This window comes from Streptomyces sp. NPDC048001, from assembly GCF_043203115.1.
Lineage (GTDB): Bacteria > Actinomycetota > Actinomycetes > Streptomycetales > Streptomycetaceae > Streptomyces > Streptomyces sanyensis.
Genome location: NZ_JBIDBN010000003.1, coordinates 18,799 through 248,324, shown reverse-complemented (window position 1 = coordinate 248,324; position 229,526 = coordinate 18,799). Strand labels below are relative to the sequence as shown.

The 229,526-nt window shown below is 75.6% G+C and carries 192 protein-coding genes and 4 pseudogenes; 111 read left to right on the top strand and 85 right to left on the bottom strand.

The window, feature by feature from the left end:
- The first annotated feature begins 266 nt into the window (after window positions 1–266).
- The 3 genes from ACGF15_RS07665 to ACGF15_RS07655 all read left to right on the top strand — a co-directional run bounded on the left by ACGF15_RS07665 (window position 267) and on the right by ACGF15_RS07655 (window position 3,363).
- Window positions 267–998: a class I SAM-dependent methyltransferase gene (locus ACGF15_RS07665; protein ID WP_345615342.1), complete on the top strand. Its 732-nt coding sequence runs from the start codon at window positions 267–269 to the stop codon at window positions 996–998.
- A 334-nt stretch (window positions 999–1,332) separates the two neighbouring features.
- A complete protein-coding gene (locus ACGF15_RS07660) occupies window positions 1,333–2,235 on the top strand; it encodes an endonuclease/exonuclease/phosphatase family protein (protein ID WP_392797161.1) in 903 nt (300 codons plus the stop codon).
- Between the two features lie 108 nt (window positions 2,236–2,343).
- Entirely contained in the window at window positions 2,344–3,363 is a 1,020-nt protein-coding gene (locus ACGF15_RS07655) for a lytic polysaccharide monooxygenase (protein WP_392797160.1), read from the top strand.
- Window positions 3,364–3,437: 74 nt separating this feature from the next.
- On the opposite strand, the gene ACGF15_RS07650 is transcribed toward ACGF15_RS07655, so the two are convergent.
- Together ACGF15_RS07650 and ACGF15_RS07645 are read right to left on the bottom strand one after the other, a co-directional pair.
- Complete coding sequence (locus tag ACGF15_RS07650; protein ID WP_392797158.1) at window positions 3,438–4,718, bottom strand: hypothetical protein; 1,281 nt, start codon at window positions 4,716–4,718, stop codon at window positions 3,438–3,440.
- On the bottom strand, window positions 4,715–6,403 hold the full coding sequence (locus tag ACGF15_RS07645) for a serine/threonine-protein kinase (protein ID WP_362615182.1): 1,689 nt from the start codon (window positions 6,401–6,403) through the stop codon (window positions 4,715–4,717). Before ACGF15_RS07645 ends, ACGF15_RS07650 begins: the two co-directional genes overlap by 4 nt.
- 253 nt (window positions 6,404–6,656) lie before the next feature.
- Here ACGF15_RS07645 and ACGF15_RS07640 point away from each other — a divergent pair, with 253 nt between their 5' ends.
- Window positions 6,657–7,805, top strand: coding sequence for a S1 family peptidase (locus tag ACGF15_RS07640; protein ID WP_362615180.1), 1,149 nt, complete (start codon window positions 6,657–6,659; stop codon window positions 7,803–7,805).
- 73 nt (window positions 7,806–7,878) lie between these two features.
- On the opposite strand, the gene ACGF15_RS07635 is transcribed toward ACGF15_RS07640, so the two are convergent.
- Window positions 7,879–9,513, bottom strand: coding sequence for an FAD-dependent monooxygenase (locus ACGF15_RS07635; protein WP_392797155.1), 1,635 nt, complete (start codon window positions 9,511–9,513; stop codon window positions 7,879–7,881).
- 182 nt (window positions 9,514–9,695) lie between these two features.
- On the opposite strand from ACGF15_RS07635, the gene ACGF15_RS07630 reads away from it, so the two are divergent.
- The 5 genes from ACGF15_RS07630 (at window position 9,696) to ACGF15_RS07610 (ending at window position 14,502) form a co-directional block, all read left to right on the top strand.
- Entirely contained in the window at window positions 9,696–10,082 is a 387-nt protein-coding gene (locus ACGF15_RS07630; RefSeq protein WP_345615335.1) for a VOC family protein, read from the top strand.
- A complete protein-coding gene (locus ACGF15_RS07625; protein WP_392797153.1) occupies window positions 10,079–10,714 on the top strand; it encodes a TetR/AcrR family transcriptional regulator in 636 nt (211 codons plus the stop codon). The genes ACGF15_RS07630 and ACGF15_RS07625 overlap by 4 nt, the downstream gene beginning before the upstream one ends.
- Window positions 10,715–10,849: 135 nt before the next feature.
- Window positions 10,850–11,032, top strand: coding sequence for a hypothetical protein (locus ACGF15_RS07620; RefSeq protein WP_345615332.1), 183 nt, complete (start codon window positions 10,850–10,852; stop codon window positions 11,030–11,032).
- A 138-nt stretch (window positions 11,033–11,170) separates the two neighbouring features.
- Complete coding sequence (locus tag ACGF15_RS07615; RefSeq protein ID WP_392797152.1) at window positions 11,171–13,453, top strand: MMPL family transporter; 2,283 nt, start codon at window positions 11,171–11,173, stop codon at window positions 13,451–13,453.
- A gap of 311 nt (window positions 13,454–13,764) precedes the next feature.
- Window positions 13,765–14,502: an SDR family NAD(P)-dependent oxidoreductase gene (locus ACGF15_RS07610; RefSeq protein WP_392797151.1), complete on the top strand. Its 738-nt coding sequence runs from the start codon at window positions 13,765–13,767 to the stop codon at window positions 14,500–14,502.
- Window positions 14,503–14,560: 58 nt separating this feature from the next.
- On the opposite strand, the gene ACGF15_RS07605 is transcribed toward ACGF15_RS07610, so the two are convergent.
- A complete protein-coding gene (locus ACGF15_RS07605; protein WP_345615329.1) occupies window positions 14,561–15,256 on the bottom strand; it encodes a class E sortase in 696 nt (231 codons plus the stop codon).
- A 196-nt stretch (window positions 15,257–15,452) separates the two neighbouring features.
- Window positions 15,453–16,013: an ATP-binding protein gene (locus tag ACGF15_RS07600; protein WP_392797150.1), complete on the bottom strand. Its 561-nt coding sequence runs from the start codon at window positions 16,011–16,013 to the stop codon at window positions 15,453–15,455.
- 136 nt (window positions 16,014–16,149) lie between these two features.
- On the opposite strand from ACGF15_RS07600, the gene ACGF15_RS07595 reads away from it, so the two are divergent.
- The gene (locus ACGF15_RS07595; protein ID WP_362615736.1) at window positions 16,150–16,392 is read left to right on the top strand and encodes a DUF397 domain-containing protein; all 243 of its coding nucleotides are present in this window, start codon (window positions 16,150–16,152) and stop codon (window positions 16,390–16,392) included.
- Between the two features lie 92 nt (window positions 16,393–16,484).
- Window positions 16,485–17,390 (top strand): helix-turn-helix domain-containing protein, encoded by a 906-nt coding sequence (locus tag ACGF15_RS07590; protein WP_392797149.1) that lies wholly within the window; start codon window positions 16,485–16,487, stop codon window positions 17,388–17,390.
- Between the two features lie 111 nt (window positions 17,391–17,501).
- Here the strand turns inward: ACGF15_RS07590 and ACGF15_RS07585 are convergent, their stop codons facing one another.
- On the bottom strand, window positions 17,502–18,314 hold the full coding sequence (locus ACGF15_RS07585; protein ID WP_345615325.1) for an SAM-dependent methyltransferase: 813 nt from the start codon (window positions 18,312–18,314) through the stop codon (window positions 17,502–17,504).
- 202 nt (window positions 18,315–18,516) lie between these two features.
- Window positions 18,517–18,966 (bottom strand): hypothetical protein, encoded by a 450-nt coding sequence (locus tag ACGF15_RS07580; RefSeq protein WP_392797148.1) that lies wholly within the window; start codon window positions 18,964–18,966, stop codon window positions 18,517–18,519.
- 247 nt (window positions 18,967–19,213) lie between these two features.
- Between ACGF15_RS07580 and ACGF15_RS07575 the strand changes: the two genes are divergently transcribed.
- The 3 genes from ACGF15_RS07575 (at window position 19,214) to ACGF15_RS07565 (ending at window position 24,919) form a co-directional block, all read left to right on the top strand.
- Window positions 19,214–19,372 carry a hypothetical protein gene (locus ACGF15_RS07575; RefSeq protein WP_256523572.1) on the top strand — a complete coding sequence of 53 codons (159 nt, stop codon included), beginning with the start codon at window positions 19,214–19,216 and terminating at the stop codon, window positions 19,370–19,372.
- Window positions 19,373–19,649: 277 nt separating this feature from the next.
- On the top strand, window positions 19,650–24,119 hold the full coding sequence (locus ACGF15_RS07570; RefSeq protein ID WP_345615323.1) for an aminotransferase class I/II-fold pyridoxal phosphate-dependent enzyme: 4,470 nt from the start codon (window positions 19,650–19,652) through the stop codon (window positions 24,117–24,119).
- On the top strand, window positions 24,116–24,919 hold the full coding sequence (locus ACGF15_RS07565) for a class I SAM-dependent methyltransferase (RefSeq protein WP_362613767.1): 804 nt from the start codon (window positions 24,116–24,118) through the stop codon (window positions 24,917–24,919). Before ACGF15_RS07570 ends, ACGF15_RS07565 begins: the two co-directional genes overlap by 4 nt.
- Before the next feature lie 370 nt (window positions 24,920–25,289).
- Here ACGF15_RS07565 and ACGF15_RS07560 read toward each other — a convergent pair whose 3' ends face one another.
- Entirely contained in the window at window positions 25,290–26,411 is a 1,122-nt protein-coding gene (locus ACGF15_RS07560) for a glycosyltransferase (RefSeq protein ID WP_392797147.1), read from the bottom strand.
- 780 nt (window positions 26,412–27,191) lie between these two features.
- Here ACGF15_RS07560 and ACGF15_RS07555 point away from each other — a divergent pair.
- From ACGF15_RS07555 to ACGF15_RS07540, 4 genes are all read left to right on the top strand, one after another.
- Window positions 27,192–29,006 (top strand): glycoside hydrolase family 15 protein, encoded by a 1,815-nt coding sequence (locus tag ACGF15_RS07555; protein ID WP_362613761.1) that lies wholly within the window; start codon window positions 27,192–27,194, stop codon window positions 29,004–29,006.
- Window positions 29,007–29,070: 64 nt separating this feature from the next.
- Complete coding sequence (locus ACGF15_RS07550) at window positions 29,071–30,054, top strand: DUF3048 domain-containing protein (protein ID WP_345615319.1); 984 nt, start codon at window positions 29,071–29,073, stop codon at window positions 30,052–30,054.
- A gap of 126 nt (window positions 30,055–30,180) precedes the next feature.
- The gene (locus tag ACGF15_RS07545; protein ID WP_392797146.1) at window positions 30,181–31,473 is read left to right on the top strand and encodes a PP2C family protein-serine/threonine phosphatase; all 1,293 of its coding nucleotides are present in this window, start codon (window positions 30,181–30,183) and stop codon (window positions 31,471–31,473) included.
- 237 nt (window positions 31,474–31,710) lie between these two features.
- Entirely contained in the window at window positions 31,711–33,138 is a 1,428-nt protein-coding gene (locus tag ACGF15_RS07540; protein WP_345615317.1) for a cytochrome P450, read from the top strand.
- A gap of 44 nt (window positions 33,139–33,182) precedes the next feature.
- Here ACGF15_RS07540 and ACGF15_RS07535 read toward each other — a convergent pair whose 3' ends face one another.
- Window positions 33,183–34,424: a cytochrome P450 gene (locus ACGF15_RS07535; protein ID WP_392797145.1), complete on the bottom strand. Its 1,242-nt coding sequence runs from the start codon at window positions 34,422–34,424 to the stop codon at window positions 33,183–33,185.
- A gap of 339 nt (window positions 34,425–34,763) precedes the next feature.
- Between ACGF15_RS07535 and ACGF15_RS07530 the strand changes: the two genes are divergently transcribed.
- Both ACGF15_RS07530 and ACGF15_RS07525 read left to right on the top strand, forming a co-directional pair.
- Entirely contained in the window at window positions 34,764–36,143 is a 1,380-nt protein-coding gene (locus ACGF15_RS07530; RefSeq protein ID WP_345615315.1) for an NAD(P)/FAD-dependent oxidoreductase, read from the top strand.
- A gap of 326 nt (window positions 36,144–36,469) precedes the next feature.
- On the top strand, window positions 36,470–36,676 hold the full coding sequence (locus tag ACGF15_RS07525; protein ID WP_345615314.1) for a hypothetical protein: 207 nt from the start codon (window positions 36,470–36,472) through the stop codon (window positions 36,674–36,676).
- A gap of 49 nt (window positions 36,677–36,725) precedes the next feature.
- Here the strand turns inward: ACGF15_RS07525 and ACGF15_RS07520 are convergent, their stop codons facing one another.
- Window positions 36,726–37,565, bottom strand: a complete 840-nt coding sequence (locus tag ACGF15_RS07520; protein ID WP_362615730.1) for a methyltransferase domain-containing protein — start codon at window positions 37,563–37,565, stop codon at window positions 36,726–36,728.
- 237 nt (window positions 37,566–37,802) lie between these two features.
- Here ACGF15_RS07520 and ACGF15_RS07515 point away from each other — a divergent pair, with 237 nt between their 5' ends.
- Window positions 37,803–38,774: an aldo/keto reductase gene (locus ACGF15_RS07515; RefSeq protein WP_345615312.1), complete on the top strand. Its 972-nt coding sequence runs from the start codon at window positions 37,803–37,805 to the stop codon at window positions 38,772–38,774.
- A 294-nt stretch (window positions 38,775–39,068) separates the two neighbouring features.
- On the opposite strand, the gene ACGF15_RS07510 is transcribed toward ACGF15_RS07515, so the two are convergent.
- From ACGF15_RS07510 to ACGF15_RS07480, 7 genes are all read right to left on the bottom strand, one after another.
- On the bottom strand, window positions 39,069–39,365 hold the full coding sequence (locus tag ACGF15_RS07510) for a hypothetical protein (protein WP_345615310.1): 297 nt from the start codon (window positions 39,363–39,365) through the stop codon (window positions 39,069–39,071).
- Window positions 39,362–39,946 (bottom strand): RNA polymerase sigma factor, encoded by a 585-nt coding sequence (locus ACGF15_RS07505; RefSeq protein ID WP_345615309.1) that lies wholly within the window; start codon window positions 39,944–39,946, stop codon window positions 39,362–39,364. The genes ACGF15_RS07510 and ACGF15_RS07505 overlap by 4 nt, the downstream gene beginning before the upstream one ends.
- 722 nt (window positions 39,947–40,668) lie before the next feature.
- Window positions 40,669–41,025 (bottom strand): PRC-barrel domain-containing protein, encoded by a 357-nt coding sequence (locus tag ACGF15_RS07500; RefSeq protein WP_345615308.1) that lies wholly within the window; start codon window positions 41,023–41,025, stop codon window positions 40,669–40,671.
- Window positions 41,026–41,247: 222 nt separating this feature from the next.
- Window positions 41,248–42,621: a cryptochrome/photolyase family protein gene (locus ACGF15_RS07495; protein WP_392797144.1), complete on the bottom strand. Its 1,374-nt coding sequence runs from the start codon at window positions 42,619–42,621 to the stop codon at window positions 41,248–41,250.
- A 169-nt stretch (window positions 42,622–42,790) separates the two neighbouring features.
- Window positions 42,791–43,645 (bottom strand): NAD(P)-dependent oxidoreductase, encoded by an 855-nt coding sequence (locus ACGF15_RS07490; RefSeq protein ID WP_345615306.1) that lies wholly within the window; start codon window positions 43,643–43,645, stop codon window positions 42,791–42,793.
- 277 nt (window positions 43,646–43,922) lie between these two features.
- Window positions 43,923–44,642: a DeoR/GlpR family DNA-binding transcription regulator gene (locus ACGF15_RS07485; protein WP_392797143.1), complete on the bottom strand. Its 720-nt coding sequence runs from the start codon at window positions 44,640–44,642 to the stop codon at window positions 43,923–43,925.
- Window positions 44,643–45,008: 366 nt separating this feature from the next.
- The gene (locus ACGF15_RS07480; RefSeq protein ID WP_392797142.1) at window positions 45,009–46,979 is read right to left on the bottom strand and encodes a SpoIIE family protein phosphatase; all 1,971 of its coding nucleotides are present in this window, start codon (window positions 46,977–46,979) and stop codon (window positions 45,009–45,011) included.
- Between the two features lie 282 nt (window positions 46,980–47,261).
- Here ACGF15_RS07480 and ACGF15_RS07475 point away from each other — a divergent pair, with 282 nt between their 5' ends.
- Window positions 47,262–49,376: a SpoIIE family protein phosphatase gene (locus ACGF15_RS07475; protein ID WP_392797141.1), complete on the top strand. Its 2,115-nt coding sequence runs from the start codon at window positions 47,262–47,264 to the stop codon at window positions 49,374–49,376.
- Between the two features lie 46 nt (window positions 49,377–49,422).
- On the opposite strand, the gene ACGF15_RS07470 is transcribed toward ACGF15_RS07475, so the two are convergent.
- The 3 genes from ACGF15_RS07470 to ACGF15_RS07460 all read right to left on the bottom strand — a co-directional run bounded on the left by ACGF15_RS07470 (window position 49,423) and on the right by ACGF15_RS07460 (window position 52,445).
- Window positions 49,423–50,949 carry an MFS transporter gene (locus ACGF15_RS07470; RefSeq protein WP_392797140.1) on the bottom strand — a complete coding sequence of 509 codons (1,527 nt, stop codon included), beginning with the start codon at window positions 50,947–50,949 and terminating at the stop codon, window positions 49,423–49,425.
- A 336-nt stretch (window positions 50,950–51,285) separates the two neighbouring features.
- Entirely contained in the window at window positions 51,286–51,486 is a 201-nt protein-coding gene (locus ACGF15_RS07465) for a cold shock domain-containing protein (RefSeq protein WP_345615301.1), read from the bottom strand.
- A gap of 338 nt (window positions 51,487–51,824) precedes the next feature.
- The gene (locus ACGF15_RS07460; protein ID WP_345615300.1) at window positions 51,825–52,445 is read right to left on the bottom strand and encodes a histidine phosphatase family protein; all 621 of its coding nucleotides are present in this window, start codon (window positions 52,443–52,445) and stop codon (window positions 51,825–51,827) included.
- A gap of 171 nt (window positions 52,446–52,616) precedes the next feature.
- Here ACGF15_RS07460 and ACGF15_RS07455 point away from each other — a divergent pair, with 171 nt between their 5' ends.
- Window positions 52,617–53,321: a ribonuclease H gene (locus ACGF15_RS07455; RefSeq protein WP_345615299.1), complete on the top strand. Its 705-nt coding sequence runs from the start codon at window positions 52,617–52,619 to the stop codon at window positions 53,319–53,321.
- 176 nt (window positions 53,322–53,497) lie between these two features.
- Here ACGF15_RS07455 and ACGF15_RS07450 read toward each other — a convergent pair whose 3' ends face one another.
- From ACGF15_RS07450 to ACGF15_RS07440, 3 genes are all read right to left on the bottom strand, one after another.
- Window positions 53,498–54,325, bottom strand: coding sequence for a tyrosinase family protein (locus ACGF15_RS07450; RefSeq protein WP_362611233.1), 828 nt, complete (start codon window positions 54,323–54,325; stop codon window positions 53,498–53,500).
- A 20-nt stretch (window positions 54,326–54,345) separates the two neighbouring features.
- A complete protein-coding gene (locus ACGF15_RS07445; protein WP_345615297.1) occupies window positions 54,346–54,753 on the bottom strand; it encodes a tyrosinase cofactor in 408 nt (135 codons plus the stop codon).
- Window positions 54,754–55,153: 400 nt separating this feature from the next.
- Window positions 55,154–55,537 (bottom strand): winged helix-turn-helix transcriptional regulator, encoded by a 384-nt coding sequence (locus tag ACGF15_RS07440; RefSeq protein WP_392797139.1) that lies wholly within the window; start codon window positions 55,535–55,537, stop codon window positions 55,154–55,156.
- Between the two features lie 112 nt (window positions 55,538–55,649).
- On the opposite strand from ACGF15_RS07440, the gene ACGF15_RS07435 reads away from it, so the two are divergent.
- Window positions 55,650–56,057 (top strand): RidA family protein, encoded by a 408-nt coding sequence (locus ACGF15_RS07435; protein WP_345615295.1) that lies wholly within the window; start codon window positions 55,650–55,652, stop codon window positions 56,055–56,057.
- A 176-nt stretch (window positions 56,058–56,233) separates the two neighbouring features.
- On the opposite strand, the gene ACGF15_RS07430 is transcribed toward ACGF15_RS07435, so the two are convergent.
- The 5 genes from ACGF15_RS07430 to ACGF15_RS07410 form a co-directional block, all read right to left on the bottom strand.
- Entirely contained in the window at window positions 56,234–56,905 is a 672-nt protein-coding gene (locus ACGF15_RS07430) for a PH domain-containing protein (RefSeq protein ID WP_392797138.1), read from the bottom strand.
- 107 nt (window positions 56,906–57,012) lie between these two features.
- Window positions 57,013–57,372 (bottom strand): DUF6204 family protein, encoded by a 360-nt coding sequence (locus ACGF15_RS07425; RefSeq protein ID WP_345615293.1) that lies wholly within the window; start codon window positions 57,370–57,372, stop codon window positions 57,013–57,015.
- A 119-nt stretch (window positions 57,373–57,491) separates the two neighbouring features.
- Window positions 57,492–58,637 carry a DUF6596 domain-containing protein gene (locus ACGF15_RS07420; RefSeq protein ID WP_362611222.1) on the bottom strand — a complete coding sequence of 382 codons (1,146 nt, stop codon included), beginning with the start codon at window positions 58,635–58,637 and terminating at the stop codon, window positions 57,492–57,494.
- A 9-nt stretch (window positions 58,638–58,646) separates the two neighbouring features.
- Window positions 58,647–59,054, bottom strand: a complete 408-nt coding sequence (locus ACGF15_RS07415; RefSeq protein WP_345615291.1) for a YciI family protein — start codon at window positions 59,052–59,054, stop codon at window positions 58,647–58,649.
- A gap of 168 nt (window positions 59,055–59,222) precedes the next feature.
- Window positions 59,223–60,776: a sigma-70 family RNA polymerase sigma factor gene (locus ACGF15_RS07410; RefSeq protein ID WP_392797137.1), complete on the bottom strand. Its 1,554-nt coding sequence runs from the start codon at window positions 60,774–60,776 to the stop codon at window positions 59,223–59,225.
- 312 nt (window positions 60,777–61,088) lie between these two features.
- Here ACGF15_RS07410 and ACGF15_RS07405 point away from each other — a divergent pair, with 312 nt between their 5' ends.
- The 4 genes from ACGF15_RS07405 to ACGF15_RS07390 all read left to right on the top strand — a co-directional run bounded on the left by ACGF15_RS07405 (window position 61,089) and on the right by ACGF15_RS07390 (window position 64,561).
- Window positions 61,089–61,991, top strand: coding sequence for a CAP domain-containing protein (locus ACGF15_RS07405; protein ID WP_392797136.1), 903 nt, complete (start codon window positions 61,089–61,091; stop codon window positions 61,989–61,991).
- A 534-nt stretch (window positions 61,992–62,525) separates the two neighbouring features.
- Window positions 62,526–63,221: an adenosylcobinamide amidohydrolase gene (locus ACGF15_RS07400; RefSeq protein WP_392797135.1), complete on the top strand. Its 696-nt coding sequence runs from the start codon at window positions 62,526–62,528 to the stop codon at window positions 63,219–63,221.
- 71 nt (window positions 63,222–63,292) lie between these two features.
- Window positions 63,293–63,814 (top strand): potassium channel family protein, encoded by a 522-nt coding sequence (locus tag ACGF15_RS07395; protein ID WP_376428468.1) that lies wholly within the window; start codon window positions 63,293–63,295, stop codon window positions 63,812–63,814.
- Window positions 63,815–64,369: 555 nt separating this feature from the next.
- On the top strand, window positions 64,370–64,561 hold the full coding sequence (locus ACGF15_RS07390) for a hypothetical protein (protein ID WP_345615288.1): 192 nt from the start codon (window positions 64,370–64,372) through the stop codon (window positions 64,559–64,561).
- Between the two features lie 22 nt (window positions 64,562–64,583).
- Here ACGF15_RS07390 and ACGF15_RS07385 read toward each other — a convergent pair whose 3' ends face one another.
- Window positions 64,584–64,976, bottom strand: a complete 393-nt coding sequence (locus tag ACGF15_RS07385; protein WP_392797134.1) for a DUF5997 family protein — start codon at window positions 64,974–64,976, stop codon at window positions 64,584–64,586.
- Between the two features lie 62 nt (window positions 64,977–65,038).
- On the opposite strand from ACGF15_RS07385, the gene ACGF15_RS07380 reads away from it, so the two are divergent.
- A complete protein-coding gene (locus tag ACGF15_RS07380; RefSeq protein ID WP_392797133.1) occupies window positions 65,039–65,830 on the top strand; it encodes a LysR family substrate-binding domain-containing protein in 792 nt (263 codons plus the stop codon).
- Window positions 65,831–65,994: 164 nt separating this feature from the next.
- Window positions 65,995–66,633: a CBS domain-containing protein gene (locus ACGF15_RS07375; RefSeq protein ID WP_345615285.1), complete on the top strand. Its 639-nt coding sequence runs from the start codon at window positions 65,995–65,997 to the stop codon at window positions 66,631–66,633.
- Between the two features lie 54 nt (window positions 66,634–66,687).
- Here the strand turns inward: ACGF15_RS07375 and ACGF15_RS07370 are convergent, their stop codons facing one another.
- The gene (locus ACGF15_RS07370) at window positions 66,688–67,599 is read right to left on the bottom strand and encodes a universal stress protein (RefSeq protein WP_345615284.1); all 912 of its coding nucleotides are present in this window, start codon (window positions 67,597–67,599) and stop codon (window positions 66,688–66,690) included.
- 154 nt (window positions 67,600–67,753) lie between these two features.
- Here ACGF15_RS07370 and ACGF15_RS07365 point away from each other — a divergent pair, with 154 nt between their 5' ends.
- Window positions 67,754–68,743, top strand: a complete 990-nt coding sequence (locus ACGF15_RS07365) for an Acg family FMN-binding oxidoreductase (protein WP_345615283.1) — start codon at window positions 67,754–67,756, stop codon at window positions 68,741–68,743.
- Between the two features lie 161 nt (window positions 68,744–68,904).
- On the opposite strand, the gene ACGF15_RS07360 is transcribed toward ACGF15_RS07365, so the two are convergent.
- From ACGF15_RS07360 to ACGF15_RS07350, 3 genes are all read right to left on the bottom strand, one after another.
- Window positions 68,905–69,600, bottom strand: coding sequence for a CBS domain-containing protein (locus ACGF15_RS07360; protein WP_392797132.1), 696 nt, complete (start codon window positions 69,598–69,600; stop codon window positions 68,905–68,907).
- Window positions 69,601–69,808: 208 nt separating this feature from the next.
- Complete coding sequence (locus tag ACGF15_RS07355) at window positions 69,809–71,560, bottom strand: GAF domain-containing protein (RefSeq protein WP_345615281.1); 1,752 nt, start codon at window positions 71,558–71,560, stop codon at window positions 69,809–69,811.
- A 225-nt stretch (window positions 71,561–71,785) separates the two neighbouring features.
- A complete protein-coding gene (locus ACGF15_RS07350; protein ID WP_345615280.1) occupies window positions 71,786–72,697 on the bottom strand; it encodes a universal stress protein in 912 nt (303 codons plus the stop codon).
- A gap of 228 nt (window positions 72,698–72,925) precedes the next feature.
- Between ACGF15_RS07350 and ACGF15_RS07345 the strand changes: the two genes are divergently transcribed.
- Together ACGF15_RS07345 and ACGF15_RS07340 are read left to right on the top strand one after the other, a co-directional pair.
- On the top strand, window positions 72,926–73,618 hold the full coding sequence (locus tag ACGF15_RS07345) for a response regulator transcription factor (protein ID WP_345615279.1): 693 nt from the start codon (window positions 72,926–72,928) through the stop codon (window positions 73,616–73,618).
- Window positions 73,619–73,769: 151 nt separating this feature from the next.
- Complete coding sequence (locus ACGF15_RS07340) at window positions 73,770–74,153, top strand: SH3 domain-containing protein (RefSeq protein WP_362615561.1); 384 nt, start codon at window positions 73,770–73,772, stop codon at window positions 74,151–74,153.
- A gap of 49 nt (window positions 74,154–74,202) precedes the next feature.
- Here the strand turns inward: ACGF15_RS07340 and ACGF15_RS07335 are convergent, their stop codons facing one another.
- Together ACGF15_RS07335 and ACGF15_RS07330 are read right to left on the bottom strand one after the other, a co-directional pair.
- The gene (locus tag ACGF15_RS07335; RefSeq protein WP_345615277.1) at window positions 74,203–75,681 is read right to left on the bottom strand and encodes a glutamate-cysteine ligase family protein; all 1,479 of its coding nucleotides are present in this window, start codon (window positions 75,679–75,681) and stop codon (window positions 74,203–74,205) included.
- Window positions 75,682–75,850: 169 nt separating this feature from the next.
- Window positions 75,851–76,366, bottom strand: a complete 516-nt coding sequence (locus ACGF15_RS07330) for a DinB family protein (protein ID WP_392797131.1) — start codon at window positions 76,364–76,366, stop codon at window positions 75,851–75,853.
- Window positions 76,367–76,948: 582 nt separating this feature from the next.
- On the opposite strand from ACGF15_RS07330, the gene tgmA reads away from it, so the two are divergent.
- Together tgmA and tgmB are read left to right on the top strand one after the other, a co-directional pair.
- Window positions 76,949–77,140, top strand: a complete 192-nt coding sequence (tgmA, locus tag ACGF15_RS07325) for a putative ATP-grasp-modified RiPP (protein WP_345615275.1) — start codon at window positions 76,949–76,951, stop codon at window positions 77,138–77,140.
- A 96-nt stretch (window positions 77,141–77,236) separates the two neighbouring features.
- Complete coding sequence (gene tgmB / locus ACGF15_RS07320; protein ID WP_345615274.1) at window positions 77,237–78,169, top strand: ATP-grasp ribosomal peptide maturase; 933 nt, start codon at window positions 77,237–77,239, stop codon at window positions 78,167–78,169.
- Between the two features lie 80 nt (window positions 78,170–78,249).
- On the opposite strand, the gene ACGF15_RS07315 is transcribed toward tgmB, so the two are convergent.
- Complete coding sequence (locus ACGF15_RS07315) at window positions 78,250–78,648, bottom strand: DUF1992 domain-containing protein (RefSeq protein ID WP_345615273.1); 399 nt, start codon at window positions 78,646–78,648, stop codon at window positions 78,250–78,252.
- A gap of 67 nt (window positions 78,649–78,715) precedes the next feature.
- Window positions 78,716–80,758, bottom strand: coding sequence for a neutral/alkaline ceramidase (locus tag ACGF15_RS07310; RefSeq protein ID WP_345615272.1), 2,043 nt, complete (start codon window positions 80,756–80,758; stop codon window positions 78,716–78,718).
- A 187-nt stretch (window positions 80,759–80,945) separates the two neighbouring features.
- On the opposite strand from ACGF15_RS07310, the gene ACGF15_RS07305 reads away from it, so the two are divergent.
- Window positions 80,946–82,115 (top strand): AraC family transcriptional regulator, encoded by a 1,170-nt coding sequence (locus tag ACGF15_RS07305; protein ID WP_392797130.1) that lies wholly within the window; start codon window positions 80,946–80,948, stop codon window positions 82,113–82,115.
- Here the strand turns inward: ACGF15_RS07305 and ACGF15_RS07300 are convergent.
- Complete coding sequence (locus tag ACGF15_RS07300; RefSeq protein WP_392797129.1) at window positions 82,069–82,722, bottom strand: beta-glucanase; 654 nt, start codon at window positions 82,720–82,722, stop codon at window positions 82,069–82,071. The two genes, ACGF15_RS07305 and ACGF15_RS07300, sit on opposite strands and share 47 nt — an antisense overlap.
- A gap of 382 nt (window positions 82,723–83,104) precedes the next feature.
- The gene (locus ACGF15_RS07295) at window positions 83,105–84,520 is read right to left on the bottom strand and encodes an FAD-dependent oxidoreductase (RefSeq protein ID WP_392797128.1); all 1,416 of its coding nucleotides are present in this window, start codon (window positions 84,518–84,520) and stop codon (window positions 83,105–83,107) included.
- A 307-nt stretch (window positions 84,521–84,827) separates the two neighbouring features.
- Between ACGF15_RS07295 and ACGF15_RS07290 the strand changes: the two genes are divergently transcribed.
- From ACGF15_RS07290 to ACGF15_RS07280, 3 genes are all read left to right on the top strand, one after another.
- On the top strand, window positions 84,828–85,664 hold the full coding sequence (locus ACGF15_RS07290) for a PP2C family protein-serine/threonine phosphatase (protein WP_362614462.1): 837 nt from the start codon (window positions 84,828–84,830) through the stop codon (window positions 85,662–85,664).
- Between the two features lie 113 nt (window positions 85,665–85,777).
- On the top strand, window positions 85,778–86,794 hold the full coding sequence (locus ACGF15_RS07285) for an MASE1 domain-containing protein (protein WP_345615267.1): 1,017 nt from the start codon (window positions 85,778–85,780) through the stop codon (window positions 86,792–86,794).
- 500 nt (window positions 86,795–87,294) lie between these two features.
- On the top strand, window positions 87,295–88,827 hold the full coding sequence (locus ACGF15_RS07280) for a SulP family inorganic anion transporter (protein WP_345615266.1): 1,533 nt from the start codon (window positions 87,295–87,297) through the stop codon (window positions 88,825–88,827).
- Between the two features lie 33 nt (window positions 88,828–88,860).
- Here ACGF15_RS07280 and ACGF15_RS07275 read toward each other — a convergent pair whose 3' ends face one another.
- Window positions 88,861–89,421, bottom strand: coding sequence for a hypothetical protein (locus ACGF15_RS07275; RefSeq protein ID WP_345615265.1), 561 nt, complete (start codon window positions 89,419–89,421; stop codon window positions 88,861–88,863).
- A 168-nt stretch (window positions 89,422–89,589) separates the two neighbouring features.
- Between ACGF15_RS07275 and ACGF15_RS07270 the strand changes: the two genes are divergently transcribed.
- Complete coding sequence (locus ACGF15_RS07270; protein ID WP_345615264.1) at window positions 89,590–89,865, top strand: hypothetical protein; 276 nt, start codon at window positions 89,590–89,592, stop codon at window positions 89,863–89,865.
- A 72-nt stretch (window positions 89,866–89,937) separates the two neighbouring features.
- On the opposite strand, the gene ACGF15_RS07265 is transcribed toward ACGF15_RS07270, so the two are convergent.
- From ACGF15_RS07265 to ACGF15_RS07245, 5 genes are all read right to left on the bottom strand, one after another.
- On the bottom strand, window positions 89,938–90,432 hold the full coding sequence (locus tag ACGF15_RS07265) for a peptidylprolyl isomerase (RefSeq protein WP_345615263.1): 495 nt from the start codon (window positions 90,430–90,432) through the stop codon (window positions 89,938–89,940).
- 137 nt (window positions 90,433–90,569) lie between these two features.
- A complete protein-coding gene (locus tag ACGF15_RS07260) occupies window positions 90,570–95,075 on the bottom strand; it encodes an AAA family ATPase (RefSeq protein ID WP_392797127.1) in 4,506 nt (1,501 codons plus the stop codon).
- Window positions 95,072–96,202 carry an effector-associated domain EAD1-containing protein gene (locus ACGF15_RS07255; RefSeq protein ID WP_345615261.1) on the bottom strand — a complete coding sequence of 377 codons (1,131 nt, stop codon included), beginning with the start codon at window positions 96,200–96,202 and terminating at the stop codon, window positions 95,072–95,074. The genes ACGF15_RS07260 and ACGF15_RS07255 overlap by 4 nt, the downstream gene beginning before the upstream one ends.
- Before the next feature lie 4 nt (window positions 96,203–96,206).
- Window positions 96,207–97,295, bottom strand: coding sequence for a trypsin-like peptidase domain-containing protein (locus tag ACGF15_RS07250; RefSeq protein ID WP_392797126.1), 1,089 nt, complete (start codon window positions 97,293–97,295; stop codon window positions 96,207–96,209).
- Window positions 97,296–97,523: 228 nt separating this feature from the next.
- Window positions 97,524–98,936, bottom strand: coding sequence for an MFS transporter (locus tag ACGF15_RS07245; RefSeq protein WP_392797125.1), 1,413 nt, complete (start codon window positions 98,934–98,936; stop codon window positions 97,524–97,526).
- Between the two features lie 309 nt (window positions 98,937–99,245).
- Here ACGF15_RS07245 and ACGF15_RS07240 point away from each other — a divergent pair, with 309 nt between their 5' ends.
- The 3 genes from ACGF15_RS07240 to ACGF15_RS07230 all read left to right on the top strand — a co-directional run bounded on the left by ACGF15_RS07240 (window position 99,246) and on the right by ACGF15_RS07230 (window position 105,180).
- Window positions 99,246–100,073, top strand: coding sequence for a hypothetical protein (locus ACGF15_RS07240; protein ID WP_392797124.1), 828 nt, complete (start codon window positions 99,246–99,248; stop codon window positions 100,071–100,073).
- Window positions 100,074–100,199: 126 nt separating this feature from the next.
- Window positions 100,200–102,305 carry a SpoIIE family protein phosphatase gene (locus tag ACGF15_RS07235; RefSeq protein ID WP_345615257.1) on the top strand — a complete coding sequence of 702 codons (2,106 nt, stop codon included), beginning with the start codon at window positions 100,200–100,202 and terminating at the stop codon, window positions 102,303–102,305.
- Window positions 102,306–102,765: 460 nt separating this feature from the next.
- Window positions 102,766–105,180 (top strand): SpoIIE family protein phosphatase, encoded by a 2,415-nt coding sequence (locus tag ACGF15_RS07230; RefSeq protein ID WP_376428371.1) that lies wholly within the window; start codon window positions 102,766–102,768, stop codon window positions 105,178–105,180.
- 27 nt (window positions 105,181–105,207) lie between these two features.
- Here ACGF15_RS07230 and ACGF15_RS07225 read toward each other — a convergent pair whose 3' ends face one another.
- The 3 genes from ACGF15_RS07225 to ACGF15_RS07215 all read right to left on the bottom strand — a co-directional run bounded on the left by ACGF15_RS07225 (window position 105,208) and on the right by ACGF15_RS07215 (window position 107,847).
- On the bottom strand, window positions 105,208–106,197 hold the full coding sequence (locus ACGF15_RS07225; RefSeq protein ID WP_345615256.1) for an NAD-dependent epimerase/dehydratase family protein: 990 nt from the start codon (window positions 106,195–106,197) through the stop codon (window positions 105,208–105,210).
- 111 nt (window positions 106,198–106,308) lie between these two features.
- Window positions 106,309–106,854 (bottom strand): hemerythrin domain-containing protein, encoded by a 546-nt coding sequence (locus ACGF15_RS07220; RefSeq protein ID WP_392797123.1) that lies wholly within the window; start codon window positions 106,852–106,854, stop codon window positions 106,309–106,311.
- Window positions 106,855–107,046: 192 nt separating this feature from the next.
- Window positions 107,047–107,847 (bottom strand): VOC family protein, encoded by an 801-nt coding sequence (locus ACGF15_RS07215; RefSeq protein ID WP_345615254.1) that lies wholly within the window; start codon window positions 107,845–107,847, stop codon window positions 107,047–107,049.
- A gap of 173 nt (window positions 107,848–108,020) precedes the next feature.
- On the opposite strand from ACGF15_RS07215, the gene ACGF15_RS07210 reads away from it, so the two are divergent.
- The 18 genes from ACGF15_RS07210 (at window position 108,021) to ACGF15_RS07125 (ending at window position 125,945) form a co-directional block, all read left to right on the top strand.
- Window positions 108,021–108,611, top strand: a complete 591-nt coding sequence (locus tag ACGF15_RS07210) for an RBBP9/YdeN family alpha/beta hydrolase (RefSeq protein WP_392797122.1) — start codon at window positions 108,021–108,023, stop codon at window positions 108,609–108,611.
- 379 nt (window positions 108,612–108,990) lie between these two features.
- Window positions 108,991–110,676 carry an enoyl-CoA hydratase-related protein gene (locus ACGF15_RS07205; protein WP_392797121.1) on the top strand — a complete coding sequence of 562 codons (1,686 nt, stop codon included), beginning with the start codon at window positions 108,991–108,993 and terminating at the stop codon, window positions 110,674–110,676.
- A 60-nt stretch (window positions 110,677–110,736) separates the two neighbouring features.
- Window positions 110,737–111,819: a hydrogenase expression protein HypE gene (locus ACGF15_RS07200; protein ID WP_345615251.1), complete on the top strand. Its 1,083-nt coding sequence runs from the start codon at window positions 110,737–110,739 to the stop codon at window positions 111,817–111,819.
- Between the two features lie 65 nt (window positions 111,820–111,884).
- Complete coding sequence (locus ACGF15_RS07195; protein ID WP_345615250.1) at window positions 111,885–113,669, top strand: nickel-dependent hydrogenase large subunit; 1,785 nt, start codon at window positions 111,885–111,887, stop codon at window positions 113,667–113,669.
- A complete protein-coding gene (locus ACGF15_RS07190; RefSeq protein ID WP_345615249.1) occupies window positions 113,666–114,250 on the top strand; it encodes a hypothetical protein in 585 nt (194 codons plus the stop codon). The genes ACGF15_RS07195 and ACGF15_RS07190 overlap by 4 nt, the downstream gene beginning before the upstream one ends.
- Complete coding sequence (locus ACGF15_RS07185; protein WP_345615248.1) at window positions 114,247–114,912, top strand: DUF5947 family protein; 666 nt, start codon at window positions 114,247–114,249, stop codon at window positions 114,910–114,912. Before ACGF15_RS07190 ends, ACGF15_RS07185 begins: the two co-directional genes overlap by 4 nt.
- The gene (locus ACGF15_RS07180) at window positions 114,909–115,601 is read left to right on the top strand and encodes a DUF6084 family protein (RefSeq protein WP_345615247.1); all 693 of its coding nucleotides are present in this window, start codon (window positions 114,909–114,911) and stop codon (window positions 115,599–115,601) included. The genes ACGF15_RS07185 and ACGF15_RS07180 overlap by 4 nt, the downstream gene beginning before the upstream one ends.
- Entirely contained in the window at window positions 115,598–117,019 is a 1,422-nt protein-coding gene (locus ACGF15_RS07175; protein WP_345615246.1) for a hypothetical protein, read from the top strand. Before ACGF15_RS07180 ends, ACGF15_RS07175 begins: the two co-directional genes overlap by 4 nt.
- A complete protein-coding gene (locus ACGF15_RS07170) occupies window positions 117,016–117,543 on the top strand; it encodes a hydrogenase maturation protease (RefSeq protein WP_345615245.1) in 528 nt (175 codons plus the stop codon). The genes ACGF15_RS07175 and ACGF15_RS07170 overlap by 4 nt, the downstream gene beginning before the upstream one ends.
- 9 nt (window positions 117,544–117,552) lie before the next feature.
- Window positions 117,553–117,657, top strand: coding sequence for a DUF6893 family small protein (locus ACGF15_RS07165; RefSeq protein ID WP_376428538.1), 105 nt, complete (start codon window positions 117,553–117,555; stop codon window positions 117,655–117,657).
- A gap of 160 nt (window positions 117,658–117,817) precedes the next feature.
- Window positions 117,818–118,210, top strand: coding sequence for a hydrogenase maturation nickel metallochaperone HypA (locus ACGF15_RS07160; RefSeq protein WP_345615244.1), 393 nt, complete (start codon window positions 117,818–117,820; stop codon window positions 118,208–118,210).
- Window positions 118,211–118,213: 3 nt separating this feature from the next.
- A complete protein-coding gene (gene hypB, locus ACGF15_RS07155) occupies window positions 118,214–119,005 on the top strand; it encodes a hydrogenase nickel incorporation protein HypB (RefSeq protein WP_362615351.1) in 792 nt (263 codons plus the stop codon).
- Window positions 119,002–121,395 (top strand): carbamoyltransferase HypF, encoded by a 2,394-nt coding sequence (hypF, locus tag ACGF15_RS07150; protein ID WP_392797120.1) that lies wholly within the window; start codon window positions 119,002–119,004, stop codon window positions 121,393–121,395. Before hypB ends, hypF begins: the two co-directional genes overlap by 4 nt.
- 36 nt (window positions 121,396–121,431) lie before the next feature.
- Window positions 121,432–121,761, top strand: coding sequence for a HypC/HybG/HupF family hydrogenase formation chaperone (locus tag ACGF15_RS07145; protein ID WP_392797119.1), 330 nt, complete (start codon window positions 121,432–121,434; stop codon window positions 121,759–121,761).
- The gene (hypD, locus tag ACGF15_RS07140; protein WP_362615355.1) at window positions 121,758–122,888 is read left to right on the top strand and encodes a hydrogenase formation protein HypD; all 1,131 of its coding nucleotides are present in this window, start codon (window positions 121,758–121,760) and stop codon (window positions 122,886–122,888) included. The genes ACGF15_RS07145 and hypD overlap by 4 nt, the downstream gene beginning before the upstream one ends.
- Before the next feature lie 133 nt (window positions 122,889–123,021).
- Complete coding sequence (gene hypE / locus ACGF15_RS07135; RefSeq protein WP_392797354.1) at window positions 123,022–124,011, top strand: hydrogenase expression/formation protein HypE; 990 nt, start codon at window positions 123,022–123,024, stop codon at window positions 124,009–124,011.
- 83 nt (window positions 124,012–124,094) lie between these two features.
- The gene (locus ACGF15_RS07130; protein ID WP_392797118.1) at window positions 124,095–125,174 is read left to right on the top strand and encodes a MerR family transcriptional regulator; all 1,080 of its coding nucleotides are present in this window, start codon (window positions 124,095–124,097) and stop codon (window positions 125,172–125,174) included.
- Window positions 125,175–125,345: 171 nt separating this feature from the next.
- Complete coding sequence (locus ACGF15_RS07125) at window positions 125,346–125,945, top strand: fasciclin domain-containing protein (RefSeq protein WP_362615357.1); 600 nt, start codon at window positions 125,346–125,348, stop codon at window positions 125,943–125,945.
- Window positions 125,946–126,128: 183 nt separating this feature from the next.
- Here ACGF15_RS07125 and ACGF15_RS07120 read toward each other — a convergent pair whose 3' ends face one another.
- Complete coding sequence (locus ACGF15_RS07120) at window positions 126,129–126,857, bottom strand: sigma-70 family RNA polymerase sigma factor (RefSeq protein WP_345615236.1); 729 nt, start codon at window positions 126,855–126,857, stop codon at window positions 126,129–126,131.
- A 235-nt stretch (window positions 126,858–127,092) separates the two neighbouring features.
- Here ACGF15_RS07120 and ACGF15_RS07115 point away from each other — a divergent pair, with 235 nt between their 5' ends.
- On the top strand, window positions 127,093–127,272 hold the full coding sequence (locus ACGF15_RS07115) for a DUF6480 family protein (RefSeq protein WP_345615235.1): 180 nt from the start codon (window positions 127,093–127,095) through the stop codon (window positions 127,270–127,272).
- A 410-nt stretch (window positions 127,273–127,682) separates the two neighbouring features.
- Entirely contained in the window at window positions 127,683–128,444 is a 762-nt protein-coding gene (locus tag ACGF15_RS07110; protein ID WP_392797117.1) for an anti-sigma factor, read from the top strand.
- Window positions 128,445–128,521: 77 nt separating this feature from the next.
- Here the strand turns inward: ACGF15_RS07110 and ACGF15_RS07105 are convergent, their stop codons facing one another.
- The 3 genes from ACGF15_RS07105 to ACGF15_RS07095 form a co-directional block, all read right to left on the bottom strand.
- Entirely contained in the window at window positions 128,522–130,675 is a 2,154-nt protein-coding gene (locus ACGF15_RS07105) for an MMPL family transporter (protein ID WP_392797116.1), read from the bottom strand.
- A 158-nt stretch (window positions 130,676–130,833) separates the two neighbouring features.
- Window positions 130,834–131,325, bottom strand: a complete 492-nt coding sequence (locus ACGF15_RS07100) for a MarR family winged helix-turn-helix transcriptional regulator (RefSeq protein ID WP_345615232.1) — start codon at window positions 131,323–131,325, stop codon at window positions 130,834–130,836.
- 123 nt (window positions 131,326–131,448) lie between these two features.
- A complete protein-coding gene (locus ACGF15_RS07095; RefSeq protein WP_392797115.1) occupies window positions 131,449–131,763 on the bottom strand; it encodes a UBP-type zinc finger domain-containing protein in 315 nt (104 codons plus the stop codon).
- A 276-nt stretch (window positions 131,764–132,039) separates the two neighbouring features.
- Between ACGF15_RS07095 and ACGF15_RS07090 the strand changes: the two genes are divergently transcribed.
- Complete coding sequence (locus tag ACGF15_RS07090) at window positions 132,040–133,293, top strand: NAD(P)/FAD-dependent oxidoreductase (RefSeq protein WP_392797114.1); 1,254 nt, start codon at window positions 132,040–132,042, stop codon at window positions 133,291–133,293.
- A 120-nt stretch (window positions 133,294–133,413) separates the two neighbouring features.
- The gene (locus tag ACGF15_RS07085; RefSeq protein WP_345615229.1) at window positions 133,414–134,130 is read left to right on the top strand and encodes an SDR family NAD(P)-dependent oxidoreductase; all 717 of its coding nucleotides are present in this window, start codon (window positions 133,414–133,416) and stop codon (window positions 134,128–134,130) included.
- A gap of 30 nt (window positions 134,131–134,160) precedes the next feature.
- Here the strand turns inward: ACGF15_RS07085 and ACGF15_RS07080 are convergent, their stop codons facing one another.
- From ACGF15_RS07080 to ACGF15_RS07070, 3 genes are all read right to left on the bottom strand, one after another.
- Window positions 134,161–135,675 (bottom strand): cryptochrome/photolyase family protein, encoded by a 1,515-nt coding sequence (locus tag ACGF15_RS07080; RefSeq protein ID WP_362614652.1) that lies wholly within the window; start codon window positions 135,673–135,675, stop codon window positions 134,161–134,163.
- Entirely contained in the window at window positions 135,672–137,240 is a 1,569-nt protein-coding gene (locus ACGF15_RS07075; protein WP_392797113.1) for an SDR family oxidoreductase, read from the bottom strand. The genes ACGF15_RS07080 and ACGF15_RS07075 overlap by 4 nt, the downstream gene beginning before the upstream one ends.
- 191 nt (window positions 137,241–137,431) lie before the next feature.
- Entirely contained in the window at window positions 137,432–138,322 is an 891-nt protein-coding gene (locus tag ACGF15_RS07070) for an oxygenase MpaB family protein (protein ID WP_345615226.1), read from the bottom strand.
- Between the two features lie 270 nt (window positions 138,323–138,592).
- Here ACGF15_RS07070 and ACGF15_RS07065 point away from each other — a divergent pair, with 270 nt between their 5' ends.
- The 3 genes from ACGF15_RS07065 to ACGF15_RS07055 all read left to right on the top strand — a co-directional run bounded on the left by ACGF15_RS07065 (window position 138,593) and on the right by ACGF15_RS07055 (window position 140,557).
- On the top strand, window positions 138,593–139,018 hold the full coding sequence (locus ACGF15_RS07065; RefSeq protein WP_392797353.1) for a VOC family protein: 426 nt from the start codon (window positions 138,593–138,595) through the stop codon (window positions 139,016–139,018).
- A 144-nt stretch (window positions 139,019–139,162) separates the two neighbouring features.
- A complete protein-coding gene (locus tag ACGF15_RS07060) occupies window positions 139,163–139,555 on the top strand; it encodes an STAS domain-containing protein (protein WP_392797112.1) in 393 nt (130 codons plus the stop codon).
- Between the two features lie 381 nt (window positions 139,556–139,936).
- Window positions 139,937–140,557: an L-threonylcarbamoyladenylate synthase gene (locus ACGF15_RS07055; protein ID WP_345615223.1), complete on the top strand. Its 621-nt coding sequence runs from the start codon at window positions 139,937–139,939 to the stop codon at window positions 140,555–140,557.
- Between the two features lie 69 nt (window positions 140,558–140,626).
- Here ACGF15_RS07055 and ACGF15_RS07050 read toward each other — a convergent pair whose 3' ends face one another.
- The gene (locus ACGF15_RS07050) at window positions 140,627–143,320 is read right to left on the bottom strand and encodes a SpoIIE family protein phosphatase (protein ID WP_392797111.1); all 2,694 of its coding nucleotides are present in this window, start codon (window positions 143,318–143,320) and stop codon (window positions 140,627–140,629) included.
- 557 nt (window positions 143,321–143,877) lie between these two features.
- Between ACGF15_RS07050 and ctaD the strand changes: the two genes are divergently transcribed.
- Window positions 143,878–145,623, top strand: a complete 1,746-nt coding sequence (gene ctaD / locus ACGF15_RS07045; protein ID WP_392797110.1) for a cytochrome c oxidase subunit I — start codon at window positions 143,878–143,880, stop codon at window positions 145,621–145,623.
- Here ctaD and ACGF15_RS07040 read toward each other — a convergent pair.
- Both ACGF15_RS07040 and ACGF15_RS07035 read right to left on the bottom strand, forming a co-directional pair.
- Window positions 145,541–147,799, bottom strand: a complete 2,259-nt coding sequence (locus ACGF15_RS07040; RefSeq protein ID WP_392797109.1) for an FUSC family protein — start codon at window positions 147,797–147,799, stop codon at window positions 145,541–145,543. The genes ctaD and ACGF15_RS07040 overlap by 83 nt on opposite strands.
- Before the next feature lie 179 nt (window positions 147,800–147,978).
- A complete protein-coding gene (locus ACGF15_RS07035) occupies window positions 147,979–149,208 on the bottom strand; it encodes a saccharopine dehydrogenase C-terminal domain-containing protein (RefSeq protein ID WP_345615807.1) in 1,230 nt (409 codons plus the stop codon).
- A 122-nt stretch (window positions 149,209–149,330) separates the two neighbouring features.
- Here ACGF15_RS07035 and ACGF15_RS07030 point away from each other — a divergent pair, with 122 nt between their 5' ends.
- The gene (locus ACGF15_RS07030; protein WP_345615806.1) at window positions 149,331–150,056 is read left to right on the top strand and encodes a TetR/AcrR family transcriptional regulator; all 726 of its coding nucleotides are present in this window, start codon (window positions 149,331–149,333) and stop codon (window positions 150,054–150,056) included.
- Between the two features lie 11 nt (window positions 150,057–150,067).
- On the opposite strand, the gene ACGF15_RS07025 is transcribed toward ACGF15_RS07030, so the two are convergent.
- Window positions 150,068–151,654: a molybdopterin-dependent oxidoreductase gene (locus ACGF15_RS07025; protein WP_362615324.1), complete on the bottom strand. Its 1,587-nt coding sequence runs from the start codon at window positions 151,652–151,654 to the stop codon at window positions 150,068–150,070.
- A gap of 238 nt (window positions 151,655–151,892) precedes the next feature.
- Here ACGF15_RS07025 and ACGF15_RS07020 point away from each other — a divergent pair, with 238 nt between their 5' ends.
- The 3 genes from ACGF15_RS07020 (at window position 151,893) to ACGF15_RS07010 (ending at window position 154,794) form a co-directional block, all read left to right on the top strand.
- A complete protein-coding gene (locus tag ACGF15_RS07020) occupies window positions 151,893–152,462 on the top strand; it encodes a DUF4383 domain-containing protein (RefSeq protein WP_345615804.1) in 570 nt (189 codons plus the stop codon).
- Between the two features lie 115 nt (window positions 152,463–152,577).
- Window positions 152,578–154,476: a hypothetical protein gene (locus ACGF15_RS07015; RefSeq protein ID WP_392797108.1), complete on the top strand. Its 1,899-nt coding sequence runs from the start codon at window positions 152,578–152,580 to the stop codon at window positions 154,474–154,476.
- 147 nt (window positions 154,477–154,623) lie between these two features.
- Window positions 154,624–154,794 carry a hydrophobic protein gene (locus ACGF15_RS07010; protein WP_256523470.1) on the top strand — a complete coding sequence of 57 codons (171 nt, stop codon included), beginning with the start codon at window positions 154,624–154,626 and terminating at the stop codon, window positions 154,792–154,794.
- A gap of 238 nt (window positions 154,795–155,032) precedes the next feature.
- Here the strand turns inward: ACGF15_RS07010 and ACGF15_RS07005 are convergent, their stop codons facing one another.
- On the bottom strand, window positions 155,033–155,206 hold the full coding sequence (locus ACGF15_RS07005; RefSeq protein ID WP_345615802.1) for a CsbD family protein: 174 nt from the start codon (window positions 155,204–155,206) through the stop codon (window positions 155,033–155,035).
- A 205-nt stretch (window positions 155,207–155,411) separates the two neighbouring features.
- Here ACGF15_RS07005 and ACGF15_RS07000 point away from each other — a divergent pair, with 205 nt between their 5' ends.
- The 7 genes from ACGF15_RS07000 (at window position 155,412) to ACGF15_RS06970 (ending at window position 161,696) form a co-directional block, all read left to right on the top strand.
- Complete coding sequence (locus ACGF15_RS07000) at window positions 155,412–155,717, top strand: hypothetical protein (protein ID WP_392797107.1); 306 nt, start codon at window positions 155,412–155,414, stop codon at window positions 155,715–155,717.
- An 88-nt stretch (window positions 155,718–155,805) separates the two neighbouring features.
- Window positions 155,806–156,279, top strand: coding sequence for a carboxymuconolactone decarboxylase family protein (locus tag ACGF15_RS06995; RefSeq protein WP_345615801.1), 474 nt, complete (start codon window positions 155,806–155,808; stop codon window positions 156,277–156,279).
- A gap of 132 nt (window positions 156,280–156,411) precedes the next feature.
- Window positions 156,412–157,053, top strand: coding sequence for a TetR/AcrR family transcriptional regulator (locus ACGF15_RS06990; RefSeq protein ID WP_392797106.1), 642 nt, complete (start codon window positions 156,412–156,414; stop codon window positions 157,051–157,053).
- Complete coding sequence (locus tag ACGF15_RS06985) at window positions 157,050–158,231, top strand: FAD-dependent oxidoreductase (RefSeq protein WP_392797105.1); 1,182 nt, start codon at window positions 157,050–157,052, stop codon at window positions 158,229–158,231. Before ACGF15_RS06990 ends, ACGF15_RS06985 begins: the two co-directional genes overlap by 4 nt.
- Before the next feature lie 136 nt (window positions 158,232–158,367).
- Window positions 158,368–158,931, top strand: a complete 564-nt coding sequence (locus ACGF15_RS06980; protein WP_392797104.1) for a TetR/AcrR family transcriptional regulator — start codon at window positions 158,368–158,370, stop codon at window positions 158,929–158,931.
- 43 nt (window positions 158,932–158,974) lie between these two features.
- Window positions 158,975–160,012: an NAD-dependent epimerase/dehydratase family protein gene (locus ACGF15_RS06975; RefSeq protein WP_345615797.1), complete on the top strand. Its 1,038-nt coding sequence runs from the start codon at window positions 158,975–158,977 to the stop codon at window positions 160,010–160,012.
- Between the two features lie 193 nt (window positions 160,013–160,205).
- A complete protein-coding gene (locus ACGF15_RS06970; protein ID WP_392797103.1) occupies window positions 160,206–161,696 on the top strand; it encodes an FAD-dependent monooxygenase in 1,491 nt (496 codons plus the stop codon).
- Window positions 161,697–161,723: 27 nt separating this feature from the next.
- Here ACGF15_RS06970 and ACGF15_RS06965 read toward each other — a convergent pair whose 3' ends face one another.
- The gene (locus tag ACGF15_RS06965; RefSeq protein ID WP_362614277.1) at window positions 161,724–162,413 is read right to left on the bottom strand and encodes a ScbR family autoregulator-binding transcription factor; all 690 of its coding nucleotides are present in this window, start codon (window positions 162,411–162,413) and stop codon (window positions 161,724–161,726) included.
- A gap of 98 nt (window positions 162,414–162,511) precedes the next feature.
- Between ACGF15_RS06965 and ACGF15_RS06960 the strand changes: the two genes are divergently transcribed.
- Window positions 162,512–163,405, top strand: a complete 894-nt coding sequence (locus ACGF15_RS06960) for an NAD(P)H-binding protein (protein ID WP_362614274.1) — start codon at window positions 162,512–162,514, stop codon at window positions 163,403–163,405.
- A gap of 302 nt (window positions 163,406–163,707) precedes the next feature.
- Complete coding sequence (locus ACGF15_RS06955) at window positions 163,708–164,160, top strand: SRPBCC family protein (protein WP_345615793.1); 453 nt, start codon at window positions 163,708–163,710, stop codon at window positions 164,158–164,160.
- A 64-nt stretch (window positions 164,161–164,224) separates the two neighbouring features.
- On the opposite strand, the gene ACGF15_RS06950 is transcribed toward ACGF15_RS06955, so the two are convergent.
- Window positions 164,225–164,959: an alpha/beta hydrolase gene (locus ACGF15_RS06950; protein ID WP_362614270.1), complete on the bottom strand. Its 735-nt coding sequence runs from the start codon at window positions 164,957–164,959 to the stop codon at window positions 164,225–164,227.
- A gap of 318 nt (window positions 164,960–165,277) precedes the next feature.
- Here ACGF15_RS06950 and ACGF15_RS06945 point away from each other — a divergent pair, with 318 nt between their 5' ends.
- The 5 genes from ACGF15_RS06945 (at window position 165,278) to ACGF15_RS06925 (ending at window position 172,098) form a co-directional block, all read left to right on the top strand.
- Entirely contained in the window at window positions 165,278–166,015 is a 738-nt protein-coding gene (locus ACGF15_RS06945; protein WP_345615791.1) for a response regulator transcription factor, read from the top strand.
- On the top strand, window positions 166,012–167,595 hold the full coding sequence (locus tag ACGF15_RS06940; RefSeq protein WP_392797102.1) for a sensor histidine kinase: 1,584 nt from the start codon (window positions 166,012–166,014) through the stop codon (window positions 167,593–167,595). The genes ACGF15_RS06945 and ACGF15_RS06940 overlap by 4 nt, the downstream gene beginning before the upstream one ends.
- A 255-nt stretch (window positions 167,596–167,850) precedes the next feature.
- A complete protein-coding gene (locus tag ACGF15_RS06935; protein WP_392797101.1) occupies window positions 167,851–169,191 on the top strand; it encodes a glycosyltransferase in 1,341 nt (446 codons plus the stop codon).
- On the top strand, window positions 169,188–171,449 hold the full coding sequence (locus tag ACGF15_RS06930) for a glycosyltransferase family 39 protein (RefSeq protein WP_392797100.1): 2,262 nt from the start codon (window positions 169,188–169,190) through the stop codon (window positions 171,447–171,449). The genes ACGF15_RS06935 and ACGF15_RS06930 overlap by 4 nt, the downstream gene beginning before the upstream one ends.
- 283 nt (window positions 171,450–171,732) lie before the next feature.
- Complete coding sequence (locus tag ACGF15_RS06925; protein WP_345615787.1) at window positions 171,733–172,098, top strand: hypothetical protein; 366 nt, start codon at window positions 171,733–171,735, stop codon at window positions 172,096–172,098.
- A 37-nt stretch (window positions 172,099–172,135) separates the two neighbouring features.
- Here ACGF15_RS06925 and ACGF15_RS06920 read toward each other — a convergent pair whose 3' ends face one another.
- Entirely contained in the window at window positions 172,136–173,095 is a 960-nt protein-coding gene (locus ACGF15_RS06920) for an alpha/beta hydrolase family protein (protein WP_392797099.1), read from the bottom strand.
- 165 nt (window positions 173,096–173,260) lie between these two features.
- Between ACGF15_RS06920 and ACGF15_RS06915 the strand changes: the two genes are divergently transcribed.
- The 8 genes from ACGF15_RS06915 (at window position 173,261) to ACGF15_RS06880 (ending at window position 182,215) form a co-directional block, all read left to right on the top strand.
- Entirely contained in the window at window positions 173,261–173,872 is a 612-nt protein-coding gene (locus ACGF15_RS06915) for a TetR/AcrR family transcriptional regulator (protein ID WP_392797098.1), read from the top strand.
- Window positions 173,873–173,960: 88 nt separating this feature from the next.
- Entirely contained in the window at window positions 173,961–174,914 is a 954-nt protein-coding gene (locus ACGF15_RS06910) for a hypothetical protein (protein ID WP_362614105.1), read from the top strand.
- Between the two features lie 2 nt (window positions 174,915–174,916).
- Complete coding sequence (locus ACGF15_RS06905) at window positions 174,917–175,273, top strand: GntR family transcriptional regulator (protein WP_345615782.1); 357 nt, start codon at window positions 174,917–174,919, stop codon at window positions 175,271–175,273.
- A gap of 491 nt (window positions 175,274–175,764) precedes the next feature.
- On the top strand, window positions 175,765–177,255 hold the full coding sequence (locus ACGF15_RS06900; protein WP_392797097.1) for a DUF4331 domain-containing protein: 1,491 nt from the start codon (window positions 175,765–175,767) through the stop codon (window positions 177,253–177,255).
- A 147-nt stretch (window positions 177,256–177,402) separates the two neighbouring features.
- Complete coding sequence (locus ACGF15_RS06895) at window positions 177,403–178,791, top strand: tetratricopeptide repeat protein (RefSeq protein WP_362614109.1); 1,389 nt, start codon at window positions 177,403–177,405, stop codon at window positions 178,789–178,791.
- Window positions 178,788–180,470: a nickel transporter gene (locus ACGF15_RS06890; protein ID WP_392797096.1), complete on the top strand. Its 1,683-nt coding sequence runs from the start codon at window positions 178,788–178,790 to the stop codon at window positions 180,468–180,470. The genes ACGF15_RS06895 and ACGF15_RS06890 overlap by 4 nt, the downstream gene beginning before the upstream one ends.
- 233 nt (window positions 180,471–180,703) lie before the next feature.
- Window positions 180,704–181,603, top strand: coding sequence for a universal stress protein (locus ACGF15_RS06885; RefSeq protein WP_345615780.1), 900 nt, complete (start codon window positions 180,704–180,706; stop codon window positions 181,601–181,603).
- Between the two features lie 201 nt (window positions 181,604–181,804).
- The gene (locus ACGF15_RS06880; protein ID WP_392797095.1) at window positions 181,805–182,215 is read left to right on the top strand and encodes a hypothetical protein; all 411 of its coding nucleotides are present in this window, start codon (window positions 181,805–181,807) and stop codon (window positions 182,213–182,215) included.
- Window positions 182,216–182,671: 456 nt separating this feature from the next.
- On the opposite strand, the gene ACGF15_RS06875 is transcribed toward ACGF15_RS06880, so the two are convergent.
- Complete coding sequence (locus ACGF15_RS06875) at window positions 182,672–183,199, bottom strand: hypothetical protein (protein ID WP_392797094.1); 528 nt, start codon at window positions 183,197–183,199, stop codon at window positions 182,672–182,674.
- Between the two features lie 519 nt (window positions 183,200–183,718).
- On the opposite strand from ACGF15_RS06875, the gene ACGF15_RS06870 reads away from it, so the two are divergent.
- Both ACGF15_RS06870 and ACGF15_RS06865 read left to right on the top strand, forming a co-directional pair.
- Complete coding sequence (locus ACGF15_RS06870; protein ID WP_392797093.1) at window positions 183,719–185,113, top strand: globin domain-containing protein; 1,395 nt, start codon at window positions 183,719–183,721, stop codon at window positions 185,111–185,113.
- Window positions 185,114–185,308: 195 nt separating this feature from the next.
- Entirely contained in the window at window positions 185,309–185,728 is a 420-nt protein-coding gene (locus ACGF15_RS06865) for a hypothetical protein (protein WP_345615776.1), read from the top strand.
- Between the two features lie 294 nt (window positions 185,729–186,022).
- Here the strand turns inward: ACGF15_RS06865 and ACGF15_RS06860 are convergent, their stop codons facing one another.
- Both ACGF15_RS06860 and ACGF15_RS06855 read right to left on the bottom strand, forming a co-directional pair.
- Window positions 186,023–186,694 carry an alpha/beta fold hydrolase gene (locus tag ACGF15_RS06860; protein WP_345615775.1) on the bottom strand — a complete coding sequence of 224 codons (672 nt, stop codon included), beginning with the start codon at window positions 186,692–186,694 and terminating at the stop codon, window positions 186,023–186,025.
- Window positions 186,695–187,362: 668 nt separating this feature from the next.
- On the bottom strand, window positions 187,363–187,959 hold the full coding sequence (locus ACGF15_RS06855; protein WP_362613390.1) for a GNAT family N-acetyltransferase: 597 nt from the start codon (window positions 187,957–187,959) through the stop codon (window positions 187,363–187,365).
- A 489-nt stretch (window positions 187,960–188,448) separates the two neighbouring features.
- Between ACGF15_RS06855 and ACGF15_RS06850 the strand changes: the two genes are divergently transcribed.
- Window positions 188,449–189,108 (top strand): NADPH-dependent F420 reductase, encoded by a 660-nt coding sequence (locus ACGF15_RS06850; RefSeq protein ID WP_392797092.1) that lies wholly within the window; start codon window positions 188,449–188,451, stop codon window positions 189,106–189,108.
- A gap of 452 nt (window positions 189,109–189,560) precedes the next feature.
- On the opposite strand, the gene ACGF15_RS06845 is transcribed toward ACGF15_RS06850, so the two are convergent.
- Entirely contained in the window at window positions 189,561–190,478 is a 918-nt protein-coding gene (locus ACGF15_RS06845; RefSeq protein ID WP_392797351.1) for an EamA family transporter, read from the bottom strand.
- Window positions 190,479–190,740: 262 nt separating this feature from the next.
- Here ACGF15_RS06845 and ACGF15_RS06840 point away from each other — a divergent pair, with 262 nt between their 5' ends.
- Entirely contained in the window at window positions 190,741–191,643 is a 903-nt protein-coding gene (locus ACGF15_RS06840) for a LysR family transcriptional regulator (protein ID WP_345615771.1), read from the top strand.
- A gap of 295 nt (window positions 191,644–191,938) precedes the next feature.
- On the top strand, window positions 191,939–193,591 hold the full coding sequence (locus ACGF15_RS06835) for an alkaline phosphatase D family protein (protein ID WP_392797091.1): 1,653 nt from the start codon (window positions 191,939–191,941) through the stop codon (window positions 193,589–193,591).
- A gap of 453 nt (window positions 193,592–194,044) precedes the next feature.
- On the opposite strand, the gene ACGF15_RS06830 is transcribed toward ACGF15_RS06835, so the two are convergent.
- The 3 genes from ACGF15_RS06830 to ACGF15_RS06820 all read right to left on the bottom strand — a co-directional run bounded on the left by ACGF15_RS06830 (window position 194,045) and on the right by ACGF15_RS06820 (window position 198,053).
- Entirely contained in the window at window positions 194,045–194,686 is a 642-nt protein-coding gene (locus tag ACGF15_RS06830) for a cyclase (RefSeq protein ID WP_392797090.1), read from the bottom strand.
- 472 nt (window positions 194,687–195,158) lie between these two features.
- On the bottom strand, window positions 195,159–196,301 hold the full coding sequence (locus ACGF15_RS06825) for a serine hydrolase domain-containing protein (protein ID WP_392797089.1): 1,143 nt from the start codon (window positions 196,299–196,301) through the stop codon (window positions 195,159–195,161).
- A 198-nt stretch (window positions 196,302–196,499) separates the two neighbouring features.
- Complete coding sequence (locus ACGF15_RS06820) at window positions 196,500–198,053, bottom strand: MFS transporter (protein WP_392797088.1); 1,554 nt, start codon at window positions 198,051–198,053, stop codon at window positions 196,500–196,502.
- 590 nt (window positions 198,054–198,643) lie between these two features.
- On the opposite strand from ACGF15_RS06820, the gene ACGF15_RS06815 reads away from it, so the two are divergent.
- Both ACGF15_RS06815 and ACGF15_RS06810 read left to right on the top strand, forming a co-directional pair.
- A complete protein-coding gene (locus ACGF15_RS06815) occupies window positions 198,644–199,177 on the top strand; it encodes a 2'-5' RNA ligase family protein (RefSeq protein ID WP_392797087.1) in 534 nt (177 codons plus the stop codon).
- Between the two features lie 2,377 nt (window positions 199,178–201,554).
- Complete coding sequence (locus ACGF15_RS06810) at window positions 201,555–202,832, top strand: protein-glutamine gamma-glutamyltransferase (protein ID WP_345615765.1); 1,278 nt, start codon at window positions 201,555–201,557, stop codon at window positions 202,830–202,832.
- Window positions 202,833–203,293: 461 nt separating this feature from the next.
- Here ACGF15_RS06810 and ACGF15_RS06805 read toward each other — a convergent pair whose 3' ends face one another.
- Window positions 203,294–203,827 carry a sortase gene (locus ACGF15_RS06805; protein WP_362609970.1) on the bottom strand — a complete coding sequence of 178 codons (534 nt, stop codon included), beginning with the start codon at window positions 203,825–203,827 and terminating at the stop codon, window positions 203,294–203,296.
- Between the two features lie 786 nt (window positions 203,828–204,613).
- On the opposite strand from ACGF15_RS06805, the gene ACGF15_RS06800 reads away from it, so the two are divergent.
- Window positions 204,614–205,729, top strand: a complete 1,116-nt coding sequence (locus ACGF15_RS06800; RefSeq protein ID WP_345615762.1) for a substrate-binding domain-containing protein — start codon at window positions 204,614–204,616, stop codon at window positions 205,727–205,729.
- A gap of 1,140 nt (window positions 205,730–206,869) precedes the next feature.
- Window positions 206,870–208,486 (top strand): alanine/glycine:cation symporter family protein, encoded by a 1,617-nt coding sequence (locus tag ACGF15_RS06795; RefSeq protein WP_392797086.1) that lies wholly within the window; start codon window positions 206,870–206,872, stop codon window positions 208,484–208,486.
- A 109-nt stretch (window positions 208,487–208,595) separates the two neighbouring features.
- Here the strand turns inward: ACGF15_RS06795 and ACGF15_RS06790 are convergent, their stop codons facing one another.
- Window positions 208,596–210,245, bottom strand: coding sequence for a helix-turn-helix domain-containing protein (locus ACGF15_RS06790; RefSeq protein ID WP_345615760.1), 1,650 nt, complete (start codon window positions 210,243–210,245; stop codon window positions 208,596–208,598).
- Window positions 210,246–210,564: 319 nt separating this feature from the next.
- Here ACGF15_RS06790 and ACGF15_RS06785 point away from each other — a divergent pair, with 319 nt between their 5' ends.
- The 4 genes and pseudogenes from ACGF15_RS06785 to ACGF15_RS06770 form a co-directional block, all read left to right on the top strand.
- Window positions 210,565–212,046 carry an NAD-binding protein gene (locus ACGF15_RS06785; protein ID WP_392797085.1) on the top strand — a complete coding sequence of 494 codons (1,482 nt, stop codon included), beginning with the start codon at window positions 210,565–210,567 and terminating at the stop codon, window positions 212,044–212,046.
- 512 nt (window positions 212,047–212,558) lie between these two features.
- Entirely contained in the window at window positions 212,559–212,738 is a 180-nt protein-coding gene (locus ACGF15_RS06780) for a hypothetical protein (protein ID WP_392797084.1), read from the top strand.
- Between the two features lie 132 nt (window positions 212,739–212,870).
- Entirely contained in the window at window positions 212,871–213,224 is a 354-nt protein-coding gene (locus ACGF15_RS06775) for a hypothetical protein (protein ID WP_392797083.1), read from the top strand.
- 47 nt (window positions 213,225–213,271) lie between these two features.
- A pseudogene (locus ACGF15_RS06770) lies at window positions 213,272–213,579 on the top strand (transposase family protein); the annotation flags it as partial.
- Here the strand turns inward: ACGF15_RS06770 and ACGF15_RS06765 are convergent.
- Entirely contained in the window at window positions 213,578–213,727 is a 150-nt protein-coding gene (locus ACGF15_RS06765) for a hypothetical protein (RefSeq protein ID WP_392797365.1), read from the bottom strand. The pseudogene ACGF15_RS06770 and the gene ACGF15_RS06765 overlap by 2 nt on opposite strands.
- Between ACGF15_RS06765 and ACGF15_RS06760 the strand changes: the two are divergent.
- Window positions 213,693–213,961, top strand: a pseudogene (locus ACGF15_RS06760) (hypothetical protein); the annotation flags it as partial. The gene ACGF15_RS06765 and the pseudogene ACGF15_RS06760 sit on opposite strands and share 35 nt — an antisense overlap.
- A 25-nt stretch (window positions 213,962–213,986) precedes the next feature.
- Window positions 213,987–214,214: pseudogene (locus ACGF15_RS06755) on the top strand (transposase family protein); the annotation flags it as partial.
- Between the two features lie 13 nt (window positions 214,215–214,227).
- On the opposite strand, the gene ACGF15_RS06750 reads toward ACGF15_RS06755, so the two are convergent.
- From ACGF15_RS06750 to ACGF15_RS06700, 11 genes and pseudogenes are all read right to left on the bottom strand, one after another.
- Entirely contained in the window at window positions 214,228–215,820 is a 1,593-nt protein-coding gene (locus tag ACGF15_RS06750; RefSeq protein WP_392797082.1) for a ricin-type beta-trefoil lectin domain protein, read from the bottom strand.
- Window positions 215,821–216,193: 373 nt separating this feature from the next.
- A pseudogene (locus tag ACGF15_RS06745) lies at window positions 216,194–216,559 on the bottom strand (ATP-binding protein); the annotation flags it as partial.
- A gap of 224 nt (window positions 216,560–216,783) precedes the next feature.
- Window positions 216,784–218,067: a hypothetical protein gene (locus tag ACGF15_RS06740; protein WP_392797349.1), complete on the bottom strand. Its 1,284-nt coding sequence runs from the start codon at window positions 218,065–218,067 to the stop codon at window positions 216,784–216,786.
- A 5-nt stretch (window positions 218,068–218,072) separates the two neighbouring features.
- A complete protein-coding gene (locus tag ACGF15_RS06735) occupies window positions 218,073–218,885 on the bottom strand; it encodes a hypothetical protein (protein ID WP_345615747.1) in 813 nt (270 codons plus the stop codon).
- Entirely contained in the window at window positions 218,882–220,927 is a 2,046-nt protein-coding gene (locus ACGF15_RS06730) for a right-handed parallel beta-helix repeat-containing protein (RefSeq protein WP_392797081.1), read from the bottom strand. The genes ACGF15_RS06735 and ACGF15_RS06730 overlap by 4 nt, the downstream gene beginning before the upstream one ends.
- Window positions 220,928–221,491: 564 nt before the next feature.
- On the bottom strand, window positions 221,492–223,012 hold the full coding sequence (locus ACGF15_RS06725; protein WP_392797080.1) for a ricin-type beta-trefoil lectin domain protein: 1,521 nt from the start codon (window positions 223,010–223,012) through the stop codon (window positions 221,492–221,494).
- 321 nt (window positions 223,013–223,333) lie between these two features.
- Window positions 223,334–223,807: an MFS transporter gene (locus ACGF15_RS06720; RefSeq protein WP_392797079.1), complete on the bottom strand. Its 474-nt coding sequence runs from the start codon at window positions 223,805–223,807 to the stop codon at window positions 223,334–223,336.
- Window positions 223,717–224,145, bottom strand: a complete 429-nt coding sequence (locus ACGF15_RS06715) for a hypothetical protein (RefSeq protein ID WP_392797078.1) — start codon at window positions 224,143–224,145, stop codon at window positions 223,717–223,719. Before ACGF15_RS06715 ends, ACGF15_RS06720 begins: the two co-directional genes overlap by 91 nt.
- A gap of 27 nt (window positions 224,146–224,172) precedes the next feature.
- On the bottom strand, window positions 224,173–224,352 hold the full coding sequence (locus ACGF15_RS06710) for a phosphotransferase (protein ID WP_392797347.1): 180 nt from the start codon (window positions 224,350–224,352) through the stop codon (window positions 224,173–224,175).
- A gap of 90 nt (window positions 224,353–224,442) precedes the next feature.
- Window positions 224,443–224,958, bottom strand: a complete 516-nt coding sequence (locus ACGF15_RS06705; RefSeq protein WP_392797077.1) for a phosphotransferase — start codon at window positions 224,956–224,958, stop codon at window positions 224,443–224,445.
- 371 nt (window positions 224,959–225,329) lie between these two features.
- Window positions 225,330–225,527, bottom strand: a complete 198-nt coding sequence (locus ACGF15_RS06700) for a hypothetical protein (RefSeq protein ID WP_392797076.1) — start codon at window positions 225,525–225,527, stop codon at window positions 225,330–225,332.
- 126 nt (window positions 225,528–225,653) lie between these two features.
- Between ACGF15_RS06700 and ACGF15_RS06695 the strand changes: the two genes are divergently transcribed.
- Window positions 225,654–228,281: a helix-turn-helix domain-containing protein gene (locus tag ACGF15_RS06695; RefSeq protein ID WP_392797075.1), complete on the top strand. Its 2,628-nt coding sequence runs from the start codon at window positions 225,654–225,656 to the stop codon at window positions 228,279–228,281.
- Window positions 228,282–228,704: 423 nt separating this feature from the next.
- On the opposite strand, the gene ACGF15_RS06690 is transcribed toward ACGF15_RS06695, so the two are convergent.
- Window positions 228,705–229,526 (bottom strand): WD40 repeat domain-containing protein (locus ACGF15_RS06690; RefSeq protein ID WP_392797074.1); only part of this gene is annotated, 822 nt, incomplete at its 5' end.

The window sequence follows — 229,526 nt, the reverse complement described above, 5'->3', positions numbered from 1 at the left end:
GTCGAATGCTAGGAAGCCGCGGGCCCCGCGGACCAGCGCGGCCCCGGCCATTGGCGGCCCGCGCGGAGGCCGGTGAATGGCCGGGAACCGAGGGTGCGCCACCCCGCGGCCCGGCCCGGCACGCCCCCGGGCCCGCCCGGCCGCTCCCGGCCGCTCCCGGCCCCGAGGGCGGCTCGGCAGTGCGGGGCGGGGCGGCTCGGCAGTGCGGTGCGCGGGTTCGGCGTATGCCGGTCCCCCGGGGACCGCGTGCCCTTAGGCTTGCGGTGATGTTCTCTCCCCAGGGACCCACGGTGCGGGAACTCGCCGTGCAGGCCCTCTCCTCGACCCGGCGCGGATACGACCTGCTCGCGCCCTCCTTCGACGCCACCCCCTTCCGCACGCCCGACAGGATCCTGGCCGCCGTCGCCGCGGAGCTGGGCCCGCGGGGGCCCTTCGGCGCCGGTCTCGACGTGTGCTGCGGCACGGGAGCGGGTCTCGCGGTGCTGTCCCCGTTGTGCCGGGAGCGGGTGACCGGCGTCGACTTCAGCGCCGGGATGCTGGCCCGCGCGCGGCAGGCGGCCGCCCGCGCACCGGGCGGCGGCCCCGCCGTCGACTGGGTGCAGGCCGATGCCCGGGCCCTGCCGTTCCGCGGCGGCTACGACCTCGCCGTGAGCTTCGGCGCCTTCGGCCACTTCCTGCCCGCCGAGCGCCCCGCGCTGTTCTCCTCGGTGCACGCGGCACTGCGGCCCGGGGGCTGCTTCGCCTTCCCCGTCACCGCCCCTCCGCGCCCCGGGTCGCGGGGCTACTGGAGCCTGCTCGGCTTCGACGCCGCGATGCGCGTCCGCAACACCCTCCGGCGTCCGCCGTTCGTGATGTACTACCGGACCTTCCCGCTCTCGGGCGTCCTCGCGGACCTCCGGCGGTGCGGATTCGCGGTGGAGTCGGTGCCGCTCACCCCCCTGGGGACCCTCCCGGGCGGCGCCCCGAGGGCCCGCCTGCTCCTCGCCCGGCGCCCTTGAGCGGCCCGCCCGCGCGGCTGCGGGCTTCCGGCGCCGGGCCCGCAGGGCCGCAGCGGCGCGCCCCCGTGTGCCGCCGCGCCCCGCGGCGTCTGGCAGGATCGCGGGAGGCGATCCCGACGGGGTGAGGGGCGCGGACGAGGGGGCGGGGCTCATGGGTGACGCGGCGGCCGGGGGCGCCGGTGCGCGCAGCGCCGGGGCGCCCCGGGCGGGCGGTGCGCCCGCGACCGCCGCCGACCCCCCGGGGCCGGCCGCCCCCGGCCCGCGACGGGGCCTTCGCGTGCCGCGGGCCCGGATGCCGCGGACCGGCTCCGCCCGCGGGCGGCGGCGCGGCGCGGTGACCGCCGGCTGCGCCGTGCTCACCGCCGTGCTCCTCGTCCTCCCCGGTGCGGTCCCCAACGCCGGCCCCCGGGCCGGCAGTCTGCTGGAGACCTTCCTGCCCTGGCTGGGCGCGCCCGCCCTCCTGCTGGCGGCCGCCGCCCTGCTGCGCCGCGCGCCGGCGGCACTGGCCGCCTCCGCGCTGCCCCTCGCGGCCTGGCTCGTGCTCTTCGGCCCGATGCTCCTGCCCGCCGGCCCGGGTGGCCACGACCTGACCGCGGTCCAGCACAACGTGAGCGACGAGAACGCCGACCCCGCCGGGACCGCCCGGGCCCTGCTGCGGGCCGCACCCGAGCTCATCGCCCTGCAGGAGCTGACCCCCGGGGCCCTGCCCGCCTACCGCGAGGTGCTGGAGCCCCGCTACCCCCACCATGCGGTGGTGGGCAGCGTCGGTCTGTGGTCGGTCCATCCGCTGCAGGACGCACGCCGCGTGGAGATCAGGCCTCGGGGGTTCGACCCGGCGTGGAACCGCGGCCTGCGGGCGACCCTGCGCGCCCCCTCCGGCGACCTCGCCGTCTATGTGGCCCACCTGCCGTCGATGCGCCTCGGCGTGCCCGAGGGGCTCAGGTCCGGGCCCCGCGACGAGGCCGCGGCCCTGCTGGGCGGGGTGCTCGCGAAGGACGGCGCGGAGCGCACCCTCCTCCTCGGCGACCTCAACGGCACCGTCGACGACCGGGGGCTGGCCCCCGTCACCTCCCGGCTGGGCGTGCACGGGCCCGGCTTCGCGTTCAGCTGGCCCGCGTCGCTGCCCGTGGCCCGCATCGACCACGTCCTCGCCCGGGGCGCCGACGTCGTGCGGATCGACCCGCTGCCCGCCACCGGCAGCGACCATCTGCCCGTCGTCGCCCGGATCCGCCTCTGACGGGGCGTCCGCCCGTCCCGGGGCGGGGCGGTCCCGGAGGCGGCGCCGGCTGAACACCGGGGCGCCGCCGTCCGTACTGAGCGGCGATCCCCGCCCCAGGAGGCCGCCGTGAACCAGCACCGCGCACCCTCGCCCGCCGCGACCGCCGTGTCCGCCGCGCTCGCCGTGCCCTTCCTGCTGCTCGCCCCGGCGGCGGCTCCCGCCGCCGCCCACGGCGCCCCGACCGACCCGGTCAGCAGGGCCGCCGCCTGCGGCGCCGGGAGCGCCGAACTCCGCGCAACCGCCGCGTGCCGTGCGGCCGCCGCCGCGAGCCCCGGGGGCGCCCTCGGGCCGTGGGACGACCTCCGGGTGGCGGGCGTGGCCGGCCGCGACCGGAGCCTGATCCCGGACGGGCGCCTGTGCAGCGCCGGTCTCGGGCGCTACCGCGGGCTGGACCTCGCGCGGGCCGACTGGCCCGCCACGCTCCTGCGGCAGGGGGCCGCGGTCACGATGACCTACCGCGCCACCATCGCCCACCGGGGGACCTTCACCGTGTACGCCACACGCCAGGGACGGGACCCCGCGGCCCCGCTCACCTGGGGCGCGCTCTCGCCCCGCCCGCTCGCCACGGTCACCGACCCGCCCCTGCGCGACGGCCGCTACCGCATCCGCTTCCGGCTCCCCGAGAACCTGACGGGACGTCATGTCCTGTACACCGTCTGGCGCAACACGGACACCCCGGACACCTACTACTCCTGCTCCGACGTGGTGCTCAGGCCGGGAAGCGGAGAGCCCTCCACGCTCCCGGTGCCCTCCGGCGAGGGCGAGGGCGAGGACGGGGGCGGGGGCGGGGGCGCCCAGGAGCCACCCGGCGCGGGGCCCTCGGCCCACGAGCCGCCCCCGCCCTCCGACCCGGACGGCGCCGCCGGCGAACCCGGCGGCGCGGAGCCCTCCGCCGGAGCAGGCGGCGACGCGCCGGCCGGGCCCCCGCAGGCCGGGGCGCAGCCCGCCCCGCCGCGCACCGCGCCGACGGCCCTGGAACGACTCGCCGACGACAAGGCCGTCGGCATCCTCGCCGGAGGCGTGGCCGGCGTCCTCGCCCTCGCCTCGCTCTGTGGGGCCGTACTGCTGCGCCGCCGCGCCGTCTGAGGGCCCGTCGCCGGACGGCCCGTCGTCCGACGGCCGCGCGGGCCCGGCGGGCGCCTCGTGGGGCGCGCCGGTGCTCAGGGGCAGCGGTACACGAACCCGGCCGCGGCGGTGTGGAGCCCCGGCGACTCGATCCTCAGCTCGGCACGGGCGGGCAGGGTGCCCCGGCCCCGGAACGTCCACAGCAGGTGCAGCCGCACCTCGTCGCGGCCCCGCTCCACCCGCTCCTCGAGCCGGCCGGAGGACGACCCGTCGCTGCGCACCCACCGGTAGGCGAGGGTCCCCGGGCGGCCGTTGGTGCGCACCACGGCCACCACGTCCGCGGTCTCCCCGCACCCGGGCCCGGCTTCGGGCGCCTGCACGGACACCGAGCGGACGGCCACGGTGGGCAGGCGCTGCCAGGCGAGGAAGGCGAGCACCGCGAGAAGGACGCCCCCGGCGAGGGCGTACCGCCGAAGGGCCCGCCCGCGGACCGGGACGGGCGCCGGACCGGGGGTGGGGCCGTGCCAGACCGCGGCGGCCGTCGCGGGGCCCCGTCCGTCCATCACCGCGGTCACGCCCGGGCCGAAGCGCAGCACCTCCCCGTCCACACGGTCGGGCTCGGCCCCACCCGGTGCCGTGGGGCCGGGCGCGGGGACCGTCGCGCCGGGCTCCGGCGAAGGGCCCGGCGGACGCGGATCGCGCCGTGTGGTGCCGGTCCCGTCGGCGGACGGTCCCTCGAACCAGTGGCTGCCGAGCGCGGTGGCGCTGTAGCCCTCCGGCTCCGCCTCCGGGGCCGCGCCGTGCGCCGGAGCGCCCGACCCGGCCGCACTGCCGGGGGGCGCGCTCCCCGCGTCGGCCGGGGGAGCGGCCCCGCCGGTCAGGCGTACGGTGCCCGGCTCGGCCGGCGCCGCCCCGGCCGGGCGCCGCAGCCGCACCGTCCCGGACCCGGCGGGCGGCGGTGGGGCCGCGCCGTCGAGCCGGACGGTGTCCTCGCCCGGGCCCTGCGCACGCGCGGTGCCGCCGCCTGCGCCCTCCGGCGGCAGGGCCCCCTCGGGTCCTCCGGCCGCTGCGGCCTCCTCCTGCCGGACGGTCCCGTCCTCGGGGCGGGCGGTGGCGCCGGGCAGGGCCCCCGGCCCCTTGCCGAGCCGCACCGTCCCGGACCCGGCGGGCGGCGGTGGGGCCGCGCCGTCGAGCCGGACGGTGTCCTCGCCCGGGTCCTGCGCACGCGCGGTGCCGCCGCCGGTGCCGCCCGTCCGCCCGTCCTGCCGGTCGCGGTCCTCGGGACCGCGGCCGGGCCCGTCGGCGGCCCCTCCTCCGTCGCCGCCGAGGTGCACCGTCTCGTCCTCCCCGCCGCGCGGGGCTCCGGGCGTGCTCATCCGACCGGGCACCCCCGCCGCGCCATGATCTGCTGGAGGCCGCCGCCCTGCCCGGCCGCGGGATCCGTCGAGGCCGTGACGCCCCAGTAGCACCCCTTGCCCAGGAAGGTGTGCGCCACCTCCACCGTGTAGCGCGAGGCCCCGCTGCGCGTGAGGGACTGCGTCCCCTCGGGCACGCCCGGCGTGCCCTTCTCGAAGGAGCTGGACCAGGCGACGCCGATCGTCACCGGGCCCGTCCCCTCGGTCACCACCTCCACGACGGCGGCAGCCGTGCTCGATCCCGTCTGACGCAGCGAGGTCACGGTCACCGAGACCACCCGCACGTCGTCGGGGGCCGGGCGGGTGGGCGCCGGGGGCTCGGGCGACGGCTCGGGCGGGGCGGCCGTCGTCGGCGGCGCGCTCGGAGTCCCGGTCGCGGGACCGCTCGGGGACGGGGGCGGTGGCGGGGTGGGCCATGCCGGGGAAGGGGAGGGAGCCACCAGCGAGGGCAGCGGGGAGACGCTGCCGCCCACGCTCGGCGACGGGCTCGGCGTGCCCTCGGGCCCCGAGGACGCGGGCGCCGGGGGAGCGGAGGGCGCCGCCCCGGGCGCCGGCGGAGCCGCGCTGGTGGTCGCCAGGACCTCGGCCGCGGCCCGGGGGCGGTCCGCGGCCGCCTGGGGGGAGAGGGCGAGGGCCGCCACCACGGCCGCGGCGACCGCCGCCGCCACCCCGGCCAGCACCCGGCGCAGGCCGGGCGTCAGCCAGCCGCCGGCGCCCGGCGCCGGGCCCGCCGGAGCGAGGGCCGTGGTCGCCGCGTCGGCCACGCCCGCCGGGCCGCCCGCCGAGGGGAGCAGCAGCGGCAGCAGCGCGGTGAGCGCGGCGAGCCGCCGCTGGCCGCGCTCCTCCCAGTCCGGTCCGTAGGCCGCTGCCGCGGCCTCCTCCAGCTCCGCGACGAAGGCCGCGGCGTGCGCGGGCCGGTCCTGCGGGGACTTCGCCAGGCCGCGTCCCAGGAGCGGACGGACGGGCTCCGGGGCCTCCTGGAGCGGGACCGGGCCCTCGATGTGCTGGAGCGCCAGCTCGGCGAAGTTCTCTCCGCGGTAGGGCTTGCGGCCGGTCAGGCACTCGAAGAACACCGCGGTGGCCGCGTAGACGTCGGTCGCGGGGGAGGCCGTGCCGCCCTGCCACTGCTCGGGCGCCATGTACGAGGGCGTGCCGGCCACACCGGGCGTGGTGCCGCTGCGCGCGGCGATGCCGAAGTCCACGAGCTTGGAGGTGCCGTCGGCGGCGACCAGGACGTTCTCCGGCTTGTAGTCGCGGTGCACCACGCCCTGCCCGTGGGCCGCGGCCAGCCCCAGCAGGGACCCCTTGAGCACGGTGAGCGCGGCCTCGGGGCCGGTCGCCCCCTCCTGCGCCAGCAGGGCGCGCAGGGCGATGCCGTCGACGAGCTCCATCACGATGGCGGCGCCCGCAGGCGCCTCCACGTACTCGTAGAGCCGGGCGACATGGGGCGAGTCCAGGGCGCCCAGCAGCCGGGCCTCGGCCCGGAACTCGCGGACGAACCCGGAGTCCTGGCGCAGCCGCTCCCCGAGGTACTTCACCGCGACCGGGACGCCGGTCGCCTCATGGACCGCGAGCACCACACGCCCGCCCGCCCCGGCGCCCAGGTCCCGGGAGTGCGTGTACCCCGGCACCGCCCACTCGTTCATCGCGTCACCCCCGCACAGGAGTCTCGCCGCACCGTGCGGCCTCGCACCGGTCGGTGCACCCTCCCGGAGAGGGACACCGCCCACAGTGCGGCTGGTTCCCGCCACGCCCGGGACGGTGCGTCCGAATCCTATCGATTGGCATGGACCTGAAGTGCACGGTCGGCTACGCTCCGCCCCAGGTGCTTCCTGAGAGCGCTCTCAGTACGTGTCCGTTCCGCCCCCACCCTGCAGGAACAACCGAAAGGCCGACACCGTGAGACGCACAACAGCCCTGCGCGCGGGCCTGTCCGCGCTGCTCGTACTGGCCTCCTGGGCAGCCGTCGCCGGTCCCGCCGCCGCCTCCTCGCCGGAGCCGTCCCCCGCCCCCGGCGCCTTCTCCGCCGGTCTCCTCGACGCCATGGAGCGCGATCTCCGGCTCGCCCCGGGCAGTGCACGGGACCGCCTGGCGGCGGAGCGGGCCGCGGCGGCCGTCGAGCCCGCCGCCCGCCGCGCCGCCGGGGCCTCCTACGGCGGCGCGTGGTTCGACGAGCGCACCGGCCGCCTGACGGTGGCCGTCACGGACGCCTCGCGCGTCCCGGCCGTCCGTGCCGCCGGTGCGGACGCGCGGATCACCGGCCGCACCGCCCGCAGCCTCGACGCGGCCAAGGCCGAGATCGACGCCCTCCCGGCGCCGAAGGGCGTGAGCAGCTGGCACGTCGATCCGCGGGCCGGCCGGGTGGTGGTGAACGTGGTCGCCTCCCGGAAGGCCGACAACGATGTCCTCGCCTTCCTGGCGCGGGCGCGCGAGGCCGGTCCGGTGCGGGTGGCGGAGGTGGGCGCGGCGCCTCGGCCCTTCGCCGCCGGCACCGTGGGCGGCGACCCCTACTACACCGGCAACGTCCGCTGCTCCATCGGCTTCTCGGTGCACGGGGGCTTCGTCACCGCGGGCCACTGCGGCAGCCCCGGTGCGGCGGTGCGCGGCTGGGACGGCTCCCACATCGGCACCTTCCAGGGCTCGTCCTTCCCCGGGAACGACTACGCCTGGGTGAGCGTCGGCAGCGGCTGGTGGACGGTCCCGGTCGTGCTGGGCTGGGGCACGGTCCCCGACCAGCTGGTCCGCGGGTCCGCCGAGGCACCCGTCGGCGCCTCCGTCTGCCGCTCCGGCTCCACCACCCGCTGGCACTGCGGCCGCGTCCTCGCCAGGAACGAGACCGTCAACTACAGCCAGGGCGCCGTGCACCAGATGACCAGGACGAGCGTCTGCGCCGAGCCGGGCGACTCAGGCGGCTCCTTCATCAGCGGCGACCAGGCGCAGGGCGTGACCTCCGGCGGCTGGGGCAACTGCCGCACCGGCGGGGAGACCTGGCACCAGCCGGTGGGCGAGATCCTGGCCCGCTACGGGCTGCGCCTCCACACCGCCTGACCGCCGCCGGACCCCCGCCGCCGTACGGAGGCCCGCCCCCGCACGGGCGGGCCTCCCGGTGGGCGCCGAGGGGTCAGGGGCGCAGGATCCGGGCGAAGTACTTCTCGCACCGCTCCGTACCGCCGGGGCCGAAGCGCAGCCCCAGATAGCCGTCCGGGCGGATCAGGAAGCCGGTCGGCGCCCGGACCGCGTACACCCGCCGGAACTCCCCTGCCGTGTCCGCCCACACCGGGAAGGGGGGCGTTCCGCCCGGGGGCCGGGGCCCGGCGGTCACCGCGCGGACTCCCGCCCCGCCGCGGGTCGCGCGCCGCACCGCGGCGACCGCCCCGGCGAAGTCCGCGAGGGCGTCCGCGGCCGGCGCGTACAGCAGGAGCACATGGCCCGCCGTGTCGCGCAGCAGGTCGAACAGCCGCACCGGATAGGCGGCGATCGCACCGGCCAGCCCGCCGCAGTCGGGCGCGCGGTCACCGGAACGGGGGCCGGCGGACTCCCCGGGTGTCTCCCCGGGTGCTCCCGTGACGGGGCCGCCGCGGTAGCCGACGAGCAGCTGCGCCTCCCGCAGCAGCAGCCGCGCCGGGTCCTCCGGGTCGCTCTGCACGCCGCCGCCCGCGGCATGCCGCACGGTGCGGCCGACCACCTCCGCGCCGACCGGCCGGCGCTCGGCGTCATAGCTGTCCAGCAGCCCCGGGTGCGCGGTGCCCGAGACCGCGAGTGCCAGCTTCCAGGCCAGGTTCACCGCGTCCTGGATGCCGGTGTTCATCCCCTGCGCCCCGGTGGGCGGATGGATGTGGGCCGCGTCCCCCGCCACGAAGACCCGGCCGCTGCCGTAGCGGTCCACGATCCGGTGGCTGATGCGGAACACCGACGACCAGCGCAGCCGCGCGGCGGTCGCCGGACCGGGCGCCAGCCGGTCCAGCACGGCCTGCACATGGTGCAGTCCGGGCACCGCGCCGCCGCCCAGGCCGTGGACGACGGCCCCTGCCTCCCGGTCCGGCCGGGTGCGCAGCTCGGGGGCCGCCGCCATCGACAGGCGGTAGCGGGAGCGGCCGGGCAGCGGGATGCCGACGAGCACGTCCTCGGCGCCGCCGGCGTCGTGGGCGAGGACCCGCACGCCGTATCCCGGGGGCATGTCCCAGTCGACCTCGACGTCGGCGAGCATGTACTCCTCGGGGAGCGCCCCGCCCTCGAAGGCGAGCCCGAGGCCCTTGCGGACCGCGCTGTGCGCGCCGTCGCAGCCGACGAGGAAGCGGGACCTGACCTCCTCGCCGTCGCCCGAGGGCAGCACGAGCCTGCTCCACACCCCTCCCTCGTCCTGGCTGAACGACACCAGCTCCGTGCCCCGTTCGACCCGGGTCCCGAGACGCCGCAGGTGCTCGTCCAGGATCCGCTCCGTCTCGTTCTGCGGGAGCGCGGCGAATCCGTAGGGGACCTCGGGCGGCAGCACCAGCTCCATGCGGACGGGGTCGGCACCGTCCACACAGGCGATCTGGCCGCGCAGGGGAACCGCCGCGTCCAGCGCGTCCCGCGCCACACCGGCGCGGTCCCAGAGCTCCAGGGTCCGGGGCTGGACGCCGACGGCCCTGGCGTAGGGGAGGCGGGCGGGGAGCCGGTCGACCACCCGGCAGGTGACCCCCTGCCGCCTGAGCTCCAGGGCGGCGGTCAGCCCGACCGGGCCGGCGCCGGCCACCAGGACGTCGACGTGCGCCATGGTGCCTCCCGTCTCGGGCCCGGCTGCCCGCCCGGCGGTCCCCGTGCACGTCCCATGGTCGCGCCGCCGCCGCGGGCGGGCGAGTCCGGCGCGGTCCCGGGCGCGCTTGCCCGCGTACCGCGGCCCCGCATAGGATTCCGGTCCGGAACGGAACGTAATACTGCGAGGCAGGGGAGGCCGCCGTGCGCGTCAGGGACTTCGACCATCTGGTGCTGAACGTCGAGGACGTGGAGAGGTCGCTGGCCTTCTACTGCGGTCCGCTCGGGCTGGAGCCGGAGCGGGTGGAGGAGTGGCGGGCGGGCTCCGCGCCGTTCCCCTCGGTCCGGATCAGCCCGACGGCGATCATCGACCTGGTGCAGCGGCCCCGCGGCGGGTCCAACGTCGACCACATCTGCCTCGTCGTCGACCCCCTCGACTGGCAGGAGGTCCTGGACTCGGGCCGGTTCACGGTCCTGGAGGGGCCCGTCACCCGCTTCGGCGCCCGCGGGGACGCCCGCTCCGTCTACGTGCGCGACCCCGACGGCAACACCGTCGAACTGCGCTACTACCCGCAGGACGCGGCGGCGTGAGCCCGGCCGCGGCCGGGCGCCCGCGCGATCCCGCGATCGACGCCGCGGTCCTGTCCGCGACCCTCGCCGTGCTGCGGGAGCGCGGCTACCCGGGCTTCACCCTGGAGGCGGTGGCCGCGCGGGCCGGGACCACCAAGCCGACCGTGCGCCGCCGCTGGCCGAACCGCCAGAGCCTCGTGGTGGAGGCCCTGGCCTCCGCCCTGGCCGTCCCCCCGGTGCCCGACACCGGGTGCACGCGGTGCGACCTCGCCCGGAGCGTCCGGCTGCTCGCCGAGTCCCTCCACCACCGCCTCCCGCCCGGCGTCCTCGCCCCGCTGCTCGCCGACTGCGCGCACGACGCCGCACTGCACCGCAGGCTGGTGGAGTCGGTGGTGGCCCCCGGCCTGCAGGCGGCGGAGGCGGCCGTGCGGCGGGCGGTGGACCGGGGCGACCTGCGGCCGGACACCGACCCCCGCATGCTGGTCGACCTGCTCGCCTCCACCGTCTACCAGCGGGCCCTGCTGGGCGGCGGCCCGCAGGAGCCGCGGTCCGCGGGGCCGCTGGTCGACCTCGTCCTGCGCGGCGCCGCCGTGGACTACGAGCGGCTGGTACGCGTCAGCGAGACACCCCCGGCCCTGCGCCACCTCCACTGACCCCCGCCCCACCGGACCCGGCCCCCGCCCCACCGCGGCGGCCCGGGTTACTGTCCGTATTGCTCTGATATGCGCATGGTGTTCCGCCGTGCAAGGCTGAGTCCGCCCCGATCGACCAGCTCGAAGGAGAGAGCGATGGGTATCAAGGACCAGTTCCAGGACAAGGCCGAGCAGCTCAAGGCCGAGGCCCAGAAGCGCATGGGCGAGGGCAGGGAGCGCGGCCGCGAGTCCCGCGAGCCCGGCCGGCAGGAGCGCGGCCGCCCGGAGCGCGAGCCGCGCCAGGAGATGCTGGACGAGGACCGGGACCGCCGGAGCTGATCCGGGCCCGTCCGGGGCGGGGCGCACCCACGGGCGCGCCCCGCCCCGTCGGACGGGAGCACAGCCCGCCCCGGCCGGCCCCCCGGCCGTGACGCCGTCCCGCCCCACCGGCCCCCCACCCCCAACGGGAGCAGCCGTATGCCGTCGCAGGCACCACCCCCTCCCGCCCCGCCGGACCACCCGCACCGCACGGGGCTGCTGCGCCGCACCGGCGAGTGGTGCGCCCGCCACGCGGTCGTCGTCCTCGTGCTGTGGGTCGCGGCCCTCGCCGCGGCCCAGGGCCTGGACCGGGCGTTCGGCGGCAGCTACTCGGACAACTTCGCCCTGCCCGGCACGCAGTCGCAGGAAGGGCTCGACGTGCTGCGCGCCCACGAGCCCGCCGCCGGCGGCTACAGCGCCCAGATCGTCCTCAACGACCAGGACAAGCCGCTGACCGACAGCGCCTCCCCGATCACGGAGTCCGTCGGCGACCTGGAGAAGCTGCCCCACGTACTGGCCGTCCAGGACCCGCTGCCGCCGCCCGGCTCCCAGCCGCCCTCGCAGCCCGCGGGCACCCCCGACGTCGGCCCGCTCTCCACGGACGGCAAGACCGCCTACATCACCATCCGCTTCGACACCCAGCCCTCCACCCTCGGCAGCTCCTACCTCGACGGAGTGGACGAGGCCGTGGCGCCGATGCGCTCGGCGGGGGTGACGGTCGAGTACGGCGGCACCCTCGGTGAACTGGCCCGCCCCCAGCCCGACGACCGCCTCAGCGAGGCCATCGGCTTCGGCGTGGCGATCCTGGTGCTGCTCATCGGCTTCGGCAGCGTGATCGCCGCCGTCCTGCCCCTCCTCTCCGCGCTCGTGGCGGTGGTGTGCGGACTGGGCCTGCTGGGCCTGCTCGCCGCGGCGACCACCTTCGCCACCGTGTCGCCCACCCTCGCCACCATGATCGGACTCGGCGTCGGCATCGACTACGCCCTGTTCCTGATCACCCGGCACCGCCAGAACCTGATGCACGGCATGGACCCGGTGACCGCCGCCGGCACGGCCGCGGCCACCAGCGGGCGCGCCGTCCTCGTCTCCGGCACCACCGTCGTGATCGCCCTGTCCGGCCTGTGGGTCTCGGGCCTCGCCTTCATCGGCAAGCTCGGCCTGGCCGCGGCCGTGACCGTGGTGACCGCCGTCCTCGGCGCGCTCACCCTCGTCCCCGCCCTGCTGGGGCTGATGGGCCGCACCCTCGACCGCTACCACGTGCGCAAGCCGGTCGCGGAGACCGACGCGGGTCCCGGCGAGCAGGCGACCGGCACCTGGCACCGCTACGCCCAGCGCGTGGAGCGCCGCCCCTGGTGGTACCTCGGGGGCGGGATCGCGGTGCTCGCGGTGCTGGCGATCCCGCTGTTCTCCATCCAGCTCGGCCACATCGGCGACGGCGCCGACCCCAAGTCCTTCACCGACCGGCGGGCCTACGACCTCATGTCCGACGCCTTCGGGCCCGGCTCCAACGGCCCGCTGACCCTGGTCGTCGACCAGACCGACGTGCCCGCCTCGGACCGCTCGGAGCTGGCCACCAAGCTCCAGGACGCCCTGAAGGACGTGCCGGACGCCCTCACCATCACCACGCCCCGGCCCACCTCCGACCAGGACGTGCTGATCGCGACCGCCTACTCCGTCGCCGCGCCCCAGGACGAGCGCACCACGCAGCTGACCAACCACCTCTCCGACGACGTGCTGCCGGGCGCCGTCGAGGGCACGGCGGCCAGCACCTACGTCACCGGCACCACGGCCGCGCAGGTCGACTTCCTGGACATCGTCTCCAGCCGGCTGCCCCTGATCATCGCCGTCGTCGTCGGGCTGGCCTTCCTGGTCATCCTGACCGTCTTCCGCGGGGTGCTGGTGGCCGTGAAGGCCGCCGTGCTGAACGTGCTCTCCATCGCCGCTTCCTACGGCGTCCTGGTGGCCGTCTTCCAATGGGGCTGGGGCGGCCCCGCGCTGGGGGTGTCGGGCAAGGTGCCCATCGAGAGCTATGTGCCGATGATGATGTTCGCCATCGTCTTCGGGCTCAGCATGGACTACGAGATCTTCCTGCTCTCCCGGGTCCACGAGGCCTGGCTGCGCACCGGCGAGGCGAAGGCCAGCGTGGCCCACGCGCTGGAGATCACGGCCCGGGTGATCACCTGCGCGGCACTGATCATGGTGAGCGTCTTCGCCGCCTTCCTGATCAGCGACAACATCGTGGTCAAGATGCTGGGTCTGGGGCTGGCGGCGAGCGTGCTCATCGACGCCACCGTGGTCCGGCTGCTGCTGGTGCCCGCCGCCATGACCTTGCTCGGCAAGTCCGCATGGTGGACGCCGCGCTGGCTGGACCGGATCCTGCCCCATGTCGATCCCGAGGGCGACGCCACCGCCGGGGCCGCGCGCCCCGGCTCGCGCCCCTGACCGGACCGCGGCGGCGAGGGGGCCTCGACGCCGGCGCGTCGGCCCGGACGGGCGCGCGCCCCGTGCCGCCGTCGCCGGCTGCCTCGTGCCCCTCGCGGTGCGGTGGCGGCCGGCCCCGCAGCCCGTGCCGCACCGCGAGGGGCACGAGGCCGTACGATCCCCCCGATGCGCCGATCCCGTACGACGGCCACGCGGGCCGGGTGTCCTGCGCTCCCCGGCCACCGGCGGCCACCACCGCCGGACCGGCCGTCCGCAGAGCACGGCACCGGAGCACGGCGTACGCGACCGGGAGCGAACCAGGAGGAGGGGCAGTGGCGGGACGTGAGCGGCGGCTGACCGTGGTGACCGGGGGCAGCCGGGGGATCGGAGCCGCGGTCTGCGCGCGTCTGGCGGCCGGGGGGCACGACCTGGTCGTCGGCTACCGCAGCGACCGCGGGGCGGCCCGGCGGGTCGAGGCGGCCGTCGCCGCCGCGGGCGGCCGCGCGCTGGCCGTCTGCGTCGACACCGCCGACGAGCGGGCGGTGGACGCCCTGTTCGACCGGGCCGCCGGACTCGGCACCGTGACCGGCCTGGTGAACAACGCCGGGGTGCCCGGCCCCCTCGGGCCGCTCGCCGGGGCGGACGCCGAGGGCATGCGCCGGGCGCTGGAGGTCAACGTCCTCGGATACCTGCTCTGCGCCCGCCGTGCCGTACGGGACATGACCGCCGCGGGCGGCGGTGCCATCGTGAACGTCTCCTCCGCGGCCGCCACCCTGGGCAGCCCGGGCGAGTACGTCCACTACGCGGCGGCCAAGGCGGCGGTCGACACCCTGACCGTCGGCCTCGCCAAGGAGGTCGCCGCCGACGGGATCAGGGTCAACTGCGTGGCCCCCGGCACCGTCCGTACCGACTTCCACGAGGACCCGGACCGGCCCGAGAGGGTGGCGAGGGCCATCCCCCTCGGCCGCGCCGGCCGACCGGACGAGATCTCGGGGGCCGTGGCCTGGCTCCTCTCCGAGGAGGCGTCCTTCACGACGGGCGCGGTCCTCCGGGTCGCCGGGGGCATGTGAGGGCCTCCCGCCGGGAGGGGGCGGCGGCGGGTCACGGGCCGCCGGCCGGTCGGCCGGATCAGCGCGTGGCGCGCAGCACGCCCACCTTGTCGATGCGGTGCTCGGGGTTGCCCCGGTCGTCGCGCCAGTAGTTGCCCGCGGCGTCGTCCTCCGGCGTCGCGCAGGTCGACAGGGTGATCATCGCCCGGGTGGGGCGCTCACCGGGATGCCCGGGGACCGCGGCCCGCTGCTCGGCGAGCGAGCGCTCGGACCGGAACGAGGTCCACCGGGTCTCGGTGATCTCGTACTCGTACACGCGGTTCCCGTCGGACACCCGCACCAGGTCGCCCGCCTCCAGCGCGGGCAGCTCGCGCAGCGGACCGCCCGCCGAGAGGCGGTGCGCGGTCACCAGGTAGTTGCCGACCTGCCCGGGACCCACACCGCCGTCCGGTCCGTAGGGGCTGGCCGCGACCCCGCGGTTCTGTATCCGGGTGCCGGGCCAGTCGTCGGTGGTCCCCTCGTACGGCACGACCCGCAGGTCCTCCAGGCCGATCGCGGGTACGGACAGCAGCGCCGTGCGGGTGCGCGCGTCCTCGGGGGAGGGCGACGGCTCCGAGGGCGCCTCGCGCACGGCCGCGGGAGCGGCCACGGAGGCCGGGACCGCGGGGCGGTCGGAACCCGAGGGGGGAGCGGAGGGCGCGGCGCAGCCCGCGGCGAGCGCGGCGGACGCGCAGACTCCGGCCAGCACGGCGGTGACGGGGCGCAGCGGTCTCATGGGCATCCGGATCCGGGCCGGGGACGGGGCGGGCGCCCTCGGGGCGGGCGCCGGGAGCGGTCCCCGGAATCGGACCGGAGATCGATCAGGTGTTCCATCGTATCGGACATCACCGGCTTTTCCAGGGGGAAAGCTCCCGAAGCGGCCGGGGTCGGTCCGCTGCCGTCCGGGCGTGCTGCGGCCGTGCCGGGGCGGCTCACGCCCCCGTCCGGGGGAGCGGCAGCGAGGCCCAGACCGTCTTGCCGTGGGGGGCGGTCGGGCACCAGGACCAGGCCTCGCTGAGTGCGCCGATCAGGGCGAGCCCGCGGCCGCCCGTCGCGCACTCGCCCGCCTCGCGCGGCCGGGGCGGTGCGGGGCTGGGGTCCGCCACCGCGCACACCAGGTGCCCCGGGTGCCGGAACAGGCCCAGCCACACGGGGAAGTCCGTCGCGGCCGCGTCCGTGCCCAGTCCGTGGCGGACGGCGTTCGAGACGAGTTCGGTGACGACCAGTTCCATGTCCGCGCCGAGCGCCGTCAGCGACCAGGCGTCGAGGGTGTCGGCGACGAACCGCCGGGCCTGCCCCGCGTTGCGGGGGTGGCCGGAGAGGCCGCAGGCGGCGAAGCCTCCCGGCAGCTCCCGGCCTCCCGCGCCGCATCCGGGCCGGTGGGAGCAGAGCGGGGAGGGCCGCTGCGGCGGTGGTGCGGGCGCCGGGGCGTGCGGAGGTGCCCCGGTGGCGGGGGTGCCGTAGGGGCGGCGGTTCTGCCGATGGATCGTCACGGGTCATGTCTCCCTGCAGGATTCGCTGTTCGACAGCCGGCGCGGGACGAGTATTGTCGAGGCGTGTTCCGCGATGCAATTGCATCTGGGATTGCAGTGGCGGATTCGCGTAACCGGAGTACGAGCGAGCGAGGGGATGGCGCGAGTGGAGTTCACCAACGGAATGCCGGCCGGGGAACTGACCGGTGCTGCATGGATCAAGAGCAGTCACAGCAACGCCACCGGCAACTGCGTGGAGCTGGCGACGCTCCCCGACGGCCGGATCGCGGTGCGCAACTCCCGCGACCCCGAGGGGCCGGCCCTGGTCTATACGCGCGAGGAGGTCGCCGCGTTCGTGGCCGGTGCGAGAGACGGCGAGTTCGACTCCGTCGTCGGCTGAAAGCCGTCCGGGTCAGGGCCCATCGGCCCTTGGTGCCCGGTGCACCGGGCTGGGATACTGACTGCTTCCCGTAGTCTCCGCAGGAGCGTGCGATGGCAGCCGCCGACCCGAGCCCGTCGTTGTTCGTCCGGCCGCTGGGGGCGGTCGAGGGCAACCCGACCGCCCTGAAGCTCATCCTGGGCGGGAAGCTGCGCGAACTGCGGTCGGCGGCGGGGCTGGACCCGGCCGACGTCGACGTCAAGCTCGGCTTCTCGCGGTCCAAGACGAGCCGCATCGAACTCGGCCGCCACGGCTGCAAGCCCTCCGACGCCCTCGCCCTGCTGGAGCTGTACGGGGTCGAGGAGGAGGAGCGGGTCGCCGAGTTCATGCGGCTGGTGGCCGCCTCCCGCCGACCGGACTGGTGGCGGTCCTTCAACGACGGGCTCTCCGACTTCTTCACGCCGCTGGTCGCGCTGGAGGGTGCTGCCGCCACCATCCGCACCTACGAGCCGTTCTACGTTCCCGGACTGCTCCAGACGCCCGAGTACACCCAGGCCGTCATCCGCTCGGGCCCGGGACGGCTGCTGGACCACGAGATCCGGCGCCGCGTCGAGCTGCGGCAGCAGCGGCAGCGCCAGTTGGACCTGCCGGACGCCCCGCGGCTGTGGGCGGTGGTCGACGAGTCCGTGCTGATGCGGTCGGTCGGCGGGGAGCAGGTGATGCGCGATCAGCTCCACCATCTGATCGCCATGATGAAGCGCCCGCGGGTGACCCTCCAGATCGCCCCGCTGGACGTCACGGCCTCCGTGGGGGTGGGCACCGGCGTCAGCTATCTCCGCTTCGCCCTGGGCGACCTCAGGGACGCCGTGTACATCGAGCACCTCACGGACAGCACCTTCACGCAGAAGCCCGCCACCGTCGAGCAGTACCGCGACATGCTCGACCGCCTCGGCGCCTGCGCGCTCACGCCGAAGGAGACCGGGGCCCGGCTGCGGGCGAGCCTGGAGGCCCTCGGCTGAGTCCGGGCCGGACCGCTGCCGGGCCCCCGGCCGGGCGCGGTCCCCGGCGGCGGTGCGGCCCGGCGCGCACCCTGCCGGGTGACCGCCGGGCCGCACCGCCGGACCGCGGGTTCAGGACAGCCGGGCGACCCCACCCCACTCGATCCACTCGTCCGTCTGCTGCACCGGCGCGAGTTCGGTGTCCGGCCGCCAGGTGGAGACCTCCACCAGTCCCGGCTCCAGGATCTGCAGGCCGTCGAAGAAGCGCGTGACCTCGTGCTCCTCGCGGACCCGGCCCCAGTTGCCCCCGGTCGCCTGCGCCATGAAGTCCGTGACGAAGGTCCGGATCTCCGCGCGGTCGCTGACCAGCTGGCACACGACCAGGAAACTGCCCGGGGCGAGGCGCTCCGCCACCCGGCGCACCAGCGCGGCGGGGTCGTCCTCGTCGGGGATGCAGTGCAGTACGGACACGAACAGCGCGGCCACCGGCTGGTCGAAGTCGATCAGGCGGCGCGTCTCCTCGTGGCCGAAGATGCCGTCCGTGTCGCGCATGTCCGCCTGGATCACGGTCGTGCGGTCGTTCTCGTCGAGCAGCGCCCGGCCGTGTGCCAGGACGATGGGGTCGTTGTCGACGTAGACCACCCGCGAGGACGGGTCCACGGCCTGGGCCACCTGGTGCACGTTGTCCTGGGTCGGCAGCCCGGAGCCGTGGTCGACGAACTGGCGGATGCCGTACTCGCTGGCGAGCAGCCGCACCACGCGGCGCAGGAAGCTGCGGTTGTTCAGGGCCAGCACCTTGGTGCTGGGCACCTGCTTCAGCAGTTCCGCGCAGGCCTCGCGGTCCGACTGGTAGTTGTCGTCGCCCCCCAGGAAGTAGTCGTACATGCGTGCCACGCTCGGCACCTTGGTGTCGATGGCGTCCGGGCGCCACGACTCGCGTCCCATCGGTTCTCACCCGCGTCCGTGGAGATCAGGCTGTGGGAGCCACATGCTAGGGACGCGGGGTCGCGGGAAACAGATGATCTGCTGAACGCCCGGGGCCGCCCCGTATGTTTCGGCCACCATCTGTCCGGTTCGCGGTGGACTCCTGCGTCCGTCGGCCGGGCCGCCCGATCCGGTCAGGCCGTCCCCGGGTTCGGCCCGGGGGTCAGCCGGCCACCCGGACGTCGAGTTCCACGCAGGTCTCCAGCGTGTTCTCGTCGCCGGTCACGTACAGGCGCAGTACGAAGCCCGACCCCGCCAGGTCCGCGCGGGGCGTCACCCGCTGGCGCACGGTGTAGGTGCGTCCCGCCTCCACCGCCCCGGCCGCGTCCCGGGTCAGCGCCGTCTCGCCGAAGGCGCCCCGCGCCCGGAGGTGCAGCTGCGTCGCCCCGTGGGAGCGGGCCGGGCGGAAGTCGAGGGCGAACTCCGACGGGCGTCCCGCGGGCAGGGTCACGGCCCCGCGGGCCGTCCGCCCGTCGAGGCGCAGGGCGGCGGTCTCGCCGATCCCCCCGCACCGGACGGGGTCGGCGGAGGGGGTCGCGTGGGCGGGAAGGGCGCCGGTCAGGGCCCCGAGGGCGACGGCGCAGGCGGCGAGGGAACGGGTGATCCTTTTCACGCCCGCCCCAACGACGTGCCCCGTGCCCGGTCACCCCGGCCGGGCCGGAACGGGCCCCTTCTGTACCCGTCCGGCCTCATTTCGCCACCCGCCCGGAGCATGACCGGAGGTGGACGGTGTGCGTACCGGAAAGTGGGCCGCCGGGCATCCGGCCGTCACCGACCCCGTACACTCGCCCCTGCCTCCGGCACCGGAGTGCCGTTCCCGGACCCCGGACGGACCGCGCAATCGAACGAAGGGACTAATCGTGAGCTCCGCAGACAGGGCTGACGCACCGATCTACCACGGCCTCGTCGAGGAGCGGGGCGACGTCCCCGCCGACGTCCGCCGCACCGCGGAGGAGACCCTGCGCGAGGTGGGCCGCACGCTGGACTTCGACCTCCAGGGCGCCGGCGCGCTGCGGTAGCCCCCTCACCCGCCCCGGCCCGGCCGCACCCCGCCGGGCCCGGCGGATGCGCCCCCGCCGGTACGCGCGCCGATCCCCTCGCCTTGACCGCCCCGGCCAGGCGGCGCAGAGTGTGTAGACAAAGGTCCCCCAACGCGACGAACCCGGGCATCTCGGGACGTATCGGCAGGGCACTGTGCAACACACCCCATCTGGCGCCAAGCTGTCCGGACCCGGCCCCCCGGGCCGTCCCGGAAGCCCGGCCGCACGCGCACAGGCTGCGCTGAGCCGCCGGATCATGCTCGTCTACGTCCTGTGCCTCGTCCCGCCGACCGTGGTCTACCTGACCGTACCGGCGCGCCACACCTCCTCCTGGGCCGTGATCGGCCTCGCGGGCGTCGCCGCGATCCTCGTCGGCGTCCACGTCCACCGGCCCGCCCGCCGCTGGCCCTGGCTGCTCCTCGCCGCCGCGAACCTCACCTTCACCGCGGGCGACACGGCCTACAACCTGCTGGAAGGCTTCTTCGGCCAGGTCAACCCCTTCCCCTCGGTCGCGGACGTCTTCTACCTCGCCACCTACCCGCTCTTCGCCGCGGGCATCTTCGGGTTCATCCGCTGCCGGTGCGTCTCCAGGGACCTCGACAGCCTCCTCGACGCCCTGCTGCTCACCAGCGGTCTGGCGCTGCTGTCCTGGGTGCACCTGATCCACCCCCTGGTCGCGGACGAATCCCTGGTCAGCTGGGAGGAGCAGGCGATCTCCATCGCCTACCCGCTCGGCGACGTGCTGATCCTCGCCATGCTGGTGCGCCTGCTCACCCTCGGCGGGATGCGCGACCGCTCCGTGCAGCTGCTCACCCTCGGCACGGTGGGCATCCTCACCTCCGACGTCCTCTACGGGCTCGGCCAGCTCGCCGGCACCTGGCAGGTGGGCACCTACCTGGACCTCGGCTGGGTGGTGTTCTTCACCGCCTGGGGACTCGCCGCCCTCCACCCGTCCATGGTCCGCCTCACCGAACCGGTGCCCCAGCGGGCACCGGGCATCGCCCGCCGGCGGCTGGCCGTGCTCGCGGGCGCCGCACTCGTGGCCCCGGCGATGCTGCTGTTCCAGTCGCTGCGCGGCAACGGCCGGGACACGGCGGTCACCGCCGTCTTCTCCGCGGCCATGTTCCTGCTCGTCCTCGCACGGCTGTGGGGCCTGGTCGTCGAGCACCGCAAGGCCGTCACCCGGGAGCGGAGCCTGCGGCTGGCCGCCGCCGAACTCGTCGGCGCGGTGACCCCGGAGGACGTCGCACGGGCGGTGCGGACCGCGGTGACCGCCCTGTTCACCGCGCCCGTGCCCCATGCGGTGCTCCTGCTCGTGGACATCGCCGGGCGGCTGCGGCCCGTCCCCGCCGCCGGCGACGACTGGGCCTGGCGCAGCCCCCGGGCCGCCGAGGAGGCCGAGGGCGACGACACGGCCCCCGCGGGCAGCGCCGAGCTCCTGGACGCCGGGACGCGGCTGGTCGCCACCGCCGACCTGGGCGCCGACATCGCAGCGGCCGTCGCCCCCAGCACCACCGGCCTGCTGTCCCCCCTCGTCGTCACCGCGCCCCAGGGCGAGAGCAGCCCCCGCGGGGCCGTCCTCCTCGCCGGACCGGCCGACACGGTCGCCGAGCTGTCCGAGGCGGTGACCACCCTCGCCTCGCAGGCCGCCCTCGCACTGGAGCGCGTCGGCCTCAGCGAGGAGATCAACCGGCGCAACAGCGAGGCGTACTTCCGCACCCTGGTGCACAACACCTCCGACGTGATCCTGATCCTCGACGGCGACGACACCGTCCGCTACGCCAGCCCCTCCGCCGACGACATGTTCGGCCGGAGCGACCTCACCGGAACCCCGATCGCGCTGCTCGTCGACGCCCGCGACGGCCCCCGCGCCCTGCGCACCCTCGCCCGCGTGCGGCAGTCCGAGGCCCCCGACGTCCACGACGACTGGCGGGTCCTGCGCTCCGGCCGGGCCGCCGTGGACGTCGAGGTCCGGTGCAGCAACCTCGTCCACGAGCAGACCGTCCACGGCATCGTGGTCACCCTCCGCGACGTGACCGAGCAGCGGCAGCTGGAGCGGGAGCTGACCCACCGCGCCTTCCACGACGCGCTCACCGGACTGCCCAACCGGCTCCTGCTGGTCGAACGCATCGAGCGGGCCCTGCTGCGCGGCCGCCGGGACTCCACGCTGACCTGCGTCCTCTTCGTCGACCTCGACGACTTCAAGGTCGTCAACGACATGATGGGCCACTCCGTGGGCGACGAACTCCTCACGGCCGTCGCCCAGCGCCTCACGGGCGCGCTGCGGGTCAGCGACACCGCCGCCCGTCTCGGCGGCGACGAGTTCGCCGTCCTGATGGAGGGCGCCAAGGAGCCCCACGACGCCGAGGTCCTGGCCGCCCAGGTCGTCCAGGCCCTCGGCCTGCCCTTCCGGCTCGGCAGCGGGTCGCACAGCATCTCCGCCTGCGTGGGCGTCGCCACCGCCCGCGACGGCACCCAGGCCGACGAACTGCTGCGCCACGCCGACCTGGCGCTGTACTCGGCCAAGACCGCGGGCAAGCGCCAGTGGCGGCGCTACCGCCCCGACCTGCACAGCGGCATGGTCGAGCGCCACGAGCTCCAGGCCGGACTGGACACCGCCCTCAGCGAGGAGTCCTTCGCCCTGCGCTACCAGCCCATCGTCGAACTCGCCGGAGGCAGCGTCGCCGGATTCGAGGCCCTCGTGCGCTGGCCGCACCGCCGGCGCGGCCTCGTGCCCCCCGCCCAGTTCATCTCCCTCGCCGAGGAGACCGGGCACATCACCCCGCTCGGCGCCTGGGTGCTGGAGCGCGCCGCGACCGAGGTCGGCCGCTGGCAGCGGGCCCGCCCCGGCAGCGCCCCCCTCAACCTCAACGTCAACGTCTCGCCGCGGCAGTTCGTCGACCCGGGCTTCGTCGACCTGGTCCGGCGGGTGCTCGACACCTCGGGACTGGCGCCGGGCTCCCTCGTCCTCGAACTCACCGAGTCGGTGCTGGTGCGCAACGAGCAGATCCGCGCCGCCATGCGCCTGCTGAAGAGCCTCGGCGTCTCCATCGCCATCGACGACTTCGGCACCGGCTTCTCCTCCCTCAGCTACCTGCGCGAGTTCCCCATCGACGTGCTCAAGGTCGACAAGTCGTTCATCGACGACATCGTCACCGACGGGCAGCAGGTGGCCCTCGTGGAGGGCATCGTCCGCATCGCCGACGTCCTCGGCCTCCAGGTCATCGCCGAGGGCATCGAGAACGGCGGCCAGCGCGACCTGCTCTCGGCCATGGGCTGCCGCTTCGGCCAGGGCTTCCTGTTCGCCCACCCCATGGCCGCCCCCGAGGCCCAGCGCTTCGTGGACGCCGGGCACACCTGGCAGTCCCCGCGCGTGGCGGACCGCCAGCGGGTCCGCCGCCCCGCCGAACGGGGGAGCGGCCGCAGCGAGCAGCGCTGGCGCGACCTCGCCCGCCTCCAGAAGACCAGCCGCATGTGCGACGCCGTGATCGACGAGGTGCAGGGGCGCCGGATCCGCAGCGAGGGACAGTGGCTGGTGGACTTCGCCTCCTGCAACTACCTCGGGCTCGACCTGGACCCGGAGGTCATGGACGCCGTGGAGCCGCAGATCCGCCGCTGGGGGACCCACCCCAGCTGGTCCCGGCTGATCGGCAACCCGCGCCTCTACCCCGAGATCGAGGAGCGGCTCTCCGGCCTGCTCGGCGCCCCCGACACCCTGCTGCTGCCGACCATCACCCTCATCCACGCCTCCGTCATCCCCGTGCTCGCGGGCCGCGGCCAGGTCTTCGTCGACGCCCGCGCCCACCGCACGATGTACGACGGCTGCCTGGTGGCCCGCGGGCAGGGCGCCTCCGTGCTCCGCTTCCACGCCGAGCAGCCCGGGGAACTGCGCCAGCTGCTCTCCGAGGCGCCCACCGGCGTCCCCCTCCTGGTCTGCGTGGACGGTGTCAACAGCATGACCGGCAACCTCACCGACGTGCCCGCCCTCGCGGCGGTCTGCCGCGAGCGCGACGCCCTGCTGTACGTCGACGACGCCCACGGCTTCGGGGTCATCGGGGAGCGCGGGGCGGCCGAGAGCTCCCCCTACGGCCTGCGCGGCAACGGCATCGTGCGCCACCTCGGGGAGAGCTACGAGGGCATCGTGCTGGTGGCGGGCTTCTCCAAGGCGTACTCCTCGCTGCTCGCCTTCCTCACCGCCCCGCCCTCCCTCAAGGCCCACCTCAAGGTCGCCGCCGCGCCCTACCTGTACTCGGGCCCCTCGCCCACCGCCTCGCTCGCCACCGTCCTGGCCGGGCTGGAGGTCAACGACCGGCGCGGCGACGACATCAGGGCCGACCTCTACCGCAAGACCCGGCGGGTCCTGGACCACGTCCGCGGCCTCGGTCTCGCCACCCCCAACACCGACGGGCTGCCCATCATCGAGATCCCGCTCGCCGACGGGGAGGACCTGGACGCCGTCGGCGACTTCCTGTGGCACCGGGGCATCTACGTGACCCTCGCCGCCTACCCGCTCGTCCCCCACGGGCAGGTCGGCTTCCGGATCCAGATGACGGCCCTCAACACCGACGAGGAGATCGACGAGCTCAACGACGTGCTCACCGCCCTCGCCGAGCGCTTCCCCCTGGTCGAGGCCGCCGCCGGGCCCTCCGCAGCGCCCGCCGCCTCCGAGCGCCGCGATCCGCCGCCGCCCGGCCCGGTGCCCGCGGCCGAGGGGCGCACCCCGTGACGGCCCCGCCCGCACCCGGCGAGCCCCCGGTCCGCCGTCCGCGGGCGCCCCGGGAACGCGCGCCCCGGTTCAACGCGGACGCCGACTGGGACGCCTGGCCGGTGGACGCCTACCTCCGCGAGAACTACCGGGAGCTGCACCCCTGCGACGCGGCCGTCATCCGCCACCACGCGGCCGTCTACCGCGGCATCGCCCCCGGCTCGGTCGCCTCCGCCGTGGAGTGCGGGACCGGGCCCAACCTCTACCCCCTGATGGCCGCCGCGGCGGCCTGCCGCAGGATCGACGCCCTGGAGCCGGGCGCCGGCAACCGCGCCTACCTGCGCCGCCAGCTGGCGCACGGGCCCGACCCCGCCTGGCAGCCGTTCTACGACCTGTGCCGCAGCCTCGACCCCGCCCTGCCCCCCGCCCTCGCCACGGCCCTGTCCCGGGTCCGCGTGGTCCCCGGAGCCCTCGGCGGCCTTCCCGAGCGCCGCTACGGCCTCGCCTCCATGACCTTCGTCGCCGAGAGCGTCACCACCAGCGCGGCGGAGTTCGCCGAGCTGTGCCGCGCCTTCGCCCGGGCCGTCCGCCCGGGCGGACGGCTCCTGGCCGCCTTCATGGCCGGGATGCCCAGCTACCGCATCGCCGACGGGCCCCTGTGGCCCGCCCTCCCCGTCGGCGAGGACGCGCTGCGGGCCGTGTTCGCCCCGCTCACCGCCTCCCTGCGCATCACCAGGGTGGCCAAGGACCCCACCCTGCCGGAGTACGGCGACACCGGCATGCTGCTGCTCAGCGCCACCCGCCCCGGCCCGGGGGCCTGACGAGCGGCCCGACCGGGGCCTGTCGCCGGGGCGCCGCTCCCGCTCCGGACGCCGTCCCTCCAGAAAGGCCGCCATCCGACGCTCAGGCTTCAACGGCACCGTGAGGTCGGCGTCGGCACGGTCGAACGGCCGCGGTATCCGCGTGTACGACTCGCGACCGAAGCGGCACGGGGCCAGGGCCGTGTACACGGCCCTGGCCCCGGCGGAGGGCCCCGGTGCCGCCCGGCCCGGTCGTGCCCGGCCGCCGTCGCATGCGACCGGCTCGGCCGTGCTCCCCTTCGCCGGGATCCCGATCGGCGCGCTCCGGCCCGGGTCCCGTCCCACGCGGGGCGGCGGCCGCCAGGGCTCGGCACGCACCCGCACCGGCCCGTCAGGCCCCCTGCCCCCCGCCGACCAGCAGTTCGCGGTAGAGGTCCGCGTACGCCTCGGCCGCGCGCTCGGGCGCGAAGCGCTCCTCCACCACGGCCCGCCCCCGCTCCGCGAGGTGCTCCCACCACCAGGGGCGGTCCAGCAGCTCGCGCAGCAGGTGCCCGGTGCGGTGCGGGTCCGCGACGGGGCCGCGCAGCACGGTGTCGTGCAGTGCGGCGAACTGCGGCAGGTCGCTGAGGATCACGGGCCGCCCGGTGGCCAGCGCCTGGAGCACCGGCGCCGGGACGTCCGCCCGGCCCACCAGGGCCCGCGGCACGTACAGCAGCACGTCGGCGGCGGCCAGCAGCCCGGGCATGTCGCTGATGCGGCGCAGCACCTCCATGTCGAGCAGCCCCTCGCGCGCGGCGATCGCACGCAGGGCGTCCTCGTCCGGGCGTCCGGCGTGCCCGCCGCCCCCCTGGCCGTTCGCCACCAGCACCAGCTGGAACCGCGCCCCCGCCCGGGCCGCCACCCCGGCCGCCAGCAGGGCCTCCTCCGCGCCTCCGTCGCCCAGTGCCAGCACCATCGGAGGGGTGCGCCGCGCCCTCGGTCTCGGCGGCCAGGGGCCGAGCCGGAGGACCGGGCCGACCACGTCCACCGGCCCGAAGCCGGCCGCGGCCAGCACCTGGGCCGTCGCCCCGGACATGGCCACCGTCCGCCCGAGCGGGCGCGCTCCCCACAGGTGCGCGGGATCGACCACCGACGGCACGGTGTGCAGCACCGGGCGCCGGGCGGCGAGGCGGGGCCACAGCCGCGAGAAGGTGGCGAAGCCGCTGCCCACCGGGATCACCGCGTGCACCAGGTCCACACGGTGCGAGGCCGCGGCCCCCACGGCCGCGACCTGCGCCCACAGGGGCCGCGACAGCGGCCGTCCGCGGGTCACGACGGGCAGGGCCCGCCCCCCGGCGGCCCGCCCCGGCGCGGACGTCCCGCTCGTGCCCCACCAGCGCCGCAGCCACAGGTACTCCGCGTACGGCATGGCGCGCACCAGGCCCCGCGCCAGGTCCGAGGCGGGGCCCTCCGGCCCGTCCAGGGGCTCGCCCGTCAGGATCAGGACGCGCGGCACGCGCGGATCAGCGGCCATGGCCCGCCCCCTCGGCCCGCCGCGCGGGGCAGGGGTGGCGCGGGGGAGCGGGCCGCCGGGGAGCGGGTGCCCCGCCCGCGCCGTGCGCACCGCGCCCCGAAGGCCGTACGCCCGGGAGGGCGTCGCGCCCGCCGCCAGGCCCTCCGCCGCCGTCGGAGTCCTCCCGGCCCCGGGCACCGGGGGAGCGGGCCGCCAGGGAGCGGCTGCGCCGCCGACGGGGAGCCGCACACCGGCGGCGGACCCGGGGCAGGGGAGCGGCGACCGCGCGCGCGACGCGGTCGGACGCCCGGCGCGCGGGGTGCGCGGCGCGTGCCGGGCGTCCGGGGGCCCCGCCCGGAGCAGGAGCGGACGGAGCCGGGGAGGCAGGCCAGTCCGTCACCCGGCGGAGCGGGTGCGGTGCGGGGGACAGCGCACGGCGGCCGGCCTGCTGACGTCTCACGGGCACCACTCCCGTCGCGGCGCGCCGCCGCGGTGGCCGGTCGGTCCGGCGACCGGGCGCACGACCCGGAGGCCGCCTCGTCCGAAAGGACGGCCTTAGCACAGGATAGCCACTCAGTCAATGAAATGTCCTCCCCGCGGGCGAGCGGGCGAGCGGGCGAGCGGGCGGACGGCGAACGGCGGCCGCGGCGACGGTCCGCGGGCCCGGCGGCCCCACGGGGCACGGGGCCTCTCGTCCCGGGCCGGGGATCCGGGCGAAAGCCCGCCCGGATCCGCCCGGCGCGCCCGCGGCCCGGGCGTCCGCGAAGGGCCCCCCGCACCGGTGCGGACTAGACTCTCGCTATGGCCGGGCGAATCGAGGACTACGCCCTGATCGGTGACCGCGAGACGGCCGCCCTCGTCGGCAGGGACGGCGCCATCGACTGGATGTGCGCCCCCCGCTTCGACTCACCCGCCTGCTTCGCCGCGCTCCTCGGCGACGCCGGCAACGGCAGCTGGTGGATCGGGCCGGCCGACCACCGCCCCGGCAACCGCCGCGCGTACCGCGGCGACTCCCTCGTCCTCGACACCGTCTGGGAGACGGCGAAGGGCGCGGTCAGGCTCACCGACTTCATGCCCTCCCGGGGCTCCGGGCCCCTCGTGGTGCGGATCGCCGAGGGGCTGTCCGGCCGCGTCGAGATGGGCACGGAGCTGCGCCTGCGCTTCGACAGCGGCCGGGTGGTCCCGTGGACCTGGACGGCCGACGCCCGCACCGTCGCCGCCGTCGCGGGCCCCGACTCGGCCTATCTGCGCCATCCCCCCGGCCTGAGCGTGCAGGCCGCCAAGCAGTGCGTCTCCTCCCGCTTCACGCTGCCCGCAGGGGAGCGCCTCGCGTTCGTCCTCGGCTGGAGCCCCTCCCATCTCGGCCCCGACCTGGGCGCGGACCCCGACGCCTCGCTCGCCCGCACCCTGGAGCACTGGCGGGCCTTCGCCGCCAACTGCCGCTACCAGGGCCCGTTCCGGGAGGCCGTGATGCGCTCCCTGATCACCCTCAAGGCCCTGACCTACGCCCCCACCGGCGGCATCGTGGCCGCCGTCACCAGCTCCCTGCCCGAGGCGGTGGGGGAGGGCCGCAACTGGGACTACCGGTACTGCTGGCTGCGCGACTCCGCCCTCACCCTCTCCTGCCTGCTGCGCAGCGGCTACCGGGAGGAGGCGGTGGCCTGGAAGGACTGGCTGCTGCGCGCGATCGCCGGCGAACCCGCCGACCTCCAGCCGGTCTACGGGGTCGGCGGCCAGCGCCGCCTCCCCGAGAGCACGGCCGACTGGCTCTCCGGCTACGAGGGCTCGGTGCCGGTGCGCTTCGGCAACGCGGCCGTCGGCCAGCTCCAGCTGGACGTCTACGGCGAGGTCGTCAACACGGTCTACTCGGCGATGCGGGCCGAGGTGCCCATCGGCCGCCCCGTCTGGTCGCTGCTCGCCTCCTTCATGGAGTACCTGGAGAAGCACTGGACCGAGCCCGACGCCGGGTTCTGGGAGGTCCGGGGCCCGCGCCGCCACTTCGTCCACTCCAAGGTGATGTCCTGGGTGGCCGCCGACCGCGCGCTGCGCATGGCGCGCGTCGCGGGGCTGCGCGGCCACACCGACCGGTGGCGGGCCATGCGCCGGGAGATCCGCGCCGAGGTGTGCCGCCTGGGCTGGGACGACGAGCGGTCCACCTTCGTCCAGGCCTACGGCTCCCGCGCCGTCGACGCGTCGGCCCTGCTCCTGCCCCGCCTGGGCTTCCTGCGCGCCGACGACCCCCGGCTGCTCGGCACGGTCGAGGCGGTCCGCCTGCTGGAGCGGGACGGGTTCCTCCGCCGCTACGCACCGGGAGCCGACGGCGTCCGGGGGGTGGACGGGCTGCCGGGCGACGAGGGCACCTTCCTGGCCTGCTCGCTGTGGTTCGCCGACGCCCTGGCCCTCACCGGCCGCCACCACGAGGCACGCGAGGTGTTCGAACGCGTGCTGGACGTCCGCAACGACGTGGGCCTGCTCTCCGAGGAGTGGGATCCGGCGGAGCACCGCCAACTCGGCAACACCCCCCAGGCGTTCAGCCATGTCGCGCTCGTGAACGCGGCCTTCGCCCTGCACGGCACCCGGGGGCCCGCCCGGCGCCCCGCGCGGCCCGGCGGCTGAGCCGCCCGGCCCGCCGGGGCCGGCCACCACCGACACCCCGCACCTCCGACCGACGGGAGCGCCCATGGAAGCACGGAGCAGGACACGACCGCGCCGCCGCGCCAGGGCGGCCGCCGCCTGCGCGGCCGGGCTCCTCCTCGCCGGCCTCACCGGGTGCACCGGCACCGCGCCCGACCCCGGCGCGCCCTCGGCCTCGCAGGGGACCTCCCACTTCACCGGCCTGGCCGCTCCCAACGGCCCCGTCCTCGCGGTGAAGATCGACAATGTGCGTCCCGCCCGCCCCCACACCGGTCTGGACGCCGCGGACCTCGTCTACGTCGAGCAGGTCGAGGCGGGGCTGACGCGCCTCCTCGCCGTCTACTCCTCGCGGCTCCCGCCGAGCATCGGCCCGGTCCGCAGCGCCCGCGAGTCCGACCTCGAACTCCTGCGCCAGTTCGGCCGCCCCGCCCTGGCCTACTCGGGTGCCCGCTCCGCGCTCCTGCCCGTGATCGAGGCCGCCCCGATCGCCGCCGTGACCCCCGCCGACGCCCCGGGGGCCTACGTCCGCGCGGACGACCGCCCCGCCCCGCACAACCTCTACCTCCGCCCCCGCCAGGCCCTCGACGCCGCGGAGCGGGTCGACGACGCCCGCGACATCGGGCTGCGCTTCGGCCCGCCGACGGGCACCGGCCGCGCCTCGCCCGAGCACACGGTGCGCTACCCGGCCGCCCGCTACACCTTCACCTGGTCGCCCGACCGCGGCGGCTGGCAGATCGCCATGGACGGCACCGCGGCGGCCACCGCGGACGGCACGGTCCTCGCCCCTGCCACGGTCGTGGTCCAGTACACCGAGATCCGGCCCTCGCGTTTCGCCGACCGCTCCGGCAGCACCACGCCGTACACCGAGACGGTCGGATCGGGCCGGGCCCTGGTGCTGCGCGACGGACGGGCCTTCGACGCGCGGTGGGAGCGTCCCACCGCCGAGGCCGGGACGCGGTTCACGACCCCCTCGGGCGAGCCGGCCGACTTCGCGCGCGGCCAGGTGTGGATCCTGCTCGCCCCCCGGTGACGCAGGCCGCCCGCCCCCGCCCCGCGGCGCCGGTTCCCGCACGGCCGACCGGGCCGTCCCGCCGTGCGGAACCGGCCGTGATGTGATGGCGTGGGGGCGGCGCGGGCGGTGGACGGAGGTGGCCGGGTGGCCCTGTTCCGCAAGGACCTCGGCGGCCGGGTGGCCCGGTTGCGCACCGGCGTCGGCGCTCGCACGAACCGGTTGCGCCGCGGCGGCGCCGACCATCGGCCGGGGCCCGCGGACCGGGCCGTCGACGCCTTCGGCTCCGCCCTCGACGAGCAGACCGTCGCCGAGGAACTCGCCGCCTTCGCCTGCCCCGGGCACTGCGACTCGGCCGCCGTCCACCTGCTGACCGGCGAGCGCGCCGACGGGCCGGACGCGCCCCTGCGACGCGTCGCCGAGCGGGGCGCGGCAGCCCACCTGGCCCTCCACACCGAGGCCGCCGCCCGCTTCCTGGCCGCCCCCGGCGGGCCGCACCGCGCGAGGGCCGCCACCCTGCGCTCCGGCGGCACCCAGGTCACCTGCCTGGCCGAGCCCCTGACGGCCCGCGGCCAGGTCCGCGGCGTCCTCACGGCCGTCCGCCAGGGGCGTTCCTTCACCCGGGAGCAGACCGCCGCACTGCACCACGCGGCCCGGCTCGCGGCCCTCCTCCTCGGCCACGCCCGGGCCCACGCCTCGACCCGCGACACCGCCCTGGACCTGCAGCGGGCGCTGCTGGCCGAACCGGGGCGCCCGCACCCCAACCTGGACATCGCCACCCGCTACCTGCCCGCCGGCGGCGGGGCGCTGGTGGGCGGCGACTGGTTCGAGACGGTGCGCCTGCACTACGGACGCACCCTGCTGGTCGTCGGGGACGTCATGGGGCACGGACTGGACGCCGCCGTGGACATGAACGCCTACCGCTCCGCGCTGCGCCATGTCGCGGCGGCCGACCTCCCGCCGCACCGCGTGCTGCGCCAGCTCGACACCATGGCCGCCCGCTCCCCCGAGCGGCGCCCGGCCACCTGCCTGCTGGTGCGCGTCGACCCGGCCCGGGGGACCGCGGCCTTCGCCAGCGCGGGGCACCTGCCGCCGGTGCTGTTCGCCGCCGACGGCCGGGCCGAACTCGTCGCGGTGCCCGTCGGCCCGCCCCTGGGCACCGGCATCGGCGGGTACGAGGTGCTCACCCGCGCCGTGGCCGGGGCCGAGACCCTGCTGCTGTTCACCGACGGACTGGTGGAGCGGCGCGGCGTGGACATCGACGCCTCGCTCGCCCACCTCTCCGGCCGCTGGCTGCCACCGGGCACCGGGGCGGAGGCGCTGCTGGACGCCGTGGTCGACCGCTGCGGGGCCACCCGGGCGGAGGACGACGTCGCCGTGCTCGCCGCCCGGGTCCGCGACCGTCCGGCCGGCGGGGACAGGGCGCCGGCCGGCGGCTGAGCCCGCGGGCCGGGCCGCCTGGGACCCGATGCCGGGGCGGGGCGCCGGCCCCGCCCCGCCCGCCCCCGGCCCGGCGGCCGTCCGGCCCAAGTCGGGCCCCGGCGAACGCGGTTGAACGCGGGGCGTGTGCGAGCGGCGACGCCGGGCGTGGGTATGCTGCGGGCGCGGTGAGCGGGTCCCGGAGGGCGGGTCGCGGGTCCCTTCGCTTCCTTCCCCGCCGATTCACTGGAGGCTTTGGTGTCCACTTCATTCCCCGACGCAACGGGTACGCCGGGCTCCGTCCCCCCGCCGGGCTGCCCCGCCCACGCCCACGGCCCCGCGGGCACGGGCACCCGCCGCCTGTTCGGCCCGGAGGCGGACTCCCCCTACGCCCTGTACGAGGTGCTGCGCCGCGAGCACGGCCCGGTCGCACCCGTCCTGCTGCCCGGCGACGTACCCGCCTGGTTCGTGCTCGGCCACCGCGAGAACCTCGAAGTCATGCGGTCGCCCTCGCAGTTCTCCTGCGACTCGCGCATATGGAACGTGCAACTCCAGGCGGACTCCCCGCTGCTGCCGATCACCGCGTGGCAGCCGCTGCTCGTCTTCGCCGACGGCGAGGAGCACGCGCGCCTGCGGGCCGCCGTCCGCGACAGCCTCGCCCGCTTCAACCGGCACGGCATCCGCCGCTACGTGGTGCGCTACACCCACCAGCTGATCGACGCCTTCGCCGGCAACGGCCGCGCCGACCTCGTCGCGGAGTTCGCCGAGCGGCTGCCCGTGCTGGTGCTGGCCCGCCAGTTCGGTGTGCCCGAGCAGGACGCCCTCCCCCTCGGGGCCGCCGTCCGCGACATGGTCAAGGGCACCGAGACGGCCGTGCAGAGCAACCAGTTCGTGGTCTCCGTCATGGCCGACCTGGTACGCCGCAAGAAGGAGGAGCCGGGCGACGACTTCACCAGCTGGCTCATCGCCCACGAGTCCGCACTCACGGACGACGAGGTCATGGAGCACCTGCGCCACGCGATGGTGGCGGCCAACGAGAACACCACCAACCTGATCGCCAACACCCTGCGGATGATCCTCACCGACCGCCGCTTCAGGGCGAGCCTGTCCGGCGGCTCGATGACCCTGCCCGACGCCCTCGACCAGGTCATGTGGGACGCCCCGCCGCTGGCCGTCGGCGCCTGCCGCTGGGCCACCGGCGCCACCCGCCTCGGCGACCAGCAGATCAAGCCCGGGGACCTGGTGCTGCTGGGCCTGGCCGCGGGCAACGTCGACCCGGAGATCCGCCCGGACCTCGCCGCGCCCGTGCACGGCAACCGCTCCCACCTGGCCTTCAGCAGCGGGCCGCACGAGTGCCCCGGCCAGGACATCGGCCGCGCCATCGCCGACACCGGCATCGACACCCTGCTCGCCCGGCTCCCCGACCTCCGCCTCGCGGTCCCCGAGACCGAGCTGCACGTGACCGCGTCGCTCGTCTCCAGCCGGCTGAACAACCTGCCGGCCGCCTTCACCCCCCGCCGCCCCGCGCGCGACACCGACACCGGGGCGGTCCCCGTCGCCCAGGTCCCCGTCGCCTCCGCCGGGCGCCCGCTGCCCGCGGCCGCGCCCGCCCCGGCCCCGGTGCCCGCCGCCGCGGCGGCCGGCACCGAGCGGGCCTCCTGGTGGGAGCGGCTCGTGCGCCGCTGACCGCCGGACGCGGCGGCGGGCCGTCCCCGCCGCCGCGGCGCGGCTCAGCCCGCCGGGACGGCCCCGTCCGCGCCCCGCCCGGCCAGGTGCACCGGCAGCGTCCGGAAGCCCTGCAGCGCGATGGACGACAGCCGCTGCGCCCCCGGAGCGGCCGCAAGCTCCGGCCAGCGGCCGAACAGGGTCCGCAGGGCCACCTCCGTCTCCAGCCGCGCCAGTCGGGCCCCCAGGCAGTAGTGCGCACCGAAGCCGAACGCGGCGTGGTCGCGGACCGTGGACCGGGTGTGGTCGAACCGCTCCGGGTCCTCGTGGCGGCCCGGGTCCCGGCCCGCGGCGAAGAGGCTGGCGATCACCGGCTCGCCCCGGGCCACCCGCACCCCGGCGATCTCCGTGTCCCGCAGGGCGTAGCGCATCAGCGCGTGGGGGACGGGCGAGGAGAAGCGCAGCCCCTCGTCCGCCGCCGCCGCCCATCTGCCCGGATCCTCGGACTCCAGCAGCCGGGCGAGCGCCTGCCGGTCCTCCAGCAGCGCGTGGACGGTGTTGGTGATGCCGTTGATCGTCGTCTCGTGCCCCGCGATCAGGACCAGGAACAGCGTCTCGACCAGCTCCTGCTCCGTGAGCCGGTCCTCCTCGTCGCGCGCCTGGATCAGCGCCGTGGTCAGATCCTCGCCCGGCGCCGCCCGCTTCGCGGCCACCAGGGTGCCCAGCGAGGCGTGGATGTCCGCCACCGCCGTGCGGATGTCGCCCGCCGCCCCCGGCGTCACCAGCCGCTCGAAGCGGTCCCGCAGCTCCGCCACCGCGGAGTCCGGGACGCCGAGCACCTCGCAGATCACCCGCACCGGCAGCGGATAGGCGAACTGCTCCCGCAGGTCCAGCGTCCTCGCGCCGGAGGCCTCCGCGGCGTCCAGCAGCTCCTCCGCGATCGCCTCGATCCGCGGACGCAGCGCCTCGATCGGCGCCCGGGTGAACGCCGCGCTCGCCAGACTCCGCAGCCGCCGGTGCTCCGCACCCCCCTGATGGAGCATCGCCGCCCCGCGGACCAGTGCGATCAGCTCCCAGTCGTCCGGTATCCGGCCCTCGGCCAGATCGGGCCAGTGCGCGGCGTCCTTGGTCAGGTCCTCGTGGCCCATCACCCGCTGCGCGGTGCCCAGATCGGTCGCCGTCCACGCCGCCACCCCGCCCGGCAGCTCCACCGCCACCAGCGGGCCCAGCTGGCGCAACTCCCTTGCCTGCGCCGCCGGATCGGCTTCGGGATCCAGCACGAAGAGGGTGCGCTGCTTCAGTTCCACAAACACTCCACAGGTGAGACACGGTCGGTCCCGGGCAGCCTAATCCGGCCACACGGGCGATCACAGAGGGCGAGGGACCCGGCGGCCGGTGAGGTCTCCGCCCGGGGCATGACACCGCCTCGTCGCGGGCACCCGCAGGCCACGGACACGCGCGCCGCCCACCGCGCGCTGCGGCGCACCTCTCGCCGCTGCGCAGGCAGGGATCGGCCTGCTGGCGGAGAATCGTCGTGGCGCGGCCCGTCCCCGGGGCCCGTCCGGCGACGGGACCACCCGCCGGAGCCGGGGAGGTCACCGCGGCCGGCGCGGAGAACCGACCGTCGCAGAAGGGACGGAAAGACCGTGGCACGACCGAAGATCCTTGTGGTGGGCGCCGGCTTCGCCGGGGTCGAGTGCGTACGCCGACTGGAACGCGAGCTCTCGGCATCCGAAGCGGAGATCGTGCTGGTCACGCCGTTCTCGTACCAGCTGTACCTGCCACTGCTGCCCCAGGTCGCGGCCGGGGTCCTCACCCCCCAGTCGGTGGCCCTCTCGCTGCGCCGCAGCCGCCGCCACCGCACCCGCATCATCCCCGGCGGCGCGATCGGCGTGGACACCGCGGCGAAGGTGTGCGTGATCCGCGACATCACCGGCGACACCGTCGCCCAGCGCTACGACTTCCTGGTGCTGGCGCCCGGCAGCGTCACCCGCACCTTCGACATCCCCGGGCTCGCGGAGCAGGGGCGGGGGATGAAGACCCTGGCCGAGGCGGTGTACATCCGCGACCACGTCATCGCCCAGCTCGATCTGGCCGATGCCAGCCACGACGAGGCCGAGCGCGCCTCCCGCCTCCAGTTCGTCGTCGTCGGCGGCGGCTACGCGGGCACCGAGACGGCCGCCTGCCTCCAGCGCCTGACGGCCGGTGCCGTCAGGCGCTACCCGCGGCTCGACCCCGGGGAGATCACCTGGCACCTGGTGGACATCGCACCGCGGCTCATGCCCGAACTGGGGGAGCGGCTCGGGGACGTGGCGCTCGGCATCCTGCGCCGCCGCGGGATCCAGGTGTCCCTCGGTGTCTCCGTGGCCGAGGCCGGGCCGGAGAAGGTCACGCTCACCGACGGCCGGGTGCTGCCGTGCCGCACGCTCATCTGGACCGCGGGCGTGGCCGCCAGCCCGCTCGTCGCCACCCTGGGGACCGAGACCGCCAGGGGCCGCCTGGTGGTGCGGCCCGACCTCACCGTCCCCGGGGTGGGCGGGGTGTTCGCGCTGGGCGACGCGGCCGCCGTGCCGGACCTCGCCAAGGGCGGGGACGCCGTCTGCCCGCCCACGGCCCAGCACGCGAGCCGCCAGGGCCGCAGGGCCGCGGCCAACGTCGTCGCCGTCCTGCGGGGGGCCCCGCTGCGCCCCTACACCCACAAGGACCTCGGGCTCGTGGTCGACCTCGGGGGCAAGGACGCGGTCTCCAAGCCCCTCGGCATCGAACTGCGGGGGCTGCCGGCCCAGGCGGTCGCCCGCGGCTACCACTGGAGCGCACTGCGGACCAACGTCGCCAAGATCCGTGTGATGACCAACTGGCTCCTCAACGCGGTCGCGGGCGACGACTTCGTGCGCACCGGCTTCCTGGCCCGCAGGCCGGCCACGCTGCGGGACGCCGAGTTCGTCGACGCCTATCTGACGCCCGAGCAGGTCCGGGAGCACACCGCCTCGCTGCGGGCCGGTCTCGACGGACCGCCCACCGGATGACCCGGACCCCGGCCGCGCGCCCGGCGCGGTGGCGCGAACCGCCGCGCGCGGGGCACGCCCGCCGGGGCGGGGCCGGGCCGTGAAGGGGCGTGCGGAGTGCTCCGCCGCGGCACCCCGGGTGCGGCGGCGGAGCACGGCGTGCGCGGGGGCGCCCGCGCACGCCCGCCGGGCCGCCGGGCCTCCCCGGCCGCCCCGTCCGCAACACCGGGGGCGGGCCGCGGTGCCGCGCCGCACACGGCACGGCCGTCCGCTCCCGTGCCCCGGTCGGCGTGAACTTCCTCGTCCCCACCCGTGTCCCCCCGCACCTCTCGCCAGTTGAACGGGGCATGAAGAAGCGCAGCCTCCTCGCCGTCATGTCCCTCGCCACCGGTGCGGTGATCGCCGCCGTCAGCCCGCCGCCCGCCGCCCAGACCGGCTCCCTGGACGAGGCCCGTCACACGGGGGACACCCTCAGCCGCGTGGACGACGCCACGGGTGACATCGAGGAGACCGTGCACACGGCCGTGCACGCCGCCACCGACCGCCTCGCCTGAGCACGCCTCCCGCAGCGCACGGGCGCTCCGGGCCGGGGCCGGCCGGGGCTCACCCCGTCCGGCGCCCCACGGCCAGCAGGTACTCCCAGTCCATCGCCCCGGACCCCGAAGGGTCCCCGTGGTGGCGTGCGAGGTCCGCCAGTTCGCGGTCGAGGGCGGCCGTGCGGCCGGGGTCGTCGGCGACACCCCGGTAGACCGCGATCGCCGGGCCGTAGCGGGTGGCGAAGTAGTCCCGGAAGGCCTCGGGGGTGGCGAAACTCTCCACCCGCAGCATCTCCCTGCGCATGCCGAGTTCGGAGACGCCCTCGCCGAGCAGTTCCCGGACATACGCCTCGTCACCCCACAGCGGAGGGGGCTGCGCGCCCGGCGGGGGCGTGGGGGCATAGGGCTTCATCACCGCGAACATCCGTCCGATGAACCCCTGCGGCGTCCAGTTGATCAGCCCGATCGTCCCGCCGGGGCGGCAGACCCTCAGCAGCTCCGCGGCGGTCGCCTCGTGGTGCGGCGCGAACATGACCCCGACGCACGACATGACCGTGTCGAAGGCCGCGTCGGGAAACGGGAGCTGCTCGGCGTCGGCCTCCCGCCAGTCCAGCCGCACCCCGCTCTCCTCGGCCGCCTGCCGCCCCCTCTCCAGCAGTGCGGGGGTGAGGTCGGTGGCCACGACCTCGGCCCCGGCCAGGGCAGCCGGGATCGCGGCGTTCCCCGCACCGGCCGCCACGTCCAGCACCCGCTGGCCCGCGCCGATCCCGCAGGCGTCGACCAGCCTGCGGCCCAGCGCGGGGATCAGCTCGGAGGCCAGCGCGGCGTAGTCCCCGAGCGCCCACATCGCGCGGTGTCTGCTCTTCAGGGCACGGTCGGCCTCGGCCGCGCCGATCGCCTCGGTCATCGGGACTCCTTCGGGACACCCCGCCCCGCGGCGGCCCGGCGGGCCGCCGCGGGGCGGGGTTCGTGCGGATGGTCCGTCCCGCCCCTCCCCACCAGGGTAGGAGCCGTGCGCACGGCCCCCAACAGGGGCCACGCAGCGCTCACGCCCCACCACGCACCGCCTCCGCCGTGCCCGGCAGGCGCCCCCGGCCCGTAGGGTGGCCGCGATGCGGCGGACAGGACGGTCAGGAGAGCGGACGTGACGGACGGCGGGGCACCGCGGAGGGCGGACGGAGGCGGGGAGCGCCTGGTCTACGGGTGCATGGGGCTCGGCGGCAGCTGGGGACCGGAGCCCTACGGCGCGGACGACGTCGCCGTGGCGGAGGCGGCCGTCGAGGCCGCCCTGGAGATCGGCGTCACCACCTTCGACCACGCCGACATCTACCGGCACGGCAAGTCCGAGGCCGTGTTCGGGGAGGTGCTCGCCCGCGCCCCGGGGCTGCGGGACCGGCTCACGCTCCAGACCAAGTGCGGCATCCGCCTCGCGGACGGGGGGCGTCCGGGCGTCTACGACCTGCGCGGGCGGACCATCGCCCACCGTGTCGAGGAGAGCCTGGCGCGGCTGCGCACCGATCACGTCGACGTCCTGCTGCTGCACCGGCCCGACCCCCTCGCCGACCCGGACGACGTCGCCGAGGCCCTTGCGGGTCTGCACCGGCAGGGGCTGGTGAGGCGGTTCGGCGTCTCCAACATGTCCGCCGCCCAGATCGAGTCGCTGCGCTCACGTCTGGACCTCCCGCTCACGGTCAACCAGCTGGAGCTGAGCCTGCACCGGCGGGACTGGCTGGAGGCCGGGGTGCTCGTGAACACGCCCGCCGCCACGGCGCTCGGCTTCCCGCCGGGGACGCTGGAGTACTGCCGGGACAGCGGTGTGCGGCTGCAGGCCTGGGGAGCCCTCGCCCAGGGCCGCTACACGGGAGGGGAGTCGACACCCGAGGAGGCGGCGACGGCACGGCTCGTCGCCGAACTCGCCCGCGCCAAGGGCACGACGCCCGAGACGGTGCTGCTGTGGTGGCTGCAGCGGCACCCGGCGGGTATCGCCCCGGTGGTGGGCAGCACCCGCCCGGAGCGCATCAGGGCCTGCGCCGACGCCCTCGGGCGCGGGCCGGAACTCGACCACGAGGAGTGGTACGCGATCTGGCTGAGCGCCCGGGGCGGGCCGCTGCCCTGACCGCCGGGGAGCCGTTCGCCGGAGCGGGCGCTGGTCCCGTGTGCGGACGAGGAGCCGCCGATCCGGGCGCCGGACCGGTCCCGGCCGGTGCCGCCGATGCGGCCCGGGGAACCCGAGCGGGCGGGCCACGACGACGTCCGCGCCGGCACCACCACGCTGTTCGCGGCCTTCGACGCGGCCACCGGCACGGTGACCGGGACCCCGCACCGCCGGCACCGCGCCGAGGAGTGCGGGAAGCTCCTGACCAAGCCCGACGGGGAGCTCCCCGCCGGACTCCGGGCCCATCTGGCCACCCTAGGACCGGGCCGCCGCCAGCCAGCCGATCACACGGTCCACCGCGCCGAAGTCGAGCCGTGCGATGTCCGCCACCGCCGCGTGGTCGGCCGGGGTGAGCCGCACCCCTGCCGCGTCCAGGGCGCAGTGCAGCAGGACCCGGTGCACCTCGGCCGGTGCCAGCGTCCGGCCCGGACCCGGGGCGGGCCCGGGCACCGTGAGGGGCAGCGGCGGCGTCCCGCCGCCCTCCTCCCGTACGGAGTCCCCGCCCCCGCTGCCCGGGAGCCGTCGCCCGCCCGGCGGCTGACGCCACCTCATGCCGGTCCGTCCGGGCCGAGGACCACGTGCAGCCGCTGCAGCGCCCTGCGCCGGAGGGCCTTGACCGCCCCCGGGCTCCGCCCGCCCAGCGCCTGCCCGATCCGGTCGTTGGGCCATCCGCCCCAGTACTGCAGGAGCAGCACCGTGCGGTGACGCTGCGGCAGCGAGGCCACCGCGATCCGCACCGGCTCGCGGGCGAGCCCGCCGAGGGCGCTCTCCTCCGCCGAGGCGGCGGTGGCACAGGAGAACGCCCTGCTGTCCGCGACCAGCACCTCCCGGCGCACCCGCGACGAGCGGTAGTGGTCGATGACGAGGTTGCGGGCGATGGCGCAGAACCAGGCCCCGATGTCGGCTCCGCCGGGGGAGTAGCGTCCGATCGCGCCGAGCGCCCGCACGAAGGTGTCGCTGGTGAGGTCCTCGGCGAGATGGGTGTCGTGCACCCGGGAGCGCACGAAGCCCAGGACCTCCTGGCGGTAGGCACCGTACAGCGCGGCGAACGCCTCCTCGTCGCCCTCCCGCGCGTGCTGGACGGCCGATGCGGGCGCTGACCGGGGCGTTCTTCGGATAACCTGCTGGTTCAAGGCCTTCCCCAATTCTGGTTGCGGGGCGGTCGAGAAGGGGTCGCCGGGTCGCATCCGGCGGCCCCGCTTCGGTGCCCGGGTCTCCGGGACACCCGACCGGTGGGGTGTCGGCAGGGGCCGGCCCGGCGTCCGATCCGCTGTCCGCCGGGGGCCGGGGCTTCGGAGGCCCCGGCCATGCGCCGCCCCTGCCTGACTGCGGACCAAATTGTCTGAATCTCATGGCCTATGCCCCGGGAAAGCGTCATTCGTTATCCGATGGATACTTTGGGTCCGGCGTACGCCCGGCGCACCCGCTGTTCGTCGACAGGGGTACGGAGTCCTTCGCACCGCCGCGCGGCGGACGGCCCGGCGCGACCGCAGGGGCGTCGCGCCGGGACGGCCCCGATCCGGGGAACTCCCCGATCCACGACGCCGTGGTGCGGTCCTGGCGGGCTGCCCCGGCCCGTACCGGGTGCCCGACCCCTGCCCCCGCCCGTACCGGGTGCCCGACCCGCCGGTACGGCCCCCGGGAGGAGCGGGTCCGCCGCGGCGCCCGCGTGCGCCCCGCGCACGGCAGCCCGTTCCCGCGCCCCTGAAGGGTGAGGCGGGGGCGCGGGTGTCCGGCCAGGGGCGGGTGACGGTCCGCCACCACCAGGGCGGCCGGTGCCCGCACGGGCGATGCCGCCCGCGGCCGGAGGGCCGGGGGCGGCATCGTCGGGGTGCGGCCGGGGCCGTACCCCCCGTCAGCGACGGGCCAGCTGGCGCTCCCCGCTCGGGCCCGGCTCGTACGGCAGCCCGTAGTGGGTGAAGACCGCCTCCTCGTCCTGTGCGGGCAGGACGTCGTCGGTGCCCATGCTCGGGGCGTCCTTGACCTGGTTCTTGGAGTACGCGACCCGGATGTACCCCGGGCCGGCGACGGCGTCGAGCAGCGGCACGAAGGTCAGGCGGCGCCGGGTGGGCAACCCCATGGCCACGGTGATCACGGTCGGTTCGTCACTCCTGGTGTCGACGTAGACGGCCTCCAAGGTGCCGATCTTCTTGCCCTCCTCGTCCACGACCTCCTGGTTGCGCCACTCGCGGATGTCAGCGCTTCGGACCACGGTCTCTCTCCTTGCCCTCGCCGCCGCACCCGGGCCGGGGCTGCCGACCGGGAAGGGCGCGGATGCCCGCGCAGCGGGCCTGGACTCCCATCGTGCCCGCACTGTCCGGCGACGCGCGCGCTGTAGGCACCTGTGCGGAGTGCTCCGGGGGCGGCGGGGCCGGCACGCTGCGGGGGACGGCGGCGCCCCGCGCCGCGGCGCCCGCCGGGCCGACCGGGCGGGTCAGCCGGTGCCGCGGGCCTGCCGGAAGCGGGCCAGGCCGTCCTCCAGCGCCACCACGGGGTCGGGGTAGTCCAGCCTCCCCCGCACGTCGCTGGGCAGGCGCCACGGCGTGTGCACCGCGCTCCCCTCGACCTCCGCGAGCTCCGGCACCCAGCGGCGGACGTACTCCCCCCGCGGGTCGTACCGGCGGGCCTGCGCCAGCGGGTTCAGCACCCGGTTCGGGCGGGTGTCCGTCCCGGTCCCGGCCACCCACTGCCAGTTCAGCTGGTTGTTCGCCACGTCCCCGTCCACCAGGTGGTCGAGGAAGTGGCGCGCCCCGATGCGCCAGTCCACGTACAGGGTCTTGGCGAGGAAGGACGCGGCGAGCAGCCTTCCCCGGTTGTGCATCCACCCCTCGTGCAGCAGCTGCCGCATCGCCGCGTCGACCACCGGGTAGCCGGTGCGGCCCTCCTTCCAGGCGCTGATCTCGTCCGCCGCCTCCCGCTCGCCGCGCCATCGGTCCCGGCGGTCCCGGTAGTCCGCGGACGACGCCGCCGGCCGGGCGGCGAGCACCTGGTGGTGGAAGTCGCGCCAGCACAGCTGCCGTACGAAGGCGTCCGCCCCCGCGCCCCCGTGCTCCCGGGCCCGGTGCACCAGCTCGCCGACGGAGACCGCGCCGAAGTGGAGGAAGGGCGACAGCCGCGAGGTCGCGTCCCCGGGCAGGTCGTCGTGGCGGTCCTCGTAGGCGTCGAGGTCCCGCCGCTTCCAGGTGAGGAAGCGCTCCCGGCCCTCGCTCTCCCCGCCGGCCGGCACCCCCGGGGCGACCCCCTCCACCGCCTTCCGGGCGGGCACCTCCTCGGAGGCGGTGGACGCGGGGACCCGCACGCGGCGAGGGGCCCCCAGCGGTGCCCGCAGCCTCTCGCGCGACCAGCGCCGGAAGTACGGGGTGAACACGGCGAAATGGTCGGACCCCGCGGGCAGCACGGCCCCCGGCGGCACGGCCGTCACCGAGCCTTCGTGCACCCGCAGTTCCGCCCCCGCCCCCGCCGTCGCCGCCCGCAGCCGCTCCTCGCGGTGCACCGCGTAGGCGCTGACCCCGGCGGCCATGTGCACCTCGCGCGCGCCGGTCTCCGACACGACCCGCGCCACCTCCCGGGGCGTATCGCCCGAACGGACGACCAGGCGGCCACCGCGCTCCCGCAACCCCGCGTCCAGGTCGGTGAGGCAGTCGGCGAGGAACGCCGCCCGGTTGGGTGCACCGAAGCCCGCGGCCTCGATGCCCCGGTCCCGGACGAACAGCGGGACGACGTCGTCGGCGGCGTCCAGCGCGGCCCTCAGCACGGGGTTGTCCCGCACCCTCAGATCGGAGGTGAACAGGACGATCGCGACGCTCATGGCGCGGCTCCTCGGCAAGCGGGGTGGGGGCGGTACACGGTGGGTTCGGCGCCCGCCGCCCGATCGGATGCGCCGGGGCGGCCCGCCGCACCCCCCCCGCCCGGCGCGTGCGCGGGCGAGCCGCGCGGGGGCGCTTCCCCCGGGAGGGCCCGGCCCGGGCCGGGTGCCGTCAGTACGCGGTGGACACGGCCGCCATGTCGGCCGAGGCGTAGCCCTGCTCCGACGCCGCGGCGAAGCGCGCGCGCACCGCGTCGAGGAGGGTGCTGTCGGTATGCGAACCGTCCATGGCCTCCTTGACCAGGTCGAGGTCCTTGAGCAGGGTGGCGATCCCGAAGGACGGCGTCCAGTCCTCGTTGATCATCGCCTCCCCCTTGAGCCGCACATAGGGGGCGTCGACCGCGGATCCCGCGACCGCGTCCAGGAAGTCCTGCGGCTCCAGGCCGAGCCGCCTGGCCAGGGCGAGCGACTGCGCGACCCCGCTCACCAGGGTCGCGGCCCAGGCGTTGGCCGCGAGCTTCAGACGGCTGGCCGCCCCGTAGGCCTCGCCCGCCCACTGGGTGCGGGTCCCGATGGCCGCGAGCACCGGCGCCACGGCCTCGCGCAGCTCCGACGGGCCCGACACGAGGACCGTCAGCTCGCCCTGCTCGGCCGGGCCGCGGGTGCCGAGCACCGGAGCGTCCAGCGTCCGCAGCCCGTGCCGCGAGGCGAGTTCGGCGAGCCTCCGGGCGCCGTCGACCCCCACCGTCGTGCACTGGAGCCACACCGCGTCCCCGGCGACGGCATCCGCGCAGGCCGACATCACGGCCGCCACGGACTCCGCGTCGAAGAGCGTCGTGACCACGGTCCCGGCGCCCGCCACGGCCTGCCCGGGTGTCGCGGCGACGAGGGCGCCTTCCCCGGCCAGCGGACGGGCCCGCTCGGCGCTGCGGTTCCACACCGCGACGTCGAGTCCGGCCCGCAGCAGGCTGCGGGCCATGCCGCTGCCCATCATGCCGGTTCCGAGGACGGCCACGCGTGGGGTCATGGTGGAGGCAACTCCCGTCGGGGATCGGCGAAGTGCGCACCGCGAAGGGGCCCGGCGCGCGCCGTGGGCCCCGACACGTCGTCGGACGCCGGGTCAGACTACGGGCTGTCCCGCCGTAGACCGTGGATCAGCGCGCGGCGGCGGGACGCGGTGCCACCGGGCCTCCTCGACGGTCGTTCCCGTACCCGGTGCACGGTCCACGGTGGCCGCCCGGCCGCGTGCGCCCGCCGGGGAGCACGGGACGGGCCGTGCCCGCCCCCGTGTCCGCCGAGGCGGATCAGGCCCGCACCACCCGCGGCCCGAGCGCCGCGTACCGCCGGGCCTCGGACACGGGTAGCCCGGTGTCCGTGACGACCGCCTCCAGGTCCGCCACCTCGCCGAAGCGGCACAGCCGCACCACCCCGAACACGGCGTGCGCCCCGACGAGGATCCGCCGCCCGGCGCTGCGCAGCGCCTGCGCCCGCACCTCGCCCACCGCGGGATCGGCCGTGGTCAGCCCGAAGTCGCAGGAGACGCCGTCGGCCCCGACAAAGGCCAGGTCCACGGCGACGCCCGCCAGCATCCGCACCGTCCAGGCGTCCGCGGCCGCCGTGCCGGGGGCCCGGACCCGGCCCCCGAGCAGCAGTACGGTGGTGTGCGCGGCCCCGGCCAGCAGCGCCGCCACCGAAGGCGAGGCGGTCACCACCGTCAGCGCCCGGTCCTGCGGCAGCGCCTCGGCCACCAGGCAGGCCACCGGGCCCTCGTCGACGAACACGGTCTCCGACACGCCCAGCAGCCGCGCGGCGGCCAGGGCGATCCGCGGCGCCTGCGGCGGCGCGGGCGGGCCCTGCCACGGGGGAGGCCCCGCGGCAGGGCCCGCCCGCGCCACGGCGCCCCCGTGGGTGCGCCGCACCAGACCGTCGTCCTCCAGGGCCTTCAGGTCGCGCCGCACCGTCTCGCGGGACACGCCGAAGAGCCCGGCCAGCACGTCGACCCGCACCAGCCCCTCCCGTCGCACCGCCGCCAGGACGGCCCGGCGGCGCTCCCCGGCCCCGGCGGGCCGGGCCGCGCGGCCGTCACCCGCCTGACCCGGGAGGCGCCCGGTGCCGGGGAGCGGCCGCTCCCCGCCCCTCACGGGCCCACCCGGCGCGCGGCGGTGGACGCGGCCCTGGCCGTCTCCCTCCGGGTCCCGGCGGTGTGCCGGAGCCCCGGGACAGGCACGGCGGGACCGGGGCGGGGGCGGGGGCGCCCGTGGTGCCGGGCTCGGCTCAGGTGCATCGGCGGCGTGCCCCCGTCGCGGTCGCAGGGAAGGTCGGGCACCGCCACCCTCCCCCCGCCCGCGCCCGGCTACGCGCCCGGTCACCCGCGGCGGTGACTCGTCGGATCATGCGCCCGCAGAGGCCCGCCCGGGCCGGGGCTCCCTCCCGCGCCCCGGCGCGGAGCCGCCGCGGCGCACGGCCAGCAGGGCCACGTCGTCGATCCGGTCCGGGGCCTCGCGCCCCGCCAGGAAGTCCACCAGGGCGTCCAGGTCCTCGCCGCGACCGCGGGCCCCGGCACGCCACCGGCGCAGGTCCTCCGCCATGCCGCGCACGCAGGTGTCGATGTCGGCGTCGCGCCGCTCGACCAGGCCGTCGGTGAACAGCAGCAGGACGTCCCGGCCGCCCAGCACGTCCGCGGTCGTCGGATACACCGCCCCCGGGTCCACACCGAGCGGCAGGCCCCCGTCGAGCCGCAGTTCCTCCACCGCCCCCGGCCCCACCCGCACCGGGTGCGGGTGCCCGGCTCGCGCCCCGCGCAGCACTCCGCCGGCGGGGGAGAGCACCAGGTAGGCGCAGGTGGCGAAGCGGTCCGTGTCCAGGTCGCAGAGCACCCGGTTGACCTGCCCCAGCACCGCGCCCGGAGCCAGACCCGGCTCCGCGCAGGCGCGCAGCGCCACCCGCAGCCGGCCCATCACCGCCGAGGCGTGGGCGTCGTGCCCCTGGACGTCCCCGATCACCAGGGCCGCGGTGCCGTCCCCGAGGGCCGGCGCGTCGTACCAGTCGCCGCCGATCTGCATCCCCTGCTGGAGGTCGGTCGCCCGCTGGAGTTGCGTGTCGAACAGCCGTGCCCGCTCCAGGCTCTGCGCGAGGATGACCGCCACGGCCGTGTAGAAGGTGCGCTCCTCCGCGCCGAAGCGGCGGGGCCCGGCGAAGGGGATCAGACAGGCCCCGGGGGCCCGGTCCACCGGACCGAGTGAGAGCACCGCCCACGCCCGCGGCGGCAGCGCCCCCGCGGCGGCCGCGCCCCAGGGGCCCGACAGGTCCTCGACGAACAGCGGCCGCTCCCGGACGGCCGCCCCGGCCATCGCCTCGTGCGCCGCGGCGCGCAGCCGACGCGGCCCGGGCGCGACACGGCTCCCTCCCACGATCTGCAGCCGACCGCCCTCCACCACTCCCAGGACCAGGTTCTCCGCCCCCAGCGCCGGGCGCGCCAGATCCGTCATTACCCGTGTCACGTCCGCGACCGTCACCGCCCGCGACAGGGCCCGGGTCAGCGTGTGGAGGAACGCGTCCCGCGCCCCGCCCGTGCGCGGCGCCGCCTCCGGCGCGCCGTCCCCGTCCCCGGACTCGTACACCAGCCCCAGGGCACGCACCGGGCGCCCCCGCTCGTCCGGCACCACCCGCCCGAGCTCCGTCAGGCGGTGCACACTGCCGTCCCCGTGCACCACGCGGTAGCCGATCCGGTAGGCACCGGCGGCTCCGTCCGCGCGCACCGTCCCCGCCGCCGAGGCGGTGACCTCGGCGATCGCGCCCTGGACCGGGGGCACGTCGTCCGGGTGCAGACGCCGGAAGAACGTCTCCCCGCTCCCGTCGAAGGCGCCGGGGTCCACCCCGAAGACGGTGCAGGTCCGCTCGTCCCGGTACACGTCGTCCGCCGTCAGGTCCCAGGCGAAGACACCCGCCCGCGCCGCCTCCATCGCGTCCGCCGGCGGCCCCCGCACGGAGTGCGCCCGCAGGGCGGGCGCGCAGCAGTCCGCCACCAGGTCCAGCCCGCCGCCCCCGCGGCCCGGGGGGCCGGAGGGGTGCGCGGCCGTCCCGCGGGCGGTCCCGCCCGGGACGGCCTCGACGGCGAGCGCACCGAGCCGCTCACCCCCCGACTCCAGCGGGACCAGCAGCACCGAGCGCCCCCCGTACCCGGCGACCGCGCGCCGCCCGCCGCGGACCACCGCCCGCACCTCGGCCTCCGGCACCTCGGCGCCGTGCTCCGCGTCGCCTCCGGCCCGGTACGCGTCGAGGGCGTCGCCGCGCCGCACATAGAGCGTCTTGCGCCCGGGCGGCACCGCCCGGGCGCCCGCGGCGGCCAGCGCCTCGAGCACGGCGCCCGGGCTCTCGCAGCGGACCAGCCGCGCGAGCAGCGCGGCCCCCTCGGCCCCTCGGCCCCCTCGGCCATGAGGCGGACACCTTCCGGGACGGCGACGGCGGTGCGGACCACGGACCGCCGTCCGGCGCGCGGAACACCGCCTCCTCGACATGGCCAGACGCACCCGGGCCTGCGCGGCCACGGCCGGGTGGCGCCCGGTGCCCCCACGTCCGAACCTGGAGGCACCGGGACGCGTCCGCCGCGCGCGCCCGGCCCGCGTCGGGAAGGCGGTACGACGGTGGAGGAGCCCGCTGCGAGGCACCGGCCGGGACCGGCCCCCGAGGCCCGGGACCGTCCGCTGCCGCTCCACGGGAACGGGGAGGACCCCCTCGGAGAGGCGGTCATGGACGCCCTGTTCGCGCAGGCCGCGGTGGCCGTCTACGCCCTCGACCGCGAACTGCGCATCGAGCGCGTGGGCCCCCTCGGCGGCCTGCCCCGGGGGCTGCCGGTCCTCGGCCGCGCCCTCGGCGACGTCTACCGGCTCGATCCGCCGGACGACGCGGACGCGATCGTCTCCCGGACCCTGAGCACCCGGCGGCCGTCCCGGCTGAGGGTCACGGGGCACGCGGCCGGGACCGAGTCCCGCCGCATCTACGAACTCGCCGTCCACCCCGTCGGGCCGCTTGGGCGGGAGCCCGCCGGGGTGCTCGCCATGGTCGCGGACGTCACCGAGCGCCAGCGCGCCGCCGCCCGCGCCGCCTCGCTCGACGCCGTCCGCGCGCGCGTCGGGCAGTCCCTGGACCTGGCCACCACCTGCGAGGACCTGGTGAAGGCCGTCGTCCCCGCCTTCGCGGACATCGCCGTGGTGGAGATCATCGACGAGATGCTGCGCGGAGCCGACCTGCCCCTCGGCCCCTTCGGCCAGGGCACACCGCTGCGCCGCACGGCCTTCCTCGGCCCGGAGGGCGGCAGCGGACCGGCGCACCCCGTCGGCGACGTCCGCAGCCTGCCGCACCCCACGCCCTACACCCAGGCCCTGGGCGACCTGCGGCCCCGCCTGGTGCGCATCCCGCCCGACACCGCATGGCTCGCGGCCGACCCCGACCGGGCCCGGGCCATCCGCGACTACGGGGCGCACTCCCTCCTCGTCGTGCCGCTCGCGCTGCGCGGCACCGCGCTCGGCCTGATCAGCCTCTACCGCTGCAAGGGCTCCGAGCCCTACCGGTCCGACGACCTGTCCTTCGCCACGGCGCTCGCCGCGCACACCGCGCTCAGCGTCGACAACGCGCGCCGCTACGAACGCGAGCACTCCATCGCCTCCACCGTGCAGCGCCGCATGCTGCCCCCCGACGGCCAGCTCCGCTCCCTCGTCGCCGTCGAGACCGCCCATGTCTACCTCCCCGGACGCAACAGCGGCTGCTGGTTCGACGTCATCCCCCTCTCCGGGGCCCGCACCGCCCTCACCGTCGGACGCGTCACCGGCAACGGCATCCAGACCGCTGCCGCCATGGGGCAGCTGCGCACCGCCGCACGCACCCTGGCCTCGCTCGACCTCGAACCCGACGAACTGCTCGCCCGGCTCCACGACACGGCCTCCACCCTGGCCCGGGAGCGGGCCGCGCACCCCGCGGGCGACACCCGCCCCCAGCCCCTGACGGCCTCCTGCGTCTACGCCATCTACGACCCGCTCACCCGCCGGTGCACCCTGGCCGGGGCCGGCGGGATCACCCCTGCGGTGCTGGCACCCGACGGACGGGGCGCGGTCCTCGACGTGCCCCACGGCCCGCCCCTGGCCTCCGCGACAGCCGACACCTCCCCCTACGGCACCCGCACCGTCGAACTCGAACCCGGCTCCCTGATCGCGCTGTACACGGGGGAACCCGGTCTCCTGTCCGGCGCCGGGAGCCGCCCCCTCGACGAGGTCCTCACCCCGACCGACCGCCCCCTGCACGAACTGTGCGACGCCGTCGTCTACAACACGGTCGCCACCACCCACGGCACCGTGCTGCTCCTCGCACGCACCGGTGCGGTCGCCGCGAGCGACCAGGGGACCTGGGAACTCGACCACGGGGACCGGGCGCCCGCCGCGGCGCGCGGGCTGCTGCGCCGCCAGGCGGCCTCCTGGGGGCTCCCCCCGGAGGTCACCGACGCCGCCGAACTGCTCGTCAGCGAACTCGTCACCAACGCCGTCCGCTACGGGGCGCCACCGGTCACCCTGAGGCTGCTGCACACCTCCTCCCTCACCTGCGAGGTCCACGACGGCAGCCAGGTCACGCCCCACCTGCGCCATGCGCGCACCGTCGACGAGGGCGGCCGCGGGCTGTTCATCGTCTCCCGGCTCGCCGCCCACTGGGGGACCCGCTACGCCCCCGAGGGCAAGACCATCTGGGCCGAGATCGACATCCCGCCCTGACCGGGTACCGGGCCGGCACCGGGGCCGTGCCCCGTGCCGGTGCACCTCAGGTGCTGTGCTCGCACGGCCCGTCCGCGGAGGCGGCGGCCTCCCGCTCCGCCGGGCGGGCGGCCCGGCTCCGCCCCGCCACCACGTCCGCCAGCGCGATGGCCAGCGCCGCGACGACGAACGCCACCGACACCAGCAGACCCGCGTCGTACGCCGCCGCCCAGGCGCCGCCGTCGAGCCGCCCGAAGAACACCGCGCCCACCGCCGCGATCCCGATGGCCGATCCCACCCGCTGCGCGGTCTGGAGCGTGCCGCCGGCACTGCCCGCATGGGCCACCGGCACCTCGGCCAGCGTCAGGGCCTGGTTCGGCGAGATCACCAGCCCGCTGCCCAGCCCCGCCAGCAGCAGCGGTCCGGCCATGGCCCAGCCCACCCCCCGGCCCGGCACCAGGTGGACCGCGAGCGCCGTCCCGGCCAGGCCCACGGCCACCAGCGCCAGGCCGGTGGCGATCAGCGGCCTGCCGAACCGGCTCACCAGCCTGCCGCCCACCGTCGCCGACACCCCGGACGCCAGCGCGAACGGCGTCAGCGCCGCCCCTGCCAGCAGAGCGGTGTACCCCAGGCCGCTCTGGAGGTAGAGCGTCGACACGAAGAAGATCGACGTGAACCCGGCGAAGTAGAACAGGATCAGCAGGCATCCCAGCCAGTAGCCGCGCACCCGGAACAGGGACAGCTTGACCACCGGCTCGCCTCCGCGACCCGCCCAGAACCGCTCCCAGGCCGTGAAGGCGCCGAGGACCAGCACCGAGGCACCGAGCAGCAGCCACCGCCAGGGCCCCGGCCACACCTGCGACTCCACGAAGGGCAGCAGCAGCGTCAGCACCCCGGCCCCCAGCAGCAGTACGCCCACCGGGTCCAGCCGGCGCAGCGCCAGCCGGCCCGCCGTGGGCGTGTCGGGCAGCAGCCGGGCCGCGAGCACCAGGCAGACCGCACCGATCGGCAGGTTCACATAGAACACCCAGCGCCAGCCGTGCTCCGCACCGGCGAGGTGGATCAGCAGCCCTCCCAGCAGCGGGCCCACGCCCGTGGACACGGCCACGACGGTGCCGAACATCCCGAAGGCCCGGCCCCGTTCGGGCCCGGTGAACAACTGCTGGATCAGCGCCGAGATCTGAGGCGTCACCAGCCCGCCCGCGAACCCCTGGAGGGCGCGGGCCACCACCAGCCAGGTACCGGAGGTGGCGGCACCGCAGGCGGCCGAGGCGAGCGTGAACAGGGCGAGTCCCACCATGAACACCGCCCGTCTGCCGCGGGCGTCGCCGAGCCTCCCGGCGGGCACCAGCATCAGCCCGAAGGCCAGGGCGTAGCCGGACAGGACCCACTGGAGCGCCGCCTCCGAGGCGTCGAGCCCCTCGCGAATCGACGGGAGCGCCACATTGACGATGGAGACGTCCAGGAGGGTCATGAACCCGGCGAGCAGGCAGACCGCGAGCGCTCCCCAGCGCCGCGGGGAGTCGGCCGCCGGTCCGGCGCCCTCGTGCCCCGGGCCGTCCGCCGGGGGCCCCTCGGGGGAAGGGGACGTCACAGCCACCACCTTTCCGCCGCGACTGCGCCGCGGACCACCGCGGCCCGGCCTGCTGCGCGGCCCGTGCAACGGACACTGTGTCAGCTCGCCGCCCCGGTGGGCCTCCACCGTCCGCGTGTTCCCCCGACGTGCCCCGGACGCGGGCACCGCGCCGCACGGACGCGTCCCGCCGGCCCCTCCGGGCTCCCGGCGCCGCCCCGTCCGGACCACTGGAGGAACGCCTCCTCGCATCGGGCGCACAGAGGTCCCGGCCCCGAAGGCGCCGTGGCCCCTGGCCTGCGGGGCCGGGGCCGGGGCGGAAGGGGCGCCGGCTTCGGCCCCTTCCGCCGCCAGGGGTCAGCCGCGGACGATGTTCTCCGCCTGGGGGCCCTTCGGGCCCTGCGCCACCTCGAAGGTGACCGCCTCGCCCTCGGTGAGCTCGCGGTAGCCGTTGCCGGAGATGTTGCTGTAGTGGGCGAAGACGTCCGGCCCGCCCGTCTGGGCGATGAAGCCGTACCCCTTCTCGGCGTCGAACCACTTCACGGTGCCGCTGGCCATACTGCCGTCCTTCGTTCTCGCCGGGGACCCCGGCCGGGATGGTGGCGGGCCGCGCCTTGCGTGGCGGGCCCCGGATCGTTCTACCCTGCCCGGCCCCCGTTCCCCGCTGTACGCGCCCGACGGGGCGTCCACGTCCCCTCGAAGAACGCCGCCCGGCGGGCGGGCCGGCCCCCCGCCCCCCGACGCCGCGGGCGGGCTGCCGCCGGCCCCGAAGGGCGTGCGGGGGCGCCCGGCGACCGGACGTGCGGCGTGCGCCACCCGGGTGCGGGGGCTGCCGCCGGACCGCACCGCAGGCCGGTGGCGACCGCAGCCCCCGGTGCGCGTCCCGGGCACCGGGCTCAGACGTGCAGCTCCGGCGGGAGACCGGTCCAGCGCAGGGCACCGGGAAGGTGGCCCGTGTCGTTGTACAGCAGTACCGAGGCCGGCCGGCCGGGCGCGTAGCGGATGACGGTCAGCGCCGCGTTGGCGTGGTTCAGGCCGATCCATCGCCACGGAGGGGCGTCCATCGCCTCGCGGACCAGCCAGGCGATCAGGAAGGCGTGGGTGACCACCAGTTCGTGGCGCGGTGCGTCCCCCGGGACCGGTCCGGTGAACCGGGCGACGGCCTCCCGGGCCAGCCGCGGCCCGGGCTCCCGTTCCTGCGGGGGGAACAGCGCCAGGCGTTCCAGGACGGAGTCCGCGAGGGACTCCGGGAGCTCCCGCCGCTCGGGGACGTACGGCAGGTAGTCGCCGGCGGCCTCGGACACGGACACGGGCACACCGTCCAGTTCCTCGGCGATCAGCCGGGCCGTCCGCGCGGCCCGGGGGAGGGGGCCGTGGTGGACTGCCGCGAGCGGGACGCCGCGGAGCCGCCGCCCCAGGAGCCTCGCCTGCCGTTCGCCGTCGGCCGTGAGGCGGGACTCGTCCTCGCAGGCCTGCCCGTGCCGGGCGAGATACAGGTGGCGCGCCGCCGTGGTCATCGTCAGCCTCCGTGATCGTCTCCTGCTGCAGGACGCCCCCGCCCCGGCGCCCGGTTCCTCGAAAGATCCGCCCGGCCCCGACACGGCACCCGCGGCCGGGCCGCCGCGGTGCCGGGCCCGCGGGACCGGCCCGATTGCCGGTCCGCGCGGCCGCCGTGGCAGCATCGCGGCATGGTCGAGCGAGTGATTGCCGCGTGTGACGGGGCGTCGAAGGGCAACCCGGGTCCCGCGGCATGGGCGTGGGTGGTGTCGGGAGACGACGGACGGGTCGAGAGCTGGCGGGCGGGTCCCCTGGGCCGGGCCACGAACAACGTGGCCGAGCTGACCGCGCTGCGGGAGCTGCTGGAGGCCACGGACGACGCGCAGCCGCTGGAGGTGCGGATGGACTCCCAGTACGCGATGAAGGCCGTCACGACCTGGCTTCCCGGCTGGAGGCGGAAGGGGTGGCGGACCGCCTCCGGTTCGCCCGTCGCCAACCGCGATCTGGTCGTGGCGATCGACGGGCTTCTGACGGGCCGTGACGTGCGGTTCGTCCATGTACCGGCGCATCAGGTGGACGGGGACCCGCTGAACGCGGCTGCCGATGCCGCCGCCAGCCAGGTGGCGCGGACCCAGGAGGCGGCGGGCTCCGCGCAGGGCTCCGCCCTTCCCGCGCCCGAGCCGGTCCCCGCCCGGCAGCCCTCCCGTCCGGGATCCGGGCGCGGCCCGGCCCGTGGCGGGGAGCGGCGGTCCGGCGGGGCTTCGGGCGCCTCGGTGAAGGCCAGGTTCCCGGGGCGCTGCCGCTGCGGCCGCTCCTACGCCAAGGGCGAGACCATCACCAGGAACGGCGACGGCTGGGGCCACCCCGCGTGCGGCCGCGCCGAGGCGGCCGGCTGAGTTCCGCTGGGAGGGCGGTGCCGCGGCCCCTCCCCGGGACCCCCGTCCCTCTTGCCGCGCCCGCCGCGCGGGGCGCACCGTCCCCCTCCGCACGGTGCGCCCCGCCTGCGCCGCCCGCCGTGCGGGCGGCGGGCGGCGGGCGGCGTCCCTGGGGCCCGCCGGGGCGCGGGCCGGGCTCAGGCCGCGGTGTCGTAGGTGTAGTGCGCGGTGTGGTCGAGCATGTCGGCCGGGGTGACGTCTCCCCAGGGCCGCATGGTCTCGTGCAGGTCCACGACGTTCGGCGTGCCGCCCTCGGGCAGGTAGCGGGAGCGGGGGTGGCGTGCCTGCCAGTCGGCCCACAGCTTGTCGACATAGGCGTGGTGGAGCCAGAACACCGGGTCGTTCGGCGAGGCACCGGTGGCCATGTGGCCCCCGACCCAGACGTGCACCCGGTTGTGCAGGTTGACGCCGCGCCAGCCTTCGAGGTGGTTGCGGAAGCCGTCGGAGGCGCTGTTCCACGGAGGCATGTCGTAGGTCTCCATGGCCAGGACCGACTCCACCTCGGCCCGGGTGGGCAGCTGGCGGCCGCCGGAGCCCAGGGTGCGGCGCAGGAAGTCGCGCCCGTCCACACGGACGGATATGTCCCAGTTGCCGTCGGACGCCGCGAACGGGCCGTCGGTGACCCGGCCGTCGCGGCTGCGCCCCGTGCCCCCGAGGAAGTCGCTCGCCCACAGGGACGCGGCCGGGGTGCGGTCGACGGTCCAGTCCCAGTAGGGCAGGGCGACGGAGGGGTCCACCGACTGGAGTGCGCGCTCGAACTCCAGCAGGAAGCGCCGGTGCCACGGCAGGAACGACGGCGAGCGGTGCCCGACGCGTTCGCCGTGGTCGGTGTCCCGCATGATGAAGTCGTTGTGCGTGGTGACGAAGGCGTCGTAGCGGCCGCTGCTCTTCAGCTCCAGGAGCGCGCCGGTGAACGCGCGCTTCTCCGCCGAGGACAGCTCCGCCTGGTTCTTGCGGACGGTCATGGTGTGGTTCGCCTTCCGGCTCAGACGTGGTCGAAGGGGACGAGGTGGGCGCCCTGGAGCTCCCGCACCGCGGCGCGGGCCGCGGCGTGCGGGCTGGCGACGGGCTCGTAGTGGGTGATCACGCTGATCCAGGTGCCGTCGGCGTTGCGCATGACGTGGAGCTCCTCCCCGTCGACGCGGACCGTCCAGCCGGCTCCGTGGTGGCCGCCGTGGCCGGTGTGGCCGCCGGAGGCGGGCGCGCCCTGGATGCGGCGCCCGAGGTAGACCTCGTCGAACGCCTTCGGGTCGCGGTGGTCCTGCGCCGGGTGCCCGGTGGCGGCGGGGCGGCGGTCGGCCGCCGGGGCGGCGCCGACGAGCGCGACGCCGGCGGTGCCGACGGCTGCTCCCACGGCGGCGCCGAGTGCCTGGCGGCGGGTGATGCGGGACACGAGAGATTCCCCCCAAGTGGCTGCGATTGCGGCGGCGGTGTGGTCGGCACCGCCGGCACCAGGTCTACCGGCGTGAGGCCGCCGATCGGAAACAGCCGCGAAAGGTTGGGTCACTCAACGGACAACTCAGCGCAGAACGTACGGGGTTGAACAAAGTCGATCTTGCTCCGAGGGGTTGGCCGCCGCCCGTGGAGCCGGATATTCCGCCGTCGAAGCGATTTCCTGCGGTAAATCCTTCAGTCGAGGGCTGTTCGGTGCGCCCTACTTCACGTCGTGAACATGTCCGGAACATATGCCATCGCGCTCGGGCGCGAGGGCGGAGCCCGGTGCCGAAAACCATCGCCCGCCCCCGGTGTCCGCCCTCCCGTCCTGCGCCGCGTCCCCGCCCGCCGCGCGGGTCTCAGCCGTCGAAGCGGCCGCGGGCGGTCTCGATGTGGTCCAGGTGCCGCTGGGTCCAGGCGCACATCCCGTCCACCGTCGCCCGCAGGGCCCGCCCCGGTTCGGTGAGGGTGTACTCCACGCGCGGCGGCACGGTGGGGTGCACCCGGCGGTCGACGAGGCCGTTGCGCTCCAGCATGCGCAGGTTCTGGGTCAGCATCTTGTGGCTGATCCCCTCGACCTCGCCGCGCAGCTCGGTGAAGCGCAGGGTGCGCTCCCCCACCGCCTCGATGATCAGCAGGGCCCACTTGTTGGCGATGTCCGAGAAGATCTCCCGGGCCAGCGAGTCCGCCCGGGTCAGATCTCCCTTTCCGTCGGATCCGTCGCTGAGCTGCTTGGTCACCATGAGGTTCCCCCGTCACCAGAAAGTGCGTTCTTCCATGTCAGCGCACACTCTCCTACGGTTTCCCAGTAACCACAAGAGACCATTGGTCTCCTGAGACGAGGAGAAGCGCAGCATGGCCGTCACCCTGGTGAACCCCGAGGCACTGCCCGCGGTCGACCCCTACCGGCAGGTGTCCGTCGCGACCGGATCCCGGCTGGTCTTCGTCGCCGGGCAGGTTTCCTGGGACGCGCAGGGCACCACGATCGGTGCGGGCGACCTCGCCCGCCAGGTCGAGCAGTGCTACCTGAACGTCGCCGCCGCCCTCGACGCCGTCGGCGGCTCCTTCGGTGACGTGGCGAAGCTGACCGTCCACGTCGTCGACTGGACACCCGACAAGATGCCCTTGCTCATGGAGGGGATCTCCCGTGCGTCCGCGGTGCTGGGAACGCTCCCCGTGCCGCCTGCCACCCTGCTCGGCGCGGCGGCGCTGGACGTCCCCGAACACCTGGTCGAGGTCGAAGCCGTCGCCGTCCTCGACTGAACCCCGCCGGGCGGGGCCGCGCGTCCTCCGACGGGGCGGCCAGCCCCGCCCGGCGTTCCCCCGCCCCGGGGCGCGGCCCGGGGAAGCGCCGCCGCGGACCGGCGCAGGTCGGGCGGCCGGTGTCCGGGCCCCGGCGCGAACCCCCGCGGACGCCGAGCGCATCCGCGGCCGGGCGCTCAGAGCCCCCGGCCCCCCGCGCGGCGGGCGCGCCGGTAGGACAGCGCAGCCCCCGTCCCGAACGCCGCCGGAACTCCGAGGCCCATCACGGCCCAGGGCGTCAGCACCCCCGCGACGGGCGCCGGAACGGCCCCGAAGAGGGGGAGCAGCATCAGCACGGCCAGCGGGACGAAGGACAGCATCGCCGACGCCACCCCGACCGCCACGGCCGACCGCAGTGACTCACCGTGCGCGATACGGCGCGCCACGCCCGCCTCCCGGGTCCAGGTGTCACCGCGCCGCTCCCGCCACACACGGCGCAGGAACGCGATCTCGCGGTCCAGGTCCACTCGTGCGTCGTCCACGTACCGCAACGCCACCCGCCTGCCGCGCGGGCCGTAGGCGTGCGACACCCGCAGCGGGGCCCGGCGCTGCGTCCCGGCGGCGGGGTTGGCCTCCGTCCGGATGTCCTGCACCTCCGACCAGGGCAGGCGGCTGACGCGGAGGAAGCCCCGCACCCGCAGCCCGTCGGCGTCGGCCACCGTCGCAGCCCGCGCGGCCCCCGCGGCGAACCAGGCGCAGAGCCCGCCGAGGACCAGCGCGACCAGCCACTGAACCCAGCCCGCGACATCCGGCGCCGCCCACACGGGCAAGCCCGCGCCGACCGCCGCGAGGACCGCGGCGACCACCACGGGGGCGGTCCGCCCCGCCCCCGCCCGGTACTCCCGGGGCAGTCCTGCGGGGCTCCTCCGCCCGTCTGGTGCCGCCGCCGGGGGCGGGTGCTGCCCCGCGCCCGGCATCAGCCGGTCCGCCGGGTCGCCTCACGGCGCTGCCGCTTGCCCAGCGGGGCCAGGGACAGGTCCTCGGCGCTGCTCCGGAGGTTCCTGAAACCGTAGCCGCGCCCGGTCAGCCAGGCCCTGGCCGCCTCCTCGGCGCGCTCGGTGGCCGTCAGAATGTCCTCTTCCTCCTCTCCCGTGTCACGGAAGCGGAAGGTGAACGCCGCCCGCGCCGCCAGGTCGTAGCTCAGGTGCCCCTCGGGAGTGAAGGCCGCGCGCAGGACGTCGTGCTCCTCGGCACGGGCCAGGAGCTCGGCCCGCTGCTCGGCGCTGAGCCCGTCGAAGACACCGCGGACGGTGATGCGGAAGGTACGCGTACTCATGGCGCGACCCTAGCCAGCGCCGCCCGCACGCTTCCACCGCGTTTTCCGGCGGCTCCGCCCCCGGCCCGCCGACGGCCCGCCGACGGCCCGCCGACGGCCCCGGGGTGCGGCCCGGGGCGTCAGGGGCGTCGGCGGGCGTTGAGCCGGGCGGCCCGGCGCATCAGGTGGTCGCGCTCGGCGAGGCTGCCCGCCTTGTGCGCCGCCTCCGCGTACAGGCGGGCCGCCGTGCTCGGATCACCGGCGCGCTCGTGCAGATAGGCGGCCGCCGCCGTGTGGCGGGGCAGCGCCGCGTCCAGTGCGTCGAGCTCCGCGAGCCCGGCACGGGGCCCGTCCGCCTCGCCGACCGCCACGGCCCGGTTCAGCCGCACCACCGGACTGCCCGTCAGGCGCACCAGTTCGTCGTACCACTCGACGATCTGCACCCAGTCGGTCTCCTGCGCGGACGGGGCGTCGGCGTGCAGCGCCGCGATCGCTGCCTGCGCCTGGAACTCGCCCAGCCGGTCCCTCGCCAGGGCCGTCTGGAGGATGGTGACGCCCTCGGCGATCGCGCGGGTGTCCCACCGCCCGCGGTCCTGCTCGGCGAGCGGCACCAGGCTGCCGTCGGACGCGGTCCGCGCGGCGCGCCGGGCGTGGTGGAGCAGCATCAGGGCGAGCAGCCCCGCCACCTCGGGGTGGTCGACCGCGGCGGCGAGCCGACGGGTGAGCCGGACGGCCTCGGCTGCCAGGTCCACGTCCCCGCCGTAGCCCTCGTTGAAGACCAGGTAGAGCACCCGCAGCACCGTGGCCACATCACCGGGCCGGTCCCAGCGCACCCCGGACACGGTGCGCTTCGCCCGGCTGATGCGCTGCGCCATCGTGGCCTCCGGCACCAGGTAGGCGTCGGCGATCTGCCGGGTGGTGAGCCCCCCGACGGCACGCAGCGTCAGCGCGACGGCGGATGCGGGCGACAGCCGGGGGTGGGCGCACAGGAAGTACAGCCGGAGGGTGTCGTCCACCGCCGTCGCGGGCCCCGGCGGCGGCTCGGACCCGACGCGGTCCTCCCGCCGCCGCCGGGCGGAATCCGCCCGAGCGGCGTCGAGGAACCGCCGCCAGGCCACGGTGAGCAGCCAGCCCTTGGGGTCCCGCGGAGGATCGGCGGGCCAGACGCGGACCGCTTCGGCCAGGGCCTCCTGCACCGCGTCCTCCGCCGCGGCGAAGTCAGCCCCGCGGCGGACGAGGGCGCCGGTCACGCCGGGGATCAGAGTGCGCAGCAGCGCCTCGTCCACAGGGGCGCCTCACTCACTGACGGTGGGCGGCGCGGTCAGGAACGGGCGCACCTCGAGCCACTCGTGGATCGGCCTGCCGCCCGCCCCCGGTGCGGCCGACAGCTCCCCGGCCAGCTCCAGCGCACGTTCGTAGCCGTCGACGTCGATCACCATCCACCCTGCGACGAGGTCCTTGGTCTCCGGGAACGGGCCGTCGGTGAGGGGCGGGCGCCCCTCGCCGTCGTAGCGCACGAACGTGCCCTCGGGGGCCAGCGCCTGGCCGTCGACGAACTCGCCGGTCTCGCGCAGCCGGGCCGCGAAGTCGTTCATGTACTGCACGTGCGCCGTGATCTCCTGCGGCGTCCACCGGTCCATCGGCACGTCGTTGACCGCCGGGGGAGCGCCTCGGTAGTGCTTGAGCAGCAGGTACTTCGCCATGGTGGCTCTCCTCGGTGCTGGTACGGCCCATTGTGGCCGCGTTCACCCCGGGGACGGAGCCGACCGCGGGTTCTCGACACCCGTGCGCCGGCGGCTCTCCCCCGACCGGCCCCTCCGGGCGCGGGCGGGCCCCGCCCGGAGCCGGCGGCGCACCTCCGTCCGGGACCGCTACGCGGGTCCGGCCAGGGTCTGCACCCACACCAGGCCCTGCGGACCGGGCACGGCCGCCACCCCCATGTCCCGGTAGCGGCAGCCGAGCATGTTCTCCTCGTGGATCGAGCCGTCCATCCAGTCCTCCACCACCGTGGCCGCGTCCCGCGGGCCCCGGTGCAGGTTCTCCGCCCACGGCCCCACGTCGTACCCCGCCTTCGCGATCCGGGTGTCGGCGTGCCCGCCCTCCGGGCTCTCGTGCTCGAAGTAGCCGCGGTCCACCATGTCGCGCGCGTGCGCGCGGGCCGCGGCCGTCAGCCGCTCGTCCAGCCGCACCGGGGCGCAGCCGGCCGCGGCCCGGTGGGCGTTGACCAGCTCGGCCACCTGGCTCGCCATGCTCGGCCGTGCGGCACCGGGGGAGGGGGAGCGCGCCGGGCCCGCCTCGGCGGCCGACGGGGAGGGCGACGGCGACGGGGGCGGCGAGGACGGCACCGCAGGCGAAGGGGCCGGCGGAGCGGACCGCGCCGCGGGCGGTGCCTGCTGCGGAGCCGGTGCGGGCGCCGGTGGGGCCGCCCCGGGCCACAGCAGTGCCAGGGCCAGCGCACCGGCCACCGCCCCGCCCGCGGCCGAGGCCGCGGGCACCTTCCACCGCGCCCCCTCCCGCACCGCGCCGGCCGGGGGTCCGCCCGCGGTGGCGCCGCCCGGTGCACCGTGCCCGGCGGCGGGGTCCGCGGTCGCGGGGGCCCGGACGGATGCCGCGGCGGCACCGGCGACCGCGGTGTCCGTCGCCCCCGGGAGCGCGGCGAACCCGGCCAGGGGGACGACCAGGGCCAGACCGGCCAGCAGACCCTCCGCCGGGACCAGCCCGCGGCGGTGGTCCTCGCACACGCCGCACTCCCGGGCATGGCGGGCGACCCGCTTGCGCCAGACCGAGGACGGACGGCCGTCCCACTCCGCCATGAGCGCGGCCAGCGCACCGCACGCCGGGCGCGCCGCCAGCGCGCGGACCACCAGACGGCCCGTCTCCAGCTGGGCCTTCATCCGCTGCACCCGCACCGCCGCATGGCGGTCGGAGACCCCCAGCGCCTCCGCGAGCTCCGCGCGGGTCAGCCGCCCCGAGGCCTCCTGCCACCACAGGGACAGCAGCTCCCGGTCGTCCTCGTCGAGCCACCGGGTGGCCTCGGCGACCTCACGGCGCTGGCCGGACAGCCCCAGCCGCAGGATGGTCAGGTCGACGAAGTCGCCCGCGGGGTCCGGATGCTCCGCCAGCCGCTCGAGCGGGGCGGGGGCGGTCTGCCGCCGGTCCGTCCAGCGCCGCCGTATCTGGTTCATCGCTATCGCGACCAGCCACGACCGGAACCGTGAGGGATCCCGCAGCCCGGCGAGCCCGTCGAGCGCCCGGAACATGGTGTCCTGCACCACGTCGTCCACGTCGGCGTGGCCGTCCAGGGCGCGTCCCACGATGTTGTAGACGAGCGGCAGGTAGTCGGCGGCGAGCAGCTCGCGTGCCCGGCCGTCACCTGCGCGTGCCGCGCCCACCAGCTCCCGGGTGTGCTCGCTGTCCGTGTGCATAGCCGTCCTGCCCGTCGTTCGGTACGTCCTGTCGTCGGGAGACCCGGCGGCGCGCCGCCGACAACAGAAAAAGAGCCGGCGCCGGCAACGGAAACGCAGCCGGACCCTACGCAACACCGCACGGAAACGGAACTCCCGCCTCTTCCGGCCGTCCCCCGCACCCGCCGCCACGCCCGCGCCGCACCCGTGCGCGCCCGCCCGGGCCCGTGCACCGCCGCCTCGTCGGAAAAACCGTTGTCCGGCCGCAGCCGTGCGGTCTCCGAAACGGCCGGGCACCGTGCCCGGCGGGTTCGTACCACCACGGAGCAAGGCATGCAGATGCACGACGAACGACCCACCACCAGCGGCGAGGCCGCGCGCGAGGTGCCCCGCCGCCACCGCCGGGGCAGGCGCCGCCGCCCCGCGGCGGCGGGAGCGAGGACGGCCGCGGCCCTCACCGCCGCGGCGGTGGCGGCCCTGGCGGCCGGGGCCGTCGTGCTCACCGACGGGGACGACGCCACGGCGGACACGGCCGCCTCGGCCCCCGCCACCACGGCCGTCGCCGCCGGCCCCGGGGACCGGGTGCCGCTGTCCCGGACCACCGGCCCGTCCGCCACCCCGTCCCCGTCCGCGACCGTGTCGCCCTCGCCCTCGGCCTCGGCCTCCCCGGCCCCGTCCGCCTCCCGGACCGCCGCCGCGGCCCCCACTCCCACCCCCACCCCGACCCGCAGCCGCACCGCGACCGCGCGTGCCCAGAAACCCTCCCCGGCACGGACCGCCTCCCCGAAGGACGGCCCGGTCGGCCCCGACCCCACGCTGCCCGGCCCCCGGACGACGACGCAGAGCACCAGCGAGGCGGAGGCGATGTCGCTCAGGCTGCTCAACGCCGAGCGCGCCACGGTCGGCCTGCCGCCCCTGAAACTGCGCACGGACCTGAGCGAGTTCGCCCGCGGATGGGCCCGGCACATGAGCACCTCGGGTTTCGGCCACTCCGACTCCTCGGACACCGACCACCTGCTCACCGGCGGCCGCACCTGGATAGGCGAGAACATCGTCTGGTGGAGCGACGAGTCGATGACCGCGCAGGAGGCGGCCGAGAAGTTCCAGTCCATGTGGCGCCACAGCCCCGGCCACTACAAGGGGCAGACCAGCACCTCGTTCACCGAGGTCGGCGTCGGTATCTACCGCGACGGCTCCGGCTGGTGGGGCGTGCACAACTTCTCCGACGCCCGCTGACCCGCACCGGCGCCCCTCGCCGCGGAACACGGCCCCCGGCCGCGCGCACCCGCGCGGCCGGGGGCGCCCCGCTGCCGCTGCGGCCCGACGCCGGTGCACGGCAGGGCCCGCAGGACGCCGAAGCCCCCAAGGCCGCGCCCGCGGCGGAGGAGACCCCGGCCGCCCGGGTGCGTCCGGTGGGCACCCGCTCGACCCGCCCGATGCCGCGGCTGCCCACCCGGCGCGTCCGCCGGGCACGGGTGCCGGAGACCACCGAGGACACCGCCGGCTCCACGGCAGGCACGGACACCCCCGGCGCCCCGGCGTCCCCCGCACCGCCCGATGCCTTGCCGGTGCATCTTCCGCTCGCGGACCGCACCGCTCCGTCAGCCGCTCCGTCAGCCGCCCCCGCCGGTACCGGGACCCGCCGCGGGTGCCCCCTGCGCCGCCGTCCGCGGCCCCGGCCCGGAAGGGGCCCGGGCCGGACGTCCCGCACCGCGTGACGCCCCCGTAGGATCGGCCGGCCCCGCAGCCCCGCAGCAAGGAGACCCGACGGTGACCACCGCCGCCGCACCGCTACCCCGCTCCGCCACCGGCCTCCTGCCGGTGCGGAGCCTGGCCCGTGTCGAGGGCGGCGAGCGGCTGCACGCGCTGCTGTGGCGGGCGGGCCCCGGCTGGCGGATGATCAGCAGCGCCGTTCTCGGCGGAGGCATCGGTGAACGGGCCTGGGTCCTCAACGCCCAGGTCTCCCACGGATACCGCCGCACCGACCCCGATCGCCATCTGGGGGAACTGGCCCTCGCCGCCGGCCTGCACGGGCAGGGCGTCGCCCTGATGACGGCCGCCGACGTCACCCGGCACGGCCACGCCCACGACGAGGGCGCCGAGGCCGTCGCCACCGCCGGCATCAGCGTCCGGGGATGGGCGGCCTCACCCCGGCCGGGCGCAGCCGCCCCGGCTGCGCCCGGCACGATCAACGTGGTCGCGGCGCTCCCCGTGGCACTGAGCGACGCCGCGCTCGTCAACGCGGTCGCCACCGCCACCGAGGCCAAGGTGCAGGCGCTGCTGGAGGCGGGCCACGACTGCTCCGGCACCCCCACCGACGCGGTGTGCATCGCGGCGCGCACGCCCCGCCCCGGCGCGGAACTGCACGCCTTCGGGGGGCCCCGCTCCCTGTGGGGCGCCCGCCTCGCCAGGGCCGTCCACCGCGCCGTCGGCGACGCCGCCCCGGCGCGTGACCGCCCCGCGTGACCGGCCCGGGCCCGGGCGGTGCGGGGCGTGTCCCCGCCCGGTGCGGCCGCGCCGACGGTACGCTCCCCGCGGTGTCCCTGTCCGTGCTCCCGGAGGGCGCACTCGTGCCGCAGCCGTTCCTCGTACTCCTCCTCGGCCGCCTCTTCGGCAGCCGGTGGTGGCGCGCTTTCCATGTGCGGGCCGCCCTGCTTGTCACGCTCGTGACGACGGTCGTCCTGCTGACCGGCTCGGTGCTCATGGTGGCCGCCGAGCAGGGCGCCCCGGGCGCCACCATCACCTCCTTCCCGCGGGCCGTGTGGTGGTCGGTGGAGACGGCCACGACCGTCGGGTACGGCGACATGTACCCGGTCACCCCGTGGGGCCGGGTCATCGCGGCGGCCGTGATGCTGGCGGGGATCACGGCCTTCGGCGTGATCACCGCCACGCTCGCCACCTGGTTCGTGGGCAGGGCGCAGCGGGAGGCCCGGGCCATGGGCGCCGCGGTGCGCCGCCGCGCCGAGGAGGGCGAGGCCGCCGTGCACGAGCAGATCAGGGCCCTGCACCAGCGCTTCGACCGGATCGAGGAACTGCTGGCCGACCGCAGCGGCGGCTGACGGGCGGTCGGGAGCCGGCCCCCGCCGCACCGGGCGGCCCCGGCGGCGGATCCGCGGGCTCCGTGCGCGACGGCAGCGGATCCGCGGGCTCCGTGCGCGGCGGGGGCGGATCCGCGGGCTGTATGCGACGGAGGCGAGTCCGCCGACGCCGGGGCGGGCGGAGCACCGCGGGGAGCGCTGCGGGCGAGCGGAGTGCAGCCGGTGGCACCGCCGTACGCGGCGCTCCCGCCCGAGCCCGGCCTCCTCGTCCTGACGGCCCGTTGCCGGAGGACGGACGAACGCGGCGCCCACGGCGCGCCCGGTGGCCGCCGCCGGGCGGTTCCCGACACGCCCGGACGCGGGCGCACGGCGGAGCCGAAGGGGCTCCGCGGGGCGGGCGCCGGCCACGGAACCGCCGATGACCTGGCCTCTCTCGCCCGCCGACGGGGCCTGCCCGGCTGCCGACGTGCCCGTCACCCGGACAGCGGACAGCCGGAGTGCGGGCGCGGCACGGCGACTGCGCCAGACTTGCCGCCGCACGCCGCACCTCGGCGTGCGGGGCGAAGGAGGTTGGCGATGGTGGTCTCGATCTCGCTGGTGCTGCTGCTGGCGGTCCTCGCGGCGATCTTCCTGCGCAACGGGCTGAAGTTCTCCCACGCGCTGGTCTGCGCCCTGTTCGGGTTCCTGGTCGCGGGCACCGGCATGGCGCCGACGATCCAGGACGGCCTCACGGCGACCGCCCAGGTCGTCGCGGGCCTCCACCCCTGAGGCCCTCCCGCCCGGGCGGGGTTCAGGAGCCGGCGGCGGCGCGCTCCGCGTCGCGGGCCCTGAGGCGGGCGCCCTCCTTGCGGACCTCCGCCTGGGTGGCCCGCTCCCGGCGCAGCCACTCGGGGAACTCCTGCCTCAGCGCGTCGATCTGCTCGGTGGTGAGTGGCTCGGTGATCCCGCCGCGGGCCAGCCCGGCGATGGAGACCCCCAGTCGCGCGGCGACCACCTGGCGCGGGTGGGGCCCGTTGCGGCGCAGCTCCGTGAGCCAGGCGGGCGGATCGGTCTGCAGCGCGTTCAACTCGGCACGCGAGACGGAGCCCTCCCGGAACGAGGCGGGGGTCGCCTCCAGGTACACCCCCAGCTTCTTCGCCGCGGTGGCGGGCTTCATGGTCTGGGTGCTCGGTCGCGCAGTCATACGGACAGCCTAAGGCCCCCGCCGCGGCCCCCGGCCCGTGAGCGGCCCGGTAGCCTGATGAGGTGACTGGCTCGGACGTGTCCTCCCCCTCGCCCTTCCGGCTCGCCTACGTTCCCGGAGTGGTCCCGGCCAAGTGGGTGCGCATCTGGAACGAGCGGCGCCCCGGCGTCCCCCTCGTCCTCGTGCCGACGGCCGCCGCGGACGCCGAGGAGCTGCTGCGCGCGGGCGGGGCCGACGCGGGCCTGCTCCGCCTGCCGGTGGACCGGGACGTCCTCAGCGCCATCCCGCTCTACACCGAGACCACCGTCGTGATCGTGCCCAAGGACCACGTGGCCACGGCCGTCGCGGAACTCGCCGCGGAGGACCTGGCCGACGAACTCGTGCTGCACCCGCTGGACGACACCCTCGGCTGGGAGCAGCCGCCGGGCCGCCCCGCGATCGAACGCCCCGCGACCACCGGGGACGCCGTCCAACTCGTCGCCGCCGGGGTGGGCGTGCTGGTCGCCCCGCAGTCGCTCGCCCGCCTCCACCACCGCAGGGACCTGACCTACCGGCCCGTGAGCGGTGTGCCGCAGTCGGGCGTGGCCCTGTCCTGGCCGCAGGAGGCCACCACCGACCTGGTGGAGGAGTTCATCGGCATCGTCCGGGGCCGCACCGTCAACAGCACCCGCGGCCGCCCCCGCCCGGAGGCGGACACCGGGCGGGACACCGACGGCAGGCGAGGCGGCGGGTCCGCCCCCGCCCGCACGGGCAGGACCGCCGCCGGGCGCGGCGGATCGGGCGGACGCGGCGGGGCCGGGGGCGCCGGCAGGCGGGGGACGGGGCGCGGCGGCCGGCCCCGGCGCCGCTCCTGACCCGGCCGGGCCCTCGGCCGCTCACACGGCAGGGCCGGTCGGCCCCGTCCCGGGCCGCAACGGACCCTCCCCCTTCCCGGACGGCCCGCCGACACTGGGAACTGCCGCGCAGGCCGCGCGCCGGGGCGCCCGCCCCGTCGGCCCGAAACGAGGAGGCGGCTCGCATGCCCAGGTCACCGCATACCGTCAGCGACGTGATGACCCACACGGCCGTCGCCGTCGGACGCCAGGCCCCCTACCGGGACATCGTCCGGCTGATGGGGGAGTGGAAGGTGAGTGCGCTGCCCGTGCTGGAGGGCGAGGGGCGGGTGATCGGCGTCGTCTCGGAGGCCGACCTGCTGGCCAAGGAGGAGAGCCGCACCAGGGCGTGGCCGGGCGAACCGGAGCCCGACCCGGTGCCCAAGGCCGACGCCCTCTACGCGGAGGAGCTGATGTCCAGCCCCGCCGTCACCGTGCACCCCCAGGCGACGATCGCCGAGGCCGCACGCATCATGGCCACCCGCAGGGTGAAGCGGCTGCCGGTGGTGAACGCCACCGGGCTCCTGGAGGGCGTGGTCAGCCGGGGCGACCTGCTCAAGGTGTTCCTGCGGCCCGACGAGGAGATGGCCCGGGAGATCCGGGAGGAGGTGCTGCCCTCGCTGCCCGCCGGGGCCCGGCTGACGGCCGAGGTCGAGGAGGGCGTCGTCACGGTGGGCGGCGACCTCCACGACCGGATGCTGGTGCCGCTGGTCGCACGGGCCGTGCAGGCCGTCGAGGGAGTGGTGGACGTGCGGCTGGACCTGCGCGAGCACGCCTCCGCCTGAGCGGCCCCGCACCGGGGTCCGGATGCCGTCGGACCGACGGCATCCGGACCCCGGTCAGCGGGGCGCCGGGGCGACGAGCACCGGGCAGTGCGCGTGGTGCAGTACGGCGTGCGCGGTGCGCCCCACCGACGGTCCGAGCGTCCGGCCCGAGCGCCGGTTGCCCATCACCAGCAGGACGGCCTCCCGGCTCGCGTCGACCAGCACGCCCGCGGCCGACGCCGAGGGCTCCACCGCGACCTCGACGGCCGGCCCGGGCAGCTCCGCGCGCACCGCCTCGGCCAGGGACTCGATGCGCTCCCGATGCCGCCCGGCGGCGGTGCCCGACCCGTCCAGCAGCGACACCACCCCGCCCACCTGGGGCACGAGGCCCCAGACGCTCAGCAGGCGCAGCCCCACCCCCCGCAGCGCCGCCTCCTGGGCCGCCATCACCGCCCACGGGCGGTCGTCCTCGTCGCGCACCGCGGCGACGACCGGCCGACCCGTCCCGTCCGCGGGCTCACCGCGCACCACCACGACCGGCACGGGGCTGTCCGAGACGAGCCCCAGGCCGACGGAGCCCAGCATCAGCGAGCCGAAGCCGCCCTGGCCCCGGCTGCCGACGACCAGCGTCTCGCCCGGGGCGGCGAGTCCCCGCAGCGCCTCCTGCGGACCGGAGGACACCAGCTCGCAGGTCACCTCCAGTCCGGGGAAGCGGGCGGTCAGCCTGTCCCGGGTCACGGACAGCAGCCGCTCTCCCGCCGAGCGCACCAGGCGGATGGTCTCCTCGGAGGTGAACAGCGTCTCCCGCGTGGTGCCGACCGCGTGCACCAGGTGCAGGGCCGTGTTCCGCCGGTGCGCCTGCGCGGCCGCCCACTGCGCGGCGATGTGCGCCGGATCCGAACCGTCGACCCCCGCGACGATCCGGCCCGGGGCCGTGGGCCGCCGTCCGTCCGGGCCGCCGCCCGCCTGCGAGCCGTCCTCGCCCATCTCTCCTCCTCGGCAGCGCCGTCCGCCCCACCCTGCCGGGCTCCCGGGCGGCGGGCCAACGGGGCAGGGCCGTTCGGACCCCCCGGCGGGCCCGGCGTCCCTTCCGCCCGGCCGGTGCCCGGGCGCATCCTGGAGCGGTGGAAGGGAGTCCGCCGTGCGCGCAGACATCGACACGACGACGGTGGAGCGGCTGGTCGCCGAGGCCGCGACCGCTCCGTCCATGCACAACGCACAGCCCTGGCTGTTCCGCTACGACCGGGGCCGGGCCCTGCTCGAACTGCGCGGTGATCCCGCCCGCTCCCTGCCGGTCACCGACCCGGGCAACCGCTCCCAGCACCTGGGCTGCGGTGCGGCCCTGTTCAACCTGCGGGTCGCCGCGGCCCGTGCGGGCTGGGAGCCGCGTGTGCGCATCCTGCCGGAACCCGCGCGGCCCGGGCTGCTCGCGCGGATCAGCTTCCTGCCCGGCGCCGGCCCGGACGAGGAGCTGGCGGAGCTCCACCCGGCGCTGCGGCGCCGCCGCACCAGCCGGGAGCCGTTCAGCGGGGAGCCGGTGCCCGGGGAGCTGAAGGACGGCCTCAGCGGCGCGGCGATCGCCGAGGGCGCCCGTCTGCTCTTCCTCGACGAGGACCAGGTCGGCTCCGTGCTGGAGCTGGCCGAGGAGGCCGCCTACCGGGAGTCGGTGGACGAGGAGGTCCGGCGGGAGGTGGCGCGCTGGATCGCCCCGCTCGCGCCCGGAGGCACCGCCCCGGCCGCCGAGGGCATACCGGCGGCCGCGCTGGGGCCCCGCTCCTACGACGGCCGGGCCCCCGTCCGCGACTTCACACCCGACCGGCGCCCGCCCGGGCAATCGGTGGCCGTCTTCGAGCACCGCCCCTGCCTGGGGCTGCTCGGCACCCGGCACGACCGGCCGGCGGCCTGGCTGGAGGCGGGGCAGGCCATGGAACGGGTGCTGCTCCAGGCCACGCTGGACGGGCTGTCCACGGCGCTCAGCTCGCAGATGCTCGAATGGCCGGAGCTGCGCTGGGTGGTGCGGGGCCCGTTCATGGCGATCGGCAGCCCGCAGATGATCATCCGGCTGGGCTACGGACCGAAGCCCCCGGGCACTCCGCGCAGGCCCCTGTCGGAGGTCCTGGAGATCGTGTGAGTCCGGTCCGCTTCCGTGCCGGACCGGTCCGGCGCGGAAGCGGACCGGGCCGGCGCGTGAGGGGGCCCGCGCCCGCTGCCTCATCGCGCCGGGTCCCCTCGGGCTCGCCGGACGGACCCGTCCGGGCCGTCCATCGGCCCCGTCTCCCGGCCCCCGGCGGCTCAGCCCGGCCGCCCCGCCTCCCGGTCGCCCGCTCCCGCGGGGGCGGTCACCGGGGCGGTCAGCAGGCAGCGCACGTCGACCACGCCTTCCACGGACCGCGCCAGCCGCTCCGCGACGGGGACGAGCGCGGGGTCCGCGACGGCCCCGGAGAGCGTCACCGTCCCCTGGTCGACCTCGACGGTGACGCTGCGGCGCGTCACCGGGAAGAGCCGGTCGACGACCTCCTCGCGGATCTCGTCCGACAGCTCGGCGTCCGCGCGCAGGAAGACCTTCAGCAGGTCCCCCCGGCTCACGATCCCCTTCAGCACCCCGGAGCCGTCGACCACGGGCAGCCGCTTGACGCGGTGGCGCGCCATCAGCCGCGCCGCCTGGGGCAGGGTCGCGCTCGCGGTCACCGTGACGGCGGGGGAGGTCATCACGTCCCGTGCGGTCAGCCCCCCGGCCTTGGCGCCCTCGCCCCGCAGCTCCGCCGGATCGGCGAGCGCGGACCCGCGGGCCCGCAACTCCTCCTTGGGCAGCAGATCGGCCTCCGACACCACGCCGGTGACCCGGCCGTCGCCGTCGAGGACGGGGACGGCGCTGGCCTGCCACTGCCTCATCGCGCTGACGACCTCCCGGAACCGCGCGTCGGGGCCGACGGCGACGACGGTGGTGGTCATGACGTCGTTCACGGTGTGGGGTGAGCGCGTGGTCATCGGGGCGTCCTTCCACTCCGGGCGCGCCCCCGGACCGGACCGCGAGCCCCCTGCGCAGCGGCCGGAGGCCGCGGCCCCGCGGTGCGGGCCGCGCCGTGGTGCCACCGTCGCACCGGCCCGGGCGGGCGGATAGGGCCGGTCGGGCCATTCCCGGCAGCGGCCGGGACCCGTTCCCGGGCCCGGCTGCCGGGGCCGGGGCGCGCTCCGCTCAGCCGCCCTCGCCGGGCCCTTCGGCCTCCGGCAGCGGGACGCGCCACACCAGCCGGGTGCCGCCCTCGCGCCCGGGCCCCACGACGAGGCTGCCGCCCAGGGCCGCGGCCCGTTCGGCGAGGTTGCGCAGCCCGCTGCGGGCGGCCCCCGGCGCGATGCCCCGGCCGTCGTCGGCGACGGTCAGGGTGAGCAGGCGGTCCGACACCTGCACGTGGACGTCGACCGCGCGGGCACCGGCATGGCGTGCCGCGTTGCTGAGGGCCTCGACGAGCACGGCGACCAGGTGCTCGCCCACCTCCCCGCCGGTCCGGGTGTCCAGCAGGCCCTCGACGCGCAGCGCGGGGGAGAACCCCAGGGAGGCCGCCGAGTCCTGCACCGCCCCGACCACGGCGGCCCGCAGCGACTGGGCCTCCGCCCCGCCCTCGTGGCTGCGCAGCCCGAAGATGGTCGACCGGATGATCCTGATGGTGGCGTCGAGGTCGTCCACCGCCCGGTCGATCCGCTCCGCAGCCTGCGGGTGGTCGATGAAGCGCTCCGCGCTCTGCAGCGTCATCCCGGTCGCGAACAGCCGCTGGATGGCCAGGTCGTGCAGGTCGCGCGCGATCCGGTCCCGGTCCGCGAGGACGGCCATCTCCGCGGCGTCGCTGCGCCGTTCGGCGAGCTCCATGGCCAGGGCGGCCTGCCCGGCGAACGCCGCCAGCGGCACGGCCTCCGCGTCCGAGAACGGCGCCGCCCCCTCCGCCCGGGCGAGCAGCAGCACCCCGCGGACCGCCTTGTCGGTGCCGAGCGGCACGGCCACCGCCGGACCGGTGCCCCGCCAGCGTTCCGCGTCCGGTCCGGTCCGGGCCTCACGGCCCAGGTCGGAGGTGCGCACCGGCCCGTGCTCCTCGAAGGCGGCCGTCAGGAACCCCTCGCCCTTCGGGACCAGTACGCCCCGGTGCCGTTCGGCGTCCCGGCCCGCCGCGAGGGCGGTGCGCAGCCGGTCGGTCCCCTCCGCGGGCACCGCCACCACGCCCAGGTCCGCGGCGGCCGTCAGCCGGGCGTGCTCCAGGATCATCTCCAGGACCTGGGCCCGGGGGCGCCCGGACAGCAGTGCGCCGGTGACCTCCGAGCCCGCCGCCGACCAGCGCTCCCGGCGCCGGGCCTCCTCGTACAGGCGGGCGTTGTCGATGGCGATGCCCGCCGCGACCGCGAGGGTCGACACCACGGCCTCGTCGTCGGCGTCGAAGGCGGGGGCTCCGCGCTTCTCGGTCAGGTACAGGTTGCCGAACACCGTCTCCCGCACCCGGATCGGCACCCCCAGGAAGGAGGACATGGGCGGGTGGTGGGCGGGGAAGCCGCGCGAGGCGGGATGCCGGGACAGGTCCTCCAGCCGCAGGGGCGAGGGATGGCGGATGAGCTCCCCGAGCAGCCCGTGCCCGCTGGGGAGGGCGCCGATGGCCGCCCACTGCTCCTCGCTGACGCCGACGGGGATGAACTCGGCGAGCATCCGGTCCTCGCCGATCACCCCCAGCGCCCCGTACTCGGCGTCCACCAGCACCGTGGCCGCCTCGACGATGCCGCGCAGCACCTGCGGGAGCTCCAGCCCGCGCCCCACCGACAGCACGGCCTCCAGCAGGCCGTGCACGCGGTCCCGGGTGCCGCGGACCGCCTCGATGCGGACCTGCACCTCCTCCAGCAGCTCGTCCAGCCGCAGTCTCGACAACGGGCCGAGGCCCTCGGGGCTCTCGCCCGTCGCCCTGTCGCTCATCGCGCCTCCGGCGGAGTCGGCCGTCCCTTCGCCACTGTCCACCGTAAGGGCTGCCCCGTCATCCCCGGCGGATCCGCGCGCGACCGCGGCCGCGGGGCGCCGCACGGGAAAGGGGCTCCTCCGCGGCGGCGGTGTCCGGGTGAGGCGGGGTGCCGCAGCCGCCGCCGTGCCCGCGGCGGGGCAGGGGGCTCCGGGGCGCGCCGCGGCCCCCTGCCCGGGTCCCGCTCACCCGTCCGGCGGCCCGCCCTGCCCGGGCGGGGGCCCCGGCCGGTCGGCCGCGGCCCGCGCGCCGTGCGGCACGACCGCCAGCGGGCAGGGGGCGTGGTGGATGGCCGCGTGGGTCACGGGCCCCAGGCGCTGCCCGGCGTCCTCCCGGTGCCCGAGCACGAGGAGCACCGCCCGCTCGGAGGCGCGTACCAGGCGGTGGGCCGCGCTGCCCGCCGCGAGGTGCAGTGACACGGGCACGGCGGGGAACTCCTCCCGCCACGGCCGCAGGGCGGCGGCCAGTGCCTCCTCCTGACCGGCGCCGGGGTCCTCGGGCAGCGCCGGCTCGGCGTCCGCCCGTCCGTGCGGGCGGCGGGGTGACGGCCGCCAGGCGTACAGCACCTCCAGCGGCGCGCCGTGCACGGACGCCGCGTCGAAGGCGAAGCGGACGAGTTCGGCATCCGCGGAGTCCAGGTCGAGACCCAGCAGCACCGGCCGGTCGGAGCGGGCCGCCACCGGCCGCCCGCCGCGCACCAGGACCACCGGAACGGTGCTGCGTGCGGCGACGTCCAGTGCCACCGAGCCGAGCAGATAGCCCGTGAAGCCGGAGAAGCCCTGTGAGCCGAGGGCCAGCAGCACGGCGTCCCGGGCGGCCTCGGGCAGTGTCTCGCCCGCCGGGTCCGGTACGGCCGTGCGGACGATCTCCAGGTCCGGCCGGGCCGCGTGGACCTCGCGCACCGCCACCTCCAGTGCCCGGGCGTGGCGCCCGGCGGGGACGTCCACCTCCGGCAGACCGGTGCGCGGGGCCGGGGCGCCTCCCGCGTGCACCAGCGTCAGGGGCAGTCCGCGCAGCTCGGCCTCCTCCGCCGCCCACGCGGCGGCCGCCAGGCTCTCGGGGGAGCCGTCGACGCCCGCGGTGACGGTATGACGCATGGCGCACCTCCGATCGCCGGGGCCGGGCCGCGTGGGCGGGGGTCGGCCGTCCGGACCCGCGTCCCCCCTCGACCGTCCCACCGCCCCGTCCCCCGGGGGAGGGCCGTCCGGGCCGCGGGCAGGGCCGTCCGGGCCCGGGCCGGGCGGAACGGGGCCCGTTCGGCCCTGTCGCGGGCCTGCGGGGCCGGGCCATCCTCGACTCACGGGCCCGATCCGCAGGGAGCAGCGATGACCGACGTACCGCACTTCTCGGAGCAGACTCCGATCAGGGTCTTCCTCCTGGACGACCACGAGGTGGTGCGCCGCGGACTGCACGACCTGCTCGACGCCGAGCCGGACGTCGAGGTGGTGGGAGAGGCCGGCAGCGCCGAGCAGGCCCTGGCGCGGGGGCCCGCGCTGCGCCCGCACGTCGCCGTGCTCGACGTGCGGCTCCCCGACGGCGACGGCATCACGGTCTGCCGCGAACTGCGGGCCAGGATGCCCGGCCTCGCCTGCCTGATGCTGACCTCGTTCGACGACGAGGACGCCCTGCTGGACGCGATCATGGCCGGGGCGTCGGGCTATGTGCTCAAGCAGATCAAGGGCACCGACCTCGTCGCGGCGGTGCGCACCGTGGCGACCGGGCAGTCCATGCTCGACCCGGCCACCACCGCCCGGCTGATGGCCTCCCTGCGGGGGCCGGAGGTGGTGCACCGCGACGAGGACGAGCGCCTGTCCGCACTCTCCGAGCGCGAGCGCGCGGTCCTGGACCTGGTCGGCGAGGGGCTCACCAACAGCGAGATCGGGGCGAGGCTCTACCTGTCGGAGAAGACCGTGAAGAACCACATCTCGCGCCTGCTGTCGAAGCTGGGCGTGGAGCGCCGGGTGCAGGCGGCGGTCATCGCGGCGCAGGCGCACGAGCGGGAGGGGCAGCGCCCCTGAACACCCCTCGGCCCCGGGGTGCTTCGCCCGGATTCGCCCCTCGGGGCGATGCCTGCGCGAGCCGTGCGCGGGTCGGCGCCCGGGGGCGCCGAGGGGGCTCTAGGGTCGGGCGCGGAAGTGGGGGGCCGCGTCCACCGACTGGAGTCAGCCGATGATCATGTCCACTGCCCCGAACCGCCGTCCGTCGGGGCGCGGTCGTGCGGTCCGGATCGCCGCGACCGCCCTCGGCGTCCTCGCGCTCACCGCCTCCGTGCCCGCCCAGGCCGCGGCCCCGGCGGCGACGCCGGCCAAGCCCTACGGCACGGTCACCGCGGCGAGCGGGCTGAACCAGCGGATGTTCCCGAGCACCGACTCGGCGGTGAAGGGCACGCTGCGCCACGGCGCCAAGGTCGGCCTGGTCTGCAGGGTGCGTGCCCAGGTCATCGCGGGCAACGACCTCTGGTACCTGGTCCGTGACGCCCGCAGGGTCTGGGTGCCGGCCCGCTATGTGGCCGCCACCGGCTCCGTGAAGTACTGCAAGGACGTCCTCGTCTGACGCCCGGGGCCCGCGGGCCCCGGGCCGCGCCCGGGACCCGGGGGCGCCCTCAGTCCACCGGCCAGGTGTGCACGGGGGCGTTGAGGTGCATGTACTCCAGGTACTGGCCGGTCATCCGCCGCAGTGCCTCGTGGTGGTCGACCCGGCTGGACCGCTCGATCCGGTGGTACATCTCCGTCTGCCACACGGCTCCGTTGCGCGCGGTGACGCACCGCTGCTCGATGACGCCGAGCAGGGGCTCGCGCCAGGCCGCGTCCATGCCGGACGCCTCAAGACCGCGGTGCGCCATCGGCAGCAGCCGGCGCAGCACCAGTTCCGGTGCCGGGACCTCCCCCATGCCCGGCCAGTACAGCCCGGCGTCGATCCCGTACCGCGCCGCCGCGTGCAGGTTGTCCTCGGCTGCCTGGAAGGACATCCGGGACCACACCGGGCGCTCCTCGTCGACCAGGGCGCGGGTGAGCCCGTAGTAGAACGCGCCGTTGGCGAGGGTGTCCGCCACCGTCGGGCCGGCGGGCAGCACCCGGTTCTCGATGCGCAGATGCGGCCGGCCGTGGTCCACGGCGTAGACCGGGCGGTTCCACCGGTAGATCGTCCCGTTGTGCAGGGTCAGTTCGCCCAGTGCGGGCACGTCGCCCCCGTCCAGGGTCTCGGCCGGGTCCTCGTCCTCGCACACCGGCAGCAGGGCGGGGAAGTAGCGGACGTTCTCCTCGAACAGGTCGAAGACCCCGGTGATCCAGCGCTCCCCGAACCACACCCGCGGGCGCACACCCTGCACCTTGATCTCCTCCGGCCGGGTGTCGGTGGCCTGCTCGAAGAGCGGGATGCGGGTCTCGCGCCACAGCTCCCTGCCGAAGAGGAACGGGGAGTTGGCGGCGAGCGCCACCTGGACGCCGGCGATCGCCTGGGCGGCGTTCCAGTAGGCGGCGAAGTCGTCGGGGGCGACCTGGAGGTGGAACTGGGTGCTGGTGCACGCCGCCTCGGGGGTGATGGTGTCGGCGTAGGTGCGCAGCCGGTCGACGCCGTTGACCTCGATGAGCAGGTCCTCGCCGCGGGCCGCGAACACCTGCTCGTTCAGCAGCCGGTAGCGGGGGTCCTCGGAGAGGGCGGCGGCGCCCACGTCCTCGCGGCGCAGCGTCGGCAGGATGCCGATCATGGCCAGATGGGCCCCCACCCCGGAGGCGCGGTCCTCGGCGTGGTTGAGCGCGTCGCGGATCTCCTGCTCCCAGGAGTCGGGACCGCCGGCCGTCAGCCGCCGCGGATGGATGTTGATCTCCAGGTTGAAGCGGCCCAGTTCGCTGGCCCACGCGGGGTCGGCGATGGCCTCCAGCACGTCGGTGCTGCGCATCGCGGGCTCGGCCGAGCCGTCCACCAGGTTCAGCTCGATCTCCAGGCCCACCTGGGGGCGCTCGACGTCGAAGCGGGCCCCGCGCAGCATCTGCGCCAGGGTGTCCAGGCACGCCTGCATCTTGTTCCGGTACCGGCGGCGGTCCTCGCGGGTGAAGACCAGCGCCGGGACGTCCCGTCCCATGGGCCCTCCCGGGATCCTCGGGCAGACACCCCCGTCTCAGCCTGCCACTCCCCGGCGGTGCCGACCAGCGAGAGGGCGGCCGGGTGCGCCCGGTGACGCGGCGACCGCACCCGGTGGCCGCCGCCCGCCCGCCTCCGGGGGCGCCCGGAGGGCGCGCCGGCCGCTCCGCTCAGGTGCGGGTGCCGCGTTCCAGCAGCCCCCGGGCGTAGGCGGCCTGGCCCGCGTGCTGGAGGTCGTCCGCGACCACGCTGACCAGCCGGACCCCGAGGGTCACCGCGGGCGTCCAGGAGGCGTCCACGACCCGGTCCAGGTCGCCGGGGCCGAGGGTGCGCACGTACTCCAGGGTCGCGGTGTGCACCGCGTCGTGGTAGCCCAGCAGCTCCCGTGCCCCGGCGCGCACGGCGGCCACCCGGTCGGGCGTGTGGCCGTAGCCGGTGTCCGTGTGCGGGAGCGGCAGGTCGAGGCGGTCCGCCCAGCCCTGCGCGGTCCACAGCTGCTCCCGCCCGGCGACGTCCGCGACATGGTCGTCCTGGATGCGGGTCAGGTGCCAGACCAGCCAGGCGATCGGGTTGGCCCCGGGGCCGGGGGCGCCGGCGAGCGTCTCCTCGTCCAGCCCCTCCACGGCCTCGTGCACGGCCTCGTGCACCCGGCCGAAGGCGTCCTCCAGCAGTCCTGCGCAGTCCACGGCTGCTCCTCGTGTTCCGGCGGCCCGGTCCGGCTCTCGGCGGGCCCGGCCGCGCTTCCGGTCCGCGTACCGGCCCATCGTGCCCGTGCGGCCCGGCCGGGTGCGGGCAACACGCCTCGGGGGCGCCCGGCCGGCCGGGCCCGGCGGCCCGCGCCGCCTCCGGAGCGGCGCCTGCCGGTGCCGGGGGCCCGTGGTGCGGCCGGTGCGGCGGATGGGACGTCTTCTTCGCGCCACCCAACAAGGCTGGCGTGCAAGCGGGTTGACACGTCCTCAGGGTGCCGCCGTTCATGGAGGAGTAGAGGTCGCACCGCCGTTCGGCGAGCCCTTTGCGCTGGTTTACGGCCAATGTCGTGTCGTCTGCGTCACGTCTTGGCCAGAACTTGAAACTCCTGAGGCTCCTGATGCGTCTGTCTGGTTGGCGTCGGCGGGGCATGTCACCGCCGGTCCAGATGTTCGGATCTGAAGGTCTTTCGATGAAGAACCTTCACAGTGTCACTCTATGTGTTGAGGGTGTGGCACATCTGCCACGTACTGTCACATGAGGAGCCCGAGCTGGTGCGCGGGCAGGGGAGGAAGCAGCAGATGAAACCGTTCGCGTGGAACTACGCACGGCCGGCCGAGCAGGCCCCGGCGCTGGCCACCTACTCCTACGACGCCACACTCCAGCTGAACGTGCTGGCGGACGGCCGTCCCGCGATCCTGGACCGCGCCCTGCTGGCCGCGGCAGGCACCACCACCTCCAAGGCCGGCTCGGCCACCCACTTCGACGACTGACGAACGCGTACCGCAGATGAGCAGACAGACCCGGGTTGCGGCGCGTGCGTCCGCAGCCCGACACACCCCCTCGGCCCACCGGACGGACGGGGCCCCGTGACCGTACTGGTACTGACGAGTGCACAGGACGTCACCGCGGACCTCGTGGTGGCCGAGCTGCACGAGCAGGGCGTGCCGCTGGTGCGGTTCGACCCGGCGGACCTGCCGGGGGAGGTGGCCCTGTCCACCGAGTACGTCCGCGGGGAGTTCCGGGGATACCTGTCCACGGGCGGTCGCGTGGCCAGCGTCGACGCCTTGCGCTCGGTCTGGGTCCGCAGGCCGGGCGGGGCGGCCGCCCACGCGGAGGAACCCTCCGCCTGGCTGGCGGAGGAGACCGACCACGCCCTCTACGGCATGCTCGACTCGACGGACGCCCGCTGGATGAACCATCCGAGCGCGGCGGCCCGCGCACGGCGCAAGACCTGGCAGATGCGGGTGGCCCACCGCAGCGGCTTCCCCGTGCCCGCCACCCTGGTGACCACCTATCCCGCGATGGCCCGGCGCTTCGCCGAGCAGTACCGCCACGTGGTGGTCAAGTCCGTCTCCGGCAAGTCGCCCGGCGACCCTCCCATGGCCCTGCCGACCACCCTGGTGCCCCCGGACGCCGACTTCTCCGGGGTCGCCGCCGGGCCCACCCTCTTCCAGCGCTATATCGCCAAGCGCGCCGACATCCGGCTGACCAGCATCGGCGACACCCACTTCGCCGCACGCAAGACGGCCGAGGCAGGGCAGGTGGACGGGCGGTTCGGGGACACCGGGCACAGCTGGCAGCCGGTCGACGTCCCGCCCCAGGTGGCCCGCGCCGTCGAGCGGTACAAGCGGCACGCCTCACTGGCCTACGGCGCCTTCGACTTCGCGGAGGAGGAGCAGACCGGCACCTGGTGGTTCCTGGAGTGCAACCAGGGCGGGCAGTTCGGCTTCGTGGAACTGGACACGGGGCAGCCCCTCGCCCGGACCGTGGCCGAATGGCTGGCCGCCGAACCCGGCTGACGCGCCGTCGGGCGCCCGGGAGCCGCACCCGCCGGTGCGCCGTCCCGGCCGGGACGGCGCACCGCTGCGCGGGAGCGGGGTCACCCCCGGGCGCGCCGCCACTCCTCGACCAGCGCGTCGGCGTCGAAGCGGCGCAGCCCCAGCGGCGGCCCCGGCGGCGGCCGGAGCATCGCGGTGGTGATCTTCTCGTTGATCTCGGCCGCGATCCGCCGCACCGCCGCCTCGGTGGGGGCGGCCATCGCCTTCTCCTTCGCGTCCTCGGCCTCCTTGCGCAGGGCCAGGGCGGGCGGCAGCACGGCCAGGCCCTCGCGGTGCATCTTCCCCTTGATCCACCAGAGTTCGTCGTACGGGGCCCCGCTCTCCGGCAGCGGCTTGCCGAAGCCGGGGAGGTCCGTGAACTCCCCGCGCTCCGTGGCCTGCCGGATCTGCCGGTCGACCCATGACTCGAAACTGACTCCGGGCGGTTTGCGTTCGGTCATGCGTTCCAGGGTACGGCCCCGGCCCGGGCGGCCGGGAGGGCTCCCGGCCGCCCGGAGAGGGGCCCGCTCAGCCCACGCGGAAGCCTGCCGTCGCGCCGCTGAACGCGCGGACCCCGCCGAACAGGGACTTCGCGTCCCCGTGGTGGACGATCCGGTAGGTTCCCGCCGGGGTGCCGGGTGCGATCCGCCAGCTCACCACCGCCTTGGACGTCCCGGTGAGCGCGTTCAGCCGCACCCACCGGTAGGTGGTGTCCCAGTCGCCGTCGTCCAGCACGCGCACCCAGGCACCGTCCACCCGGCGCTGCACCTCCAGGAAGGTGCCCCCGCGGTGGAGGTCGTTCTTCGGATGGCCGGTGGCGAACTCGGCCGTGACCGTCGCCCCCCTCGGGTACGCGTCCGCCGGCGCGCGCAGCACCTCGCCGAAGGACCTGCCCCACGGCGGACTGTCCATCACCACCCCGGTCTGCAGGGTGCCCTGGCGGTCCGAGAGGTCCGGCGGCACCGGCCCGCGGTCCACCGGCCTCCCCTCGCGCAGCGCCGCGGCCAGCTTCGCGTACTCCTGCTGGTACGCCGGGAGCGTGTGGCGTCCGTACAGCGTCGAGCCGCCCTCGTAGTGCTGGAGGTCGTACTCCTCGGGTGTGGTCACGTACTGGCTGTAGGCACCGGCGTAGCCTTGCATCACCACGTTCTCCGGCGGCACGCCCAGTTCCGCGGCGACGGTGCGCCGGATCCGCAGGCCCGAGACGACGGTGAACTCGGCCGGGCCCGCCACCAGGTACAGCCCGCCGATGCGCAGGATCTGCAGCGGGAGGATCCGCGGCGTCGCCGGCACGACCGCGTTGACCAGCCCCGTCGGCACCAGGGACGCCTTCGGGTACTGGCAGCCCACCAGCCACGCGGGCGGGTCGATGCGGAAGGGCTCCAGCAGCTGCGCCACCGGGCTCCTCATGCCTTCCGTGAACCCGGGGACGGCCGGTCCGTCCTCGACGCTGCCCGCCAGGGTCGAGGCCCCCACCACCGCCGGGCAGGTGCGGTGCTCCCGCCCGTCCGGGGTGTAGGCACCCGAGACCGTGACGTGCTCCATGTCCACGTACCGCATCCGGGAGTCCACACCGCCCGCGAGCGGGAGGTCGGCCTTCCGGTAGCCCTCCCGCGCCGCGTCGAGCTGGCGCTCGCCGATGATCCGGGTGTTGGCGAACTCGTCCTCCGTGGGGCCCGACCCGGGCTTCAGGTCGAGGTTCGGGGACAGGTCGCCCGCGGCCGTGTTGGCGAACGCGGCCACGAACCCCTCCCCGGCCTCGCGCTCCCACGCGTAGGAGGCATAGCCCTTGTTGTCCGGGCTGAGCAGGGTGTTGCCCTTGGTGAGGGAGGTGTTGTGGGTGGCGAACCAGCTGACGGCCCCCACGTCGGTGCCCCCCTGGCGGAAGCGGAGCACCGTCATCGAGGGGTCGACGGCGTCCGGGAACGCCGCCCGGTCCGCCGCCGGGTTGCGCGCGAAGGCGGCACGGGAGCGGTTGGCGCTCGCGTCGGTGAGCACGGCCCGGCCCAGATGGACGCTGCCCGGCCGCAGGTCCGCGTGGGCCTCGGCGATCGACTCCACGATCCCGTCGACGACCGCGCGGTAGGTCGCCCGCTGGAACCCGAGGGAGGCCAGGTTGTAGGCGAGGTGGTGGGAGTGGCCCCCGGAGCCCGCATGGGTGTGGGTGGCCGACAGCAGGACGTTGCGTTCCGAGTAGAGCGTGCCGTACCGCTGCGCCAGCTGCGCCAGCACGCCCTGCTGGACGGACTGGAACACCATGCCCAGGTCGGCGGTGACATGGACGACCCGCTCGCCCGAGGCCGGGTCGGCGACGACGAACGCCCGTGAGCGCTGCCGCTGGTGGATCCCGGTGGCCTTCTGCTCGAAGCTGGAGTAGCCCATCATGCCGACCTCGGCCGCCTCGCCGGTGACGTCGGCGATGCCCCGGCCGACCAGGTACGGTGCGGCCCCGCCGGGCGAGGGCCCGGCGGGGGGTGCCGCCTGCGCGGGAGCGGCGGCCAGGGACAGGGCGCCGAGGGCGGTGCAGAGCAGCAGGGAGACCGCTCGTGAGCGTGGGGTGGGGGACCGCATGCCTTCTCCCTCACAGACGGATGCAGGGGACCCGGGGCGGGGCCGCGGGTCACGGGTGCGACAGACGGTAGGGCCGGACCGGGCCCCCGGAGAGGGCCCGACCGGCCAGTAACGGGACCTCGTCGGCCACGGCCCCTGTCCTCCCCGGCCCGAGGCCCCTACAGTGGCCGCCCGGAGGTGGTGGCGCATGGACGGCCCCCGCGCGCGCGAACCGCGCCCCGCCCCGGCCGGGGGAGGCGCGCACCCGGCGAGCGCTCGCGCCGCGTCCCGCCCGCCGGACGCCGTCCCCGCCGACCCGCGCCACGGATCGGCCACCCTCACCCCCCACCTGCTGCGCCACCTCGTCCTGGTCGCCGCCGGGCGCGGCTGCGACCTCGGCCCCGCCCTGGAGCGGGTCGGCCTGTGCGGGAGCGACCTCGAACTGGTCGGCCGACGGATCTCCTACCGCCAGGCCAGCTCCGTCATCCGGGCGGCGATCCGGGAACTGGACGACCCCGGACTCGGACTCGCCGTCGCGCGCCGGCAGCGCGCCACCTCCTGGGGGCTGGTCGGCTTCGCCCTCCTGGCCAGCCCCACCCTGCGCGACGCCCTGGCGCTCGGACTGCGCCACCACGGGGCGGGCGGGTCGATGCTCGACTACCGCCTCCGGCCGGTCCCCGGCGGCACGGCGGTCCTCGCCGCACCCCGGTTCAGCGACTCGCTGCGCGCCTTCCTCCTGGAGGAGGCGTTCGGCAGCATCGTCGCCCTGGCCAGGGACGCCCTCGGGCCCTGCTTCGCCCCCCGGGCCGTCAGCGTCCGCCACTCCCGCCCGGCGTACGGCGCCCGGTACGAGCAGTGGTTCGCCTGCCCCGTCGCCTTCGGCGCCCGGGAGGACCGGCTCGACTTCCCGGACGCCTGGCTGGACCACCCGCTGCCCGGAGCCGACGCCTACGCGCTGGCGCAGACCGTCCGCCTGCTGGACGCCGCCCGGGCCCGCGACCGCCGCGACCAGGACCTCGTGGAGGAGGTGGAGGTCGCCGTGGCCCGCAGCCTGCCCCGGGTCCCCACCCTGGCCCGGCAGGCCCTGGCCCGCGGGATGAGCGAGCGCACCCTGCGCCGCAGGCTCGCCGCCCACGGGACCACCTACCAGGCCCTGGTGGACTCCGTGCGCCTGGTGCGGGCCGAGGAGCTGATCACCACGGGCGACCTCCCCTTCCCGCAGGTCGCCGCACGCCTCGGCTTCGGGGACACGCGGGCCCTGCGCCGGGCCGTCGCCCGCTGGTTCGGCACCAGCCCCTCCGCGCTGCGGCGCTCCCCGGCGGCCCCCGTCTTCAGCGGTGGACCCGCAGGTACTCCACCGTGTACGCCATCTCGGTGACGTCGGGATCCGGCGCGGGGTGGTACCGGCCCGCGCACACCGACAGGTTCACGATGATCGCCGCACGCCAGCGGCGGCCGACGCCCCGCCAGTCGGAGAAGGCCCGGCGGCCGTTCACCCACCAGGTCACCGACCACGCCCCGAAGGACACCCGCAGGTCCACCCAGGCCCCGGGCGCGATCTCGGGGTGGGTGTAGTAGCGCTGCCGGCCGCGGACGTGGTTGGTGAGCTCCAGCAGGTCGGGGTTGTCCGGGTGGTACTCGAAGACGTCCACCTCGTTGCCGCCGTCGCGCCAGGTCCACACCGCGGGCCAGGCGCCCGTCTCGACGGGCAGCCGCACCCGGGTCTCCAGGACGTCGCCCGTCTGCAGATGGAACCCCTCCTCACTGCCCTCGGTGGTGAGCAGGCCCGCGTCCCAGTAGCCGTCCGTGCGCCGGGTGGCCCGGAACTCGCCCTCGCGGCAGTAGGCGGGGTCGTCCACGAGGTGGTCCAGCTTGTTGTCGCCCCGGTTGCGCGGACCGCCCCCGGGATACGCCCAGGACCGGCCCGCCACCCATTGGGCGGCGGAGGTGAAGTCGGCGGAGAAGTACGGTCGAAGGTTGCTCACGGGCCCTCCTCGCACTGCGCTGGACAGGGGCACCCGTCTCAACGCGGGGCCGCGTACCGGGTCACGGGCGGCGGCCGGGCGGCGCGCGGATCGGGCCGCGGTGCCCGAACGGTCACGCCCGCTCCGGGAGAGCGCCGCACGGCACGGCGCCGTATCGTTTCGCCGTGCCCGAACGGGCGGCCGGGGACCTCTCGGCCCGCCCCGCCCCTGCCCCTGGGAGCGGCCGTTCGTCACGGCAACGGCCGGATCCCGGCGGATCGCCGCCCGCCGCGGGCAGCCCCGCACCCCCGGCCGCCCACGGGCCCGGGCGGGTCCGCACCCCGGCCTCGCGCCCGGGGTGCGGACCCGCCGCCGTCTCAGCCCGCCGTCTCAGCCCGCCGTCTCAGCCCGCCGTCTCGGCCCGCAGCGGCGGCCCCTGGGGCGTGGCCGGCTCGGGGCCGAAGAGCACGGCCCGGGCCACCGCGGGAGCGAACAGGGCGCTCACCGGGGCGGTCAGGGTGAGCACCGAGCGGAACGCCCGGCCGACCACCGGGTCGCCCTGGTAGCGGCGCTGGACCCGGTCCAGGTACCAGCCCGCCGCCCGGTCCGCCGCGGGCGTCGCGACCGCCGTGCCGAGGGCGCCGGGCATCCGGCGGTCCGCGCCCGCCGAGATGTCCCACGCCTGCCGCGAGGCCTCCAGCAGCGCGCGCTGCACCCGGCGCGTCGTCGCCGCCCGGCGCGGATCGTCCAGCGCCTCGCGCAGCGCCAGGGCCCCCAGCGCGGCCACCGCCATGCCCTGGCCGTAGACCGGGTTGAAGGTGCACAGCGCGTCCCCGGTGGCCAGGAACCCGGCCGGGCGCCGCCCGGGCAGGTCGTAGCGCCGCCGCACGTTCGCCGTGTGGCGGAAGCCGTACGGCGGCGTCTCGGGCACCGCCTCGCGCAGCCAGTCGTGGATGAAGGGATGCGGCAGCCGGGCCGCGAACGCGGTGAACGCCTCCTCGTCCGTCGGCGGCTCGTCGCCGCGCAGACCCGACAGGACGACCAGGTGGCGGCCGTCCTCCAGCGGCAGCACCCCGCCCGCGTACACCTGGTCCGGGCCGGGCAGGACGTAGTACGCCTGCGCGTGGGTGCCCAGGTGCCCGCCCCTGTCGCGGTACACGCGGGAGGCGTAGGCGAGGCCCGTGTCGATGGTCTCCTCCGCCGGCGGTTCGGCCCCCAGGGCCCGCAGCCACTGCGCCGCCCGGGTGCCGCGCCCCGAGGCGTCGACGACCAGACCGGCGGCGAGGCGCTCCGGTTCCGCGCCGCCGCTCCCGCCGCGCTCGCGCAGCAGCACCCCCGTCACCCGCCGGGCGTCGCCCGTCAGGCCCACCGCCTCGGCACCGGTGACGGCGGTGACGGCCGGATCCGCCAGCACCCGGGCCCGCACCAGGTGCTCCAGCTGCGCCCGCGACCCGGTGTAGAGGTGGGAGGTCGGCGCGGTGCGGCGCACCCAGCGGCCGCTCTGCCACTGCACCATGTCGGCCGGCATGCCCACCCGCGGCGCCCCGGCGGCGGCCAGCTCCGCCGTGAACCCCGGAAGCAGCTCGTCCAGCGCGCGCTGGCCGCCTTCCAGCAGGACATGGGCATGGCGCCCCTGGGGGACCCCGGGACGCGGCTCGGCGCCGTCCGGGAAGCGGTCCCGCTCCACCACGGTCACCCGGTCCGCGTGCCGGGCCAGCACCCGCGCCGTCAGCAGCCCCGCGATGCTCCCCCCGACGACGACGGCATGCCGCTCCGCCGTCCCCCTCGCCGGGCCCTCTCCCCGTGCGCCGTCCAGCATGCATCCGCCCTTCGTGGTCGGTGTGTCGGTCCAGACCCGCCAGTATCCCGGTGCGCCCGCCCCCGCCGCACGGTCCGCGCCACGCCCCGCCCCCGACCGCGCCCCGGCCCGCGTGCCCGGGGGCGCCGTCACCCGGACGGACGCCCCCGGCGGCGTCCCCGCGACGGGGTCCGCGGCGCTCGCCCGGCGCCCGCGGGGCCGCGCAAATATACTGGCCCCGGGCCGCGGGGCCCCTGGCCGGCCGGGAGGTCCGCGCCACGCCGAGGGGGCCGGGCCAGGAGGAGTCGAAGGTGCCGCGGAGAGGGCCATGACCCGGCGACGACACCCGAGATCGGCCACGGCAGACGACCTGCTGACCGCTCTGGGGCGGCTGACGGACCGGGCGCGCAAGAGCGCGGAGAGCCAGAAGGCCCGCGTCGAGCTCGCCGAGGCCCTGCAGCGCTCGATGCTCCCGTCCGCGCTGCCCTCGGCCCCCGGGCTTCGGGTCGCCGCCCGCTACGCCCCGGCCCGCAACGGCCTGGACATCGGAGGCGACTGGTACGACGCCTTCCTCCTCCCCGACGGCTCGATCGGCTGCTCGATCGGGGACGTGCAGGGCCACGACGTGGAGGCGGCGGCCTTCATGGGGCAGGTGCGGATAGGCCTCCGGGCGGTCGCCACGGCCACCGTCGACCCGGGGGAGATCCTCTCCCGCGCCAACGACCTCCTGGTCTCGGTGGACCAGGGGCTCTTCGCCACCTGCAGCTTCCTGCGCTACGACCCGCGGACAGGGGTCCTGGAGAGCGCCAGGGCCGGGCACGTGCCCGCCGTCTGGGCCGGCTCCCGCGGCGACTGCGGGGTCGTCGAGGACGAGACGGGCGTCCCGCTCGGCGTGCTCCCCGGGGAGGTCTATCCGGTCGCCCGGCGCGCCCTCTCCGACGGCGGCGCCTTCGTGATGGTGACCGACGGGGTGGTGGAAGGGCCCTCCTTCTCCGTCGAGGAGGGGCTGGACGCGGTCGCCGCCCTGGTGCGGGAGGCCGTGCGCGGGGGCCTGCCCGCCGGCGAGCTGGCCGCCCGGGTGATGGGCGTCGCCGCCCGCACCGACCACGTCGACGACGCCGCCGTCCTGGTCCTGCTGCACGACCCCCGCGGGGAGCCGGCCTGAGCCCCGCCCTCTCCCCGAACCCGGGCGGGCGGGTGGCACCGGGGGAGGAGCGGATCGGGTCGGCAGCGCGTGTCACACCGCCTGGCGGCCTCCGGCGTTGTGTGATGACAGGCGTGATCCGCAGCGAGCAACTGAGACGTCCGGCCGCAGAGGTGCTGCGGATCCTCGCGGTCGCCGCCGCCTACTGGGCGGGCGGCCGGATCGGCCTGCTGGAGCAGGTGGTCGTGGAAGGCGCCGTCGTCTCCCCGCTGTGGCCGCCGACGGGCATCGCCCTGAGCTGCCTGCTGTGGCTGGGGATGCGCGCCTGGCCCGGCATCGCGCTGGGCGCCCTCGCCGTGATCGCGACGATCTCCACCGTGGGCCTCTCCAGTCTGGGCATCCTGGTCGGGAACACCCTGGCCCCGATCGCGGCCTACCTGCTCCTGCGGCGCGTCGGGTTCCGGCCCGAGCTGGACCGGCTCCGCGACGGGGTGGCCCTCGTCTTCGCCGGCGCCCTCGGCGGGATGCTGATCAGCGCCACCTTCGGTGCGGGGACGCTGGTGCTCAGCGGAGCGCTGTCCGGCGCAGAGTTCTGGCCGATCTGGGCGGCGTGGTGGGCGGGCGACGCGATGGGGGTGCTCGTGGTCACCCCGCTGCTGCTGGTCCTGCGCCGGGCGCGGCTGCCGCGGGACCCGAGGCCCTGGTGGTGGTCCGAGGCGGCGGCCCTGTGCGCCGCCTCGGTGGTCGTGTGCTGGGTGGCCACCCGCACGGTGTCCTCGCTGCTCTTCCTGATGTTCCCGGTGCTGATCTGGGCGGCGCTCCGCTTCCAGCTGCCCGGCTCCGCCCCCTGCATGCTGCTGGTGTCCGTGTTCGCGATCAGCGCCGCCACCACGGGCACGGGCCCCTTCGAGGACCGCTCGCTGCTGGAGGTGATGGTGGTCCTCCAGGTCCTCAACGGCGCGGCGGCGCTCAGCGCCCTGCTGCTGGCCGCGATCGTCACCGAACAGCAGAACGTGCGCCGGCGGATCGAGGAGGCGTGCGTGGCGCTCGCGGAGGTGGTCGACCAGCTCGCGCCGGGCGAGGCGGCGCACCTGTGGCCGTACGCCGGTCCCGCCCGCGGTGAGGAGGGCCGGGCCGCGCAGGACGACTGACCGGCCGGAGGCCGCCGTGGCGCCCCGTCCGGCGCGGGCCCGTGCCCCCGCGGGCGCGCCGGACCGCGCTCCGGCCGCCTCCGGGACCTGGAGGCCGCGCACCGCACGCCCCCCGGCCGCGTGCGCGATGCGGGCGGTCCTCCCGCGCGCCGGTGCCGCGCGCCGCACCGGAGGGGGACGCGCCCCGCCAGGCGTTCGAATTTCCCGGGAATACCCCGCGGTAATCAACCGGTGAAATCCATGGCGCATTTTGATTCCCCAAAGGAAGGGTAATGCTAGGGTCAAATATGCATCGGCGTCGTCGGTGCCGGTTGCTTCGACTCGCCTTTCTGTTCGCATAGTTCGCACTGTTCCTGCTGGTCGAAGGAGTCGAGGGAATTGCGCGACATGCATTTCGGTCAGAGTTCCGAAGTCTTTTCGGCTGCTTCGGCGCCGTGTCTGCCATGCCGAGCAGCAGAACCGCCCCCCACATCGGCCGCACAGCGAGGAATTCCGTCTCGATGCCCTTCCTGCCTTCCCCGCCCCCCTTCCCGGCCGACCGGCGGACCGCGGTGCGGGACGTCCTCGCGTCCCTCGTGGTCTTCCTCGTCGCCCTCCCCCTCTGCGTCGGAGTCGCCCTGGCCTCCGGCGTCCCCGCCGAACTCGGGCTCGTCACGGGCATCGTGGGCGGCCTCGTCGTCGGGTTGATGCCCGGCAGCTCGCTCCAGGTCAGCGGACCCGCCGCCGGGCTCACGGTCCTCGTCTACCAGGCCGTGGACGACTTCGGGCTCGCGACCCTCGGCGCCATCGTGCTGGCCGCCGGGCTCCTGCAGGTCGTCCTCGGACTGCTGCGCGTCGGACGCTGGTTCCGTGCCATCTCGGTGGCCGTGGTCCAGGGCATGCTCGCGGGTATCGGGCTGGTGATCGTCCTCGGCCAGCTCTACGCGCTCGCCGACGCCCCCCAGCCCTCGGGCAGCATCGGGAAGATCGCCGGGCTGCCCCGGCTGGCCGTCACCGTCGTCACGGACCCGGGCGCGGCGACCGCCTTCCTCGTCGGCGCCGGCACCGTGGTGCTCCTGCTGCTCTGGCCCCGCCTCCCGGCCCGCCTCCGGCTCCTGCCGGGCCCGCTCGCGGCGGTCGCGCTCGCCACGGCGGCCGCCGTGCTCCTCGACCTCCCGGTGGCGAGAGTCGAGGTGCAGGGCCTGCTCGCCGCCGTCGACCCGCCCGGCCCGGCCGCCCTCGGCCGCCTCGCCGACCTCGCGGTGATCGGCACCGTCCTCGCCTTCACGGTGATCGCCTCCGCGGAGAGCCTGTTCAGTGCCGCCGCGGTGGACCGGATGCACAACGGCCCGCGCACGCAGTACAACAAGGAACTCGTCGCCCAGGGCACCGGCAACCTGCTCTGCGGGGCGCTCGGGGCACTGCCGATGACCGCGGTCATCGTGCGCAGCTCGGCCAATGTGCAGGCCGGTGCCAGGACCCGGCTCTCCCGGGTGCTGCACGGGCTGTGGCTCCTGCTCTTCGCCGCGCTGCTGCCGCAGGTGATCGGCGTCATCCCGCTGGCCGCCCTGGCGGGGGTGTTGGTCCACGCGGGCTGCAAGCTCATGCCGGTGAAGGAACTGGCGCCGCTGCTGCGCCACCAGCGGGGCGAGGCCGCCGTACTGGTGGCCACCGCGGTCGCCGTGGTCGTGACCGACCTCTTCCAGGGCGTCGTCGCCGGTCTGCTGCTCGCGGTCGTCAAGACGGCCTGGGAGACCTCCCACATCACCATCGAGGTGCGCGAACTCACCGGCGGCAGGCGGGTGGTGTCCCTCGGAGGCCATGCGACCTTCCTCCGGCTGCCGTCGATCATGGAGCGCCTGGAGGAGCTGTCCCGGGAGCGCGAGGTGGAGCTGGACCTCTCGGGACTGCGCCATCTCGACCACGCCTGCCGCATCTCCCTGGAGAACTGGGTGGTCTGGCACAACGGCGCGGCGCCCCGGGCCGTGACCGTCCGCCCCCCGGCCACCGACCGTCTCGGCGGCCGGACCGGCGGGGGCGGGGCCGGCGGCTGAGCCCGCGGCCCGCCGAAGCGGGCCGACGCGCCGTCAGCCGGCCGCGGAGAGACGGTCGGGGACCTGGACCAGCAGCAGCCGGCCGTCCGCCCGCACATTGCACTCCGCAATCGTGCGCTCCGCGGTGGAGACCAGGCCGTCCCTGGTCTCCAGACGGAGCGTCACCCTCAGCTCCCCCAGACCGCTGCGCGGCCCGTCGGTCTCCTGGAACTGCCGGTACAGGGTGTTGGGCCAGCGGCCGGGGTCGGTGTCCTGCCAGAGCATCGGGCCGCCCGCGCCGTAGCGGCAGTGCTGGCCCCCGTGCGGCTCCTGGAGCAGGGAGTGGCTCATGGGCAGCGCTCCGAGCAGCGGTATCAGCCGGGTTCTCAGACGGTCGTTCTCGACGAGGCGGTGCTGCTGCCACCGCCGCCCCGCCGGCACCGTCATCCGCACGGTGGCCAGGACGAACGGGAGACCGTCGAAGGAGGTCTCCGGATGGTCCTCGCGCCACCGGGGCCAGCCGCCCCCCTCGGACGCGCCGCGCCCCCGGGGGCCGGCGGCCCGGGCCGGGCGCCCGCCCCCGCGCACGCGCCCGAGGGCCTGATCGTCTTTCACCGGAGAATTATGGCCCATGCGCGGTGCGGCCGGACACGGACTCGGCCACCCCCCGCCCGCCGGACGGCGGCGCCGCGGGGCAGGTCCCCGGTGCGGCCCGGGCGGTGCGTGGAAGTCCTGCGGACGGGTACCCGTGGCTCCGTGCCCGACGGCGAAGGGAGGAGCACCATGACCGGGCAGTCGAAGGACATCCGCCCGGAGGGGTTCGAAGACGGAGGCGGCGGTCCCCTGCCGCGGGACCTGCCCGACCGGCAGGCCGGGGCCGAGGACCCCTGGGAGCCGGAGCGGGCCGGTCCCGGCACGGGCGCGCCCCGGGCCGGGGAGGGCCCCGGCGGCGGTGACGACCCGGACGCCGGCGAGGCAGGTGCCGGGCCCCGCTCCGCCGCGCAGCGGCCGGAGGGCGGCGTCGAGGACGCACCCGAGCCGGAGGAGCCGACGGACTAGCGGGACGCCGCCCGCCGGCCCACGCGCCGCGGGCCCGGCAGTCCTGCCGGGCCCGCGTGCGGTGCGACGGGGTCAGCCCTCGACGACGCCGGACTTGGCGATGGTGACCTTGGCGCCGAGGCGACCGCTGTCGGAGCCCAGGGCCTCGATCTTCCTGACCAGGTCCATGCCCTCGACGACCTCGCCGAAGACGACGTGCTTGCCGTCCAGCCAGCCGGTCACGATGGTGGTGATGAAGAACTGCGACCCGTTGGTGTTCGGGCCGGCGTTGGCCATCGACAGCAGGCCGGGCTTGGTGTGCTTGAGCTCGAAGTTCTCGTCGGCGAACTTCTCGCCGTAGATGCTGCGGCCGCCGGTGCCGTTGCCCGCGGTGAAGTCGCCGCCCTGCAGCATGAAGTTGGGGATGACCCGGTGGAACGAGGAGCCCTCGTAGCCGAAGCCGTGCTGGCCCGTGGCGAGCTCGCGGAAGTTCTGCGCGGTCTTCGGGACCACGTCGTCGAACAGGGCGAAGACGATCCGGCCCGCGGGCTCGTCGTTGATGGTGATGTCGAAGTACACATTGCTCATACCTGCATCCTGGCATCCGGGGCGGCCTCTTCGCACATCAGGCCCCATCGGCGCGGTGCGGGCCACCCCGTCGCCGCATCGCGGGGGCGTCCCGCGGCCCCGGGCGGGGCGGCACCGCGGGGCCGCCGGAGCGCCGTTCACCCTCCGGGGGGCCGCGCCGCCGGGGCGGCCGCGGCCACGAGCACCAGTTCGGTCACGGGCGGCGCGCCCTCGCGCTCCACCACGACGCGGTACAGGCCGGAGGACGGCAGCACCACCGACCCCTCCAGGCCGCCCTCCGTGCCGCGCAGCCGCGGGGTGACCGCGGTCCGCCCCGTCACCGCGTCCTGCACCGCGCACCGGATCCCGCCCAGCGCCGCGGGCCCGGTGACCCGGAGCGTCCAGGGCCGGCCGGGAGCGACGCGTTCGGGCACCCGCAGCCCGACGGCCGTCCCGGTGCCCGGCAGGCCGATCGCCGCCAGCACCCCGTCGGTGCGGGAGGCCCCCGGCGGTGCGACATCCCGCGACGTCGCCACCACCCCTCCCACCTCGGCCGGGTCGACCGGGAAGCCGGGGGCCTCGGTGAGCACCCGGGCCACGTAGCGCAGCGCCACCGGGTGTGTGTGCAGCGCACCGTGACGGGCCGTCACATAGCACTGCTCCACGGGGGAGCCGTCCGGAGCGGCGGCGTCCCGGGGCACCAGCCCGTCCCCGCCGCGGTCCCAGCGCGCCGCCGTCCCCCGCGGATCCCGCGTCACGGAACCGTCCGACCGGGTCCGCAGGATGTCCTCCCGGGCCAGTATCCGGCCCGCGGCGAGCAGCAGGCTCTGCACCGTCGGCTGGCCCGTGCCCGCCACGCCCCGGTGGCCGGGGCGCCGCACACCCGCCGCCGCGGCACGCGGGGCCAGGGCCGCCGCCGCCAGGTCCGCGTCGGCGCCCGCGGCCGCCAGATCGGCCGCGGTCAGCGCGGTGAGGCGTCCGTCCCGTTCCACACACGGCGTCCTCGGCAGCAGGTCGTACAGCCCGGGCATGGTCAGCGCCGCGGCGTGGAACCGCTCGTGTCCGGGCGGCCCCTCGCCCCGGTCGCCGAGGAAGGCCGCCACGGCCGGGGCGCCGTCGAACGGCGTCCCCAGGGTGACCAGCACCCGGGTGTCCCGAGCCAGGTCCGGATCGGCCTCCAGGGCGGCCCGGGCCACCAGCCCGCCCTGGGAGTGCGCGACGAGCACCAGGCGGGGCGGGCGCCTCCCCCCGGGCCCGGTCCCCGGCGCGCGCAGCGCCGCCGCCCGGGCCCGCCACCGCCGCAAGTGGCGCCGCGCGGCCTCGGCGAGCAGGCGGCCGGAGCGCTCGACCGCGAGACGCCAGTCGTAGGGGAACTCCAGCACGGCCTCGGGGTGGACCACCCGCTCGCGGACGGCGCCCAGCAGCGGGCCGTAGGGCTCGCACCCGCCGAAGCGGGGCGCCCAGACGGGGGAGTCGACCAGCCCCGCCGCCACCGTGCGGGACGCCCCCGCACGCTCCTCGTCGGCGACCCGCAGCGCCTCGGCGGCCGCCCCGCCGTACCAGTCGCGCACCAGCCCGGAGGGCTGCCCGCCCCACAGGAGGCGGCCGGTCTCCCGCTCGCGGAGCACACTGCCCCCCAGGCCCGGCACGACCACCACGGCGTCCCAGGTGACGGAGGGCCCCGAGCGGCGGGGGGAGGGCAGCTGCGAGGCCAGGTCCGCCTCGTGCCGGTACGCGCCCACCAGGGCGTCATTCCAGGCGTCGCGCCGGGCGTCGCCCGCGCCCAGAATGGCCGAGACACGTATGCCCTGCTCCAGCGAGTTGCCGCTCCCCAGCCAGCGCCGGCCCTCCCCGGCGTCCTCCCCGGGAGCGCCGGCCGGCTCCGGCCCGCCACCGGGTGCCCCGTCCGGCTCCCGGCCGCGGTCCGCGTCCTCGCCGGGGCCGCCCGGGCCGCCGCCGGGGGAGCCGGGCACGTCGTGCGCGGTCAGCCGCAGGGACAGCTGCCGTCCCATGGGGCCCTCGAAGTCCACCCCGAGCACCCGCACCGCGAGGGCCACCAGCCGCGGCAGCCGGTCGCCGAGCTCGGCCGCCAGGTCCCGCAGCAGCGAGGGATGGCGCTCCAGGGCGCGGTCGCCCGCCGCGGCCACGCCGGCCACCAGCTCCCCGCGCACCTCCTCCGCGGCCGGGGAGCCGTCGGTGCCGCCGCGCCGGTGGAGCCGCAGCGAGGCCGTGAGCGCCCGGAGCCCCAGCACCCGGTCGCCCTGCTGCTCCGCCGCCCGCCGCACCCGCCGCAGCAGTGCGTGCGCCGCCCGGAAGTCGCCGAGGTCCTCCTCGGCACGCGCCCCGAGCAGGGCGATCTCCCCGGTGAGGGCCGGGTCCCGGGCCGCCGCCGCGTCGAGGGCGGCCCCCACCGAGGCCCGGACCTCCCGGGCCCGGCCCAGCGCGGCCAGCGCCCGCAGCCGCAGTACCACCAGCTCCGGATGGTGCCCGATCCTCCCGGGCCGCTCCGACACCAGCGCCAGGGCCTGCTCGGGGCGCCCGTCGCCGAGCAGCGCCTGGGCCTCCCGGGCAGCCTGACGCGCCCAGGTCACCTCGTCGGCCCGCTCCCGCAGGGCCGCCGAGACGGTGATGCCGAGCCGGTCGGACAGGTAGACCCTCGACCGCTCCGGCAGCTCGTCGAGGGCCGAGTCCAGCAGCGGCCCCGCCTCGTCCAGCCACCGGCCGTCCAGGACCCCGGCCTCCTGCTCCAGCGCGAGGCGGTGGTAGAGCTCCTCCGCCCGCAGCTCCACCGCGCGGTCCGGTCGGCGCTCCTGCGCGGCCGCGTAGTACTCCACCGCAAGCCGGTCGATCTCCCGCACCTGCGCGGCCGAGTCCCGGCGCAGCAGGGGCAGCATGGCGCCGCGCACGTCGTGGCGCTGCACCACGGCGCCGCCGTCCGGCGCCGGTTCCACCAGCGAGGCCTCGGCCTTCAGCGCCGCGAACAGGTCCTCGGCCCGTCCCCAGTCCACCGGCCCCAGGCCGCAGGGCCCGGCCAGCACCTTGCGGATGACCTCCGGGGTGACCCGGCGGACCGCGAGGCCGGGGTTGGCGATGCGCCGCAGGTCCTCGCCGTCGAGGTGGTCGAGGATCCGCCGGTAGAGCATGCCCTGCAGCTGCTCCGCCCCGGTGGCCTCGGGCAGCTCCCGCCGCGCCCCGGCGTCCGTCAGCCCCTCGGGTCCGAGGCGCCGGACGAGCTCGGCGGTCAGCTTCAGGCTCAGCGGATTGGTGCCGTACAGCGTCACCACGGAGGACAGGAAGGCCTCGTCCACCGGCCCCGCGGCGGAGCCGATGTGCCCGCGCAGGAAGCCCAGGGCCAACGCGGGCTCGAAGCCGCTCAGCGTCAGGCGCCGGGTCCGCCGCGAGGCGTCGTCGAGCGGCGCGCGACCCGCCAGCACGACGCGGACCCGCGGGCAGGCGTCCTGGAGGGCGTCGAGGAAGTGCGTCAGGCGCGCCATCGCCGTCGCCCCCTGCCGCTGGGCGATCTCCAGCGTGTCCAGGACCAGCAGCACCGAGCCGGGCCCCTGCGGTTCCGGCGGTGCCGCGGCGGCCACCAGCCGTGCGAACCGCTCCACCAGCCGGCGCTCGTCGCGGTCGTGGCCCCCGCGCCGCCCCGGCAGCGTCCGCGCGCTCTCGTCCTCGGCCGTCCGGTCGGCGAGCAGGGTGCGGTGGGCGAGGGCGGCGACGGCCCGCGCCTCGGCGGCGAGGGCGGGACGCAGCACGCCCAGTTGGCGCGCCGCCTCGGCGAGCAGGGTCAGCGGCTGCTGCGGGAGCAGGTCGGGGCGGTCGAACGACAGATAGGCGAACGGGAGCCGTACCGTCGGCCCCGGCCCGACGTGGTCGAGCACGAAGCGCGCGACCAGGCTCGACTTCCCGATGCCGCCGGGGCCGTGGACCATCAGGCGCGAGGGCCGGCCGGTGCCCGGGCCCCCGGCCGCCCCCGCCGCGGGGACGCGCAGGTGCGCGGCCAGGGCCTGGAGTTCGCGGCGCCTGCCGACGAAGCCCTCGCCGGCCAGCGCCGAGAGCGGCTGGAGCAGGCGGGCGGCCTCGATCCGCGCGCGCACCTCGCCGGTGTCCGGCAGCGCCCGCCCGTGCAGCGCCAGCGCCTCCCGGGCGTGCGGCGCCCCGGAGAACCAGCCGGTCACGGTCAGCGCCGCATGGAGCTCCGCCAGGCCGTCACCGCCCCCGTCCGGCAGCTCGCCCGCCAGCAGCCGCCCGGCCCAGGCCCGCGCGGGGTCGGCGGGGTCCCCGGGGGCCCGGTGCAGCGCCTCGCGCATCCGCCGGGGCGTCCTCAGCCGCTCCAGCGCGGCCGCGCGCACCTCGGCGCGCAGCCGCAGGCGCCGGCCGGCACGGGTGCTGACCCGCTCGCAGTCGTGGTGGAGCACCGCGCGGCGTGCGCCGAGGAGTTCGGCCGGTTCCCCGGCCGCGGCGCCGGGGGCGACACGCTCCGGCGTCGACTCGTCGAAGGAGCCGAGCAGGCACAGGGCCTCCCGCAGCGACCAGCGGGCCGGGGTGGGGGCCTCCTTCCCGTCCGCGCCGTCCGCGCCGCGGGCCGTCCGCTGCGTGCTGCCGGGGCCGCCGAGCAGGGCCCGGACGTCGGCCGCCGTCAGCGTGCGGGGCTCACTCACGGCGATCCCCCTTCGCGGGCCGGGGCGGGCAGCTGGGACAGCAGCAGCCGGGCGTGCGCCGCCGCGGCCCGCGACACGCGCCCGACGGGCAGGGCGCCCCCGCGGTCCCCGTCCCCCACGGACTCCTCTTCCCCCATGGACTCCTCCAGAACCCGCTCCACGAACAGGTCGACCGCCTCGCCGTCCGGCCGGTACCCCCGGGAGGCGGCGACGCGGTCGAAGAAGTCGCGCAGGTCGTCCACCCCCGGGTGCCCCAGCTGCTCGTACAGTACGGACTGCGCCAGCTGCGCCGGCAGTTCCCGTTCGTAGCCGATCAGCACCACGCGCATCCGCCCGCCCGCCTCCCGCCGCTCCGCGGCCAGGGCCAGGCCCTCGATCATCCGCAGGGCCGAGGGGGTCAGGTAGTGGGCGTCCAGTCCGTCGAAGACGAACCAGGGCTCGTCGGAGCTGCCGCGGATGCGGCCCTTGAACCTGCTGAGCAGGTTCCGGGCACTGGTGTCCTCCGTCTCGTGCGGATCGACCGCGGCCCGCTCCCAGCCCAGCTGGTCGGTGATCTCGCCCATCACGTCGGCGGGCCCGGCCGGCGTGCCCTCCCAGGCGTCCAGGTCGATCAGATAGGAGCTGCCCCGGCCCAGCTCCCCCAGCACGTGCACGATCAGGTCCCAGGTCCAGGACTTCCCGGTGAACCGGTCGCCGCTGACCACCAGGACCCTGCTGCCGTTGTCGTGGAGCAGTTCGCGCAGGTGCCCCCGCAGCGCGTTGCGGTCGAGGAAGGCCTTGGGCACGGTGCGGTCGATGAACCGGACCTGGCACGGGTCCGCGCCGCCCGCGGGCGGTTCGCGGCGCAGCAGCTCCCCGAGCAGGGCGTGGTGGACGCGGCTGGCCGGGTCCTCGACGACCCGCAGCAGCAGCCCCCGCAGCAGCCCCTCGGCGGCCGCCGCCTCCAGCACGTCCGGCCAGAGGTCGTCGGCGGGGCGGTCCCAGTGGAACCGGGCGAGCCGCATCCCGCCCTCCTGGACCAGCCGCTTGATCGGACCCGTCTCCGGGAAGAGGTCCGTCAGCGCCTTCAGCAGGGCCACGGTGTCCGCGTCCCAGCGCGCGAAGGCGCGTGCGTCGAGGTTCAGCACGGTCTCACGTCCACCCGGCCCGCTCCAGCCCGGCCGCGATCCGGTCGGTGCGCACCCCCTGGTTGACGTACTCCGGCGGGGCTCCCTGCGGGCTGACGCGCACCCAGCGCTGGTGCAGCGCCACGGGCCGCCAGTGCCGGTCGAAGACGGGGGAGCCGGACGAGCCGTGGTCGGTGTCGGTCCAGTAGCGCACCACGGAGTCGTCCGCGTACCGGACCACGTTGTGGTGCGCGGCGAGCTTCTTCACCCCGCCGTGCGGGTGCTGCACGATGTAGACGCGGTCCCCGCGCGCCACCGGGACGGCCCGCGGGAGTTCCACCACCGCCGCGTCCTTCGGCACCGGCTCCGCCGTCCGCACCGCCACCCAGTCCTCCTCCGCGTCGCCGGCGACCGGGTCGGTCAGGCAGCGGACGGGGACATGGGCGCGGACACGTCCCTCCGCGTCGTTCTCGTAGCCGAACCACGCCTCCGCCGCGACGGCCCGCCCGCCCCCGCGGCCCGGCGCGTCGAAGAGCACGTGATGGCTGGTCAGAAGGGTGTCCTCGGCGATCAGAAAGGCCGTCCCGTGGTAGGTGGCGCCGTCCGCGAAGGAGACCAGCAGGCGGGCCACGGACGAGGCGACCTCCACCCCGCGCCGCAGGAAGGACACGTCCAGGTAGGAGGCGGTGCGCAGGATCTGACGCTCGGCGGCGTCCGGGGCCTGCGCCGTCAGGGCCCCCGGATCCTGTGCGGGCGGGGCGGCCTCCACGACCGGCCGGGGCCGCAGCAGTTCGCCCACGCGCCGGGCCAGGGCCGCGTCCGGGCCCGCGGTGACACGCTCCAGCAGCGTCCGGAGGCGGTCCTGCCTGCGGGCGGTCTCGATCAGCTCGTGCCACACCGCGTCCATGGGGCGGCCCCAGTGGATGGAGGCCGGCCGGATCCCGGCCTCCTGGGCGAGGGCGAGGACCGGCTCCTCGCGGAAGTGGACGGAGGCCAGCAGGTCCCTCAGCTCGCGGGAGGCGGGGTGCCGCCAGTCGAAGGGGAACCGGTCCACGAAGTGGACCGCATCGTCCTCCGCCTCGGCTGCCCCCGCCGCCGTGCCCTCCCGGCGCATCACGCCACCCCCCGCTCGCACGCGAACAGGACCGCGCGCCCGGCCCCGTGCGCAGGATCATCCCAGCCACCCGCCCCCGGAGGACGGGAATCGGCCAGAGCCGGCCCCGGCCGCGCCGCGGCCGGGAAGGCGTCCCGCCCGGCGCGGGCCGGGACCGGGGCGCGGCGGCCGGAGGCGGAGCAGCCCCCGGGGCCGCTCCGCCCGGCCGCCCCCGGCCCCGGCCGGGGCTCAGGACGCCCGGCCCGTGCCGCCGGGCACCGCGGGGTCCGCGCCCCCGGCAGCCACCCGGTCCGCGCCGCCGGGCACCATGGCCCCGCCCTCGCCGCGGGGGCGTACCCCGAGCACCAGGGCCACGAGCAGGTACGGCACGACGAGCAGGGCGAACACCGGGCCGTGGTCGGCCTGGGAGGACAGTGCCGCATAGGCGCCGAAGACACCCAGGGTCGCGCCCTCCTTGCCCAGGCCCGCGAGCGAGGTGATCGTCGCGCGTCCGGGGCCGCTGACGGCCGCCTGGAGCCGGGCGTCGGCCACCACGTCCACCAGCTGGAACACCAGGAAGCCCGCCGCCACCCCCGCGAACCCGGCGGGACGGCCCCACAGCGCGCCCGCGGCCGTGGCCAGCGCGCCCGCGGCCAGCAGCGCCCCCAGGGCCCGCGGGCCCAGCCGCTGGGCCGGCCCCACCAGCAGGGCGCCGGCGGTCACCCCCGTCCACACCAGCAGGACCAGCAGCGGGACGGCCGCCGCCGGCGCGCCGGTCGCCGAGGCCAGCAGCGGGACGTACTCGTCCAGGGCCCCCCAGACCGCCGTCACCGCGACGACCAGCAGCAGGGCCCGGCGGACCCGGGGCGTCCCGCGCACCTCGGCGGCACCCGAGCGGAGCACGGCGGCGGCGGCCCGCAGTCCCATGGCGGGCGCCGCCGCGCCGGTGGTGCCGATACCGCCGCCCGGCCCCTCGCCGCCCGCGCCCCCCGGGCCCGCGGCACGGGCCGCTCCCGGCCCGTCCCCGGCGGGCGCCGGGGGCGGTGCACCGCCGGAGGGCTCCGCCCCGGCCCCCGGGGTCCGGTGCTCCGGCAGCGCGGCGCCCGCGACCGCGCACAGCAGACAGGCGGCGACGCTCGCCGCCGCCACCGCGGGCATGCCCCACAGGCCCGCCACCGGCGCGGCCGCGGCCGTCGCCGCTGCGGTGGCGACCATGCTCCAGGCGGAGGCGCGGCCCATGGCTCGGGCGTAGCGCGTACCGGCGCCCAGCCGGGACAGCTCCTCGAAGGCCAGCGCCTCGTAGGCGCCCGAGCGCAGCGCGCCGCTGACGCCCCACAGCACGAAACCGGCGGCGAAGGCGGCGTAGGAGGGCAGCAGCGCCCACAGGGCGAAGCCGGTGGCCGTCAGCAGCGGGCCCAGCACCAGCAGCAGACGGCGCGAGACCAGGTCCGCCCACACCCCGGAGGGGACCTCCACCAGCAGCGCGGTCAACGACCACAGGGCGAACAGCGAGGACATCTCGGCCGTGGACAGGCCGTGCTCGGCGAAGAGCAGTGCGTACAGCGGGTACAGGAGGACGAAGTCCTCCAGCCCCGCGTAGAGGGAGAGCCGCCGCTCCAGCCGGCGGACGGCGGCAGGCGGGCAGGACGAGAAGGCGAGCATGGACGAGGTCCTTCGTGACGACGGGCAGCGGACGCCGGGAACTCACCCGTGCGGCGGTCCGCGGGAGGCCGTCGAAGGACCAGGGGCCGTGGATCAATGTCGTCGTCGCATGGGGCCGATGCTACTGCGCCCGGGCCTGCGGTGACAGGGGCCCCTGCGTCCCACCCGCACGGTCCCCGGCGTTGGCGCATACGGGCGCGCCCGTATGCGCCCCTAGGAGTGAGCCGCCCGCGCAGGCGACCGACCGCCCGCACCTGCGGGTACGCATCGCCCGCACCCCTCTTCCACGACCGCGGAGGACACCGCCCCATGCCCGTCTGCCTCGCCGCCGCACGGCTGCTGGCCCCCACCGTGTGCGCCGCCCTGCTGCTCGCGGGCTGCGCCTCCTCCTCCTCCTCCTCCTCCGCGCCACCGCCCCGCCCTCTGGCCGGGCCGCCCGGCGCCCCCGCCTCCCCGGCCCCCGTCTCCCCGGCCCCCGTCTCCCCGGCCCCCGCCTCCCCGGCCCCGGTCTCCCCGGCCCCCGTCTCCCCGTCCCCCGCCCCGCGCGGTCTGCCCGGCGTCGGTCCCGAGACCGGCGCCGCCCTCACCGACGGCACCCTCCAGGCCCTGGTCGTCACCGGCGCGACCCGCGACACCCACACGGCCGAGGCCGTCCTCTACGAGCGCGCGCACGCCGACGCCCCCTGGACACGTGTGCTCGGCCCCTGGCCCGCGCACAACGCCCTGCGGGGCTGGACGCCCGACCACACCGAGGGCGATCTGCGCACCCCCATCGGGGTCTTCGGCCTCGGCGACGCGGGCGGCCTGCTGCCCGATCCCGGCACCCTGCTGCCCTACGACCAGGACGAGGACTTCGGCATCTCCGGCGAGGGGTTCCTCGGCGAGCCCCTGGAGGGCTCCTTCGACTACGTGGTCGCCATCGACTACAACCGCGTCCCCGGCACGACCCCGCTGGACGCGGAGCGGCCGCTGGGCGAGGAGCGGGGCGGCGGCGTGTGGATCCACGTCGACCACCAGGGCCCCACCCAGGCGTGCATCTCCCTGGCCCTGGACCACATGCGCGAGCTGCTGCGGGCCCTGGACCCGGCCGGGCTCCCGGTGATCGTCATGGGCCCCGAGGCCGACCTGCGCCGCTGACCCCCGCGCCCGCGACCCGCCGCGGACTGGTTGAGCCTCCCCGGGGCGGGGCGCATGCTGGGAAACGGGCCGCGACCGGCCCCGGGCGAGGGCGCTCCCGGCGGCGAAGGGCGAAAGATGGCTCCGATGGACGGACCGGGAAGCGGTCGCACCGGCGACCCGGCGGGCGGCGCCGCCGACGCCTCCGCGCTGCCCCGCTCGATCCTGGACCAGCTGCCCGTCCCCGTCTCCTACTTCGACCGGGGCTGCCGCCTGGTCACCGCCAACCCCGCCGCCCTGCGGGTGGTGGACCGGGAACTCGCCGACCTCGTGGGCCTGACCCCCGGCGAGATGGGCCCCGAGGTCGTCGGGGGCGCGGGGGAGGGGCTCCAGGCCGCCATGCTGCAGGTGATGGAGTCCGGCGAGACCCTCTCCTTCGAGACCTACCTGGGGCGCAACGGCGCCGGCGAGCGCGTGTGGGTCGCGGTGCTCTCCCCGGTCTCCGACGCCACAGGGCGCGTCCACGGCTGCTCGGTGGTGACCCTCGACACCACCGAGCAGTACCGCGCACGCCAGCGCCTGACCGCGCTCGACGAGGCGAGCGTCCGCATCGGCACCACCCTGGACGTCGGCCGGACGGCGGAGGAGCTGGCCGAGCTGGCCACCGAGAGCTTCGCCGACTTCGTCACCGTCGACCTGCTCGCGCCGGTCCTCGCGGGGGAGGAGCCGCGGCCCCCCGCCCCGGGCTCCGCCCTCGTCTTCCGCAGGGTCGCGCAGGAGTCCGTGCTGCCCGGCTGCCCCGAGGCCGTCGTCACCCTCGGTGAGCACCACGAGCACGACCGCAACTCCGTCCTCGGCCGCATCCTGCTCCAGGGCGAGGCGCGCCGCTGGGACCTCGGCGAGGAGGCGCTGCGCCTGTGGGAGCAGACCGAGCCCGAGCGCTACGCCAGCATGCTCACCCACGGCATCCACGCCACCGTGGCGGCCCCGCTGACCGCGAGGGGTGTCACCCTCGGCGTGGCGGTCTTCTCCCGGCACCGCAACCCCGACCCCTTCGACGACGACGACGTCCTGCTCGCCGGGGACCTGGCCGCGCGCTCCGCCGTGGCGGTCGACAACGCCCGGCGCTACACCCGGGAGCACGCCACCGCCCTCGCCCTCCAGCGCAGCCTGCTGCCCCGCCGGGCGGCCCGCCAGCAGGCCGTCGACGTCGCCTCCCGCTACCTGCCCAACACCACCGGTGCCGGAATCGGCGGCGACTGGTTCGACGTGATCCCGCTCTCCGGGGCCCGGGTCGCCCTGGTCGTCGGCGACGTGGTCGGCCACGGGGTCCAGGCGTCCGCGACCATGGGGCGGCTGCGGACCGCGGTGCGGACCCTGGCGGACGTCGACCTCGCGCCCGACGAGCTGCTGACCCAGCTCGACGACCTCGTCCTGAAGCTGGACCGCGAGGAGGCCGTGGACGCCGAGGGCTCCTCGGTCGCCGGCGCCACCTGCCTCTACGTGACCTACGACCCCGTCAGCGGGCACTGCGCCCTGGCCCGCGCCGGGCACCCCGAGCCCGTGCTGGTGCGGCCCGACGGCACGACCTCGCCCGTCGCGCTGCCGGGCGGGCCGCCGCTGGGCGTCGGCGGCCTGCCCTTCGAGTCGGTGGAGCTGGAGCTGCCCGAGCGCAGTCTGCTCGCCCTGTACACCGACGGTCTCCTCGAGGCGCCGGAACGGGAGCGGGAGACGGCGCTGGAGCTGCTGTGCGACACCCTCGCCCGGCCCTCGGGATCGCTCGACGACACCTGCGACGCCGTGGTCAAGGCGCTGCTGCCGGAGCGCCCGGACGACGACGTGGCCCTCCTCCTCGCCCGCACGAACCGGCTCGGGGGCGACCGCCACGCCTCCTGGGAGCTCGCCTCCGACCCCTCGGTGGTCTCCCGGGCCCGCCACCTGGCCGCCGCCAAACTGGAGGAATGGGGACTCGGGGACGCGGTGTTCACGACCGAACTCGTCGTCAGCGAACTGGTCACCAACGCCATCCGCTACGGCGGCTCGCCCATTCGGCTGCGGTTGATCCGCGACACCTCGCTGGTGTGCGAGGTGTCCGACGGCAGCAGCACCGCACCCCATCTGCGCAGGGCGAGGATCTACGACGAGGGCGGCCGCGGGCTGCTGCTCGTGGCCTCCCTGACCGAGTGCTGGGGAACCCGCTACGGCCCCACCGGCAAGACCATCTGGGCGGAGCAGACGCTCCCCGGAGCCTGACCCGCCGTACCGGGCCCCCGCCCGCGGTCCCGAGGCCCCCGGCGGGCCCGGACCCCGCCCGACGCCCGACGCCCGGCCCGCGCGCACGCCCCGGCCCGCGCGCACGCCCCGGCCGGGTGCACGCCGCGGCGCGGGCCCGGAAGCCCCCGGTGCGCGGCCGGGCGGGGGCAGGGCCCTGCTCCGGCTCCGCCGGGTTCACCCTCGTGGGCGTACCGGAGCGGACCGCCTCCGGTGCGCCGGGCGCACCGGAGGGCACCACCGGCGCGGGAGGCGCGGTCTCCGGCACGGGGGACGCCGCCGCCCGAGACGGGACGGCCGCCCGTGCGGGCGGCCCGGCGCCGCCTGCGGGCCCGACCGGGGAGCCGCGGCGGGCGGGGCGGCGGGCCCGGGTGGGCCGAGGTCCCGGGGACCGCCCCGGTACGGCTTGTGCGGTGGTGCGGACGAGGCGGATTCTGGGTGGGTGAAGCGCTCCGGACCCGCACCGGCCGACCCCCGGCCCGCGGCGGGCGTGCGGACCGCGCGGGCCGCGCCGCCGGGCGCGGAGCCGCGCGACCCGGTCGCGCCCCCCGCGGCGGCCGCCCTCGTCCTGGACGCCCGGGGCAGCGTCATCGGCTGGAGCCCGGCCGCCGAGGACCTGCTCGGCCACACCGCCGCCGAGGCGGTGGGGCGCCCCGTCTCCGCCTTCGTCGACCCCCCGGGAGGGGAACCGGCCACCGGGCAGGGGCGCACGGCGCGGGCGGCGCACCACCGGGACGGGCGCACCGTGCGGGTGGCCGCCACGGAGTTCCCGCTCAGCGGGCCGGGCCCCGCCTCCCGCGTCCTGCTGCTGGAGGAGTACCGGCAGCGGCGCCTGTCCCAGGCGCGCCTCGCCCTGCTCGACGCCCTGGCGACCCAGTCGCCCCTGGGCCTCGCCGTCTACGACCGCGGGCTGCGCCTGGCATGGGCCAACGCCGCGCACGACCGGGAGGTGGGCCGCCCGCTCGCCGACTACCGGGGCATGCACGCCGAGGACCTCTACCCCGACGGCGCCTTCCTCGGCTCCCGGGGCCCGCGCACCCTGACCGAGGCCATGCGGCGCGTCATCGACGACGGCGAGGTCTTCGTCGACCTCCACTTCCGCTCCCGCCTGCCCAGCGACCCCGACACCCACCGGGTCTGGTCCTGCTCCTACTACCGGCTCCAGGACGCCGAGGGCCGGGTGCTGGGCGTGTGCGAGGACGCCTTCGACATCACCCCCCGCTACGAGGCGCAGAACCGGCTCGCGCTGCTCGCCGAGGCGGGGCGGCGCATCGGCACCTCCCTGGACGTGACCTCCACCGCCCGCGCGGTCGCGGACGTGGCCGTCCCCGGATTCGCCTCCACCGTCACCGTCGACCTCGACGCGGCCGTCCTCGCGGGCGGGGTGCCCGCACCGGGAGCCGGCGGAACCTGGGTCCGCGTCGCCGCCCGCTCCGGGGCGCCGCCCGCGGCGGCCCCCGCCGACGCCGGGTCCCCGCGCCGCGTCTCCTACCCCGAGGGCTCGCCGCAACGGCGCAGCCTGGCCTCGGGCGGCCACGTCCTCGCCGAGGACACCCTCGTGGTGCCGCTGCGCAGCGGCGGCACGCTGCTCGGCCTCGTCACCTTCCTGCGCTCCGGCAGCCTGCGGTTCTTCGACACCGACGCCGTCGGACTCGCCGACGAACTCGTCTCGCGGGCGGCCCTCGGCATCGACAACGCGCGGCGCTTCACCGGCGAGCGCGCCGCCGCCCTGGCCCTCCAGCGCCAGCTGCTCCCGCAGCGGCTGCCGGACCAGTCGGCGGTCGACGTCGCCGGCCGCTACCTGCCCGCGGACGACGTCGCGGGCGTGGGAGGCGACTGGTTCGACGTGATCCCGCTCTCCGGCGCGCGGGTCGGGCTCGTCGTCGGCGACGTGGTCGGGCACGGCCTGCCGGCCGCGGCCACCATGGGGCGCCTGCGCACGGCCGTGGAGGCGCTCGCCACCCTGGACCTGGCGCCCGACGAGGTGCTCACCCGGCTGGACGACCTGCTGGGCCGAGGGACCGGCGTCGGCGCGGACGCGGCGGCCGATGTGCCGTACCCGGACGTCACCACGGGAGCGACGTGCCTGTACGCCGTCTACGATCCCGTCTCGCGGCGCTGCACCATGGCCCGCGCCGGACACCTGCCGCCGGTCGTCGTCCACCGGGACGGTTCCTACCGCTTCCCCGACCTGCCGGCCGGCCCCCCGCTGGGCCTGGGCGGCCTGCCCTTCGAGGCCGCCTCCTTCGAGCTTCCGGCCGGCAGCCTCCTCGCCCTGTTCACCGACGGACTGGTCGAGGTCCGCGACCGCGACATCGAGCAGGGGCTCCGCACCCTGGGCCGGGTCCTCGGCGACCCCTCGGCCGACCTGGACGAACTCTGCGACCGGGCCCTGGACGAGCTGCGGCCCGGCGGCAGGACCGCCGACGACACGGCGCTGCTGCTGGTCCGCACCAGGGAGCTGGACGCCGGCCGGGTCGCCGTCTGGGACCTGCCCGCGGAGCCCGCCTCCGCGGGCCGGGCGCGCTCGCTGGTCACCGCCCGGCTCGACCGCTGGGGCCTCGGGGAGCTGGCCCCCGCCTCCGCGCTCGTGGTCAGCGAACTGGTGACCAACGCCGTCCGCCACGCCGCCGGCCCCCTCCAGCTGCGCCTGATCCGGGACCGCGCCCTGCTGTGCGAGGTCGCGGACACCACGCACACCTCCCCGCACCTGCGCCACAGCTCGGCCGAGGACGAGGGCGGCCGCGGGCTGCTGATCGTGGCCCGGCTCGTCGAGCGCTGGGGCACCCGCTACACGCCGTCCGGCAAGACCATCTGGACCGAGCAGCCGCTCCCGGGCCCGCCGTCCGCCCGGTGACCGGCCGCCCCGCCGGGGCGGGCCGGCTCAGCGGCCCAGCGCGGCCAGCAGCTCCCGCTCCCGGTCCGGGCTCAGACCCGCCCGGCGCTCCCGGCCGAGCCCCTGGGCCCGCTCCCACTCCAGGGTGTCGGCGACCAGTTCCCCGCGGGACCGGTGGCGCAGGCCCGCCGCGCGTGCGGCGGCACCGCTGCGGGCCGACCAGCCCTCCCAGCCCGGCTCGTCCAGCCACATCGTCATCGACTCCGGTCCCATGTACCCGGCGACCCCCTGCTCCTTGAGCCACGCGGCCGGCGCGGGGACCACCGGCCCGGTGTGCCCGCCGATGCTCCGCGCGAGATCCAGCCACGCGCCGAAGGGCATCACCGGGCCCACGGCGTCGTACACCCCGGTGAGTCCGCCCCCGGCGGAGTCGAGGAGCCAGGCCGCCAGATCCCGCACGTCCACCACCTGGGTCGGGGCCAGGGGCGCGTCGGGGACGAGGAGGGGCTCCCGGGGGCCGCGCGCGGCGCGTGCCACCCAGTGCCCGCAGCGGTCGCTCGGATCGCCCGGACCGCCGATCAGCCCGGACCGGGCGACCAGGAGCCTGTCGCCCACCGCCGCGGCGCACGCCTGCTCGCAGGCGACCTTCGCCTCCCCGTACAGCTCCCGCCCGACGCGGTCCCGCCCGGTCGCCGGGAGCAGCGCGCCGGACTCGTCGGCGCCGGGCTCGGCGTGCGAGGCGTAGGCGCTGCAGGAGGAGACGTACGTCCAGTGGGCCGCCCGCGCGGCCAGGGCCTCCAGCGCCTCCCGGACGAAGACCGGCTGCCAGGACACCTCGACCACCGCGTCCCAGTGCGTCGCGGCCAGGTCCGCGTAGGCACCCGGCACCGCCCGGTCCGCGCCGTGCAGGGTGGCGCCCCCGGCCACCGCCCCGCTCTCGCCGCGCGCGAGGCAGACCACCTCGTGCCCCCGGTCGACGGCCTGCCGGGAGATCTCGCGGCCCAGCCATGCCGTGCCGCCCAGTACCAGGATCCTCATGAGCGCAGCCAAGCACGGCCGCGGGGGGCGGGGCACGGCTGTTCGCCCGGGGCGGAGCGGCCCCCGGGACCGGGTGCCGCCCCGCCCCGGCTCCGGGGGCCCGCGGTCCGGTCAGTCGCGGGCGTCCGGCTCGCCGCCCTCCGGGAGCGGGACGACGGCGCCCGCACCGGCACCCAGCAGCACGCCCACCGGGCGGGGGGCCGGGGACTGCCCGGGCCGCTCGCGGGAGGCGCGCACCCGCTCCCCGAGCTCCGCGAGGATCCGGGGCGGGCAGGACTCCGAGAGCAGCGGGAAGAGCCGGCCCGCGCGCTCCGAGGCCAGGCGCTCGGTGGCGGCCCCGAGCGAGGCGACCAGGGCGGTGAAACGGGCGTCGGCGGGCGGGCAGCTCTCCAGCTCCCGGATCAGCCGGTCGGTCTCCGCGCGGTCGGCGAGTTCCTGGTCGGCCATGTCGTCGCCGTCGTCCACGAACCGGCGCACCGCCGGGAACAGGTACTCCTCCTCCGTCACGGCGTACCGCACCAGTTCGCCGGTGAGCCGGTCCGCGAGCCCGCGCAGGCGCTCGTCGCCGGGCGCGAGGCCGCCGATCCGGGTGAACAGGTCCTCGATTTCCCGCAGGTCGGCAGACAGCTCGTCGATCACGTCGCCACCGTGGCCCATGGAGAAGCTCCTTCTGTGTGTCAGGTCCGCCGTGCCGCCGTGTTCCACCGCGCCACGGCGGCAAGCGCCTGGTGCATGACTGCCACGGCGGCGGGGGCGGTTCACCTCGCCCGGCCGCTGCCACCCGAACAGGCTGCGCCCGCGCCGCCGCCCGCCGCAGGACGCGCGGGCGGCGCCGCGGGCCCGGGCGGCTCAGTCGAACGCGGGCTGCTCCCCGCCCGCCGCCGCGAGGTCGATGACGGCGAACGCGGCACCCTGCGGGTCGAGGAGGGCGGCGAACCGCCCGAAGGGCGTGGTGAGCGGCCCGAACACCATCCGCCCGCCCGCCTCCTCGGCCGCGGCGACGGCGGCGTCGCAGTCCGGCACGGCGAAGTACACCTGCACATAGGACGGCACCTCGGGCGGGAAGTCGCCCTCGCCCATGGTCATGCGGCCGAGCACCGGGTCGCCCTCGCCGGGACCGTAGACGGCGAAGTCGATCTGCGGGTCCCGCATGACCTTCCGGGTGAACCCGAAGACCCCGGTGAAGAAGGCGTCCGACTGCTCCGGGGTGCGGGTGAAGACCTCCGCCCAGGCGTAGGCGCCCGGGACCTCCCGCGCCTCGAAGCCCCGGTGGGTGCCCGGCTGCCAGACTCCGAACAGCGCCCCGCCCGGGTCGGTGGCCAGGCACATCGAGCCGAACTCGCCGACCGCCATGGGGTCGAGGACCAGACGGCCCCCGTTGCGCCGGATGTCCTCGGCGGTCGCGGCCACGTCGGGGGACGCCAGGTACAGCGTCCACAGCGGTGGGGCAGCCGCGTCCTGGCCCTCCATCGGGGGCGCCAGCGCCGCGACGGCGCGCCCGTCCGCGTAGGCCTGGGTGTAGCCCCCGTACTCGGGGGCGGGCTCGCCGAAGGTCCATCCCAGGACCCGGCCGTAGAAGTCCTTGGCGGCCTGGAGGTCGGGGAAGGTCGCGTCGGCCCAGACCGGTGTTCCCTGTGCTGCTTCCGCCATGTGCACTGCTCCTCGCTGTCCGGCGGCTCGATGGTCGTCCCCCCATGGTTCGGCCCGGGGCGGCGCCTTCTTGAGGCGCCCCGCGGCGATGTCAGCCGCACGGCCCCGCCTCCGGTGCGGCCGCGGGCGCCCCGCGCGCCGGGTGCCGGGCGGGTGTTTGTAGAGTGCGGCGCATGTGGCAGCGCACCTTCCTCATCCTGCACGGCGTCGAGAACCGCCGCCCCGAGGACCACTGGCAGCACGACCTCGCGCAGTGGCTGCGCAGCCGCGGCGAGCAGGTCTTCTACCCCCAGCTCCCGGACCCCGACCGGCCCTCGCCCGCCGCCTGGACGGAAGCCGTGGAGGCCGAGCTGGGGATGATGCGGGGGGAGCGGGTGGTGGTGTGCCACAGCCTCGGCTGCCTCGCCTGGCTCCACCTCGCGGCCGGCCGCCCCGGCGGCCCGCCCGCCGACCGGCTGCTGCTCGTCGCACCGCCGGGCCCCTCGGCCTTCTCCTGGGACGCCATCGCGCCGTTCACCCCCGGGGCGCTGGACCTCGCCTCCCTCAGGCTCTCCGCCGCGCCTCCGCGCCTGGTGTGCTCCGACGACGACCCGTACGCGCCCGAGGGGGCGGCCACGGCCTACGCGGGCCCGCTCGGCTGCGAGGTGGACCTGCTGCCGGGCGCCGGGCACCTCGCCGTGGCGGACGGGTACGGGCCCTGGCCCTCGGTGCGCCGGTGGTGCCTCGACGGAACGCACCGCCTCACGGCCGACCGTCCCCACTGAGCAGTCCCCCCGGCCGGCCGCCCGGAGGAGGGCCGTGGCGCCCCGGCGGGTGACCGGCCGGAGCGCGCCCGCCCGGGGGCGGCCGTCCCCGCAGGCGCCCGGACACGGCGGAGGCGCCCCGCCTGGTGGCGCGGCCCGCGGCGGTCCGCCTGCGTCGCCCCGGCGCCGCCCGCCCTCGCCGGGAGGCCGGCGCTGCGCGGTGGGGGCGCTGCCCGCGCGCGGCGGCGCCGGATTGCGGCACATGACGGAATACGGCCCTCCGTCTTCCACGAACGGGTGAAACGCCCGACGTGTGTCCCACAGGCGGCGCAGCCCGTGCCCCACCATCGCGGTGGCCGGCCGGAGCCCTCCGGCCGGTTCCGCCGGAGCCGGAGGGGCCATGCGCATCCTGCTCGTCGCCAACGCCTACAACAGCCTCTCCCAGCGCGTCCACGCCGAGTTGCGCGACCGCGGGCACCGCACGGCCGTCGAGGTCGTCCGCGACGGTGCGGACATCGAGCGCGCCGTGCGGGACCACGGCCCCGAGCTCGTCCTGGCGCCCATGCTGACGGTGCGCATCCCGCGCGCGGTGTGGAGCCGCCACCGCTGCCTGGTGGTGCACCCCGGGCCCCCCGGCGACCGGGGCCCCTCCAGCCTCGACTGGGCCGTCCACGACCGCGCCCGCACCTGGGGAGCCACCGTGCTGGAGGCCGCCGAGGAGATGGACGCGGGGACGGTGTGGGCCTGGGCCCCGTGCCCGCTGCCCCCGCTGGCCAAGAGCGACCTCTACCGGGGCGAGGTGGCGGACGCGGCCGTCGGGGCCGTCCTCGCCGCCGTGGAGCGCGCGGCCTCCCCCTCCCGCCGCCCGCTCCCGCGGCAGCCCTCGGGCCACCGCACCCGGCCCTGGCTCCGCCAGGAGCACCGGGCGATCGACTGGGCTGCCGACGGCACCGACTCCGTGCTGCGCGCCCTGCGCGCCGCCGACTCCCGGCCCGGGGTGCTGGACACCCTGCTGGGCGGCGAGTGGTACCTCCACGGGGGCCACCCGGAGGACACCCTCCGCGGCCGCCCGGGCGAGCTGCTCGCCACCCGCTGCGGCGCCGTCTGCCGGGCCACCCGCGACGGAGCCGTCTGGATCCCGCAACTGCGGCCCAGGCGCCTGCCCGGCCACCCCGCGGGCCTCAAGCTGCCCGCGGTGCTCGCCCTGGGCGACCGGCTGCCCCCGCTCCCGGAGGTGCCCGCGCCCCTGCGGCCGGGACCGGGCCGCACCTGGAGGGAGATCGCCTACCACGAGGACGGCCCCGTCGGGCGGCTGGAGTTCTCGTTCGCCGGCGGCGCGATGGGCGCCGACCAGTGCCGCCGCCTGCTCGCCGCCTACCGCGCCGCCTGCGAACGGCCGACCGCGGTGCTGGTCCTGGGGGGCGGGCGGGACTTCTTCTCCAACGGCATCCACCTCGGCCTCATCGAGGCCGCGGCCGACCCCGCAGCGGCCTCCCGGGAGAACCTCGACGCCATGAACGACCTGGTCGAGGCCGTGCTGACCACCACCGACCGGCTGGTCGTGGCGGCGCTCGGCGGCAACGCGGCCGCCGGGGGAGTGATGCTCGCGCTGGCCGCCGACGAGGTCTGGTGCCGCTCCGGGGCCGTCCTGAACCCCCACTACCGCCGCATGGGCCTGTACGGCTCGGAGTACTGGACCTACTCCCTGCCGCGCCGGGTGGGCCCGGAGCGCGCCGAGCGCCTCACCGGCCGCGCCGAGCCGGTGACCGCCGCCGCGGCACGGGACATGGGCCTGGTGGACCAGGTGGTCGACTGCGGTCCGGGCGCCTTCCCCGCCCGGATCACCCGATCGGCGGCGCGCCTGGCCGCCCTCCCGGCCACCCGGCGGCGCATCGTCGCGAAGAAGGCGGACCGCGAGGCCCAGGAGGCCGCGAAGCCCCTCGCCGCCTACCGGGACGAGGAGTCCGCCCGGATGAACCGCATCTTCGACGACCCGCACGCCCCGTACCACGCACTGCGGAGGGCCTTCGTCCGGGGGGAGCGGCCGCCCGCCGCTGCGGTGGCCCGAGCGGAGGGCGGCTGTTAGCAAGAGAGATGACCAACCGCTGGAGGGGGGGTGTCGTCACAGCCGCGCCAGGAGGCGTCCATGCACGCTGAAACCACGACCACGACCGGAGCGGAGTCGTCGGCCTCCGCGGCCGAACAGCCGCCCGTCCACATCCTCTGGATCAACGCCGGCCTCAGCTGCGACGGTGACTCCGTCGCCCTGACCGCCGCGATGCAGCCCAGCATCGAGGAGATCGTCCTCGGCGCGCTGCCCGGCCTGCCGAAGGTGCAGGTCCACTGGCCCCTCATCGACTTCGAGTGCGGCCCCGTCGGCGGCGCCGACACCTTCATCGAGTGGTTCTTCAAGGGCGAGAGGGGGGAGCTCGACCCCTTCGTCCTTGTGGTCGAGGGGTCGATCCCCAACGAATCCATCAAGCCCGAGGGCTACTGGTGCGGCTTCGGCGACGACCCCGACACCGGCCAGCCCATCACCACCAGCGAGTGGATCGACCGGCTCGCCCCCAAGGCCCTCGCCGTGGTCGCCATCGGCACCTGCGCCACCTACGGCGGCATCCACGCCATGTCCGGCAACCCGACCGGCGCCATGGGCGTCCCCGACTACCTCGGCTGGGACTGGACGTCGCAGGCGGGCATCCCGATCGTGTGCGTGCCGGGCTGCCCGATCCAGCCCGACAACTTCGCCGAGACGCTCACCTACCTGCTCTACCAGGCCACCGGCGCCGCCCCGATGATCCCGCTGGACGACAAGCTGCGCCCCACCTGGCTGTTCGGCGCCACCGTCCACGAGGGCTGCGACCGCGCCGGGTACTACGAGCAGGGCCAGTTCGCCCACGCGTACGACTCCCCGCAGTGCCTGGTCAAACTCGGCTGCTGGGGCCCGGTCGTGAAGTGCAACGTCCCCAAGCGGGGCTGGATCAACGGCGTGGGAGGCTGCCCCAACGTCGGCGGCATCTGCATCGCCTGCACCATGCCCGGCTTCCCCGACAAGTTCATGCCGTTCATGGACGAGCCGCCCGGCGGCAAGGTCTCCAGCACCGCCAGCGGCGCCTACGGCGCGGTCATCCGGCGTCTGCGGTCCCTGACCGCGCGGACCGTGGACCAGGAGCCCCGGTGGCGCCACACCGGCGAACGCCTGACCACCGGCTACCGCCCCCCGTGGTGACCGCCCCCCGACGCACCCCCTCCCCCTCCCCCCACCCCGCCTCCTGACGAAGGGCACAGCGCACGATGGCACCGACGACGAAAGCGGCCGGCGACCCGAGCGGCCTGGTGGAGATGTCCTGGGATCCGATCACCCGGATCGTGGGCAGTCTCGGCATCCACACGAAGATCGACTTCAAGCAGAAGCGGGTCGCCGAGTGCTACAGCACGTCCTCGGTCTTCCGCGGATACAGCGTCTTCATGCGCGGCAAGGACCCGCGCGACGCCCACTTCATCACCAGCCGCATCTGCGGGATCTGCGGGGACAACCACGCCACCTGCTCGGTGTACGCGCAGAACATGGCGTACGGCGTGAAGCCCCCGCACCTGGGGGAGTGGATCATCAACCTCGGCGAGGCCGCCGAGTACATGTTCGACCACAACATCTTCCAGGAGAACCTGGTCGGGGTCGACTACTGCGAGCGCATGGTCCGCGAGACCAACCCGGGGGTCCTCGAACTCGCCGAGCGGACCGAGGCCCCCCACGCGGCCGAGCACGGCTACCGCACCATCGCCGACATCATGCGCTCGCTCAACCCGCTGGAGGGCGAGTTCTACCGCGAGGCACTCCAGGTCAGCCGCTACACCCGGGAGATGTTCTGCCTGATGGAGGGCCGCCATGTGCATCCCTCCACGCTCTACCCCGGGGGCACCGGCACCGTCGCCTCGGTGCAGCTCTTCACGGACTACATGAGCCGCCTGATGCGCTACGTCGAGTTCATGAAGCGCGTCGTCCCGCTCCACGACGACCTGTTCGACTTCTTCTACGAGGCCCTGCCCGGCTACGAGGAGGTCGGCCGCCGCCGTGTGCTGCTCGGCTGCTGGGGAGCCCTCAACGACCCCGAGCACTGCGACTTCACCTACGCCAACATGAGCGACTGGGGACGGCGCATGCTCGTCACCCCGGGCGTCGTCGTCGACGGCAAGCTGGTCACCAACGACCTCACCGAGATCAACCTCGGCATCCGGATCCTCCTCGGCTCGTCCTACTACGAGGACTGGGCCGGGCAGGAGCAGTTCGTCACCCACGACCCGCTCGGCAACCCGGTCGACCCGCGCCACCCCTGGAACCAGCACACCATCCCGGCCCCCCAGAAGCGCGACTTCCAGGACAAGTACAGCTGGGTGATGTCCCCCCGCTGGTTCGACGGCAAGGACCACCTGCCGCTCGACACCGGGGGCGGCCCGCTCGCCCGCCTGTGGTCCACCGCCCTGTCCGGGCTCGTGGACGTCGGCTACGTCAAGGCCACCGGGCACAGCGTCGTCATCAACCTGCCGCGCACCATGACCAAGCCGGAGACCAGCTTCGAGTGGCGGATCCCCCAGTGGTCCAACGCCCTCGAACGCAACCGCGCCCGCACCTACTTCCAGGCGTACGCCGCCGCCGTCGCCCTGCACTGCGCCGAGAAGGGCCTGGAGGAGGTCCGCGCCGGACGCACCCAGACCTGGGAGAAGTTCGAGGTCCCCGACGAGTCCATCGGCTGCGGCTTCACCGAGGCCGTCCGCGGCGTGCTCTCGCACCACATGGTCATCCGGGACGGGAAGATCGCCAACTACCACCCGTACCCGCCGACCCCCTGGAACGCCAGCACCCGCGACACCTACGGCACCCCCGGCCCCTACGAGGACGCCGTGCAGAACACGCCCATCTTCGAGGAGAACACCCCGGAGAACTTCAAGGGCATCGACATCATGCGCGCGGTGCGCAGCTTCGACCCCTGCCTGCCCTGCGGCGTGCACATGTACGTCGGCGGCGGCAGGACCGTCAAGACCATGCACGTCCCCACCGGCCTGAGCGGACTGGGCGGATGAGCGCCCCCGCGCAGACGGCCCCGCCGCCCGCCGCCGCACCCGCCCTCTCCGCGGAGGAGGCCGGACGCCGCGTGGACGAGGTCCTCGAACGCCTCGCCGCCACGGGCGACGAGCAGGCCCGCGCCGCCGCCGAGGAACTCGTCCGCGTGCTCATGGACTTCTACGGCACGGGCCTGGCCCGCGCCGTGGACCTGCTGCGCCGCACCGGCTCCGACGCCGGTCCCGGCCCCCTCGAACCGCTCCTGGGCGACGGGCTCGTGGCCGCGATGCTCGTGCTGCACGACCTCCACCCCGAGGACCTGCCCGCCCGCGTCGAGCGGGCCCTGGACACCCTCCCCGGGCACCCGCTGGCCGTCGACAGCCACGACCCGTCCACCGGCGTCCTGCGGCTGAAGCCCACCGGGGAGGGCGGCTGCGGCTGCGGTTCCACCCGGGAGGCCGCGCACCGCGCCGCCGCGGACGCGCTGTCCTGCTTCGCCCCGGAGGTGGCGGGGGTCGAGATCGCCGAGACGCCGCGGCAGGCGCCCCTCCTCCAGATCGGCACCCGCCCCGCCGGCGGCTCCCCGGGACCGGCCCGGTGACCGCGCCGCACCCCGTCCGGGCCGCCGCCGAGGCGGCGGCCCGGCAGCCGCGCGGCCTGCGCCGGTTCACCGCACCCCGGCCCCCCGCCCCCGAGACCTGCGAACTGTGCGGCGCCCCCGTCCCGGAGGACCACCGCCACCTCGTCGACACCGACCGCCGCTCCCTGGCCTGCGCCTGCGCCGACTGCGCCCTGCTGATGGACCGCCCGGGGGCCGCCGGGGGCCGCTTCCGCGCCGTGCCCGACCGCCGGCTCACCGATCCCGGCCACGGCTTCGACGACGGCCTGTGGGACCGCCTCGGCATCCCGGTGGGGGTGGTGTTCTTCTTCCGCAACACCGCGCTCGACCGCCTGGTCGCCCTCTACCCGAGCCCCGCGGGGGCCACCGAGCACCAACTGGAGCCGGAGGGGGAACGGGCCGTCCTGGACGCCACCCGCCTGGCGGGCGAACTCGCCCCCGACACCGAGGCGGTACTGGTCCGCCGCACCGACGGGCACACCGAGTGCCACCTGGTCCCCGTCGACCTCGCCTACGAACTCACCGGCCGGATGCGGACGCTGTGGCGGGGCTTCGACGGCGGCGCGGAGGCCCGCGCCGCCGTCGACGGCCTGTTCGCCGAGGTGCGACGCACGGCCCGCACCCTGGGGGCGCCCCGCCCATGACCGCCTTCACCTTCACCTGCACCGGAGCCCGTGCGGACCGCTACGCCGCCGGGCCGACCCTGGTGTTCCGGCTGCGCATCACCGCCGACGGACCGGCCCCCGTCCACGCCCTCGCCCTGCGCTGCCAGATCCGCATCGAACCGTCCCGGCGCGCCTACGGCGAGGGGGAGGCGACCGGAGGGCTGACCGACCTCTTCGGCGAGCGCTCCCGCTGGGGCACCACCCTCAACCCCCTGCAGTTCGCCCAGGTGTCGCTGATGGTCCCCGGCTTCACCGGGGAGACCGAGACCGACCTCGTGGTGCCCTGCACCTACGACATGGACATCGCCGCGACCCGGTACGCGGACGCCCTGGAGGGCGGCGAGGTGCCCCTGCTGATGCTGTTCTCGGGCACCGCCTTCACCGGGGCGGCCGGGTTCCGGGTCGAACCCGTGCCCTGGGATCGGGAGGCTACCTTCGCCCTGCCGGTCGCGACCTGGCGGGAAATGATCGAGCAGCACTTCCCGGGCTGCGGATGGATCCGGCTGTCCTCCGACACCATGGCCGCCCTCCTCGCCCACCGCTCCCGGCGCGCCCTGCCGTCCGCCGAGGCCGCCGTCCGCGACCTGCTGGAGTCCCCCGCCCCGGGCGCCCCGCCGGCCGCGGAGGACGCCGCACCGGCCCGGTACGAAAGGACCCCGGCACGATGACGACCGCCGCCTTCGCCGAGGAGACCGAGGCCCGGCTCGCCCACGCCCGCCAGGTCGCCGACGCCGTCCTGTTCGAGGGCTACGTCCTCTACCCCTACCGCGCCTCCGCGGCGAAGAACCGCCTGCGCTGGCAGTTCGGCGTCCTGGTCCCGCCCGCGTGGGCGGCCCGCGGCGACGAGTACGAGTTCCAGCACACCGAGTGCCTGATGGAGCCCCGGCCCGGCGCCCGGCTCGCCGTCCAGCTGCGCTTCCTGCGCGCCCGGCGCCGCACGGTCCAGCGCGCCGCGGGCGGCGGCCGCTACGAGACCGTCCCCGAACTCGCCCTCCCCGACCGGGTGCTGACGACCTGGGACGAGGGCGTCGAGGAGCGCGTCGACGTCACCGTCCCCGTCGGCGAGCTCACCGGCGGGGGAGTGGAGGTCCCCGTCGCGCGGCCCGCCGAGGAGGAGACCGAGACCGTCCGCGCCGAGGACGGCACCGAGGCCGGGCGCCTGCTGCGCCGCCGCGAAGCCGTCAGCGCACGGCTGCGGCTGACCGCGGAGGAACTCCCCGGCCCCTACCGGGTGCTGAGGCTCACCGCCCTGGTCGAGAACACCAGCGGCTGGTCGCCGCACTCCGCCGAAGCGCGCGACGCGGCCCTGCCGCACTCCCTGATCGCCGCCCACCTCCTGCTCCACCTCGACCGCGGCGCCTTCCTGTCCATGACCGACCCGCCGCGGTGGGCGGGCGCCGCGGTGGCCGCCTGCCGGAACCTGCACACCTGGCCCGTCCTCGCCGGCGAGCCCGGGCGCGCCGACCTCGTGCTGTCCTCGCCGATCATCCTGGACGACCACCCGGCCATCGCACCGGAGAGCCCCGGCGCCCTCTACGACGCCACCGAGATCGACGAGATCCTCGCCCTGCGCACCGCGGCCCTGACCGACCAGGAGAAGCGCGAGGCGCGCGGCACCGACGCCCGGGCGGCCGCCGTCATCGACCTCGCCGACTCCCTGCCGCCCGAGGTCCTCGACCGGCTGCACGGCGCCGTCCGCACCCTCGGCCCCGCCCCCGGAGCGCCGCAGGCCGCCGAGGACCCCTTCGCCCCGCCGGGCACAGCCCGGCCGGACACGCCCTGGTGGGACCCTGCAAGCGATGCCGGCGTCGACCCCGCCACGGACGAGGTGCTGGTCGGCGACCGCCCCGTGCGGGCCGGAGACCGCGTGGTCCTGCGCCCCGGACGCCGCCGCACCGACGCGCAGGACCTGTTCGTACACGGCCGCACCGCCCTGGTGGAGGCCGTCGTCCACGACGTCGACGGGGGAGTCCACCTCGCGGTCACCGTGGACGGGGACCCCGGTGCCGACATCCGGCGCGAGCAGGGCCGCTACCTGTACTTCCAGCCGGACGAGGTCGCCCACCCCGCACAGGAGGACGCATGAGCGCACCGGCCCCCCGGACCCTGGTCGCGGGCATCGGGAACATCTTCCTCGGCGACGACGGCTTCGGCGTCGAGGCCGTGCGGCAGCTGTCCGCGGGCCCCCTGCCCCCGCACGTGGAGGCCGTCGACTTCGGCGTCCGCGGCGTCCACCTCGCCTACCAGCTCCTGGAGGGCTACGGCACCGCCGTCCTCCTCGACACCACCGCGCGCGGCGGCGCCCCCGGCACGCTCTACGTCATCGAGGACGCCGAGGCCGACACCCCGCCCGGCGGCGCGCCCCTGGACGGGCACCGCATGACCCCCGGCACCGTCCTCGCCCTGCTCGGCACCCTCGGCGCCGGGACCGGCACGGCGCCCCCGGCCCGCATCCTCGTCGTGGGCTGCGAACCCGCCTGCCTCGACGAGGGGATCGGCCTCAGCGACGCGGTACGCGGCGCCGTGCCCCGCGCCGTGCGGGCGGTCCGCGACCTCGTCGGCACCGCCACCCCCACCCCCCTGCCCGCGGCCGGTCCGGCCGCCCCCTGAGGAGGAACCGTGAACAGAAGCGTCATCGCCGCAGCGGCCGCGGCCGCCCTCGCCGCGCTCGTCGCCGTGAACCTGCCCGACATCAAGCGCTACCTGCGCATCAGCCGCATGTGAGCCGGACGCGGCCGGCGCCCCGGCTGCTCCGAACGGGTAGCTCCCCGGCCCCCGCCGGTGCGCCGGGCGGGCCGCCCGGCCCCGCCCGGCCTTGAATGGGGCGCGCCCGCCCGCCCGCTGCGCGGCGGAGCGGGCGCCCCCACGGACAGGAGCACCCCCGATGCACGAGATGTCCCTCGCGCTCGCGGTCGTCGACCAGGTCGAGGAGGCCGCGCGCTCCCACGGCGCGCAGAGCGTGGCATCCGTGCGCCTCCACGTCGGCGAACTCGCCGGTGTCGTCCCCGACGCCCTGTCCTTCTGCTTCGGCCTCGCCTGCGCCGGCACCGTGCTGGAGGGCGCCGAGCTGATCGCCGAGACCGTCCCGGGGCGGGCCCGCTGCACCCCCTGCGGGGGCGAGTGGGCCGTGGGCATGCCCCCCGACCTCTGCTGCCCCGCGTGCGGCACACCGGCCGAGGACCTGCTGTCCGGCCGCGAGCTGCGCATCGCCGACGTCCACTGGGGCGCACCCCGCCCTGCGGGCACCGACCGCCCCCGGGTTCCCGAGGAGAGCTGAACCATGTGCCGATCCGTCGACCTGCGCACACAGGTCCTGGCCAAGAACGACGCCACCGCCGAGCGGCTGCGCGCCCGGCTCACCGAGCGCGGCACCACCGTCGTCAACCTGCTCTCCAGCCCGGGCAGCGGCAAGACGGAGCTGCTGGAGGCCGAGCTCGCACTGGCCGGGGAGCGCGGTGTCCCCGTCGCCGCCCTGACGGCCGACCTCGCCACCGAGAACGACGCCACCCGCCTCGCCCGCTCCGGCGCACCGGTCAAGCAGGTCCTCACCGACGGCCTGTGCCACCTGGAGGCGGCCATGCTCGGGGGCCACCTGGAGGGCTGGCTGCCCGCCGACACACGGCTGCTGTTCGTCGAGAACGTCGGCAACCTCGTCTGCCCGGCCTCCTACGACCTCGGGGAGAGCCTGCGCGTGGTCCTCGCCTCCGTCACCGAGGGGGAGGACAAGCCCCTCAAGTACCCCACGGCCTTCGGCCTCGCCCAGCTCGTCCTGGTGACCAAGACCGACATCGCCGGGGCCGTGGGCTTCGACGAGGCGGCCTTCCGCGCCCATGTGGAGCGGGTCAACCCCGGGGTCGAGGTGCGGCTGACCTCGGCCCGCACCGGGTCCGGGATCGGCACCCTGCTGGAGCACGCCCTCGCGGCGGCCGAGGGCGCGCCCGTCCACACGCCCGTGATGGCCCGCACACGGGCCCACCACGGGCACGCCGACGAGCACGGCCGCACCCACGGCCACGAGCACGCCGACGACGAGGCCCCGAGCGCCCACGACCACGCCCACCAGCACGCGTGACCCCCGCGTCCCCCACCACCGCCGCGGGCCCGGAGGCGGAGCGCCGGAGGGTGACCGTGCGCGGGGTCGTCCAGGGCGTGGGCTTCCGCCCGTTCGTCCACACCCTCGCCACGTCGCTGGAGCTGAGCGGGCACGTCGCCAACACCGGTGACGGGGTCGTCGCCGAGGTCGAGGGCGCTCCGGCGGCGGTGGCCCGGTTCTGCGAGCGCCTGGTCTCCGACGCCCCGCCGCTCGCCCTGGTGGAGCGGGTGGACCAGGTGGCGATCGCCCCGACGGGCGGCGCCGGGTTCGCCATCGGCCCCTCGCCGCGGACCGCGCCCGCGCGCACCCTGGTCCCCCCGGACACGGCCACCTGCGCCGACTGCCTCGCCGAGCTGGCCGACCCGGGGGACCGGCGCCACCGCCACCCCTTCATCACCTGCACCAACTGCGGCCCGCGCTACACCATCGTCACCGGTCTGCCCTACGACCGGGAGCACACCACCATGGCCCGCTTCCCGATGTGCGCCGACTGCGCCCGCGAGTACACCGACCCCGGGGACCGCCGCTTCCACGCCCAGCCGGTGGCCTGCCCCGCCTGCGGCCCCCGGCTGGTGCTGCTCACCGGGCCCGGGGACGCGCCCGCGACCGGCGGGGCCGCCGTCGCCGCGGCCCGCCGGCTGCTCGCCGCCGGGGGCCTGCTCGCCGTCAAGGGCCTCGGCGGCTACCACCTGGCCTGCGACGCCGCCAACGCGGCGGCCGTCGCCGAACTGCGCCGGCGCAAGGAGCGGGGCGGCAAGCCCTTCGCCCTGATGGCCCGGACACCCGAGGACGTCGCGCACCTGGTCCACCTCGGTCCCGAGGAGCGCCGGGCGCTCACCGGGGCCGCCCGGCCGATCGTGCTGCTGCGCCGGCGCAGGACCCCCGCCGTGCGCGCCCCCGGCGACGCCCCCGAGCCGGCCGGCGGCGTCGCCCCGGGCAGCCCCGACCTCGGCGTGATGCTGCCCTACACACCCGTGCACCACCTGCTGCTCGGCCTCCCGGACGACCCGCCCGGGCCGCGGCTGCTGGTGATGACGAGCGGCAACCTCGCGGGAGAGCCCATCGTCACCGGCGACCGCGAGGCACTGGACCGGCTCGGCGGCCTGGCCGACGCCTGGCTGACCCACGACCGCCCCGTCCAGGTGCCCTGCGACGACTCGGTCGTCCGCGTCGTGGACGGCCAGGAGACGGTGCTGCGGCGCTCGCGCGGCCATGCGCCGCTCCCGGTGGAGCTGCCCGCACCCGTGGCCCCCACCCTCGCGGTCGGCGGCGACCTGAAGAACGCCTTCTGCCTGGCGGCCGGCGAGCGGGCCTGGCTCTCCGCCCACGTCGGGGACATGGACGACCTCGGCACCCAGCGCGTCTTCGAGGGGGCCGAGGCGGCACTGGAGGACCTCACGGGCGTCCGTCCGGCCGCGCTGGCCGCCGACCTCCACCCGGCCTACCGCTCCGCCCGCTGGTCGGTCCGCCACGCGGCGGGGCGCCCCGTCACCAGGGTCCAGCACCACCACGCCCACATCGCCTCCGCGATGGCCGAGCACCGGCTCCCGCCGGGCAGCCGGGTCATCGGCGTCGCCTTCGACGGGACGGGCTACGGCACGGACGGGGCCGTGTGGGGCGGGGAGTTCCTGATCGCCGGCTACGGCGGCTTCACCCGCCACGCCCACCTCGGCTACGTGCCCCTGCCCGGCGGGGACACGGCGGTGCGGCGCCCCTACCGGATGGCGCTGGCGCACCTGCGGGCCGCCGGCATCCCCTGGGACGCGGACCTGCCCCCGGTGGCCGCCTGCCCGCCCGGGGAACTGAAGCTGCTGGAACGGCAGCTGGAGCGCGGCGTGGCCTGCGTCCCGACCTCCAGCATGGGCCGGCTCTTCGACGCGGTGTCCGCGCTGGCGGGCGTCTGCCAGAGCGCGGGGTACGAGGCCCAGGCGGCGATCGAGCTGGAGGCCGCGGCGTGCGACGGCGCTCTCCCCGAGCCGGGGGCGGACGCGGACGCCTACGCCTTCGCCCTGCGCCCCGCCCACCGCGAGGGGGACGCGCTCACCGCGGACCCGGGCCCCGTCCTGGCGGCCGTGGTCCGCGACCTGCGCGCCGCGGCCCCGCCCCGCCTGATCGCCGCGCGCTTCCACGCGGCCGTCGCCGAGCTGGTGCGCGAGGCCTGCCGCGCGGCCCGCGAGCGGTACCGGCTCCGGACCGTCGCCCTGAGCGGAGGGGTGTTCGCCAACGCGGTGCTCAGCTCTGCCTGTGCGCAGCGCCTGGCGCAGGACGGCTTCACCGTCCTGCGCCATCGGCGCATCCCCCCGAACGACGGCGGACTGGCCCTCGGCCAGCTCGCCGTGGCCGCCCTCGGGCCCACCGGCGGCGGCTGACGGCACCCCACGCAAGGCGAGAGCGAGGAGAGGCACATGTGCCTGGCGGTACCCGGCAGAGTGCTGGGCATCGAGGAACGGGACGGCACCCGCATGGCGACCGTCGACTTCGGCGGCGTCGTGAAGGAGGTCTGCCTGGAGTACCTGCCCGACCTGAGGGTCGGCGAGTACGCCATCGTCCACGTGGGGTTCGCCCTGCAGCGGCTCGACGAGGAGTCCGCACGGCAGACGCTGGCCCTCTTCGAGAACCTGGGCCTGCTCCAGGAGGAGTTCGGCGACCCCTGGGAGAACGCCCGGGCCGAGGCCGGACTCACCGGCGGGCCCGCCCCCGCCGCGCACCCCGCCGAGGGCGAGGCGGGCCCGTGAGGTACATCGACGAGTTCCAGGACCCCGCCCTCGCCCGTCGGCTCCTCGACGACATCAGGGCCGCCGTGACCCGGCCCTGGGCCCTGATGGAGGTCTGCGGAGGCCAGACCCACACCATCATCCGCCACGGGATCGACCAGCTCCTGCCCCCCGAGGTCGAGCTGATCCACGGGCCCGGCTGCCCGGTCTGCGTCACCCCGCTGGAGGTCATCGACAAGGCCCTGGAGATCGCCTCCCGGCCCGGGGTCGTCTTCTGCTCCTTCGGCGACATGCTGCGGGTCCCGGGCACCGGCCGGGACCTGTTCCAGGTGCGCGGCGCCGGCGGAGACGTGCGCGTCGTCTACTCGCCCCTGGACGCCCTGCGGATCGCGCGCGAGAACCCCGACCGGGAGGTGGTCTTCTTCGGCATCGGCTTCGAGACCACGGCCCCGCCCAACGCGATGGCGGTCCACCAGGCCCGGCGGCTGGGCATCGGCAACTTCAGCCTCCTCGTCTCCCATGTGCGGGTGCCTCCGGCCATCGAGGCGGTCATGCAGTCGCCCGACTGCCGGGTGCAGGCCTTCCTCGCCGCCGGGCACGTGTGCAGCGTGATGGGCACCGCGGAGTACCCCGCCCTGGCCGACCGCTTCGGCGTGCCCATCGTGGTGACCGGCTTCGAACCCCTGGACATCCTCGAAGGGGTGCGCCGCACCGTCCGCCAGCTGGAGCGCGGGGAGCACACCGTCGACAACGCCTACCCCCGCGCCGTGCGGCCGGAGGGCAACCCCGCGGCCCGGGCCATGCTGGACGACGTCTTCGAGGTCACCGACCGCGCGTGGCGGGGCATCGGGGTGATCCCGTCCAGCGGCTGGCGGCTGTCCGAGCGCTACCGCGCGTACGACGCCGAGCACCGCTTCAGCGTCACCGGCATCGACACCCGGGAACCGGACGCCTGCCGCAGCGGCGAGGTGCTCCAGGGCAAGCTCAAGCCCCACGAGTGCGAGGCCTTCGGCACCGCCTGCACCCCGCGCACACCGCTCGGCGCCACCATGGTCTCCAGCGAGGGGGCGTGCGCCGCCTACTACCTGTACCGGCGGCTGGAGACCGCGCCGCCGGCCGCACCCTTCGAGGAGGCCCCCGTTGGCTGAGACCACGACCCGGACCCCGCGCGAGCCGGCGGACCCGGCGCGGACCCCGGACGCTCCGGCGGCCGCGGACGTCCGGCCCGACGTGCTCGGGTGGACCTGCCCGGCGCCCCTGCGCGACCAGCCGCGCGTGGTGATGGGCCACGGCGGCGGCGGGGCGATGTCGGCCGAACTCGTCGAGCACGTCTTCGCCCCCGCGTTCGGGGGCCCCGCGCTGGACCGCATCGGCGACAGCGCCGCCGTCGAACTCGGCGGTGCGCGGCTGGCCTTCTCCACCGACTCCTTCGTGGTGCGTCCGCTGTTCTTCCCCGGGGGCAGCATCGGGGACCTCGCCGTGAACGGCACCGTGAACGACCTCGCCATGCGCGGCGCCAGGGCGGCCTACCTCTCCTGCGGCTTCATCCTGGAGGAGGGCGTCGAGATGGAGGTCCTCGGCCGTGTGGCCGGGGCCATGGGCGCCGCCGCCCGGGCCGCGGGAGTCGAGGTGGCGACCGGCGACACCAAGGTCGTGGAGGCCGGCCACGGCGACGGCGTCTACATCAACACCTCGGCGGTCGGTCTCATCCCGGCCGGGGTGGACCTCCGCCCGCAGCGGGTCCGGCCCGGCGACGCGGTGCTCGTCAGCGGGGCCGTCGGCGCCCACGGCATCGCCATCCTCAGCGTCCGGGAGGGGATGGAGTTCGGCGTGGGCGTCGAGAGCGACTGCGCGCCGCTCGGCGGTCTGGTGGACGCCATGCTGGCCGTCACGCCGGATCTCCACGTCCTGCGCGACCCCACCCGGGGCGGCCTGGCGGCCTCGCTCAACGAGATCGCCGCGGCCTCGGGCACCGGAGTGGTGATCGAGGAGCGGGCCGTACCCGTGCCCGAACCGGTCGCCGCCGCGTGCGCCTTCCTCGGGCTCGACCCGCTGCTCGTCGCCAACGAGGGCAAGCTGGTGGCCTTCGTCCCCCGGGAGCACGCCGACGCGGTCCTCGACGCGATGCAGGCCCACCCCCTGGGGCGGGAGGCTGCGGTGATCGGCGAGGCCGTCGAGGACCACCCGGGCATGGTGGTCGCCCGCACCGGCCTCGGCGGGACGCGGGTGGTCGACATGCCGCTGGGCGAGCAGCTGCCCCGCATCTGCTGAGCGGCACCGTGCGGTCCGCCCCGGCCCCTCCCGGAGGCGGACCGCACCGGTTTGCAGCGGTGCTGCGTCGTAGGCTGGGCCCCATGGGCACCGACGACCCCGCGGGCCGGGACCTCTCGCTGAGCACCGGGGCCGTGGCCCGGCGGCTCGGCGTCGCCGCGACCACCCTGCGGTCCTGGGAGCGGCGCTACGGCATCGGCCCCGCGACCCGCCAGGACGGCCGGCACCGCCGCTGGACGCCGCAGGACATCGGCCGGATCGAGGAGATGTGCCGGCTCACCGCCCAGGGCGTCCCCCCGGCCGAGGCGGCCCGCGCCGTCCTGCGGTCCGCCGCGTCCGCGGAGGGCAGCGCGCCGGCCGGGGAACCCGGGCCCGCGGAGGTCGCCGGGCCCCCCGGGGAGCCCGGGCCCGCGGAGGCCACCGGGCCCGCCGGGGAGTCCGGGCCCGCCGCGCCGGCCGGGCCGCCCGCCGGGGGAGCGCCCGCCCGCTCGGGCGGCCCCGGAGGACGCACCGCCCTCCCCCTCGGGAACGTCCGGCAGGAGTGCCGCGGCCTCGCCCGCGCCGCGCTGCGCCTCGACGCGCCGGCGGTGGAGGAGATCCTGGAGGCGGCCGTCGCCGAGTACGGGATCGTCACCGCCTGGGAGGAGGTGCTGGCCCCGACCCTGCACGCCGTGGGCCGCAAGTGGGCGACGTCGGGGGAGCGCTACGTCGAGGTCGAGCACCTGCTCTCCTGGCACGTCTCCAGCGCGGTGCGGCGTGCGCACAGCACCCGCGGCGCACTGCCTCTCGCCCCCGCGCTGCTGGCCTGCGTCCCCGGCGAGGAGCACAGCCTGCCCCTGGAGGCCCTCGCCGCAGCCCTCGCCGAACGGCGCCTGCCCGCCCGGATGTACGGGGCCGCGCTCCCGGCCGAGGCCCTGCTGGAGGCGGTGCGCCGCACGGGGCCGTCGGCGGTGGTGCTCTGGGCCCAGTCCCGTTCGACGGCGGATCGGGCGCTGGTCCAGTGGGTGGCCGGCATGGAGTGGGGTGTGCGCGGGGCGCGGGAGAGCCCCGCGCTGCTGCTGGCCGGTCCGGGCTGGTCGGGAACCGCGGTGCCGGCGGGCACCGGACGCCTTCAGGGGCTGCGCTCGGCGGTCGGGTCGCTGGAGGCGCTGATGCGCTCCTGAGGCGAGCCGGGACCCCGTACCACGGGAGGTCCCACAGGAAAGGGGCCCCGTATCACGGCAAAAAGGAGAAAACGAATACATGGGGCATCCGCTGCCGGGGGTGGCCGCGAACCACTCATGACGGGCGCACCGCGTACCGCGCCCGCTCCAGCGACCCGGAAGGGCGGAACCATGAACACCAACCTCACCCGCCGCGGCACCGTGGCCGCGGGCGTCGGCACCCTGCTGATCCCGCTGGCACTGATGCTCGGTACGCCCGCACAGGCAGACGTCCGCGCGGAGCCGGTCGGTCCCGCCTGTGCGTCGCTTCCCCAGGAGGGCGAGGGCAGCGCCGAGGGCATGGTCGACGACCCGGTCGCCACCGCCGCGTCCAACAACCCCGAGCTCTCCACCCTCACCGCGGCGATCGAGCAGGCCGGTCTGGCCGACACGCTGAACGACGCGGAGAACATCACGGTCTTCGCCCCGACCGACGAGGCGTTCGAGAAGGTCCCGCAGGCCGATCTGGACGCGCTGCTGGCCGACAAGGACCAGCTGACCGAGGTCCTCACCTACCACGTGGTGGGCGAGGAGGTCGCCCCCGGCGACCTGGCCGACGGCACCTTCGAGACGCTCCAGGGCGACGATCTGACCACCGACGAGGTGGACGGGGCCTACATCGTGAACGACTCCGCCAAGGTCGTCTGCGGCGACCTGGAGACCGAGAACGCCACCGTGCACCTCGTCGACACGGTGCTGCTGCCTCCCGAGTCCACCTCCTCGCCGTCCTGACCCCTCATCCGATCGGCGGCGCACGGCCGACCGTGCGCCGCCTTCGACCGCCCGGACGCGGGGCCCGGCGCCGGGGAGTGCCGGACCCGGGCCGACGGCCCGGGTCCGGCACATAACCCGCGGGACGCCGCAGCGCCGGGCCCCCGCGCATTGCGCGGGGGCCCGGCACGGTCGCGGCAGCGCTCAGGCCGCCCGTGCCGTGCGCCGGCCGCGCGCCGCCGTACGGTGGCCCGGACCCGCCGGGGCGGCGGAACGCGGCAGCGGAGGGCCGGGCGTGCCCTCGGTGCCCGCCTCCAGGGCCCGCCGCAGCACCTGCATGGCCCGGCGGACATGGCTCTTGACGGTGCCGAGCGGCAGGCCGGTCTGCGCGGCGATCTGGGTCTGGGTGAGGTCCCCGTAGAAGGCCAGAGCGACGACCCTGCGCTGCGCGGCGGGCAGGGTCTCCAGCGCCTGGAGGAGGAGCACCCGGTCGACGGCCTCCTCCGCGCCGCCGGGGGCCGCACCGGAGGGTCCCTGCTCGCGGCGTGCGCTCGCCAGGGCGATCTCGGTGCGCCGGGTCCGTGCGGCGAGGGCGTCGGCGATCTTGTGGCGGGTGATGCCCACGAGCCAGCCCGGCAGGCCCCCGCGCCCGGGCCGGTAGCCGCCGCGCCCCTTCCACGCGGCCAGGAACACCTGCTGGGTCACGTCCTCGGCCTCGCGGTCGTCGCCCAGCGTGCGGCGGGCGATCGTGTGGACGAGCGGGCTCCAGCGCCGGTACACGGCCTCGATGCTGGCCTCGTCCCCGCTGACGAACCCGTGGACCAGGGCCGCGTCGGCGGCCGCGTCCTCCGGGCGGGCGCTCCCGGGCCCTGCGGCGGCCGGGGCGGTGCGGGCGTCGGACCGTCGAGCCGGTCCGGTTCGGTGCCGGTCCATGGCGGGGCTCCTCGTGCGACGGGCGGGACCCGGCAGGTCCTCGCGTTCGCCTCCCACCGTCCTGCGCCCGGCTGCGGCGGCACAACTTGCACTGTTAGTGCGTCGTTTTCTTTTCCGCGATGCGCGGCGTCCGCCTCGGGCGCCCGTGCGGCGGGCCCGTTCCCGCAGCGACCGGACCACCCGCCGGGGCGGCGCCCGAGGTGCGCGACCGCTGTCGAGGCCCAATCCTGGGGCCATGACAGAACCGCTCGTACCGCCGGAGGAGACGCCGCCCGCCGAGGGATCGACCGCCGAGGCCCACGAGGAGCGGCGCGACGGCGGGATCTGGGAGCACCCCTGGTTCTGGCTGGGGGTCATCGCTCTCGGTGCCGTGCTCGTCGGGGCGTTCTTCGTGTTCCGCATGATCGATCTCTGAATCCCGCCTAAGGCGTTCCGGCGCACCCGCAGGGCGCGCCGCACCGCGTGCCGCCGGGCCGCTTCCGCGGCCGCGCGGCGCATCCTTCCGCCGCCCCCCGGCGGAAGAAGGTGGCAGGACCCGTGACCGGGCCCGTATGCCACGAAGGGACGTCACGCGATGAACCCCCGCACCCCCGCGGCGCTCCCGCGCGGGCGCCGCCCGGCCGCGCACCCCCGGACCGCGGCCCCCGGCCGGCCGTCCGGTCCGGCTCCGCGCCCCCGCGCGCATGCGCTCCGCTGAGCCGGACGGCGCGGCCGGCCCCCCGGAGGGCCGGGCCGCCCCGGCCGCGGGCGGGCGCCCGCGGGTCCCTGGGGCGGCCCGCCCCCCGGCGGCGGTGCGCCGCCCGGAGCCGACGGCGGAGACGGGCCGTGGCTGACCACCCGGACCCGGGCGTCCTCCTCGAACTGGCCCTCGGCGGGCCGGGGGCGGCCGAGGCCCTTGCCCCCGGGGACCGCGCGCACCTCGGCGCCTGCGACCGGTGCCGCGCCGAGCTGGACGGGCTGCGCCGGGTCGCCTCGGCGGCCCGGGCCGCCACGCTGGAGGACCTCCTGACCGCCCCGCCGCCCCGTGTCTGGGACGCGCTCGCCCGCGACCTGGGCCTTCCCGGTGCCGCGGAGCAGACCCCCGAGACGGGTCCCGCCCGCGCCCCCGATCCGCCGCCGGGCGCCGCCAGGGCCGGCCGGACCTGGCGGCGCCGCAGCGCGCTCGCGCTGGCCGCGGTGTGCCTCGCCGCGGGTGCGGCGGCGGGCGGCGCGGCGGCGCGGTGGACCGCCGGTGGCGGGGAGGGGAGCGCGGTGCTCGGCGACGTCCACGTGCTGGCCGCGGTGTCCGGCACCCGGGCCGCGGGCACCGTCACCCTGGAGACGGGCCCGGGCCCGGACCGGCGGATGCGCCTCGCGGTCGAGCGGCTCCCGCCCACCGACGGCTACTACGAGGTCTGGCTGACGGACCGCACCGGCACCCGCGTCATCGCCGTCGGCGTCCTCGGGCCCGCCGGCCGGGCGACGCTGCCGCTCCCCGCGGGTGTCGACCTCGGGTCCTACCCGCTGGTCGACGTCAGCGTCGAGGCCTACGACGGGCGCCCGGAGCACTCCGGCAGAAGCGTGGTGCGCGGCCCGGTCGCCGGATGAGCCCCCGCCCGCACCCCGCGCGGTGGTCCCCTCCGCCGGGCCCCGGGGCGCCCTGAGCCCCGGGGCCCGGCGGACGCTCAGTCCCGCACCGCCGCTTCGCCCGCACGCGCGCCCGCGCCCACGCGGTCGGGCACCGCCGCCGGCTCCCGGACGCCCCGGCCGAGGCGTCCCGGCCACCAGGCCCGCGGGCCGATGTCGAGCACCAGCGCGGGCACCAGCAGGGAGCGCACCACCAGGGTGTCCAGCAGCACCCCGAAGGCGACGATGAAGGCGATCTGCACCAGGAACGCCAGCGGGATGACCGCGAGCGCCGCGAAGGTGGCGGCCAGCACCACGCCCGCGGAGGTGATCACCCCGCCGGTGGCGGTCAGCCCGCGCAGCACACCCTCGCGGGTGCCGTGCCGCAGGGACTCCTCCCGCACCCGGGACATCAGGAAGATGTTGTAGTCCACCCCCAGCGCGACGAGGAACACGAACCCGTACAGGGGGACGGACGGGTCGGTGCCCGAGAACCCGAGCAGCCCCTGGAAGACCAGGGCCGACACGCCGAGCGTCGCCAGGAAGTTCAGCGCGACGGTGGCCACCAGCAGGACGGGCATCACCAGCGAGCGCAGCAGGGCCACCAGGATCAGCAGGATGATCACGAGGACCACGGGGACGATCACCGCGCGGTCGCTCTGGGCGGTCTGCTGGGCGTCGTAGCGCTGCGCGGTGTACCCGCCGACCTCCGCGTCCGCGTCGGGGACGGCGTGCACCGCCTCGCGCAGCGCCACCACGGCGGCCTTGGCGGCGTCGCTGTCCGCGGCGTCGGCGAGGGTGACGTCGATGCGGACGTTGCCGTCGACCACCAGCGGCCCGCCCTGACCGGGGCTTCCGGATCCGGTGAACGGCGTCACCCCGGCCACGCCCTCGGTCCCGCGCGCGGCCCGCACCACCTCGTCGGCCCGGTCCGCGTCCGCGATCACGACGGCCGGCTGCCCCGACCCGCCCGGGAAGTGCTCCCCGAGCGTCCGCTGCGCGGCCACGGACGGCGCGTCGTTGACGAAGATCTCGTCCAGCGGCACGCCCTTGGAGACGAGCGCGGGGGAGAAGGCGGCGCACGCCAGCAGGGCGGCGAGGGTCACGGCCCAGACCTTGCGCGGGCCCCGGTCCACGAGGGCGGCGACCCTGGCCCACACGCCGCCGTCGCGGCCGTCCGGGGCGTCCGGGGCCTTCGGCCGGGCCGGCCAGTACGCGCTCCGGCCGAGGAGGAGCAGCACGGCAGGCAGGAAGGTGAGTGCGCTCAGCACGGAGCACACGATGCCGATGGCGCCCACCGGGCCGAGGGCGCGGTTGTTGGTCAGATCGCTGAGCAGCAGGGCGATCAGGCCGAGGGCCACCGTCGCGGCGCTGGCCACGATCGGACCGGCCGACTCGCGCAGCGCGGCGCGCATGGCCGCCACCCGGTCCTCCCGCCGCGCCAGCTCCTCCCGGAAGCGCGCGGTCAGCAGCAGCGCGTAGTCCGTCGCGGCGCCGATCACCAGGATCGACAGGATGCCCTGCACCTGGCCGTCCACCCGGACCACGTCGCGTTCGGCGAGGGCGTAGACGACGGCGCAGGCCAGCCCGAGGGCGAACACCGCCCCGAGGATGATGACGAACGGGAGGAGCACGCTGCGGTACACCAGCAGCAGGATGACCAGGACCGTGGCGAGTGCGACGGCCAGCAGCAGCCCGTCGATCCCGGCGAAGGCCTCCGAGAGGTCCGCCTGCGCGGCGGCGGGTCCGGCGACCTGCGCGGACGCCCCCGGGACCTGCGCCGCCGCCCGTTGGACCTCCTCCAGCACCGCGTCCAGGTCCTCCCCGAGGTCGGGCCGCAGCGGCACCACGCCCTGGAGGGCCTCCCCGTCCTCGGAGAGCAGCGCGGGCGACGGGGTCGCGGCGATCCCCTCGGCGCCGTCCAGGGAGGCGAGGGCGCCGGTCGCCGCCGTGCGCTGCGCCTCGGTGACCGGGCCGCCGCCCTCGGCGGTCCACACGACGACGGCGGGCAGCGACTCGTTGCGGTCGAAGCCCCGGCCGGCCTCGATGACCCGGGTGGACTCGGCGTTCTGCGGCAGGAAGGCGGCCTGGTCGTTGGTGGCGACCTCGCCGAGCTTGCCCGCGTAGGGCCCGAGGGTGCCGCCGATGCCGAGCCAGGCGACGAGCAGGACGATCGGCACGAGCCAGCGCACGAGCCGGGGGGAACTCAACATGGCACTCCCAGGGACGGGGGACGAGATCCTTCGACGGCAATGTATCTCAATGATCGAGATACCTTGCTGGCCGGGCCCGCGCGAAGGGCTCGCTCACCGGTCTCTTCCCCCGCCGGGCGGCGATCGGATGCGGACGGGCGGTGCCCGTCCGGCGGCCGTCAGGGCCTGCGGTTCAGCCGTTCCAGCTCGTCGCCCATCGCGCCCACGAAGCGCAGGGCGATCCTCAGCTCCTCCGGCGTGAACCCCTCCTGGGCGCGTGCGGTGGCCCGGGCCAGCGGCAGGAAGTGGGCCCGGGCCGTCGCCCGGGCGTCGGGAAGGAAGTGCAGGTGCACCACGCGCCGGTCGGAACTCTCCCGGGCACGCCGGATGTGCCCGGCCCGCTCCAGCCGGTCGAGGCAGGCGGTGACCGCGCCGGAGGTCAGGCCGAGGTGCTCGCGCAGCCGGCCGGGCGTCAGCGGGCTCTCGGCGTCCATGATCGCGGCGAGGGCCTGGACGTCCGTGGCGTGCAGGCCCTGGTCCGAGGCGAACTCGTGGGCGAACCTGTTGATCTCGCCGGTCAGCCTGCGCAACTGCACGGCGAAGGCGGGCAGGTCGAACCCCTGGACCTGCGGGGGAGTGTCCGCAGGCTGCTCATTCCTCGTCGTTGCCACCCCCTCAGCCTATCGAGCGTCCGGACGTCGCGGCCCGGCGCAGCGCACCCGGCGGCCCGCGCCGCCACCCGCCGGGGCGGGCGGCACCGAAGGCCCGGCCCGCGGGCGTTCGGCGGCTCGGGCTCAGGTACGGGGCAGGAGGAACACCTCGTCGGCATAGCACCAGGCCCAGTGCTCGCCCTCCTCGAACGACGCCGCCACCGGGTGTCCCGTCTCCCGGGCGTGCGCCCAGGCGTGCTGCCCCCGCGAGCTGTCGCAGCAGCCGATGTGACCGCACGTCAGGCACTCGCGCAGATGGACCCAGCGCCAGCCGCGCGCCACGCACTGCGCGCAGCCGCCCGGTGCGGAGCGGCCCCCTCGCGGTGCCGCGGTCTGCCGATGCGAGCAGGACCGCCCCTCGGGCCGCCCCCCGTCCGGGGCCACACGCCACTCGGCCAACGCCCGCTCCCTTCGCCGGCGCGCACCGCGCCCGTGGCGGCGCCCCGCACCGGGGCGCCGCCCACGATCCTGCCCCACCCCGCGCCCCTCCCGCCGCCTCGGCCCGCGGTACGCCGGCCCCCGGCCCCGTCACGGCGGAAGGGGGAGCCGTCATCCGCACGGGTCGTGTTCGCCCCGCCGGACGGCCGCCGCCCCGCGGCGGACGGCCCGCCGTGCGACCATGCGGGCGGATGCGAGGCGCCGTGGCCGCACGGCGCAGGAGGAGGGGGCAGCCCCGTGCACACGACCCACCACCCCGTCGACGTCCTCGTCGTCGGCGCCGGCCTCGCGGGCCTCGCCTGCGCCCGGGACCTCGCCGCGGAGGGACGGACCGTCAGCATCGTCGAGGCGTCCGACGCACCCGGGGGGCGGATGCGCACCGACCGGCGCGACGGCTTCCTGCTCGACCGCGGATTCCAGGTGTTCAACACCTCCTACCCCCAGGTCCGGCGCCGGCTCGACCTGCGTGCGCTGCGCCTGCACCCCTTCACCCCCGGTCTGCTGGTCCACCGCGGCGGGAGCCTCGTGCGCGTCGTGGACCCCAGCCGCCGCCCCCGGGAGGCCGGGGCCCTGCGACCGGGGCGCCTCGCGCCCACCCGCGACCTGCTCGCACTCGGGCGGCTCACCGCGGCCGACACCCTGCTGCCCGCCCCGCTGCTCAAACGGCGCCCCGAGCGCACCACGCGCACCGCGCTCGCGGAGGCGGGCGTCTCCGAGCACACCGTGGACACCCTGCTGCGGCCCTTCCTGTCGGGCGTGTTCCTGGAGGACGGGCTGGAGACCTCGTCCCGCGTCTTCCACCTGGTGTGGCGCAGCCTCGTACGCGGCAGCCTCTGCCTGCCCGCGGAGGGCATCGGCTCCGTGCCCGCGCAGCTCGCCCGGAACCTGCCGCCCGGCACGGTGCGCTACGGGGCACCGGTCGCCGAACTGACCCCGGCCGGGGCCCTGCTGGACGACGGGGGCGAGCACCCGGCGCGCGCCGTGGTCGTGGCGACGGGCCCCCGCGAGGCCGCCCGACTGCTCGACGGGCTCGACGTGCCCGGTACCCGCACGGTCACCACCTACTACCACACCGCGGCCGTCCCCCCGCTGGACGAGCCCACGCTGCTCGTGGACGCCGCGGGCCGCTTCCTCAACAGCTGCGTGCTCAGCCGCGTCGCCCCCGGATACGCCCCCCGCGGGATCCCCCTCGTGTCCACCTCGGTCCTCGGCGGCGACAGGCCCGGCCGGGAGCGGGAGGTGCGCGGGGCCCTGTCCGAGGCCTACGGGGCCGACACCGGGCACTGGGAGTTCCTGGCCGCCTGCACGGTCGAGGACGCCCTGCCCGCGATGCCCCCTCCCTGGCCCCTCAGCAGGGGCACCCGCGTGTCGCCGGGCCGCTACGTCTGCGGGGACCACCGTGCCACCGGCTCCGTCCAGGGGGCGCTCGCCTCCGGCGCGCGCGCCGCCCGCGAGGTCCTCGCCGACCTCTCCCGCGGCGGCACCGCCTGAGGCGGACCCGGTCCCGGTCGGGCCGCCGGATGCATCCGGCGGCCCGACCGGGCCGGAACCGGTAGCGGGGGCCGCCCTCGGGGCGACGGGCCCCGCGGCCCCGCCGGAACGGGAGGAACCGTGGAACTCTCCGGAGCACGCGTCCTGGTGGCCGGCGCCACGGGCGTCATCGGGCACGGCATCACCCGGGAACTGACGGCGCGCGGAGCCAGGACGGCGCTCGCCGGCCGGGACGCCGCACGCCTGGTGACCGTCGCCGACGCCACCGGACCGGACACCCCCCGGCGCGTCTTCGACGCCTACGACCTCGACGGCTGCGCCGCGCTGGCCCCCTGGGCCGCGGAGCGGCTCGGCGGGCTCGACGCCGTCGTCTGCGCCGTCGGCGCCGTCGCCTTCGGCCCGGCCGACACCCTCCTGGACGCCCACGCAGAGCACCTGGTGACGGTCAACCTGCTCGCCCCCGCCGCCCTGCTGCGCGCCGCGCTGCCGCTGCTCCCCGAAGGGGGCGCCGTCCTCGCGCTGACCGGGGTCGTCGCGACCTCCCCGCAGCCGGGCATGGCCGACTACAGCGCCTCCAAGGCGGCCCTGGCGGCCTGGCTGACCGCCGCCCGCGCGGAGCAGCGCCGTCGGCGGGTGCGGGTCGTCGAGGCCCGGCTCGGGCACCTCGACACCGGGCTCGTGGACCGCGCCGTCGCGGGCACCCCGCCGCCGCTGCCGCCCGGCGGCGATCCGGACCGGGCCGTCGCCGCGGTGGCCGACGCGCTGACGGGCGACGCCGAGCTGGTGCGGCCCGCCCCCGGCGGCCCGGGGTGCGTCCTTCAGCGCCGCGCCCGCTGACCGGCAGGGGGCCGACCCGCCCGCCGGCCCTCAGGGCGCCGCGCCGGCGTCCCGCCCCTCCTCCTGCCGCAGCAGCTCCGGCAGGTCCTTCAGCCGCCCCAGCCCCCGCGCCGCCTGCGCGGTGCGCGGGTTGCGCTCCAGGCGGTCGCGGTGGCGGTGGACGAAGGCCCAGTACCCGGCGGTGAAGGGGCAGGCGTCCTCACCGACCCGGCGGTCCGGCCGGTAGGCGCACGGGCCGCACAGATCGCTCATCCGGTCGATGTAGGCCCCGCCGGAGGTGTAGGGCTTGGTCGTCATCCGCCCCCCGTCCGCGTACTGGGACATGCCCGTGACGTTGGGGAGCATCACCCAGTCGTAGCCGTCCACGAAGCACCGGTGGAACCAGCCGGTGACGGCCCCGGGGTCCCAGCCGCGCTGGAGGGCGTGGCTGCCGAGCACCATCAGCCGGGGGATGTGGTGGGTCCAGCCGGTGTCCCGGACCTGGGCGAGCACCCGCGACAGGCAGCGCGCCGTGACGGCGTCCGCGTCCAGTTCCTCCCACCACCGCGGCAGCGCCCCGCGGGCCCCCAGGGCGTTGGAGGCCCGGTAGTCCTCCCCGAAGTACCAGTACAGCTGCCAGACGTACTCCCGCCAGCCCGCGATCTGCCGCACGAACCCCTCGACGCTGTTCAGCGGGGCACGCCCGGCGCGCCACGCGGCCTCGGCGGCCTCCACGCACTCCGCCGGGTCGAGCAGGCCCAGGTTGAGCGAGGACGACAGCAGGCTGTGGCTCATCACCGGGTCGCCGTGCAGCATCGCGTCCTCGTGGGGGCCGAAGCCGGCCAGCCGGTGCTCCACGAAGCGGTGGAGCGCCGCGAGCGCCTCGCGCCGCGTCGCGGGGAACAGCCGGGGCCCGTCGCGTCCCACGAAGGACACCTCCCCGTCGCGCTCCCAGCGGTCCAGGTCGCGGCGCACCTCCTCGTCCACGGCGCTCTCGCGGGGGCGGTAGGGCGGGGGAGCGCCCAGCTCCGCCGCGCCGCGCGGCGGGGGCTGCCGGTTGTCGTGGTCCCGGTTCCACCGCCCGCCCGCGGGCCCGTCGCCCTCCATCAGCAGCTCGTGGCGCCGGCGCACCCACCGGTAGAACGCCTCCTGGCGCAGCGGCCCCCCGCCCTGTCCGTCCGCCCACGCGGTGAACTCCTCCCGCGGGACGAGGAAGCCCGCGGGCGGCAGCACACGCGCCCCCTCCAGCGACCGCACCAGGCCCAGGGCGGCCCGCGAGGTGGGATGGCGTACCGTCAGCGGCCCCCGCCCCACGGCCGCGCGCAGGCCCTCCCGGTAGGTCTCGGCCCGCACATAGCGGACCCGGTCGCCCAGTTCGGCGGCGCGGTGCCGCATGGCCGACAGCACCAGGTGCGCCTTGGCCCGGTGGAAGCGCCGCCGCCGGAACACCGCCTTCGACTCGACCATGACCACGGGGGCGTCCCGGTGGGGGCCGCCGTCCCCGGGGGCGAGGAACCGGGGCCCCAGCTGGTCGCCGAACAGCCAGTGGGCGGGCGGCCGGTTCACCTGCCGGCCCGTCCGCCCGCACCGGCCGCCACCCGTCCCCCGGCGCCGGGCGGGCGGGGACCGGAGGCGGCCGCGTCCTGCTCGGCCTTGGCGGCGATGTTGCGGGCCATCCCGCCGAAGACCACCGAGTGGAAGGGCGACACGCTCCACCAGTAGGCGTGGCCCAGCAGGCCCCGCGGATGGAACACGGCCCGCTGCCGGAAGCGCGACCGCCCCGGGCCGTCGTCCTCGGCCCGCAACTCCAGCCAGGCCAGACCCGGAAGCCTCATCTCGGCCCGCAGCCGCAGCAGCCGCCCGGGCACGATCTCCTCCACCCGCCAGAAGTCCAGCGAGTCGCCGACCCGCAGATGCTGTGCGTCACGGCGCCCCCGCCGCAGCCCCACGCCGCCGACGAAGCGGTCCATCCAGCCGCGGACCGCCCAGGCGAGCGGGAAGGAGTACCAGCCGTTCTCACCGCCGATGCCCTCGATCACGCGCCACAGGTCCGCCCGGGGGCACTCGGCCGCCAGCTCGCGCTCGTCCGTGTACAGGCTGCCGCCCGCCCAGTCGGGGTCCGTCGGCAGCGGGTCGCTCGGGGCGCCCGGCAGCGACGCGGACGACCAGCGGGTGGCCACCTGCGCCTCGCGCACCCGCTGGAGCGCGAGGCGCAGCGCCGCGTCGAACGCCAGCGGCCGGTCCGGCGTGTCGGGCACGTACGCGGCGATGTCGTGCTCCGTGCACACCACCTCGTGGCGCAGCGACTCCGTCAGCGGACGGGCGATCGCGTGCGGAACGGGGGTCACCAGCCCGACCCAGTGGCTCGACAGCCGGGGGGTGAGCACCGGCACGGGCACGATCAGCCGCCTCGGCAGGCCCGCGACCTCGGCATAGCGGCGCATCATCGTCAGATAGGTGATGACCTCGGGTCCGCCGATGTCGAACGCCCGGTTCACCTCCTCGGGCATCCCCGCCGACCCGGCCAGGTAGCGCAGCACGTCGCGCACGCCGATCGGCTGGATCCGGGTGCGCACCCAGCTGGGCGTGACCATCACCGGCAGCCGCTCGGTGAGGTACCGCAGCATCTCGAAGGAGGCCGAGCCCGAGCCGATGATCACCGCCGCCCGCAGGACCGTCGCGGGCACCTCCCCCTCCAGGAACACGTCCCCGACCTCGGCCCGGGAGCGCAGGTGCGCCGACAGCTCCGAGCGCGGCACCCCCTTCGGGGTCAGGCCGCCGAGGTAGACGATCCGCCGCACCCCGGCCCGCCGGGCCTGCTCCGCGAAGATCCGGGCGGCCCGCCGGTCGGTCCGCTCGAAGTCCCTGCCCGTGCCGAGCGCGTGCACCAGGTAGTACGCGACGTCGATCCCGCGCATCGCCTCCCCGACGGAGCCGGGGTCGAGGACGTCGCCCCTGACCACCTCCGCCCGCCCGGCCCACCGGTGGTCGCGCAGCCGCTCGGGGGAGCGGGCCAGGCAGCGTACCCGGTGGCCGGCGCCGAGCAGCTCCGGCACCAGTCTGCCGCCGATGTAGCCGGTCGCCCCCGTGACCAGGCAGTGCTGCGCGCCGTCCCGCGCGGTGTCCGTCATCAGCGCCTCCTCGGGCCCCGTGCGCGCGCCCCGGGGCCGCGGCCCCGGAGGCGCACACCCTCACACGTCCTGCTTCCCCATGCTGGTCCCCGGCGGATGCACCCGCTCCCCGGCGGCCGCCGGGGAGCGGACGGAGGGGCCCGCCGGGCCTCCGGCGCGGCCCGCGCCCGGCCCGCGGCGGCGCGCACCGCTCATCCGGCCGCCTTGCGCCCCCGGACCGCGTCGCCCTGAGGGGGCGGGGCCATCGCCCAGCGGATGGCCCGCGTCATCGCGTGGCCCGCCAGCCGGATCCCGGGACCGCCCAGCGGCGGCAGTCCCAGCAGCTCCCGCGCCCACGGCGGCAGCAGCGCGATCGCGTTGGCCGCCAGCAGTGCGTACGGCGGCCGTGCCGCGGGCGGCAGCGGAGGGCGCAGCAGCAGGAAGCGCGCCGCCTCCCGGGCCTGCGGTGTGGCACGCAGCTCGGGCCGGTACGCCTGCAGCCGCGCTCGCAGTTCCCCCCGGTCGCGGGGCGGGTCGACGACGCCGAGCGCGGCGGCCACCCGCGCCGTGTCGGCGAGGTAGCCGTCGCAGCCCGCGGGGTCCAGGGGGCTGCGCCCGAACACCTGGTGGGCGCGCAGGAAGCTCTGCGCCTCCGCCGCGTGCACCCAGCCCAGCAGATGGGGGTCCGCCGCCCAGTACGCCTCGCCCGCGGCCGTGGTGCCCCGTACCCGGCGGTGCACCCCCCGCACCCGGTCGACGGCCCGCCGGGCGTCCTCGGCGGTGCCGTAGGTGGTGACGGCGAGGAAGGTGCTGGTGCGCTGGAGCCGGCCCCAGGGGTCGCCCCGGTACCCGGAGTGCGCCGCGACCGCGGCCATGGCCAGCGGGTGCAGCGACTGGAGCAGCAGGGCGCTGAGCCCTCCGATGAACATCGACGCGTCGCCGTGCACGACCCGGATGGGACGCTCGGGCGCGAACCAGCGGGGCCCGGGGGTGCCGTGGATCCGGGCCCGGTTGCTGGTGCCCGAGGGCCCGGCGACCCGCAGGAACAGACGGGCGCCGAGCTGCCGCCGCAGCCCGTCGACGCCAGGGACGGACATCTCCATGCGTCCAGTGTCCGCCCTCGGCCCGCCGGATCCGTCCCGCCGCTCCCCACGGCGTCTCCGTGCGTCCGGGCCCGGCCGCACGGTCCGCTGCGCAGCGTCCCCGGAGGTGCGCGGTGTTGACCTCGACCGCGGTTGAGTTCCTACGGTCGTCGCGACGGGCCGGTCGCCGACCGGCCGCACCCGCACCACCGGGAGTGCCCCGTGACCGAGAGCCGCCCGACCCCCGCCGACGCCCCGGAGCGCTACCACCGGGCGGTGGTGGCCCACATCATGGTCGACGACGCCCCTGCGGCCATCGACTTCTACCGGCGCGCCTTCGGCGCCAGGGAGGACTTCCGCCTCGGCGCGCCGGACGGCAGGGTCCTCCACGCCGAGGTCGTCATCGGCGGCAGCGTGCTCATGCTCGGCGACGCGAGCGTCCCCGAGGCCGAGGCCGAGGCGGCGGCCTGGCGGTCGCCGGCCGCCCTGGGCGGCGGCACCACCGTCGCGCTGCACGTCTTCATCCCGGACGTGGACGCGCTGGTCCGCAGGGCGGAGGGCGAGGGCGCCGAGGTCCTCCAGCCCCCGAAGGACATGTTCCACGGGGACCGGACCGCGATCCTCAAGGATCCCTTCGGCCATCTGTGGGTCTTCCTCACCCATCTGGAGGACGTGGCGGAGGAGGAGGTGCGCCGCCGGCTGGAGGCCGCGCTCTGACCGCCCGCGCGGGGCCCGGGTCCGGCCGCCGTGTGCTGCGGGCGGGTGGCCGGTGTCCGCCGCTCCGGGGAGTGCGTTCCCACCGGGGGGTGACGGTGCGCGGGAGGACGTTGCCCCCGGCCCGTCCCCGAAGTTGATCACGGCATGAGCAGACCGAGTACCGCTCCGATACTGCGTCCCGCCGGTCCCGCGCCCTTCGCGGACCGGAACCGCCCCGCCGCCCGGTGCCGCGGGGACCACGTCGTCCACTCCTGCACCAGCGCCGGGATCCTGCTGCGCATCGCCCTGCGGGGCGAGATCGACCACTACAGCGTGGCCCCCGTGCGCGCCCTGCTGGTCTCCGCCGCGGCGACGGGCGCCCGGCTGCTGATCCTGGACACCGCCCGCGTCACCTTCGCCGACTCCGCCCTGCTGAAGGCCCTCGCCCTCTGGCGCCGCGACGGGCGGCGCCTCCGGCTGACCGGCACCTCCCGCGCCGTGGCGCACCTGCTGGCCGCCGCGCGCCTCCGCGGGGGCTGCCCCGCACCCGGCCCCTGACGCCGAGGTGCGGCGCGTCCGCGGACGGGCGCGCTCCGGCGCGTACGCCCCCGGGCGCGCAGGGCCGCCGCGCTGCGCTCGCCCGGGGAGCCGCCTCCCGGGGAGCCGGACCCCGGCCCCCCGGCCCCCGTGCCGGGCGGGCCGGGGCGGCCCGCCCGGGGAGCCGCCGGGAGGCACGGCTCGCCACTCCTGCGCACACGGCCCGCACCTGACAGGGCGTCAGGAGCGCTGCGTGCCGGCCCGGGCCGCCGGGCGCGGTGCAGCGCACGGGGGAGGGACGCCCTGCCGCCGAGCGGGTCCCGCGGGGTGCGGCACCGCGGGAGGCCCCGCGGTGCCGCACTGCGCCCGCCGGGACGACGGGGCGGACCGTAGACTCGGCGGATGGCGAAGTACCTTGACGTGCACCCCGACAACCCCCAGCGCCGCACCATCAGCGGCGTCGCCGACAGCATCCGCGACGGCGCCCTCATCGCGTACCCCACGGACTCCTGCTACGCCCTGGGCTGCCGTATCGGCAGCCGGGACGGCCTCAGCCGGATCCGCTCCATCCGCAACCTCGACGACCGGCACCACTTCACGCTGGTCTGCCGGGACTTCTCGCAGCTGGGCCAGTTCGTACACGTCGACAACGACGTCTTCCGCGCCGTCAAGGCGGCGACTCCCGGGAGCTACACCTTCATCCTCCCGGCCACCCGGGAGGTGCCGCGCCAGCTCCTGCACCCCAAGAAGAGGACCGTCGGGGTGCGCATCCCCGACCACACGGTCACCCAGGCGCTGCTGGCCGAACTCGGGGAGCCGCTGCTCTCCAGCACCCTGCTGCTGCCGGACGAGGAGGAGCCGCTCACCCAGGGATGGGAGATCAAGGAGCGCCTCGACCACGTCGTCGACGCCGTCCTGGACTCCGGCGACTGCGGCACCGAGCCCACCACCGTCGTCGACTTCTCCGGTGACGCCCCGGAGATCGTGCGGCGGGGCGCGGGCGACCCCGCCCGCTTCGAGTAGCCGCGTCCCGGCGCCGGACGCCCCGCCCCCCGGAACCGGGGAGGCGGGGCGGCCCGGAGCCCGCCCGCGTCACCAGACCGCCGGCTCCGTACCGCCCAGGGCCAGCTCCGCCCAGATGACCTTGCCGGTCGCGGTGTACCGGGTGCCCCAGCGCGAGGTGAGCTGGGCGACCAGGAACAGGCCGCGTCCGCCCTCGTCCGTCGCCGCCGCCCGGCGCAGATGCGGAGAGGTACTGCTGCCGTCCGAGACCTCGCAGACCAGCGAGCGGTCGTAGAGCATCCGCACGCGCACCGGCGCGGAGCCGTAGCGGATGGCGTTCGTCAGCAGCTCGCTCAGCACCAGCTCGGTGGTGAAGCCGACCTCCTTCAGCCCCCACGCCTCCAGCCGTCGCATGCAGGCGCTGCGCACCGTCCGCACCGAGGCCGGATCCCTCGGCACCTCCCACTCGGCGACCCGCGAGGGGTCGAGCCGTCCCGTGCGCGCCACCAGCAGCGCGATGTCGTCCCGGCGGTCCCCGCTCGGCATGGCCTGCACGACGGCCTCGCAGGTCTCCTCCGGGGTGCGCCCGGCGAGCGCCCCGAGGGTCCTGCTCAGCGTCTCCAGCCCCTCGTCGATGTCGTGGCCGCGGTGCTCGACCAGGCCGTCGGTGAACAGCACCAGCCGGCTTCCCTCGGGCAGGACCGTTTCGGCGGTCTCGACGGGCAGGCCCCCGAGGCCGAGCGGAGGGGTCACCGGCACGTCCAGGAAGCGGACGGTGCCGTCGGGCAGCACCAGGGCGGGGGAGGGATGGCCCGCCCGCGCGGTGGCGACGGTCCCGGAGACCGGGTCGTAGACGGCGTACAGGCAGGTGGCGCCCGTGATGCCGTCGCCGGCGCCGCCCCCGGGCTCGTCCTGGTCGATACGGCTGACCAGCTCGTCGAGGCGGGTCAGCAGCTCGTCGGGGGGCAGGTCGAGGGTCGAGAAGTTGTGCACCGCCGTGCGCAGGCGGCCCATCGTCGCCGCGGCCTGCAGGCCGTGCCCCACGACGTCGCCCACGACCAGCGCCACCCGCGCGCCCGGCAGCGGGATCACGTCGAACCAGTCGCCGCCCACCCGGGCGTGCGAGGGCAGATAGCGGTAGGCCACGTCCAGCGCCGTATGGCGCGGCATCACATGGGGCAGCAGGCTGCGCTGCAGCGTCTCCGCCATGGCGTGCTCGCGGCTGAAGCGCCGCGCGTTGTCGATCGCCACGGCGGCCCGGGCCGCCAGCTCCTCGGCGAAGGACAGCTCGTCCTCCTCGAACGGCTGCGTCCCCGCCCCCCGCCAGAAGGCGACCAGCCCCAGTACGGCCTCACCGGACTGGAGCGGTGCCACGACCAGCGAGTGGATGCCGTACTCCAGTGCCGCCGCCGCTCCCGCGGGGTCCTGAGCACGCCACCCCGAGGCCGCCGCGAGGTCCGGCTCGACGACGGCGCGGACCCCCTCCAGGGCCCGCTGCATCGGCGTCCCCGGGGCGGCGAACCGGATCACGTCGCCGACCGGCTGGAAGGGGTGGTCGGGGCGCACCCCGCTCACGGCCGCGCGCCGCATCTGGGCCACCGCGCCCGACGGCTCGTCGCCCCTGATCACCGAGTCGAGCAGCTCCACCGTCACGAAGTCGGCGAACCGGGGCACCACCGCGCGCGACAGCTCCTCCGCCGTCTCCCGGACGTCGAGGGTGGTGCCGATCCGCGCCCCCGCGTCGTACAGGATCGTCAGCCGCTCGCGGGCCCGCTGCGCCGTGCCCGACAGACGGCGCAGCTCCGTGGTGTCCCGCAGGGTGGCCACGTTGCCCGCGTTGCCGCCGTAGGGCGCCGTCGGCCGGGTGCTCACCGAGACCAGCCGGTCGCCGACGAGGTGCACCTCGTCGCTCACGGCCCGCTCGGAGGCGAGCAGTGCGGCCAGGCCAGGGCGCAGCCCCAGCTCCGACACCTTCCGGTCCACCGCGTCCCCGGGCAGCCCCAGCAGCCGCTGCGCCTCGTCGTTGACCAGGGCCAGTCTGCCGTCCGGGCCGACGATCAGCACCCCCTCCCGCACCGCGTGCAGCACGGCGTTGTGGTGCTCGTACATGCGCGTCATCTCGGCCGGGCCGATCCCGTGCGTCTGCCGCCGCAGCCTCCTGCTCACCAGGGCCGCACTGGCGGTCGCCAGGGCCAGTGCCACCGCCCCCGACCCCAGCAGCACCGGGAGCTGGCGCTCCACCGAGTCGCCCACGGTGACGATCCGCACCCCGGCGCCGACCAGTCCCACGACCTGCCCGTCGCCGTCCGTCACCGGGACGAAGGCGCGGGCCGCGTCGCTCGGCGCACCCTCGAAGATCTCGGTGAAGGCCTCCCCCTCGGTCGCCCGTTCCACCCCGGGCGTACGGGTGCCGATCAGCCGCGGCTCGGTGTCGGCGTAGCGGAGCCCGGTCGGGGAGGTGATCGTCATGAAGTCCACCCCCGCGGTCTCGGTCGCCCCGGCGACCACGGGCTGGAGCACGCGCGTGGGGTCGGGCCCCGTGAGGTCCTCCGCCATCCCGGGGGACCCGGCCATCGCGGCGGCCGCGGCCAGCGACCGGTTGCGCGCGTTCTGCCCGCTGTCGTGGGAGGCCTGGAGCAGCAGGGCCGTCAGCGCCGCGGCGATCAGCAGCACGGCCACGACCACCTGCAGCAGCAGCACCTGGCCCGCCACGGTGCGCACGCCCAGCAGCGACTGCCCTGCCGCGGGCACGCGCCTGGTGTGCGGTGACCTCTTCCCGTTCAACGAGCCTCACTCCCGGACGGCCGGCCGTGCAGGGTCCGCCCCGTCGGCGCCGGGCCGCCGGAGCGGGATCCGCCGTGCTCCTGTGCGGTACGGATCCGGCCTCCTGTCCCATCTTCCGCCCACTATGCGCCCATCGGATCACCCGCACCCGGGACATGCCCTCCGACCTGCCCGGACTCACCGCACGGAGGACGGACGGCCCCCCGCACGGGGGAGCGGCGGCGGTCCCCGGGGAGCGCGGTGCGGGCACCGGCCCCGCCCGGACCGGTGCGCGGGGTCCCTCCGCGGCCGCGGTCGGTGCCGCCCGGGGCGCCGTCCGGAAACGGGCCGCCGTGTGCCGGGCCCTGGCGCGCACCGGGCGGCGCACCGGACGTGCCGCGCCCGCCGGGCGGTGAGCCCTGCCCAGGGGGATGTGTCGGGTGATTTCGGAATGTTGGAGGGCAGAACGACCCGTTCGAGCGGCTAGATTGGCCGCCGTACCTGCCCCGGGTCGCCCCGACGGCCTGATCCCGGAGCGCCCGGGGCGTCGAAGACGCGGCACCGTCCGGGGAGTTCATGTGACATTCGGATCACCCTCGCGGCTCGGCCCGCCCCAGGGCGCGGAAGCGGACCACGGGGCGCGGGACGAGCCGCGCCGCAGTCCCGGCCGACTCGTCGTCTCCTGGCTGACCACCACCGACCACAAGGTCATCGGCACGCTGTACATGGTCACGGCGTTCGGCTTCTTCCTGGTCGGCGGCGTCATGGCCCTGCTCATGCGCGCCGAGCTCGCTCGTCCGGGCACGCAGATCATGTCCAACGAGCAGTTCAACCAGGCGTTCACCATGCACGGCACGGTGATGCTGCTGATGTTCGCCACCCCGCTGTTCGCGGGTTTCGCGAACTGGATCATGCCGCTCCAGATCGGTGCGCCCGACGTGGCGTTCCCGCGGCTGAACATGTTCGCCTACTGGCTCTACCTCTTCGGCTCGCTGATCGCGGTCTCGGGCTTCCTCACCCCGCAGGGCGCGGCCGACTTCGGCTGGTTCGCCTACGCGCCGCTGAACGACGCGGTCCGCTCGCCGGGTGTGGGCGCCGACATGTGGATCATGGGCCTGGCCTTCTCCGGCTTCGGCACCATCCTCGGATCGGTCAACTTCATCACCACGATCATCTGCATGCGCGCGCCCGGCATGACGATGTTCCGGATGCCGATGTTCACCTGGACCGTGCTGCTGACCGGCGTGCTCGTCATCATGGCCTTCCCGGTCCTCGCCGCGGCCCTGTTCGCGCTGGAGGCGGACCGCAAGTTCGGCAGCCACGTCTTCGACCCGGCCAACGGCGGCGCCCTGCTGTGGCAGCACCTCTTCTGGTTCTTCGGCCACCCCGAGGTGTACATCATCGCGCTGCCGTTCTTCGGCATCGCCTCTGAGGTCATCCCGGTCTTCTCCCGCAAGCCCCTGTTCGGCTACATCGGCCTGATCGGGGCGACCATCGCCATCGCCGGCCTGTCGATCACGGTGTGGGCCCACCACATGTTCGTCACCGGCGGGGTGCTGCTGCCGTTCTTCTCGTTCATGACCTTCCTCATCGCGGTACCGACCGGTGTGAAGTTCTTCAACTGGATCGGCACGATGTGGCGCGGCACGCTCTCCTTCGAGACACCGATGCTCTGGACGATCGGCTTCCTGGTCACCTTCCTCTTCGGCGGTCTGACCGGTGTCATCCTGGCCTCGCCGCCGCTGGACTTCCACGTCTCCGACTCCTACTTCGTGGTGGCGCACTTCCACTACGTCGTCTTCGGCACCGTGGTCTTCGCGATGTTCGCCGGCTTCCACTTCTGGTGGCCCAAGTTCACCGGCAAGATGCTCGACGAACGCCTCGGCAAGATCACCTTCTGGACGCTGTTCATCGGCTTCCACACCACCTTCCTGGTCCAGCACTGGCTGGGCGCGGAGGGCATGCCGCGGCGCTACGCCGACTACCTGGCGGCCGACGGCTTCACGGCGCTCAACACCCTCTCCACCATCGGGTCGTTCCTGCTGGGCCTGTCGATGTTCCCGTTCATGTACAACGTCTGGAAGACCATGCAGCACGGGAGGAAGGTCGAGGAGGACGACCCGTGGGGCTACGGCCGCTCCCTCGAGTGGGCCACGTCCTGCCCGCCGCCGCGGCACAACTTCCTCACCCTGCCCCGCATCCGCAGCGAATCGCCCGCCTTCGACCTGCACCACCCCGACATCACGGCGGCCGAACCCCGGGGGGTCCCGGCGGGCTCCGGTGCCGGGGGCCCGCAGGACCCACCGCACCCGAGGGGGCTCTGAGCGCCTTCGTGCCCCGGGCCCGGGCCGGGCCGTCAGCCCCGGCCTCTCCCGGGTCCTGCTGCGGTGCGCCGACGGCCTCCAGCTCGGCGGCGAGGACGGCGAACCAGTTCTCCAGATCGGTCAGGACCGGCAGCGCCGGGCCCGCGCACACCGCGGCACCGGGCATCCGCACGGCCTCCCCGGCCGACACGCCGCCCGGGGGGAAGGACGCGGCCCGCACGGTCGCCACCTGAAGGCCCAGCGCCGCCTCGCGCGCCCAGATCGCCGAGGGCCCCGGCACGGCCGTCGGATCGCGGCTGAGCCGGGGCAGCCACCGCGCACCGATCAGCACGTGCACGGCGCTGTTCAGCGCGGCCAGCCAGTCGGGACCGCCGCCGCCCGCCCCGCCGGGTTCGCTCCGGCACTGCGCGTAGGCCGCCTCCGCCAGCCGCAGCCGGTGCACGGCCCGGTCCAGTTCCTGCGCGGAGACCGGGACCGTCCCGGCCGCCCCGCCGTCCCCGCCCGAACGCTCCGGCGCCGGGACCAGGGCACCGGCGGTCGCGGGGACGAGGGGCGCGACCGAGCGCAGCAGGTCGGAGACGCTGCGGCGGAGTTCCTCGCGCGCCCCCGCCGGCCAGGCGAGCACCCCGCACAGCAGGCCCACCGCGCACCCGGTCAGCACATCGAGCATCCGCGTCTCCGCGATCCGCCACGAGGCCGAGGACAGCTGGGCGAAGGCGGTGGCCACGAGCACCGTGAACAGCCCCTGCGCCCACGCGGTCCCGGCCACGGGCCCCACCGCGAACGCGAGCAGCATCAGCGGCACCATGATCATCGCGTACACGCCCGGAGCGTCCCCCACGCCCAGCACCAGCAGTCCGGCCGCCGAGGCTCCGAAGAACGTCCCGAGGATCCCCGCCCGCACCGCCGACCACGTCGCCCGGACGGTGGTCCGCCCCAGTGTCAGCACCGCCAGCAGCACCCAGAAGCCGTGCTGCAGGTCCAGCGTGCCCGCCACCAGCCGCGCCGCCCCGAGGCCGGCCGCCGTGCGCAGCGCGCTCTGCAGGACGACGGACTGCGCGGTCATGTTGCCGGCCAGCCGGCGCAGCCACAGCCGCACGGTGGGCTCATCGGCGTACCAGAACTGCTCCCGGGGGATCCCCGGGGGCACCTCGCGCGCACCGGCCCCGACGGCGACGGCGGTCTGCGCGATGAGCGCGGGCACCGCCACCGCCAGGACCGCTGACCGGCGGCGCTCCACCGCGACCGCCGCGTCGTCCGCGGTGTCCCCGGTCGAGGCGCGTGTGCGCAGGAAGTCCGCCACCACCTCGGAGAGCGCCGCGGGCCCGGGGGCGGGGCCCCGCCCGCGCAGCGCCCTCGCCGAGCCGCGGCAGGCATCGGCCACCTCGCGCAGCAGCAGGGCCGAGGGCGCCTCGCGTGCCGCCCGGTCCGCCGGCCACCGAACGGATCCCGCCAACTGGTCGAGCAGGCGCCGCACGGCCATGGCCGTCTGGGCGAGGGCCCGGTCCGTGCGGCCGACCCCGGCGGGGCGGACCGACGGCGGCAGCCTGGACATCCGCAGCTCCTGCCCTGCGGCCCGCAGCCGCCGCGCGGCCGCCCCGTCGACCGCACCGCGGCGCGCGGCCTGCACGGCGGCCGAGGCCGCGAGGTCCAGGGCCTCCGCCAGACGCAGCCGGCAGGAGGCCACGGCGGGTGCCGGGAGCAGCAGCGATTCGGCGGTGACCAGCAGCACCCCGCCGACCAGCACCCCGGCAAGGCGCTCGGGGAGCGTGTCCGGCGCGTAGGGCGGGAAGGAGGCCAGGATGTAGAAGAGCTGCAGGCCGGGAGCCGCGGCCGCCGGCCTCGGGCCGCCCGCGGCCCCGAAGGACAGGACGAACCCGACGACCAGCATCCCGCCCACCGCCGCCGCGGTGCCCACCGCCAGCGCGGTGCCGAGGGCGACGAGGCCGAGCGCCCAGGGCAGCGCCCTCACCACCAGGGAGGCCCGGTCCCGCCCGGACCCCGGCAGCGGGGACAGCGCGCCGAGGGCGATGGGCGTGAACAGCGCGTACAGCGCGGCCACCGGCGCATCCAGCCAGTAGACCAGGGGGAGGAAGCCCGCGGTCGCGGCCGCGGTGATCCGCACGGCCCTGCGCAGGGCCTGGATACGGTCATCCGCCGACGGACGTGCCCGCATGGCGGCTCCTCTCCGGCACCCGGCCCGCACCCTGTGCGCCGGGGGCCCGCCGTACCGCCATTGTCGGCCCCGGCCGCCCGCGGGGCAGCCGCGGAGGCCGGCGGGCCCGCTCGGCGGCACACCCCGGGCGCCGCAGCGCCCCCGCCCGGGGGCGGGGACGCCGACCGCGCCCCACGGGCCTACTGCTCGCGCATGCCCCAGGGCGAGCCGTAGGCGGTGAGGAGGTCCAGGAAGGGGCGCGGCGGAAGGGCCTCGGGACCCAGGACCCCGGTTCCCGACCAGGTGCCCGAGGCGATCAGCTCCAGGGCCACCACCGGGTTCACGGCCGTCTGCCAGACCACGGCCTGGCTGCCGTACTCCTTCATGGACCAGGCGTTGTCGACGACGTGGTGGAGGTAGACCTCGCGCGGCCGCCCCTCGCGGGTGCCCTTCACCCAGGTTCCGGCGCACGTGCTGCCCTGCATCCGGTCGCCGAGGGCCGCCGGGTCGGGGAGGCAGGCCGCCACCACGTCGCGCGGGGAGACCTCGACCCGGGAACCGTCCGCCGCGGTCACGGCCACCGGCTCGGTGCGGTCCAGACCGATGCGGTGCAGCACGCGCAGTGCGTTGATGAACTCCTCGCCGAGGCCGTACTTGAAGGTGACCCGCCGTGCGTCCACCCACCGCGGGATCAGCAGCACCTCCTCGTGCTCGACGTTGACGCACTCCACCGGCCCGATGCCGCCGGGGAAGTCGAAGACCTCCGGCTCGCTGAACGGCTCGGTGGTGAACCAGCCCCGGTCCTTCTCGTAGACCACCGGAGGGTTGAGGCACTCCTCGATGGTGGTCCAGATGTTGAACGAGGGTGCGAAGTCGTGGCCCTCGACGGTGAGGTTCGCCCCGTCGCGGACCCCGACCTCCTCGATGGTGTCGAACAGCTCCTCGGCCGCGTAGCGGGCGAAGACGTCCGACAGCCCCGGCTCCACCCCCATGCCCACCAGGGCCAGGCGCCCCGAGCGCTCCCATGCCTCCGCCAGCGCGAACTGCTCGTCGCCGAGCATCACGCCGGTGCGCTCGTAGGGCAGCTCGGGATGCGGTCGCGACAGGGACATCGCCATGTCCAGGTAGTTCGCCCCGACGGCGAGCGCGGCCCGGAACAGCGGCATCACGAACCGCGGGTCCGTGGCGTTCAGGAGCACGTCGCAGCGCTCCGACGCGAGCAGGGCGCGCACCTGCTCCTCGTCGGAGGCGTCCAGCCGCGCCGCCGCGAAGCGCTCCTGCGCCCCCTCGCCGCGAACCGCCGCCACGGCCGCCTCGGCCCGGCCCAGGTCGTAGTCGGCGACGACCATCCGCTCGAAGAAGCCGCGCCGGGCGGCGATGCGGGTGACGGCCGTGCCGACACCGCCCGCACCGATCAGCAAGATGCGCATAGCAGGTCCTTTCCGTTCATGACGGGCGCTCCGCGCCGTCGGCCCGATCCAACGCAACCCGGTTGCCACGGTCAATGGCGTTGGCATAAGGTCCACGCGAATGCCGACGAAACGGACCCGGAATGCCCAAGAACGTCGTCGCCGAAGGCGACCGCCGGCGCCGCAGGCCGACCAAGCAGGGCGCGGTGCTCTCCGAACGGCTCATCGTGCACACGGCCCTGCGGATGCTCCGCGAGCACGGAGGCACCGGACTCACCGCCCGCCGTCTCGGGCTGGCCCTCGGAGCCGATCCGAGCGCCCTGTACCGCTACTTCCGCGGCATGGACGAGCTCGTCCTGGCCATCGGCGACGAACTGATCGGCCGTGCCCTGGACGGCTGGTCGCCGACCGAGGACTGGCAGCACGACCTGCGCACCCTCGGCCGGCGTGTCCACTCCGCCTACCTCGCCCACCCGCAGGCGGCGGTCCTCACGGCCAGCCGGGTCTCGGGCCGCGCCAACGAGATCGCGGCCGACGAGGCCGTTCTCGGGGTGCTGCACCGCGCGGGCTTCCCGGTGCCCGAGGCCGTGCGGGTGTACCACTGCTTCATCGACCAGGCCCTGGCCTTCGCCGCCCTCGACGCCGCCGCACTGGCCCTGCCGCAGGAGGCGCGCGAGGCGGACGAGGCCGTCTGGCAGGCGACCTACGCGCGGCTGCCCGCGGGCACCCACCCCCGGATCGCGGGCTCCGCCCCGTACCTCGTCGCGGAGATGAACGTCAGCGCCTACCCGGCCGCCCTGGACATGCTGATCGAGAGCGCCGCGGCCCGGCGGGCCGCCCGGGCGGACGCGAGGGCCGACGGCGCCTGACGCCCGGCGCGCTAATCCACCGTCACCACCACGGAGTGCCAGCCCGTGGCCCCGTCGGGGATCGGCCGGGCGCGCCGCTCGGGCTGCGTCCGCCCGGTCCGGTCGGTGGCCCGTACGGTGAGCGTGTGCGAGCCCGGCGTCGCCCGCCAGGGGAAGGACCACTGGCGCCAGGTGTCCACCGTGTGCTCGGCGGCCAGGTCGGCCGGCACCCAGGGCCCGTCGTCGACCCTCACCTCCACCTTCTCCACGCCCCGATGCTGCGCCCAGGCCACACCCGCGACCATGACCGTGCCCCGCGCGGGCCGGGCGAAGGGCCTGGGCGTGTCGATCCGGGACTGCGTCTTCACCGGGGCCCTGCGCGCCCAGGAACGCTCGACCCAGTAGGGGTCGTAGGCGTCGAAGGTGGTCAGCTCCAGCTCCTTCACCCACTTGCACGCGGAGACGTACCCGTAGAGGCCCGGGACGACCATCCGGACGGGGAAGCCGTGGTCGAAGGGGAGCGGAGCGCCGTTCATGCCCACGGCGAGCAGCGCGTCGCGGCCGTCCATGACGTCCTCGACCGGTGTGCCCAGCGTCATTCCGTCCACCGAGCGCGCCACCAGCTGGTCCGCCGGGCCGCCCCGCGAGGGCGGCCGCACGCCGGCCTCCTCCAGCAGGTCCGCCAACCGCACGCCCAGCCACCGCGCGCTCCCCGTGTAGGGGCCGCCGACCTCGTTGGAGACGCAGGTCAGGGTGATGTCACGCTCGATGAGCTCGCGTGCGAGCAGGTCCGGCAGCGACAGCTCCACCGGTCGCCGCACGCCCGTGCCGTGCAGGCGCAGCCGCCAGGCCCCGGCATCGACCTTGGGCACCACCAGGGCCGTGTCGACGCGGTAGAAGTCCCCGGTGGGCGTGGTGAACGGCGTGATGCCGGGGATCCTGAGCGCGGCCCCCCGGGGAACGGCCGGTGCGGGCGACGCGGGCGCGGGCAGCACCACCGCCTCGCGCGAGGCCACCGCGTCCCCGCCCCGGAGTCCGGCGAGGAGGCGGCCCACGGCGCCCGCCCCGGCCGACGCGGCGGCCACCGCCCCCGCGGCGACGAGGAACCCGCGGCGGTCCCAGGCCGGGCCTTCCGCACCCTGCGGGCCGGCGGTGCGGGCCGCCTGGAGCCTGCCGGCCAGCAGGTACAGCACCGCCGCCCCGGCCGCAGCCCCGGCCGCCGACGGGATCGCGTCCGTCCACGACGCCGAGTCCGGGCGGCCGAGCGCCGCGGCCGCCCCCACCGCGCCGAACGCCAGCACCGCTGCGGAGCCCGCCCGGCGGTGCCGCAGCGCGAGCAGGCCCACGGCCGCGCCGCACAGGGCGAGGACGGCCAGGATCCCGAGCCGCAGGACGAGCTTGTCGTCCTCCCCGAAGGTGCGGATGGCCCAGTCCTTCACCGGCGCGGGCGTGAGGTCGATCGCGCTCCCGCCGACGGCTGCCACCGGCCCCGCCCCGGGCCGGACGGCGGCCGCGGCGAGTTCCGCCGCCGCGAGCGAGGCGAAGGCGGCCAGCAGGCCGCTCGCGGCGGCGAGGCCGCGGAGCAGGGGTACACGCTTCTCGGTCGTCACAGCTGGCATTCGGAGACGTCACCGCCGGGGATTGGTCGGCGCCGAGGCCGCCGGGGGCCGGGTGCCTCGCGACCACCGTACGCCGCCGGCAGGGCCCCGGAGGAGGGGAGCGCCCCGTGGCCGACCGGCACGGGTGCCCGCCGGGCTCCGTCACCGCGGGGAGGGGGCCGAGAGCACGCAAGGGTCCACAAGGGTGCAGATCCGGAGGAAATGCATCCCCCGGTGGTCCCGGCTCCGAACAAGCGGCATGAGACTCCGCGACGAACTCCCGGTCGACCACCACCTGGCGACCGTCTACCGCTACGGCGCCGCCTTCTGCGGCCTGGTCCTGATCGTGTTCGGCTGCCTCGGCTTCGCCGACGCCCTCAGCCCGTTCTCCACCTCGGGCGACACCATCGCGGGCATGACCACCAACGTCGCCCTCAGCGTCCTGTCGACCGTGGTGGGCCTCGTCCTGATCGCCGGCGGCGTGATCGGCGGGAACGCGGCGTCGACCCTCAACATGACGGTCGGTGCGCTCTTCGTCCTCAGCGGCTTCGCCCACCTGGCGGTGCTGGACCGCCCCGCCAACGTCCTCGACTTCGGCATGACCAACGTGATCTTCAGTTTCGTCATGGGCCTGGTGATCCTCACCTTCGGGATGTACGGGCGGGTCTCCAGCAAGCTCGGGCACGACAACCCCTACTGGCGGCGGCGCCACCCGGAGCAGGCCGCACGGGAGGCGGCGGCACGCGCGGCGGCCGAGGCACGCGGCACCCTCCCGGCGTCCGGTCCCCGCCCCGCCGTGGCCCCGTCCGCACACGACCCGAACACCTGAGACGCGGATCGGCGGAACGTGTGCCCCGCCACCGGCCGGGGTGACCGCGGCCCGTGACCACTCGTTGACCCGGACGGCGTACCTGACCGTCCGACGAACCACGAGCCGAGGACACATGCCGAATCCGCCCGATCCCGTGGCACCCGAGGGCCCGGGCGGCGCCCCGGGCCCCGGGCACGCCCGCGACGACGAGCCCGTCCACGCCCCCGCCGCGCCGTACGGCCGACTCGTCAGGATCGCCTACCTCGTCCTCCTGCCGGCCCTGGGCGCCCACCGCGCCGTGATCGCCTCGCACACCCTCGCCCAGCGCGCCCTGGCAGGCCGCCGCGGCGGCACCGCCGGGTACGGGCAGAGCCGGGTGCGCCTCGTCCGGTACTGCCTCGCCGCGCCGCGCAGACCCTGGACCACCGCGGGACTGCCCCTCGTCCTCGGACTGCGGATGGCACCGCGCATGGGCGGCGCGGACGAACTCGCCGCCGCCCGCGCGCTGTCGCTCCTGCCTCCCGAAGCCCGTGCCGTCCTCGCGCTCACCGCCGTCGACGCCCTCCCCGCACCCGAAGCCGCCGAGGTCCTGGCCAGGGCCGGGGTCCCGGATCCGCTCGCCGCCGTCCGGGCGACGTCCGGCCCGGCGGCCCTCGCCGACGCAGGAAGGATCTTGCGGGCGGCCGAGTTCGATCCGGGCCAGGTGCGGCTGCACCCCACCGACCTGCTGCGCCGCCGGGCACTGACCCGCACCGCGGTCGCGGTCCTCGCGGTCTGCCTCCTGGGGGCAGCGGCGCTGTGGGGGTCGGGGGACGGCCCGGCGGGCCCGGCCGCGGGACCTCCCGGGCGGACGGCGCCCCGTGCCCCGGACGCCGCCGCCCTGCGCACCGCCCCCTTCGACCGGTGGGAGCGCACCGCCCGCGTCGACTTCACCGCATGGCCTGCGCGCGGTGGGCGGCGCGGTGACCTGGGGCTGCTCCAGCGGGCGCTGGACGCCTGGGCGGGAACGGCGGACGCCCCCCGTCCGTCCACGGCCGCCGACACCGGTGCCCAGCCGCCCGCCGGGCCTCCGTCGCTGCTCTTCGCCGACCGGCTCGACGGGGTCGACGTGGTCCTACTGCACGACGGAACACGCCTGGCCCGCTACACGGAGAGCGGCGGCGGTGAGGACCCGCCCGAACTGCACCTCGCACGCACCGACCGGGCCGATGTCACCACCGCGGCCGCGGTCGCCCTGACCCGGGGCGCGCGCGGCACCCGCTACCTGCTGGCCCCCTGGATCGCCCGGACCGGGGCACGGGACCTCAGGGAGCCGCAAGCCGCCACCCGCCCGATCGACACCCGCGCGGGTGTCACCGAACCGGTCCCCGCCCCGGCCGCCGACGGGCCCTGCGACACCTGGCCGGTGCTGGTGCTGCGCTCCTCGACGCGGATCGCCGAGCGGCACGGCTTCCTGCTCACCGACCTCGGCGGTCTGACACCCGTCCACCTCACCCACACGCCCCCACCGGGCGCGGGCGCGCCTGCAGGCCGGCCCCGCGAGGCCGTTTCGCCCTCCGCCCTGGCCAGTTGGGCGCGCAGCGCCTGCACGCTGCGAGGCCTCAGGGACCAGGGTGTGCGCGCCGTGAACGACTGGGTCTTCGCCCGCCAGGACCTGCCCGAGGGCGCGGGGCCGGCGGCCTGGGTCTGCACCCGGGCGGACACCTGGCAGGGCCGGGGGGAGGTCGCCGTCCGCTTCCAGCCCCCGGGATCCGGCCCGGGGACGCCCGGCCGCGTCGTCGCCCGGGCCCGGGACACGGCCGCGTGCACCCACGTCGGCCGCCATGTCGCGGCGGGGACCCGCTGGCGCTCGCCCGGAGGGAACTGGTTCGTCCTGGCGGCGGGCAGCCGGGCCACCGTACGCCTCGATCTCGGTGGGGGACTCGACACGAGCGTGGCGGCGACGACGGCCGCCGTCGCCGCGGCCGCCGACACGCCGGTCGCCGTCACGGCCCGACTCGCCGACGGCACGCGGACCGGGCCTCCGCGATGAGCCTCCCGGCTGTTCCCGCGGTGCCCCTCGCGCTGCGCAGAGCACTGCCGTTGCGCAGAGGGATTCCGCACCCGGTCCGGCGCGAGGAAAAGCGGCAGGTGTGCTTCGGGACGTCAGGGGAACCAGCGTCGAAGGAGGTTGATAGACATGGTCCCCGTCCTTCTTGTTCTGCTTCTCGCCGTGATTCTGTTCGGCGCCGGATTCGCATTGAAGGCGCTCTGGTGGATTGCCGCCGTCGTGCTGGTCGTCTGGCTGCTCGGATTCGTCATCCGTCCGGCGGCGGGTGCGGGCCGGCGTGGCCGCTGGTACCGCTGGTAGGCGGTCGCACGCTCCCCTGAGAGGGCGGCTGCCGAACTACGTCCGCGGGGGTCCGGGGAATTCCTCCGGACCCCCGCGGACGTATTCCCGCGCCACGGCCGGAATCCGGATGCGTCCCTGCGCTCCGCGTCGCTGCGTTGCGGTCGCGCAGGCGGCGGCGGGTGGCGTGAGCGGGTGCACACGCGAAGGAGCGGGGCTCCGCACCCGGTGTGCGGCCCCGCTCCGGTGCCCCGGCGCCTCAGCGGCGGAACATGTCCTTGATCTTCTCCTTGGCCTGGCGTGCATCGCCCTTGGACCGCTCGGTGCGGCCTTCGGCGGTCTTGCGCTCATCGCCGAGCGCGCGGCCGAGGGTCTCCTTGACCTTTCCCCTGACCTGCTCGACCCGGGCCTTGGCCTTCTTCTCGCCCGACATCGTCTCACTCCCTGAAGTCGTGGTGTCCGATGTTGGTGCGTCTTGCCGCCGAGGCGCGGGCGAAACGGGAAATTCCGAGGAAATGCGCTGCGCTTCGGGATGCGCGGGTGAAGCCCTTCGGGAAAAGGGGGCCGGATGCCGCGCTGCTCCGGGGAAGAGGAGGGGGAGCGTTTTTCCGCGGGGATGTCCGAAGGCGCTGCGCCGCATGGCCCCGGCTGCCGCGCGGCGGCCGGGGCCGGTCGTCTCCGGGGCCGCGCTGCTGGGCACCCTCGACCCCGCCCGCTCCACGACGCTCGTCCGTGTCCATGTGCGCGCGTTCCTCGACCGGTTCCTCCGGGGGCGCCCCGCCCCGCTGCTCGACGCGCCGTCGCCCCGCTACCCGGAGGTCGAGTTCCGCCGGCCGTGCGAGGCGGGCTCGGCCGGCCGGCCCGGGTCGCGGAACCGGAAGGGCCGACCTGCGGACCCGCGCCGGCCCGGGTCGCGGACCCGGTACCGCTCCGGCAGCCCGTGAGGCGCAGATCACACGGCGGGGTGTCACATCCCGTCGGGCGCCCTCCGTCACGGAGGTGAAACCACACGCGAGAACGCAGGAGTTCACCATGGACGCCCGAATGGACCTCTTCGCCAACCCGGTCTCCGCCGCCATCCTCAAGCGGATCCGCGCGGTGGGGGCGGTGGTGGCCGGCTCGGCCCTGCCGGCCGCCACCCAGGAGCTGGTGAAGATCCGTGCCAGCCAGATCAACGGCTGCGGGTTCTGCACCGACATGCACACCAAGGAGGCCGCGCACGCCGGGGAGACGGCGACCCGCCTCCACCTGGTGGCGGCATGGCGCGAGGCCACGGTGTTCACCGAGGCCGAGCGGGCCGCCCTGGAGCTGACGGAGCAGGGCACCAGGATCGCCGACGCCGCGGGAGGCGTCACGGACGAGGCGTGGGACGAGGCGGCCCGCCACTACGACGAGGACCAACTGGCCGCGCTGGTCTCGCTCATCGCGCTCATCAACGCCTACAACCGCGTCAACGTCCTCGTCCGCCAGCCCGCGGGCGACTACCGCCCCGGCCAGTTCGGGTGAGCGGCGGGGCGGGCTGCCGCCCGCCCCGCCTCTTTCTGCACCGTGCCCCGGGGGAACCCGGCCGCCCGGCCCCGCAGGGGAGGGCCGGGCGGCCGTTTGCCCCAGGCTGAACAAGCGTTTAATGTGCTGAACATGCGTTCAGTCATGAGAGGTGACGGCGACCGGACGAGTCGCGCCGTGATGAGGGACGAGGCCCTGGGGCTCTTCGCCGCATCGGGGCCGGATGCGGTCTCCGTGCGGCAGATCGCCCAGGCCGCCGGGGTGTCCCCGGGGCTCGTGCTGCACCACTTCGGTTCCAAGGACGGGTTGCGGCAGGAGGTGGACCGGCACGTCCTGGCCGTCTTCGAGGCGGTCCTCGGCGAGGTGGCGGTCCGGAGCCCGGCGGGCGGGCCGGCGCAGGGACCGCAGCACGGCCTCGCGGCGGCCGTGCTGCGCCATTTGCCCGCGGACTCCCCGGTGCCCGCCTACCTGGGGCGCCTGCTGCTGTCGGGATCGGAGGAGGGGCGGACCCTGTTCCGCCGGCTCTTCGAACTCAGCCGGCGCGCCCTGGAGCAGATGGAGCGGGCGGGTCAGGCGTCCGGCGGCCGCGACCCGCAGGTGCGGGCGGCGTTCCTGCTGGTCAACGATCTTGCGCTGCTGCTGCTGCGTCCGAGGGTGGCCGAGGTCCTCGGGGTCGATCCGCTCTCCGCCGAGGGCCTCGAACGCTGGGCGCCGGAGGTACTGGCCATCTACGGCGGGGGACTGACCGCCGAGGGAACGGGTGATACGGCATGAAGGCAGTGGTCTGCGGGGCGGGAATCGCCGGACTCGCGCTGGCGCACCGGCTGGACGCGCTGGGCTGGGAGGTCGTGGTCGTGGAGAGGGCTCCCGGGCCCCGGACCCAGGGGTACATGGTCGACTTCTTCGGGCCGGGCTACGACGCGGCCGAGGCGATGGGCCTCCTGCCGCGGTTGGAGGAACTGGCCTACCGGATCGACGAGGCCGGCTTCGTGGACGAGCGCGGGCACCGCCGTGCGGGTCTGGACTACACGCGGTTCGCCCGCGCCCTCGACGGCAGGATGCTGAGCATCATGCGACCCGACCTGGAGCGGGCGCTGCGCGAGGCTCTCCCCGCGGCCGTGGACCTCCGCTTCGAAACGGGCCCGACCGCGGTCCGCGACACCGCCGACGGAGTCCGCGTGACACTCCTCGACGGGACCGTCGAGACGGCCGACCTGCTGGTCGGCGCCGACGGCGTGCACTCGACGGTCCGGAGGCTGGTCCTCGGCGAGGAGGCGTCCTTCCTCCGGTACATGGGATTCCACACGGCCGCCTACGTCTTCGACGACCCGCAGATCTTCGCGCAGGTGCGGGACCGCTTCTGCATGACGGACACCGTCGACCGCCAGATGGGTCTGTACGGCCTGCGCGACGGGCGCGTCGCCGCGTTCGGGGTGCACCGTGCCGAGAGCGGCGCCCTCCCCCCGGACGTGCGCGAGGCGGTGCGCCGCGCCTACGGGGGGCTCGGCTGGGTCGTCCCCCGTGCCCTGGGTGCGTGCCCGCCGTCCGGGGAGGTGTACTACGACCAGGTGGCGCAGATCGTGATGGACCGCTGGAGCAGCGGGCGCACCGCGCTGGTCGGGGACGCCGCCCACGCCGTCTCCCTCCTCGCCGGACAGGGCGCCTCGCTCGGGATCGCCGGTGCGTATGTGCTGGCCGAGGAGCTCGGACGGTCGGCGTCCGTGGACGCCGGGCTCGCCGCCTACGAGGCGCGCTGGCGACCCGTGGTCGAGGACCGGCAGGAGGCCGGCCGCGCGGCGGCCGAGTGGTTCCTGCCGGCCTCCGCCTCGCGCCTGCGCCTCAGGCGGGCGGCGATGCGGCTGTCCGGCTTCCCCGGCGTCGGCCGGCTGGTGGCGCGCTCCCTGTCCGGCAAGCCGGCCGTGCTGGCCCGCGAGGCCGCCCGGTCTGCGTAGCGCCCGCGGTCGCCCCCCCTCCGCGCCGGAAGGGGCGGGGCGGGGGGCCAGGCCGGGAGGCGCGGTGCGGCGCCCCCGGCGGGCGTGCCCCGGACAGGGGTTGACACCCGCTCAGTGAGTTAGTTGACTAACTGATATGAGTCGAACGGACAGCGGAAAGCGCGCCCGGCTGGTGGAGGCGGCGGTCGGCGTCGTCCACGAACAGGGCTTCCATCGCACGACCCTGGCCGACATCGCCCGCAGGGCCGAGGTACCCCTGGGCAACGTCTACTACTACTTCAGGACCAAGGAGGACCTCGGCCGGGCGCTGATCGAGGAGCAGGCGGCTCGTCAGGCGGCCCTGAGACAGCAGTGGGAGGCCCGGAAGGACCCCCGTGCCGAGATCGACTCCTTCGTCTCCATGACCCTGGAGAACCGGGACTCCCTCGCCCGCAGCGGCTGCCCCGTGGGCACCCTCTGCGGTGAACTCGGCAAGCACGGAGGCCCGTTGGCCCGGAGCGCCGGCGGTGTCCTCGCAGACATCCTCGACTGGCTCACCGAGCGGTTCGACGCCCTCGGCACCGACGAGGCCCCCCGGCAGCTCGCCGTCCACCTGCTGTCGGCGCTCCAGGGCGCGAGCCTGCTGGCCCACGGCTTCGCGGACCCCGCCCTCGTCGAGGGCGAGGCCCGACGGCTCCGCCGCTGGCTGGCCACCCTGTGACGCGGCCCGCAGAGACGTCCCCGAACCCCGAAGGAGCCCTCGCATGACCCCCTCCCGGGACGCGGTGCGCGTCCTTGTCACCGGAGCCACCGGATTCCTCGGAGGCCACACCCTCAGCGCGCTGGCCGCCGACCCGAGGGCCGAGCCCGTGGCCGCATGCCGCGACCCGGACCGCCTGCCCGAGGGCTTCGCGGGCGAGGTGCGGGCAGGGGACCTGCGGGACCCCGGCTACCGGCGCAGCGTCGTCCGCGGTATCGACGTCGTCTGCCACGCGGGGACCTGGGGCGCCTTCTGGGGCCACCGGCGCGAGGAGCGCACGCTGTTCCTGGAGCCCGCCCTCGACCTCCTCGCCCGGGCCCGCTCGGCAGGCGTGCGGCGCTTCGTGCTGGCCTCGACCGTCGCCGTCGGCACGCCCTCCCGCGACGGCGGCCCGGTGGACGACCTCTCGCCCCTGCGCCCCACGGGTTTCTGGCCGCACGCGGACCGGCTCATCGACCTCGACCACCACATGCGCGCCACGGCCGGGCAGGGCACCGAGATGGTCGTCCTGAGGCTCGGCCACTTCGTGGGGGCGGGCAACGCGCTCGGCATGGTGCCCGCCCTCGTCCCCCGCCTGCGGACCAGGATGGTGCCCTGGCTCTCCGGCGGCCGCAGCCGCCTCGCGCTCGTCGCGGACACCGACCTCGGGCAGGGCATGGCCCTGGCGGCGCTCGCGGAGGGACTCGACCCGTACGAGTCCTTCAACATCTGCGGTCCCTCCTTCCCCACCATGCGCGAGGTGCTGGAGTACGTCTGCGAGGAGACGGGCCTGCCCGCGCCCCGCTTCAGCGTCCCCTACGGGGCGGGCTTCGCCTTCGGCGGCCTCATGGAGGCGCTCCACCCGGTGCTGCCCGGATCCGCCCCCTTCCTCACCCGGTCGCTCGTCCATGTCGCCCGGGACTGGTACTGCCCGAGCGACCGTGCCGCAGGGAAGCTCGGCTACGCGCCCGCCAAGGACTGGCGCACGGCCGTCAGGGAGACGCTCGGGGCCCGTCCCCCCGCGGGATCCCGCTGGCCGGACCTGGCCCAGGCGGCACGGTGACCCCGCGCCCGCCCCTCGGCACCGCCCCGTCCGGCCCGGGGCGCGAGGCGGCACGACCCGGAACCGGCGCTGCTGCCGGTTTCCGGCAGCAGTCCGCGGCGGTGCATGGGCGGCCCGGCCGGCGGGGTAGAGGTGTTCCCGGCCGCCCGGGCAGCGGGCGCCGAGGGGGCGCGGTGCGCGGCAGGGGGCGGAAGTGCGGACTCAGGTGGTCGTCGTCGGAGGAGGGCCCGTCGGCCTGCTCCTGGCCGCGGAACTGGCCGGCTACGGCGTGGACACCGTCCTGCTGGAGGAGCGCACGGCCGTCTCGGACCAGCCCAGGGCGACGACGCTGCACGCCAGGGCCGTGCAGTGCCTGGTCCGGCGCGGCCACCTTCCACCGTCCTCCGGAGGAGGCACCCGGGACTTCCACTTCGCGGGTCTGCCGGGGCTGCCCCTGACGGCTCCGGCATCGGAACCGCCGCCGCTGCTGAAGCGGCCGCAGGCGGAACTCGAGCGCCACTTCGAGTCGCGGGCTGCCGCGGCCGGGGTGCGCCTCCTGCGCGGCCACCGCGTCGTCGGCCTCGTACGGGAGGCGACCGGGACCGCGGAGCGCGTGCGGATCCGGGCCGAGGGCCCGCAGGGGGAGCTGACCCTCCTCGCCGACTACGCCGTGGGCGCGGACGGAGCCCGCGGCACGGTCCGGGGTCACGCCGGCATCGGCGCCGACAGCGAAGGCCCCACCGTCTCGGCCCTGGCGGGGGTCGCGACCCCCGACGACCCCGAAGCACTGCCCGACGGCTGGCACCGCACACCCCGGGGCTGGCTCGCGGTCAAGTCCGCGCAGGACGGCGAGCGGCACATCCGCACGCTGGACTGCACCGGGCCGCACCCCGGGCACCGGCTGCCGGTCACCCTGGAGGAGCTGGCCGGGGAGGCGTCCCGGATCGCGGGCCGCGAGATCGCCCTCACCCGGGGGCGCTGGCTCAGCCGCTTCAGCGACTACACACGGCTGGCCCGCAGCTTCCGCGCAGGCAGGGTGCTCCTCGTCGGCGACGCGGCGCACCTGCACTTCCCCGTCGGCGGGCAGGGGCTGAGCACGGGGGTGCTGGACGCGCTGAACCTCGGATGGAAGCTGGCGCTCGTCGTCCGCGGGGAGGCGGGCGACGGACTGCTGGACACCTACGACCGGGAGCGCCGCCCGGCCGCCCGCCGGGTCGTCGACAACACCCGCGCCCAGCTCGGGCTGATGCGCCCCGGCCATGAGGTCGACCGGCTGCGCGAGCTCTTCCGGGACGTCGTCGCCGACGGGCACGGGCAGCGGTACCTCGCCGGCCTGATCAGTGCTCAGGACACCGTCCACCCGGCGGCCTCGGGAAGGGGCGCACCCCCGGCCGGAACGTTCCTCCCGAACCGGGCCCTCACCACCGGGAGGGCCGGGGAGGGCCGGGGGGACGTCGTCGGCCTGCTGCGGGAGGGAGCGCCCGTCCTGCTGCTCTTCGGGGAGAAGGGCGAGGCCCACCGCGAGGCGGCACGCGCCTGGGCCCCGCTCGTGCGGGTGGCGCGGGCCCCGGAGACCGGCGACGCCCCGGCCGAGGCGCTGCTCCTGCGGCCCGACGGCTACATCGCCTGGGCGCCGGGCGACGTGGAACTCGGCGAGGCCCTCTCGGCCTGGTTCGGGCCGCGGGCCGGGGCCCCGCGGCCGTGAACGGGCGGAGCCGCAAGGGGCGGCGCGTCAGCGCGCGTCCGCCGGGCTCCGCCCCTCGGCCGGGCGCTCCGCCCCTCCGGCGCGCTCCAGCGCCCGGGCGTGCACCGCCGCGCCCCGGCCCTCCGACAGGTCCAGGGACGCGAGGACGGACGGCACCACGACGCCGGGGAGGACGTGGCGCATCAGCGCCCCCACCCGGCCGGTCAGGTCGCGGTAGTCGCACACGGCCTGCGACATGGACTGGATCCCCGCGAAGGAGGCCACGACGACGTCCGCCGTCTCGGAGGGGTCGACGTGGGGGAGCAGCTCCCCCTGCGCCTGCGCCCTCCGCAGCAGGGTCCGGCCGACCTCGGCCCAGCGCAGGAAGGGCCCGCTGCGGTCCAGGCCCTTGGCCTGCTGATCCATGGTGAGGCGCACCCCGGCCCGCACCATCGGGTCGGTCTGGAGGCGGTAGGCGTGCACCATCATGGAGTCGACGACCTCCTGCACCTTCACCGGGTGCTCGGGGACGGCGAGCTGCTGGTCCTGCTCGGTCAGGACGCCCTGGGCGAGGTCCTCCTTGGAGCGGAAGTGGAAGTACAGCGCCCCCTTGGTGACGCCCGCCTCGGTGAGGATCTGCGCGATGGTGGCCGCCTGGTAGCCGTTCTCCTCGAAGACCTTGGCGGCCGACAGGAGAATGGTCCTGCGTGTACGGATGGCTCGCACCTGCTCGGCCACGGTGTGCTTCTCCCTTCCCCGCCCGGCGGGTCGCAAAAAAACCGCCCGGTTCGTATCTTACAGCGGAGTTGACCACCGGGGACGGGGAAGGGGCCGTGATGATTCTGCTCACCGGAGCGACGGGGACCATCGGGCGGGAGGTGCTGCGGCTGCTGCCGCCCGGACTCCCGGCCCGCATCATGGCCCGGGCACCGGAACGCGTCGTCCGCGGGCGCCCGGAAGTCCGCGTCGTCCGGGGGGACTTCGGCGACCAGGACTCCCTGCTACGCGCGGCCCGGGGGGCGCGGACGGCCTTCCTGGTCACGAGCCGGATCGGGGACGACGACCTGCGCTTCCTGGACGCGGCCCGGGAGGCGGGGGTCCGGCGCGTGGTCAAGCTCTCGGCCGCGGGGGTACTGGACCCGCTGGCCGGCGACGCGATCACGCGATGGCAGCGCCGCAACGAGGAACTCTGGGAGCACTCGGGCCTGGAATGGACGCTGCTGCGCCCGCGCGCGTTCATGTCCAACGCGCTCGCCTGGGCGCCGATGGTGCGTGAACGCGGCGTGGTGCGCGCCCTGTACGGGCGCTCCGGCCATGCGTGCGTGGACCCGCGCGATGTGGCGGCCGTCGCGGTGCTGGCGCTGACGGAGCAGGGGCACGCCGGGCGCCGCTACACCCTGACCGGGCCCGCGGCGGTCTCCGCAGCGCAGCAGACCGCGCACCTGGGGGAGGCGCTGGGGCGCCGCCTCCGCTTCGAGGAGATGGACGCGGAGGAGGCGTGCGCGGCGCTGCGGAGGCGGTATCCGCGGGAGGTCGCCGACGCCCTGATGGAGAAGGCGGAACGGCTGCGCGCCGGGGGCAAGGAGGAGGTGGGCGCCGCGGTGCCCGCGCTCCTGGGGCGCCCCGCCGGCTCGTTCCGCACCTGGGCGCGCGACCATGCGGACGCCTTCGGGCCCGCACCCGCGAAGGAGGCGCGGCCCCGGTGCGCGCCCGGCCCCGGGGGCTCCTGAGGGGCCGCCCGCGGGGATCGCCCTGCCCGCCGCGGGCGGCGCCGGGCGGGAGCCCCGGGCCCCGGGGCGGCGCAACGCGCCGATAGCCGCGCCCGGCACGGGGGACCACCCGGTGCCGTCCCCCGGCCGCGTCCGCCGCGGGCGCCCGGGCAGGTGCGGCGCACCCGATCGGGCTACCGTGGAAGGGCCACGACCGGTCCGGCCCGCCGCACGAGTCCCTGCGTCCAGGTCCCGCCGAGCGCCCCGCCCGCCACCCGGGCGGCATCCGGCGCCGACCTGCGCGGTACCCCACGGGAGAGACGATGAGCACCCAGTTCGAGGCGACGGTCGACATCGACCGCCCCATCGAGGACGTCTTCGCCTATCTGGCGGACGGCGAGCACGACCCCGAGTTCAGCCCCCGCGTGCTGGAGATCTCCAAGACACCGCCCGGCCCCACCGCCGTGGGCACCGTCTTCCACAGCACCGTCAAGGACGCCGGCGTCAAGACCGTGCGCGACTTCGAGATCAGCGAACTCAGCGCTCCGACCCGCATCCGCTGGCACGAGGTGTCCACCAACGCCGTCACCGCCCGCGAGGGCGGCTACGACCTGGAGCCGACCCGGGACGGGGGAACCCGGGTGCGGATCTTCAACGTGCTGGAGGGGCACGGGGTCGGCAGGCTCCTCATCCCGTTCGCCGGCGGCGCCGCCCGCAAGGACGCCCCCGCCTTCGGACGGCGCATCAAGACGGCGGTCGAGAGCGGCACCGCCTGAGGCCCGGCCCGGGGAGGCCCGGGGCGACGCTCCGGCGGCGCCCCGGGCCCGTGCCGGCCGCGGGTCAGGCGGCTGCCTCGTCGAGGAGGCCGGCCAGATCCGCGGGTGCCGAGAGCATCGGCCAGTGCCCCGTGGGCAGGTCGAAGCGCCGCCACGGCGGCCTGCCCAGGAAGGCCAGCATCGGCACCCCGGCCTCCAGCATGCCGGTGAAGTCCCGGCAGGCGATCAGGACACGGTCCACGTCGGCACCTGGCTCTGCAGGACCGGCCAGGGGCTGGGTGTAGGTGCCGAACGGCTGATCGGTGGCCCGGGCGCGCAGCACGTCCTCCCGGTCCGCGTCGATCCCCTCGACGCTGCCGTACCGGCCCAGCACCTCGAAGGGAGGCATCGGCAGCCGCCATCCGTCACCCGATTCGGCCACCTCCCGGCGCAGCCGGTCCGCCTCCTCCGGCGGCATGAGGTCCAGCATGCGCATGCCCGTCGCGAACGGGGCGCTGTCGACGTAGACCACCCGCTCCACCCGGTCGCCGAGACGCGCCGCCGCGCCGGTGACCGGAGCTGCCGCGTAGCTGTGGGCGACCAGGGTGACGTCGCGCAGGTCGTTCCGCTCGACGAAACCGGCGATGTCGGCGATGTGCGTCTCCAGGTCCGTGTCGGGCCCGCCCCGGTCGGCCTGCTCGGCGAGGCCCGTCAGCGTCAGCGGCAGTGCCGTGTGGCCGTGCCCGCGCAGGGCTTCGGCGGTGTCTTCCCAGACCCACGCTCCGAGCCAGGCGCCGGGAACGAGTACGAAGGTGGCCATGTGTGAGTCTCCCAAGGGGTGAGGTGCCGTCACGAGCGTAGAGCCGGCGGGCGGTGGACGCCGCGCCGCGCTACCGGACGGTCCACCGCGCGCGGGGCAGCCGCCGCCGGCGGCGCGTGCCGACCCCCGCGGGGGATCGCCGCCCGCGGCCCGTCGGGCGGGCGGCGGCGACGCCGCGCCCCGGCCCCTCGCTCCTGCTCGGCGCCCTGGCCCGCCCCGTCCCTGCCGCCCCGGACGCTGCGGCGGCCCCGTCCGCTTCTCAGCCAATTCACAGGTTCGCCCAAGGAAGGTCTCAGCCCGGCGCCCCAGGCTGGCCGCATGACCGCCACCGCGCCCCAGCGGCGCACCGAGATGCTCCGACCGGACGGCAGCCCGGTCCGGGTGCTCGTCGTCGACGACGAGGCCGCACTGAGCGAACTGCTGTCGATGGCCCTGCGCTACGAGGGCTGGGAGGTCCGCAGCTGCGCCGACGGCGCGGGCGCGGTACGCACCGCCCGGCGGTTCCGCCCCGACGCGGTCGTCCTGGACGTCATGCTCCCCGACATGGACGGGCTGGCGGTCCTCGGCCGGGTCCGCGGCGAACTGCCCGACGTCCCCGTCCTGTTCCTGACGGCGAAGGACGCCGTCGAGGACCGCATCGCCGGGCTGACCGCCGGGGGAGACGACTACGTCACCAAGCCCTTCTCCCTGGAGGAGGTCGTCGCCCGCCTGCGGGGCCTGATCCGGCGCTCCGGTGCGGCCGCGGCCCGCAGCGAGTCACTGCTCGCCGTCGGCGACCTGACCCTCGACGAGGACAGCCACGAGGTCGCCCGAGCCGGGGAGTCGATCCACCTCACCGCCACCGAGTTCGAGCTGCTGCGCTACCTGATGCGCAACCCGCGCCGGGTCCTGAGCAAGGCCCAGATCCTGGACCGCGTCTGGAACTACGACTTCGGCGGCCAGGCCAACGTCGTCGAGCTGTACATCTCCTACCTGCGCCGGAAGATCGACGCCGGCCGGGCCCCGATGATCCACACCCGCCGCGGTGCCGGCTACCTCATCAGACCCGCGGAATGAAGCGCCTCTTCACCCTCCGCCGTCCACGGCGCCGCCCCTGGTCGCTGCGGGCGCGCCTGGTCGTCGCCTCCGTACTGCTGATCGCGGTCGTCGCCGCGGTGATCGCCACGGTCACCACCATCGCCTTCCGCACCTACCTCTACGGTCAGCTCGACTCCCAGCTGGCCGCGGTGGGGATGCGCGCCTCGGGCCCGCCCGCGGAGGCCGCGGCGGCCCCGCCCCAGGACCCGCTCCGCCGCGGACCGCTGGAGTTCGTCACCGGCGGCGGCGCCCCCCTGGGCACCGTGGGCGCCCAGGTCACCGCCGACGGATCCGTCGGCCGCGCCGTCGCCAGCACCCAGGCGGAGCCGTCCGGGCCCGCCCCCACCGAGAGCCGGCTGGACCCGGCGCAGACCGCCGCCCTGGAGCGGACCCCCCGCGACGGTGAACCGCACACCGTGCGGATCCCCGGCCGCGGCGAGCACCGGGTCGCCTACGTCTCCGGCGTACGCGGCGCCTTCCTCGTCGGCATCCCCACCACCGGCGTGCAGGACGCCCTCTCCACCCTCGTCCTCGTCGAGGTGTGCGTCACCGCGGCCGGACTGGTAGCCGCCGGGATCGCGGGCACCGCCCTGGTCACGGTCGCCCTCCACCCCCTGCGCCGGGTGGCCGCCACCGCCACCCGGATCTCCGAGACCCCGCTGCACCGCGGCGAGGTGGTGCTCCGCGAACGCGTCCCCGGCCCCGAGGCCGACCCGCGCACCGAGGTCGGCCGCGTGGGTGCCGCGCTCAACCGGATGATCGGGCACGTCGGCTCCGCGCTCGCGGCCCGCCAGGAGAGCGAGACGCGCGTACGGCGCTTCGTCGCCGACGCCAGCCACGAACTGCGCACCCCCCTGGCCTCCATCCGCGGCTACGCCGAACTCACCCGCAGGGGCAAGGAGAGCGGTACCGTCGGTCCCGACACCCGGCACGCCCTCGGCCGCATCGAGTCCGAGGCCGCCCGGATGACCCTCCTGGTGGAGGATCTGCTGCTGCTCGCGCGCCTCGACGCCGGACGCCCGCTCTCCTACGAGAGCACCGATCTCGTCCCGCTCGTCGTCGACGCCGTCTCCGACGCCCGGGCCGCCGGCACCGACCACGACTGGCGCCTGCACCTGCCCGACGCCCCGGCCGTCGTCCGCGCCGACCCGGCCCGTCTCCACCAGGTCCTGGTGAACCTGCTGGCCAACGCCGCCACCCACACGCCCCCGGGGACGACGGTCACCGCCCGCGTCCGCCCCGCGCCGGCCCATCCCGCAGCCGCCGCCCTGGAGATCGAGGACGACGGCCCCGGCATCCCGCCCGAGGCGCTCCCGCGCATCTTCGAACGCTTCGCCCGCGGCGACGCCTCACGCTCCCGCCAGGCCGGAGGCACCGGACTGGGCCTGGCCATCGTGGACGCCGTCGTCGACGCACACGGCGGCAGCGTCACCGTGGACTCCCGCCCGGGCCGGACGGTGTTCACGGTCGTGCTGCCCGCCGCCCCCGGCCCCGGAGCCCCGTCGGCCGCGGAGGACGCCGCCCCACCGCACCGGCCGCACCGTCCCGTCCGCCCCTGATCCCCCGGGACGCCCTGCGGACCCGCGCCCCGAGGCCGCCGTGCGCCCTGCGGCCCCCGTGCCGTCCCGGGGGCCCGCCGCCGCGCGGCCCTCCTCGCCCGCGGCCCCGGCCCGACCTCCCGGGCACCCCCGCCCCGGCCCCGCCGCACCCGCCGCCACCCCCGGGACCCGGGACCGGGGGCCCGGGGAACCCTCACAGCCGGCGCACAGCCGCACCACACCACCGTGACAGCGGGTCCGCAGAAGGTCGTCCGTATGCGAACAGACACCCACACGGGAGCGCTGCCCGCCCGCGAGCACCTGCTCGCCCGCCCGGCCCCCGTCCCCGTCCTCGACGTGGTGGTCCCCGTGTACAACGAGGAGGCCGGCCTCGAACGGTCCGTACTGCGCCTGCACGAGCACCTGAACGGCACCTTCCCCTACGGGTTCCGCATCACCGTCGCCGACAACGCCAGCACCGACCGCACCCCCGAGATCGCCGCCGCCCTGGCCGCACGCCTCCCCGGGGTCCGCTTCCGCCGACTGGAGGCCAAGGGCCGCGGCAGGGCGCTGCGCACCGTGTGGTCGCAGTCCGACGCCCCGGTGCTCGCCTACATGGACGTGGACCTGTCGACCGACCTCAACGCCCTGCTGCCGCTCGTCGCACCCCTGATCTCCGGCCACTCCGACCTGGCGATCGGCTCCCGCCTCTCGCACAGCTCCCGCGTGGTGCGCGGCCCCAAGCGCGAGTTCATCTCCCGGGCCTACAACCTGATCCTCAAGTCCTCCCTCTCCGCCCGGTTCTCCGACGCGCAGTGCGGGTTCAAGGCCATCAGGAGCGAGGTGGCCGAGCGGCTGCTGCCCATGGTCGAGGACACCGGCTGGTTCTTCGACACCGAACTCCTGGTCCTCGCCGAGCGCGCCGGCCTGCGCATCCACGAGGTGCCGGTGGACTGGGTGGACGACCCCGACTCCACCGTGCAGCTCGTCAGCACCGCCGCCGAGGACCTCAAGGGCGTGTGGCGGGTGGGCCGCGCCCTGGCGGTGGGGGCCCTGCCGCTGGACCGGCTCGCCCGGCCCTTCGGGGACGACCCCCGCGACCGGCTGCTGACCGGTGTGCCCTCGGGCCTGGCGCGCCAGCTGGTCGGCTTCCTCGCCGTCGGAGCCGCCTCCACCCTGCTGTACCTGCTGCTCTACACCCTGTTCCGGTCGGCCGCGGGCCCGCAGGCCGCCAATGCCGCGGCACTGCTGCTGTCCGCCGTCGCCAACACCGCGGCCAACCGGCGCCTGACCTTCAAGGTCCGCGGCTGGGAGCGGATGGTCCGCCACCAGGCACAGGGGCTGGTGGTGTTCGCGATCGGACTCGCCCTGACCAGCGGCTCCCTCGCCGCCCTGGACGCGGCGGCGGGGAACCCCTCGCACACCACCGAACTGGCCGTCCTGGTGGCCGCGAACCTGGCCGCCACCGTGCTGCGCTTCCTGCTGCTGCGGACCTGGGTCTTCCCCGAGACCGTCCGCACCCCCCGCACCCGCTCTGCGGACGCCGGCCCCGGCACCTCCCGCCGCGCCCCCGCCCCCGACCGCACCGCCGACGAGGACACGAGGTCCACCCGATGAGCACCGCTTCGACCCCTGCCGCCCCGGATCCGGGCGGGTCCACCGCCCCCGCCGCCGGGGGCGCCCCCGCAGCAGCGCCCCCCGCCACGGCCGCGGGAGCCGGACGCGGCCGCGTCCGCATCCCGGGGCGGCCGTGGCGCGGACGGGCGGAGGACCCCGCGTGGGCGCGTCCCGCGCTGCTGGCCCTGCTGGCCGCCACCGCCCTGCTGTACCTGTGGAACCTGGACTCCTCCGGATACGCCAACTCCTTCTACTCCGCCGCCGTGCAGGCCGGGAGCGAGAGCTGGAAGGCGTTCTTCTTCGGCTCCTCCGACGCCGCCAACTCCATCACCGTCGACAAGCCCCCGGCCGCCCTGTGGCCGATGGCGCTGTCGGTGCGGCTGTTCGGGCTCGGCTCCTGGCAGATCCTCGTCCCCGAGGTGCTGATGGGAGTGGCCACCGTCGCCGTGCTCCACGCGGCCGTGCGCCGCCGGTTCACCCCGGCGGCCGGGCTGATCGCCGGTGCCGTGCTGGCCCTGACGCCGGTCGCGGCCCTGATGTTCCGGTTCAACAACCCCGACGCTCTGCTGGCCCTGCTGATGACGGTCACCGTCTACTGCGTGCTCCGCGCCCTGGAGCAGGCCCGCACCGGGTGGCTGCTCGCTGCGGGCGCGGCCGTCGGGCTGGCGTTCCTGACGAAGACCCTCCAGGCCTTCCTGATCCTGCCGCCCCTGGCGGTGGTCTACGCGGTGTGCGCACCGACCCGGCTGCGCCGGCGCCTGGGGCAGCTGGCCCTCGCGGCGGCGGCGCTGCTGGTGGCGGGCGGCTGGTGGGTCGCGGTCGTCGAGCTGTGGCCGGCCTCCTCGCGCCCCTACATCGGCGGCTCGCAGGGGAACAGCTTCCTGGAACTGACCTTCGGCTACAACGGCTTCGGGCGGATCAACGGCAACGAGGTCGGCAGTGTCGGCGGTGGAGGCGGCCCGGGCGGCGGCGGCCGCTGGGGCGAGACGGGCCTGGACCGGCTGTTCGCCGGGAACATCGGGGGCCAGATCGCCTGGCTGCTGCCCGCGGCGCTGGTCCTGCTGGCCGCCGGGCTGGTGCTGACCCGTACCGCCCGGCGCACCGACACCGCCCGGGCCGCGTTCCTGGTGTGGGGCGGGGCGCTGCTGTCCACGGCCGCCGTGTTCAGCTTCATGGCGGGGATCTTCCACGAGTACTACACGGTGGCGCTCGCCCCGTACATCGCGGCGCTGGTCGGCATGGGCGCGACGATGCTGTGGGAGGAGCGGGCGCGTCTGCCCTGGGCCGTCTGCCTGGCGGGAACGGTGGCCCTGACCGCCTGGTGGTCCTCGCGTCTGCTGGACCGTTCGGAGGACTACCTGCCGTGGTTGTCACCGGCCGTCCTGGTGGCCGGACTCCTGGCGGCCGCGGGGCTGACGGCGGTCCGCCTGGGGCGCCGGGTGGTCCTGGCCTCCGCCGGACTCGCGCTGGCCGCCTCTCTCGCCGGACCCGCCGCCTACGCGGCCACGACCGTGAACAGCGCGCACACCGGGTCGCTGGTGACGGCCGGCCCGGCGGTCTCCGGCACCCGCGGGGGCCCCGGAGGCCAGGGCGGTCCGGGCGGTCCGGGCGGACAGGACGGCGCTGGGGGTGCGCAGCCTCCCGGCGCACGCGGCCAGGGGCAGGACGGCGCGGCCGGAGGCCAGGGCCGGGGTCCGCGCGGCATGCTCCCGCCGGGCCAGGACGGCACCCGCGCCGACGGCCGGGGCCAGGACGGCACCCGTCAGGACGGCACCGGTCAGGACGGCATCCCTCAGGACGACGGCCGCCGGGGCGGCGGTCCCGGCACCGGGGGCGGTCCCGGCACGGGCGGCGGTCCCGGCACGGGCGGCCGCGGCGGCACGGGCGGCCTGCTCGGCGGCACCCGGGTGAGCGAGGAGGCGAGGAGCCGCCTGCTGCAGGACGCCGGCTCCTACACCTGGGTCGCCGCGGCGGTGGGCGCCCAGAACGCGGCGTCCTTCCAGCTCGCCACGGGCGAACCGGTCATGCCCGTCGGCGGCTTCAACGGCAGCGACCCCTCCCCGACACTGGAGCAGTTCCGGGACCACGTCGCCGACGGACGCATCCACTGGTTCATCGGCGGCGGCGAGGGGGGCGGGCGGGGCGGCCCCGGCGGGGGCACCTCGACGGAGATCTCCTCCTGGGTCGCGGAGAACTTCACCGCCGTCACCGTCGACGGGACCACGCTCTACGACCTGAGCGCCCCCGCCGCCTCCTGAGGCCCGCGGCCCGCGGGGGCGGGACCGGTGCCGCCCCCGCGGGCCGGAGGAGCCGCCCGGCCCGGAGCCCGGTGCGGGCCCGGGCGGCTGCCCCGGTCTCCGGCCGTCCGGGCCGGAGGGCCCGCACGGCCGGAGCCCGGGGCACGGTGTGCTCGGCGCCCCGGCCCAGACCTGCCCCCGGGTCCGCAGCCGGCCCGTCCCCCCTCGGAGCCTTCCCGCGGGTGACTCGGGGACGCGGTCTAAGCTGACGGGCAAGGCTCAGCGAGCGGAAGGGGGACACCTGGTGAACTGGGTGTGGGTGCTGCTGATCATTTTCTGGACCGGGGGCTTCGCCTGGGCGGCCGACAACGTGCGTACCGCCTTGCGCAACCGGCACGAACGCAAACTGCAGTTGCTGGAGGCGGCGAAGGAGGAGCGGCTGGCGGTCGAGGCGGCGAACAGGCCCCCCGAACCCGTCTGCGGATGCACGCACCATCTCGCCAAGCACGACAAGCAGGGCCGGTGCCACGAACGGGTCGAGGTGCCGACCGCCTGGGACGAGAACAAGAAGCCGCTGCGCTACGAGGCGGACCAGTGCAACTGCCAGCAGTACGTGGGGCCGCAGCCGCTGTCGCAGGTGTTCGCCGAGGACCTGACCGACCTGGCCTGAGGCCCCCGGCCGCCGCCGGCCGGGGGCCGGGGGCGGCCTACTTGGACTCGACCCGGCCGAGCGGCTCCGGCCCGGCCGCCAGGGCGTCCTGTGCCGCCTGCCAGGCGGAGTCGCCGGGCTGGAGCGCGCTGCGCAGATAGGCCTGGGTGAGCCGGGCGACGGCGGTGACCCGCTCGGGGTCCTCGTCCGTCGTCTCGGCCGCGTCGTATCCCGAGATCCCGCCGAGTCCGTGTTCCGCTCCGAACAGAGTGAGGAGGGACTTGGGGCCCGGAGACAGGGTGTAGGGGTCGGCGTGCCAGCTCGGCCCCCTGACGGTCAGGAACGCGGAGTCGTCCTTGTCGCCCGCGACCACCAGCGCGGGCGCCGTCATCGTCGAGAAGTCCGTCGTCAGGAAGAACGCGTAGTTCTCCACCGTGAACGCGGTGAGCGCGTCGCCGCCCCTTCCGGGCGCGGCGAGCAGCACACCCGCGGTGATCCTCGGATCGGCCAGGTCCACCTCCGTCCCGTCGTGAGGGTCGGTGAGCCGGGCTCCCAGCAGCAGGCTCGCGGTGTGCCCGCCCATGGAGTGCCCGGCCACGGCGATCCGGCCGCGGTCCAGGCGCCCGGCGAGCGGGGGGACGGCGGCCTCGAGCGCGTCGAGCCGGTCGATGATCCGCGTCATGTCCTCGGCACGCGAACGCCAGTGCGGGGGTGCCCCGGGGGCGTCGGAGGCGAGGCCCAGGGTCCTCGAGTCCAGATGGGTCGGCTGGATCACGACGAAACCGTGCGCCGCCCAGAGCTGGGCGAGCGGTGCGTAGCCGTTCAGCGAGGAGAGGTGGTTCGAGAACCCGAGGCCGTGCGAGAGGAGGATGACCGGCAGCCCGTCCCCTGCCATCGGGGCGGACACCCGCACCTGCAGGTCCACGGCGCGGCCGGGGGACGGCAGGACGACGGGGCCGACGGAGAGGACGGGCGGGGGCGGGGAGAGGGGGGCGGCTGCACGGGCGGTGTCACTCATGGCGGGTTGTCCCTTCTTCGGCCTCTGGTGCCGCCGCACTTCGGAGCGGGGCGGGCGAGGCGGTCCGGAGCGCCCGGCTTCGGCTAGCCTGAAGCGGAGCGGTGTTTCGTTTAACCATATGGAGCACTGCTCCGTTTAGTCAACGGCGATCGGAAGGAGAGTGTGGTGCCCGTTGCGGACCAGACCGGAGACGAGCAGCCCCGGGGCAGGCGGGCCGACGCGCGGCGCAATCAGCAGACGGTGCTCGCCGCTGCCGCCGAGGTGTTCGTCACCCATGGCGTCGATGCGCCCATCCGCCGGATCGCCGCCCGGGCCGGCGTCGGCATGGCCACGATCTACCGCCACTACCCGACCCGGGCGGACCTCGTCACGGCCGTCTACCGCCATCAGATCGAGGCGTGCGCCGAGGCCGGGCCGGCCCTGCTCGCCTCCTCCGGCTCCCCGTTCGAGGCGCTGCGCCGATGGGTCGACCTCTTCGTCGACTTCCTCGTCACCAAGCACGGGCTCGCCGACGCCCTCCAGTCCGACAGCGACCGCTTCGCCGCGCTGCACACCCACTTCCTCGACCGCCTGATGCCGGTCTGCGCCCGGCTGCTCGACGCCGCGGTCGACGCCGGTGAGATCAGGCCGGGTGTGCAGCCCTACGAGCTGATGCGCGGCATCGGGAACCTCTGTGTCGGGCGGGACGGCGACTCCCGCTACGACCCCCGCCGGCTGGTCGAACTGCTCCTCCAGGGGCTCCGCCGGCCGCAGGCCCCCGACGTGGGGCGCCACTGACGCCCTTCGGTCCCGATCGCTTGACTTGTTTGCATTCAATGCGAACAATCGACCCGAGGTCGAGAGCTGCTCGCGAGAGGGGACGGGAATGGGAAGACGGTGGCGGGGCATCGGTCTGGTGCTGGCGGCACACGGATCGGCTGCGGTTCTCGCGCTGGCGGTGTTCGCCGCCGTGCGCGACCGCTTGCCCGACCCGATGGCGACGCACTTCTCCGGGGCGGGGCCCGACGGGTTCACGGCCCTGGCCCGGTGGCCCTGGGTGGTCCTCGGCGTTCTGCTGGGGGTGGGTGCGCTGGTCGGGGCCGTGCTGTGGGCGGGCTCGCGCCGAGGCGGGCTGCCGCGCGCGACGGTCGCGGCCGTCGCCGGTGTACCGGGCGTCCTCGGCTGGGCGCTGGCGGCCGTGCCGCTGGCCAACACGGACCTCGCCGATGCGTCCGCAGCGGAGTTCGATCCGCTGATGCTGCCGGTCATGGCCCTGGCCGGTGTGCTGTCCGGCACGGTGGTGGGCCTGCTGCTCGGTCCGGATCCCGAGGCGAGGCCCGAGGCCGCCGCGGCGGAGGCCCCGCTGGAACTCGCCGCGGGTGAGCGGGCGGTGTGGAGCCGTGCGGCCGGGGCGAGGTCCGCGGTCTGGCTCGCCGCGGCCCTGCTCGTGGCGTCGGCCGCGCTGTCCGCGCTGTCGCAGTGGCTGCCCGCGGCGGTGCTCCTCTCGGTCGCCGTGGTCGCGGCGGCGTCCACACTGGTACGCGTCGTCGTCGACGACCGGGGGCTCAGCCTCGTCTGGTTCGGGCTGCCCTGGTTCCGCAAGAGGATCCCCCTGGAGCAGATCGAGACCGCGGGCAGCCGCGACGTGGCGCCGTTCGCCGAGTTCGGCGGCTGGGGCTACCGGGTCCGCCCCGGGTCCCGGGGACTGGTGCTGTACGCGGGGCAGGCGCTCTCGCTGCGGCTGCGCACCGGCAAGGAGTTCGTGGTCACCGTCGAGGACTCCCGCAGCGCGGCGGCCCTGCTCAACGCGCTGATCTCCCGCCGCGGAACAGAGGGCTGACGATGCTGGTCAGAGTCGACACCGCCTCGCCGGTCCCGCTGGGCGACCAGGTCGCGGCCGCGGTACGGGGCGCGATCGCCGACGGCCGCGCGGCACCCGGCGACCGGCTGCCCGGCGCCCGGCAACTGGCCGCCTCGCTCGGCGTCAACGTCCACACCGTCCTGCGCGGCTACCGGAAGCTGTCCGAGGAGGGCCTGATCGAACTGCGGCGCGGCCGCGGCGCCGTGGTCACCGCCGGGGCCGGTCCCGACCGCGCCGACCTGGTCGCCCGGGTGCGGAGCCTGGTGACCGACGCACGGGCGCTCGGGCTGGGCGACGAGGAACTGCTCGCCCTGCTGCGCACCTGCCAGGAGCGGTGAGCACTGGCGCACCGGAACCGGAGACAGGGCGAGCCCGCACCCCGCCCCGCACCCCGCGCCGGCCCCCGCCCCGCCCCGCCCCGCACCCCGCGCCGGCCCCCGCCCCCGAGCGGGGGCCGGGGCCTGCGGTGCCCGTCCGGTCCGGGTCCGGCCCGCCGCGGGTGCGGCGGTTCGCCGCCCGCGCGCCGCGGGAATGCCGGGGCCGGACGCGGGTTGATCGCGAGGCCCCCGACACCGCCGATCGCCACCCCGCCCACCCCCTGCCCGCCCCTCCCCACCTGCGGTGACCCTGGGACGGCCGTCCCCGTGCGCGCGGTCCGCGCGCCTCCCCGCAGAGCGGCTCCACCGAAATTCGTGGCGATCAAGACCAAACAAAACCGCCCTCGCGCACGTACTAGTCGGACAACCGGACCGGACCGGAAGTCGGACGAAGGACGAACGCGATGACGCCGAAGACGTGGGGCAGCCGGCCCCGACCAGCACGCCGGAGCATGGCTCTGTTCACCTGCGGGGCCCTGGCCGCAGCAGGGCTCTCGGCCGTGGGCGCCGCGGCGCTCGAGCCGCGGACCGCGGCCGCATCCAGTCACCGGGAGGCCCCCCTGATCTCGGGGCTGCCGCAGCTCGACAACACGGACGTGTATGCCTTCGTCAGCCCCGATCACCCCGACACGACGACGATCGTGGCCAACTGGCTGCCCTTCCAGGAACCCGCGGGAGGACCGAACTTCTTCCCGTTCGCCAGCGACGCGCGCTACACCATCCACGTCGACAGCGACGCGGACGCGCGCGACGACCTGCTCTACCGGTTCACCTTCACCGACCACCGCAAGAACGAGCACACCTTCCTGCACAACACGGGCGTGGTGGAGAGCCTGGACGACCCCGACCTGAACTTCACCCAGACCTACGACATCGAGCTCGTGCGGCTGAAGCACGGCAAGGCCGTCTCCTCGCACCGGCTCGCCCGGAACCTGCCGACCGCGCCGGCCAACGTCGGCAAGGCGTCCATGCCCGACTACCAGAAGCTGCGGGACCAGGCCGTCCACGAGGTCGCGGGCGGGCTGAAGGCCTTCGCGGGCCAGGCGGACGACCCCTTCTTCCTCGACCTGCGCGTCTTCGACCTCCTCTACGGCGGCGACCTGTCGGAGGTCGGCAACGACAGCCTCAGGGGCTACAACGTCAACTCCATCGCCCTGCAGGTCCCGAGCGTCTTCCTGCGCGAGTCCGAGAAGCAGCCGGTCATCGGCATCTACTCGACGACGGAACGCCGTGGCGCGAGCGGCCACTGGACGCAGGTGTCGCGGCTCGGCATGCCCCTGGTCAACGAAGTGGTCAACCCGGTCAAGGACAAGGACAAGTTCAACGCCTCGTCACCGGTGGACGACGGCGACTTCCTGAAGAACGTCACCGAACCGGAGCTGCCGAAGCTCATCGAAGCCCTCTACGAGATCGAGGCACCGGCCGAGCCGCGCCAGGACCTCGTGTCGGTGTTCCTCACCGGCGTCGAGGGCCTCAACCAGCCCGCCGGCGGGACACCCTCGGAGATGCTGCGGCTGAACACCTCCGTCAAGCCGGTGGCCGAGCCGAAGCGCCTGGGCGTACTGGACGGGGACAACGCCGGGTTCCCCAACGGGCGCCGTCTCACCGACGACGTCCTCGACATCGCCCTGCAGGTCGTCGAGGGCGAACTGGTCGGATCCCAGAACGACCTGGGCGACGCGGTCGACACCAACGACAAGGAGTTCGGCCACACCTTCCCCTACGTCGCGCTGCCCGCCTCCGGCTCGGACACCCGGGCCGCCGCCGACGCGCAGAGCAAGAGCGCCACCGCCCTCGACGGAGGAGCCCCGGGCCTCTCCGGCTCGTGGAGCCAGTACACCGTCCCGGCCGTCTCCGGCGCGGGCGCCGTGCTGCTCGTCGTCCTGGGATGCCTCTGGCTGCGCGCCCGCCGCCGCCCCGCCCGCCGGTCCTGGCTCGGCTGACCCGGCGCCGCGGGCCCGGAGGAGCCGACCGGTTCCTCCGGGCCCGCGGCCCCGAACCGCGACCGGCGCGTCCGCGTCGGTCGCCCGTTCCGCGAACGACAGGCGTCAAGCCGCCCCTTCTCCACAGGACCGAGGAAGTTGACTCACATGCCCCGACCCAAGCCGATGCTCGCGCGAGTGCGGGGGAAAGGCCTGCGTCTGCGGACGGCCGCCGTGGCAGCCGCCGCCCTGGCGGCCACCGCCGCCACCGTGGCGGGCGGAGCGGAGCCCGGCCCCCGGCAGCCCGCCCCCGCGCTCGCCGCCGGCGTCCCGCTCTCCCAGTCGACCGCCGACGACCTCGCCCGGGGCACCACAGCCCTGCAGCAGCACCTGAAGGCCCAGCCGAAGGACGCCACCGGCTGGGCGGCCCTGGGCACCGCCTATGTCGAACAGGCGCGGACCAGCGGCGACGCGGCCCTCTATCCCAAGGCCGAAGCGGCCTTCACCCGGTCGCTGGAGCTGCGTCCCGCAGCCGGGAACGACGCCGCCCTCGCGGGGCGGGCACTGCTGGCCGCCGCCCGCCACGACTTCACCGCCGCGCTCGGACACGCCGACCACGCCCTGCGGGTGAACCCCTACAGCGAGCAGGCGCTGGCCGGCCGGGTCGACGCACTCGTCGAACTCGGCCGCTACGAGGAGGCGTGGCAGGCCGTGCGACTGGCCGACCGCCGACGCCCCGGCCTGCCGGTCTTCACCCGGTACGCGTACCTGCTGGAGCTGCGCGGCGACACGGCAGGAGCCGAGCGCCTGCTCAGGCGGGTGCAGGACTCCGCCACGGGCGCGGCGGAGCGGGCGTACGCCGCCACCGCGCTCGGCCGACTCGCCTGGGACCAGGGCCGGTACGACCAGGCCCTCGGCCATTTCGACGACGCCCTGCGGGCCGATCCCGGGCATCTGCCGGCCCTCGAGGGCCGCGGACGCGCCCATGCCGCACAGGGCGACACGCAGCAGGCGCTCGCGGACCTCGGGGAGGCCGTCCGCCGGCAGCCGCTCCCGGAACGGCTGGCCGCCCTGGGCGAACTCCACGAGGCGGCCGGACGGCACACCGAGGCCCGGCAGCAGTACGCACTGGCCGGGACCTGGTTGCGGCTGGCCTCCGCGGGCGGTGTCTCCACCGACCTGGAGGCGGCCCTGGTCGCCGCCGACCACGGCGACCCCCGCGAGGCACTGGCCTCCGCACGCGCCGAATGGGAGCGCCGCCGGACCGTCCACACCGCCGACGCGCTCGCCTGGGCACTGCACGCCAACGGGCGGCACAAGGAGGCACTGCGCCACGCACAGCAGGCGACGGCCCCCTCGCCCGGCTACCGCCATGCGCCGTTCCTCTTCCACCGGGGCATGATCGAGCACGCTCTCGGCGACGCCGAGAGCGCCGAGCGCCATCTGCGCGCCGCGCTGGAACTGAACCCGGGCTTCTCGCCCACCGGGGCCCGCGAGGCCAGGGAAGTGCTCAGGAGCCTGGCGGCCGCGGGGCGGGGCGAGGGGAGCGCCCGGTGACGCCGCGCGCCGCCGCGACCGCTGTGGGCGCGCTCCTGGCCGGGGCCGTGCTCGCACTGCTCCCCGCCCAGACGGCGCAGGCCCACCCGCTGGGGAACTTCACGGTGAGCCAGTACGACGGGCTGGTGGTCTCACCCGGCCGGCTGGGTGTGGACCACGTGGAGGACCTCGCCGAGATCCCCTCGGCGCAGGAGCGGGCCCGGATCGACACCGACGGTGACGACCGGCTGACGGAATCCGAACTGACCGCGTGGGCACGCATCCGGTGCGAGGCCGCGGCGCGCGGCGCCCGCCTCGTCGTCGCGGGCGACCGCGCCCCGGTCACGGCCGGGGCGGCCCGGGCCCGGGAGCAGGCGGGCCAGGCCGGGCTGACGACCCTGCGCGTGAGCTGCACGCTGACGGCGCCGATACCGCGCGCCGAGGAGATCCGCTTCTCCTACCGGCCCGCCCAGGCCGCGACCGCGGCGGGCTGGCGTGAGATCACGGGCCGGGGCGACGCCATGACGCTCGACGGATCGGACGTACCCCAGGAGTCCGTCTCGCAGCGGCTGCGCGCCTACCCCGACGACCTCCTGTCGTCCCCGCCGCGGCAGGAGACGGCGGGGTTCACCGTGCGGAGCGGTGGCCCCGCGCTCGCCGGAGGCCGCAGCGAGGGGGACGGCTCCCCGGTGGCGAGCGTGCTGCCGCGCGGGGCCGACCGCTGGGCACAGGCGCTGACCGGCCTGGTGGCCCGGCACGAACTGACGCTCGGCTTCGCGGCGTTCGCCCTCGCCGTCGCCCTGGGACTCGGCGCCCTGCACGCCCTGGCCCCGGGCCACGGCAAGACGATGATGGCCGCGGCCGCGACGGCCGGAGGCCGGTCCTCGCTGCGTGACGTCCTTGCGCTCGGGGCCTCGGTGACCCTGACCCACACCCTGGGGGTGTTCGCGCTGGGGGCCCTGATCACGGCCGGCTCGGCCGCCGCGCCCACGGTGGTGTCCTGGCTGACGGTGGCGAGCGGAGCGCTGGTGGCGCTCGCCGGAGCGCTCCTGGTCCGCAGGGCCTGGCGGCGGCGCCACTCGCAGGGCCACGGCCATGCCCACGGCCATGCCCACGGCCATCTCCACACCGACGGGCATGCCCACCCCCACACCCATGCCCACACCGACGGGCATGCCCACCCCCACGGGCACGATGGAGAGGGCGGCGACCGGCACGCCGGCGGGGCGCAGACCAGGCCCGCGGAGGAGCGGGTGCCGGCCGCGGCGGTCCACGCGGCCGAGGGGACCCGGCACCCGTCCGCCACCCCCGCCGCGCCGACGGGCCACGCCCACGCCCATGTGCACTCCCACCTCCCTCCCGCCCCCGGCCTGCGCGGCGTGGTCCTCATGGGCCTCGCGGGAGGGCTGGTACCGAGTCCCTCGGCCGTCGTCGTCCTGGTCGGTGCGGCTGCCCTCGGGCAGGCATGGTTCGGCTTCCTCCTGGTCCTCGCCTACGGGGCGGGCCTCGCGCTCACCCTCGCGGCCGCGGGCTTCGCGGTGGTGCGCCTGCGCGATACCACGACCCGCAGGCTGATGCTGCGACCGCACGGGCGGCTCTTCGCGCTCGCCCGCCGAGCGGCTCCCCTCGTCTCCGCGGCCGTGGTGCTCGTGCTCGGCTGCGGGCTGCTGCTCAGAGGTATGGCGACGACCCTGGGCTGAGGCAGGGGGGCGGCGCCGCTGCGGACCCGCGGGGCACGGCAGGGACTTTCGTCCCGGACCAGGGCCCCCGGGTCCCTTCTTCCGGAGCGCCGTGCGGTGGGAGCGTGGAGGCAGAACGCGACAGGCGAGAGACCGCGGACCGCGCGGGGACCGTGTGCCGCGGCAAGCAGGAGCACCGCGGGCGCCGCGAGGACGCGGGACGCAGACAGGTGCGGCCGTACCAGGAGGAACGAATGAGCAACCCCATCACCCTCGGGCCCGTCGTCGCCGGTGTCGAGGGCTCCGCACAAGCGCGGGCGGCCGTCCTGTGGGCCGCCGCCGAGGCGGACCGCCGCGGACGGCCCCTGCACCTCGTCCATGCCACGGGAACCGACAAGCGCGCGCTGTACGCCTCCGCCGACACCGTCGAGAAGGTGCGGGAGGCAGGACGCGACCTCCTCGCCGGGACCGCCGAGCTCGTGGCGGAGCGGTTCCCGGCCCTGACGGTGACCAAGGAGCTCAGCTCCTCCGGCGCGGTGAGCGCACTGCGCGAGGCCGCGGGCACCGACGGCACGATCGTGGTGGGGAGCCGCGGCCTCGGCGGCTTCGGCTCCCTGATGCTCGGCTCCGTCGGCCTCGGGGCAGCCGCCCACGCCACGGTCCCCGTCGTCGTCGTCCGCGGCGAACACCACGAGGCTGCGGACTCCCGGCGCGTGATCGCGGCCGTGCGCGGTCAGGACGACCTGCCATGGGTGCGCTACGCGGCGCAGGAGGCGGTGGCCCGCAAGACGGAACTCCGCCTGCTGAGCGTCTGGGCACCGCTCGCGCACGTCGGCACCGAACTCACCCTGCTCGACGACATCGACGGTGTGGCGCGGGAGCGGGTGCACGAGATCGGCCTGCTCGTCGACGCACTCGCCGAGGAGTTCCCCGACCTGGCGGTGACCACCGAGGTCGAGGGCGCGCGCTCCGTACCGGGACTGCTCGTCGGGGCGGCCGACGACGCGGCGCTGCTGGTCCTCGGGGCCCACCGCCCGCGCCTGGGCATCGGCCGCCCGCTCGGCCACGTCGCCCACGCCGTACTGCACCACGCCCACTGCCCCGTGGCGATCGTCCCGCGCGAGCCGCAGGGCGAGGACGCCCCGCAGGGGTGAGCCCGCCCGCGGGCCGGGAGGGGGTCGATGCGCCGCGCCGGTGCCGGTCGCGTCGGCCCCCTCGGTCCGGATGGGGCCGCCGCGGTCGTCGGGCCTATGCCACGGGCCGCCTGCCGTCATGAGTACGGGTACTCATGACCGGGACGCTCCCCTGGCCGAGACTGGCCGTTACCGTGTCGGATGGTTCAGGAAGGACGGCGTATGCGTGGGGGGAAGACCGCCGCGGCGGTCGTGCTGACGGCTCTGGGGACGGTCGCGGGGGTGGCGACGCCCGCTGTGGCGGCCGGTGGTCTGCTTCCCCACCCGGGTCCGGACGGCCTGGTGTGGGTCGACGAGGCGACGGGCGACGGGGGAGTGGCGTCCGGAGGGGCATGGGAGGGCCTGCCGACGGTGCTCACCGTGGCGTGCGAGGGCGGGGGCAGTGTGGCGGTGACCATGGAGTCGCAGGGCGACCGCGTGGCTGCGTTCCTCGTGGACTGCCCGGTCGGCGACGCACGCGTGGGCTCGGTGACCATGGAGGCCGGTGCCGTCCGGTCGGGGTCCTTCACCATCGACGTGGACGCCTCCGACGAGGGCATCCGTTGGGCCCTGACCGTCACCCAGCCCGAGTAGCCCCTCGCCGGCCCCGAGGAGTCTCCGCTTCGGCGAGCCCCCGGCACGAACCCTCCCGACGGGCACCGTGAGGCCTGCCGCTGCTCGGCACCACAAGGGCGGCGGCCGGAGAGGAACGCCGGCCGGCCACGGGCCACCAGCCCTGCCAGGGGCACCGCTTCGGCGTACCCGTACCGGACTCCATGCCACCCCACCCGCCACCGGGGCGCCGGTCACCGTGGGACGGAAGCGCGTGCCCGCCCGGCCCCTTGCGGCCCGGACGACGTCACGGCAACACCCGCGGCATCGGCGGGACGCGCGCAGGGGACCCCGTCGAGAGGGGACCCGGACCCGGGGCGCCCGCCGGTTGCTCCGGCCCTTCTCGACCGGGCCCGCAGCACGAGGCCCGGCGGGGCCGGCATCCCCCGAACGGGGAGGGCACCACCGCGCCGACGGGCCCGGCCGCCGCCGCGCCCTTCACCGGGACGGCCAGAACCGGAGGAGGTAGCGCTCCACTCCGGTCCCGGTCCCGGTGCCCGCCGACAGGGCGGCGGCCGCCGCCCGGCCGACGCAGCCGACACGGACCCGCCACGAGCCGCCGGCCCCGCCCAGGGTGATGACGCCGTCCATCCGGCCCGAATGCAGGGACCACACCGCGAGTTCGCCGCTCGAGGACTCCACCGTCGCTTCGCCCTGCTCGTCCCAGGCGACCGCATCCTGGGCCGGGGGAGCGCCGTCCCACACCTCCACATCGACCGTCGCGGTGTGGGTGTGCCCACCGCTGGTGATGTCCAATCGACCCGGATGCACGCCGAGGAAGGCGCCGGCGTCCACACCGTCGGGAAAGGGGACAGGCAACTCCCCGTCGTCGGAATCCTGCAGCCCGAACACGTGGTACCCCACGTGCGCGCTCACCCGCTGCCGCCGTACGACCCGTGCCACGGACACCACCCCCTCGGTGACGGCCCCGCCGACCCTCCCGGGAAGGGGGGGCGGTTCCGTCACCGTACGCCCTTCACCGGCCGGCCCGGCCTGCCACGGCCCGGGGCACCGCCCGTGGTGCGCGCCGGATGCGCTCCGCCCCGCCTGCCCCTCCGGACGGGGAACGGGGCACCGCCACCGGCGGGCGCATCCGGCCGCGCAGCGCAGTCAACCACCTCCCGCCCCACCGCCCCGAGGGCCGAACGTCCCGCCCTACCAGGGCCGTTGGGGCACAGCAGCCGAGTGCCATACTCCGGACCGTCGAGCCGCGGAACCCGCACCGGACAGGAGCCCTGCGATGCCTCAGCCCACCCTGCACACCACCACGGCCCCCCTCTCCCGCACCGCCGTCCCCGCCGCCGGGGCACTGTCCGGGGGGCCTTCGCCCTCCACCGCCCGATACGTCCTGCGGCCGGCCCGGAACCACCCGGCACCGGCACGAACACCGGCCCCGCAACCGGCCTCCCAACCGGCCCGGGCACCCGCGCCGTCCGCCGCCCGGGTGCTCCCCGCCCACCTGCGCACCCCCGCCGGGAGCCACACGTGACCTCCGCCGACTACCACGCCCTGCTCGCCCGCCAGGAGGCCATGCACCTGCGCAGGAGCCTGCTCACCGCCCCCGCCGCCCCGGCGCCGGGACGCCCTTCCACGTGGAGCGGGGGCCCGGCGGCCGTGGCCGACCCGTACACCGGCGGCGGGCACGACAGCGCCCACGACCAGTGGCTCATCACACGGCGACTGCCGCTCGTCCTGCCCCTCGACCGGCTCATCGCCCACCTCTACGACGCGATGTTCGAGCGCCACCCCTACCTGCGGGCCCTGTTCCCCGACTCCATGGACTTCCAGCGGGCCCACCTGGAGCGGGCCTTCCGCTACCTCGTCGAGAACCTGCACCGTCCCGCCCTGGTCACCGCCTACTGCGCCGCCCTGGGCCGCGACCACCGGCGACTGGGCGTCCGGCCCGCCCACCTGGCCGTGTTCGAGGAGGCCCTCGCACAGGGGCTGCGCCGCAGCGCGGGCGCGGGCTGGACGCCCGAACTGGAGGCGGCCTGGCTGCGCATGCTGCGCTGCGGTGTCGCCGCGATGGTGGCCGGAGCACAGGCCGCGGCCGGTGAACCCACGCACTGGAACGCGGAGGTGACCGGGCACCGGGTGCATCACACCGCCACCGGCGGCACCGTCGCGGTGCTGCGGGTACGGCCCTCGGAGCCGTACGCCCACCGCGCCGGCCAGTACGCGAGCCTCCAGTCGCCGCTGCTGCCGCAGACCTGGCGGCCGTACGCCCTCGCCGACGCACCCCGCCCGGACGGCGAGCTGGAGTTCCACGTGCGGGCTGCGGGTGCCGGCGGGGTGGGCGAGGCGCTGGCCCTGCACACCCGGACCGGCGACGCGCTGCGCCTGGGCCCCGCGCGCGGCACGATGACCCTGGACGACGCCGACCTCGCGGAACGGGACGTGCTGGCCGTGGCGGCGGGCACCGGCTGGGCCACGGCCAAGGCCCTGCTGGAGGACCTGGCCACTCGGCGCATTCCGGGCAGGGCCGCCCACCTGCTCCTCGTCGGCGCCCGGACCCGCGGCGACCTGTACGACGCGCAGGCGCTGGAGCGACTCGAAGCCCGGTGCCCGTGGCTGCGCGTGACCTGCGCGGCGCCTGGCGAGGACCTGCCCCTCCACCGGGGCTGGGCGGAGTGCACCGCGTACGTCAGCGGACCTCCGTCCGTGGTCGAGGACGTCCTGCGCACCCTGACCGGCCGCGGCCTGCCCGCCCACCGGGTGCACCGCGATCCGCGGCCGCCCAAGCGCACCCGGGACCTGGGCTCGCACGCACCCGGCCCCCTGAGGCCCGTCACCGCCGACCCGCATCCCGTCCCCGGGGGCCCCGGTTCGCGTGCCCCGGCCGACGGCGTACCGCCCTCCGGGTTCCGCCCGGGCCCGTGACCCGCGCCCGGGCGGACCGGGCCCCGAGGCGGCCGGTGACGGGCGCATCGCCGTGATGCGCGGGGCAGGAGGGCGGCGCCGTGTGCCGCTCGGCCGGGGCTGCGGCCGCCGCGGCACCCGCCCCGGACCGGGCGCGTCCGGCTGCCGACGCCCTCCGCCTCCGTGGGCTCCCCGGGTTCCTGGTAGAACACGTGTATGACCTACAGGTTCACGGCCCGGTCGGTGGCGGCCGAGGCCGACGTCGACGGCGAGATGCAGGTCGGCGTGGCGGAGGAGGACGAGGGCTTCTTCCTGCTGTTCACACGCCCTGCCGGTGGGCCGTCCGCAAGCGGCCTCCCGCCGGGGCCCGGCACCTACCGGGTGACGACTCCGGACGGGTGCACGGCCCATGGCTGCGTCCGCGAGGTGTCTCTGGCGGGCACCCTGCTCGCGGTGTCACTGGACCCCGAGTGCCTGGACGCCCTGGAGCTGGAGGACGCGGAGATCGAGGCGGTGCTCGACCTGCCGGCCGAGAGCATCGACGAGCTGCGCGAACTGCTCGTGAGGGTACTGGCCTTCGGGCCCGAGGAGGCCCGGCCCCGGCTCGCCGGACTCTCGGCCGACTCCGCCTGGTGAGGCGGCGTCGGCACTCCGCCGGACACCGGGGCCGGCCCCCGGACGACCGTTGCCGACCCCTTGCCGTCCGAGGGGCAGGGCGTCCGCCCCGAGGACCGGTCCCGGACCCCGCGGGCCCCTTCGGCGGCCGGCCGCCGAAGGGGAGGGCCGGGAGCGGTTCCCGGCCGGGCCCGTGCGCCGCGGCCCGGAACCGCCCCTCCGGCTGCCCGGGACCAGGACCCCCGGGCGCGGACCCGGAGGGCGCGCCCCCGGCGCCCCGGCCGATGCGGCGGAGGGCCGCCGCCGCTGCCGGGCTCAGGCGATGAAGTCCCGTACCTTGGCGTAGTTGCCCGCGTTGTCGTTCATGTTGTTGTGGCTGATGCAGCCGACGGACACGTTCGCGGCGCCGCTCAGCCTCGCCGACGAGTCCGGGTTGATCAGGGCGTCGCACGTCGAGTAGAGCGCCAGGTAGTCGAGGTCGCCGGGCGTCTCGTCCCCGGCGTTCAGGGTGCCGAGGAAGCTGCTCCCGGCGACCATCTCCCAGCACGAGGTGTAGAAGGAGCACAGGACGCTCAGGTCCGTGCCGTGGTTGACGCCGGCCACCGAGACGAAGTCGTCGACGTAGGAGGTCCCGCCGTTGAACTTGACGTACCAGCGGGCGTTGAGTGCCCCCATGGAGTGGGTGACGATGTCGACTCTCTCGGCGCCGGTCGCCTCGCGTACCTGCGCGACCTTGGCGGCGAGCTGGGAGGCCGTGGTCTTGTTCGACTGCTTCCAGTTGTAGGACCAGGTGAACAGCTGCGAGGAGTCGTAGCCGTCGGCCTTGAACTTGCCGATCCAGGTGTTCCAGGTGCTGGCCGAGCTGCTGAGGCCGTGGACGAAGATGACCGGGTCGCGCGTCTCGGCCTGCGCGGGCGACGCCGCGAGGAGGGGGGTGACGGCGGCGGCCACGGCGCCGAGGGCCAGGGTGCGGAGGAAACGCTTCATTGGGCTGTCTCCAGCGTTCGGCCACACCGCGCCCCGTGGGGGAGCGCGGCGTGGGTGGGGGATGGGAGCAGACACCGGCCGGTGGCGTCGGAAAAGTGGCACAGGGCGACTGGTTACCGCTAGGTAGCCGAATGTTTCATTCAGATGACAACACTCGGTGTGAGCGCACTGGTGACTGTGCGTCAGGGACAAGTGGTATGCGATCCGGGCACTCGGGGCCTCTCCACCGCGGCGTCCGGGTGGGGCTGACGGCACCGGGCGCGGTGCCTGCCCGCCCCGAGGACGGCGGCGCGGCGGGTCGGCCGGCCGCGCTCCCGGCTCGGCTCACCACCCTGAGCCGTCCGGGGGAGCGGCGGTCCGACGGCATCCCGCACGGTGCCGCGCGCAGGGGCGTCGATCCCGCCGTGTGCGTCGTCGTGGACCGTCGTCCCGGTGATCCGGCGGCGTCCGCCGCCGGTATGAGGTCTCCCGGAGGCGCAGGCGGCGTTGACCGACCGACCGGCCGGAAGGGCGGCGGGTCACGGTCCTCCACGGGCATGGGCGAGCTGCCCGACCGGTAGGCCGGACGGCTCGCGGTCCAGCGGGTGCCCCGGGGCGGGGGCGGACTCGGTGCGCTGCGGGGGGCCGATGCGGGGAGGCGCCCCTCGGCCGCGCGGGCCGACGGTCCCTCAGGGGCGCCGGAAGTCCTCACGGTTCAGGAAGACCAGCTGTGCTCGCTTCTCGGGGAGCTCCACCTCCGGACCCTTGGTGAAACCGGTGCGCACAAAGCGCTCGACCGCCCGGTCGTTGCGGGCGTCGGGCTCCGCCACGATCCTCCGGCGGCCCGGGTCCTCGAACAGGTGGGCGAGGAAGGAGCCGAGCAGGGCTCCGGTGAAGCCCGGGCGCGCCGGGCCGGCCGGCGTGCCGATCAGGACATGGATGCCGAAGTCTCCGGGGAGGACGTCGTAGCAGTCGCCCACCGGGTCGTGTGCGGGCTCGTAGGTCTGGAACAGTGCGACCGGCCGGCCGTCCAGGTGGACGAGGTGGGCGTGGTGCGTCGTCAGGGAGTCCAGGTAGGCGTAGATCTCCCGGACGCGTTCCCGGCTGGCACCGAGCATGCCCCAGTACCGGGCGCGTTCCCGGCTGACCCAGGAGTGGAGGAGCGTCGCGTCCGCGTCCGGGACGACGGGGCGCATGCTGAGGGTGCCCAACCCCTCGATCGCCTCCGTGTAGATCGTTGCCGGGTCGTTCGGGGCGACTGTCGTGTGGTGGTGATCGTGTGTCATACGCCCGTCGTCCACTCGCGAGGGACCCGGGCCGCAACCGCCGATGCGAGCTGCGCAGCCCCCGGGGAGGCGAGGGCCCAGGTCGGATCCATGTAGGGTGCCGGTAGTCTCTCATGATCGAACATCTCTGCGGAGGCCGGGGAAGGGACCGTGCGGCGGCTGTCCGGGAAAGGGCGGGGCTGCCCGGACAGGGCGGTCACGGGCAGCACCGGCCCGCTCCACCGGACCGGTGCCGCGGGGCCCTCGCGTCCGCAGCGCCGCGGACGGTGCGCACCTTCCGCACGTTGACGGTGCATCTGTCCGGTGCTCCGCCGGGGAGGTGCGCAGGGGCGTTCGCCGCCACCCAGCCGTCGGTGTCCTGCCCCTGCCGCCGCCGGCCGTGGGCGCACGACGGCCTGCCGCATCCTCCGCGGGCGCTGGCGGGCTCGCGGCCTCGTGCGCCGCGTTCGCGAGGCCGACCGACACTCCGTCCCAGGGAAGGGCGACACCATGAAGATCACTGTCCTCGGCACCGGCGAAGTCTGCCGGCTCCTCGCCCCGGCCTTGCTGTCCCTCGGCCACGAGGTCGTCGTCGGCACCCGTGATCCGGAGACGACCATGGCGAGAAACCACGCCTACCGCGTGCTGGCCACCCGTCACCCGCAACTGCGGCCGGCCTCCTTCCCGGCAGCCGTCGACGCTGCCGAACGCTCCGGACTGGTCGTCAACGCGCTCTCCGGACCGGCCTGCCCCGACGCACTCGCCCCGCTTGCCGAGGGCCTGACCGGCCATGTGGTGATGGACGTGTCCAGCCCCTACGACTGGTCCCGGCCGGACGCGGTCCTGGATCCGGTCAACACGGACAGCCTCGGCGAGGCGATCCAGCGCGCCCTGCCCGGCAGTTACGTCGTGAAGACGCTCAACACGCTGGCGGCGCAGGTGATGCCCGAGCCCGACGCGGTCGGGCCCGACCACACCGTCTTCCTCAGCGGCGACGACGAGACGGCCAAGGCCCGGGTCGGCGACCTGCTCAGGGCGCTGGGATGGCGGGACGTCCTCGACCTGGGGGGCATCGGCACCGCCCGCGCCACCGAGATGATGCTGCGCATGTGGATCGACGTCTCGCGAGCGCTGGGCACCCACCTCTTCGGATTCAAGATCGTCCGCTGAGGCGGCCTTCTCGCACGCCGGTGCCCGGCTCGCCGGGGCACCCAGCCCCGGCGGGAGCCCGGTGCCCGGGTCCGGGCGGACCCGGCGGCTCGGCGGAGGAGGCGGCGTCCCGGCCGCGCGGCCGAGCGCGGACGTGGGGTGGGGCACTCGTCGGGCCAGGGGGTGGGAGCCGTGGAGATCACCGTCCAGTGGATACGGACGTCGTGGACGAAGCAGTGCCGGGCAACATCGCACATGGCCCCGTGGGGAACGACGTGTTCCTGTCGACGCCCGCGGTGCTCGTCGACGAGCGGGGGCCGCTCAGGTAGCCCCGCTGCCGCGTCGCCGCCACCGGGCCCGCCGCCTCTCCGCCTCTGCGCGGAGAGGCGGGCCGCCTGTCGACGCCTTCGCTGCCCTCCTGCTCCGTGGGCAGGGCCCGTCCGAACGCGGAGGCGGGGAGCCGGGGCGGGAGTTCATCGTGCCGTGCGCTTCTCCCGTCGCCGCTCCGGGGCCTCCCTGCGCCCGCGTCCGCCGGGGACCTGCCCGGCGACGAGTGCGGTCAGGGCGAGCGCGAAGCCCGCGCACTGGAGCGGGGCGAGGCCCTCGCCGAGTGCGAGGAACCCGATCAGTGCGGCGACCAGCGGGGAGACCAGCACGAGCAGGGCGGTGGCGGTGACCGGGAGCCGGCCGATGCCCCGGAACCACAGTGTGTAGGCGAGTACGCCTCCCACGGTGCCCAGCCAGACGTATCCGGCCGCGGCGCGGGCGTCGACCGCGGGTGGCATCCCCTCGACTGCCAGGGCCACCGGCAGCAGCACCAGTCCGCCCGCGGTGAGCTGCCAACCGGCCAGCGTCAGCGCCCCCACGCCCGGCGGCCGTCCCCACCGCTTGGTCAGGGTGACGCCCAGGGCCATCGACGCGGTCCCCGCGAGCCCGGCCGCGACTCCTGCCCCGTCCAGCCCGGCCGTCGGCCCGAGGACGACCAGCCCCACCCCGGCGGCCCCGGCCAGGCCCCAGCCCACCCGCCACCACGACGGCGACTCCCGCAGCACCGCGACCGCCAGACCGGCCACCACGATCGGCTGGACGGCGCCCAGCGTCGCCCCCACCCCGCCGGGCAGCCGCTCGGCCGTGAGGAACAGCAGCGGGAAGAACACCCCGATGTTCAAGGCGCCCAGCACCCCGGCCTTCCACCACCACGCCCCGACCGGCAGGACCCGCGTCCACGCCAGCGCCAGCAGTCCCGCCGGGAGCGAGCGTGCCAGGGCGGCGAACAATGGACGGTCCGGCGGCAGGAACTCCGTGGTCACGGCGTACGTCGTGCCCCAGGCCACGGGAGCCAGCGCCGTCAGCGCGATCAGCGCCGCCCGCCGCCCGCCACCCGACCGCACCCCCGTGGGGCCCGGCGGCCGGTGGACGCCGGAGGCCGCGGCGCCGGTCTGCGTGTCGGCGGGTGCGGCGGGTGCGGCGGGTGCGGCGGAGGAACGGTCGGGTGGTGTGGGCGCGGTGGTGACGGCGGGTGCCGTGGAGGGGGACGCGGTGGAAGGGCCGGGTGCGGCGGTCTGCTGGGTCACACCGGCAAGTCTCGAACCCCCTCAGTCATGAGTCCAGGACATGCTTTTCATTCCATCGATCGTGATTCAAGATGGATGGATGGATCTGCAGCAACTCCGCTACGTCGTGGCGGTGGCCGAGACCCGCAGCTTCACCCGGGCTGCCGAACGGTGCTTCGTCGTCCAGTCCGCGCTCAGTCACCAAGTGGCCCGGCTGGAGCGGGAACTGGGGCTCAGGCTGTTCGCGCGCACCAGCCGCCGTGTCGAACTCACCCAGGCCGGTGAGGCGTTCCTCCCCGCGGCCCGCGAGTCCCTCGCCTGCGCCGAACGAGCGGTCACCGAGGCGGCCGCCGCCACCGGCGAGGTCCGCGGCCGCCTCACCGTCGGGGTCATCCCGACCGTCGCCGCCGTGGACATCCCCGACCTGTTCAAGGACGTCCGTGACCGGCACCCCCGGATCCGGATCGCCCTGCAGACGGGCGCCAGCGACACCCTCACCGCACGGGTCGCGGCCGGAGACCTGGACGCCGCCTTCCTCGGCCTGCCCGAGGGGGTTGCGCCCCGCGGAGTGCAGGTGCGGGAGCTGGCCCGCGACCGCTCCGTCGCGGTCCTGCCGGCCGACCACCCCCTCGCCGGGCAGCCCCTGATCCCGCTGGCACGGCTCGCCGAGGAGACCTTCGCGGACTTCCCCACCGGCTCACCCGGCCGTACGCAGAGCGACATGGCCTTCGCCGCCGCCGGGCTGCAGCGCGAGGTCGCCTTCGAGGCCTCCGCCGTCGAGCTGCTCCTGCGGCTCGTCCGCCGGGGGCTGGCCGTCACGCTCCTGCCCCGGATGTTCGCCCGTCCTGCCGGCCCCGGGCTGGTCACGGTCCCCGTCACCGACGGTCCGCGCCGCGTGGAGTACCTCGTCTGGAGCGACTTCAACCCCACACCGGCTCTGCGTGCCTTCCTCGGGGTCCTGGACCGTCACGCCCCCCGCCCCGCCGCGGACGGCGGGCAGTGACCGGGGGTGCGGTGGTGCTGCGGCGGCCGGGCGGGGCAGCGCGCCCGCAGCCGGAGCGGCCCCTGCCGGGTCCGTCCGGCGTCCTCGGCAGGAGGCGCTGTACCACGGAGCGACGAAGAGCCGGAGCCGGCAGGGCGAGGCATGGCCCCGGCCGTGCGCGGTCCGGGGCCCGCGGTGTGTTCCGTGAGGTCGGCTGTGCGCACGTCGCCAGGGTGTGACACACCGCGCGACGGGAGCGCGAACTCGCCGAAAAGCGCCTAACGGTCGGCATGACCAGTCAGTAGCCTCCCCGGACGTGACCAACAGAGCCAGCACCTCCACGAGCCGCCGGACTGTCGTCAAGGCCGCTGCCGGCACCGCGATCGCCGGGTCTGTCATGGCCGGCACCACTTCCGCCTTCCCTGCCCTCGCAGCCGAACCGGCTGACGTGTTCCTCCACGGAGTCGCCTCCGGGGACCCGCTTCCCGAGGGCGTGCTCCTGTGGACCCGGGTCACCCCGACCCCGGACTCCGTGCCCGGTTCCGGCAGTGGCCCGGACACCGACGTGGACTGGGAAGTGGCGGAGGACCGGGGATTCACCCGTGTCGTGGCCCGGGGCCGGACCACCGCGACGGCCGCCGGCGACCACACGGTCAAGGCGGACGTACGGGGCCTCAGGCCGGCGGGCACCTACTACTACCGGTTCACCTCCGGCGCCGCGGTCTCCCCCGTGGGCCGCACCCGCACGGCTCCCGCCGCCGACTCCTCCGCTCCCGGCCTGCGGTTCGGCGTGGTCTCCTGCGCCAACTGGGAGTCCGGGTACTTCGCCGCCTACCGGCACCTGGCCGCCCGCGCCGACCTCGACGCCGTCGTCCACCTCGGTGACTACATCTACGAGTACGGGACGGGTCACCTCCCTGACGAGAGGTACGTGGTACGGCGGCACGAGCCCCGGCACGAGATCCTGACGCTCTCCGACTACCGCCTGCGGCATGCCACGTACAGGACGGATTCGGACCTCCAGGCGATGCATGCCGCCCACCCGGTCATCGCGATCTGGGACGACCACGAGATCGCGAACAACAACTGGTCGGGCGGCGCCGAGAACCACACCCCCGGTGCCGAGGGCGACTACGCCGACCGCGCTGCAGCCGCCAAGCAGGCCTACTTCGAGTGGATGCCCGTACGCCCCGCCACCGAGGGCACCGTCTACCGCCGCCTGCGCTTCGGCAAGCTGGCCGATCTGCACCTGCTGGACCTGCGCTCGTTCCGCTCGCAGCCGGCGTCCGTGGGCAGCGGCAAGGTCGACGACCCGGACCGTACGATCACCGGACGGGCCCAGCTCGACTGGCTGAAGGCGGGCCTGGCGTCCTCGGACGCCACCTGGAAGCTGGTGGGCACGTCGGTGATGATCTCACCGATCGCCTTCGGCTCGCTTCCGGCCCATCTGCTCCGGCCGCTCATCGAGGTGCTGGGCCTTCCCCGGGAAGGTCTCGCGGTCAACGTGGACCAGTGGGACGGCTACACGGACGACCGGAGGGAGCTGCTCGACCACCTGACCCGCCGGGGCGTCGAGAACACCGTGTTCCTGACCGGCGACGTCCACACGGCCTGGGCGAACGACGTCCCGGTGAAGGCGGCGACGTACCCGTTCTCCGCGTCGGCCGCCACCGAGTTCGTGGTGGCCTCGGTGACCACCGAGAACCTGGACGACGTCCTGCACGTCGCCCCCGGCACGGTCTCACTGGTCGCGAGTTCCGCCATCAGGCTGGCCAACCGCCATGTGAAGTGGGCCGACCTGGACGGCCACGGCTACGGGGTCCTCGATGTGACGGCCGAACGCTCGCAGATGGACTACTACGTCCTGTCCGACCGGACGAAGGCCGACGCGACGGCCAGCTGGATCCGCTCCTACCGGACCCGCAAGGGCACCCAGCGGGTCGAGCGGGTGAACCAGCCGGTGCGCTGACGGCGTGCGGGCGGGCCTGCGCGCATGGGAGGCGTCGCCGTCGGCCTGAGCGTGGGGCGGGGTGCCGACCGCTGCGTGGCCGCTCCTCGACCATCCGGATGACGGCGGTGGCGGCCTCACTCCTGCCGGGCGCGTGCCGATCCGGTCCGGCCGGAGGCGATCACCGACCGCCGGGCTCGGACGCGGGAGCCCCGCTCCCGTGGCAGTGGGTGGGGGCCGCCCGCCGGCCCACCGGCGCTGAGGCGCCTCGGGGGCAGCTTCGAACCGACCGGGAGGCCGGGTCGTTCGCCGGGATCGCCGCCGCGTGCGACTTGGGCGCGGTGTCCGTCCTCGGGGCCGGGTGCCCGGACCGCCGGGTGGCGGTCCGGGCGGGGTGGCGCGGTGGGGCCGGCAGCCGTGGGGCGTCCCTGCGCGCTGCGGCCCGCGTGCCGAGTGCCGTTGCGGCGGCCGGTGTCAGGTGATGGACGTGGAGCTGAGGACCGGGTTGGGGGACGGGAAGCAGGAGGTGGGTACGTTGACCGTGACGAAGAGGATCGGCACGCTCGCGGTGAAGGTGAGCCCGGGGTCGTCGTAGCCGGTCCCGGAGAGTCGCGTCTCGACGGTGCCGCCGGAGGGGCCGGCCGTGAGGTCGAGCCTCAGGGCGGGCAGGGTGAAGTCGGCACCGCCGTTGATCGCGCCGGGCACCGTCAGGACGATGGTGCCGCCGCTGACGGAGACGGTGGGTTTGCCCGGGCCGGTGCCGGAACCGCCGGACAGGGTCACACCGTTCAGCGTGGCGTTCTCCGGGACGGGCGCGGTGAGCTTGATGTTCTTCAGTGACTTGACCGTGTAGCCGCCCACGGAGCTCGGCACGGTCATCTGCTGGGTCGCCAGGGTGACGGTGAAGGAGTCGCCGGAGGCGACGGATGCCGGAGCGGTGGCTTCGACCTCGGCGTCGAGGTCGAAGGTCTGGGCAGAGCCGACGGGGGGTTTGGCCTGGCAGTCCAGGCCGACGACCGTACCGGCGGCCGAAGCGGGCGCCGCCGCCAGTCCGGCCAGCGCCAGGGCGGCTGCAGCCGTCGTCGGCACACGTGAGAGCGCGGATCTGAGTCCCATGGCTTCTCCTCGGGGGGTGGGGGTGGACCCCGCGCGGACCGGCTGCGTCCGCAGGCCCTTCTCCGGCCGGTGGGGATGCCGGGCGAGGTCCGCACGCCCGGTGCGGAGCTCGCCGTGCTGCCGAGGAGGCACGGCATCTGCCGCGTCTCGTGGCACACCACGGGGGAGCAGCCGCACAGAGCAGTCTGACATGAACATGGCAGCACAATTCCCGTGTGGTGTACAGGTGTATTTCGGGCGCCCTGCCGGCCGCCCCCTCGGCGGTCGCGGAGCGGGCCCGCGGGAGTCGTCGGCGTCGGGCCGCACTCGGGTTCCGCTGGCCGGGCCCGGCGGCGGCCCCTGCGCACCCGGCGGCCGAACGGCCCGGCGCTACGGGGGGCGTGGAGGGGGTCCGCGGGGCGCTCCTCCGGGGCCGAGGGTCCGGGGGCGGGCCCTCGCCGGCAGCGCCGGGGCCGTGCCCCCGCCGCCCCCCTCACAGGCTCGCGTACACCGCGTCCACCAGTGCCCGCTTGCGGAAGTCGTCGACGAGGCGGGTGCCCATGCCGTTCATCACGTAGCCGACGCCGATGCCCGCTTCCGGGTCGGCGAGGCCGAAGGAACCGCCGAGGCCGTCGTGGCCGAATGCGCGAGGGTTCGGGCCGTACCAGCCCCGGTCCCCGCTCAGCCAGCAGCCGAGGCCGCACTCGGTCCCCGGCCCCACGACGGGTCCCAGGACGAGGTCGGTGCAGGCTCCCTGGCCCTCGCGGACCCGCTCGACGGATTCCCCCGACAGGCCGCCGGGGCCCCCGGCCAGCATCCCGTACAGCGCTGCCACGGCCCGCGCCGTGCCGTGGCCGTTGGCGGCGGGCAGGTCCGCGCGGCGCCAGGCGGCGGAGTTCGCCTCACTCGGCCCGACGAGGGGATTGGCCAGCGCCGCCATGGCGGCCGGATGCAGCGCGCCGGGAGGTGGCTGCTCCACGGGGGTGCCGGCCTCGGTGGGGAGGGGGAGGAGCTCGGCCACCCGGTGGTCCTGCGCCGCGGACAGGCCGATCGCGAAGTCGATACCGCGGGGGCCGGTGACGTGGTCGGCCAGCCACCTGCCGGTGCTCAGGCCGGTCACCCGGCGTATCACCTCGCCGACCAGGAAGCCGTAGGTGAGCGCGTGGTAGCCGGAGCGGGTGCCCGGCTCCCACCAGGGCTCGGCGGCGGCCAGTCGACGGGTCGTCGACTCCCGGTCGTACAGGTCCTCCACCGTGAGGGGGTCCCGCAGGCCGCACAGCCCGGAGCGGTGCGAGAGGAGGTGGCGCACCAGCACCTTCTCCTTGCCGGCCGCCGCGAACTCGGGCCAGTAGTGCGCCACCGGGGCGTCCAGGTCCAACCGGCCGGCCTCCACGAGCAGATGGGCGACGAGAGCGGTGACCCCTTTGGTGGTGGACCAGACGTTCACCAGGGTGTCGCGCTGCCACGGCCGGGTGCGGGCGGCGTCCGTCCAGCCGCCCCACAGGTCCACGGCGACCACGCCGTCCACCGACACGGCCACGGCGGCGCCCACCTCGCCCGCGACGCGGAAGTTCTCCTGGAAGGCCGAACGGACCTCGGCGAAGCGGTCCGTGCATGTGCCGTACACCTCGTCCATGCCGAGCATCCCTTCGGTGACCTGACGGGGCGCCGATCATACCGACCGGTCGGACTGGTGAACAGGCTGCGGTGGTGCGGGTCGCTGCCGGCGCTCGGTCGACGAGGCGGTCCGCACCCGGGGCCTGCTCGCCACGCCGCCCGGGGCGAGGCGGACACGTCCGGACGCGGGGCCCCGGAGGCGTGCGGCGTGCTCCCGCTAGGACGGAGTGCTGTGCCGCCGGTAGGGGCGCCAGACCAGCGGGAGGGCCAGCCCGGCGGCGACGGCCACCAGCCCGGCCACCCGGATCGCATCCCCGGTCCCCGTTTCCTGCACGTCGCGCAGAACGGTCCGGATGGTTTCCCGGGTCGCCGAGGAGACCCCCGACAGCAAGGCGTCCGCAGCGGCGGAGTCGGTGACAGCGTTCGCGAGCTTCTCGGAGTCCGCCTCGGACAGGCCCTGCCCACGGGCGGTGTCCACGGCCGTGTCGTCCTCGAACAGGCGCTGCGCCACGGAGAACACCGCTACGCCCAGGGCGCTCCCGATCATGCTGGATTCCTTGAACACCCCCGACGCCGTGCCCGCGAGCCGGATCGGAGGCCCCGCGACCAGGGCACGCGACATCGGGACGGACAGCACACCCAGGCCCATGCCCGCCAGCACCTGGCCCGTGACGACGACACCGAACCCCGCACCGTGCGCGACCTGGCCCGCCACCAAGGCCCCCGCCCCCAGGCACACCAGCCCCGTCGCGACGGGGAGCCGCGGGCCGTACCGGGATTCGAACATGCCGCCCACCGGGATGAACAGCAGGACCGTCGCGCTGGCCGGCAGCAGGAGCAGCCCCGTGGCGAACACCGAGTAGCCCGCCACGTCCTGGAAGTAGACGGCCAGCAGGAAGACGACACCGGCGAACACCGCGTTCATCGTCGTGTTCGCCAACAGCGAGCCCCGGAACGAGGGATAGGAGAACAGCACGAGGTCGAGCAGCGGCTCGGCCACCCGCCTCTGGATGAGGACGAACGCCGTACCGAGGACCACTGCCGCACCGAGCATCGCCAGGATCAGCGGGTCGTCGAACCCGCGCTCCTGCCCCAGCGTGCAGCCGTAGATGAGCAGGAAGAATGCCGCCCCGCTGGTCAGCACCCCGGGGACGTCCACCCGCCGGGAGGCCTCGGCGTCCCGCACCTCGAGCACGTTCCGCCGCACCAGCCACAGCGCAGCCAGCCCCAGCGGAACCGTGATCCAGAAGATCGACCGCCAGCCGAGGAGGACCGTGAGCAGCCCGCCCGCGGCCGGCCCGGCCGCCTGCCCGAACCAGGTCGCTCCCATCCAGGCACCGAACGCCCGAGGCTGCTCGGCCGGCGGGAACAGCGCCGGGATCAGGGACAGGGTGGCCGGGAGCACGAACGCCGCTGCCGCCCCCATCAGCCCACGGCCCACCACCAGACCCGTGTACCCCGGAACGAACAGAGAGACGAGCGAGAAGACCGACATGCCCACGAGCCCGAGCTCCAGCATCCGGCGCTGGCCGTACGCGTCGCACAGGCGCCCGGCCGCCAGGACGAGCACACCCGTCGCCAGACCGAAGGCGTTGTTCGCCCACTGCAGCTGCGGCAGCGTGGCCGGAATCTCCCGCGCGATGGTCGGGATGGCGACCGCGAAGTCCGCGAAGCCCAGCCACACCAGCGTCGCCGCCAGGCAGATGCCCGTGAGGGCCCGCCACCGGTGCTCGGGATACTCACCGGCCGCCGGGCTGGTCGGAACTGTCATCGCGCGCTCCCTGCACGTCGGCCCCGGCTCACCGGCCGTCCGCTCGGCGCCGACACGGCCCGTGCACGGGAGGATCGCGACAGCGGCACAGGCACCATAGAAGAACGCAACCCGTCATACCGCGCCGCCGCGCCCGTCCCGCCCCCGAAGAGGGACGGCCGTGCGACGGCAGGGCGGTCTCGCCGGACGTCCCGCGTTCCGGGGGCGGGACGGGCGCGGCGGCAGATCCGGGTGGGAAGCATCGGGAGGCACGACCTCAGGGGGCGTCACTTCCAGGAGGGGAAGCCTTGCGCTCGCGGCATCGGTGGTGTCGACGGCGGCCGGCGGGCCGGACCTCGGCCCAGGGCACCGTCCTCCCCACCGGCCCCCAGGGGCCCCCGCCTGCTCGCGGGGAGCAGGGGAGGCGCACCACCACGCCCGCCCGCGGTGCCGGGGTCTCGGCGCATCCGTCACGGGCCGGGGGGCCGGCCCCCCGGCCCGCGATGGAGAAGCGCCGGCCGCGGGTACCGCCCCGTCGCTGTCCGCGGCGAGGACGACGGCCGGCAACCCGGGTCGTACCCGCCTGCCCGCCACGGCGGTAGGCTGCCCAGGTGCGCACGGTCGAGCTTCTGCTGGACGAGGAGGCGGAGCTGGCGGTTCGGGAGGCGTGGCGCCGGCTCGCGGATGCGGGGCTGCCCAGCCAGGCACGGCACCGCTCGTCGACGAACAGCCCACACCTCACCCTTGCCTCCTGCCCGGAGCTGACCACCCCGATCCGCTGGGGGCTCGCCGAGGTGGTCGCCGCCCTCCCGCTGCCGGTGCACCTCACCGGCCTGGTCCGTTTCGAGCGGCCTACGTCCGTGCTGGCCTGGGGACTGGACCGGGAGCCTGCGCTGACCGGCCTGCACCGTCGCGTCTGGGAGGCGGTCGCCTCGGACAGCCGGCCCGAGACCCTCAACCCCTTGCACGCACCCGGACGCTGGAGCCCGCACATCACCCTCGGCCGGAGTCAGCGGCCCGGCGCCTTCGCCGACCGGCGAGTCCCCGAGCTGCTGCCGGCGTCGCCGCTGTCGGCCCGGCTCACCACTTTGCGCAGCTACGACACCGACACCGGCGACCTGGAGGTGCTGGAGCCCCGCACCTGAGGCGCGCCGGACGTTCGGCACCGCGTCGGGGCCGACCGTCGACCCGCGCCTCCACCCACCCCGGGACCCCGCCGCGCGGGAACCGCCCGGACCGGAGCGGCGAGGCAGCCACCCGGCCGCAGCCACGGCCGGGGCGCGGACGTCCCCGGCCTCCCGAACGCCGACGACCCGACGCCTACCGCCGGGGGGAGGGCGCCATGTCCGGCGCCAGCAGGGCCACGGCCTGCTGCGCCAGGGTCTCGACCAGAGAGATCCCGGCCGACCGGCTGGGCTGGTCGTCGCTGAGGACCGCCACGAGGCAGCGGCGGCCCCGTGCTCGGCGATGCCGATGCTGTTGATCACCCAGAGCCCGGTCCCGCTCCAGGGCGGCCTGCCGTTCTTTCACCAGGCGCCGCCACCGGACGCGGCGGCCGGAACACCCCAGTCCCGATCCGCGACTCTGCCGCCCACGAGTTCCCCGGACTGTCACGGGAGGCCGGTGAGAGCGGCGGGTCGTCGGGGAACACGGCCCTCAGCAGACGCAGCTGGTCGGACGCGGTGGTCTCGGTCAGCCCCCACAACCCGTCGGCTCCGGGGGATGTCTCCTCCAGCCCCAGGCGCGGATTCGCCCGCGCCAGGCCCTCCCCACCACCGATGGCGTCCCACAGGGCGGTCGCCGCGGCGTTGTCGCCCTCCCGGATCATCAGCGCCGCCTGCTCCCGCTCCTCCTCGCCGAGCGCACGGGGTCCGTCGCCTCCGCTCCGGAGGCGTCCGGTACGAGCCGCTGCCGGCCGACGTGCCATCACCGCTGCTCCCGGCCCGGCGGGCCTCAACAGGACATCCGGCGAGTGCGTTTCGGGTCGCGACCTGGGGAATCCGTCAGCCTGACCGGCTGCACCATTCGGCGGGACGCCATCCGGAAGCCGCAGGGGCAGGGGATCCGCCGGGCCTGCCGGCTCGGAGGAGGGGGCGTCGAGCGGGCCGGACCCGGGGCAGGAGCGGAATCCGGCGCACCGATCCGCCGTGGGCCGGGGGCGAACTCGGCCGTGTCGTCGAGCAGACGGTCGCCCTCGTCCGACGGTTCGAACGTCTCGCCCTCTTGCCGGGCACGCCGCACCGAACCCCGCGGCGCCCTCGTCTCCCTCTCCCGGAGCCCGGTGCACCGCAAGCGCCGCCGGAAACACAACGCGTGGCGGTGCGAAGGCCCGGAGGCGGCGCGATCAGGTGGGTCGCCGGCCGGCGCTTCGGCAGGGGCCTCTCACACAGGCGGCTCTCGATGCGACTGGATCCCGCCGAGCACACGTCGACCCGTCACCGACCGCGCGGGCGGAGGGCCTGCTCCGCAGTCTCACACCCATCGCTTGACCTGCGATTCCACGTGGGCGAAGGGTCGCTCTGCATGCCGATCGCCCACGATCCCGTCCACGGCACCGTGGGGTTCCCGACAACCTCGCCAAAGTCCTCGCCACGCGCCGCTTGCCAGGAGCGGAGGAACGCTGCCGTACCGACTCCTCCCTTCATGCTCGTCCGGCTCGGATAAACGGCCAGATATCGTTCTTCATGCCGGAGTGGCCGAATGTGAGGCCCTGGTGTTGCCGGGGAATCAGCGTGCAGAGACGATCACCACTCGTAGCAACCTGATCACTCATCCAGGAGCTCGAGACGTGATACGTCGAACCACTGTCCGCGCGCTCACCGCCGTCGCCGTGACCGCGGTCCTCGCCCAGCCTCCCCCAGAGAGCCCACGCGGCCGCCCCGCAGACCGCCGCCATGGTCGAGGCGGACGACGCCAACCCCTTCCACCGGATGGGACTGCACGGCCTGCGAGTCGGCTTCCGGCTGATGTGGATGTGCCCCGCGCGCCACTGTGCGGGGCTCTGGTCTCTGGTCCTGACGGACAACGCCGGGCAGCACGCGTTCGAGGGCGGCAGGCTCTTCGTGTACGCGCCGGCCACGGGTGAGTCCGGCGCCTTCCTCGACACGGACGTCGCCGTGCGCACGGTCGATCACCCGGGCCAGGTCCGTCTGGCCGACACCGGTTTCCTGTGCTCCCCCGCGTGTCGAGGGCCGCTGCGACGACCCCGGTCACCCGGACCGGGCCCGCGTCGTCGCCTCGGCGACGCCCCTCGTGCAGTGAGCCGACCGACCTCGACCGCCCGGGGCTGCCGGCCCGGAAGCGGGGCACCGAGTCGAACTCGGGCCGCCCGGCGACCAGCACGGTGACGACGGGCGGCGACCGCATCGCGGCCTTCGCCCGCACCCACCGCCCGCCGTCTTCCACGGCGGCGCCGGGGCTCCCGCCGTGGCCGGAGCCGACGCAGGACGGTGCGTCCGAGGCCCTGAGCGAGAGCTCGCCGAAACCCTCCGTCGGGTTCGGGCCCCGGTATGCCCTCGTCTCATGAATCACACGACAAAGGAGTCAAAGATTTTCATGAACAAACGTCAGAGCTTTCTCGCATTCACCGCTTTGGGCGCGATCGTGTGCGCCACCGGGTTCATGCCGTCGGGCAGTCCGGCCGAAGGCGGCGGTGACGAGGGAAGGAAGGGATCCTATGCCGAGACGCATGGCCTGACGGCGGCTGATGTCGAGAACATCAACGCTCTGAACGAAAGGGCTCTGTACCTGGGCCGGCCCGGCAAGTCCCCGGCAGGGCTGCCGCCGAGCGCCGACGCGTTCTCCCGAAGCTCCGGCATGGAAACCCCTCCCGCCGAGCCGCTCGACAGGATGCCCGACGCGTACCGCGCCTACGGAGGCAGGGCCACCACAGTCGTCAACAACTACATACGCAAGTGGCAGCAGGCCTACAGCCACCGCGACGGCAGGATACGGCAGATGACCGAAGAGCAGCGAGAGCAGCTGTCCTACGGTTGCGTCGGCATCACATGGGTCAATTCCGGCCCCTACCCGACGAACAGGCTGGCATTCGCGTTCTTCGACGAGAAGAAGTACCAGAACGACCTGCAGAACTCCAGGCCCCGGCCCAACGAGACACAGGCCGAGTTCGAGGGGCGCATCGCCAAGGGCAGCTTCGACGAGGAGAAGGGATTCAAGCGGGCTCGCGACGTGGCGTCCATCATGAACAAGGCTCTCGAAAACGCCCACGACGAGGGCGCCTACATCGAGAACCTCAAGAAGGAGCTGGAGAGCAGGAATGACGATCTGCTCCACGAGAGCAGTCGCTCGAACTTCTATTCGGCGCTGAGGGACACGCCGTCCTTCAAGGACAGGAGCGGAGGAGATCACGACCCGTCAAGGATGAAGGCGGTGATCTACTCGAAGCACTTCTGGAGCGGCCAGAGCTGGTGGGCATCGCCCGAGAAGAGGATGTTCGGCGACCCGGAGGCCTTCCGCCCCGACCCGGATACGGGCCTCGTCGACATGTCGGGTGACAGGAACGTCCCGCGCAGTCCCGCGAAGCCTGGCGAACGATGGGTCAACTTCGACTACGGCTGGTTCGGGGCTCAGACCGAAGCGGATGCCGACAAGACCGTCTGGACCCACGCCAACCACTATCACGCGCCCAGCAGCGACGTGGGCCCCATGCGCGTATACGAGAGCACGTTCCGGAATTGGTCCGCCGGGTACACCGACTTCGACCGCGGAACCTACGTCATCACGTTCATCCCCAAGAGCTGGAACACCGCCCCCTCCAAGGTGGAGCAGGGCTGGCCGTGACGGAACCGGGCGGGAGTACCGGGCCCGAGCCCGATGCCTCCCAGCCCGCCGCTGGCCGAGGGCCAGGCTCCGCCGTCACCGGGAACCTCGCGAGGTTCCCGGTGACCTGGGCTCCGATGGACATCCGCCACAGCTCCACCGACACGGCGAGCACCGCGTGCGGCGCAACGCGCGCGACGCCATCCGGCTTTCGACCGGGTGGATGGGAAGGAGGCAGGCCTGAGGCGACGGGCGCTGCCAAGACGGCAGCCCGTTCGTCGGCGCCGAGGAGCCCTGCTGCGGCGCGGGTCTCGTCCTCGTCGAGCCGGATGCATCGGCGGATCGAGACGATGCCTTCGCGAGGGCCGGGGAGCCCCCGGGAGGCGAGGCCCTATTACGGGGGGCGGAGGCGGTCACGGCCGGGTGTGCGGACGCCCGGGGCAGCGTCGTCCCACCGGCGGGTGCTGAGGGTCAACGTTTGATCAGGCAGCTGTCCGCGTGTCTGTGGAGCGTCGGCGCCATGTGGTCACTCCGCCGGCGACGGCTCCGCCGAGCAGCAGCCCGCCCAGAGCGAGCCGGGAGCCAGGGTCGTCCAGTTGACCGGCTCCGGCGGCCCAGCCGCGCCCCGCGTCGATGCCGCCCTTGGGGCGATCGACGATCTGGTACGTGACGGTCTGCTTGATCCGAGGCGGGCACTTGAGGGTCACGGTGTCCGTGCCGGAAGTGGCGTTCTCGGGCACCTTGAACGTGCCCACCAGAACACCCTTCCGGTCGCCCGCCAGGAGGTGGAACTTCCCGCCCGCCTCCGACTCGCCCTTGCCGTAGGTCTCCTTGCCGCAGGCGGACGTGGTGACAGTGACTGTCCTGCCGGGAGAGGCCTTCCGCGGGCTGAGCTCGACGTCGGCGGTGGACTTGCCGATGGCCGGTTCCGACGAGGCGGCCATGGCGGCGGGGGCGGATAGAGCGAGGGCGCCGATGATCAGGGCGACCTGGGGGCCAACGTGTGCGAGACGCATTCTTTCTCCTTCGGGAAACCTTCCCTGGCCGTTTGTCTGCGCGGCGCCTGTGCTGTGCTTTCCTCTGACGAGGCAAACCCCGGAGTGTGATCATCGCAACGTGAGCGGGGCGCGCGAGCTTCGCCCGGTTGGGCTGCTCACGGGTGCTTTTGTTCGCATTGCCGCAGGTCACGACGATGGATGCGCCACGGAGAAAGTGATGGTGCCTCAGGGGCGAATGGGCGAGGGTTCCGCCCGTCGGATCGCTCGTGGCCCCGTCGCATCGTTTGCGGGCCACGACGCCTGAGTACCGCCGATCGTGCACACGGGTGGGTGCCGGCGTCGTGGGTGTGGGGCTCGACTTGGGCCTACTCGCACTGCACGGGGTCCCTCGGGTGCGCACTGCTCCCGGACCCGGCGGCCGCACCGGTGCGCCCGCGCCGCTCACCGAGTGGAGGCGCAGTCGGGGCGAGGTCCGTCGGTGTGTCCGCGGGGGGCCGGCCGAGGGTGGGCGTGATGGTGCGGGTGGTCTCGGGGGAGGCCACTCGGGTGCGGGTGGCGAGGGGGTGGGGTTGGTGGTGTGTCGGTGCCGGGTGGGGGAGCGGGTGTGGCGGATTGGTTGCTGTTCCCGGGGCAGGTGCTCGGCGTGCCTCGTTCTGTGCGTAACTGCTTGAATGCGTGGTTACAGGGAATCACGTTGCCGTTACGTTGACCGGGCGCCTCTTGACGTTGTTCGGCCTGACCAGTTGGATTTCGGCCACCTTGGCTGTAAATGGTGCAGCCTGTCAGGGAGGTTGGATTCAACCAATGAACGCACATCTGCGTCGTGCCGCCCTCGCGGCCGCCGCCACCGCCGTGCTCGTACCCCTCGCTGGCTGCGGGGCCGAGGGAGAGCCGGGCGTGAGGCTGAGTGACGACATCGTCGTCGGACTGCTCCTCCCGGAGAACCAGGCCGCCCGCTACGAGCAGTTCGACAAACCGGTCATCGAGGAGCGTATAGCCCGTCTCACCAACAACAAGGGCACGGTCCGCTACGCCAATGCCCGCAACGACGCCTCCCTGCAGGCGCAGCAGCTCGAGTCGATGGTGGAGGGCGGTGTCGATGTGCTGATCGTGGATGCGGTGGATGCCAAGGCCATCGCCGGCGCGATCGAGAAGGCCGACGAGGCCGGCGTCCCCGTCGTGGCGTTCGACCGCCTCGCCGAGGGCCCGATCGACGGCTATGTCTCCTTCGACAACGACGAGGTCGGGCATATCCAGGGCAGGGCCCTGCTGGAGGCTCTCAAGGGCAGCGGTTCGGGGGCCGGTGTGCCGGGGGGCAAGATCGTGATGATGAACGGCTCGCCGACCGACCCCAACGCCGCCCTGTTCAAGGAGGGTGCCCACGCCGAACTCGACGGCAAGGTCGAGGTGGGCATGGAGTACGACACCCAGGACTGGAAGCCGGAGAACGCGCAGGCCAACATGGAGGCCGCGATCGCCACGCTCGGCAAGGACACCGTCATCGGTGTCTACTCCGCCAACGACGGCATGGCGGGCGGCGTGATCACGGCGCTGAAGTCCGCCGGAGTCACCGACCTCCCGCCTGTCACCGGGCAGGACGCGGAGCTGGCCGCGGTGCAGCGCATCGTCGCGGGCGAGCAGTACATGACCGTGTACAAGCAGTACGCGCCGGAGGCGGACGCGGCCGCCGAGATGGCCATTCTGCTGGCCCGGCGCATGGGGCTCGGCGCCGCCGCGCACACGGACATCGCCACGCCCACCGAGAAGTCGGTGCCGACGGTGTACATCCCGGTCATCGCTCTGACCAAGGACAACATCGAGGAGACCGTCGTCAGGGACGGCCTCTACACGGTGGAGCAGATCTGCGTCCCCGAGGTGTCGGATGCCTGCGCGGAGCTCGGGCTCATCCCGGGAGAGTGACGGCCACGCGGGCCGCCCCCGCCGGACCCCGTGCCGGGGCCGCCGGCGGCAGATGGGCCCCGGGGGCGAGGCGGCCGCGAAGGGATGGTGCGATCGTTGTCGAAGCCTTGTGGCGGTCGCCGGTTCCCGTCCTTCGGGCCACGGATCGCGCGGTTGCTGCGGCGACGTGCTCCGCTGCAGGGTGTTGCCTTGAGCGCGTCCGCCCAGGACGAGTCCGGCGGCCTCGGGCTCCTGTAGCGGCGGGGGCGGCGGTCTCGGCCTCGTGCGGTGGCAGGCGGGTCGCGCCGTCGAGGCGCAGGTTCTGCACGCGGGCAGGAGCCCGGGGCCATGCCGTGGCCCGCGGCCGCCAGGGCGGCGGTCTCGCCGATTTCCACGAGCGCGGAGCCGGAAGCCGGCACGGGCGCAGGTGCAGGCGCAGGGTACGCGGTCGTCCGTGGCGGTGCGGGGCTGGGCGGGTTGGTTGACGAAGGGCTTGCCGGTCGAGCGCTCAGCTTGCCGGTCGGGGCGCTCAGAGGGATCTGCTCGTGGTCGGCCGGGCGGTGGTGAGGGGGGCGACGGCCGCCGGGTGCTTGGTACGGGCAGCGCGGCTTCCGGCGGAATGGCCGCGGCGTCCTGTCTGCGCCGGGTGCGGTGCCGATGTCTCCGGCGAACTGCGGGAGGCGACCGGGTGCCTCGGCTGGAACGCGACCCCGGGCGGTGGCCGTCGTCGTGCGGGGGGTGCGACCAGCGGCACGAGACCGGCTGGGGGGCGAGCCCGGTCCGGCGCGACACGCCAGGGCCAGGACCAGGGCCAGGACCGGGACCGGGGCCAGGACCGGGACCGGGGCCGGGCAGAAGGCCACCGGCCGGCCGCCGCGCCCGACCCAGGGGCTCCTCACCGAGCGCTCGTGCAGTGTGCCCGCCTGCGCGCGTGCCGGCACCGGCCGGCCCAGCGGGACGCGTGCCGACGTGCCGACGTGCCGGTCGTGTTCGTCTGGCTGTGTGGTGGTCCACGCCGCCAGGTTCCTCCCAGGTTCTTTGGCCGACTGCACGAAACCGCGCCGGCCGCGGTGGCCCTACGGTTCCCCGAACGGCGATACGAGGTCCGGGACTTCTCGACGGTGTCGTCGTCCCCGGCCCGGAAGAAGAAAGGGGACTGTCATGCCTCCGATACACCATCTTCATGCCGCTCCCGGAGAGCTGCCCGCACTCGCCCAGGGGGCGCAGAGCGGATTCCTCGGGACCGTGGAGGAGAAGATCAATGCGATATTCGATCCGATTGCCACCGGGCTGGGAGACTTCGTCTTCGGTGAGGTGTCCCTCTTCGGGATCGGCTTTCCCTGGATCGTGGCCTGGCTCGTCCTCGCGGGTGCGGTCTTCACCGTCTACTTCGGATTCATCCAGGTCCGCGGTCTCCGGCTGGCTCTGCAGGTCCTCCGCGGCCGGCACAGCCGCAAGGGCGACCCGGGCGAGATCACTCATTTCCAGGCCCTGACCTCCGCCGTCTCCGGAACCGTGGGCCTGGGCAACATCGCCGGCGTCGGTGTGGCCGTCACCATCGGCGGGGCGGGAGCCACGTTCTGGATGGTGCTCTGCGGACTGCTGGGCATGTGCTCCAAGTTCGTCGAGTGCACCCTGGGCGTCCGCTACCGCGACCACCACCCGGACGGCACCGTCTCCGGCGGTCCGATGCAGTACCTGCGCAAGGGCGTCGCGGAGCGGCTGCCCGGCCCTGCCGGGCGGTTCCTCGGACGGGTCCTCGCGGCGCTCGCCGCCGTCATGATCCTGCTCTTCGGGATCGGTGGCGGCAACATGTTCCAGGCCAACCAGACCGTGATCCAGATCCGGGACGTCACCGGCGGGGACGACGGCCCGCTGGCAGGCGACGGCTCGGCGCTGGTGCTCGGCGTCCTGCTCGCCCTGGTCGTCGGCTTCGTCATCATCGGCGGGATCAGGTCCATCGGCCGTGTGACCAGCCGCCTGGTGCCGGCCATGGCGATCGTCTACGTCACCGGCTGCCTCATCGTCATCCTCTTCAACATCACCGACGTCCCGGCGGCCTTCGGTGAGATCCTCAGCGGTGCCTTCACCGGGGAAGGCGTCGTCGGAGGCACCATCGGCGCGCTGATCGTCGGCTTCACCCGAGCCGCGTTCTCCAACGAGGCGGGGCTGGGCTCCGCGCCCATCGCCCACTCGGCCGTGAAGACCCGCTACCCGGCGACCGAGGGACTGGTCGCACTGCTCGAGCCGTTCATCGACACCGTCGTCGTCTGCACCATGACCGCGCTGACCATCGTCATCGCCGACACCCGGCTCTGGAACGACGCCAAGGCGGACTACGCAGCGAACGGGACCACCGTGGACGGCGTCACCGTCACCTCCTCGGCATTCGAGACGGTGCTGCCCTGGTTCCCGGTCGTCCTCACCGTGGCCGTGGTCCTCTTCGCCGTCTCCACCATGATCACCTGGGCCTACTACGGCCAGAAGGCGTGGGCCCACCTGTTCGGGAGGAGCAAGCTCAGCGAGCGCGCCTACCAGACGGTGTTCTGCACGTTCATCGTCATCGGCGCCGTTCTCACCTTCGGCAGCGTGCTGGCGTTCACCGACGCCGTGCTGTTCCTCCTCGCGCTGATCAACATCATCGGCCTCTACCTGCTCGCACCGGTCGTCAAGCGGGAACTGGCCCGGTTCCGCACGGCGCTGCGCTCCCCCGAGGAGCGGGATCGCGAGCCTGCCGGGCCGAGCGGTGAACCGGAGGCGGCCGACCGGAGGGCATAGAGCCGGCCGGACGCCCGAAACGCCCCCGCAGGACATCCGCTGTCACCCCTGCGGGGGCTCCGGCAGGCGCGCGTGCGACCGCGCCGGAGCCCCCGAGCCCCCTTGCCGGTCACCTGCCGGGCGGCACCGCCGTCGGCCCGTTCTCCAGCAGCAACTGCAGATGGGAGAAGAGGCACTGGTGAGGGTCGGCCAGATCGATCCCGCTGACCGTCTCGGCCCGCTTCAGCCGGTAGCGCAGGGTGTTCGGATGGACGTGCAGCGACCGTGCCGCCGCCCGCACGTTGCCGAGCGTCCCCAAGTACGCCAGCACGGACGCCACCAGACCCGACTCGTGCTCGGCCTCGTAGGCGAGGAGGGCGGTGATACGGGGATCACGCAGCCGCGGGTTCTGCTCCAGCAGCGCCAGGGCCTCGCTCAGCAGGACCTCGGAGCGTACGTCGGCGATGGTGGCCACACGCCGTCCGCCGCCGCGCAGAACGATGTCGAGGACCTGGTCCGCCTCCGCCCGCGACTGGGCGATCGCGTGGAGCCCGCCGACCACCGAGCCGACGGCCGCGCGGACGTCGAGCTGCATCCGCTGCCCGGCCGCCCGCACGATCTCGCCCGCCAACGCGCAGGCGATGCTCTCCCCGGACTGCTCGGGCAGGCCGGGGAGCAGCATGTAGACGCGTGAGTCGGCGGCGGTGACCAGAGACCGACGCCGGTACGCGGCCGCGTGCACGGAGATCAGGCTCGCCATGGTCGCCCTGCGCATCTCGAACGCCGGACGGCCGGCGTCGCCTCCCGCCGGCCCTGCGTCCAGGGCGAACGCCGCCACGACCGCCGGTCCGTCCGGGTCGGCCCCGATGTTGTCGGCGAACGTCCGGGGGGCGATGTGCCCCTCCAGCATCCGGCGGAACAGGCTCTGCTCGAACTCCAGGTCCGGCGAGGTGCCCGTACGCCGCCGCACGAGCTGCAAAGCCGCCGCCCGCGCGGCACCGACCAGCGCGTTCGCCGCGCCCGCCGCCAGCGGTTCACGGCCTTCCTGCACCCAGATGGAACCGAGCAGCCGCTCGTCGACGCGGATGCCGATGGCGAGCCGCCTCCTGATCCCCCGCTCGGGCCGCTCGTCTATGTGCACCACCTCGTCGCCAGCGCGCAGCCGGTCGAACACGCCCCACTCGCGCAGCAGGGCGAGGTAGTCGTCCGGGCCCTGCCAGCCGAGGATCGACAGCCGGCGCAGTTCATCGACCTCGTCGTCGGAACGGGAGTAGGCCAGGACACGGTTGGCGCTGTCCTCGATACTCACGATGCCGCAGGTGAGCGCGGCGACCGTCTGCGCAAGAGCGAACAGGTCGGCCTGCCGCCCCGCCTCCGGCACCATGACCCGCGCATCCGCGACAACACCCCGCGCCAACGCGTCGAGTTGGGCCCAGCGGACCTCGGGACGCACACCGAGGACCACGATCCCGGTGTCCTCGGCGATACGCTTCAGCTCGTCCAGGTCCTCGCCGTGCTCGGTCTTCAGCGCCACCACCGCAGCCCCCCGGCCCGCGGCCGCGCGCGCGAGCCGGTGGCCCCGCCGGCCCCGTCCGCCGATGATCAGCACCAGATCGCCGCGATAGGGATCAGGCTCGTCGTCGGCATCCAGGATGACGACGTCGTTGATCTCGACATCGAGCCCCTCGGGCGCGGCGACCAGCCCGATGACCGGATCACCGAGCGCGAGCAGCAGCTGCCGCACGACGGCGGCACCGGCAGACCTGACTGTGTCGTTCATCGTGACCACCTGTCCTGCACACGAGCGGGAGCGGATGTGCCAGGCGGGATCCACGAGGGGGAGGGGCCGGGGCCTCTCGGCCTGGACTTCCTCACCGGGTGACCGTCCACCACGGTGCGTGATGCCGCGCGGCGCGGCGTGCCGGTGGAACCGACGGTACTCGGTGGGCAGGAGCACATACAACAGCCGGCGAAGCCCCCGCCCCCTCGTGCGATCGGCCAACGTCCACGACGGCCCCCTGGAGAGGTGGACGAAGAAACCCGCAGGCGGCGCTCCGTACCGTCGAGGGGAACTGGACAACGATCTCCGAGGAGCGCCGGTGCCGGTACCCGAGCCATCCGCCCCCCGGCAGCGGGGCACCGATCCGGGCGCCGCCGGTCCCGGCGACGGCCCGACGCCAGGCCGGCTGCTGCTGGTCGGCGACGACGACCTGACGGCCGCGGTCGCCGACTACGCGACGGCCTGGGGTGCACGGGTCGGCCGCCTGCCCGCGCCGACGGCGGACGCGCTCGTCACGGCCCTGCAACCGGACGTCGACATCGTGGTGGTCGTCTCGCGGCAGGACATCCAGGCCCTGCGCTACGCACTGCTCGTCGAGCACGCACGCCCCGGGATACGGCTGCTGGTGACACTGTTCGACCGCACGGTGGCCGGCGAGGTCGTCCGCTCGGTCCCCAACTGCACGGTGATCGGCATGACGGACGCCCTCGTGCCGGCTCTGCTCGGCCCCTGTGTGGCGGACCGCCTGGTGACCCTGTGCCGCACGCCCGACGGGAACCGGCTGGGCGTGACGAGCACGACGCAAGGCGCCCCGGACACCCCCGGGGAGGGCACGGACTGCATCCGGGACGGCCTGCGCGTGGAGTCCTCGCCCGAAGTCAGGACCAGCGCGGCGCGCAGGCTCTGGCACCGGGCGCACGCCCAGGTCAGGCCGCTGGACGGCAGCACGAACGCCCTGCTCCTCGGCCTTGCCGGACTGACCCTCGTGTTCCTGCTCGACACGGTGCTGGGCGCGCTGGTCCGAGGAGAGACTCTCGTCACCGCCGCCTGGCATGCGGCGATGGTCCTGACCACGGTCGACGCCGGCGGGGCGGACACCCACGCCCCGGCCTGGTACCTGATGCTGTCCACAGTGAGCCTGCTGTGCGTCCTCGGCTTCTCCGCGCTCTTCACCGCCGGCCTGGTCGACCGGATGACCTCCGGCCGCCTGACGGGCCTCGTCGGCGCCCGGGTGGTGCCCCGGCGCGGTCACGTCATCGTCGTGGGCCTCGGCCAGGTCGGGCTGCGGCTCTGCCTGGAACTCCAGCGGCTCGGCATCGGCGTGGTGGCCGTCGAACGCGACCCCAGGGCAGCCTGCGTCCCGGTGGCCAAGTCACTCGGCATACCGGTGATGTTCGGACGCGCGGGCGACCGCTTCCTCCTGCGGAAGCTCGCGCTGCCCCGTGCACGGGCCATCGTCGCCGCCACCTCGGACGTGCTGGAGAACATCGCGGTGGCGGTGGCGGCCCGCGCCGTGGCCCCCGACCAGCGCATCGTGCTGCGGGCGGACGGCGACGAGGACGTGACATCGGAGTCCCGGTACCTGTTCCGGATCGGCACCGTCTGCGACACCCACCAGGTGGCCGGCTCCTACATCGCGGCCATGGCGATGGGGCTCGCACCCTTGGCGACGTTCGCCATCGGCACTCGCATATGCGTCCTGCACCCTGATGGGCAGGTACACGAAGCCGCCCGGTGTGCCCGTACATGCACCGCCGGCCCGCACACCCCGCCCCCCGCCGCCCCCGCCGTCGCGGACTGACCTCCAAGGCCCCCCGGGCCGCCTGACCCGGACGCCCGCCCCTGCACCTGCCCCCTGGAACGCGCCGACCGGCCAGGAGGCGCCCGTGCCCTCGGAAGAGCACCGGGGGACGCCCGGGTACTGGGCGGTGGCGAAGCCCGGCCCCTCCGCGCGCAGGGGTACCGCGAGCGCCGGAGAAACCGGCCGCGGTCTGCCGATCCGCCTCGGCACGCCCCGGAGGCGTTCGCCGGTCGCCGACATCGCAGCGGGCGGCGGCCCACCGGTTCTGCGAACCCGCTACCTGCCGGGACCGGGCGGCGGGCCGACCAGACGCCGTCGGCGGGCGTGACGATGCCGAGCCTGTCTCGTGAGCGGAAGCCCGCTCCGACGGATCCTGTGCCCGGATGCATGGGCTTGACCGGCTGCGTCCGACGGGCATAACTTGATCGCCCCGTTCGACGGGTACCGCTCGGCGCAGTCGGCCCGGGCCGGAGAAGCATGACCGAGGCGGGCGGCGGCGAAGGGGCGAAGGGGTGGGCGCGAGGGAAGACGGACGCAGTTCCCAGAGCTCCGAGCACGAGGACGTGCTGGAGGCGGCACGGCTGGTGCTCCGCTACCGCAAGACCGCCGTACGACGCAATCGCATCGCGGTGGTCTGCCTGAGCGTGGCGGTGGGCCTGTCCGTATTCGCGGTCGGCGTCGTGCTTTTCTAGGGACTGTCCCATAACTGCTGGTCATGGAGCCGGCCAGGGTACGAGAACTGCGTAGCCGGCGAGTCCGCGATGCCGGTATCGTCCGGTCTCCCGACCTGCGTACCAGCGGTCTACGTTCGGAAAGCGACGCAGATGACCAGCCAGCAAGCGACGAGGACCCTGTGGCGCCCCACCGGTCCCAAGGAGCTGGATCTGGTTCGGGAGCTGAACTGGCGCGCTTGGCCGCCTCGGCTGCCTGAGCAGCCGATCTTCTACCCGGTACTCAACGAGGACTACGCGGTCAGGATCGCGCGGGACTGGAACGTGAAGCATGATGGCGTCGGCTTCGTCACTCGTTTCGAGGTCGAGGCGGAGTTCGTGAGTCGGTATCCCGTCCAGCAGGCTGGCGGGCAAACGATCCTCGAGCTCTGGGTTCCGGCCAAGGAGCTGGAGGACTTCAACGCCCACATCATCGGGGAGATCCAGGTGATCCACGAGTTTCGCTGAGGCCGGAAGACACAGGTGGGGGCACGCTACGATGAGATGATCTTGGTGTGGCTGGTGTGATCACGGCGTCGGAGCCGTCCTGGTCAGCCCCGTTCACCGGGCTGAGCCCGCGTGCTTTCGGGAAGCTGGCGACGTGCTGCGGCGCGAGGACGCGGACGCGGTCCGCAAGGGCCGGCCGTGGAGCCCTCCGCTGGAGGACCGGGCACTGCTGGTCGCGGCCTACTGGCGCACGAACCTGACCATGCGTCAGCTCGCCCCTCTGTTCGGGGTGTCCAAGTCGGCGGCAGACCGCATCATCGACCACCTCGGGCCGATGCTCAACCACCAGGTCGTCATCGACGCTGACCACCGGCTCAGGCCGTGAGCAGGGACGCCAGCCAGCGGTAGCCGATGAGAGCTGCGGCCCGTATCCCGGACCTCGGGCAGCTGGAGCCGCGGCCGGCCGGCTGGACGTTCCCCCTCCCGGACCTGCTCAGCGAGTCCGGGACGCTCCCGCCGGTCATACCCGGCAACATCCTCGCTTCCCGTCTCCTCCGCGCGCTCACGCCGAAACCGGTTGGTACCTCCACGCCTCCGCGTGCGTACTCGTCGAAGCCGGCCGGTACCGGCCCGGCACCGCAGAGCAGCTGGCGGCGCTGCCCGGCATCACGGTCCTCGACCTGGACCTCCCTGCCGCACTCGCCGTCGCCCAGCAAGCCACCTGGGCACCGGCCCACGCCCGGCACGCCGCCCAGCCCAGGGTCTACCGAACCCGGAGCGGTTCAAGGTGCCGGCGGCACGGTCCGCATCCCGTGCTGGGGACGGTGGGAGACCCTCTCCGCAGGCCAGCAGGCGGTGAACCGGTCCCCTGCGAAGATCCGAACCCTCGTCGAACCGGCCGTCGCCACCCTCAAGTCCTGGCGGCTTCTTCGCAGACTGCGGTGCTCGACCACCCGGATCACCAGCCTCGTCCAGGCCGTCCTCGCCCTGCATCTGGCCAGCTCAGGGTGAAGATGGAGAAGGCTCAGTCCCGCTGTGCGGTTGCTGTGGCCGTGATCGGACCGGCGACCCAGCGTTTGTCACCCACCGTGGAGCTCTCCTTGAGCTCCACGGGACGGACTTCGTCGGTGTAGTCACCGACGGGGACGATGACCTGGCCGGTTCGTGGCTTGGAGTGGATCTCCCCGCTCTCACCGATGACGAAGGTCATCCGTGATCGCTTCTCCGGGTCGTCGCTCGTGCATGGCCGGATCCCCACGTCCGCGGTGTCTCCGTCGACCTTGAGGCAGAATCCGGGGTCGGCCTCGTTGTGCAGGTGTCCGTCGGTGTCGAAGTTCCATCGCTGGGTGGTGCCCGAACCGCACGGAGCGGCGACGGCGTTGACACGTTTGCCCACCACCTGGTTCTCCACGTCCAGGCACAGCCCGGTGGCCGCATGGACGATCTGGGAGGGCTTGCCGAGGGGAACCGGCGAGGGAGCCCCTTCCGGATGCGGAGTCGGATCGCCCGACGGCGCCGTGTCGTGGGAGCGGGAGGGCGTGGTGGACGGGGTCGGGTCGGCCGACCGGCTGGGCTCGGGGCCCGCGAGACCGCTGAGGTCCCAGCTCTCGGGCAGGACGTCGGGAGCCGCTACCGCGGCCGCCGTGGCCACGGCGACGATCGCGGCGATGCTGCCGACGGCCTTGACGGTCCGGTGTTCCCGCACGGATCGATGGGCGGGTCGGGGACGGCTCAGACTCTTCAGGACCTCGACCAGTGCTGTCGGCACGTCGAGCGGGGTCTTCTGGCAGTCCGTGCCGAGGACGGTGCCCTGCTCGGACGACGTGGTCTCAGAAGTGGTGCGCATCGGGACGCGCTCGGTGTAGGCGGCGCCGCCCCACAGCAGCAGTCCCTCGGCCAGGAGGAGCCGTGGACCTGCGGACATTCTCGTGAGTCTGGACAGCAGGCCCGTGCAGTTGACGCAGTGGGCCAGATGCGCGGCGAGATCCGGGTGTGGGGTGCCGCCCCGCTCCTGAGCGGCGGCCTCGATGATGCGCTTGAAGCCGCGGCATTCTGCTGTGCCGCGGAGCGACAGGTGCTCCTGCACATAGGCATCCCGCATGGCGACCTGGGCCTTGGCCGCGAGATCGGGGACGGCGTCTGAGGTCGCGCCCAGGTGTGTGGCGACTTCGGAGTGCGGCTCGTCGTCGACGACGGAGTACCACAGGGCGGACCGCAGTCGTTCCGGCAGCTGATAGAAGGCGCTGGCCATGGCGTTGGGCGGTTCGGACGCGCTGGTGACGTGCACTGTCTGCGCCCAGGCCAGGAAATCGGGCTGTAGCCGGCTCCGTCGGTCATCAGCGGCCCAGGCGAGCGCGGCTTCGCGGACGTGTGTCAGCGCGTGGTGACGCCAGGTCCCTGACGGGTCGACACCTTCCCGGACCTCCTCCATCGCCCGGGAGAACGCCTCGCCGGCGAGCCGTCGGCCAGCCGGATCGCTGGTGGTGTGCAACTGCGCGTAGGCCGCGACGGCGGGCAGGTGTCTGCGTTGCAGCTCCCGGATGGCCTGCCCCTCGGCGTCGGTGCCGGAACGAAGGCACTCGACGAGGTCGGTCTCGGGGAGAAGGCCGGGATCCACCCTTTCCTGGGGAGGGTGTCCGTCTGCCGTGTCCGAATGCGTCACCACAGGGCCTCGCTTCCTCGAATCTCCCGCGCCGGGTGGGCAAGGGCTCACATGCACGAGAACGTCCTGGCACGGCCGGGCCTGCGCCCAGCCGGAGGGTGATCTCATACAGAGGGCACAACCTTCATACGGCTCCGGCATGCGCACTGTTCAGCTTCACGTGGGCACCCGACGGGGCTGGTCCACCGAGCGCGAGGCCCGCCTCGACGCGTTCCGCCGGCTGCACCGCTACGCCCGGCGAGCCGACAAATCCCAAACAGGACAGTCGAGACGTCAGTCAGTCGGAGGGTCGGACCCACCCGCGGCGTCACCACCAACATCATCACTGTCAGTCGAGGGGGACGACGCCTCGACCGGTGGTTGCCTCGGCGAGGCGGTGGCTGTCGCCCTGCGTGACGACGACGTGGGCGTGGTGCAGGAGCCGGTCGACGGTCGCAGTGGCGAGGGTCTTGGGCATGATCTCGTCGAATCCCGGCGGATGGAGGTTGCTGCTGACTGCCAGACTGCGGCGCCCGTAAGCGGCATCGACACGGCGGTAGAAGCCTTCGGCGGCATCGGGTGAGACGGGCTGGAGCCCGATGCCGTCGACGACGATCACGTCGGTGCGGGTAGTCCGGCTGATCGCTTTCGAGACGGAGTCGTCCACCCGGTGGCGGCGGACCAAGGCGCCGAGGTCCTCGATGGTGAACCAGGACGTTTGCGCGTGTCAGCAACATGCCAGTCCCGCCTGGTGTGCGGGGCTCGCCGAGCCGCCGGCCGCCCGCCGGGGCACGCGCGGTGAGGCGATGCGTGCACCGGCGGTGCAACCGGACCGGACCGGTCGCTCACCCGCTCCGGGCCGATCCGCCCGGTCGGCTCGCGGACCTTCGGGGCGATGTCGCCCATGACGGCCGGCGGACCCCCCGGCCGGGCACGGCCTCATGCGACGAGCAGCCCGATACCGCCGAGGGTGTAGCCCATCATCAGGGCCAGCAGGGGGATCTGGCCGGCCACGGCCCGGTCCGGGGGGAGGAGCCGTACCGACCGGTCGTGCGCGGCCACGACACCGAGGACGTGCCCGGTGACGACAGCGGTGACCTGCAGCGTGGCAAGGCCGTCGGGGCCGAGAGGTCCGTCCCGTGCGGCCACCGGGCCGTGACCCGCCGCCGTCATGACCGCACGCGGGCCCTCCGTGGTGAACAGCGAGAAGTAGTGGGCGACGAGATAGCCCACGGCGATCGGCAGCAGGGAGTGGGCGAAAGCGGAGAGCGGCTGGGGCACCGGACCGGCGGTGAGGCGGACCGCGCCCGCGCAGACCCCGTAGAGAGCGGCGATGGCGACCACGGTCCCCACCAGCCCGAGGGAGGCTGTCGTGGTGGGGCCCAGAGGCGAGGTCTGCAGCATGGCGATCCACGCAGGCGCGTCCGACACACCGTCATAGGCGGTGCTGCCGAGCAGCACACACATGACGGCCACGAGCCCGGGCGCTTGGGGAGTGCCGTCCAGGCCCTGCAGCGGACTGCGCAGGACGAGCTGCCCGTCGGCCCTGCGCCCCAGCGGAGCCAGCCGGGCGAGGAGTGCGGAGTAGACGTCGAACGCGTCGCACCGGTCGAACCAGTGGCTGCCGAAGATCGCCGCCCCGGTCAGCTGTACGGCCCCGTAGGCCAGCAGGAAGAGGAGCAGGGCCGTTCTCGAGGTGGGGGAGGGGGAGGCCAACTCCAGCCACGTGAAGGCCAGCAGCCCGGCCGCCGCGGGCCAGTACCCGAGCTGCCGGGGCAGCCGTGCGCTTCCCCTGCGTGGATCACGGCGCGCCGTCCGGCAGCCGAGAGCATGCAGCGTGCGCAGCGGGTTCAGCAGCCGCCACACCGGGCCGAACAGCAGTGACGCGGGTACGAGACCCACCCAGAACAGGACGTAGACCATTGCGGGTGCCGGGTTGCGGTCGGCGTCGTCCGGGCCCAGCAGCAGATGGAGCAGCATCACGGCGGCAGCGGCGAGCCCAAGTCCCCGCGCCGCGCCGCGCAGGACGCGCGCTTGTGCCGCACGCTGCACCGGGACCGGCAGGGGGCGGCCGGCGCGGTCGCCCCGGAAGCGGGGGGCCGGCCAGAGCAGTCCCAGGGCGAGGAAGGAGACGAGCAGCGCGGCGAACGCTCCGGCGTATGCGTGGAAGGCGGAGACCGGCAGGTCGTGGCGGGCGCCGACGCCGTGGGCGAGCGAGGTCAGGGCGTTCACCGGACGGCGAGCTGCGTCAGCACGAGGCCGGACCGGTGGGTCTCCACCTCGTACAGGCCCGACCGGTCCAGGAGCACCTCAAGGGTGGCGGTGCGGCCGGCCGTGAGCACGGCCGAGCGGTCCACTCCGTGGACGTGCAGTTCGTCGTCGGTGTCGCTGGTGACGCGGAGGGTGAGCCGTTCGCCCTTCCTCAGCTCGATACGTCCGGGTTCCGGGCTGACGACACCTCCTGCGACGGTGATGTCGAGCGTCCTGCCGGCAGGCTTCTGTTCCTGGTCCGGCCCCGAGGACGGTGGCGCGGTACCGGACAGGGGCACGCTGTCCTGGACCGGTTCCCCGTCCAGAGCCCACACGGTGTGGTCGTCCGCGTGCAGCCTGACGGTGAGCATCTGCGAGCCGGCGGGTACGTCGGCCGAGGGCAGATGATGCCGGTCGCCGTACACCCGTGCGACCTCTGCGCCGTCCAGCAGCAGACGAGCGTGGCCGCTGCCCAGGACCGCCGCCCCGCCCACGCTGTCCGGGCTGAAGCGGAATCGTCGGACGTCGAGCCGGATGTTCCATCCGTCGTGCGTATCGGCCCGGACGGTCACGGTGACGGCGGGAGCGTCCTTGGCGGGCACCTGCCGGAGCCGCTCGTGACGGCTCTTGCCCTCGGCGGGCAGCAGCGTGCCTGCCGGGCCGGAGACCGTGTCGTGGTTCGTTCCCGGCCTGTGGTGGGTGTCGGGGCGCTCCGTGCACCCGGCGGCGAGGACGAGGAGGCCGAGGATGCCGGCCGTCCCGAGCGCGCGGGCCAGTCGCCGCCCGCTCACGGCATCACCCGGGCGGTGCGGCCAGGGGCCGCCCCGGAGGAAGATCCGGCGCCGGCCGGCCGGGCCGCGGCCACCACCGCCCAGACGACCCAGACCAGCCCCAGCAGGCCGCGCGGCCACGCCGGGCCGAGCGGTGTCCACGGGATCATGAGCACCGCCTGGTCGAAGGCGTCCAGCAGGGTCAGCAGGCCGAGCATCACAGTCGTCCAGCCGAAGAGGCGATGTGTGCTCCGCAGCGCGAGTCCGGTGACGGCCCACCAGGTCCCGAGCAGCAGCAGGGCGAGCGGCGGTACCACCGTCGGGGCGAGCGCGGTCGTCTCCCCGGCGACGTCCAGGGCCAGACCGGCCGCGCCGAGCGCGGTCACCGCGGTGACCCAGCGGTTCTGGCGCAGTCTGCGCCACCACAGCAGTCCACCGACCGCCGCGAGCACGACGGCGATGCCGAGAGCGAGCTGCACCTCGATGCGTTCGATCCCGCGGGCCCCGTACCAGTCGCAGCCCACGGGCAGCCGCCGTTCCCTGACGCTGTACTCGGAGCACACCATCAGCTGTGCGACCTTCACCGGTTCACCCACGATGCGGTGCGAACCGCCGGACACCGCCCCCGCCCTGTCGCCGCACCGCGGAAGGGTGCGCGGGCTACTGCCCCGGACCTCCTGCCAGCAGTTGCCCCGCCCCTGGCCGTCCCACCAGACATCGGTCGCATTGGGGCGGGCCCTGCCGTCCTTCGTCGTGCCGAGGCGGTTGGCGTGGAAGCGGTTGTGGTGCGAGGTGTCGGCCTGCCGCGACCAGGCTTCCTCGCCGCGGACGAACGCGGGGACGGCGTTGAGGTGGAACGCGGTCCGCCGGTGTCCGTAGACCCAGTTGTCCTCGAAGACGTTCCAGTTCCCTCCCGCCACCAGGACTCCGGTGCCGGGCGGCACCGACGTCTGGGGACAGACGACGCCCCGCTCGTAGCCCCGCTCGGCGGGCGGCCGGTCGCACGTGCCGTCCTTCACATACCGGTAGTACTCCTGGTTGTTGTCGTGGATGAGGTTGCGTTCGAACCTGGCGTGGTTCTGCGGCAGGCCCGGGTGGCCGGGGAACGCACTGTCCATCGAGGCGCCGGCCATGTTGTTGTCGAACTCGTTGTCATGGGCCCAGACCGAGTCGCCGGCGGTCCCCGAGTAGCCGAGCAGGTTGTGGTGGCTGCGGCAGCCGGTGATCTCGATCGAGTAGCGCGGTACGTCGTAGCCGCGCCCGGCGTTGATGTCCGAGGCGCTGCCCGGGTAGATCCCCGAATCACCGTTCCCGTACGACTCGCAGTCGCGGTACAGGCCGTGGTCGCTGGCGAAGGTGAGGAAACCGTACTCGTCGTTCCAGCGGGTGAGTACGGTGTCGATGACGAAGCCGTCGACTCCCAGTACGTACAGCGAGTTGAAGGTGGTGCGCTGGGCGGTGAAGTTTCGGAGGTAGATGCCGTCGGAGCCGTCCGCGCGGATCGCGTTGAGCTTGCGGTAGCCGGCGTCCACGACGACGTCACGAGGGTCCGCCCCGGTGCCTTCGATCTGCAGGTCCTGCTTCCCGAGAACGGCAACGAGATTCTGGTTGTGGGGGCACTGCTTCTGCTGCGCGTAGGACAGCACCTGGTAACCCAGCGCCGCCCTGGGGGCCTTGAGCCGGGCACACCTGCCCGTCGGCTCCGGTTGCGAGGGCTCCTCCTCGTAGCGCCCGGGCAGGACGGCGATGGTCGTTCCCGGCCTGTCGGCCGCATCCACCGCCTGCTGCAGGTGCCGGAAGCCGTCACGCTCGCACCGCTCGTACAGCCGCAGGTTGCGCTCCCGCAGTGCCGCCGGGAACCGGGCGATGCGCTGCTCGAAGTCCGTCCTTCCGGTCTTGCAGACCAGCAGGTCCGGCTCACCCTCGCGGTAGACGGGTACGCTGCCCGATCCGTCGGGGAAGGCGACTTCACGTTCTTCGTGGGCCTGTGCACCCGGTGGCGCGCCCAGGAGAACCGCGCCTGCCGTGCAGAGTCCCACCAGCATTCGACGTGTCCACGTCATTCGCATGGCGTGCAAGCTAGCGCTTGTTCCGTGTACAGGGAAGGCGTCCTGTGGTCGAAGACGTCGGCGCGGCGGGGCGAGACGGCCGTGCCACCCGCCCTGCCGACACGTCCTGCGGTGACGGGCGGGCAGCCGGCGCGAGGACTGCGTCGGACCCGGGCTGCTCGTGGTGGTGGTCCCTGCACGTACCCCGCCACCACGGCGGCAGTGCGGCCGTCACGCGAGCGTCGAGGGCCCTCGGCGCCGCGGGGCGCGACGGCCGCGCCGTCCTCCCGGGGCCGCCCGCCCCGGCCGGGGCGACGAAGTCGGGCAGCGGATGCCTGAGAGAACCGGCCGGACAGCTCCGGGAGCGCCGGCCCGAGCGCGTCCACCGCCTGCTCGCCGGGACCCCCGCCTGCGACCGCCTCGTCGGTCCTGCCGGGCGCCGACCCCGCTGGACGGCTGTTCGGGCTCCATTACCGTCCGAGGGCCGGCGCCCGGCAGCATCGGGATTCGCCCCGTCGTTGCCCGCGCGCCATGGCCGTGCGTCGTTCGCCTCCCGGTGACCGCGCCCGTGGGGCCGGTTCAGGCGAAGCGCTGCTGCGCGGAGCCGTCGCAGGCGCGCAGGTGCAGCTCGCCCCGGGGAGCGGTGAGCGTCAGGCACATGTGCGTCGCCGCTTTCGGCCGGACGGTCCCCTCGACGAGGGCGAAGCGCTGGTTCTCCTGCCCGTGGCAGTTCCACAGGTGCGGGGACGCGCCGGCGGTGTAGTCGCCGCGGGGCATGTCCAGGCACCGGTCGTGCGTGAGGGCGCTGTGCAGCATGCCTTGCCCGGGGTCGTACCACCACGCCTGGTTGCGGCCGCCGTGGCAGTCCCAGCCGGCGATGTGCGAGCCGTTCGCGGTCTTCGAGCGGTACACGTCGACGCAGCCGCCGGTCGCCTCGTTGCGCAGCGGGCGGAGCATGTCGTCCCACGCGCCTTCGTAGAGCACCGGCTTGCCCGTGCTGGCCGGGTCTGCGCAGCTCGCCTCACGCCAGCCGACGGCGTGCAGTTGGGTCAGGCAGGCCGCGAAGGCGCCGTGGCCGCGGCCGTTCGGATGGAACGACTGGCGCAGGGAGTTGGCATCGGGCGGGAAGGGGTTGAGAAGGTCGACGGTCAGCCCTCGTGCCCAGGCGTTGTCCATGCACACCTCGTGTCCGTGGAAGAGGCGGGAATTGTCGAGGTAGACCGCGCCGGCGCGGCGCGCGGCCTCGCGTATTCCGCGCTCGAAGGCGGGTACGGCCGTGTTGCGGCCCCAGGCGGCGTCCGAGTCGTGGCCGGTGCATCCGCCCCACAGCTTCCCCCTGAAGCCGGGGTTGTCGTAGACGTCCGGGCCGACGGGGCTGGGGTAGCCCATGACGACCAGCTGGTAGTCGGTGTCCGCGTACCCGGCCCCGCGCATCACGGTCCGCAGATCCCGCGCGGTCCTCTCGACCTTGGGCGTCAGTGCGTCGACCCGCGCCTGCCAGCCGGGATCGTAGGTGGGTGCGCAGGGCCCCTTGAAGAGCAGCCAGCGCTTGACGCAGTCGGTCATGACGGAACCGAAACGCAGGTCGTCGTTGGCGCCGACGACCAGGAGCACCATCTTCACGGTGGTGTTCCGCGCCTTGACGGCCAGATGGTCGCTCTGGACGAGCTCGTCGGCGTGCTGCTTGGTGCCGCCGATGACGATGTGGCCCGTTCGGGCCCCGGAGCAGGCGAGGTTGTAGCTCCTGTCCGTGCCGATATGGGTGCGGTGGATCGCCGCGTCGGGGGAGCGGTGGCACCAGTTGTCGGGCCCGTCGGTGCCCCGCTCGTAGGTGCCGATGCCCTCCCCGGAGATCTCGCTGTCGCCCAGCGCGGCGATCGAGGTCAGCCGGTCGTCGAAGGGACGCTCGGCAGGGCTCCCGTACAGCGATGTCGCCTCCGCCGCCCGGATGCGCTCCAGTTCCGCCGGTAACGGCGTCGAGACGGCTACCGGGGTACCGGCCCCGTCGGCCGACGCCGTGCCCGCCAAGCCGCCGAGAACGGTCATCGACGCGACGACGACCGCGAGTGCGCGTCTGAGCCTGTGTCTTCTGCGGTACATGCCCGCCTCCTGACAGTTGAGGGTTGCCCCTGGCTACTTACGGGTGCGTGGAGCGGCTGGGAACACCGGGAACAGGACAAAGAAGGCCGATTCGAACCCGCGCCCTCCGCCTGTGCGTTCCGCAGACCCCGAGAGGACGGCAGCGCGTTGCGCCCTCGGGCCGTCCGGATCCCACGGTCGCCGCCGACAACCGGCCGCCCTGCCCCGGCCACCCTCCCCGCGTGGTGGCCGGCCCTTGCGGTCTCCGGCAGGTCGCCGTCCGAGTCGGAGCGGGTGGACGTCAACACCCCGCGCACGTACCGCAGGCCCTCGCCGATCTCCTCATAGTCGGCGGGCCTTGGGGCGAGCCGCCTGGGCGGGTTCGGCGGTCTGGATACGGACGGTGCATCCGGCGCTGATCAGGAAGGAGGCGACGTCGCCGATCAGGGCCCGGGCGGGGCCGAGCAGCGCGGTCAGCGCAGCGCCGAGGTGGCTTCCGGCGGTCGCGGCGATCGCGAGCAGCGCGCCCACCCGGCTGTTGCTCCGCTGGATCAAGGACCGGTCGACGAGGCTGGGCAGAAGGCTGATGGCCGCCGCGTCGTGCAGGACGCTCGCCGCCCTCTGGACCACGGCGACGATCACGAGCTGCGCCAGGGCCAGCGCTCCCAGCGCGCCCGCCACGGGCACCGTGGCGAGCGCTGCGGCGCCGACCAGGTCACTGGTGATCATCTGCCGGCGCTTGGAGTGCCGGTCGGCGAGGGCGCCGGCGTGCAGGGCGAGCAGCGCGGGCGGGAGCTGCCCGAGGACGCCAGCCACGCCACCTGGGCGGTCGTGGCGCCCAGGTGGAGCACGGCGAGCACCGGCAGCGCCATCTGGGTGATCGAGCTGCCGGCCACGCTCGCGGTCTGGCCGGTCAGGTACCGGCGGAAGTCCCGGTGCCGCCACAACGAGGCGCCGGGGACGGAGGGGGTCTCAGCGCAGGACGTCACGGAGCGCCTCCTCGCCTCGTCCAGGCGCTCCCACAGCATGCCTGCGGCCTCGTGCCGCGCACGCCCGTACGCCTCCAGCGCCGGGGTGACCGCGGCGGGATCGTTCAGTGGTTCGGACCGGGGACAGACCGAGCAGGCCAGGTACCCGGCGGTCACGCGCGGCAAGGCGAGGAGGGTGCCGTCGGGTGGGCGTCAACGGCACGGGCCAGGCCCGGGATCCATTCGTCCGGGCGGGCCAGGACGGTGCGCGGTCCGCACGATCCGGCCGAACTCCCAGGCGGCACTGCGATGCGACGGGGGCCGGAAGTCGATCACTGCGGCGACCGCCCCGCCGCGCAGCAGCAGGTTGGGCGAGGCGAGGTCCCCGTGCACGACCTGCGCCGTCAGCGTGCGGGGCAGCTTCTCCAGGCGGGCCGCCACCTCGGGAAGGGCGACATGACGCTGCTTCGCGGTCCGGGCGCATCAGGCGGCGAACCCTCCCCATGGCGGCGGTGCGGCGGCCCAGCGGGCGAGGAGTTCCTCCAGCCGCCGCCTGGCCCGCGCGGCGTCGCACACTGCGCGGGCCGCGACAGGGTGCGGCGGTCCGACGGGGTGGCTGGCCAGGGCCCGGTGCAGACGGCCCACGGTCTCGCCGACCGCTGCCCATCGGCCGCCGGACAGCCCGCCCTCGGCCGTCTCCGCGTCCGCGATGTACTGGGTCACGGACACCGACAGTCCTCCGGCCGACGCGATCATCTCGCCGGTCACCGTGCGCCGCACGGCCGGTACCGACACCCCGGCTCGTCTCGCCGCCTCACCCAGGGCCAGGGCCTGACGTTCCCGGTCCATGTCCATGTTGGTGCCACGGGGGTACGCCTTCACGAACCACCGCCCGCCCTCACGGTCTTCGGCTAGGTAGTTGCGGGTCGCCGTTCCCGCCGGGCCCTGGCTGACCGACGTCGGCGCGATCCGATTCAGCAGCGCCAGGATCCCGGCCACGACCATCGCCTCGGCCTCGCTGCTTATCTCGGTACCCCCGTCGCCAGGGCAGCCCTGCCGGCGGCGCCGGGCCGGGCACCCGGCCCGGGCCTGCGGCTGGTAGGTGTGCGCACTCCGTTCACCAGTCCATCTGCGAAAAGGCAGGGCCCTCGGCGATGCTGCTGATGGCCGTCCGGGTGTAGGAGACGAGCCGGTCCGGAAGCTCGTGCGGCGGTCGCTTGGGGTGGTGGGTGGTTGATGAGCGAGTCGATGTCGTCGTGCGGCCGTGTGTTCAGCTCGTGCGGGCGTGTTTTGGTGAAGTGTTTCTGAGGGCTGTGTTCGGGGTGCTGGGCGTGTTCGGGGCTGGGTGGGGTGGGTGGTGTGTGGGGTGGTTATGTGCGGAGCGCGGTGAAGGTGGTGGTTGCTGTGGTGGCGAGGGTGAGGACTGCGGTGAAGGTGGTGGCGGCGCGGGTGAGGGCGGTGGGGTAGGTGGCGCCGTCGAGGCGGGCGAGTTTGCCTGCGCCGGCGGCGGCGAGTAGTGCGACGATGATGACGAGGGCGGTGGTGAGCAGGGCGACAGCGAGGTTCACGTTCGGGCTCCCGGCATGCGATTGGGCGTTGACGGGGACGAATCTCGTGGAAGCGGTGTTCGCCATGGTGCGTCCGGACGAAGATGAACAGTGGCGGACACGTCACCATCTCGGGGGCGGGAGCAGGTGCACGAGAAGAACCACACGCCGGGTTCGGCGCTGGCCGAGTTACGCGCACGGCTGGAGACCGGGCGGGTGCGGATGCGGTTGAACCAGACCCAGCTCGCCGCGCGGGCCGGGCTGAGCCGCGGAACCGTGCACAAGGCGTTCAAGGCCGGTGAGCCGGTGCCGACGACGGACACGGTGGCGGCGTTGGCCCGCGCGTTGGGGCTGCCGGTGGGCGAGTTGCTGGCGCTGCGGCGGACCGCGGCCGGCGACGGGGACGGGGACCGGTCGGGGCCGGGCAGGCCGGTCGGTGAGTGGGATCCGTATGCGCTGGAGGTCCATCTCGCCGGCACGATCCTGGAGAGTGCTGGTGGGGTGGAGCGGCGGGTGCTGCCCGGGTACGTGGCCCGTGAGCACGACCGGCTGCTGGCCGAGGCCGTCCAGGGCGCGGAAGCGGGGCGGAGTCGGATGTTGGTGTTGGTGGGGGAGTCGTCGACGGGTAAGACGCGGGCCTGCTGGGAGGCCGTGCAGCCACTCGCTTCAGCGGGGTGGTGGTTGTGGCACCCGTACGATCCGACCCGCGCGGAGGCGGCGTTGGAGGAGTTGCATCGGGTCGGGTCGCGGACGGTGGTGTGGCTGAACGAGGCCCAGCACTACCTCGGCGACCCACACGCGGGGGAGCGTATCGCGGCCGCGGTCCATACCCTGCTCGTCCAACCCGAGCGCGGGCCGGTCCTGGTCCTGGGCACCCTCTGGCCCGACTACGCCGCCCAGTACACGTCCCTCCCCCCACCGGAGGCGCCGGATCCGTATAGCCGGGTCAGGGAACTGCTCGCCGGGCGCATCGTGCACGTCCCTGCCGCCTTCGACCCGGCGGCCCTGGCGAAGGCGACCGCGCTGGCCGAGGCCGGCGACCGGCTGCTGGCCGACGCCCTCACCCGCGCCCGTAGCGACGGACGCCTGACCCAGGACCTCGCCGGCGCCCCCGAACTCCTGCACCGCTACGACACCGCAAGCCCGGCCGCCCGCGCACTCCTGGACGCCGCGATGGACGCCCGCCGCCTCGGCGTCGGCCCTCACCTTCCGCAGGCCTTCCTCACCGACGCCGCCCCCGACTACCTCACCGACACCGACTACGACCAACTCACCGACGACTGGGCCGAACGCGCCTACGCTGAACTCGCCAAGCCCGTCCACGGCAAACACGCCCCCCTACGCCGGGTCACACCCCGCCCGCAACGACGCCCACCCGGCCCCACGCCTGCCGACAGCCCCACACCACAGACAACGGGGCCGGTGTTCCGGCTCGCCGACTACCTCGAACAACACGGCCGCACCACCCGACCCCACCTCTGCCCACCCGCATCCTTCTGGCACGCCGCCCACACCCACCTCACCCACCCCGACGACCTCCACAACCTCACCGAAGCCGCCAAGGCCCGGCACCGTCTGCAATGGGCCCACCACCTCCAGCGCCGTGCCGCCGACCACGGCAGCACCCACGCACTGGAACACCTGGCCGGTTTGCGGGAGGAGGCCGGGGACAGAGTGGGGGCCGAGGCGCTGTACCGGGAGGCTGCCGACCACGGCAGCACCCACGCCCTGGTCGCCCTGGGCCGGCGGCGGCTGGAGGCTGGGGACGGGGCGGGGGCTGAGGCGCTGTACCGGGAGGCTGCCGCCCGCGGCAGCACCTATGCCCTGGTCGTCGCGGCCCGGCTGCGGGAGCGGGCCGGGGACAGGGCGGGTGCCGAGGCCCTGGCCCGGGAAGCCGCTGCCCGGGGCGACACCGGCGCCCTGGTCGTCGTGGCCCGGCTGCGGGAGGAGGCTGGGGACGGGGCGGGGGCTGAGGCGCTGTACCGGGAGGCTGCCGACCACGGCAGCAGAGATGCTCCGTTCCTCCTGGCCATGATGCGGGAGGAGGCCGGGGACCGAGAAGGCGCCGAACGCCTGGCGAGGCAGGCCGACGAGTACGGCGACGGCCGCACACTGGTCGCCTTGGCCGTGACACGGGAGCGGTCCGGGGACCGAGAAGGCGCCCAACACTTGTACCAGCAGGCCGTCGAGTGCGGCCACAGCCGCGCTCTCGTCCCCTGGGCCGTAATGCGCGAGGAGGCTGGTGATCGGGAGGGTGCCGAGTTCCTAGCGAGGCAGGCCGCCAACCATGGTTGCACCGACACTCCGGTTTTCCTGGTTCAAAGGCGGCTGGAGGCCGGGGACTGGGAAAGTGCCGACAGAATGTGCCAGTTGGCCGTCGACCATGGTGAACCGGACGCTCTCATGCGTCTGGCTCGGATGCGGGAGCAGGCCGGTGATCGGGAGGGCGCCGAGTTCCTAGCGAGGCATGCCTACGATCATGGTGACCCAGATGCCCGACTCTTCCTGGCCTGGATGCGGGAGCGGGCCGGGGATGCTGTTGGGGCCGAGGCCCTGTTCCGGGAAGCAGCTGAACGCGGTAGCACCCAAGCCCTGGAAGGTCTGGCCAACATGCGGGAGGAGGCTGGGGACTGGCCGGGGGCCGAGGTCCTGTACAGGAAAGCCGCCGACCGCGGCTATGAAGCGAGTACGGCTCTGAAGAAGTTGTGGCCGTTCGGTTTGGATCCGGACGGTACGCCGACACCGCCGTGGCAGGACGGGGCGGCGGGAGGGTGAACGCTCTGCGGGAGCCGGTCGAGGCGCGGCCGTGGCGCCCCGAGGGTGGGCCCCCGCCGACGGTGCGGACCTTGGCCCCCGGGGGACCGCTCGACGCTCAAGGTCTGGTCCCACGGGGCCTGGCGGTATGCCCCGGTCCGGGCCCGGCAGGACTTCCCGGACGGCCGTGTCGTCTACCAGGTCGATATCGACCTCCGCGGTGACACCTCAGTGACGACCCGGTCCTACGCATGGCCGCAGCCGGGCCTGCGCAGGGAGCACGGCACCCGCACGCCGGGGTGAGGTGAAGCCGGCTGGAGCTGCGGCCCCGGCCTTCTAGATCCAACAGTCCTGACCTGGGGCGTGAGGAACAGGGGGCAACTACCTGGCCGGGTGAGGAAGCCCCTGCTCTGGCTGGTGAGTAGGAACCATCCCTAGGTTGCTTCACCGGTCCGCCGGGGACCGACTGGGCAGAGCCACCCACAGTCGGACGGTACTGTCCTGGCCCGCGCTGGCGAGGACAGCGTCGTCGGGGGAGAAGGCCACTGCGAAGACCGTGCCAGTGTGTCCGGTGAGCGGAATGCCGACAGGCTGCCCGGTGGCCGGGTCCCACAGCCGAACAGTGCCTTCGTCATGGCCGCTGGCGAGAAGAGTGCCGTTCGGGGAGAACGCCATCGCGGAGACCTGGTTGGTCTGCCGGGCGAGAGGGTCGCCGACAGGCTGGCCGCTGCCGGCGTTCCACAGTCGTGCGGTGCCGTCCACGCCGGCGGTGGCGAGGAGGGCGCCGTTGGGGGAGAAGGCCGCGGTGTGGACTGGGCCGGTGCGTCGGGTGAGGGGGTTGCCGACAGGCTGGCCGCTGCCGGCGTTCCACAGTCGTGCGGTGCCGTCCACGCCGGCGGTGGCGAGGAGGGTGCCGTTGGGGGAGAAGGCCACTGCGAGGGCGAGCGTGTCGTGTTCGGCGAGGGGGTTGCCGACAGGCTGGCCGGTGGCGGGGTCCCACAGCCGTACGGTGGCGTCGCGGCTGGTGGTGGCGAGAAGGCGGCTGTCGGGGGAGAAGGCCGCGGTGTGGACTGGGCCGGTGTGTCCGGTGAGGGGGTTGCCGACAGGCTGGCCGGTGGCGGGGTCCCACAGCCGTACGGTGCCGTCCACGCCGGCGGTAGCGAGAAGGCGGCTGTCGGGGGAGAAGGCCGCGGTGTGGACTGGGCCGGTGTGTCCGGTGAGGGGGTTGCCGACAGGCTGGCCGGTGGCGGGGTCCCACAGCCCTAC

Excerpts from the sequence above, each read along its gene's own strand:
- ACGF15_RS07075 (WP_392797113.1), bottom strand. The coding sequence starts at position 137,240 with ATGACGGACACCGCGCGGGACGGCGCGCAGCACTGCCTGGTCACGGGG.
- ACGF15_RS07520 (WP_362615730.1), bottom strand. The coding sequence starts at position 37,565 with ATGACCGAGGCGATCGGCGCGGCCGAGGCCGACCGTGCCCTGAAGAGC.
- ACGF15_RS06850 (WP_392797092.1), top strand. The coding sequence starts at position 188,449 with ATGAAGATCACTGTCCTCGGCACCGGCGAAGTCTGCCGGCTCCTCGCC.
- ACGF15_RS07370 (WP_345615284.1), bottom strand. The coding sequence starts at position 67,599 with ATGGGCGAGGACGGCTCGCAGGCGGGCGGCGGCCCGGACGGACGGCGG.
- ACGF15_RS06885 (WP_345615780.1), top strand. The coding sequence starts at position 180,704 with ATGAGCAACCCCATCACCCTCGGGCCCGTCGTCGCCGGTGTCGAGGGC.
- ACGF15_RS07115 (WP_345615235.1), top strand. The coding sequence starts at position 127,093 with ATGACAGAACCGCTCGTACCGCCGGAGGAGACGCCGCCCGCCGAGGGA.
- ACGF15_RS06855 (WP_362613390.1), bottom strand. The coding sequence starts at position 187,959 with ATGACACACGATCACCACCACACGACAGTCGCCCCGAACGACCCGGCA.
- ACGF15_RS07425 (WP_345615293.1), bottom strand. The coding sequence starts at position 57,372 with ATGAGTACGCGTACCTTCCGCATCACCGTCCGCGGTGTCTTCGACGGG.
- ACGF15_RS07130 (WP_392797118.1), top strand. The coding sequence starts at position 124,095 with ATGGGCACCGACGACCCCGCGGGCCGGGACCTCTCGCTGAGCACCGGG.
- ACGF15_RS06865 (WP_345615776.1), top strand. The coding sequence starts at position 185,309 with ATGACCTACAGGTTCACGGCCCGGTCGGTGGCGGCCGAGGCCGACGTC.
- ACGF15_RS07025 (WP_362615324.1), bottom strand. The coding sequence starts at position 151,654 with ATGCCAGCTGTGACGACCGAGAAGCGTGTACCCCTGCTCCGCGGCCTC.
- ACGF15_RS06790 (WP_345615760.1), bottom strand. The coding sequence starts at position 210,245 with ATGAACGACACAGTCAGGTCTGCCGGTGCCGCCGTCGTGCGGCAGCTG.
- ACGF15_RS06960 (WP_362614274.1), top strand. The coding sequence starts at position 162,512 with ATGATTCTGCTCACCGGAGCGACGGGGACCATCGGGCGGGAGGTGCTG.
- ACGF15_RS07235 (WP_345615257.1), top strand. The coding sequence starts at position 100,200 with ATGGACGGACCGGGAAGCGGTCGCACCGGCGACCCGGCGGGCGGCGCC.
- ACGF15_RS07465 (WP_345615301.1), bottom strand. The coding sequence starts at position 51,486 with ATGGCCAGCGGCACCGTGAAGTGGTTCGACGCCGAGAAGGGGTACGGC.
- ACGF15_RS06810 (WP_345615765.1), top strand. The coding sequence starts at position 201,555 with ATGAATCACACGACAAAGGAGTCAAAGATTTTCATGAACAAACGTCAG.
- ACGF15_RS07555 (WP_362613761.1), top strand. The coding sequence starts at position 27,192 with ATGGCCGGGCGAATCGAGGACTACGCCCTGATCGGTGACCGCGAGACG.
- ACGF15_RS07645 (WP_362615182.1), bottom strand. The coding sequence starts at position 6,403 with ATGAACGAGTGGGCGGTGCCGGGGTACACGCACTCCCGGGACCTGGGC.
- ACGF15_RS07570 (WP_345615323.1), top strand. The coding sequence starts at position 19,650 with ATGCTCGTCTACGTCCTGTGCCTCGTCCCGCCGACCGTGGTCTACCTG.
- ACGF15_RS06730 (WP_392797081.1), bottom strand. The coding sequence starts at position 220,927 with ATGACGTGGACACGTCGAATGCTGGTGGGACTCTGCACGGCAGGCGCG.
- ACGF15_RS07525 (WP_345615314.1), top strand. The coding sequence starts at position 36,470 with ATGAAGAAGCGCAGCCTCCTCGCCGTCATGTCCCTCGCCACCGGTGCG.
- ACGF15_RS07040 (WP_392797109.1), bottom strand. The coding sequence starts at position 147,799 with ATGCGGGCACGTCCGTCGGCGGATGACCGTATCCAGGCCCTGCGCAGG.
- ACGF15_RS07200 (WP_345615251.1), top strand. The coding sequence starts at position 110,737 with ATGCACGCTGAAACCACGACCACGACCGGAGCGGAGTCGTCGGCCTCC.
- ACGF15_RS07385 (WP_392797134.1), bottom strand. The coding sequence starts at position 64,976 with ATGACTGCGCGACCGAGCACCCAGACCATGAAGCCCGCCACCGCGGCG.
- ACGF15_RS07210 (WP_392797122.1), top strand. The coding sequence starts at position 108,021 with ATGTGGCAGCGCACCTTCCTCATCCTGCACGGCGTCGAGAACCGCCGC.
- ACGF15_RS07170 (WP_345615245.1), top strand. The coding sequence starts at position 117,016 with ATGAGCGCACCGGCCCCCCGGACCCTGGTCGCGGGCATCGGGAACATC.
- ACGF15_RS07435 (WP_345615295.1), top strand. The coding sequence starts at position 55,650 with ATGGCCGTCACCCTGGTGAACCCCGAGGCACTGCCCGCGGTCGACCCC.
- ACGF15_RS06805 (WP_362609970.1), bottom strand. The coding sequence starts at position 203,827 with ATGCGTCTCGCACACGTTGGCCCCCAGGTCGCCCTGATCATCGGCGCC.
- ACGF15_RS07310 (WP_345615272.1), bottom strand. The coding sequence starts at position 80,758 with ATGCGGTCCCCCACCCCACGCTCACGAGCGGTCTCCCTGCTGCTCTGC.
- ACGF15_RS06895 (WP_362614109.1), top strand. The coding sequence starts at position 177,403 with ATGCCCCGACCCAAGCCGATGCTCGCGCGAGTGCGGGGGAAAGGCCTG.
- ACGF15_RS06940 (WP_392797102.1), top strand. The coding sequence starts at position 166,012 with ATGAAGCGCCTCTTCACCCTCCGCCGTCCACGGCGCCGCCCCTGGTCG.
- hypB (WP_362615351.1), top strand. The coding sequence starts at position 118,214 with ATGTGCCGATCCGTCGACCTGCGCACACAGGTCCTGGCCAAGAACGAC.
- ACGF15_RS07315 (WP_345615273.1), bottom strand. The coding sequence starts at position 78,648 with ATGACCGAACGCAAACCGCCCGGAGTCAGTTTCGAGTCATGGGTCGAC.
- ACGF15_RS07190 (WP_345615249.1), top strand. The coding sequence starts at position 113,666 with ATGAGCGCCCCCGCGCAGACGGCCCCGCCGCCCGCCGCCGCACCCGCC.
- ACGF15_RS07030 (WP_345615806.1), top strand. The coding sequence starts at position 149,331 with ATGCCCAAGAACGTCGTCGCCGAAGGCGACCGCCGGCGCCGCAGGCCG.
- ACGF15_RS06975 (WP_345615797.1), top strand. The coding sequence starts at position 158,975 with ATGACCCCCTCCCGGGACGCGGTGCGCGTCCTTGTCACCGGAGCCACC.
- ACGF15_RS07225 (WP_345615256.1), bottom strand. The coding sequence starts at position 106,197 with ATGAGGATCCTGGTACTGGGCGGCACGGCATGGCTGGGCCGCGAGATC.
- ACGF15_RS07510 (WP_345615310.1), bottom strand. The coding sequence starts at position 39,365 with ATGAGGTGGCGTCAGCCGCCGGGCGGGCGACGGCTCCCGGGCAGCGGG.
- ACGF15_RS07065 (WP_392797353.1), top strand. The coding sequence starts at position 138,593 with ATGGTCGACGACGCCCCTGCGGCCATCGACTTCTACCGGCGCGCCTTC.
- ACGF15_RS06820 (WP_392797088.1), bottom strand. The coding sequence starts at position 198,053 with ATGACAGTTCCGACCAGCCCGGCGGCCGGTGAGTATCCCGAGCACCGG.
- ACGF15_RS06990 (WP_392797106.1), top strand. The coding sequence starts at position 156,412 with ATGCGTTCAGTCATGAGAGGTGACGGCGACCGGACGAGTCGCGCCGTG.
- ACGF15_RS06945 (WP_345615791.1), top strand. The coding sequence starts at position 165,278 with ATGACCGCCACCGCGCCCCAGCGGCGCACCGAGATGCTCCGACCGGAC.
- ACGF15_RS07335 (WP_345615277.1), bottom strand. The coding sequence starts at position 75,681 with ATGGGACGGGACGTCCCGGCGCTGGTCTTCACCCGCGAGGACCGCCGC.
- ACGF15_RS07060 (WP_392797112.1), top strand. The coding sequence starts at position 139,163 with ATGAGCAGACCGAGTACCGCTCCGATACTGCGTCCCGCCGGTCCCGCG.
- ACGF15_RS07125 (WP_362615357.1), top strand. The coding sequence starts at position 125,346 with ATGAACACCAACCTCACCCGCCGCGGCACCGTGGCCGCGGGCGTCGGC.
- ACGF15_RS07035 (WP_345615807.1), bottom strand. The coding sequence starts at position 149,208 with ATGCGCATCTTGCTGATCGGTGCGGGCGGTGTCGGCACGGCCGTCACC.
- ACGF15_RS07620 (WP_345615332.1), top strand. The coding sequence starts at position 10,850 with ATGGGTATCAAGGACCAGTTCCAGGACAAGGCCGAGCAGCTCAAGGCC.
- ACGF15_RS07160 (WP_345615244.1), top strand. The coding sequence starts at position 117,818 with ATGCACGAGATGTCCCTCGCGCTCGCGGTCGTCGACCAGGTCGAGGAG.
- ACGF15_RS07405 (WP_392797136.1), top strand. The coding sequence starts at position 61,089 with ATGCAGATGCACGACGAACGACCCACCACCAGCGGCGAGGCCGCGCGC.
- ACGF15_RS06950 (WP_362614270.1), bottom strand. The coding sequence starts at position 164,959 with ATGGCCACCTTCGTACTCGTTCCCGGCGCCTGGCTCGGAGCGTGGGTC.
- ACGF15_RS07490 (WP_345615306.1), bottom strand. The coding sequence starts at position 43,645 with ATGACCCCACGCGTGGCCGTCCTCGGAACCGGCATGATGGGCAGCGGC.
- ACGF15_RS06880 (WP_392797095.1), top strand. The coding sequence starts at position 181,805 with ATGCGTGGGGGGAAGACCGCCGCGGCGGTCGTGCTGACGGCTCTGGGG.
- ACGF15_RS07245 (WP_392797125.1), bottom strand. The coding sequence starts at position 98,936 with ATGCTCGCCTTCTCGTCCTGCCCGCCTGCCGCCGTCCGCCGGCTGGAG.
- ACGF15_RS07010 (WP_256523470.1), top strand. The coding sequence starts at position 154,624 with ATGGTCCCCGTCCTTCTTGTTCTGCTTCTCGCCGTGATTCTGTTCGGC.
- ACGF15_RS07265 (WP_345615263.1), bottom strand. The coding sequence starts at position 90,432 with ATGAGCAATGTGTACTTCGACATCACCATCAACGACGAGCCCGCGGGC.
- ACGF15_RS07220 (WP_392797123.1), bottom strand. The coding sequence starts at position 106,854 with ATGGGCCACGGTGGCGACGTGATCGACGAGCTGTCTGCCGACCTGCGG.
- ACGF15_RS06775 (WP_392797083.1), top strand. The coding sequence starts at position 212,871 with ATGACCAGCCAGCAAGCGACGAGGACCCTGTGGCGCCCCACCGGTCCC.
- ACGF15_RS07375 (WP_345615285.1), top strand. The coding sequence starts at position 65,995 with ATGCCCAGGTCACCGCATACCGTCAGCGACGTGATGACCCACACGGCC.
- ACGF15_RS07340 (WP_362615561.1), top strand. The coding sequence starts at position 73,770 with ATGATCATGTCCACTGCCCCGAACCGCCGTCCGTCGGGGCGCGGTCGT.
- ACGF15_RS06935 (WP_392797101.1), top strand. The coding sequence starts at position 167,851 with ATGCGAACAGACACCCACACGGGAGCGCTGCCCGCCCGCGAGCACCTG.
- ACGF15_RS06910 (WP_362614105.1), top strand. The coding sequence starts at position 173,961 with ATGGGAAGACGGTGGCGGGGCATCGGTCTGGTGCTGGCGGCACACGGA.
- ACGF15_RS06955 (WP_345615793.1), top strand. The coding sequence starts at position 163,708 with ATGAGCACCCAGTTCGAGGCGACGGTCGACATCGACCGCCCCATCGAG.
- ACGF15_RS07650 (WP_392797158.1), bottom strand. The coding sequence starts at position 4,718 with ATGAGCACGCCCGGAGCCCCGCGCGGCGGGGAGGACGAGACGGTGCAC.
- ACGF15_RS07215 (WP_345615254.1), bottom strand. The coding sequence starts at position 107,847 with ATGGCGGAAGCAGCACAGGGAACACCGGTCTGGGCCGACGCGACCTTC.
- ACGF15_RS07180 (WP_345615247.1), top strand. The coding sequence starts at position 114,909 with ATGACCGCCTTCACCTTCACCTGCACCGGAGCCCGTGCGGACCGCTAC.
- ACGF15_RS07055 (WP_345615223.1), top strand. The coding sequence starts at position 139,937 with ATGGCGAAGTACCTTGACGTGCACCCCGACAACCCCCAGCGCCGCACC.
- ACGF15_RS06860 (WP_345615775.1), bottom strand. The coding sequence starts at position 186,694 with ATGAAGCGTTTCCTCCGCACCCTGGCCCTCGGCGCCGTGGCCGCCGCC.
- ACGF15_RS07665 (WP_345615342.1), top strand. The coding sequence starts at position 267 with ATGTTCTCTCCCCAGGGACCCACGGTGCGGGAACTCGCCGTGCAGGCC.
- ACGF15_RS07590 (WP_392797149.1), top strand. The coding sequence starts at position 16,485 with ATGGCAGCCGCCGACCCGAGCCCGTCGTTGTTCGTCCGGCCGCTGGGG.
- ACGF15_RS07495 (WP_392797144.1), bottom strand. The coding sequence starts at position 42,621 with ATGAGCGTCGCGATCGTCCTGTTCACCTCCGATCTGAGGGTGCGGGAC.
- ACGF15_RS07460 (WP_345615300.1), bottom strand. The coding sequence starts at position 52,445 with ATGACCACGGCGGCGCGCCACCTGTATCTCGCCCGGCACGGGCAGGCC.
- ACGF15_RS07175 (WP_345615246.1), top strand. The coding sequence starts at position 115,598 with ATGACGACCGCCGCCTTCGCCGAGGAGACCGAGGCCCGGCTCGCCCAC.
- ACGF15_RS07455 (WP_345615299.1), top strand. The coding sequence starts at position 52,617 with ATGGTCGAGCGAGTGATTGCCGCGTGTGACGGGGCGTCGAAGGGCAAC.
- ACGF15_RS07105 (WP_392797116.1), bottom strand. The coding sequence starts at position 130,675 with ATGTTGAGTTCCCCCCGGCTCGTGCGCTGGCTCGTGCCGATCGTCCTG.
- ACGF15_RS07240 (WP_392797124.1), top strand. The coding sequence starts at position 99,246 with ATGCCCGTCTGCCTCGCCGCCGCACGGCTGCTGGCCCCCACCGTGTGC.
- ACGF15_RS06725 (WP_392797080.1), bottom strand. The coding sequence starts at position 223,012 with ATGTACCGCAGAAGACACAGGCTCAGACGCGCACTCGCGGTCGTCGTC.
- ACGF15_RS07015 (WP_392797108.1), top strand. The coding sequence starts at position 152,578 with ATGCCGAATCCGCCCGATCCCGTGGCACCCGAGGGCCCGGGCGGCGCC.
- ACGF15_RS06905 (WP_345615782.1), top strand. The coding sequence starts at position 174,917 with ATGCTGGTCAGAGTCGACACCGCCTCGCCGGTCCCGCTGGGCGACCAG.
- ACGF15_RS07290 (WP_362614462.1), top strand. The coding sequence starts at position 84,828 with ATGACCCGGCGACGACACCCGAGATCGGCCACGGCAGACGACCTGCTG.
- ACGF15_RS07270 (WP_345615264.1), top strand. The coding sequence starts at position 89,590 with ATGACCGGGCAGTCGAAGGACATCCGCCCGGAGGGGTTCGAAGACGGA.
- ACGF15_RS07205 (WP_392797121.1), top strand. The coding sequence starts at position 108,991 with ATGCGCATCCTGCTCGTCGCCAACGCCTACAACAGCCTCTCCCAGCGC.
- ACGF15_RS07355 (WP_345615281.1), bottom strand. The coding sequence starts at position 71,560 with ATGAGCGACAGGGCGACGGGCGAGAGCCCCGAGGGCCTCGGCCCGTTG.
- ACGF15_RS07605 (WP_345615329.1), bottom strand. The coding sequence starts at position 15,256 with ATGAGACCGCTGCGCCCCGTCACCGCCGTGCTGGCCGGAGTCTGCGCG.
- ACGF15_RS06800 (WP_345615762.1), top strand. The coding sequence starts at position 204,614 with ATGAACGCACATCTGCGTCGTGCCGCCCTCGCGGCCGCCGCCACCGCC.
- ACGF15_RS07145 (WP_392797119.1), top strand. The coding sequence starts at position 121,432 with ATGTGCCTGGCGGTACCCGGCAGAGTGCTGGGCATCGAGGAACGGGAC.
- ACGF15_RS07560 (WP_392797147.1), bottom strand. The coding sequence starts at position 26,411 with ATGGCCGCTGATCCGCGCGTGCCGCGCGTCCTGATCCTGACGGGCGAG.
- ACGF15_RS06840 (WP_345615771.1), top strand. The coding sequence starts at position 190,741 with ATGGATCTGCAGCAACTCCGCTACGTCGTGGCGGTGGCCGAGACCCGC.
- ACGF15_RS07585 (WP_345615325.1), bottom strand. The coding sequence starts at position 18,314 with ATGGGACGCGAGTCGTGGCGCCCGGACGCCATCGACACCAAGGTGCCG.
- ACGF15_RS07345 (WP_345615279.1), top strand. The coding sequence starts at position 72,926 with ATGACCGACGTACCGCACTTCTCGGAGCAGACTCCGATCAGGGTCTTC.
- ACGF15_RS06980 (WP_392797104.1), top strand. The coding sequence starts at position 158,368 with ATGAGTCGAACGGACAGCGGAAAGCGCGCCCGGCTGGTGGAGGCGGCG.
- ACGF15_RS07250 (WP_392797126.1), bottom strand. The coding sequence starts at position 97,295 with ATGCGCCGGGAGGGCACGGCGGCGGGGGCAGCCGAGGCGGAGGACGAT.
- ACGF15_RS07020 (WP_345615804.1), top strand. The coding sequence starts at position 151,893 with ATGAGACTCCGCGACGAACTCCCGGTCGACCACCACCTGGCGACCGTC.
- ACGF15_RS07635 (WP_392797155.1), bottom strand. The coding sequence starts at position 9,513 with ATGGCGCACGTCGACGTCCTGGTGGCCGGCGCCGGCCCGGTCGGGCTG.
- ACGF15_RS07305 (WP_392797130.1), top strand. The coding sequence starts at position 80,946 with ATGGACGGCCCCCGCGCGCGCGAACCGCGCCCCGCCCCGGCCGGGGGA.
- ACGF15_RS07550 (WP_345615319.1), top strand. The coding sequence starts at position 29,071 with ATGGAAGCACGGAGCAGGACACGACCGCGCCGCCGCGCCAGGGCGGCC.
- ACGF15_RS06920 (WP_392797099.1), bottom strand. The coding sequence starts at position 173,095 with ATGAGTGACACCGCCCGTGCAGCCGCCCCCCTCTCCCCGCCCCCGCCC.
- ACGF15_RS07005 (WP_345615802.1), bottom strand. The coding sequence starts at position 155,206 with ATGTCGGGCGAGAAGAAGGCCAAGGCCCGGGTCGAGCAGGTCAGGGGA.
- ACGF15_RS06830 (WP_392797090.1), bottom strand. The coding sequence starts at position 194,686 with ATGGGACTCAGATCCGCGCTCTCACGTGTGCCGACGACGGCTGCAGCC.
- ACGF15_RS07350 (WP_345615280.1), bottom strand. The coding sequence starts at position 72,697 with ATGCGTCATACCGTCACCGCGGGCGTCGACGGCTCCCCCGAGAGCCTG.
- ACGF15_RS06995 (WP_345615801.1), top strand. The coding sequence starts at position 155,806 with ATGGACGCCCGAATGGACCTCTTCGCCAACCCGGTCTCCGCCGCCATC.
- tgmA (WP_345615275.1), top strand. The coding sequence starts at position 76,949 with ATGAAACCGTTCGCGTGGAACTACGCACGGCCGGCCGAGCAGGCCCCG.
- ACGF15_RS07120 (WP_345615236.1), bottom strand. The coding sequence starts at position 126,857 with ATGGACCGGCACCGAACCGGACCGGCTCGACGGTCCGACGCCCGCACC.
- ACGF15_RS07295 (WP_392797128.1), bottom strand. The coding sequence starts at position 84,520 with ATGCTGGACGGCGCACGGGGAGAGGGCCCGGCGAGGGGGACGGCGGAG.
- ACGF15_RS07280 (WP_345615266.1), top strand. The coding sequence starts at position 87,295 with ATGCCCTTCCTGCCTTCCCCGCCCCCCTTCCCGGCCGACCGGCGGACC.
- ACGF15_RS06985 (WP_392797105.1), top strand. The coding sequence starts at position 157,050 with ATGAAGGCAGTGGTCTGCGGGGCGGGAATCGCCGGACTCGCGCTGGCG.
- ACGF15_RS07440 (WP_392797139.1), bottom strand. The coding sequence starts at position 55,537 with ATGGTGACCAAGCAGCTCAGCGACGGATCCGACGGAAAGGGAGATCTG.
- ACGF15_RS07615 (WP_392797152.1), top strand. The coding sequence starts at position 11,171 with ATGCCGTCGCAGGCACCACCCCCTCCCGCCCCGCCGGACCACCCGCAC.
- ACGF15_RS07450 (WP_362611233.1), bottom strand. The coding sequence starts at position 54,325 with ATGACCGTCCGCAAGAACCAGGCGGAGCTGTCCTCGGCGGAGAAGCGC.
- ACGF15_RS06825 (WP_392797089.1), bottom strand. The coding sequence starts at position 196,301 with ATGGACGAGGTGTACGGCACATGCACGGACCGCTTCGCCGAGGTCCGT.
- ACGF15_RS07000 (WP_392797107.1), top strand. The coding sequence starts at position 155,412 with ATGGCCCCGGCTGCCGCGCGGCGGCCGGGGCCGGTCGTCTCCGGGGCC.
- ACGF15_RS07360 (WP_392797132.1), bottom strand. The coding sequence starts at position 69,600 with ATGACCACGCGCTCACCCCACACCGTGAACGACGTCATGACCACCACC.
- ACGF15_RS06900 (WP_392797097.1), top strand. The coding sequence starts at position 175,765 with ATGGCTCTGTTCACCTGCGGGGCCCTGGCCGCAGCAGGGCTCTCGGCC.
- ACGF15_RS07415 (WP_345615291.1), bottom strand. The coding sequence starts at position 59,054 with ATGGCGAAGTACCTGCTGCTCAAGCACTACCGAGGCGCTCCCCCGGCG.
- ACGF15_RS07410 (WP_392797137.1), bottom strand. The coding sequence starts at position 60,776 with ATGCACACGGACAGCGAGCACACCCGGGAGCTGGTGGGCGCGGCACGC.
- ACGF15_RS07070 (WP_345615226.1), bottom strand. The coding sequence starts at position 138,322 with ATGGAGATGTCCGTCCCTGGCGTCGACGGGCTGCGGCGGCAGCTCGGC.
- ACGF15_RS07390 (WP_345615288.1), top strand. The coding sequence starts at position 64,370 with ATGGTGGTCTCGATCTCGCTGGTGCTGCTGCTGGCGGTCCTCGCGGCG.
- ACGF15_RS07595 (WP_362615736.1), top strand. The coding sequence starts at position 16,150 with ATGGCGCGAGTGGAGTTCACCAACGGAATGCCGGCCGGGGAACTGACC.
- ACGF15_RS06765 (WP_392797365.1), bottom strand. The coding sequence starts at position 213,727 with ATGACCGGCGGGAGCGTCCCGGACTCGCTGAGCAGGTCCGGGAGGGGG.
- ACGF15_RS07195 (WP_345615250.1), top strand. The coding sequence starts at position 111,885 with ATGGCACCGACGACGAAAGCGGCCGGCGACCCGAGCGGCCTGGTGGAG.
- ACGF15_RS06930 (WP_392797100.1), top strand. The coding sequence starts at position 169,188 with ATGAGCACCGCTTCGACCCCTGCCGCCCCGGATCCGGGCGGGTCCACC.
- ACGF15_RS06795 (WP_392797086.1), top strand. The coding sequence starts at position 206,870 with ATGCCTCCGATACACCATCTTCATGCCGCTCCCGGAGAGCTGCCCGCA.
- hypE (WP_392797354.1), top strand. The coding sequence starts at position 123,022 with ATGGGCCACGGCGGCGGCGGGGCGATGTCGGCCGAACTCGTCGAGCAC.